General features: G+C 67.4%; 202 protein-coding genes, 5 tRNA genes and 2 pseudogenes (1 of these 209 cut by a window edge). 85 read left to right on the top strand and 124 right to left on the bottom strand.

Annotation, left to right across the window (positions count from 1 at the left end; genetic code table 11):
• The 4 genes from cysW to IBX22_RS38600 all read right to left on the bottom strand — a co-directional run.
• Positions 1 to 24, bottom strand: partial view of a sulfate ABC transporter permease subunit CysW gene (cysW, locus tag IBX22_RS29955; RefSeq protein ID WP_194819113.1) — the beginning only. Its footprint begins 783 nt before the window's first position; 24 of the gene's 807 nt are visible here — the first part of the coding sequence; its start codon is at positions 22 to 24; its stop codon lies off the left edge, out of view.
• Positions 21 to 893, bottom strand: a complete 873-nt coding sequence (gene cysT, locus IBX22_RS29950) for a sulfate ABC transporter permease subunit CysT (protein WP_375540292.1) — start codon at positions 891 to 893, stop codon at positions 21 to 23. The genes cysW and cysT overlap by 4 nt, the downstream gene beginning before the upstream one ends.
• 79 nt (positions 894 to 972) lie before the next feature.
• The gene (locus IBX22_RS29945; RefSeq protein WP_194819112.1) at positions 973 to 2019 is read right to left on the bottom strand and encodes a sulfate ABC transporter substrate-binding protein; all 1047 of its coding nucleotides are present in this window, start codon (positions 2017 to 2019) and stop codon (positions 973 to 975) included.
• Positions 2020 to 2216: 197 nt separating this feature from the next.
• Positions 2217 to 2306 (bottom strand): Ms4533A family Cys-rich leader peptide, encoded by a 90-nt coding sequence (locus tag IBX22_RS38600; protein ID WP_339402050.1) that lies wholly within the window; start codon positions 2304 to 2306, stop codon positions 2217 to 2219.
• Positions 2307 to 2370: 64 nt separating this feature from the next.
• Between IBX22_RS38600 and IBX22_RS29940 the strand changes: the two genes are divergently transcribed.
• Positions 2371 to 3432: a M48 family metallopeptidase gene (locus tag IBX22_RS29940; RefSeq protein ID WP_194819111.1), complete on the top strand. Its 1062-nt coding sequence runs from the start codon at positions 2371 to 2373 to the stop codon at positions 3430 to 3432.
• Between the two features lie 66 nt (positions 3433 to 3498).
• On the opposite strand, the gene IBX22_RS29935 is transcribed toward IBX22_RS29940, so the two are convergent.
• On the bottom strand, positions 3499 to 3795 hold the full coding sequence (locus IBX22_RS29935; protein ID WP_194819110.1) for a hypothetical protein: 297 nt from the start codon (positions 3793 to 3795) through the stop codon (positions 3499 to 3501).
• A 165-nt stretch (positions 3796 to 3960) separates the two neighbouring features.
• Here IBX22_RS29935 and IBX22_RS29930 point away from each other — a divergent pair, with 165 nt between their 5' ends.
• Positions 3961 to 5889: a glycoside hydrolase family 15 protein gene (locus tag IBX22_RS29930; RefSeq protein ID WP_228539855.1), complete on the top strand. Its 1929-nt coding sequence runs from the start codon at positions 3961 to 3963 to the stop codon at positions 5887 to 5889.
• Position 5890: 1 nt separating this feature from the next.
• Here the strand turns inward: IBX22_RS29930 and IBX22_RS29925 are convergent, their stop codons facing one another.
• From IBX22_RS29925 to lepA, 3 genes are all read right to left on the bottom strand, one after another.
• A complete protein-coding gene (locus tag IBX22_RS29925) occupies positions 5891 to 7699 on the bottom strand; it encodes a GTP-binding protein (protein ID WP_194819108.1) in 1809 nt (602 codons plus the stop codon).
• 69 nt (positions 7700 to 7768) lie between these two features.
• The gene (locus tag IBX22_RS29920; protein WP_194819107.1) at positions 7769 to 9877 is read right to left on the bottom strand and encodes a hypothetical protein; all 2109 of its coding nucleotides are present in this window, start codon (positions 9875 to 9877) and stop codon (positions 7769 to 7771) included.
• A 237-nt stretch (positions 9878 to 10114) separates the two neighbouring features.
• The gene (lepA, locus tag IBX22_RS29915) at positions 10115 to 11971 is read right to left on the bottom strand and encodes a translation elongation factor 4 (RefSeq protein WP_194819106.1); all 1857 of its coding nucleotides are present in this window, start codon (positions 11969 to 11971) and stop codon (positions 10115 to 10117) included.
• Positions 11972 to 12134: 163 nt separating this feature from the next.
• Here lepA and IBX22_RS29910 point away from each other — a divergent pair, with 163 nt between their 5' ends.
• Entirely contained in the window at positions 12135 to 12647 is a 513-nt protein-coding gene (locus IBX22_RS29910) for a type II toxin-antitoxin system PemK/MazF family toxin (protein ID WP_194819105.1), read from the top strand.
• 55 nt (positions 12648 to 12702) lie between these two features.
• Here IBX22_RS29910 and IBX22_RS29905 read toward each other — a convergent pair whose 3' ends face one another.
• Complete coding sequence (locus IBX22_RS29905) at positions 12703 to 13557, bottom strand: aquaporin (RefSeq protein WP_194819104.1); 855 nt, start codon at positions 13555 to 13557, stop codon at positions 12703 to 12705.
• Between the two features lie 274 nt (positions 13558 to 13831).
• Here IBX22_RS29905 and rpsT point away from each other — a divergent pair, with 274 nt between their 5' ends.
• Both rpsT and IBX22_RS29895 read left to right on the top strand, forming a co-directional pair.
• On the top strand, positions 13832 to 14092 hold the full coding sequence (rpsT, locus tag IBX22_RS29900) for a 30S ribosomal protein S20 (protein ID WP_194819103.1): 261 nt from the start codon (positions 13832 to 13834) through the stop codon (positions 14090 to 14092).
• A 152-nt stretch (positions 14093 to 14244) separates the two neighbouring features.
• Positions 14245 to 14499, top strand: coding sequence for a hypothetical protein (locus IBX22_RS29895; protein ID WP_194819102.1), 255 nt, complete (start codon positions 14245 to 14247; stop codon positions 14497 to 14499).
• A gap of 82 nt (positions 14500 to 14581) precedes the next feature.
• Here IBX22_RS29895 and IBX22_RS29890 read toward each other — a convergent pair whose 3' ends face one another.
• The 17 genes from IBX22_RS29890 to IBX22_RS29810 form a co-directional block, all read right to left on the bottom strand.
• Positions 14582 to 16150 carry an LCP family protein gene (locus IBX22_RS29890; RefSeq protein ID WP_194819101.1) on the bottom strand — a complete coding sequence of 523 codons (1569 nt, stop codon included), beginning with the start codon at positions 16148 to 16150 and terminating at the stop codon, positions 14582 to 14584.
• A gap of 74 nt (positions 16151 to 16224) precedes the next feature.
• On the bottom strand, positions 16225 to 17196 hold the full coding sequence (gene holA, locus IBX22_RS29885; RefSeq protein WP_194819100.1) for a DNA polymerase III subunit delta: 972 nt from the start codon (positions 17194 to 17196) through the stop codon (positions 16225 to 16227).
• Between the two features lie 100 nt (positions 17197 to 17296).
• Complete coding sequence (locus IBX22_RS29880) at positions 17297 to 17704, bottom strand: PIN domain-containing protein (protein ID WP_339402198.1); 408 nt, start codon at positions 17702 to 17704, stop codon at positions 17297 to 17299.
• A 41-nt stretch (positions 17705 to 17745) separates the two neighbouring features.
• Positions 17746 to 18180 carry a hypothetical protein gene (locus tag IBX22_RS29875; protein ID WP_194819098.1) on the bottom strand — a complete coding sequence of 145 codons (435 nt, stop codon included), beginning with the start codon at positions 18178 to 18180 and terminating at the stop codon, positions 17746 to 17748.
• Between the two features lie 59 nt (positions 18181 to 18239).
• Positions 18240 to 20414 carry a ComEC/Rec2 family competence protein gene (locus IBX22_RS29870; RefSeq protein ID WP_194819097.1) on the bottom strand — a complete coding sequence of 725 codons (2175 nt, stop codon included), beginning with the start codon at positions 20412 to 20414 and terminating at the stop codon, positions 18240 to 18242.
• 1260 nt (positions 20415 to 21674) lie between these two features.
• Positions 21675 to 23261, bottom strand: coding sequence for a ComEA family DNA-binding protein (locus IBX22_RS37670; protein WP_228539755.1), 1587 nt, complete (start codon positions 23259 to 23261; stop codon positions 21675 to 21677).
• Between the two features lie 157 nt (positions 23262 to 23418).
• Complete coding sequence (gene lexA / locus IBX22_RS29860; RefSeq protein ID WP_194819096.1) at positions 23419 to 24072, bottom strand: transcriptional repressor LexA; 654 nt, start codon at positions 24070 to 24072, stop codon at positions 23419 to 23421.
• A 129-nt stretch (positions 24073 to 24201) separates the two neighbouring features.
• Positions 24202 to 25155, bottom strand: coding sequence for a carbon-nitrogen hydrolase family protein (locus IBX22_RS29855; protein ID WP_194819095.1), 954 nt, complete (start codon positions 25153 to 25155; stop codon positions 24202 to 24204).
• A 49-nt stretch (positions 25156 to 25204) separates the two neighbouring features.
• A complete protein-coding gene (locus tag IBX22_RS29850) occupies positions 25205 to 26047 on the bottom strand; it encodes a DegV family protein (RefSeq protein WP_194819094.1) in 843 nt (280 codons plus the stop codon).
• A 3-nt stretch (positions 26048 to 26050) separates the two neighbouring features.
• Positions 26051 to 26746 (bottom strand): diglucosylglycerate octanoyltransferase, encoded by a 696-nt coding sequence (gene octT, locus IBX22_RS38390; protein ID WP_194819510.1) that lies wholly within the window; start codon positions 26744 to 26746, stop codon positions 26051 to 26053.
• Between the two features lie 1087 nt (positions 26747 to 27833).
• A complete protein-coding gene (locus IBX22_RS29840; RefSeq protein ID WP_194819093.1) occupies positions 27834 to 28502 on the bottom strand; it encodes a histidine phosphatase family protein in 669 nt (222 codons plus the stop codon).
• On the bottom strand, positions 28499 to 28915 hold the full coding sequence (rsfS, locus tag IBX22_RS29835; RefSeq protein ID WP_194819092.1) for a ribosome silencing factor: 417 nt from the start codon (positions 28913 to 28915) through the stop codon (positions 28499 to 28501). The genes IBX22_RS29840 and rsfS overlap by 4 nt, the downstream gene beginning before the upstream one ends.
• On the bottom strand, positions 28912 to 29550 hold the full coding sequence (gene nadD / locus IBX22_RS29830; protein WP_194819091.1) for a nicotinate-nucleotide adenylyltransferase: 639 nt from the start codon (positions 29548 to 29550) through the stop codon (positions 28912 to 28914). The genes rsfS and nadD overlap by 4 nt, the downstream gene beginning before the upstream one ends.
• Before the next feature lie 58 nt (positions 29551 to 29608).
• Positions 29609 to 30490, bottom strand: coding sequence for a hypothetical protein (locus IBX22_RS29825; protein WP_194819090.1), 882 nt, complete (start codon positions 30488 to 30490; stop codon positions 29609 to 29611).
• Between the two features lie 147 nt (positions 30491 to 30637).
• Positions 30638 to 32038 (bottom strand): VWA domain-containing protein, encoded by a 1401-nt coding sequence (locus tag IBX22_RS29820; protein ID WP_309234844.1) that lies wholly within the window; start codon positions 32036 to 32038, stop codon positions 30638 to 30640.
• A 3-nt stretch (positions 32039 to 32041) separates the two neighbouring features.
• Positions 32042 to 32923 (bottom strand): MoxR family ATPase, encoded by an 882-nt coding sequence (locus tag IBX22_RS29815; protein ID WP_194819089.1) that lies wholly within the window; start codon positions 32921 to 32923, stop codon positions 32042 to 32044.
• Between the two features lie 40 nt (positions 32924 to 32963).
• Complete coding sequence (locus IBX22_RS29810) at positions 32964 to 34229, bottom strand: glutamate-5-semialdehyde dehydrogenase (protein WP_194819088.1); 1266 nt, start codon at positions 34227 to 34229, stop codon at positions 32964 to 32966.
• A gap of 45 nt (positions 34230 to 34274) precedes the next feature.
• On the opposite strand from IBX22_RS29810, the gene IBX22_RS29805 reads away from it, so the two are divergent.
• From IBX22_RS29805 to IBX22_RS29780, 6 genes are all read left to right on the top strand, one after another.
• Complete coding sequence (locus tag IBX22_RS29805) at positions 34275 to 35165, top strand: ribokinase (RefSeq protein WP_194819087.1); 891 nt, start codon at positions 34275 to 34277, stop codon at positions 35163 to 35165.
• Between the two features lie 186 nt (positions 35166 to 35351).
• A complete protein-coding gene (cqsA, locus tag IBX22_RS29800; RefSeq protein ID WP_194819086.1) occupies positions 35352 to 36569 on the top strand; it encodes an alpha-hydroxyketone-type quorum-sensing autoinducer synthase in 1218 nt (405 codons plus the stop codon).
• A 17-nt stretch (positions 36570 to 36586) separates the two neighbouring features.
• Positions 36587 to 37783: a glutamate ABC transporter substrate-binding protein gene (locus IBX22_RS38165; RefSeq protein WP_305082267.1), complete on the top strand. Its 1197-nt coding sequence runs from the start codon at positions 36587 to 36589 to the stop codon at positions 37781 to 37783.
• Between the two features lie 128 nt (positions 37784 to 37911).
• Positions 37912 to 38691 carry an LAGLIDADG family homing endonuclease gene (locus IBX22_RS29790; protein ID WP_194819085.1) on the top strand — a complete coding sequence of 260 codons (780 nt, stop codon included), beginning with the start codon at positions 37912 to 37914 and terminating at the stop codon, positions 38689 to 38691.
• Between the two features lie 111 nt (positions 38692 to 38802).
• On the top strand, positions 38803 to 40026 hold the full coding sequence (locus tag IBX22_RS29785; RefSeq protein ID WP_194819084.1) for an RtcB family protein: 1224 nt from the start codon (positions 38803 to 38805) through the stop codon (positions 40024 to 40026).
• 64 nt (positions 40027 to 40090) lie between these two features.
• Positions 40091 to 40579 (top strand): hypothetical protein, encoded by a 489-nt coding sequence (locus IBX22_RS29780; protein ID WP_194819083.1) that lies wholly within the window; start codon positions 40091 to 40093, stop codon positions 40577 to 40579.
• Positions 40580 to 40582: 3 nt separating this feature from the next.
• Here IBX22_RS29780 and IBX22_RS29775 read toward each other — a convergent pair whose 3' ends face one another.
• Positions 40583 to 41065, bottom strand: coding sequence for a hypothetical protein (locus tag IBX22_RS29775; protein ID WP_194819082.1), 483 nt, complete (start codon positions 41063 to 41065; stop codon positions 40583 to 40585).
• Between the two features lie 317 nt (positions 41066 to 41382).
• Here IBX22_RS29775 and IBX22_RS29770 point away from each other — a divergent pair, with 317 nt between their 5' ends.
• From IBX22_RS29770 to IBX22_RS29735, 8 genes are all read left to right on the top strand, one after another.
• A complete protein-coding gene (locus IBX22_RS29770; protein WP_194819081.1) occupies positions 41383 to 43506 on the top strand; it encodes an ATP-dependent DNA helicase RecQ in 2124 nt (707 codons plus the stop codon).
• A gap of 337 nt (positions 43507 to 43843) precedes the next feature.
• Positions 43844 to 44806 (top strand): non-homologous end-joining DNA ligase, encoded by a 963-nt coding sequence (gene ligD, locus IBX22_RS29765; protein ID WP_194819080.1) that lies wholly within the window; start codon positions 43844 to 43846, stop codon positions 44804 to 44806.
• Between the two features lie 83 nt (positions 44807 to 44889).
• Positions 44890 to 45843 carry a D-isomer specific 2-hydroxyacid dehydrogenase family protein gene (locus IBX22_RS29760; RefSeq protein WP_194819079.1) on the top strand — a complete coding sequence of 318 codons (954 nt, stop codon included), beginning with the start codon at positions 44890 to 44892 and terminating at the stop codon, positions 45841 to 45843.
• 87 nt (positions 45844 to 45930) lie between these two features.
• On the top strand, positions 45931 to 46911 hold the full coding sequence (locus IBX22_RS29755; RefSeq protein WP_194819078.1) for an alpha/beta hydrolase: 981 nt from the start codon (positions 45931 to 45933) through the stop codon (positions 46909 to 46911).
• Between the two features lies 1 nt (position 46912).
• Positions 46913 to 47824: an SDR family NAD(P)-dependent oxidoreductase gene (locus IBX22_RS29750; protein WP_194819077.1), complete on the top strand. Its 912-nt coding sequence runs from the start codon at positions 46913 to 46915 to the stop codon at positions 47822 to 47824.
• 7 nt (positions 47825 to 47831) lie between these two features.
• Positions 47832 to 48752, top strand: coding sequence for a ferritin-like domain-containing protein (locus IBX22_RS29745; protein WP_194819508.1), 921 nt, complete (start codon positions 47832 to 47834; stop codon positions 48750 to 48752).
• Entirely contained in the window at positions 48749 to 50239 is a 1491-nt protein-coding gene (locus IBX22_RS29740) for an NAD(P)/FAD-dependent oxidoreductase (RefSeq protein WP_194819507.1), read from the top strand. Before IBX22_RS29745 ends, IBX22_RS29740 begins: the two co-directional genes overlap by 4 nt.
• 204 nt (positions 50240 to 50443) lie before the next feature.
• Positions 50444 to 51202: a MerR family transcriptional regulator gene (locus tag IBX22_RS29735; protein ID WP_194819076.1), complete on the top strand. Its 759-nt coding sequence runs from the start codon at positions 50444 to 50446 to the stop codon at positions 51200 to 51202.
• A 58-nt stretch (positions 51203 to 51260) separates the two neighbouring features.
• Here IBX22_RS29735 and IBX22_RS29730 read toward each other — a convergent pair whose 3' ends face one another.
• Positions 51261 to 51977, bottom strand: coding sequence for an ABC transporter permease (locus IBX22_RS29730; RefSeq protein ID WP_194819506.1), 717 nt, complete (start codon positions 51975 to 51977; stop codon positions 51261 to 51263).
• 145 nt (positions 51978 to 52122) lie between these two features.
• Positions 52123 to 53400 carry a glycosyltransferase gene (locus IBX22_RS29725; protein WP_194819075.1) on the bottom strand — a complete coding sequence of 426 codons (1278 nt, stop codon included), beginning with the start codon at positions 53398 to 53400 and terminating at the stop codon, positions 52123 to 52125.
• An 82-nt stretch (positions 53401 to 53482) separates the two neighbouring features.
• Between IBX22_RS29725 and IBX22_RS29720 the strand changes: the two genes are divergently transcribed.
• Positions 53483 to 56119 carry a cytochrome P450 gene (locus IBX22_RS29720; RefSeq protein ID WP_194819074.1) on the top strand — a complete coding sequence of 879 codons (2637 nt, stop codon included), beginning with the start codon at positions 53483 to 53485 and terminating at the stop codon, positions 56117 to 56119.
• A gap of 8 nt (positions 56120 to 56127) precedes the next feature.
• Here the strand turns inward: IBX22_RS29720 and IBX22_RS29715 are convergent, their stop codons facing one another.
• The 7 genes from IBX22_RS29715 to IBX22_RS29685 are packed head-to-tail and all read right to left on the bottom strand — an operon-like array spanning position 56128 to position 65084.
• Positions 56128 to 57048, bottom strand: a complete 921-nt coding sequence (locus IBX22_RS29715; protein WP_194819073.1) for a UbiA family prenyltransferase — start codon at positions 57046 to 57048, stop codon at positions 56128 to 56130.
• Positions 57045 to 57656 carry a nitroreductase family protein gene (locus tag IBX22_RS29710; RefSeq protein ID WP_194819072.1) on the bottom strand — a complete coding sequence of 204 codons (612 nt, stop codon included), beginning with the start codon at positions 57654 to 57656 and terminating at the stop codon, positions 57045 to 57047. The genes IBX22_RS29715 and IBX22_RS29710 overlap by 4 nt, the downstream gene beginning before the upstream one ends.
• Positions 57656 to 58630 carry a ScbA/BarX family gamma-butyrolactone biosynthesis protein gene (locus IBX22_RS29705; protein ID WP_194819071.1) on the bottom strand — a complete coding sequence of 325 codons (975 nt, stop codon included), beginning with the start codon at positions 58628 to 58630 and terminating at the stop codon, positions 57656 to 57658. Before IBX22_RS29705 ends, IBX22_RS29710 begins: the two co-directional genes overlap by 1 nt.
• Positions 58627 to 59550 carry a nucleoside-diphosphate kinase gene (locus IBX22_RS29700; RefSeq protein WP_309234842.1) on the bottom strand — a complete coding sequence of 308 codons (924 nt, stop codon included), beginning with the start codon at positions 59548 to 59550 and terminating at the stop codon, positions 58627 to 58629. Before IBX22_RS29700 ends, IBX22_RS29705 begins: the two co-directional genes overlap by 4 nt.
• Complete coding sequence (locus IBX22_RS29695; protein WP_194819070.1) at positions 59547 to 60626, bottom strand: SDR family oxidoreductase; 1080 nt, start codon at positions 60624 to 60626, stop codon at positions 59547 to 59549. Before IBX22_RS29695 ends, IBX22_RS29700 begins: the two co-directional genes overlap by 4 nt.
• A complete protein-coding gene (locus tag IBX22_RS29690; protein ID WP_194819069.1) occupies positions 60623 to 62362 on the bottom strand; it encodes a nucleotidyltransferase domain-containing protein in 1740 nt (579 codons plus the stop codon). Before IBX22_RS29690 ends, IBX22_RS29695 begins: the two co-directional genes overlap by 4 nt.
• Positions 62352 to 65084 (bottom strand): phosphoenolpyruvate synthase, encoded by a 2733-nt coding sequence (locus tag IBX22_RS29685; protein WP_309234841.1) that lies wholly within the window; start codon positions 65082 to 65084, stop codon positions 62352 to 62354. Before IBX22_RS29685 ends, IBX22_RS29690 begins: the two co-directional genes overlap by 11 nt.
• Before the next feature lie 202 nt (positions 65085 to 65286).
• On the opposite strand from IBX22_RS29685, the gene IBX22_RS29680 reads away from it, so the two are divergent.
• The 4 genes from IBX22_RS29680 to IBX22_RS29665 all read left to right on the top strand — a co-directional run bounded on the left by IBX22_RS29680 (position 65287) and on the right by IBX22_RS29665 (position 67996).
• Complete coding sequence (locus tag IBX22_RS29680; RefSeq protein ID WP_194819068.1) at positions 65287 to 65997, top strand: ESX secretion-associated protein EspG; 711 nt, start codon at positions 65287 to 65289, stop codon at positions 65995 to 65997.
• Positions 65998 to 66069: 72 nt separating this feature from the next.
• Positions 66070 to 66444, top strand: a complete 375-nt coding sequence (locus IBX22_RS29675; RefSeq protein WP_194819067.1) for a hypothetical protein — start codon at positions 66070 to 66072, stop codon at positions 66442 to 66444.
• Positions 66441 to 67631, top strand: coding sequence for a hypothetical protein (locus tag IBX22_RS29670; protein ID WP_194819066.1), 1191 nt, complete (start codon positions 66441 to 66443; stop codon positions 67629 to 67631). The genes IBX22_RS29675 and IBX22_RS29670 overlap by 4 nt, the downstream gene beginning before the upstream one ends.
• A gap of 80 nt (positions 67632 to 67711) precedes the next feature.
• Positions 67712 to 67996: a hypothetical protein gene (locus IBX22_RS29665; RefSeq protein WP_228539748.1), complete on the top strand. Its 285-nt coding sequence runs from the start codon at positions 67712 to 67714 to the stop codon at positions 67994 to 67996.
• Between the two features lie 7 nt (positions 67997 to 68003).
• Here the strand turns inward: IBX22_RS29665 and proB are convergent, their stop codons facing one another.
• From proB to rplU, 4 genes are all read right to left on the bottom strand, one after another.
• Positions 68004 to 69104 carry a glutamate 5-kinase gene (gene proB / locus IBX22_RS29660; RefSeq protein ID WP_194819503.1) on the bottom strand — a complete coding sequence of 367 codons (1101 nt, stop codon included), beginning with the start codon at positions 69102 to 69104 and terminating at the stop codon, positions 68004 to 68006.
• A 74-nt stretch (positions 69105 to 69178) separates the two neighbouring features.
• Complete coding sequence (gene obgE, locus IBX22_RS29655) at positions 69179 to 70657, bottom strand: GTPase ObgE (RefSeq protein ID WP_194819064.1); 1479 nt, start codon at positions 70655 to 70657, stop codon at positions 69179 to 69181.
• A gap of 115 nt (positions 70658 to 70772) precedes the next feature.
• Positions 70773 to 71039 (bottom strand): 50S ribosomal protein L27, encoded by a 267-nt coding sequence (gene rpmA, locus IBX22_RS29650; protein WP_194819063.1) that lies wholly within the window; start codon positions 71037 to 71039, stop codon positions 70773 to 70775.
• 22 nt (positions 71040 to 71061) lie between these two features.
• The gene (gene rplU, locus IBX22_RS29645) at positions 71062 to 71373 is read right to left on the bottom strand and encodes a 50S ribosomal protein L21 (protein WP_194819062.1); all 312 of its coding nucleotides are present in this window, start codon (positions 71371 to 71373) and stop codon (positions 71062 to 71064) included.
• Positions 71374 to 72171: 798 nt separating this feature from the next.
• Between rplU and IBX22_RS38595 the strand changes: the two genes are divergently transcribed.
• Positions 72172 to 72366, top strand: coding sequence for an MYXO-CTERM sorting domain-containing protein (locus IBX22_RS38595; protein ID WP_375540302.1), 195 nt, complete (start codon positions 72172 to 72174; stop codon positions 72364 to 72366).
• An 8-nt stretch (positions 72367 to 72374) separates the two neighbouring features.
• On the opposite strand, the pseudogene IBX22_RS29640 reads toward IBX22_RS38595, so the two are convergent.
• From IBX22_RS29640 to IBX22_RS29615, 6 genes and pseudogenes are all read right to left on the bottom strand, one after another.
• Positions 72375 to 74732: pseudogene (locus tag IBX22_RS29640) on the bottom strand (translation initiation factor IF-2 N-terminal domain-containing protein); the annotation flags it as partial.
• A gap of 449 nt (positions 74733 to 75181) precedes the next feature.
• On the bottom strand, positions 75182 to 75598 hold the full coding sequence (ndk, locus tag IBX22_RS29635) for a nucleoside-diphosphate kinase (RefSeq protein ID WP_194819060.1): 417 nt from the start codon (positions 75596 to 75598) through the stop codon (positions 75182 to 75184).
• Between the two features lie 22 nt (positions 75599 to 75620).
• Positions 75621 to 76025, bottom strand: coding sequence for a DUF4233 domain-containing protein (locus tag IBX22_RS29630; RefSeq protein ID WP_309234840.1), 405 nt, complete (start codon positions 76023 to 76025; stop codon positions 75621 to 75623).
• Between the two features lie 11 nt (positions 76026 to 76036).
• The gene (locus IBX22_RS29625; RefSeq protein WP_228539836.1) at positions 76037 to 77410 is read right to left on the bottom strand and encodes a folylpolyglutamate synthase/dihydrofolate synthase family protein; all 1374 of its coding nucleotides are present in this window, start codon (positions 77408 to 77410) and stop codon (positions 76037 to 76039) included.
• Between the two features lie 131 nt (positions 77411 to 77541).
• Complete coding sequence (locus tag IBX22_RS29620; RefSeq protein ID WP_194819059.1) at positions 77542 to 80214, bottom strand: valine--tRNA ligase; 2673 nt, start codon at positions 80212 to 80214, stop codon at positions 77542 to 77544.
• 172 nt (positions 80215 to 80386) lie between these two features.
• The gene (locus IBX22_RS29615; RefSeq protein ID WP_194819058.1) at positions 80387 to 81325 is read right to left on the bottom strand and encodes an NAD(P)/FAD-dependent oxidoreductase; all 939 of its coding nucleotides are present in this window, start codon (positions 81323 to 81325) and stop codon (positions 80387 to 80389) included.
• Positions 81326 to 81464: 139 nt separating this feature from the next.
• Between IBX22_RS29615 and IBX22_RS29610 the strand changes: the two genes are divergently transcribed.
• On the top strand, positions 81465 to 82058 hold the full coding sequence (locus IBX22_RS29610; protein ID WP_194819057.1) for a helix-turn-helix domain-containing protein: 594 nt from the start codon (positions 81465 to 81467) through the stop codon (positions 82056 to 82058).
• A gap of 129 nt (positions 82059 to 82187) precedes the next feature.
• Positions 82188 to 82898, top strand: a complete 711-nt coding sequence (locus tag IBX22_RS29605; protein ID WP_309234839.1) for an AAA family ATPase — start codon at positions 82188 to 82190, stop codon at positions 82896 to 82898.
• A gap of 6 nt (positions 82899 to 82904) precedes the next feature.
• Here IBX22_RS29605 and IBX22_RS29600 read toward each other — a convergent pair whose 3' ends face one another.
• Positions 82905 to 83852, bottom strand: a complete 948-nt coding sequence (locus IBX22_RS29600) for a YegS/Rv2252/BmrU family lipid kinase (RefSeq protein WP_194819056.1) — start codon at positions 83850 to 83852, stop codon at positions 82905 to 82907.
• Complete coding sequence (locus tag IBX22_RS29595; protein ID WP_194819499.1) at positions 83852 to 85426, bottom strand: FAD-binding oxidoreductase; 1575 nt, start codon at positions 85424 to 85426, stop codon at positions 83852 to 83854. The genes IBX22_RS29600 and IBX22_RS29595 overlap by 1 nt, the downstream gene beginning before the upstream one ends.
• A 96-nt stretch (positions 85427 to 85522) precedes the next feature.
• Between IBX22_RS29595 and IBX22_RS29590 the strand changes: the two genes are divergently transcribed.
• The gene (locus tag IBX22_RS29590) at positions 85523 to 86131 is read left to right on the top strand and encodes a TetR/AcrR family transcriptional regulator (protein ID WP_194819055.1); all 609 of its coding nucleotides are present in this window, start codon (positions 85523 to 85525) and stop codon (positions 86129 to 86131) included.
• Positions 86131 to 87684, top strand: a complete 1554-nt coding sequence (locus tag IBX22_RS29585; protein ID WP_194819054.1) for a glycerol-3-phosphate dehydrogenase/oxidase — start codon at positions 86131 to 86133, stop codon at positions 87682 to 87684. Before IBX22_RS29590 ends, IBX22_RS29585 begins: the two co-directional genes overlap by 1 nt.
• A 255-nt stretch (positions 87685 to 87939) precedes the next feature.
• Here IBX22_RS29585 and IBX22_RS29580 read toward each other — a convergent pair whose 3' ends face one another.
• Complete coding sequence (locus IBX22_RS29580; protein WP_228539746.1) at positions 87940 to 88467, bottom strand: GNAT family N-acetyltransferase; 528 nt, start codon at positions 88465 to 88467, stop codon at positions 87940 to 87942.
• Positions 88468 to 88486: 19 nt separating this feature from the next.
• Positions 88487 to 89152 (bottom strand): TetR/AcrR family transcriptional regulator, encoded by a 666-nt coding sequence (locus IBX22_RS29575; protein WP_194819053.1) that lies wholly within the window; start codon positions 89150 to 89152, stop codon positions 88487 to 88489.
• 221 nt (positions 89153 to 89373) lie between these two features.
• On the opposite strand from IBX22_RS29575, the gene IBX22_RS29570 reads away from it, so the two are divergent.
• From IBX22_RS29570 to IBX22_RS29550, 5 genes are all read left to right on the top strand, one after another.
• Complete coding sequence (locus tag IBX22_RS29570) at positions 89374 to 90204, top strand: NAD(P)H-binding protein (RefSeq protein WP_194819052.1); 831 nt, start codon at positions 89374 to 89376, stop codon at positions 90202 to 90204.
• A gap of 247 nt (positions 90205 to 90451) precedes the next feature.
• A complete protein-coding gene (locus IBX22_RS38385; RefSeq protein WP_194819051.1) occupies positions 90452 to 91888 on the top strand; it encodes an FHA domain-containing protein in 1437 nt (478 codons plus the stop codon).
• A 47-nt stretch (positions 91889 to 91935) separates the two neighbouring features.
• The gene (locus IBX22_RS29560; RefSeq protein WP_194819050.1) at positions 91936 to 94245 is read left to right on the top strand and encodes an FdhF/YdeP family oxidoreductase; all 2310 of its coding nucleotides are present in this window, start codon (positions 91936 to 91938) and stop codon (positions 94243 to 94245) included.
• Entirely contained in the window at positions 94242 to 95063 is an 822-nt protein-coding gene (fdhD, locus tag IBX22_RS29555; protein ID WP_194819049.1) for a formate dehydrogenase accessory sulfurtransferase FdhD, read from the top strand. Before IBX22_RS29560 ends, fdhD begins: the two co-directional genes overlap by 4 nt.
• Positions 95064 to 95145: 82 nt before the next feature.
• Positions 95146 to 95676 (top strand): hypothetical protein, encoded by a 531-nt coding sequence (locus tag IBX22_RS29550; RefSeq protein ID WP_194819048.1) that lies wholly within the window; start codon positions 95146 to 95148, stop codon positions 95674 to 95676.
• 58 nt (positions 95677 to 95734) lie between these two features.
• Here IBX22_RS29550 and IBX22_RS29545 read toward each other — a convergent pair whose 3' ends face one another.
• Both IBX22_RS29545 and mihF read right to left on the bottom strand, forming a co-directional pair.
• Positions 95735 to 96139, bottom strand: coding sequence for an NUDIX domain-containing protein (locus IBX22_RS29545; RefSeq protein ID WP_194819047.1), 405 nt, complete (start codon positions 96137 to 96139; stop codon positions 95735 to 95737).
• Between the two features lie 37 nt (positions 96140 to 96176).
• Entirely contained in the window at positions 96177 to 96491 is a 315-nt protein-coding gene (gene mihF / locus IBX22_RS29540; RefSeq protein WP_194819046.1) for an integration host factor, actinobacterial type, read from the bottom strand.
• An 854-nt stretch (positions 96492 to 97345) separates the two neighbouring features.
• On the opposite strand from mihF, the gene IBX22_RS29535 reads away from it, so the two are divergent.
• Entirely contained in the window at positions 97346 to 97723 is a 378-nt protein-coding gene (locus tag IBX22_RS29535) for a nuclear transport factor 2 family protein (RefSeq protein ID WP_194819045.1), read from the top strand.
• Between the two features lie 85 nt (positions 97724 to 97808).
• Here IBX22_RS29535 and IBX22_RS29530 read toward each other — a convergent pair whose 3' ends face one another.
• The 6 genes from IBX22_RS29530 to IBX22_RS29505 form a co-directional block, all read right to left on the bottom strand.
• Entirely contained in the window at positions 97809 to 98234 is a 426-nt protein-coding gene (locus IBX22_RS29530; RefSeq protein WP_194819044.1) for an STAS domain-containing protein, read from the bottom strand.
• Between the two features lie 252 nt (positions 98235 to 98486).
• A complete protein-coding gene (gene clpX / locus IBX22_RS29525) occupies positions 98487 to 99767 on the bottom strand; it encodes an ATP-dependent Clp protease ATP-binding subunit ClpX (RefSeq protein ID WP_194819043.1) in 1281 nt (426 codons plus the stop codon).
• A gap of 390 nt (positions 99768 to 100157) precedes the next feature.
• Positions 100158 to 100823 (bottom strand): ATP-dependent Clp protease proteolytic subunit, encoded by a 666-nt coding sequence (locus IBX22_RS29520; RefSeq protein ID WP_194819042.1) that lies wholly within the window; start codon positions 100821 to 100823, stop codon positions 100158 to 100160.
• Positions 100824 to 100867: 44 nt separating this feature from the next.
• Positions 100868 to 101455 (bottom strand): ATP-dependent Clp protease proteolytic subunit, encoded by a 588-nt coding sequence (locus tag IBX22_RS29515; RefSeq protein ID WP_194819041.1) that lies wholly within the window; start codon positions 101453 to 101455, stop codon positions 100868 to 100870.
• 158 nt (positions 101456 to 101613) lie between these two features.
• A complete protein-coding gene (gene tig, locus IBX22_RS29510) occupies positions 101614 to 102969 on the bottom strand; it encodes a trigger factor (RefSeq protein ID WP_375540291.1) in 1356 nt (451 codons plus the stop codon).
• Between the two features lie 226 nt (positions 102970 to 103195).
• The gene (locus tag IBX22_RS29505) at positions 103196 to 103753 is read right to left on the bottom strand and encodes an FKBP-type peptidyl-prolyl cis-trans isomerase (RefSeq protein ID WP_194819039.1); all 558 of its coding nucleotides are present in this window, start codon (positions 103751 to 103753) and stop codon (positions 103196 to 103198) included.
• A gap of 121 nt (positions 103754 to 103874) precedes the next feature.
• Here IBX22_RS29505 and IBX22_RS29500 point away from each other — a divergent pair, with 121 nt between their 5' ends.
• From IBX22_RS29500 to IBX22_RS29490, 3 genes are read left to right on the top strand one after another with little or no spacing between them, the layout of a single operon-like run.
• Positions 103875 to 106343, top strand: coding sequence for a phosphoketolase (locus IBX22_RS29500; protein ID WP_194819038.1), 2469 nt, complete (start codon positions 103875 to 103877; stop codon positions 106341 to 106343).
• A 54-nt stretch (positions 106344 to 106397) separates the two neighbouring features.
• Entirely contained in the window at positions 106398 to 107894 is a 1497-nt protein-coding gene (locus tag IBX22_RS29495) for a 3' terminal RNA ribose 2'-O-methyltransferase Hen1 (RefSeq protein ID WP_194819037.1), read from the top strand.
• Positions 107894 to 110554 carry a polynucleotide kinase-phosphatase gene (locus tag IBX22_RS29490; RefSeq protein ID WP_194819036.1) on the top strand — a complete coding sequence of 887 codons (2661 nt, stop codon included), beginning with the start codon at positions 107894 to 107896 and terminating at the stop codon, positions 110552 to 110554. The genes IBX22_RS29495 and IBX22_RS29490 overlap by 1 nt, the downstream gene beginning before the upstream one ends.
• Positions 110555 to 110584: 30 nt before the next feature.
• Here the strand turns inward: IBX22_RS29490 and IBX22_RS29485 are convergent, their stop codons facing one another.
• Positions 110585 to 111511, bottom strand: a complete 927-nt coding sequence (locus IBX22_RS29485) for an AraC family transcriptional regulator (protein ID WP_194819035.1) — start codon at positions 111509 to 111511, stop codon at positions 110585 to 110587.
• Positions 111512 to 111631: 120 nt separating this feature from the next.
• On the opposite strand from IBX22_RS29485, the gene IBX22_RS29480 reads away from it, so the two are divergent.
• Positions 111632 to 112306 (top strand): NAD(P)H oxidoreductase, encoded by a 675-nt coding sequence (locus IBX22_RS29480; protein ID WP_309234838.1) that lies wholly within the window; start codon positions 111632 to 111634, stop codon positions 112304 to 112306.
• A gap of 3 nt (positions 112307 to 112309) precedes the next feature.
• Here the strand turns inward: IBX22_RS29480 and IBX22_RS29475 are convergent, their stop codons facing one another.
• The 8 genes from IBX22_RS29475 to IBX22_RS29440 form a co-directional block, all read right to left on the bottom strand.
• Entirely contained in the window at positions 112310 to 113026 is a 717-nt protein-coding gene (locus IBX22_RS29475) for an ESX secretion-associated protein EspG (protein ID WP_194819033.1), read from the bottom strand.
• Positions 113023 to 113598: a WXG100 family type VII secretion target gene (locus IBX22_RS29470; protein WP_194819032.1), complete on the bottom strand. Its 576-nt coding sequence runs from the start codon at positions 113596 to 113598 to the stop codon at positions 113023 to 113025. The genes IBX22_RS29475 and IBX22_RS29470 overlap by 4 nt, the downstream gene beginning before the upstream one ends.
• Positions 113595 to 113963, bottom strand: a complete 369-nt coding sequence (locus IBX22_RS29465; RefSeq protein ID WP_194819031.1) for a hypothetical protein — start codon at positions 113961 to 113963, stop codon at positions 113595 to 113597. The genes IBX22_RS29470 and IBX22_RS29465 overlap by 4 nt, the downstream gene beginning before the upstream one ends.
• 242 nt (positions 113964 to 114205) lie before the next feature.
• Positions 114206 to 115450: a serine hydrolase domain-containing protein gene (locus IBX22_RS29460; protein ID WP_194819030.1), complete on the bottom strand. Its 1245-nt coding sequence runs from the start codon at positions 115448 to 115450 to the stop codon at positions 114206 to 114208.
• A gap of 112 nt (positions 115451 to 115562) precedes the next feature.
• Positions 115563 to 116639 (bottom strand): CaiB/BaiF CoA-transferase family protein, encoded by a 1077-nt coding sequence (locus IBX22_RS29455; RefSeq protein WP_194819029.1) that lies wholly within the window; start codon positions 116637 to 116639, stop codon positions 115563 to 115565.
• 105 nt (positions 116640 to 116744) lie between these two features.
• Positions 116745 to 117968 carry an RNA polymerase sigma factor gene (locus tag IBX22_RS29450; RefSeq protein WP_194819028.1) on the bottom strand — a complete coding sequence of 408 codons (1224 nt, stop codon included), beginning with the start codon at positions 117966 to 117968 and terminating at the stop codon, positions 116745 to 116747.
• A complete protein-coding gene (locus IBX22_RS29445) occupies positions 117965 to 118363 on the bottom strand; it encodes a YciI family protein (protein WP_194819027.1) in 399 nt (132 codons plus the stop codon). Before IBX22_RS29445 ends, IBX22_RS29450 begins: the two co-directional genes overlap by 4 nt.
• A gap of 100 nt (positions 118364 to 118463) precedes the next feature.
• Positions 118464 to 119678 carry an NAD(P)/FAD-dependent oxidoreductase gene (locus IBX22_RS29440; RefSeq protein WP_194819026.1) on the bottom strand — a complete coding sequence of 405 codons (1215 nt, stop codon included), beginning with the start codon at positions 119676 to 119678 and terminating at the stop codon, positions 118464 to 118466.
• A 173-nt stretch (positions 119679 to 119851) separates the two neighbouring features.
• On the opposite strand from IBX22_RS29440, the gene IBX22_RS29435 reads away from it, so the two are divergent.
• A complete protein-coding gene (locus tag IBX22_RS29435) occupies positions 119852 to 120496 on the top strand; it encodes a disulfide bond formation protein DsbA (RefSeq protein WP_194819025.1) in 645 nt (214 codons plus the stop codon).
• A 5-nt stretch (positions 120497 to 120501) separates the two neighbouring features.
• On the opposite strand, the gene IBX22_RS29430 is transcribed toward IBX22_RS29435, so the two are convergent.
• Positions 120502 to 121545, bottom strand: coding sequence for a M48 family metallopeptidase (locus tag IBX22_RS29430; RefSeq protein WP_375540290.1), 1044 nt, complete (start codon positions 121543 to 121545; stop codon positions 120502 to 120504).
• Between the two features lie 100 nt (positions 121546 to 121645).
• Between IBX22_RS29430 and IBX22_RS29425 the strand changes: the two genes are divergently transcribed.
• A complete protein-coding gene (locus IBX22_RS29425) occupies positions 121646 to 122119 on the top strand; it encodes a ribose-5-phosphate isomerase (protein ID WP_194819024.1) in 474 nt (157 codons plus the stop codon).
• 108 nt (positions 122120 to 122227) lie between these two features.
• Positions 122228 to 123025, top strand: a complete 798-nt coding sequence (locus IBX22_RS29420; protein WP_194819023.1) for an Fpg/Nei family DNA glycosylase — start codon at positions 122228 to 122230, stop codon at positions 123023 to 123025.
• Between the two features lie 13 nt (positions 123026 to 123038).
• Here the strand turns inward: IBX22_RS29420 and IBX22_RS29415 are convergent, their stop codons facing one another.
• A complete protein-coding gene (locus tag IBX22_RS29415) occupies positions 123039 to 123992 on the bottom strand; it encodes a GGDEF domain-containing protein (RefSeq protein WP_194819022.1) in 954 nt (317 codons plus the stop codon).
• 417 nt (positions 123993 to 124409) lie between these two features.
• On the opposite strand from IBX22_RS29415, the gene IBX22_RS29410 reads away from it, so the two are divergent.
• Both IBX22_RS29410 and IBX22_RS29405 read left to right on the top strand, forming a co-directional pair.
• Positions 124410 to 124480: transfer RNA gene (locus IBX22_RS29410), tRNA-Gly, on the top strand.
• 50 nt (positions 124481 to 124530) lie between these two features.
• Positions 124531 to 124604: transfer RNA gene (locus tag IBX22_RS29405), tRNA-Pro, on the top strand.
• 150 nt (positions 124605 to 124754) lie between these two features.
• Here the strand turns inward: IBX22_RS29405 and IBX22_RS29400 are convergent.
• Entirely contained in the window at positions 124755 to 125252 is a 498-nt protein-coding gene (locus tag IBX22_RS29400) for an excalibur calcium-binding domain-containing protein (protein WP_228539744.1), read from the bottom strand.
• 216 nt (positions 125253 to 125468) lie between these two features.
• A complete protein-coding gene (locus IBX22_RS29395) occupies positions 125469 to 125963 on the bottom strand; it encodes an AAA family ATPase (protein ID WP_194819021.1) in 495 nt (164 codons plus the stop codon).
• A gap of 42 nt (positions 125964 to 126005) precedes the next feature.
• Here IBX22_RS29395 and IBX22_RS29390 point away from each other — a divergent pair, with 42 nt between their 5' ends.
• Positions 126006 to 126485 (top strand): NUDIX domain-containing protein, encoded by a 480-nt coding sequence (locus IBX22_RS29390; RefSeq protein WP_194819020.1) that lies wholly within the window; start codon positions 126006 to 126008, stop codon positions 126483 to 126485.
• On the opposite strand, the gene IBX22_RS29385 is transcribed toward IBX22_RS29390, so the two are convergent.
• Complete coding sequence (locus tag IBX22_RS29385) at positions 126482 to 127306, bottom strand: phosphoribosylaminoimidazolesuccinocarboxamide synthase (RefSeq protein WP_194819019.1); 825 nt, start codon at positions 127304 to 127306, stop codon at positions 126482 to 126484. The two genes, IBX22_RS29390 and IBX22_RS29385, sit on opposite strands and share 4 nt — an antisense overlap.
• 143 nt (positions 127307 to 127449) lie before the next feature.
• Between IBX22_RS29385 and pepN the strand changes: the two genes are divergently transcribed.
• The gene (gene pepN, locus IBX22_RS29380; RefSeq protein ID WP_194819018.1) at positions 127450 to 130029 is read left to right on the top strand and encodes an aminopeptidase N; all 2580 of its coding nucleotides are present in this window, start codon (positions 127450 to 127452) and stop codon (positions 130027 to 130029) included.
• 79 nt (positions 130030 to 130108) lie between these two features.
• On the opposite strand, the gene IBX22_RS29375 is transcribed toward pepN, so the two are convergent.
• The 5 genes from IBX22_RS29375 to IBX22_RS29355 form a co-directional block, all read right to left on the bottom strand.
• On the bottom strand, positions 130109 to 130909 hold the full coding sequence (locus IBX22_RS29375) for an NAD(P)H-binding protein (RefSeq protein ID WP_194819017.1): 801 nt from the start codon (positions 130907 to 130909) through the stop codon (positions 130109 to 130111).
• Positions 130910 to 131038: 129 nt separating this feature from the next.
• Complete coding sequence (locus IBX22_RS29370) at positions 131039 to 131503, bottom strand: DUF5130 domain-containing protein (RefSeq protein ID WP_309234837.1); 465 nt, start codon at positions 131501 to 131503, stop codon at positions 131039 to 131041.
• Complete coding sequence (locus IBX22_RS29365; protein WP_194819016.1) at positions 131490 to 131762, bottom strand: hypothetical protein; 273 nt, start codon at positions 131760 to 131762, stop codon at positions 131490 to 131492. Before IBX22_RS29365 ends, IBX22_RS29370 begins: the two co-directional genes overlap by 14 nt.
• Before the next feature lie 68 nt (positions 131763 to 131830).
• A complete protein-coding gene (locus IBX22_RS29360) occupies positions 131831 to 133429 on the bottom strand; it encodes a glycoside hydrolase family 13 protein (RefSeq protein WP_194819015.1) in 1599 nt (532 codons plus the stop codon).
• A gap of 41 nt (positions 133430 to 133470) precedes the next feature.
• On the bottom strand, positions 133471 to 133875 hold the full coding sequence (locus tag IBX22_RS29355; protein WP_194819014.1) for a globin: 405 nt from the start codon (positions 133873 to 133875) through the stop codon (positions 133471 to 133473).
• Between the two features lie 241 nt (positions 133876 to 134116).
• Between IBX22_RS29355 and IBX22_RS29350 the strand changes: the two genes are divergently transcribed.
• On the top strand, positions 134117 to 134827 hold the full coding sequence (locus tag IBX22_RS29350) for an HNH endonuclease (RefSeq protein WP_194819013.1): 711 nt from the start codon (positions 134117 to 134119) through the stop codon (positions 134825 to 134827).
• A gap of 96 nt (positions 134828 to 134923) precedes the next feature.
• On the opposite strand, the gene IBX22_RS29345 is transcribed toward IBX22_RS29350, so the two are convergent.
• Positions 134924 to 135496, bottom strand: a complete 573-nt coding sequence (locus IBX22_RS29345; protein ID WP_194819012.1) for a helix-turn-helix domain-containing protein — start codon at positions 135494 to 135496, stop codon at positions 134924 to 134926.
• A gap of 150 nt (positions 135497 to 135646) precedes the next feature.
• Between IBX22_RS29345 and IBX22_RS29340 the strand changes: the two genes are divergently transcribed.
• Both IBX22_RS29340 and IBX22_RS29335 read left to right on the top strand, forming a co-directional pair.
• A complete protein-coding gene (locus IBX22_RS29340) occupies positions 135647 to 136522 on the top strand; it encodes an AzlC family ABC transporter permease (protein WP_194819011.1) in 876 nt (291 codons plus the stop codon).
• Positions 136519 to 136830: an AzlD domain-containing protein gene (locus tag IBX22_RS29335; RefSeq protein ID WP_194819010.1), complete on the top strand. Its 312-nt coding sequence runs from the start codon at positions 136519 to 136521 to the stop codon at positions 136828 to 136830. The genes IBX22_RS29340 and IBX22_RS29335 overlap by 4 nt, the downstream gene beginning before the upstream one ends.
• Positions 136831 to 137849: 1019 nt before the next feature.
• On the opposite strand, the gene IBX22_RS29330 is transcribed toward IBX22_RS29335, so the two are convergent.
• The 4 genes from IBX22_RS29330 to IBX22_RS29315 form a co-directional block, all read right to left on the bottom strand.
• Entirely contained in the window at positions 137850 to 138518 is a 669-nt protein-coding gene (locus IBX22_RS29330) for a hypothetical protein (protein ID WP_309234836.1), read from the bottom strand.
• A gap of 72 nt (positions 138519 to 138590) precedes the next feature.
• On the bottom strand, positions 138591 to 139043 hold the full coding sequence (locus tag IBX22_RS29325) for an acyl-CoA thioesterase (RefSeq protein WP_375540301.1): 453 nt from the start codon (positions 139041 to 139043) through the stop codon (positions 138591 to 138593).
• A 204-nt stretch (positions 139044 to 139247) separates the two neighbouring features.
• The gene (locus tag IBX22_RS29320; RefSeq protein ID WP_309234835.1) at positions 139248 to 139832 is read right to left on the bottom strand and encodes a chloramphenicol phosphotransferase; all 585 of its coding nucleotides are present in this window, start codon (positions 139830 to 139832) and stop codon (positions 139248 to 139250) included.
• Positions 139833 to 139877: 45 nt separating this feature from the next.
• On the bottom strand, positions 139878 to 140765 hold the full coding sequence (locus tag IBX22_RS29315) for a LysR family transcriptional regulator (protein WP_228539742.1): 888 nt from the start codon (positions 140763 to 140765) through the stop codon (positions 139878 to 139880).
• 70 nt (positions 140766 to 140835) lie between these two features.
• Between IBX22_RS29315 and IBX22_RS29310 the strand changes: the two genes are divergently transcribed.
• Complete coding sequence (locus IBX22_RS29310; protein ID WP_309234834.1) at positions 140836 to 142122, top strand: MFS transporter; 1287 nt, start codon at positions 140836 to 140838, stop codon at positions 142120 to 142122.
• Between the two features lie 59 nt (positions 142123 to 142181).
• Complete coding sequence (locus IBX22_RS29305) at positions 142182 to 142451, top strand: GlsB/YeaQ/YmgE family stress response membrane protein (protein WP_228539740.1); 270 nt, start codon at positions 142182 to 142184, stop codon at positions 142449 to 142451.
• Positions 142452 to 142524: 73 nt separating this feature from the next.
• Here IBX22_RS29305 and IBX22_RS29300 read toward each other — a convergent pair whose 3' ends face one another.
• The 5 genes from IBX22_RS29300 to IBX22_RS29280 all read right to left on the bottom strand — a co-directional run bounded on the left by IBX22_RS29300 (position 142525) and on the right by IBX22_RS29280 (position 153544).
• Positions 142525 to 147489: an NAD-glutamate dehydrogenase gene (locus tag IBX22_RS29300; RefSeq protein ID WP_194819009.1), complete on the bottom strand. Its 4965-nt coding sequence runs from the start codon at positions 147487 to 147489 to the stop codon at positions 142525 to 142527.
• Positions 147490 to 148008: 519 nt separating this feature from the next.
• Positions 148009 to 149685: an energy-dependent translational throttle protein EttA gene (gene ettA / locus IBX22_RS29295; RefSeq protein WP_194819008.1), complete on the bottom strand. Its 1677-nt coding sequence runs from the start codon at positions 149683 to 149685 to the stop codon at positions 148009 to 148011.
• A gap of 55 nt (positions 149686 to 149740) precedes the next feature.
• On the bottom strand, positions 149741 to 150259 hold the full coding sequence (gene ssb, locus IBX22_RS29290) for a single-stranded DNA-binding protein (RefSeq protein ID WP_194819007.1): 519 nt from the start codon (positions 150257 to 150259) through the stop codon (positions 149741 to 149743).
• A gap of 221 nt (positions 150260 to 150480) precedes the next feature.
• On the bottom strand, positions 150481 to 151458 hold the full coding sequence (locus tag IBX22_RS29285) for a threonine/serine dehydratase (protein ID WP_309234833.1): 978 nt from the start codon (positions 151456 to 151458) through the stop codon (positions 150481 to 150483).
• A 43-nt stretch (positions 151459 to 151501) separates the two neighbouring features.
• A complete protein-coding gene (locus IBX22_RS29280) occupies positions 151502 to 153544 on the bottom strand; it encodes a cytochrome c oxidase assembly protein (protein ID WP_194819006.1) in 2043 nt (680 codons plus the stop codon).
• 190 nt (positions 153545 to 153734) lie between these two features.
• Here IBX22_RS29280 and IBX22_RS29275 point away from each other — a divergent pair.
• Positions 153735 to 153808, top strand: a tRNA-Arg gene (locus tag IBX22_RS29275).
• Between the two features lie 275 nt (positions 153809 to 154083).
• On the top strand, positions 154084 to 154923 hold the full coding sequence (locus IBX22_RS29270; RefSeq protein ID WP_194819005.1) for a DMT family transporter: 840 nt from the start codon (positions 154084 to 154086) through the stop codon (positions 154921 to 154923).
• Between the two features lie 20 nt (positions 154924 to 154943).
• Here IBX22_RS29270 and IBX22_RS29265 read toward each other — a convergent pair whose 3' ends face one another.
• The 11 genes from IBX22_RS29265 to IBX22_RS29215 all read right to left on the bottom strand — a co-directional run bounded on the left by IBX22_RS29265 (position 154944) and on the right by IBX22_RS29215 (position 168408).
• Positions 154944 to 155951, bottom strand: a complete 1008-nt coding sequence (locus IBX22_RS29265) for a sugar phosphate isomerase/epimerase (protein WP_228539739.1) — start codon at positions 155949 to 155951, stop codon at positions 154944 to 154946.
• Positions 155948 to 157111 (bottom strand): Gfo/Idh/MocA family protein, encoded by a 1164-nt coding sequence (locus tag IBX22_RS29260; protein ID WP_194819004.1) that lies wholly within the window; start codon positions 157109 to 157111, stop codon positions 155948 to 155950. Before IBX22_RS29260 ends, IBX22_RS29265 begins: the two co-directional genes overlap by 4 nt.
• A gap of 8 nt (positions 157112 to 157119) precedes the next feature.
• Complete coding sequence (locus IBX22_RS29255) at positions 157120 to 158166, bottom strand: substrate-binding domain-containing protein (protein WP_194819003.1); 1047 nt, start codon at positions 158164 to 158166, stop codon at positions 157120 to 157122.
• 27 nt (positions 158167 to 158193) lie between these two features.
• Positions 158194 to 159207, bottom strand: a complete 1014-nt coding sequence (locus IBX22_RS29250) for an ABC transporter permease (protein WP_309234832.1) — start codon at positions 159205 to 159207, stop codon at positions 158194 to 158196.
• The gene (locus IBX22_RS29245; RefSeq protein WP_194819002.1) at positions 159204 to 160718 is read right to left on the bottom strand and encodes a sugar ABC transporter ATP-binding protein; all 1515 of its coding nucleotides are present in this window, start codon (positions 160716 to 160718) and stop codon (positions 159204 to 159206) included. Before IBX22_RS29245 ends, IBX22_RS29250 begins: the two co-directional genes overlap by 4 nt.
• A gap of 27 nt (positions 160719 to 160745) precedes the next feature.
• Positions 160746 to 161936 (bottom strand): ROK family protein, encoded by a 1191-nt coding sequence (locus IBX22_RS29240; RefSeq protein WP_228539738.1) that lies wholly within the window; start codon positions 161934 to 161936, stop codon positions 160746 to 160748.
• A gap of 146 nt (positions 161937 to 162082) precedes the next feature.
• Positions 162083 to 162817: a MerR family transcriptional regulator gene (locus tag IBX22_RS29235; RefSeq protein WP_194819001.1), complete on the bottom strand. Its 735-nt coding sequence runs from the start codon at positions 162815 to 162817 to the stop codon at positions 162083 to 162085.
• A 22-nt stretch (positions 162818 to 162839) separates the two neighbouring features.
• On the bottom strand, positions 162840 to 163697 hold the full coding sequence (locus IBX22_RS29230; RefSeq protein WP_194819000.1) for an alpha/beta fold hydrolase: 858 nt from the start codon (positions 163695 to 163697) through the stop codon (positions 162840 to 162842).
• A 34-nt stretch (positions 163698 to 163731) separates the two neighbouring features.
• Positions 163732 to 165573 carry an alkyl/aryl-sulfatase gene (locus IBX22_RS29225; protein WP_228539814.1) on the bottom strand — a complete coding sequence of 614 codons (1842 nt, stop codon included), beginning with the start codon at positions 165571 to 165573 and terminating at the stop codon, positions 163732 to 163734.
• Between the two features lie 274 nt (positions 165574 to 165847).
• A complete protein-coding gene (locus tag IBX22_RS29220) occupies positions 165848 to 167287 on the bottom strand; it encodes an NAD-dependent succinate-semialdehyde dehydrogenase (RefSeq protein WP_194818998.1) in 1440 nt (479 codons plus the stop codon).
• Complete coding sequence (locus tag IBX22_RS29215) at positions 167287 to 168408, bottom strand: alcohol dehydrogenase catalytic domain-containing protein (RefSeq protein ID WP_194818997.1); 1122 nt, start codon at positions 168406 to 168408, stop codon at positions 167287 to 167289. The genes IBX22_RS29220 and IBX22_RS29215 overlap by 1 nt, the downstream gene beginning before the upstream one ends.
• A gap of 105 nt (positions 168409 to 168513) precedes the next feature.
• Between IBX22_RS29215 and IBX22_RS29210 the strand changes: the two genes are divergently transcribed.
• The 3 genes from IBX22_RS29210 to IBX22_RS29200 all read left to right on the top strand — a co-directional run bounded on the left by IBX22_RS29210 (position 168514) and on the right by IBX22_RS29200 (position 172926).
• Positions 168514 to 170406, top strand: coding sequence for a helix-turn-helix domain-containing protein (locus IBX22_RS29210; protein WP_194818996.1), 1893 nt, complete (start codon positions 168514 to 168516; stop codon positions 170404 to 170406).
• An 82-nt stretch (positions 170407 to 170488) separates the two neighbouring features.
• Positions 170489 to 171868 carry an ATP-binding protein gene (locus IBX22_RS29205; RefSeq protein ID WP_194818995.1) on the top strand — a complete coding sequence of 460 codons (1380 nt, stop codon included), beginning with the start codon at positions 170489 to 170491 and terminating at the stop codon, positions 171866 to 171868.
• Positions 171869 to 172278: 410 nt separating this feature from the next.
• Positions 172279 to 172926: a response regulator transcription factor gene (locus tag IBX22_RS29200; RefSeq protein ID WP_194818994.1), complete on the top strand. Its 648-nt coding sequence runs from the start codon at positions 172279 to 172281 to the stop codon at positions 172924 to 172926.
• Here the strand turns inward: IBX22_RS29200 and IBX22_RS29195 are convergent.
• Positions 172920 to 173888 (bottom strand): Acg family FMN-binding oxidoreductase, encoded by a 969-nt coding sequence (locus IBX22_RS29195; RefSeq protein ID WP_194818993.1) that lies wholly within the window; start codon positions 173886 to 173888, stop codon positions 172920 to 172922. The genes IBX22_RS29200 and IBX22_RS29195 overlap by 7 nt on opposite strands.
• A 144-nt stretch (positions 173889 to 174032) precedes the next feature.
• Positions 174033 to 174716, bottom strand: a complete 684-nt coding sequence (locus tag IBX22_RS29190; RefSeq protein ID WP_194818992.1) for a TetR/AcrR family transcriptional regulator C-terminal domain-containing protein — start codon at positions 174714 to 174716, stop codon at positions 174033 to 174035.
• A gap of 110 nt (positions 174717 to 174826) precedes the next feature.
• Here IBX22_RS29190 and IBX22_RS29185 point away from each other — a divergent pair, with 110 nt between their 5' ends.
• Complete coding sequence (locus tag IBX22_RS29185; RefSeq protein WP_194818991.1) at positions 174827 to 175312, top strand: nitroreductase family deazaflavin-dependent oxidoreductase; 486 nt, start codon at positions 174827 to 174829, stop codon at positions 175310 to 175312.
• A 25-nt stretch (positions 175313 to 175337) separates the two neighbouring features.
• Here the strand turns inward: IBX22_RS29185 and IBX22_RS29180 are convergent, their stop codons facing one another.
• Positions 175338 to 175772, bottom strand: coding sequence for a MarR family transcriptional regulator (locus IBX22_RS29180; protein WP_194818990.1), 435 nt, complete (start codon positions 175770 to 175772; stop codon positions 175338 to 175340).
• Between the two features lie 45 nt (positions 175773 to 175817).
• Here IBX22_RS29180 and IBX22_RS29175 point away from each other — a divergent pair, with 45 nt between their 5' ends.
• The gene (locus IBX22_RS29175) at positions 175818 to 176681 is read left to right on the top strand and encodes an SDR family NAD(P)-dependent oxidoreductase (protein ID WP_194818989.1); all 864 of its coding nucleotides are present in this window, start codon (positions 175818 to 175820) and stop codon (positions 176679 to 176681) included.
• Positions 176682 to 176692: 11 nt separating this feature from the next.
• Here the strand turns inward: IBX22_RS29175 and IBX22_RS29170 are convergent, their stop codons facing one another.
• The 3 genes from IBX22_RS29170 to IBX22_RS29160 form a co-directional block, all read right to left on the bottom strand.
• Positions 176693 to 179188 (bottom strand): ABC transporter permease, encoded by a 2496-nt coding sequence (locus IBX22_RS29170; RefSeq protein ID WP_194818988.1) that lies wholly within the window; start codon positions 179186 to 179188, stop codon positions 176693 to 176695.
• Positions 179185 to 179883 carry an ABC transporter ATP-binding protein gene (locus IBX22_RS29165; protein ID WP_194818987.1) on the bottom strand — a complete coding sequence of 233 codons (699 nt, stop codon included), beginning with the start codon at positions 179881 to 179883 and terminating at the stop codon, positions 179185 to 179187. Before IBX22_RS29165 ends, IBX22_RS29170 begins: the two co-directional genes overlap by 4 nt.
• Before the next feature lie 266 nt (positions 179884 to 180149).
• Entirely contained in the window at positions 180150 to 181184 is a 1035-nt protein-coding gene (locus IBX22_RS29160) for a helix-turn-helix domain-containing protein (protein ID WP_194818986.1), read from the bottom strand.
• Positions 181185 to 181279: 95 nt separating this feature from the next.
• Between IBX22_RS29160 and IBX22_RS29155 the strand changes: the two genes are divergently transcribed.
• From IBX22_RS29155 to IBX22_RS29145, 3 genes are read left to right on the top strand one after another with little or no spacing between them, the layout of a single operon-like run.
• The gene (locus IBX22_RS29155) at positions 181280 to 182170 is read left to right on the top strand and encodes an alpha/beta hydrolase (protein ID WP_194818985.1); all 891 of its coding nucleotides are present in this window, start codon (positions 181280 to 181282) and stop codon (positions 182168 to 182170) included.
• Between the two features lie 28 nt (positions 182171 to 182198).
• Positions 182199 to 183173 carry an alpha/beta hydrolase gene (locus IBX22_RS29150; protein WP_194818984.1) on the top strand — a complete coding sequence of 325 codons (975 nt, stop codon included), beginning with the start codon at positions 182199 to 182201 and terminating at the stop codon, positions 183171 to 183173.
• Between the two features lie 48 nt (positions 183174 to 183221).
• Positions 183222 to 184034 (top strand): MBL fold metallo-hydrolase, encoded by an 813-nt coding sequence (locus IBX22_RS29145; RefSeq protein ID WP_194819484.1) that lies wholly within the window; start codon positions 183222 to 183224, stop codon positions 184032 to 184034.
• Here IBX22_RS29145 and IBX22_RS29140 read toward each other — a convergent pair whose 3' ends face one another.
• Both IBX22_RS29140 and IBX22_RS29135 read right to left on the bottom strand, forming a co-directional pair.
• On the bottom strand, positions 184035 to 185348 hold the full coding sequence (locus IBX22_RS29140; RefSeq protein ID WP_194818983.1) for a bifunctional o-acetylhomoserine/o-acetylserine sulfhydrylase: 1314 nt from the start codon (positions 185346 to 185348) through the stop codon (positions 184035 to 184037).
• 68 nt (positions 185349 to 185416) lie between these two features.
• The gene (locus IBX22_RS29135) at positions 185417 to 185947 is read right to left on the bottom strand and encodes a CGNR zinc finger domain-containing protein (RefSeq protein ID WP_194818982.1); all 531 of its coding nucleotides are present in this window, start codon (positions 185945 to 185947) and stop codon (positions 185417 to 185419) included.
• A gap of 38 nt (positions 185948 to 185985) precedes the next feature.
• On the opposite strand from IBX22_RS29135, the gene IBX22_RS29130 reads away from it, so the two are divergent.
• Positions 185986 to 186984: a DMT family transporter gene (locus IBX22_RS29130; protein ID WP_194818981.1), complete on the top strand. Its 999-nt coding sequence runs from the start codon at positions 185986 to 185988 to the stop codon at positions 186982 to 186984.
• On the opposite strand, the gene IBX22_RS29125 is transcribed toward IBX22_RS29130, so the two are convergent.
• The 4 genes from IBX22_RS29125 to IBX22_RS29110 all read right to left on the bottom strand — a co-directional run bounded on the left by IBX22_RS29125 (position 186944) and on the right by IBX22_RS29110 (position 192272).
• Complete coding sequence (locus IBX22_RS29125) at positions 186944 to 188563, bottom strand: AMP-binding protein (protein ID WP_194819483.1); 1620 nt, start codon at positions 188561 to 188563, stop codon at positions 186944 to 186946. The genes IBX22_RS29130 and IBX22_RS29125 overlap by 41 nt on opposite strands.
• Positions 188564 to 188597: 34 nt before the next feature.
• Positions 188598 to 189908, bottom strand: a complete 1311-nt coding sequence (locus IBX22_RS29120) for an MFS transporter (protein ID WP_194818980.1) — start codon at positions 189906 to 189908, stop codon at positions 188598 to 188600.
• Between the two features lie 135 nt (positions 189909 to 190043).
• On the bottom strand, positions 190044 to 190904 hold the full coding sequence (locus IBX22_RS29115) for a LuxR C-terminal-related transcriptional regulator (protein ID WP_194818979.1): 861 nt from the start codon (positions 190902 to 190904) through the stop codon (positions 190044 to 190046).
• Between the two features lie 201 nt (positions 190905 to 191105).
• Complete coding sequence (locus tag IBX22_RS29110) at positions 191106 to 192272, bottom strand: SMI1/KNR4 family protein (RefSeq protein ID WP_194818978.1); 1167 nt, start codon at positions 192270 to 192272, stop codon at positions 191106 to 191108.
• A gap of 161 nt (positions 192273 to 192433) precedes the next feature.
• On the opposite strand from IBX22_RS29110, the gene IBX22_RS29105 reads away from it, so the two are divergent.
• The 8 genes and pseudogenes from IBX22_RS29105 to IBX22_RS29070 all read left to right on the top strand — a co-directional run bounded on the left by IBX22_RS29105 (position 192434) and on the right by IBX22_RS29070 (position 200359).
• Entirely contained in the window at positions 192434 to 192871 is a 438-nt protein-coding gene (locus IBX22_RS29105) for a MarR family winged helix-turn-helix transcriptional regulator (RefSeq protein ID WP_194818977.1), read from the top strand.
• A gap of 102 nt (positions 192872 to 192973) precedes the next feature.
• The gene (locus tag IBX22_RS29100; RefSeq protein ID WP_194818976.1) at positions 192974 to 193432 is read left to right on the top strand and encodes a hypothetical protein; all 459 of its coding nucleotides are present in this window, start codon (positions 192974 to 192976) and stop codon (positions 193430 to 193432) included.
• Between the two features lie 20 nt (positions 193433 to 193452).
• Positions 193453 to 194115, top strand: a complete 663-nt coding sequence (locus IBX22_RS29095; protein WP_194818975.1) for a hypothetical protein — start codon at positions 193453 to 193455, stop codon at positions 194113 to 194115.
• Positions 194103 to 194426, top strand: coding sequence for an antibiotic biosynthesis monooxygenase (locus IBX22_RS29090; protein ID WP_228539736.1), 324 nt, complete (start codon positions 194103 to 194105; stop codon positions 194424 to 194426). The genes IBX22_RS29095 and IBX22_RS29090 overlap by 13 nt, the downstream gene beginning before the upstream one ends.
• Positions 194427 to 195171: 745 nt before the next feature.
• Positions 195172 to 196104 (top strand): SMP-30/gluconolactonase/LRE family protein, encoded by a 933-nt coding sequence (locus IBX22_RS29085; protein ID WP_194818974.1) that lies wholly within the window; start codon positions 195172 to 195174, stop codon positions 196102 to 196104.
• A gap of 692 nt (positions 196105 to 196796) precedes the next feature.
• On the top strand, positions 196797 to 198287 hold the full coding sequence (locus IBX22_RS29080; RefSeq protein WP_194818973.1) for an HNH endonuclease signature motif containing protein: 1491 nt from the start codon (positions 196797 to 196799) through the stop codon (positions 198285 to 198287).
• A 1382-nt stretch (positions 198288 to 199669) separates the two neighbouring features.
• Positions 199670 to 199834, top strand: a pseudogene (locus tag IBX22_RS38590) (DUF2199 domain-containing protein); the annotation flags it as partial.
• A 180-nt stretch (positions 199835 to 200014) separates the two neighbouring features.
• Positions 200015 to 200359 (top strand): hypothetical protein, encoded by a 345-nt coding sequence (locus IBX22_RS29070; RefSeq protein ID WP_194818972.1) that lies wholly within the window; start codon positions 200015 to 200017, stop codon positions 200357 to 200359.
• A 3-nt stretch (positions 200360 to 200362) separates the two neighbouring features.
• On the opposite strand, the gene IBX22_RS29065 is transcribed toward IBX22_RS29070, so the two are convergent.
• A complete protein-coding gene (locus tag IBX22_RS29065; RefSeq protein WP_194818971.1) occupies positions 200363 to 201226 on the bottom strand; it encodes an NAD-dependent protein deacetylase in 864 nt (287 codons plus the stop codon).
• A 294-nt stretch (positions 201227 to 201520) separates the two neighbouring features.
• On the opposite strand from IBX22_RS29065, the gene IBX22_RS29060 reads away from it, so the two are divergent.
• Entirely contained in the window at positions 201521 to 205015 is a 3495-nt protein-coding gene (locus tag IBX22_RS29060) for an indolepyruvate ferredoxin oxidoreductase family protein (RefSeq protein ID WP_194818970.1), read from the top strand.
• Positions 205016 to 205320: 305 nt separating this feature from the next.
• Here the strand turns inward: IBX22_RS29060 and ectB are convergent, their stop codons facing one another.
• The gene (ectB, locus tag IBX22_RS29055; RefSeq protein ID WP_194818969.1) at positions 205321 to 206589 is read right to left on the bottom strand and encodes a diaminobutyrate--2-oxoglutarate transaminase; all 1269 of its coding nucleotides are present in this window, start codon (positions 206587 to 206589) and stop codon (positions 205321 to 205323) included.
• Between the two features lie 170 nt (positions 206590 to 206759).
• Here ectB and IBX22_RS29050 point away from each other — a divergent pair, with 170 nt between their 5' ends.
• The 3 genes from IBX22_RS29050 to IBX22_RS29040 are packed head-to-tail and all read left to right on the top strand — an operon-like array spanning position 206760 to position 209405.
• Positions 206760 to 207584, top strand: coding sequence for an ABC-2 family transporter protein (locus tag IBX22_RS29050; protein WP_228539735.1), 825 nt, complete (start codon positions 206760 to 206762; stop codon positions 207582 to 207584).
• The gene (locus tag IBX22_RS29045; RefSeq protein WP_194818968.1) at positions 207577 to 208410 is read left to right on the top strand and encodes an ABC transporter permease; all 834 of its coding nucleotides are present in this window, start codon (positions 207577 to 207579) and stop codon (positions 208408 to 208410) included. The genes IBX22_RS29050 and IBX22_RS29045 overlap by 8 nt, the downstream gene beginning before the upstream one ends.
• 2 nt (positions 208411 to 208412) lie before the next feature.
• The gene (locus IBX22_RS29040) at positions 208413 to 209405 is read left to right on the top strand and encodes an ATP-binding cassette domain-containing protein (protein WP_309234831.1); all 993 of its coding nucleotides are present in this window, start codon (positions 208413 to 208415) and stop codon (positions 209403 to 209405) included.
• On the opposite strand, the gene IBX22_RS29035 is transcribed toward IBX22_RS29040, so the two are convergent.
• Positions 209387 to 210109, bottom strand: coding sequence for a DUF4389 domain-containing protein (locus tag IBX22_RS29035; RefSeq protein WP_194818966.1), 723 nt, complete (start codon positions 210107 to 210109; stop codon positions 209387 to 209389). The two genes, IBX22_RS29040 and IBX22_RS29035, sit on opposite strands and share 19 nt — an antisense overlap.
• A gap of 169 nt (positions 210110 to 210278) precedes the next feature.
• On the opposite strand from IBX22_RS29035, the gene IBX22_RS29030 reads away from it, so the two are divergent.
• Positions 210279 to 210602 (top strand): excalibur calcium-binding domain-containing protein, encoded by a 324-nt coding sequence (locus tag IBX22_RS29030; RefSeq protein ID WP_194818965.1) that lies wholly within the window; start codon positions 210279 to 210281, stop codon positions 210600 to 210602.
• A gap of 331 nt (positions 210603 to 210933) precedes the next feature.
• Here IBX22_RS29030 and IBX22_RS29025 read toward each other — a convergent pair whose 3' ends face one another.
• Positions 210934 to 211263 carry a hypothetical protein gene (locus IBX22_RS29025; RefSeq protein WP_228539734.1) on the bottom strand — a complete coding sequence of 110 codons (330 nt, stop codon included), beginning with the start codon at positions 211261 to 211263 and terminating at the stop codon, positions 210934 to 210936.
• Between the two features lie 418 nt (positions 211264 to 211681).
• On the opposite strand from IBX22_RS29025, the gene IBX22_RS29020 reads away from it, so the two are divergent.
• Positions 211682 to 212239 (top strand): DUF4254 domain-containing protein, encoded by a 558-nt coding sequence (locus IBX22_RS29020; protein WP_194818964.1) that lies wholly within the window; start codon positions 211682 to 211684, stop codon positions 212237 to 212239.
• A 4-nt stretch (positions 212240 to 212243) separates the two neighbouring features.
• Here IBX22_RS29020 and IBX22_RS29015 read toward each other — a convergent pair whose 3' ends face one another.
• From IBX22_RS29015 to IBX22_RS29005, 3 genes are read right to left on the bottom strand one after another with little or no spacing between them, the layout of a single operon-like run.
• Positions 212244 to 212585 carry a hypothetical protein gene (locus tag IBX22_RS29015; protein WP_194818963.1) on the bottom strand — a complete coding sequence of 114 codons (342 nt, stop codon included), beginning with the start codon at positions 212583 to 212585 and terminating at the stop codon, positions 212244 to 212246.
• Positions 212586 to 213734 carry an acyl-CoA desaturase gene (locus tag IBX22_RS29010; RefSeq protein ID WP_194818962.1) on the bottom strand — a complete coding sequence of 383 codons (1149 nt, stop codon included), beginning with the start codon at positions 213732 to 213734 and terminating at the stop codon, positions 212586 to 212588.
• Between the two features lie 24 nt (positions 213735 to 213758).
• Positions 213759 to 214871, bottom strand: a complete 1113-nt coding sequence (locus IBX22_RS29005) for a ferredoxin reductase (protein ID WP_194818961.1) — start codon at positions 214869 to 214871, stop codon at positions 213759 to 213761.
• 215 nt (positions 214872 to 215086) lie between these two features.
• Here IBX22_RS29005 and IBX22_RS29000 point away from each other — a divergent pair, with 215 nt between their 5' ends.
• On the top strand, positions 215087 to 215701 hold the full coding sequence (locus IBX22_RS29000; RefSeq protein WP_228539733.1) for a TetR family transcriptional regulator: 615 nt from the start codon (positions 215087 to 215089) through the stop codon (positions 215699 to 215701).
• Positions 215702 to 215934: 233 nt separating this feature from the next.
• Positions 215935 to 217332, top strand: a complete 1398-nt coding sequence (locus IBX22_RS28995; protein WP_194818959.1) for a serine hydrolase — start codon at positions 215935 to 215937, stop codon at positions 217330 to 217332.
• A gap of 48 nt (positions 217333 to 217380) precedes the next feature.
• Here IBX22_RS28995 and IBX22_RS28990 read toward each other — a convergent pair whose 3' ends face one another.
• Positions 217381 to 218784, bottom strand: a complete 1404-nt coding sequence (locus tag IBX22_RS28990; protein ID WP_194818958.1) for an MFS transporter — start codon at positions 218782 to 218784, stop codon at positions 217381 to 217383.
• Positions 218785 to 218883: 99 nt separating this feature from the next.
• On the opposite strand from IBX22_RS28990, the gene IBX22_RS28985 reads away from it, so the two are divergent.
• Positions 218884 to 219513: a PadR family transcriptional regulator gene (locus tag IBX22_RS28985; protein ID WP_194818957.1), complete on the top strand. Its 630-nt coding sequence runs from the start codon at positions 218884 to 218886 to the stop codon at positions 219511 to 219513.
• Positions 219510 to 221540 (top strand): NADPH-dependent 2,4-dienoyl-CoA reductase, encoded by a 2031-nt coding sequence (locus IBX22_RS28980; protein ID WP_194818956.1) that lies wholly within the window; start codon positions 219510 to 219512, stop codon positions 221538 to 221540. Before IBX22_RS28985 ends, IBX22_RS28980 begins: the two co-directional genes overlap by 4 nt.
• Before the next feature lie 47 nt (positions 221541 to 221587).
• Here IBX22_RS28980 and IBX22_RS37650 read toward each other — a convergent pair whose 3' ends face one another.
• Positions 221588 to 222214 (bottom strand): ferredoxin, encoded by a 627-nt coding sequence (locus IBX22_RS37650; protein WP_228539732.1) that lies wholly within the window; start codon positions 222212 to 222214, stop codon positions 221588 to 221590.
• A gap of 59 nt (positions 222215 to 222273) precedes the next feature.
• Between IBX22_RS37650 and cmrA the strand changes: the two genes are divergently transcribed.
• Complete coding sequence (cmrA, locus tag IBX22_RS28970) at positions 222274 to 223068, top strand: mycolate reductase (RefSeq protein WP_194818955.1); 795 nt, start codon at positions 222274 to 222276, stop codon at positions 223066 to 223068.
• Here cmrA and IBX22_RS28965 read toward each other — a convergent pair.
• The 4 genes from IBX22_RS28965 to IBX22_RS28950 form a co-directional block, all read right to left on the bottom strand.
• Positions 223065 to 224603, bottom strand: a complete 1539-nt coding sequence (locus tag IBX22_RS28965; protein WP_194818954.1) for a polyamine aminopropyltransferase — start codon at positions 224601 to 224603, stop codon at positions 223065 to 223067. The genes cmrA and IBX22_RS28965 overlap by 4 nt on opposite strands.
• Positions 224604 to 225035, bottom strand: coding sequence for a DUF350 domain-containing protein (locus IBX22_RS28960; RefSeq protein WP_194818953.1), 432 nt, complete (start codon positions 225033 to 225035; stop codon positions 224604 to 224606).
• Positions 225036 to 225056: 21 nt separating this feature from the next.
• Entirely contained in the window at positions 225057 to 225590 is a 534-nt protein-coding gene (locus IBX22_RS28955; protein WP_194818952.1) for a DUF4247 domain-containing protein, read from the bottom strand.
• An 87-nt stretch (positions 225591 to 225677) separates the two neighbouring features.
• A complete protein-coding gene (locus tag IBX22_RS28950) occupies positions 225678 to 227432 on the bottom strand; it encodes a helicase HerA-like domain-containing protein (RefSeq protein ID WP_194818951.1) in 1755 nt (584 codons plus the stop codon).
• Positions 227433 to 227611: 179 nt separating this feature from the next.
• Between IBX22_RS28950 and orn the strand changes: the two genes are divergently transcribed.
• The 3 genes from orn (at position 227612) to IBX22_RS28935 (ending at position 228863) form a co-directional block, all read left to right on the top strand.
• Positions 227612 to 228265 carry an oligoribonuclease gene (gene orn / locus IBX22_RS28945; RefSeq protein WP_194818950.1) on the top strand — a complete coding sequence of 218 codons (654 nt, stop codon included), beginning with the start codon at positions 227612 to 227614 and terminating at the stop codon, positions 228263 to 228265.
• A 55-nt stretch (positions 228266 to 228320) separates the two neighbouring features.
• A tRNA-His gene (locus IBX22_RS28940) sits at positions 228321 to 228393 on the top strand.
• A gap of 194 nt (positions 228394 to 228587) precedes the next feature.
• On the top strand, positions 228588 to 228863 hold the full coding sequence (locus IBX22_RS28935; protein WP_194818949.1) for a hypothetical protein: 276 nt from the start codon (positions 228588 to 228590) through the stop codon (positions 228861 to 228863).
• 96 nt (positions 228864 to 228959) lie between these two features.
• On the opposite strand, the gene IBX22_RS28930 is transcribed toward IBX22_RS28935, so the two are convergent.
• Complete coding sequence (locus IBX22_RS28930) at positions 228960 to 230168, bottom strand: Ig-like domain-containing protein (RefSeq protein WP_194818948.1); 1209 nt, start codon at positions 230166 to 230168, stop codon at positions 228960 to 228962.
• A 355-nt stretch (positions 230169 to 230523) separates the two neighbouring features.
• Here IBX22_RS28930 and IBX22_RS28925 point away from each other — a divergent pair.
• Positions 230524 to 230596: transfer RNA gene (locus IBX22_RS28925), tRNA-Lys, on the top strand.
• The last annotated feature ends 90 nt before the right edge of the window (positions 230597 to 230686 follow it).

Genomic DNA, 230686 nt, shown 5'->3' with positions numbered 1-230686 from the left:
GCGAGTCAGCCAGGAAAGATTCACGAGGCGGTCTGCTCCTTCCGCGCACTGCGCTCAGCCAGCAAACGCAGCACCAGCAGCGTCACGAGCGAGATCACCAGCAGCGCCACCGACACCGCGGCCGCGTTCACCGGCCGATCGATCTCGATCTGCTTCTGGATGTACTGCGAGGCCATTTCGGTCTCCCGCGGAATCGCTCCGCCGATCAGCACCACCGAGCCGTATTCGCCGATGGCCCGGGCGAAGGCCAGGCCGCCGCCGCTGATGATGGCCGGTACCAGCGTGGGCAGCACGATCCGGCGGAAGGTGGTCCAGTTGTCCGCACCGAGGGACAGTGCGGCCTGCTCGACCTCCCGGTCGGCCTCGATGAGGACCGGCTGCACCGAGCGCACCACGAACGGCAGCGTCACGAAGGCCAGCGCCACGATCAGGCCGGGCTGGGTGGCGTTGAGGTGGATGTCGATCGGGCTCTGCGGCCCGTATAGGGACAGCAGCACGATGCTGGCCACGATGGTGGGCAGCGCGAACGGCAGGTCGATCAGCGCGTTCACGACGCCCTTGCCCGGGAAGTCGTCGCGCACCAGCACCCAGGCGATCAGAGTGCCCATGAAGACGTTGATGATCGCGACGATCACCGACACGAACACGGTGATGCGCAGCGAATCCAGCGCCGCCGGGGCGGTCACCGCATCCCAGAAACCGGACCAGCCGTCCTCGAACGAGGCCACGGTCAGCGCGGCCAGCGGCAGCAGCACGATGATGCTGAGCCACAGCACCGCGGTCGCGATGCCGAGCGGGCCGATCGAGCCGGTCACCCGCAGCCAGGACAGGCGCGGACGCCGAGCCGGAGCGGGCGCCGGTTTGTCGATGTCGGCGGTCTTGCTGTCTGTCACAGTCGATCAGTATCCCGTGTGCTGGAAGCGGCGAAACGGTGGCCCGGCGCGGATGTGCGCGGGGCCACCTCGGGTCTCGCTACTTGGTGGCCTTGTCGTAGATGACCGCGACCGAACCGGTGTTGGCCGCGAAGAGTTCCTTGTCGACCGTCTTCCAGCCGCCGAGGTCATCGATGGTCCACAGCTTGCCCGGGGTCGGGAAGTCCTTGGCGAACTCGGCGGCGACCTGCGGATCGACCGGGCGGAAGCCGGCCTGGGCCCAGGCCTTCTGGCCGGCCGGGGTGAACAGGAAGTCGCGGAAGGCGACGGCCTTCTCCTGGTTCTTGCTGGTCTCGAGCACCGCGACCGGGTTCTCGATCTTGAACGTGGTCGGCGGGATGACGTGCTCGATCGGATCGCCGTTGCGCTCGGAGAAGAGGGCCTCGTTCTCGTAGCTCAGCAGCACGTCACCGGTGCCCTGCAAGAAGGTCTCGGTGGCTTCGCGGCCGGACTTCGGCTGCACCTTGACGTGTTCCTTGGAGATGAGCTGGCTCAGGTAGTCCAGACCGGCCTGCGGGTTCTTGCCGCCGTCGGACTTGGCCGCGTACGGCGCGAGCAGGTTCCACTTGGCCGACCCGGAGCTGAACGGGTTCGGGGTGACCACCTCGACGCCCGGCTTGAGCAGGTCATCCCAGTCCTTGATGCCCTTGGGGTTGCCCTTGCGGACCACGATGGCGACCACGGAACCGAACGGGATGCCCTTGGTGGCGCCGGCGTTCCAGTCGGCGTCCACCAGTCCGGCGTCCACCAGGCGGGTGATGTCGGGTTCGACGGAGAAGTTCACCACGTCGGCCTCGGCGCCGTCCTTGACCTTGCGGGACTGATCACCCGAGGCGCCGTAGGAGGGGAGGATGGAGACGCCCTTGCCCTTCTCGGTCTTGTTGAATTCGGGCACGACCTTGTCGAAGCCCGGCTTCGGGACCGCGTAGGCGTAGAGGTTCAGCGTGCCGCCGCTACCGTCGGCGGCATCGCCGCCCACCGAGTCGCTGGCTCCACCGCCGCACGCGGACAGGGTCACGGCCGCGAGGGTGGTGAGCGCGACCGCGGCAAAACGGCGGCGCGAGGAGAGCCAAGAATTGCGAGACATCCGGGTGGACCTTTCTGGGACCGCCATTTCCGTTCTGGGAATCATGGCGGAGCGAAGACTAGAAATCGGTAGACCTGCCGCGCGGATACGCGGACAGTGGCGCGACTTCGGCCGATAGGCCGTCGGGGTTCGGATATGCCGCGAAAGGAGCGCGCCGGTCTAGAAGGCAGGAACGCGCGGCGAAATCCGGTCGCCGATCAGCGACAGAGGATGTCCGCGACCGCGAGATTGCCGACCGCGATCAACGCCAGTTCATGGCGGACCCGCGGGACGACACTCGTAGACACAGGCAGACTGTAGCAGAGGCGCACGTCGCCTCTCGAATCCGATCTAGCACGGGGGTACAACTCAATGACCATAAGTCCGGACCGCATCCGCACCCGGTTGCCCGGCATCAGCACCCGCGCCTGGGAGCATCCCGCGGACCGCACCGCCCTGGTGACGCTGCGTTCCCTGGCCGGCTTCGACACCGTTTTGCGCACCCTGTCCGGGCTGTTGCAGGAACGCCAGCACCGGCTGCTCTACCTGGCCACGGCGGTCCGGGTGGACGAACGCCAGTTCCGCGCCCTGCACCAGCTGCGGGAGGACTGCGTGGAAATCCTGGACGCACGCACCACACCCGAGATGTTCGTGCTGCAGAGCCCGCAGGTGAACGCGCTGACCATCGGCATGGACCGGCCGTTCATCGTGCTCACCACCGGCCTCATCGACCTGATGGACACCGAGGAGCTGCGGTTCGTGATCGGCCACGAGCTCGGGCACGCGCTGTCCGGGCACGCGGTCTACCGCACCATGCTCATGCATCTGCTGCGCATCTCGGCCAATATCGGCTGGATGCCGGTGGGCGGCTGGGCTTTACGCGCGATCGTCGCGGCCTTGATGGAATGGAGCCGCAAATCCGAGCTGTCCGGCGACCGGGCCGGGCTGCTGTGCGGACAGGACGTGGACGCCTCGGTCCGGGTACACATGAAGACCGCCGGCGGCACCTGGGTCAAGGAAATGAACCACGGCGCCTTCCTGGCCCAGGCCGACGACTACGAACGCTCCGGCGATCTGCGCGACGGCGTGCTCAAGCTGCTCAATCTGGAATTGCAGTCGCATCCGTTCTCGGTGCTGCGGGCGGCCGAGCTGCGGCGCTGGATCCAGTCCGGGGAGTACGACCGGATCATCCACGGCCACTATCCGCATCGCGACACCGACAAGAACGCCCGGATCAGCGAGGAGATCAAGGAAGCGGCACGCAATTACAAGCAGAGCTTCGACGAGTCCGAGGATCCGCTGATCCGTACGGTGCGCAACCTGGGCAAGGACGTCGGGGCCGCGGTGAGCACCGTGGGTCAGGAAGTGGGCGACACCGTCACCAAGCTCGGTAAGCGCCTCAACGATTGGCGCACCGGCGGGCCTACCTCGTAAAGAGCCAAGCCAGGACGACGAGCACGAGCAGAGCGATCAGGGCGAGCTGTACACGGGAACGTGGCATCAGCGGACCCCGCTCTGCGCGTGCTCGAGCGCTGCCAGATCCGCGGGGACCCGCAGATCCGGGCCGACGAAATCGGCGGCGAAGGCGAGTTCGGCGGCCTCGGCGGCCTGGGTCGCGGCGGCGGCGCGGTTGCGGCCGAGTAGCGCCATCGCCAGGCGCACGGCGCGGTCCAGCAGGTAGGCGATGGCGAAACTGATCGGGACCATGCCGACCAGCACGACGAGGAACTGTGGGATGAACGGCAATCCCGCGACCCACAGCTCGAAGCTGTCCCACCATCCTGCGATGCTCTGCACGCAGTCAGCCTAGTAGCTGATCCTGAGAGCAGGCGAACAGCGCGGACTCGGGGGTGGTAGTCGAATTCGCCATAGGTAGTGGACGTCACGGCGGCAGCGGCCCCAAGATGAGATATGGCGTCATCCGGAGAGCACGAACCCGCGGATCTACCGGTCCCCACAGCAATGACCCAGCTGAGCCACCGTGGCAACTATCCGCCCATCGACGACTACGCCTTCCTCTCCGATTGCGAGAGCACCTGCCTGATCGCCGCCAACGGCGCGGTCGAGTGGATGTGTGTGCCCCGCCCCGATTCTCCGAGCATTTTCGGCGCCATGCTGGATCGCAGCGCGGGCCATTTCCGAATCGGGCCGTACGGGGTCAACGAGCCTGCCGCGCGGCGCTACCTGCCCGGCGGCATGATCCTGGAAACCACCTGGCAGACCCAGACCGGCTGGCTGATCGTGCGGGACGCGCTGGTGCTGGGCCCGTGGCACAACAACGATCAGCGCAGCCGCACGCACCGCCGGACGCCGATGGACTGGGATGCCGAGCACATGCTGCTGCGCACCGTGCGATGCGTGAGCGGCACGGTCAATCTGGAGATGAGCTGCGAACCGGCTTTCGACTATCACCGCGCCACCGCCCGCTGGGAGTACACCGGCAAGGTGTACGAGGAGGCCACCGCTGTCCGCAGCGACGATCCGAGCGCGGGACCGACGCTGGTGCTGACCACCGATTTACGGTTGGGGCTGCAGGGCCGCGAGGCTCGCGCGCGCACCCGGATGAAGGAGGGCGACGAGGTTTTCGTGGCGTTGACGTGGTCGGACCTGCCGGCCCCGCGCAGCTTCGACGAAGCCGCGAAGAAGATGTGGGCGACCACGGAGTCCTGGCGCCAGTGGATCACCCTCGGCACATTCCCGGATCACCCGTGGCGCAACTACTTACAGCGCAGCGCCCTCACCTTGAAGGGCTTGACCTACGCTCCGACCGGCGCACTGATGGCCGCCGCCACTACTTCGCTCCCGGAAACCCCGGGCGGACAACGCAACTGGGACTACCGCTACAGCTGGGTGCGCGACTCCAGCTTCGCGCTGTGGGGCCTCTACACCCTCGGGCTGGACCGGGAGGCCGACGACTTCTTCGCCTTCCTCAACGACGCCACCACCGACGACGACGGCAAACCCGTTCCGCTGCAGGTTCTTTACGGGATCGGGGGCGAGCGCGTCATCACCGAGACCACCCTCGACAACCTGCACGGCTATAACGGAGCCACTCCGGTTCGGATCGGAAACGGCGCCTACAACCAGGACCAGCACGACATCTGGGGCACCATGCTGGATTCGGTGTACCTGCACGTGAAATCGCGCCAGCAGGTACCGGAAACGCTGTGGCCGCTGCTGGAACGTCAGGTACACGCGGCCATCGCGAACTGGCAGAAGCCCGATCGGGGAATCTGGGAAGTACGCGGCGAGCCACAGCATTTCACCTCCTCGAAGGTGATGTGCTGGGTGGCGCTGGACCGCGGTGCGAAACTGGCCGAAATGCACGGCCAACTGCGGCATGCCGCCGAGTGGTACGCCATCGCCGAGGAGATCAAGGCCGACATCCTCGAACACGGCGTGACCAGCGAGGGGGTCTTCACCCAGACCTACGGCGGCGAAACCTTGGACGCCTCACTACTTCTGGTGGTGCTGCTGCGTTTCCTGCCGCCCGACGATCACCGGGTGCGCGCCACCGTGCTCGCCATCGCCGACCGGCTCACCGAGAACGGGCTGGTGCTGCGCTACCGCACCGAGACCACCGACGACGGATTGTCCGGTGCCGAAGGCACTTTCACCATCTGCTCGTTCTGGCTGGTGTCGGCGCTGGTGGAAATCGGCGAGTTGCCCAGGGCCAAGCAACTGTGCGAGCGACTGCTCGGGTATGCCAGCCCGTTGCGGCTGTACGCGGAGGAGATCGATTCGCGCAGCGGGCGGCACCTGGGGAACTTCCCCCAGGCGTTCACGCATCTGGCGCTGATCAACGCCGTCACCCACGTCATCCGGGCGGAGCAGACGCACAGCGCGGTGAACTTCCAGCCGGCCAATACGCCTGCGAACAACCCCGGGTGAGCTAGGCGGCCGCGACGAGGGCTTCGGCGCGTTCGCGGACAGCGCGGAGCGTGCTCATCCGTCCGTCGAGTTCGGCGATGCGCTCCTCGCGGCGGTCACCGTACTTGCCGTAGGCCTCCTCGGCCGCACGCAGCGACGTGTCGGCGGTGCGCGCGGTGTCGGCGGCGATGTCGGTGAAGTGATCGCGCAACGCACGTTGCATGGCGCGCAAGCGGTTTCGCGATTCCTTGCTCACCTGGAAGATCACGTCGTCCATCAGCCGGGCGACAGCGACCTTGGCTTCGGCGCGGCGGCGTTGCTTGCGGCTCTTGCGGTCGTCCCACAGCGCGTTCACGCCGAGCAGCACACCCGCGCTGGCCGAGTACACGTTCACCAGCCCCATTCCGAGCAGGCTGGTGGCCAGGCCGACCATCAGGATGCCGCCGTAGGCGCGCAGCAGGCCGGACAGAAGTGGCTGCGTGACACTGACTTTCGCGCTTTCCAAGGTGTCCAGCGGCGCGACCGGTTCCAGTACCTCGCCCGGGTTCTCCAAGCGCAGATCCGGCAGCGGCGGCGTGCGGTGATCGGCCGGGAACTTCGCGGCCACCTGCTCACACAACTCCATCGACCGGTAATGCGCCATCACGAAGTTCTCTTCCACGGCCTCACAGATGCGCGCGTCGAGTTCGGTGCCGAAATCCTTCCAGCCCCGGGCCGGATCGGTCTGCGCGATCTCGGCTTCGGCGTCGCGCACCAGGCTGCGCAGCCGGTGCCGCAGATCGTGTTCGATATCGGCCATCAGCTCGGTACTGCCGTCGACCAGCGTGACCTGCCAGTTGGCGGTGCGCTGGCGCAACTCGTCGGCCAGATTGCGGGCGGCCAGCAGCTGCTCGGTGATCTCCGCGCGGCGGCGTGGATCGCGCAGTGCCTCGGCTTCGGAGCGCACCGTGACCGCCAGATGATCGGTGACCAGCCGGATATCGCGCACCGCCGCTTCGATCGCCACGGCGTCGGCACGCGAGACCACATAGTCACGCAGATGATCGATGAGCTGCGGCATCCCGGATTCGATGTCGCGCTGGTAGTTACCCGAGGTCTCGGCCTCGAGGTGCAGCAGTGCCGACACCGGCGCCACCGCGAACCCGAGACCGGCCGCGTCGAGCAGATCGCGATTGCGCTGCTGCACATGCGACCACTGCGGGAAACGGTCGATCTTGTTGAGCACGCAGATCACCGTCGGGCACAGCTGATGGATCCGTTGCAGATGCTCCAGCTGCGCGGGCGTCAGTTCCCGGCTCGCGTCCACCACGTACAAAACGGTGTCGGCGGCGGCGATCATCGACCACTTGGTGTGCTCGTCGCCCGCCGTGCCCGGGGCATCCATCACCACGATGCCATCGGCGAGCAGCGGACTCGGCTCGGTGAACTCCGCCCGGACCACGCCCTGGGCGGCCAGTGCGGGGCCCGGATTCAGCGGGTCCACCGCCTGGCGTTCCACGCGGCCGTTGCCGTTCGACTTCACCAGGTTCGCGGTGGCCTGCGGGCCGTACTCCACGATCACCGGCACGCTCAACGCCGTGTCGGTGGCGCTCACCGGCGCCCCGACCAGGCTGTTGACCAGGGTGCTCACCCCGTGTTTCGGCTCACCCGCGACCACCATGCGCACGCGCGGGTCGGTGACCCGCGCGCGCACCATGCCCAAACGGCCCCCGAGATCGTCGCGGCCCGCGGCCCGGGCCATCTCGCGCAGTTCGTCCAGAATCCGGATGAGCGGGGCCATCGCGTCCGGATGTTTCACCGTCGCGGCCTTCAGCCCTGCTGCGGCAGACAACCCTGCTCCTTACTCTTGCTTCATCAGTCGCGTGCGCGAGGTAGAACCCCTTGATACCCGTTCGAACAGCTACACCAACGTGATGTCTGTCCCATCATGATGGGACAGCATCGAATCCTGGTGCGGCAGCAGACCACCCGAGAGCCCCGAGGCGAACAGGTGATCGTTGTGCGAGGTGTACTGGGCGGCCTGGTAATCGACGTTGTCGCTGATCGGCTTCGGATTCGCCGTCAGCGGCGGCTTGATCGGGGCCTGCGTCGGGACGTGCACCGACGGCGGATCGATGTCGACGGTCGGCACGGTCATGCTGTGCGTCATCGTCGGCTGCTGCGTGGGCACCGAGACGGTCGGGATATCCACCGTGCTGGGCACGTCGACGGTCGGCCGGGTGTGGGTCGGGTCGACCGGCTTGGGCTGGGTCGGCTGCTGCGTGGTCGGCACGCTCGGCCTCGTCCCGTCCGGATCGATGGTCGGAGCGGGCTTGGTGGCCGGCGCGGTCGGGGTCACCGTCGCGCCGGGGATCCGGGTGGGGGTGCCGTCTATGTCGATGGTCGGCACTGTCACCGTGGCGCCCGGGGTCTTCGTGATGCCACCCAGGTCGGGTGTCCGCACGGTGGTCGGGTCGATGGTGGCGCCGGTCGAGGGCACCGGGACCGAGTTGGTCACGGTGGTCGGCACATTGGTGATCGGGCTGGTGCCGGTGTGCCCGATATCGGTGTTGCGCGGGTCGATCTTCGTTGCCGGAGCCGGCTTTGGTGGATCGAACAAGGCGGGTGCGACCGCGGCGGGCGCGGTCAGCGGTGAGGCGCCGATCGGTCCGGTGAGCACGTTCGCGATCGGGGTGCTCGCGGCCTCGGGCTGGATCGTGGTCTGCAGCGGGGTCGCCGCCACCGGCTGGACCATCACGGGCGCCGCGACAGCGGGCGCGACCGCGACCGGAGCGACAGGAGCGTGCGCCACCGGCGCGGGCGCGGCGGCCGGTGCGACGGGCGCCGGTGCGGCTGGCGCGACCGGTGCGGGCGCGACAGGAGCCGGTGCGGGGGCAGCCAGGGCCGGGGCCGCGGGCTGTGCGGCGGCCGGAGCGGCAGCCGAGCTGTGCGTGTTGCCCGTTCCGGTGCCGATCCCCGAATTCGCCGATCCCGCTTGGTCGTTGGTGGTCCGCGCCGAGCCCGTGCCCGCGGACGGCTTGCTGTCGATCCAGTCGGAGAGCTGATCGAGCTGATCGCCGACATTGGTGCCCGCGGCCGTCTTCACCGACAGCTGGGCGGCCGCCTCCACCTTCGCCTGCGTGAACAGGTACAGCCCGTCCTGCTCGTTGATCCCGAAGTCGACGGTGAACTCGGTGTGCAGTTCCGCGCTCGCGTCGACACCGAAGAAGACGCCGAACTCGGAACCGTTGCCGACACCGTCGAACACGCTGCCGCTGTCGAACGGGCTGTCCCAGGCGCCCGAGCCGAGCAGCGCGGCCGGATCGAATTGATCGGCGAGCTCCGGGTCGAAGCGGTCGCCCGCCGAACCGCCGGGCGTCTCGACAGCGACGTCCTCAGCCGCACCCGAGGTCGGAAACTTGGGCAGGAACGGGTTCGAGCCGCTGAACGCCTGCGTACCGGGCAGCGAGAACGGGCTGTGGCCGGGCAGTCCGTTGCCCGGGTTGTCCAGCCAATCCATCGAGCCGGACTCGTTCTGGCGGGACGGTGTGCTGGTGTCCATCCAGCTGGGAGTCGAAGAGTCGTCCGGTGTTTCGGGGCCGTACCAGCTCGGGCCCTGGTCGTCAGAGGGGTTCCAGGAGGCGCGGCTGTCCGGCTCCATCCAGTCCGGGACCGCCGGCGCGTGTTCCAGCGGCGCGGGCGGCGGTGGCGGAGTCTGCTGGGAATGCAGCGGCGCCGGTGGCACCCAATTCGGACCGGGGTCCGGGAAGGTGACGGTCGGGCTCGGCACATCCGAGTCGGGATCGGCATCGCCGCCGTGCGCCCAGCCGGTATTCAAGCTGTCCAGGCGGGCATCCCCGGGACGCGCGGGCGTACCGCCGCCGTTGGAGGCGATCAGCGCGCCGCCGGTGACATACGCACCGGCCCGCGCCACCCGCGCGACACCGGTCGCCACACGATAGGCCGTGTCGCTCCCGGCCGCATCCACCTCGGTGTCCTCAGTGCCGTCGAAGGGCAGGTCACGCGTCATGCAAGGCTCCACATCTAGGTTCCAGCATCCTCACCACACCGGGCCCCGACCGAGTGAAGATCACCTCGAGGATATTTGCGCAGAACCCAACTGTCACATCCTCCAAGAAGATCGAGTTCGTGACCGTGACGAGCACCATAACCCTGCCATCCGGAAAACCGACCGACAAGCCCCTTGTTCAGGGGCGCTGCACCTACCCACCCCGGCCGGCTCCGCCAACCTGCCATCCCCCGGGGGCTACTTCTTCGGCTTGTCCGAAGCGGCGTCGGAGGACAGCGCGGCCACGAAAGCTTCCTGCGGCACCTCGACCCGGCCGATGGTCTTCATCCGCTTCTTGCCTTCCTTCTGCTTCTCCAGCAGCTTGCGCTTACGGCTGATGTCACCGCCGTAGCACTTGGCGAGCACGTCCTTGCGGATGGCGCGGATGTTCTCGCGGGCAATGATCTTCGAGCCGATGGCGGCCTGGATCGGCACCTCGAACTGCTGGCGCGGGATGAGCTCGCGCAGCTTGGTGGTCATCTTGTTGCCGTAAGGCTGTGCGGCGTCCTTGTGCACGATGGCACTGAACGCGTCCACGGCCTCACCCTGCAGCAGGATGTCCACCTTCACCAGTGCCGAAGCCTGCTCGCCGGACTCTTCGTAATCGAGACTGGCGTAGCCGCGGGTCCGCGACTTCAGCGAGTCGAAGAAGTCGAAGATGATCTCCGCCATCGGGAGCATGTAGCGCATCTCGACGCGGGTCTCGGACAGGTAGTCCATGCCGAGCAGCTCGCCGCGGCGGGACTGGCACAGCTCCATGATGGTGCCGATGAACTCGCTCGGCGCGATGACGGTGCACTTGGTGATCGGCTCGAAAGCCTGGCGCACCTTGCCTTCCGGCCAGTACGAGGGATTGGTGACGACGTGTTCGCTGCCGTCTTCCATCTCCACGCGGTAGATCACGTTGGGCGCGGTGGAGATCAAGTCCAGGCCGAACTCGCGTTCCAGGCGCTCGCGGGTGATCTCCATGTGCAGCAGACCCAGGAAGCCACAGCGGAATCCGAAACCGAGCGCCACCGAGGTCTCCGGGACGTAGGTCAGCGCGGCGTCGTTGAGCTGCAGCTTGTCCAGTGCGTCACGCAGATTCGGGTAATCCGAGCCGTCCACCGGGTAGAGACCCGAGTAGACCATCGGCCGTGGTTCGCGGTAGCCCGTGAGCGCTTGGGTAGCGCCGTCGCGGGCACTGGTGATGGTGTCACCGACCTTGGACTGACGGACGTCCTTCACCCCGGTGATGATGTAGCCGACCTCGCCGACGCCCAGACCCTGCGTGGCCTTGGGTTCGGGCGAGACGATGCCGATCTCGAGCAGTTCGTGGGTCGCGCCGGTCGACATCATCTTGATCTTCTGGCGCGGCGTCAGCTTGCCGTCCACCACACGCACGTAGGTGACGACCCCGCGGTAGGTGTCGTAGACCGAGTCGAAGATCATGGCGCGCGGGGGCGCGTCATCCGCGCCGACCGGCGGCGGAACCAGCCGGACCGCTTCGTCGAGCAGAGCGGCCACGCCGACGCCGGTCTTTCCGGAGACCCGCAGCACGTCCTCGGGCTCACAACCCACGATGTGGGCGATCTCGGCGGCGTAGCGGTCCGGGTCGGCGGCCGGCAGGTCGATCTTGTTCAGGACCGGAATGATCGTCAGTTCCTTGTCCATCGCCAGATAGAGATTGGCGAGGGTCTGCGCCTCGATACCCTGCGCGGCGTCGACCAGCAGGATCGCGCCTTCACAGGCCTCCAGCGCACGCGAGACCTCATAGGTGAAGTCCACGTGGCCGGGGGTATCGATGAGGTGCAGCACGTATTCGGTGTCGCCGACCTTCCATGGAAGCCGCACGTTCTGCGCCTTGATGGTGATGCCGCGCTCGCGCTCGATATCCATCCGGTCCAGGTACTGGGCGCGCATCGCCCGCTCCTCGACCACACCGGTGAGCTGCAGCATCCGATCCGCCAGCGTCGACTTGCCATGGTCGATATGGGCGATGATGCAGAAGTTCCGGATCCGGGCGGGATCGGTGAACGTTGTGTCGGCGAAGCTGGCGGGCACTCCACTCCTCATGGGTATCGGCAAACTAGCCCCTATCGTCCCATGAGCACGCGGCACCGAATGCCACTGGTGCGCCGTAGGACGCCGCCGCTGGTCAGTACGGTCGGCAATCTCGCGCCCGCGCAAGGCATTCGGCGCGGATGAGAAGATCGCGGGCCGCCGTTACCATCCAAGAATGGCCCGAACTTGGAACACGATCGGCAAGCAGCTCGGCATCATCGCCAAAGCGCAGGGCCCGAAGATCGGCAAGAAGAGAGGGCGCAACGCCCCCGCCGTCACGGTCCGGCCGGCCGCGGCGCCGCCCGTGCCGACCGCGCAGCGCGCCCGGCAGGTCGTCTACTGCCCGCACCTGGACGGCCGGGCCGATCCCGGTGAGATCGTGTGGACCTGGGTCCCCTACGAGGAGGACCCGAACAACGGCAAGGACCGGCCGGTGCTCGTCGTCGGGCGGGATCGCGAGACCCTGCTCGGACTGATGCTGTCGTCGAATCCCGAACGCGACGACGACCACAATTGGGTCGGCATCGGCAGCGGCAGCTGGGATCACGAGGGTCGGCCCAGCTGGGTCCGGTTGGACCGGGTGCTGGATGTGCCGGAGGCCGGTATCCGCCGCGAAGGCGCGATCGTGCCGCGCAAGAGTTTCGATCTGGTCGCGCACCGGCTCGTCATCGAATATCACTGGAGCTGACACGAATCGACCCCGGTCCGGTGCAGCACCGGACCGGGGTCGATCGCTTCGTGTATCAGGCGGCCAGGGTCTCGCGGGTGCCGCGGCCGAAGATCATCGCGTACACCAGCGCACCGAGCACGCCGCCGATCAGCGGAAATATGATGAACGCCCAGACCTGACCGGGGGCCCCGTCTTGGTACCAAGCGACCGCGAGGCTGCGGGCCGGGTTGACCGAGGTGTTGTCCACCGGGATCGAGATCAGGTGGATGACGGCCAGGGTGACGCCGATGGACAGGCCGGCCAGCGGTGCGTCGGAGATCTGGTCGGTGGAGGCCAGCACCACGAAGACCAGCAGCGCGGTCAGCATCACCTCGATGATGATCATCGACGCCATGCCGTAGCCGTTCTGGATGACGACCTGCCCGAGCGGGCCGGTTTCGGCCGACGGGCTGTGCGCGCCCCAGCCGTTGGCCCCGAGGCCGTTCACGGCGCGGTCGTAGGAGGGCAGGTTCTTCGCGAGCGCGAAGAGCACCAGACCGGATAGCAGACCGCCGATCACCTGGGAGATCCAATACCCGATCGCGTTGCCGGTGGAGATCCGGCCCATCAGCAGCTGCCCCAGCGTCACCGCCGGATTGACGTGGCAGCCCGAGATCGGACCGATCGCGTAGACCAGGAACATCAGCGTGAGACCGAAGGCGAGCGCCACCCCCAGCGCGCCGACCCGCTCCCCCGCCAGCACCGCGGTGCCGACGCCGCCCATCACCAGGATGAACGTCCCGAGCGCCTCGGCCGCGAACTTCTTGCCCACCGGCACCGGGAGGCCCTCCGGGACCTGGGGATAAGCGCCCGGGGGGATATTCCCGGCTGGTACCGCTCTGGATTCGACGACCTCTTCGACTACAACTTCCCGCTCCGCGTCAGACATCTGCCACCTTCCGCCGTTCATAGTCACTGGGGACGAGATACCGCTGGAAAATCACGCCTACGGCCGCGCCGAGACGCGGGACGTCTGCGCTGAAGATACCGCTCATAAGGGACAATTCCGGGGAGGTCGAGCACCGATTTCGTGCCCTGCGGGGTGGCTGGTACCCTTGATCTTCGGCGTTGCGTTACCGGAAAACTCCGGGTGTGTCGCACGCGTACGACTTGTTCTAAAGACTCTGTACAGACCCCCAGCGAAGGAACACGAGGAAACAGGCGTGGCCAACATCAAGTCCCAGATGAAGCGGATCCGTACCAACGAAGCCGCTCGCAAGCGCAACCAGTCGGTCAAGTCCGCGCTGCGCACCGCGATCCGCAGCTTCCGCGAGGCTGCCGCCTCCGGCGACAAGGACGCTGCCGCCGTGCGTCTGCAGGCTGCCAGCAAGAAGCTGGACAAGGCCGCCTCGAAGGGTGTCATCCACGCCAACCAGGCTGCCAACAAGAAGTCTGCCCTCGCGCTGGCGCTGAACAAGATCTGATTTCCGGTAGCGGATTCCGCTACCACCCATGCAGTTGACGCAGCCGCCGTGGCTTTGATGACCACGGCGGCTTTTGTCGTGCCCGCTCCTGGATCGGTTCAGTTCACCCGGTAGTTGCCAGGTTGTCGGTGGGGGCGGTTACGATTCCGCGCATGGTTACCGTGTACGCGAATCAGACTGTGGTCAGGGCCGAGGATCTGCCGGATGTGATTCGGGCGGCCGAGGTGCTAGGGATCGGGATCAAGATCGAGAACGTGCTGGTTCCGGACGAGGACGGCGCCCAATCGCTGGAGTGGATCGTCACCAGAGAAGAGGACGTCCCGGCCTATGAGGAATGGGACGGCCGCTACGAGGAGTCCGATGAGGACGAGGAAGAGCCGGCCTTCGCAGCTGCCGCCGGCGAATAACTCCCCTGGTCGGACTTGCCGGGCGGGCCTGAACCCGCCCGGCCGAATCCGCCGCCGGGGAGCGGCGCGGCCACGGGGGAAGCTAGTTCACGCAGGGGATGGAGTCGCCGGCGATCGTGGTGTCTACCGGTTTGCCGACATCCGGAGTTCCGGCCGCAGCGGTCGGGTCCGGTGTATCCGGGGTGGACGTCAGGTCGGCGGGCAGGGTGAAATCGCTGCCCAGAACCACCTTCAGATGACCGTCTGCGAGCGAGGCGGACTCCGCGATCGGTAGGCCGAGGGTCGCAGCCAGACGCTGGGCGTCGGCTTCGCCGCCCGGGGCGTAATAGATGGTGGACGTCGCGGTCAGGGTGGTGCCGTTGCCGACAGTCCCCTTCGTGTAGCCGTGGGCGCTCAAGGCCGTGGCCAGGGTTCCCGCCATGCCGTCGGCAGCGCCCGAGTTGGCGATGTCGACGGTGCCGGTCGGGGCGGTCTGCGGGGCCGCGGCGGTATTGCTGAACGCGGCGGCGACCTCGCGACGGATCGCGGCCGGGTCGACGATGTTCACTTCCTGGCCGTTCACCTCGTCGTAGCGCAGGATCGGGAGGGTCCGGAATTCGACGGCCGGGCTGCCGGCGGTGCCGAGGGTGCGCAGGAAGTCGGTGACGTTCCAGCCCTGGGAGAGCACCACGTCGCGGTGCGCGGCATCCATCAGGGCCGACAGCTTGCCGACATCGGTGAAGGTGCCGGACTTGCGCAGGTCCAGGGCGACCGAGGTCAGGAAGGCCTGCTGACGATGGGTGCGGTCGAGGTCGCCGTTCTCCAGGCCGTGCCGCTGGCGGACGAAGGCCAGCGACTGCTCCGGATTCAGGCGCTGACGGCCCGCCGGGAAGTTGGCGCCGGAGAATTCGAGATCCTGCACCGGGTTCTTCAAGCAGACCTCGACGCCGCCGAGCGCGTGCGACAGATCGTAGAAACCGGCCAGGCTCACCTCGGCGAACCGGTCGATCGGGACGCCGGTCAGGTCGCGCACGGCACTGACAACGGAGGCTCGGCCCGCTTCGCGGCCCGCGAACTCCAGGGCCTTCTGGTCGGTCATGCCCTGAGCCACCAGTTGATCCTGCACCGCGGCCTTTTTCAGGCCGTAGGCTTCCTTGATCTTGACCATGGGGTAGCCGGGGATGCCTGACACCTTGACGTAGTCGTCGCGGGGAATGGACACCGCGGTGATCTTCTTCATGTCGGCGGGGATGTGCACCAGGATCAGGGTGTTGGCGTTGTAGCCGCCCTCTTGACCGTCGCCGGCGTGCAGCTTGTCCAGTATCTGCTTCGGGAGGTCGTTGCCGTCCAGATCCTTGCGGGTGTCCAAGCCGATCAGCAGGATGTTCAGGTCGCCGCCGAGGGAGCGGGGGCCGTCGCCGATGGCGTCGGTGCGGCCGAAGCCGTTGTCGAAGCTGCTCTCGGTGGCCCAGCCGACGGCGGTGCCCGCGAGCACGACCGCCGACAGGACGCCCGCCAGCGCTCTCATCGCGATGCGGCCGCGGCGGCGGGGCTGCGAGCTCCGGTGCGCGCCGTGCGGGCGGCGGGCTTCGCGGGTAGAACGGCGCCGAGCGTGCCGTTTGCCGGCACGCTCGGAGTAATCGAATTCGGATCCAGGTCTGTATTCGTCCATAGCCACCATCCACATTGCCCGATAGCTGGACAGTTGCCCACGTGATGGTGGTCTCCTGCGGAGGTTTCCGCAGGTCAGCCTGCGGCGTACAGATCCAGGATGCGGGTGAGCGCGTGCTCCAAGGCGTAGCTCGAATCCGCGGCGCCGCCCTTGACGTCGGCGTTGAGGGTGGCGACGACCTGCAGGGCGGAACCGATGGTGGCGGGCGTCCAATTGCGGGCCTGTGCTTGAGCCTTCTTCACCTTCCACGGCGGCATACCCAGCGACTGCGCCAGCTTGAACGGGTCGCCGCGGCCCGCCGAACCCACCCGCGCGATGGTGTGCACCGAGTCGGCGAGCGCGTCGGCCAGCAGGACATGCGGGACGCCGCGGTCGTTGGCCCAGCGCAGCGCTTCCATCGCGGCCGGGCGGTCGCCTGCCACCGCGAGTTCGGCGACGTCGAAACCGGAGATCTCGGCCTTGCCGGAGTAGTAGCGGCGCACGGCGGCGACATCGATCTTGCCGCCGGTGTCGGCGGCCAGCTGCGAACAGGCGGCGGCCAATTCCCGCAGCTCCGAGCCGACGGCCTCGATCATCACCTGCACGACCTCGCCGGACACCCGGACACCGGCCGCACGGAACTCGGCGCGCACGAACTCGACCCGTTCGGCGCCCTTGGACAACTTGGCGCAGTGATGCACCACGGCGCCCGCCTTCTGCAGCGCGGGCGCGAGGGCCTTGGCGCGGCCGCCGCCGGAGTGCAGCACCACCAGGACCACACCCTCCGGCGGGTCGGTGGCCGCCTCGGTGATCACCGCGACCGCGTCCTTGCCCGCCTCGGCGGCGGACTCCAGGACGATTATCCGATCCTCGGAGAACAGCGAAGGACTCAGCAGTTCGGCCAGTTCCGCGGTGCTCGCATCGCCGGCGCGCAACCGATCCACCGGGATCGCATCGGGATCCGGTGCGACGGCGCGCACTTGGCGGGTGATCTCGGCGATGGCGCGCTCGATGAGCAACTCCTCGTCGCCGAGGACCAACTGGAGGGACGCGGGGCGCTCACTCACCGGCGGACCGCCTGACGGGCCGGAGTGTTTTGCTCGATCGCTCGCTGCGCTGGCTCACGACGGAGATCCTACGGTCCCGCACCGACACTCCGTTCACGTCTCACAATGTGCCCTTCGGAGCTACCCACTCGTGGTCGAATTCCGGGACGACCGTCTTGATGTGCTCGAAGTCGGTGTCGTAGTGGACGACGGTGACGTGGTGCTGGACCGCTATGGCGGCAATGACCACATCTACGCATCCGGCTGCCCGGGTCTTGCCGCTGTGCCAGAGCCGATGCTGGATGTCGATAGCGAACAGATGGGTCAGGCCGGTGTGATGCAGAACTGGATGCCGCGCGAACTCGGCGTAGTCCTGGTCCCACTGCCTCGGGCTAGGTGCGGTGAACAACAACTCGAGCAGATGGACGGTGGTGAACACGACCGCCGACTTCGAGTTCAGGTACCGGCTGAGAACTTCCCGTTTGTCCAGCTGCCCCGTGTTCATTCGCGACCAGGCGCTGCAGTCCAGCAGGAACCTTCGCCGCCGCTCCTGGCGTGTACCAGGCGCTGTCAGCCGCGCGCTCGTGCGCGAAAGTCTGGATCCAGCAACAACTTCAGATTGGGATTCTCCATGATCCGCAGCATGGATTCTCGTTGTCTGTGCTGCAGCAGGGCGTCCCTCGTCAGATCCAGGAGCATCTGCTCCTCGTCCGGATAGCCGAGTTCGCGCCGGGCCTCCTCGAGAAACCCCTCCGGAGCCGACACCGCGGTCTCTTTCCAATCTCCGGGCAGGTAGTACCAATCCGGATATTGGATCGGGGGCGGAGTGCCCCAGCGCCGCGAGTCCGGCTCCGGCTGGTCCTGTGGGTTCTGGCGTACGTCCGTCAAGTCCTGCCGCACCAGTTCCAGCAGCATTTCTTGCTGGGTGGCGTAACCCAGCTCCTGCTTGGCCTCCTTCAGGAATCCAACGGGAGCATGAAATTTGGTTCTCTGCATCCTCGCCATGGGCACGCTCCTCATTAATAGCGAACTCCTCTCACGATCATAGGTCGATTCGGGTGGGTCTATCCGCTGGATTTCGAGCGACGGGTGGTGATCATCCGGAGCTGGTTGCCCGCGCCCGCGACGACGATGTCGCCGTGCTGATCGGTGCGGGCGATGGTGGTACCCAATGCCGATAGCTCGGACAGGATCGCTGGGTGCGGGTGGCCGAAGGTGTTGCGCGCACCGGCGCTGACGATGGCGAGTCTGGGATGCACAGCGGTGAGGAATTCCATTGTGGTGGTGCGGGATCCGTGATGCGGGACCTTGAGGATGTCGGCGCGCAGAGACGCACCTGAGGTGACGAGGCGGTGCTGGGCCGGCGCTTCGATATCGCCGGTGAGTAGGATGCGGCCGACCGGAGTGGTCGCGGCGAGCACCACCGAGCGGTCGTTGGCCTCGTCTTGGTCGAGTTCCGGTGGGCGAGTCGATGCGGCTGGGGCGAGAACCTCCAATTCGATGGCGCCGAAGCGCATCACCTGCCCGGCAACGAGATCGACCGTCGGGATCCCTGCTCGTCGGGATATCTCGGCTACCGCCGCTGGGGTGGTGACCGGTCCGCGCTGATGTGAGTTCACCCCGCCCGCTGACAGATTCGTTCGATCCTGGCTCGGATCGGAGGTTCCGGCTCCCTGGGTCGGTTTCTCACCGTGGGCCCACGGTTTCTCACCGTGGGCCCAACTATCCGGCGTTCCGGCGCTGCAACGCCGCATCGGTTCCACCCCACGATCCGGGCTTGGATCACTGCCGCCTGCCCGCTGCCCTCCTTCTGCACCACCGCAGTCGAATTCGGCTGAGTGGCGACGCGAATCGGACAACTCATGCGGGGCGACGGCAATTGCGGCCACCGTGCGTCCGTGCAGTGCGCCGGTCAGTCCGCCGATGTGGTCGGCGTGGGGATGCGTCAGCACCAGCAGTTCAATTCTGTTGATACGCAGCCGATCCAGGCACGCTCGGATCGGACGTGGGTCGGGGCCCGCATCGATGACGACCGCGCTGCGGTTGCCGAGGGATAGTGCCAGCCCGTCTCCTTGGCCGACGTCGCAGGCAGCGAACACCCAGTCTTCCGGCGGCCAGCCGGGGTGCCAGATCCGGACCGGTATGAGGACCGTGGCCGTTCCGATCAGTACCACCACCGTGATCCGGCGCAGCATGGCAGAGCGCAACGCCCACACCGCGATTGCGACCAGTACCGCGGCGACAACACCGCCGACGACTCCACCCGGTACCGCGACCGTCGCCCCGGGAAGGCTCGCCGCCCGTTCGGCCACCGAAAGCAGCCACCACACCGGTGGCGCGGCACAACGCAACAACAGTTCCGCGGGCGGCGCCCAGATACACGACAGCACCGCGGCCGCCGCCCCGAGCACGGTGATCGGCGCGATCACCGGCGCGACAAGCACATTCGCGAGCACCGCCAACACGCTGACCCGCCCGGTCAGCGCAACCATGATCGGCACGGTGACCACGAACGCACCCGCTGACACCGCGACAACCTCGGCCGGGAGCCGCCACCACCCCCGCGCTTGCAACCAATCGGCCCAGCTGGGCGCCAGCAAGATCAAACCGGCGGTGGCCAGCACCGACAACGCGAAACCGGCCCGCACCGCCAACTCGGGCCACAGCGCCAGCAGCCCGATGACAGCCGCACAGAGCGCGGGCAGCGCTTGCTTTCGCCGACCGGTAACCAAGGCCAACAGCGTGACCGCCCCCATAGCCGCGGCCCGCAGCACACTCGGATCCGGCCGGGCAACGACGACGAACATGGCCAGCGCACCCGCCGCGACCGTCGCCGCGACCCGCGGCCCCAATGTCAGCATCCGCACCAGGAACAGCACAACCGCCATCAGGATCGAAAAATTCGCACCACTGACCACGCAAAGGTGTTGCAGCCCCGCGATTTCGAAGTCCTCCCGCACCGGATCCGGCAATCGCGAGGTGTCTCCGAGCACAAGCGCTGGCACCAGCCCAGCCGCGTCGACCGGCAATGCCTCCCCCGCGGCAGCCGCGAAATCGCCCCGCACCGAAGCGGCTGCCCGCTGCCACCACGGCAGCGGGCCAACCGTTTTCGGTGGACCCAGCGCCCGCAGCGACACCACGGTGAGATCCCGATGTCGCGGCGACTCCACCCGCGCACGCACCTGCACCGGCTGCCCGGGTAGCACCCGCCCCCACTCGTGCCCGGGCGCCAAAATCACCACAGATCCCCCGCCCCGCACCGTCACCCCCGCCCGCTGAAACTCCACCAACCGCGCCCGCACCAGCCACCGCCGCTCCCCACCGAACCCACTCGCACGCAACGGTTTCGGATCATCACTCGGCGTAACAACCACCAACACCGACGCCCCAATCGCAGCCCGCAACGAATGCCCCGCCACCCGCTCCTCCCGCCACGCCCCCGCAACCGCAAACCCCGCCCCCAGCAAAACCGCCGCCAACGCCACCACCGCAACCGCCCGCCACCGCTCCCGACGATGCGCCACCGCCCACAACAACAACCCCCACAACCCGATAGCCACCACCACCAGCCCCCCAGCCACCACCAACCCCACCACCCACCCAGCCGTCAACGCGACAATCGTTGCGCCCCAGCAACACAGCGCCGCAGGCAACAACCGCGCATCCAACACCGCAGCCGCCGACCCCTCAGCCTCACCATCCAACTCCCGCTCAGCCACACCATCGCGCACCGTCATCCGGCCACCACCCGCCCGCACTCCCCAGCCGACCAGCCCGCCGTCAAACCGACAGTCGTTGCGCCAGGCCGACAACGACCTCGCCCTATACAGTCCCCGGAAACACAGCGCCGCAGACAGCAACCGCGCAACCGACACCGCACCCGCCAACCCTCGGCCGCGTCCTCCCGGTCCCGATAGGCCGCACCACCGCGCACCGTCATCCGGCCACCGCCTGCACGGCCCAGCCGACCAGCCAGTGGCAATAGCCGCAGTCGCTGCGCCCAGCGACACCGCGCCGCGAGCGGCCGCGCATCCAGCTCCGCAGTCGTGGACCCCTCGGCCACGACATCCAGCTCCCGCTCAGCCACAACATCGCGCACGTCATCCGGCCACCGCCCGCACGCACGCCGCCAGCCGTCGAAGCGACAATCGTTGTGCCCCAGCAACACAGTGCCGCGGACACTGGCCGCGCATCCAACAGCGCAGTCGCCGAGTCGTCAGCCTCGATGCCCGCGACCCGAACGGAAACGCGATCACGCACCGTCGGCCGATCTAGACCCGCACACACGTCTCGACTGGCAAACCAGCCGTCAAAGCGACAGTTGTGGCGACTTGAGCGATGCACCGCCGTGGAAAGCAACCGTGCGGCCGACACCAAAGTCGCCGAAGCCTGCCGAATATCGTTCGATAGCAAACCAGCTACCCCGGAACCAGTGCACGATCCTGAACTCTCTTGCTCACCTCGGGATTGAGCCCGGTCGCGGCTTTCGTGCGCTTGGCTCATATTCGGACCAGGTCGCGGAGGCGGGTGAGGCGGGCTGGGCCGATGCCGTCTACTTCGCCGAGTTGGGTGATGTCGGTGAAGGGGCCGTTGGTGGTGCGCCAGGTGAGGATGGCGCGGGCGGTGATGGGACCTACGCCGGGGAGGGCGTCGAGGTCGGATTCGGTGGCGGTGTTGAGGTTGAGGCGGGTGGCCGGGGTTGGGGCGGCGGGAGGGGTGTGCGAGGTGGCGCCGCCGGCGCTGATTGTTCCGCTGCCCAGTTGGGGAGTTCCCGGGGTGAGGCCGGGGGTGGCGCCTACCAGGACTTGGTCGCCGTCGAGGAGGCGTTGGGCGAGGTTGAGGCCGGTCAGGTCGGCGGTGGGTGTCGGGGTGCCGGCGGCGGCCAGGGCGTCGGCTACGCGGGATCCGGCGGGGAGGCGGACCAGGCCAGGGGTGTGGACTTGGCCGACGACGCTTACAACGAGTTCGGTGGGGGCGGACGGGGCGGGGGCAGCGGTGTTCGATCGGGCCGCGTCTGGTGACATGGCGACGCCTGAGGGGTGTGCGGGGGTTGTGGTGCGGAGTGCGGCCAGGGGCGGGACCGGGTGGGCGACTGGGCGTTCGCGGAGCACGACTATCGCGGTGATGATGATTGTGAGGAGGCCGATGGCGGTGAGGGTCAGGACCCCACGGCGGCCTGGGTCCAGGCGGGCGCCGTGGAAGCGGGCCGGTACCAGGTGATCCCAGCGGCCTGGGCGCGGTTTCGGCTCGCGCAACCAACCCGGTGCGATGACCTCGCCGATGTGCTCGGCGGGTGCTGGGGGTTCGGGGTCGGCGGGCAGCTCATCGAGGTCCCAGAGGCCTGGGTCGTCGCCCATCTCATCGAGGCGCGCCGCATCGTCTCCGCCGGGTGAGTCAGCGATGTCGCGGCTCCGCGAGAAACTTTCGCGGCCGCGTGCTCCCGGCGCTGCCGTAGGGAACGCCGCTACGTGGCGGTCGCGCTGCCCCTTATGTTCGCTGCCGATGGTCGGCTCGCGGAACGCCGCCGCGTCGTGTCCGCCGGGTGAGTCGTCGATGGCAAGACGCCACGAAGAACCTTCGCGACCGTGTGGTCGCGGTGCTGCCGCAGGAAACGCGGCTTCGCGACCGCCCCGCTGCCCCCCGTGCTGACTGCCTGCGGTCGGCGCGCGGTGCGTCGCCGCGCCGTGCTCGCCGGGTGAGTCGTCGATGGCGCGGCGCTGCGCGGAGCTTTCGCGGCCACGTGCTCCCGGTGCTGCCGTGGGAAACGCGGCTTCGCGGCCTCGCTGGGCTTCGCCCTGACTGTCTGCAGGCGACTCGCTGACGATTCGCGGGGTCCAGGACGAATTGCGGACGGGCCCCGCGGGTTTCGTGCTGGTGACCGGTGGCGCGGCTGGGCGGACGTAGCGTTTGCCGCAGGAGGCGCCCCCGGTTGTCCGGAGTGTCCATGGCAGTTTGTGGTTGTCCGTGGGCTGGGTGGAGGTTCGGCCGGTGGTGATCGGGAGGCCGGCGGTTCGGCTGGCGTCGACTCGGGCGGTCAGCGCTCCCAGGCGGCGCCGGATTCGTTCGCGTTCGTCGTGTCGGGGCATGGGCGCGACGGTACGCAGGGAACGGTTGGCTGAGGCGGGGCCGACCTGGGGTTTCAGGAAGGCTGGGGATAACTGTGGAGCTGTGGACAACTACCCCGATGTGCGGGCTGCGCAACGGGATTCGCGGAACCGAATGCCCAGGTCGAGGCGCGTGTCGTCAGACGCGCCGCATCACCGAAACGACTTTTCCGAGCACCACTGCCTTGTCGCCGTCGATGACGTCGTAGGCGGGGTTGCGGGGCTCCAGGTAGACGTGGCCGTTGCGGCGGCGGTAGACCTTGACGGTGGCTTCGCCGTCGATCATGGCGGCGACGATTTGGCCCGAATGCGCTTCGTGCTGTTGGCGAATCACCACGATGTCGCCGTCGCAGATAGCGGCGTCGATCATGGAATCACCGCGAACGCGCAGGCCGAAGACGGTGCCGCGGCCGACCAGATCGCGGGGCAAGGTCAGGGTGTCGTCGGCGTGTTCCTCGGCGAGGATCGGGGTGCCCGCGGCGATGTCGCCGAGGACCGGCACCGACACCGAGTCCTCGGATTCGGACCGCGACGGGGCCGCCTGCAAGAACATCCGGACATCGATCGGACGCGACATAGTCGCGCTGCGACGCAGAAAACCCCGGTCTTCCAAGCTCTTCAGGTGCTTGGACACCGAGGACGCCGACCGCAGCCCGACCGCGTCGCCGATCTCGCGGGTGTTCGGCGCATACCCGTGCCGCTGCACCCAATCCCGGATGGTGGCGAGGATCTGGTGCTGGCGTGGCGGCAGCGTCGAAGTGTCGAGGTCGTCGAAGTGGTCGTATCCGGTCACCCGCGAATCCTAAAGGCCGCCGCCCAATTCCAACGCCAGCAACCCTCACGTCGGCCGCGTTCATTCGCCGAGCGGCACACCCTGGAGGGCCTACTCGCCCATTGCCGCAACGATGTGCCCCTCGGCGGGTCAGCGGTTGGCGGCGGCGTGGGCGGCCGGAGCGCGGCGGGTGTTGGTGGTGTAGGCGTGGTCGCCGAGGCGGGTGAAGACCTCGAAGACGCGACCGCCCGCCGCCGTAAGAAGGTCTGGTGTGCGCACCAGGTATCCGTCCGGTTGCGCGGTAGGCCTCCGCTTCCGGGTGGGGTCGATTTCGATCGTGCCGACCACTGCGGTTTCGCGATCTTCGGCGTACGCGAGCCGCTCGCCGCCGGCGGCGTGGACCGAGGAGAATCCCTCGCACCGCATCGGCAACCGCAGCAGCGGAACGAAGGACAACGGCGTCCAGTTCGTGCGCGTGGCCACCTTGTTCGAGAACACGACCGGGATGCCGAATTCCCGCGCGTAGAACTCGGCTACGGAATTGACCATTTCCCGGAACCACCCGGCCACCACAGGAACTCGCGGTGTCGGCGCGGAATGCGGCATCAACAGCAGGTCGGGGGATTCGTCGATCATGTGCCGGTAGAACTCGGCGGTCTGGTTGTCGTTGCAGATGCCGACGCCGATCCGTCCCAGCGGAGTCTCGATGACCTTCGGGTCGCTCGACGGCGCGAAATACCAGCCCTCACAGAACGGCAGCGACCCCTTGCGCACCCGGCCCATGAGTTCTCCGCCGGGCCCGAACAGCGTGAAGGTGTTGTAGAACTGGTCGCCGTCGGCTTCGAGGTAGCCCGCGCCGACGTAGATGTCGTGCTCGGATGCCAGTGCCGCCAACCATGTTTCGGTCGCGCCGCCGCGCGGCTCGGCGCTCTCCCAGATGATTTCGTCGTAGGTGTAGCCCGCCGCGAGGAATTCCGGGCACACCACGAGTTCGGCGCCGCGCTCCACCGCCAGCCGGACCAGCCGCCCCGCATTCTCGAGATTGCGCGCTACGGCGCCGTTCTCGCTGGTTGCCTGTATTGCCGCGACCTTGATCCCCGCCATACCTCGAAGCTAATCGATGTCCGAGCCGCAGGGAACGCGAAAGCGGTTGTCAGCCGCAGCCGCCGGGCACCACGAGCACGCCGACCGCACCCGCGCCGAGGTGCACGCCGAGCGCCGGCCCGAACTCGTTGATGATGAGTTCCCGGATGCCGGGCACGGTGTCCCGCAATTGCGCGGCAAGGGTTTCCGCGGCCTCGGGAGCTGCGAGGTGCTGCACCGCGACCGCCACGCCGTCGTCGCCCGCCGCGTCCACCGCCGCCGCAACGAGTTTCGCGTAGGCCTTGGAGCGGGTGCGGACCTTCTCCCGGAGCTCGAGTTTGCCACCGACGATCTGCAGCAGCGGCTTGGTGACGAGCTCGCTACCGAAAAACGCTGCCGCACTGCTCAACCGGCCACCACGGCGCAGCTGTTCGGTGCGATTCACGAGAATAAACGTCCGGGCGCGGCTGGAAGCGGCAACCGCGGTGTCGTAGACGACATCCAGTGCCGCACCGTCGCGTGCCCGTCGCGCGGCCGCGAGCACGGGCAACCCGGTCGCCAGGCCCGCGCCGAGCGAATCCACCAGATGAATCCGATCACCGGCATCCATATCGCGCACAGCTTGCCGACCGGCCTCCCAGGTTCCGGACAGCTGCCGCGAAATATGCACGGCCACAACACCGTCGCCGCCGCTGCGCGCCAGCGCCGCCTCGTACGCCTCGCGCATCTCCCCCGGTGAGGGTGCGGAGGTGGTGACCGTGTCTGCGCTGTAGTCGATGTCGATGGGATCGATGCCTTCCCGCACCGCCCGGTCACCGACGAGGACATGCAGCGGTACGACGGCGATGTCCAGCTCGGCGGTGAGTGCGGCAGGCAGGCTTGCGGACGAATCGGTGACGACCACGACGGCCACGGACTACCGAACCTCCTGCAAAGTTTTCACCATCGCATTGGCCACCGCGGTGTGCCCGGCCCAGCCCCAATGGATGCCGTCCGGGTTCGCCTCGCCCGAGAAGATGTTCTCGCGCACCGCTTCCCCGAGATCGACCAGCGGCACCGAGGTGCGCGCCGACCAGGCCTGCAAGGCTTTGACCGCACGCGGCCGGCCGCGGTGCACACGCCCGTAGGCGGCGCAGTTGTGCACCGACGGGAGCACACCGACGAACGGCAGGTCCGGACGCAGTTGTGCCAGGGCTTCCCTGGACTGCTCCAGGTAGTCGACGCTGACCCGCGGCGGAAGTGCCACGGGGCGGCCGAGTTTCGCGAGTTTCGGCTGCAGCCAGTTGTAGGTGGCTCGGACGACCCGGCGCAGGCCGGGCGGGCGGACGTAGCGGATCTGCTCGCGCAGCGCGGTCGGCAGCGGCGAGGGCAGACTGTCCATGCCGCCGACGGCGAACACCACGGCACCCGCGTTCGGGACCGCCGCCCAGATCCGCGGGTCGCCGATCAGCGCCCAGTAGGCGTCACGGCAGGTCCAGCCGATGCGGCCGACCAGCTCGACATCCCAATCGAGTTCGGCGGCAACCAGGTTCGGCCAGATCCGGGGGTCGTCGGCGGGCAGGCCGCCTTTCGGGCCGAAGTAGGACAACGAGTCGGCGACCACCAGCAGCACGGGCCGCTTGGCTTGCTTCGCCGCGACAGCGGATTCGGGCGCGAGTGCCGGAACAGCGGATTCCGCAGGGACGACCTGGGTTTCGGCGGCCGGGACGACCAGATCCGTCGCTGCCGGAGCAGCGGGCTCGGTTTCCACCGGAGCCACCAGTCCGGTCGCGGCCGCGGCTGCGGGCTCGGTTTCAACCGGAGCCGCCACATCCGTCGCTGCCGCAGCGGTACCCCCAGCTCCCGCCGGAGCCACCCGTCCCGTCACTGCCGCAGCAGTACCCTCAACTTCCGTCGGAGCCACCAGATCCGATGCTGCCGCAGCAGTACCCTGAGGTACCGCCGGAGCCACCCGGCCTGTCGCTGCCGCAGCAGCACCCTGAGCTTCCGCTGGAGCCACCAGATCAGTTGCAGGCGACTCGCTTTCCCCCGAAGTCACTGAACCGTTCACTGCCGGAGCAGCAGGCTCGGCTTCCCCGGCAGCCACCGCTCCGGTGTCCCCCGGAGTCGCGGACTCGGCTTCAGCCGGAGCCGCCGTGGTATCGGCTGGAGCCGCCAACCCGGTATCAGCCGCCGAACCCGGATCGGATTCGGCAGGTTCGGCGAGTTCGACTGCGGCGACAACGGCTTCAGCCGCCGCCACTGCCTCGGTGCCCGAATCGACCTCGCCCGCAGCTTCTTCCGCACCGGTCACCTCAGCGGCCGCCACGGAAGTCGCTTCGGCCGAGACCACCGCGGTAGTCGGCTCGTCCGCCGCCGCTTCGATCGAATCGGCCGCCGCTTCCGTCGAATCATCCTGCTTGCCAGGCGTTCCCGAAGCCTTGTCGGCCGCCGACGACCCAGCGGCAGCAGCCGCGGGCTCCTCGGACACCTTCGACACGGGAGCCGGCCCGAACAGCGCGTCCGGCAACTGCCGATCGGCCTTGGCCGTCACACGCTTGAACAGCTCGTCGGGCACCGATTTGATCGGCTCCTCGGCGTCTGCCTTCTTCGCCGGTTTCGGCGCGGGCGCCGGACCGAACAGGGCATCGGGGAGTTGTCGCTCGGCCTTGGCCGTGACTTTCTTGAACAACTCGTCCGGTACCGACTTGATCGGCTCTTCAGAGGACATCGGGAGCTACCTTCGCCGCTGCGTTCCACACATCGAGGCGCCACCCGGGCTGTTCGATACCTGGACCGTGGCTGCTCAGTTGCACCCAGCTGGTGTTGGCCAGTCCACCGAGGACAGGCCAGTTCTGTGGCGGCAAGTCGAGCAGCGCGGCCGTAAGGGCGGCGATCAGCCCGCCGTGCGCAACCAGGATGATAGTCCGGCCGGGCCAATCCTGTCGCTCGGAGAACAATTCCCGCACCACGGGCAGCGCTCGCGCGCCCACTTCGAGTTTGCTTTCGCCGTTCGGTGGCCGGTAGGCGGCGTCCAGCCGCCATTCCACGCGCGCACCCGGGTAGTCGGCGTCGACCTCCAGGTGGGTCAGGCCCTCCCAGTCGCCGAGATGGGTTTCGCGCAGCCGCCGGTCCAGCTCCACCGGCACGTTCGTGTGCTCGGACAGAGCCAGCGCGGTGTCGTGGGCGCGTCTCAGGTCGGAGGAGACGATGGCGATCGCGTTGCGCGACACCAGTTCCCGTGCCGCTTCTTTCGCCTGTCTACGGCCGAGCTCGGTGAGATCGGTGTCGATCTGACCCTGCATCCGGTCGGCGGCGTTCCATTCGGTCTGGCCATGCCGCAGCAGAATCAGCGTACGAACACCGGCCTGTCTCCATGCACGACTCACTCGACCGCGTCCGCCTCTTCCGAAGCCGTCGCAGCGCCGTTGGCCCTGGGATCGCCGAGACCATCCACCGGCACCACCGGGCAGTCCTTCCACAGGCGTTCCAGCGCATAGTAATTGCGCTCGTCGTTGTGCTGGACGTGCACGACGACGTCGACGTAGTCGAGCAGCGCCCAGCGCCCCTCGCGGGTGCCCTCGCGACGCACCGGCTTGTGCCCGGCCTCGCGCAGCTTCTCCTCGATGTTGTCGACGATGGCGTTGACCTGGCGCTCGTTCGGGGCGGAGGCGATCACGAAGCAGTCGGTGATCACCAGCTGCTCGGAGACGTCGAGCACCACCACGTCGGAGGCCAGCTTCTCGTCTGCCGCGCGCGCGGCGACCTGCGCCATCTCAACCGCTTCGGCCGTTGCCGTCACTTGGCTACCTTCCGTTCCGCGGGCTCATACAGGCTCCGCTTCGATATGTATTGCACTACGCCGTCCGGGACGAGGTACCACACCGGCCGGCCTTCGGCGGCACGGCGGCGGCATTCGCTCGACGAGATCGACAGTGCGGGAATTTCGATCATGGTGACCGCATCGGCCGGGAGGTCCCGCAGATGTTCGGTCAGATGATCGGTGTTCAGTTCGTACCCCGGCCTGCTCACCCCGACGAACTTGGCCAGTTCGAACAGTTCGGCCCAATCCTGCCATGTGAGGATGTTGGACAGTGCGTCCGCACCGGTGATGAAGTACAGCTCGGCGTCGGGATGCTGGGCCCGCATCTCGCGCAGGGTGTCCACGGTGTAGGTCACCTTGCCGCGATCGATGTCGGCGCGACTGACCGAGAACCGCGGATTGGATGCGGTCGCGATGACCGTCATCAAATAGCGGTCCTCGGCCGGACTGACCTGCCGGTCGGCTTTCTGCCACGGCTGCCCGGTCGGCACGAAGATCACTTCGTCCAGGTCGAAACGGTCCTGGACCTCGCTGGCGGCGACGAGGTGGCCGTGATGGATGGGATCGAACGTCCCGCCCATCACCCCCAGCTTGCGCCGCCTTGTTTTCTGCATGAGGTCCGAGCTTAGCGCCCGCGCAATGAGCCCCTTCGCCCGCGCGGCTTCTGGCGGGCTATTGCTCCAGCATGTCCGCGAGCTGCCGGCGCGTGTGCGTCAGCTCGATCTGGATCTCCGCCGAGGGTGCGGCCCGTTCGAGCTGTTCGAGTTCGTCGAGCAGCCCGCGCATCGCCGCGGGCCCCTCGGATTCGGCCGGACTGCTCCAGTAGTCCAGCCAGGCCGCCGACCGCAGGCACCGCGCCCGTTTGCTGACCTGGCCGAGCTCGCCCCACAGCCGCGCCGCACGCCGGTAGACGACCTGGGCCTGGTCGTCCTCGCCGCAGGAATCGAGCGCTGCGGCGGCCGACCAGGCCAGCTCGGCCTGCAGTTCCATCCGGGCGGGATCGTGCTGCACCAGCCGCGCTCCCTCGATGAACTGCCGCGCCGCCTCCCGATGCCGTCCCAGCAACTTGAGCGACCTGCCGTACTGGCCGAACACCAGCGCCATCTCCGCCGGTGGATAGGGTGCCTCGCCCGCCCCGATCGGCCCCGCGAACGCCACGGCGGCCTCGCTGTGCTGCCCGGCCCGGTGCAGTGCCCGTGCGGCGACGAAGGTCAAATGCACCGTGTCCGCCTCGGAGATCCCCGCCCACCGGGCGGCGGCTTCCTGTGCCGCGGCGGCGAGTTCGGCCTCGCGTCCCGGCTGCCCGGACATCACCATCACCAACTGCGAACTCAAGCGCGCCAGATGTTCCGCCGGCAACGCATTGGCTCCGAACGAAAGAGCCTGCCGCAGATACTGTTCGGCGTCCCCCGGATGGTCGAGCAGTCGCATGGCCGCGAGATCCGCCAGCCGCACCGCCTCGTCCGCACTCCCCTCATCGCCCAGCACGGCACACCCGCTGCCGCACGAGAAGCGCTCGCCCCGTTGCCACCTCGCCCGGCCCTGGTCGATCACCCAGAAACGAGCACCTGTTCCCCGCCACGCCGCCGACTCCCGGCGTTCTCTTCACCATGGGTGCGGATCATGATCCCGACCGCCAATGGTTCGCTTAAAGAAGACTGATAGTCGAGGACCGCGCTGGGATTTCGGCAGAGGCAGTAGTCAGACCGGCAGCAGACGGGACACCACTTCGGTGAGCTGGCGCGCCGAGCGGCATTCGTGCATTTCGATGACCTGGCCGTACTTGTCGGCGGCGGAATCGCCCGAGCCCCATTGGGTTCGGGGTTCCGGGTTGAGCCAGTGCGCGTGCTTGGCGGTGTCGGTCAGCGTGCGCAGGGTGCTCAGTTCGGGGTCACGGTAGTTGGTGCGGGCGTCGCCGAGGACGAGCAGGGAGCTGCGGCTGGTGACGGCGTCGGGATACCGTCGGGCGAAGCTCGCCAGAGCGTTGCCGTAGTCGGAATGACCGTCGAGGCCGACGACACCCGACTCGGTGAAAATGCGGGTCATCGCCTGGTCCAAAGGTGTTCGCGGGTCGAAGAATTGAGTCACCTCGTCGACCTGGTCGACGAAGGCGAAGATCCGCACGCGGGAGAACTGTTCGCGCAGCGCACTCACCAAGAGCAAGGTGAAACTGCTGAAGCCCGCTACCGAGCCCGAAACATCGCACAGCAGAACGAGTTCCGGACGACCGGGCCGGGGCTTGCGGGTGACCAGATCGATCGGCACGCCACCGGTGGACATCGACTTCCGCAGGGTCTTGCGAAGATCGATCTCGCCGCGGCGAGAATGCCTGCGGCGCACCGCGAGCCGCGAGGCCAGGATGCGAGCCAGGCGCTGGGTGCTGCGTTTCAATTCGGTCAGCTCGCGCTCGGAAGCGCGCAGGAAATCGACGTCCTCGGCTTGGCGGGCGACACCGTAACCGGCCACCCGTTCCCGGCCGATCCGTTCGGCGACGCGCCTACGTGTTTCGGCTTCCACCGACGCCCGGAAACCGTCGATGCGCTGCCGGGCAGCGCGCCGGGCGATCTCGGTGTCGAAATCGCTGTCCCCGGGACCGATGGCAAGTCCGGCAAGGATTTTCGCGAGCAGTGTCTGCGGCTGCACCTCACGCAACGCTTGATAAGCGGAGAAGGATGGCCCCTGCGCGGACTGATACTGGCCGAGCTGTTCGACCAACTGCGCGGCGAGTTGCTCCAGGCGTTCCGAAGCATCCTCTTGCGCAAGCAATTCCGCGAGCATCTCCCGCAGCGCGGGGATATCGATGTCACCGGTGCGGGTGCGCGGCAGATCGAGATCCTCGACCGCACTGCGCTGCCCGATCGCCACCGGGAACCACAGATCGAACAGCCCGTCGAAGGTGGCCCGGTGGGTGGTGCGACGCAACAGCGCACACGCCAGACCCTCGCGCAGCACCTCGCGGTCCATCAGATCGAGCACAGTCACCACCTGGCCCGCGTCCACCGTCTCCGACGGCCCGACCGGAATCCCGCGCGCCCGCAACGCTTCCACGAAACCGACGAGATGACCGGGCAGCCCGTGCGGAGCCTCCAACCCGGAACTCACGACTCAGGCCAGTTTCAGTTCGGCCAGCGCGCGCTGGTGGTCCGCCTGGTGTTTGAGCACCACCCCGAGGGTGGCGCGCACGGTGGCATCGTCCATGTCCTGCATGCCGAGCGCGAGCAGCGTGCGGCCCCAGTCGATGGATTCGGCGACCGAGGGCAGCTTCTTCAACTGCATCCCGCGCAGCACGTGCACGATCCGCACCAGCTGCGCGGACACGGCGGCGGACAGCTCCGGCACCCGGCTGGCCAGGATGCGCCGTTCCAGCTCCTCGTCCGGGAAATCCAGGTGCAGGTAGAGGCAGCGGCGCTTGAGGGCTTCGGACAGCTCACGGGTGGCGTTGGAGGTGAGCACCACGAACGGCTTACGCGTCGCCGTGATGGTGCCCAATTCCGGCACGGTCACCGCGAAATCGCTGAGCACCTCGAGCAGCAGACCCTCGATCTCGACGTCGGCCTTGTCGGTCTCGTCGATCAGCAGCACCGTCGGATCGGATCGGCGGATGGCGGTCAGCAGCGGCCGGGAGAGCAGGAACTCCTCGGTGAAAACGTCGGCTTTGGTTTCCTGCCAGTCATTTTCGCTGGAGGCCTGGATGCGCAGGATCTGCTTGGCGTGGTTCCACTCGTAGAGCGCCCGCGCCTCGTCGACGCCTTCGTAGCACTGCAACCGCACCAGCTCCGCGCCCGCGGTCTGCGCGACCGCGCGGGCCAGTTCGGTCTTGCCGACACCGGCGGGGCCCTCGATCAGCAGCGGCTTACCGAGCCGGTCGGCGAGGAACACCGACGTCGCCGTCGCCTTGTCCGCCAGATAGCCGGTGCTCGCCAGCCGGTCGATCACATCGTCGACCGAGCTGAAGATCGGCTCCTGAACTGCGCTTTCGGAACCCACGTGGTGTCCTTCCTTCCAATACCAACCCCCACGCTACGGGTTAGACCGGACGGACCTGCCCGTCCCCCCAGACGATCCACTTGGTGGAGGTCAGTTCCGGCAGGGCCATGGGGCCGCGAGCGTGCAGTTTCTGCGTGGAGATACCGATCTCCGCACCGAAACCGAACTGCTCACCATCGGTGAAAGCGGTCGAGGCGTTGACCATGACCGCCGCCGCGTCCACCCGGTTGGTGAACTCGCGCGCCGCCGCCAGATCGGCGGTGACGATGGCCTCGGTGTGCCCGGTGCCCCAGGTATTGATGTGCTCGACCGCGGCGTCCAAGTCGGCGACTACCTTGAGCGCGATGTCGAGGGTGAGGTACTCCTCGCCCCAGTCCTTGTCGTCGGCGGGGACCAGGCCGGGCAGGTCGCCGTGCACGGTCACGCCGTGCTTCTCCAGCGCCTCCATCAACTTGGGGACTGCGGTGGTCGCGATGGCGTCGTCGATCAGCACCGTCTCGGCGGCGTTGCAGACGCTGGGACGGCGGGTCTTGGCGTTGATCAGGATCTGCTCGGCCATGTCCAGGTCGGCGGCGGAATGCACGTAGACGTGGCAGTTGCCGGTGCCGGTCTCAATGGTCGGCACCTGCGCGTCACGGACGACGGCGTTGATCAGGCCCGCGCCGCCGCGCGGAATGACCACGTCGACCAGGCCGCGGGCCTGGATCAGATGGGTCACGCTGGAGCGGTCGTGGCTCGGCAGCAGCTGCACCGAATCGGCCGGGATGTCCTGGGCGGCAAGCGCTTCCCGCATAACTTTGACCAAAGCCGCATTGGAGTGCGCGGCCGAGGAGGAACCGCGGAGCAGCGCCGCGTTACCGGACTTCAACGCCAGACCGAAGGCGTCGACGGTGACATTGGGCCGGGCCTCGTAGACCATGCCGACCACGCCGAGGGGCACCCGCGTCTGCCGGATCTCCAGACCGTTGGGCAGCGTCGACCCGCGCACCACCACGCCGATCGGATCCGGTAGGCCCGCCACCTGGCGCAGGCCCGAGGCGATGCCGTCGATCCGCGGCTTGGTCAGCCGCAAACGATCGATCAGGGATTCCTCGGTGCCGGCCGCCTGCGCGGTCGCGATGTCCGCGGCGTTGGCCGCCAGCACGTCGTCAGCCGCGGCGAGCAGCGCGTCGGCGGCGGCATGCAAGGCGTCGTTCTTCTGCGCGGTGGTCAGCTGGGCCAGTGCCCGGGACGCGACGCGAGCCTTTCGCGCGGCCTCGTGCACCACCTCGCGGGTATCAATCTCGGTCGTCGTTCCTGCACTCATGGGGTACAGCCTACTAACCGGGGCGACCCGATTACCCTCGCGGCCATGACGAAGCCGCCGAAGGTCGCCGTGCTCGGCAGTATCAATATGGACCTGGTCTGTACGACCGAGAAGCGGCCCGAACCGGGTGAAACGGTCCTCGGTACCGGGTTCACCATGGTGCCCGGCGGCAAGGGCGCGAATCAGGCGATCGCGGCTCGGCGGTCCGATGCGCTGGTGGAGTTCTTGGGCGCGATCGGCCGGGACATGTTCACCACGCCACTGCGCGAGGTGCTCAACGACTCCGATGTCGGCGGCGCGCGGCTGCGGTCGCTGCCGGGTTCGAGCGGAGTCGCCACGATCGTGGTCGAGCAGGGCGGGGAGAACAGCATCATCGTGACCCCCGGCGCCAACGCGAGGCTGACCGAGCTCGACGACGCCGACCTGGAGACCATCGCCGAGGCCGATATCCTGCTGTGCCAGTTGGAGATTCCGGTCGAGACGGTGACCGCGGGGGCGCGGCACGCACGCGCACACGGGACGACGGTGATCCTGAATCCGTCGCCGGTGCGTGAGCTGCCCGAGGAGCTCTGGCGCGAAATCGATGTGGCCGTGGTGAATTCGGGCGAAGCGGACCGGCTGGGCACCGCACTCGACCGCATCGCACATGTGATCACCACCCGGGGCGCGGACGGGGCGGACTACCGCGGGCCGGGCGGGGAACTGCATTGCCCCAGCCCGAAGGTGCGGGTCGTCGACACCACCGGCGCGGGGGACGCCTTCACCGGCGCGCTCGCGGCCGCCTGGCATCGCGGCCCCGAACGAGCCCTGGCCTGGGCGTGCGCGGCCGGTGCGCTCGCGGCCACCGAGCTCGGCGCGAGCAAGTCGATCCCGGACGCGGACAGCATCGCCATGCTGCTCGGCGACCCGCTGCTCAATCCAGGAAGCAACCGCTAGGTCTTCGAAGGCCGAATACTCTTCCGCCCCATCCGTTTCGCGGTCACTTGTCCAGCTCGCCGCGAACGCCTTCCCGGAATCGATTCGCACGGCGCGAATTCGGCCGAACCCCCTCCTGGCACGAGCGCCAGTGGTTCAATCACACGCGATGCTCTCGAGTAGCTAGACAGTGAAGGGAGTTCGTCATTGATTCCCACTATCGCCGATCGGGTGCAGAGCCGAGTCGATCGCTTCTCCTACGGCAGAGTGGTCGGCGAGTGGGGTGGGCGGCATCTGCTACACGGCCTGACGCCAGGACCAGACGCTGTACTCCTGAATAGCAATGACTACCTGGGCCTCGCGGGGGACCAGCGAATCGTCGAGGCGATGTGCGCCGCACTCGCCGCAGGCGGCGCGCGGTTCACCTCGGGCGCCTTCGTCGATGGCGACCATCCACAGATCGCCGTGGAACGCGAGTTAGCTGACCATATGCGGGCGCCCGCCGGGATACTCTGCCAATCCGGCTGGGACGCGAATATCGGTCTGCTGCAATCGATTGCCGACCCGCGCACCCCGGTCTACCTCGACAGCCTCGCCCACATGTCGATGTGGCACGGCGCGAAAGTCGCCGGGGCGCCGATTCATCCGTTCCGGCACAACTTTCCCGGGCACCTGCGCGAGGAGATCCGCACCTACGGGCCGGGCATCATCGCGGTCGATTCCATCTACAGCACCAACGGATCCCGCGCGCCGCTGGCACAGCTCTGCGATGTCGCCGAGCAGACCGGCAGCCTGCTCGTCGTCGACGAAACGCGGTCGCTCGGGACCGACGGGCCGCTCGGGGCGGGCTCGGTGGTGGCGCTCGGGCTGGCCGAACGGGTGCCGTTCCGGGTCGCGAGCCTGTCCGGGGCGCTGGCCGGGCGGGCCGGTTTCGTCGCGGCCAACGGCGTCGATTTCGTCGACTACTTCCGGATGGAGTCGTTTCCCGCGGTGTTCTCCGGCACCCTGTTGCCGCACGACCTCGCCGGGATCTCGGCCGCGCTCGCCGCCGCGCGCGCCGACGATTGGCGGCGAGAACGCCTCGTTGTGCTGTCGGAGCGCGTGCGTACCGCGTTGACCTCCTTGGGTTTCGACCTGGAGTCCGCCGCCGGTCACATCATCGCGCTCCAGGCGGGCCCGGACCTGCGGGCCCTGGCCATGCGCGACTTCCTGGAGGCGCGTGGCATTTTCGGCGCTGTCCTCTGCCCGCCCGCCACCGCACGACACCGCACCATCGTCCGTTTCTGCCTGCACGCCGACCTCACCGACACCGAAGTCGACCGCATCATCCAGGCCTGCAAGGAAGTTCGCGACGCGTTCGGCACGATCCCCCCGACGGTGCCGATCCGCACCGGAGTCCCCGTACCCAATCAATCCACCGTCTAGACAGGAGATTCGACTCGATGAAGCGCTCGATCCTTGCTGTCACCCTCGCGGCCGGCCTGGTGCCGGTCTCGTGCTCCCAAACCGATGTCGCCGCACCGGAATACGTGGTCGGCATCAAGTTCGACCAGCCCGGGCTGTCGGTGATGGACAACGGGAAGCCGCGCGGATTCGACGTGGAGATCGCGAACTACATCGCCGGGCACCTCGGCACCGAACCCGGAGAGATCACCTGGGTGGAGGCGCCGACGAGCAAGCGGGAAGAATTGTTGCGGGGCGGCGACGTCGATTTCGTCGTCGGGTCCTACTCCATCACCGCCGAACGGCTCCGGCAGGTCGCCTTCGCCGGGCCGTATTTCATTGCGGGGCAAGATCTTCTGGTGCGCGAGGACGAAACAACCATCGACCGGCCCGAGGACCTCGGCGGTCGCACCGTGTGCACCGTCACGGGCTCCACCTCCGCGGACAAGATCAAGAGAGACTTCGCCGCCACCGCGAATCTCATTACCCGGGAAACATATTCGTCCTGCGTCGACGACCTGCTCGCAGACAGGGTCGACGCGGTGACCGCCGATGACGTCGTCCTCGCCGGCTACGCCGCCCAGTCCCCCGCGGAACTCCGGGTCGTCGGCCATCCCTTCACCCGGGAGCGCTACGGCGTCGGCGTCCGCAAGGGCGACACCGAACTCCAATCCAAGATCACCACGGCGATCCGGGCCATGATCGCCGACGGCGCGTGGGACCGTGCGATCCAAACCCACATCGCCCCTTCGGGTTACACCCCGCACCCGGCCCCGCCGGTCTTCACCGCCACCGACGCACAAATCCTCCCCGCCGACCCCGCCACCCTGGACCCGGCCCTGGTACAGACCGTCCACCAACTCACCGAAGCCGCCAACACCCAGCAATGGGAAACCTTCGACTCCATGATCTGCCCCGAAGCCTCCCCCGCCGTCAGCTCCTTCGTCATGCAATACACCCCGAAATACGACGACCACCTCGGCCCCGAAGTCAAAGACTCCGACTTCCAGCACACCACCACCGGCATCGCCCAGCACACCCCCGACTCCGCCACCTTCCTGGCCCGCGAAACCTTCACCAACATCCCCGCCAAGTACCGGCAGTACTTCAAGGACATCGACTACACCGCCACCATGACCCGCCGCGACGGGCAGTGGCAGATGTGCGGTCTGGCAGCTGATTTCGTAGAGTCCTGAGGCGCCCCTCGGGCGCATCGACTTGGTGCACTCCGGCACTTGTCAATCACAGTCCACCAAAAGGGACTAACAGGACAAGATTTCGCAGATCTCCTCGTACGTCAGTTCGATCATTCTAGGCTCAGGCTATGTTAGAGCTGACGAATCCCGAGGTCTCGTACATGGTCGGCCTATTTCAGACCGACGGCTCCCACTACGGAAGCACTGCAGCTAAAGGTCGATTGACTATTGAGTTGTCCGACCGCGACGGCAAGCTCCTGTGGGAGTTGCAGCGCCACCTGCCGTGCTACTCATCCGTCACAACTCGGACCCGTGACACGAATTTCAAGAAAGCCCATGTCTCCCGAGTTCTGTCGGTCTGCGCACAGGAGGTCCGCACAAAGTTTGAAGCCTTTGGCGTCCCAGTTGGCAAGAAATCCAATATCATTCAAGCCCCAAGCCAGCAGTTCAGTCGACCTGACTATCTGCGAGGAATAATCGACGGCGATGGCTCAATCGGGTTCACAGCCAAGGGCTATCCATTCGTCAGCATCGTCACCGCCAGCAAATTGCTTGCCGATCATATTTGCACCGAGATCGAATCCATATGCGGAGTCCGCAGGACTGCCCGGCGTAACCAACGTGATTCTGTCTTCAACATCATGGTGGCCAACGAACCCGCTGCGGCGTTGGCCACCTGGTGCTATCCCACTGGCTGTCTGTCAATCCGACGAAAATATCTAGCCGCCCGTGACGTTGGATCATGGATTGCGCCCACGACTCGATTCGGCGGTACGAGTAAGGCGTGGACCGCGGAGGAAGACGCGGAGCTTCCATTCCTGTCCGTCGCAAGAGCCGCGACTCTATTCGGCCGGACTGAGCAAAGCGTCAAGATGCGGCGGTGGAGGCTCGGCCTGTCGGCCGCATAGACCATGCAATCAGCTTGTCCTCCTCAGGTCGGCTACCTGGACAATATTCAGGTGCATCGCGCTGCGTCCTGCCCGTACGGTACAGCTGTTGCTGAAGGAGAGGACAACGACATGTTTCCCGTCGAGCTGCGCGGTACCCGGGCGCAGACGCTTATGTGGGCCCACGAGCACGAGGTCGAGCAGGCCGCGCTGCAACAGTTGCGCAACATTGCGCAGCTGAGATGGGTACACGGCGTCCGCGTTATGCCTGACGTGCACCTCGGCAAAGGCGCAACCGTCGGATCCGTTATTGCCATGAAGGATGCTGTCGCGCCGGCTGCGGTCGGCGTCGATATCGGGTACGGAATGGAGGCCGTCAAAACTGACCTCACGACCGCCGATCTCCCGGATAGCCTGCGCTCATTGCGTTCTCGGATCGAGGGCGCAGTGCCGGTAGGATTCCAGGCACACAAGGACCCGGTCGATGTCACCCGACTCGGCGCCCGGTTCGCCGCGTCCCATGGAGCTGTCGCCCTGCAGAAGGTCGGTTGGCAGCGCTTCTGGAACTCGTTTGGGTCGTTGCATAAAGGTGTACAAACACTCGAAAACAAGGCTCGCAAGCAAATGGGCTCCCTTGGCGGTGGAAATCATTTTGCGGAACTTTGCATAGCTAACGATCAGCGGGTCTGGATTCTTCTGCACTCCGGTAGCCGCAATATTGGAAAGGAACTTGCCGAGCGCCATATGGCGATTGCCCGGAAGCTGAAGCACAATCAAGAGCTGCCGGATCGGGATCTTGCTGTATTCCTTGCTGGAACGCCGGAAATGGCAGCGTACCGGGGCGATCTGGAATGGGCACAGGAATATGCGGCGCGGAATCGTGCGGTCATGCTAGGGCTCGTCTGCCAGGCCGTGCGGGACGAATTCGCCGGGCGCGAAGTGCGTTTCGACGAGCCGATCAGCTGCCACCACAACTATGTGGCCGAGGAGCTGATCGATGGTGTGCCGATGCTCGTCACCCGTAAGGGTGCGGTGCGGGCGGGCGCTGGAGATCTGGCGTTGATCCCCGGGTCCATGGGGACGCGGTCGTATGTGGTTCGGGGTAAGGGGAATCCGGCCTCGTTCCAGTCGGCGTCACACGGGGCGGGGCGGCGGATGAGCCGGAATGCGGCCAAGCGGCAGTTCACGGTGGCGGATTTGATCGCGCAGACCGAAGGCGTGGAGTCGCGGAAGGACGCGGGGGTGGTCGATGAGATTCCGGCCGCGTACAAGGACATCGATCAGGTGATCGAGGCACAGCGGGATCTGGTGGACGTGGTCGCCACGTTGCGTCAGGTGCTGTGCGTGAAGGGCTGAGCGACGAGTGGGCCCCGGTAGTGCGACTGCCGGGGTTCGTTCGTGTCGGCCATAGGGTGGGTGCGTGAGACCCTCTCGTCGGCCGTTGGCCGTGTTCGACCTGGACAACACCCTCGCCGATACCGCGCATCGGCAGCGGTATCTGGAACGCTCGCCGCGGGCTTGGGACGCGTTCTTCGCGGCCGCGCCGCATGATCCGCCGCTCGCCGAGGGCGTGGCGTTGTTGCTGGAGAGTGCGCGGGAGTGCGAGATCAACTATCTGACCGGGCGGCCGGAGCGCTGCCGGGAGGACACCCGGACCTGGCTCGCCGAGCACGGGCTGCCCGCGGGGCGAATCTTCATGCGGCGCAATGCTGATCGCAGTCCCGCGCGTCACGTCAAGCTCGAGGTCCTAGGGCGGCTCGCTCGCGGACGGGAGATTCGGATGCTGGTCGACGACGACGAACTGGTGTGTATCGATGCCGAGCGCGCAGGCTTCACAGTGGTCCGGGCGCGGTGGGCGGGCGCCTCGACGGCGTTGCAGCAGGCGCAGGAGACCGAAGGCCGGACCTGAGGGTCAGCGTCGCCGGAAGGTGGCGGCCGCGCCCGCGCCGACCAGCAGCACCCCGGCCAGGAAGATGCAGCCGTTGATCACCCAGGCGTGCACGGCCAGCAGCGTCTGGTCGGACAGCAAGGGGATTTCGGTGATCAGGCGATAGGTGTCCTCGGGGAACATGAAATAGATGACGCCAGGGAAGACGCCCCAGGTCAACCCCGCGATGATCGGGCCCGCCGGTGCATAGGCGGCGAGACCCGCCACCAGCAGCAAAAGCGCTGCGCCGACCAGGATTTGGACGGTGGACCCGACACGGTCGGCAGCGTCACCGAGGATCATCCACTGCCGGGCGCTGGCCGCGCCGTGCGCGGCGAAACCGATACCGATGGGCGTGATCAACAGGCAGATCACGGTGCCGGTCAGGAAACGGGAAAAGCCGCCGGTGGTGCGGAATTCCGCGCCGGGCGGAGACCAGCCCGCAGGCGGCTGATACTGGTACGACATCTATCGCCTCCTGCACGCTGCACGAACGCTGGCACGTCCATTGTCGCTCCACACCAGCGAGTTCGCCCGGTTGCGGAAGTAGGCAAATGATCTCGCGCGGATCGCGATCGCGGGCCGGAACGATCACCGCGCCGGTATTCACACGATCTGCTTCGCACCTCCGCTTGGCACCTCGCACATCCACCGGGCACGTAGCAATGCGGATGGCCGGTCCAGGGGCCTGAACGTAGGACGATCACCCGCTCAGGGCCGGTATCGCGGTCAGCCCCTGCCCGCGGTGATCTTTCCTGTCGGTCCGGTGCGGCACGATGGAGCCCATGACCACGGCCCGCGACACCTCAGCAATCGATCTCAACGCGCCCGATCTGCGCGATCGGGCCGAACAGCTGCTCCGCGAACTGGCCGGGCCCGCGGCACGGCTGCGCGAAGACCAGTGGACCGCGATCGAGGCTTTGGTGGTGCAGCGCCGGCGGGCGCTGGTGGTGCAGCGCACCGGCTGGGGTAAGTCGGCGGTGTATTTCATCGCGGCGAAGCTGCTGCGCGGAGCGGGCCGCGGGCCGACGGTGATCGTCTCGCCGCTGCTGGCGTTGATGCGGAACCAGGTGGCGGCTGCCGAGCGCGCGGGAGTTGTTGCGGCGACCATCAATTCGGGCAACATGACCGAGTGGGACGACATCCATCAGCGGGTGGCCTCGGGCGAGATCGATGTGCTGCTGGTCAGTCCGGAACGATTGAACAACCCCGACTTCCGGGATCAGGTGCTGCCGAAGCTGGCCGCCGACGCCGGGCTCGTCGTGATCGACGAGGCGCACTGCGTCTCGGACTGGGGCCATGACTTCCGCCCCGACTATCGCCGCATCCGCACGCTGATCGCCGATCTCGGCTCCGACGTCCCGGTGCTGGCCACCACCGCGACCGCCAACGACCGCGTGGTCACCGACGTCGCCACCCAAATCGGCACCGAGACACTGGTTTTGCGCGGCACCCTGGACCGGGAATCGCTGCACCTGTCGGTAGTGCGATTCGACGACGCGGTGGAGCGCACCGCTTGGCTGAGCCAGCACCTGAGCGACTTCAAAGGCTCCGGCATCGTCTATACGCTCACCGTGGCCGCCGCCCACGACCTCGCCGACGTGCTGAACTCGCACGGCCACACCGTCGCCGCCTACACCGGCCAGACCGACCCCGCCGAGCGCGAGGTGCTGGAACAGGCATTGCTCAACAACGAGGTGAAGGCGCTTATCGCGACCTCCGCCCTGGGCATGGGCTTCGACAAACCGGACCTGGGTTTCGTGGTGCATGTCGGCGCGCCCTCCTCCCCCATCGCCTACTACCAGCAGGTCGGCCGCGCGGGCCGTGGCACCGACCGCGCCGAGGTGATCCTGCTGCCCGGCCCGGAGGACGCCCGCATCTGGAGTTACTTCGCCTCCGTGGCCTTCCCGCGCGAGCACATCGTCCGCGCCGTGCTGGACGCGCTCGACTTCGACCGCCCGATGTCCACCGTCGCGTTGGAACCGCTGGTCGAATTGAACCGCTCGCGCCTGGAAATGGTGCTGAAGGTGCTCGACGTCGACGGCGCGGTGCGCCGGGTCCGCGGCGGCTGGCTCGCTACCGGCCAGGACTGGACCTACGACGCCGAGCGCTACGAGCGCTTGGCCGCGGCCCGCGAGGTCGAACAGCAGGCGATGGTCGACTATCAATCCACCACCGGCTGCCGGATGAACTTCCTGCGCCGCCAACTCGACGACCCGGGCTTGGCTGCTCTCGAAGGCAATTCCCCGGATTGCGGCCGCTGCGACAACTGCACAGGCACCCGACCCGACACCACCGTCGATGCCGCCGACCTGGCCGCCACCCGCGCCCGCCTGGACCGCCCCGGCCTCGATCTGGCCCCGCGCAAACAGTGGCCGACCGGACTGGCGAAGCTCGGGATCCCGTTGTCCGGCAAGATCACCCAGGGCGCCGAGACCGGCCGGGCGCTGGGCCGCCTCACCGACCTGGGCTGGGGCCAGCGTTTGCGCGCCCTGCTCGATGCCCCCGACGACCCGATCCCGGACAATGTCTTCGACGCCTGCATCGCGGTCTTGCGCGGCTGGGATTGGTCGACCCGCCCGACCACCGTGATGGCGCTGGAGAACCCCGACTACCCGGTCCTCACCGCCACCATGGCCGCGCGCCTCGCCGAAGTCGGCCGCCTCCGCGATCTGGGCACCCTCCCGACCAAGCCGGGCCATCCGCCGGTGTCGGCCGCCAACTCCGCCCACCGCGTCGCCGGTCTCTACGACTCCTGGGATATCCCGGACCTGTCGACCGTCGACGGCCCGATCCTCTTGGTCGACGCCCTCACCGACACCGGCTGGACCCTCACTCTCGCCGCCCACGCCCTGCGCCAAGCAGGCGCCCCGGCTGTTCTGCCCTTCGCCCTTGCATCTGTCACTTAACCGGCATCGACCCACACTCGATAACAATCCCGCCCCGTCGGATCACCAATCGGGCACGATTCGCGGATCTCGGCCTGCCAGCGGGAATTGACATGGCATGGACCCGAAGAAACTAGACGAATGGATGGCTGCTCGCCTGGATCGGGAGCAGACAGCGAACTCCGCCGCCAACAGCCGGTGCCCGAATTCCGGGTGCCCGCGGGCGTGGCACGGGCTGCCGTTCGGCGGCTGCGAAGGATCGTGGGCGTACGAATTCGGTGCGCGCGACGCGGCCTGACGTGGTGCGTTGTCGGCCGACGACCAGCGCGGTTGCCGCGCGCCCGCTATCGTCGGACGGGTGGCCGGTAAGTCTGGAAGTCCCGCGATCGAGCTCGATGTCGGGGATCGGACGGTGCGGATCTCGAATCCGGATCGGGTGTACTTCCCCGAGACCGGGGCGACGAAGCTCGACCTGGTCCAGTACTACCTGAGCGTCGGCGACGGCATCGTCAACGCGTTGCGCGACCGCCCCTGCATGCTGCACCGTTTCCCGAAGGGGCTGGCCGGGGACAAGGTCCATCAGAAGCGACTACCCGCGGGCGCCCCGCCGTGGGTTCCGACCGTCCGGGTGTTCTTCCCCCGCTACAGCCGCACCGCCGACGAATTGTGCGTCAGCGAGCTGGCCGACGTGATCTGGGCAGTGCAGATGTCGACGGTGGAGTTCCATCCCTGGAACTCCCGGCGCGCCGACACCGAGCGCCCCGACGAGTGGCGCATCGATCTGGATCCGATGCCGGACTGCCCGTGGTCGCGGGTGCAGCGGGTGGCCGGGGTGGTGCACGAGGTGCTCGACGACCTCGGTGCGGTCGGCTGGCCGAAAACCTCAGGGGGACACGGCCTCCACGTGTACGTGCGGATCGCGCCGGAGTGGGGTTTCGCCGAGGTCCGCCGCGCCGCGCTGGCTTTCGCGCACGAGGTCGAGCGCCGCGCACCCGACGACGTGACGACCACCTGGTGGCGCAAGGACCGCGATCCGAAGCTGCTGTTCGTCGACTACAACCAGAACGCCCGCGATCACACCATCGCCGCCGCCTACTCGGTGCGCGGAGTGCCGGAGGCGACGGTCTCGACCCCGGTTCGCTGGGACGAGATCCCCGATATCGATCCGCGCGACTTCACCATGAAAACCGTGCCGCCGCGCTACGCCGAACTGGGCGACCTGCACGCCGACATCGACAACGCGGTGTTCGGCATCGAGCAGCTACTGGAGTGGGCCGACCGCGACAGCATCGCCGCCGACCCACCCGAAGACCAGCCCTGACCTTGCTAAACCACGGCCCGGCGGTGCCCATTAAGGTAGTTTCGGGCCGCTACGGCCGCGCATTCACAGGGAGGTCCGCGAGGATGAGTGACACAGTCGTACCGATCGCTGTCGGCCCCGTCCGGCCCGAACCAACCCTGTTACTCAAAGCCGTCGGCGAGGGCGGCGCCGAGGTCACCGATCTCGCGGACGCGCGCGCCTTGATCTGGGCCGGCACCAGCCCCGGCGAGTTCCCCGACCAGCTGCCCGCGAGCATCGAATGGGTGCAGCTGCCCGCCGCCGGCGTCGAGGATTGGTTCACCGCCGGCATCATCGCCCGTCATCCGAACGTCCGCTTCACCTCGGCCGCAGGCGCTTTCGCCAACAGCGTGGCCGAGCACGCACTGATGCTGCTGCTCGCGGGCGTGCGCTACCTGCCCGAGCATCTGCGCGCGGCGAGCTGGCGGCAGCAGGATTTCTTCCCGCACGTGGGCAGTTTGCGCGGCAAGACCGTCACCATCGTCGGCGCGGGCGGTATCGGCCGTGCGCTGATTCCGATGCTGGCTCCGCTCGGCGCGCAGGTCATCGCGGTCAACCGGTCCGGTCGTCCGGTCACCGGTCCCGGCATCCCGGATTCGGTGGAGACCGTGCCCGCCGACCAGCTCGGCAAGGTGTGGAGCCGCACCGATCATGTCGTGATCGCGGCGCCCGCGACCGCCGCTACCCAGCATCTCCTCGGCGCGGAGGAACTGGCCCGGCTCAAGCCGTCGTCCTGGGTCATCAACGTCGCCCGGGGCAGCCTGATCGATACCGACGCCCTGGTCGCGGCGCTGGCTTCGGGCGCCATCGCGGGCGCGGGCCTCGATGTCACCGAACCGGAACCGCTGCCCGACGGCCACCCGCTCTGGGTGCTGCCGAATGCCATTGTCACACCGCATGATTCGAATCCGCCGCAGCTGCGGCTGGCTGCCTTCGCCGACCATGTCGCCGCGAATGTCAGCCGGTTCGTCGCAGGCCGGGAGCTGCTGGCGCCCATCGATCCCGAGCGCGGCTACTAGAAAACAGCGGGGCCGGTAGCAGGCCCGTACATTGCTGTTTTGAATGTGCCATTGACAAATGGCACATTCATCGCTGATTCTGAATGCATGACAAGGTCAACGAGGACCTCGGTCCCCGCCATTCCGGCGGCGCCCTCCCTGCGCGCCTCCGTCGCTGCCACCGCCGCCGCATACGCCCTGCGGCCGCTGCACAACGCGATTCCCATGAACCCGCCCGGCATCTGGTTCGCACGTCAGCTCATCGCCACGCTCATGACCGTCGGCGGCCCGCCGATGTCCGGCATTACCGTCACCAAGGTCCGCGACGGGGGCGTCCGCGGCGAATGGGTATGCGCGCCGGGCGTTACGTTCGGGCCGCGGGCGGTTTATTACATACACGGCAGTGGGTATGTGCTGTGCTCGGCGCGCACCCATCGCGGCCTGGCGGCCCGGTTGTCGAAGCGGACCGGTCTGCCGGTCTTCGTCGTGGACTACCGGCTCGCACCGGAGCACCCGTTCCCGGCGGCCGCCGACGACGTCGAGGCGGGCTACGCCTGGCTGCTCGGCCGCTACGCGGCGGCGGATCTGGTGATCGGCTGCGATTCGGCGGGCGGGCACCTCGCGCTCGACCTGCTCATCGAGAACCATCGCCGGGGCCAGGCCCAACCGGCCGCGGTCGCGATGTTCTCACCGCTGCTCGACCTCACCCTCGGCTTGGCCGCCGAACAGGAACGCCGTCGACCGGACCCGCTCGTCACCGCCGCCGCGGCGAGTAAGTTGCCGGCGCAGTACACCCGGGGGCTGCCCGCCGATACCCCGCGGCTGCGGCTCAGCATCCCGAAAGGCACTGTGCTGCCGCCGATTCTGGTGCAGGCGGGTGGCACCGAGATGCTCGCCGCCGACGCTCGCGCACTGCACAAAATGGTGCGCGCGGCGGGCGGGGACTGCGTACTCGAGATCTGGCCCGGCCAGGTGCACGTCTTCCAGGCGCTGCCCGTGCTGGTCCCCGAGGCCGACCGGGCGCTGGCCCGTGCCGCCGACTTCCTGTGCGCGGCACAGGATTCCGTCACCGTCGAGAAGGTGAGCTGAGATGTTCGGACTGGAAAAGCTGATACCGGTGGCGGTACGGCCCCGCCGCTCCTATGGTGCGCGAGCGGTGGTCACCGGCGCGGGCAGCGGTATCGGCCGCGCCTTCGCCCTCGAGATCGCCGCGCGCGGCGGCCAGGTCATCTGCGCCGATATCGACGAGGTGCGCGCGGATGAGACCGTCGCGCTCATCGACCGCGAGCACCGGGGTGCGGCACACGCGTTCCGCTGCGATGTCGCCCAGCGCGAGGACGTGCAGAACCTGGCCCGCTTCGCCGCCTCGATCTTCGAGGGCCCGGCCTCCTTGGTGATCAACAACGCCGGCGTCGGCATCGGCGGAAAACACGTGGGCGACATCGGTTTCGAGGACTGGAGCTGGGCGCTCGGCATCAACCTGTGGGGCGTGGTGCACGGCTGCGAGGTATTCACCCCGCAATTGCGGTCCTCGCGCGAGCGGCCGCGCGGCATCATCAATGTCGCCTCCGCCGCCGGGTTCGCCGCCGCGCCGTCGATGGCGGCCTATAACACCGCCAAGGCCGCGGTGATGTCGCTGTCGGAGACCATGGCCGCCGAACTCAGCGGCACCGGCGTCGGCGTGACGGTGCTGTGCCCGACCTTCGTCAAGACCAATGTCGCCCGCGACGGCCGCATCACCGGTGAGGCCACTCGCCTGGCCGAAACCCTCATGCGCATCACCGGTTTCACCCCCGACCAGGTCGCCAAGGCCACCCTGGACGCGCACGATCGCGGCCAGCTCTATGTGCTGCCGCAGCTGGACGCGCACGTCGTCTGGCGGCTAAAGCGCTACTTCCCCGCGCAGTACACCCTCGTCCTCGGACTGCTGGAACGGCTACTGCCGCAGGACACTTCGCCTTCCCCCGACCGGATCACGGTCACCGACAAGACGGGAGTCTGACATGGCAATCGCTATGGACTTCGACGATATGCTCCGCAAGATCAAGGACCGGCAGTGGGCGCTGGCCGACATCGAATGGGATGCGCCTGGCGCGGAGATGATTTCGCCGGAGCTGCACGCCAAGCTCAAGCCGTTCATGGCCGATCTGATGTGGATCGAGAACGTGGGCGCCCGCGGTTTCGCCGCCATGGCCAAGAAGGCGCCGACCGAAACCCTGCGCGAGATCTACCGCTACTTCCATGCCGAAGAGCAGAAGCACGCCAACGCCGAACTGGCGCTGATGCGGCGCTGGGGCATGCTCGACGGCGACGAGATCCCGCAGCCGAACATCAACGTCAAGCTGGTCATCGACTTCCTGGATCAGTACGCCGACAGCATGTCACTGTCGTTCCTGGGCACCGTGATTCCGATGCTCGAGGTGGCGCTGGACGGTGCGCTGGTCAAGTTCATCATGGACGAGATCGAGGACCCGGTCTGCCAGGAGGTGTTCAAGCGCATCAACGCCGACGAATCCCGCCATCTGGCCGTCGATTTTGCGGTGATGGACGTGCTGGGTCACGCCGAGATCCGCAAGCTGCTGATCGAACTGGTCGGCGGCTGGGTCAAGCCGACCTTCATGATCGGCGTGCTCAGCTATGTGCCGCTGCTGAACAAGATGCGCGACAACATCGTGGCGATGGGCGTCGACGAGGAGAAGCTGTACGCCGCGCTCAAGCGGTACGGAAACGTCGGGGAGCGCAGTGAATTCGCGCGGCGGCTGCCGATGTATCAGATCGTGAAGATGCACGGCGGCTGGGTGATCAACCGGCATCACCCCTACCACCTGGTGGCCGACGCACTGGTGAAGATCACCGCCCGGGTACCGAAGGTACTGTTGCGAAAGGACCCGACGTGGTCGAAGGAAATCACCTACGAGCCCGCGGCATGAAGACCATCGACGTTGCCATCATCGGTGCGGGATTCGCGGGTATCGGGGCCGCGATCCGGTTGCGGCAAAAGGGCATCCACGATTTCACACTGTTCGAGCGTGGCACGAAGATCGGCGGGACCTGGCGCGACAACACCTATCCCGGTGCGGCGTGCGACATTCCGTCGCGGCTGTACTCCTACAGTTTCGCACGGAACCCGGATTGGTCGCACACCTACTCGGGCAGCAACGAGATTCTCGGCTACATCGAGTCGATGGCCGCCGATTACGGTCTGCACGAACGGATTCGGTTCGGCCATACGGTCGCCGGGATCGAGTTCGACGAGTCGGCCGGGCACTGGACCATCGACATCGAAGGACGGGATCCGGTCCGGGCCCGCTCGGTGGTGCTCGCGTCGGGTCCGCTGGCCAACGCCAGCTTCCCGGCCATCCGCGGCATCGAGGACTACGAGGGGCACAAGATCCACAGTGCTCGTTGGGATCACGACTACGACTTCACCGGCAAGAAGGTCGCGGTGGTCGGCACCGGAGCCAGTGCGGTGCAGATCATTCCGGAGCTGGTCAAGCAGGCAGCCTCGGTGAAGGTGTTCCAGCGGACACCGGGCTGGGTGCTGCCGCGCGTCAACCGGCGCACCAGCCCGCTGCTCAAACAGCTCTACCGACAGGTGCCCGCCTCCGAATCGCTGGCCCGCCAGGCCTGGTTCTACGGGCACGAATCGGTAGCACTCGGCGTCGTGTGGAACACCCCGCTGACTCGCGTGGTGGAGATGGTCGGCAAGGCGCAGTTGCGCAGGCAGGTCAAGGATCCGTGGCTGCGGCGCCAGCTCACCCCCGATTTCCGGGCGGGCTGCAAGCGGCTGCTGATGACCGACGACTACTACCCGGCGTTGCAGCAGGACAACTGCAAGCTCATCACCTGGCCGATCGCCCGCCTCTCCGAGAAGGGCATCCGCACCGCGGAAGGCGTTGAGCACCAGGCGGATTGCATCGTGTTCGCGACCGGGTTCGATGTGTCCAAGGCGGGCACGCCGATCCCGATCGTCGGACGCGATGGCAGGGTGCTGGCCCAGGAATGGTCCAAAGGCGCCTACGCCTACAAGAGCGTCGCGGTGTCGGGGTATCCGAATCTGTTCTTCACCTTCGGCCCGAACTCCGGCCCCGGCCACAATTCGGCGCTGGTGTACATGGAGGCACAACTGGATTACCTGTCCGGCGCCATCAAGACCATCCTGGACCGCGACCTGCGCCTGCTCGACGTACGCCGGGAAAAGCAGGACCGCTACAACGCGGCCATCCAGCGGCGGCTCACCGCCACCACCTGGAATTCGGGCTGCCACAGCTGGTACCTCACCGAGGACGGTTTCAACGCAACCATGTACCCGGGTTTCGCGACCCAGTACGTCAACCAGTTACGCACCCTGAAACTGGACGACTACGAGGTGGTCGAGTCCGTGCCGGCGCGCCCGAAGATCGCCGCAGTGTCGTGACAACCGGTGTTCGCGGCCCGTGTCGCAGCCGAGTAGCCGACAGCGCAGGCGCGAGTCTCGGCTGCTCGGATGCGAGACACCGGGCCGCGAACACCCGGTGCCGCAGGCGCTGGCAGAAGGCACAGACCGTTAGACTCGGTCGGTCAGCGATCGGGTTGTCGGAGCGTCGGTAGCGACGCATGGTGGGCGAGGGAGGTGTGATCGATGCCGGAGTACCGAATCGATGACCTCGCTCGCGCCGCGGGCACCACCACCCGCAATGTCCGGGCCTATCAGGAACGCGGCCTGCTCCCACCGCCGCTGGGCAAGGACGGCCGCGCCAGCCTCTACGGCGACGCGCATCTGGAACGCCTGCGCTTGATCGACGCGCTGTTGCAGCGCGGTTTCACCACCGCGCACATCGCCGACTTCATCACCAGCTGGGAGACCGGCAAAGACCTCACCGAGGTGCTCGGCCTGCAGCACGCGGTCACCGCGCCGTGGGGCGCCGACGAAACCTTCGAGGTCTCGCGCGAGCTCATCGGGACCATCCTGGGCGCCGAGACCGACGAACTCGTCGAACGGCTGCGCGAGATGAAACTGGTGCGCCTCGAGGGCGACACGGTGGTCTTCACCGATACCCAGCTGCTCGCCTCGTTCGCCGAACTGCACGAGTACGGCATCGAGCTGCGCATGCTGATCGAGATCTACGCCAAGGTCGCCGATCGTATCGACGACGTCACCCACATCATGATCACCGCCGCGAAACAGCACATCGTGGACGAGCACGGCGCGGGCTGGCTGCCGGACACCAACGCCGAAATCGCCCAGACCACAACGATGCTCACCAAGATGCGCGAGCTGGCGGTGGCGGCGGTGCACAGCACGCTGGCGCGGTCGCTGGATGTGACCTTGCGCCGGGAACTCGGCGACTACCTCGCCACCGCCGCCGAACGCACACCCAGCCGGCCGGAGTCCACCTAGCGGCAGGCAGGCCCTTCAGTGCCCGCAGGATGACAGGGCCCGCCAGGTAGTACGCCCCTCAACGCCGTTCATATAGAACCGCTGCCGTGACATAACCCATCGCTGCCAACCCGAAGCACCATAAGACGGCGCTGACCACGCTGCTGTTGCCCGCACCGCCCCACTCCGCGCGCAAACTGTCGACCACTGCCGTGGCGGGTTGATGGTCGGCGAACCCGCGCAACCATCCCGGCATCGTGGCGGTCGGCACGAACGCACTACTGAGGTACGGGATGAACATGATCGCGTAGGTGAACCCGCCTGCCGCTTCGGGACTGCGTGCCAGCAAGCCGAGTGCGACGGCGATCCAGGTCACCGCGAGCACGAAGAGCACGATCACCGCCAGCGCCGTCAACCAGCCCAAAACATCTGCGCGCGGCCGGAATCCGAGAATCGTGGCAACAATCAGCACGATGGTGATGGCCGCCAGATTCCGCAGCAATCCCTCCCCTGCGTGCCCGGCCAGCAGCGCCTGCCGGAACATCGGCAGGGTGCGGAACCGTTGCACCGCACCCGAAGTCATGTCCCCCGCTACGGCCGTCGCAGTGATCGATGCACCGAACCCCGTGCACAGCAGCACAATTCCCGGAACGACATAGTCCAGATACGGCCCTTCGACCTCGATCGCGCCGCCGAACACGTATACGAACAGCAGCATGATCAAGATCGGCAAGAGCACCGAGATCACCAGGGTGTCGCGACTACGCAGCGTATGCCGCCCGCTGCGCACGAACATCACGTAGGAGTCCGCGCACACGCGCCCTGCCGTCCTGGGCACGGCGAAAGATCTCTGGCGGACCGGAGACCCTTCGCCGCGCTGCGGATGACCAGCAGCGGGTTCGGTCACGGAACCCGAGGTGACGTCCGGTGTCCGGCGGCGCTCACGCGGTCGACTCCACGATGTCGGCCGTGCGGGAGGTGGCGTCGGAGTGCGAGTAGAGCTGACCGGCAAGGGTTTTCGTGCGCTGCCGGGTTTCCTCGGCAAGGGCGGTGCGCAGCGCGGAGGTCAGGTGCTCACGGTCGAGTTTCTGGAACGACAGATGCGCGCCCACACCGAGGCGCTCCACCTGCCCACCCCACATCGGCTGGTCGAACGACACCGAGCACACCACCGTCGGCAGACCCGCCCGCAAGCTTTCGAAGGTGGTGCCGATGCCGCCGTGGTGCACCGCCGCCGCGCACAGCGGGAAGACGATGTCGTGGGCGAGCGGTCCGACAACCTTGAGCTGCGCACCGGTCTCGGCATCGGCGAGGTCCAGATCGCTCCAGCCCGCGCTGACCAGCCCGCGCCGCCCCAGCCGGGTGCACACGTCCTCGACGATCGACAGCACCGCGCGGGTGTCGCGGATCGGCATGCTGCCGAAACCGAAGTACACCGGCGGTTCGCCCTCCCCGATCCAGGCGATGATCTCCCCGTGGTCGGCGGCGAGTTCGCCGATCGCCTCCCGGGTGAACCGTTCCAGCGGCAGGAATCCGACCAGCGGCCGGCTCGTGCCCCATTCCTCGGCCAGGCCCGGCACCAGCGCGGGGTCGTAGATCTGCACCTCCGGCACCCCCCGGCGGGCCAGCATCTCGGCCGGGCTGGCGAAGGATCGCCGCAGGCCGAGTTCGGCGCGCAACTGGTTCAGGTACTTCAGGAAGACCACGCGCCGCAGATTTTCGGCCAGCACCCAGGTCGCACGGTTGACCAGGGCCGGTGGCCGCGCGGTCGGCGGCAGCACGCCGGGGAACGGATAAGCGCCGTTCATGCGGGACGGGAACCCGTGCAATGACACCATCGGGACGCCCATCGCCTCGGACACCGATGCCGCCCGGTCCTCGGTGAGCATGGTCGAGACGATGATGTCGGCGTCCCGGCACACGCTGATGACCTCGTGGTTCATCCGCGCCGCGTACCCGGCCATCTGCTTGCCGACCAGCTGCATCAACCGGAAGCTGCTGCCCGCGGCGAGCGCGCGCTGGCCTTCCTCCGAGGAGTAGAGCTGCTGGACATCGGGGCCGCACGGCGCCGCGGTCAAACCGGCCCGGGTGACGAAGTCGACCAGGTTCGGGGGCGCGCCGACGAACACATCGTGCCCGCGCCGGCGCAACTCCAGCCCGAGCGCGACGGCTGGCTGGACGTCCCCGCGGGTACCCGTCAACGGGATCGCGACTCTCATGATCGACCCCGTATCCACTCGGTCCGGTGCGAGCTGTGCAAATCGTGACTCATGAACCCTCCGGGGTCCGTACGGTGAACCCGTGCACGTGGCACTGTTCAGCGACTTCCATCCCGCGACGATCGGGGGGATCCAGTCCTCGATACGCGCCCAGCGACGGGGGTTGGAACAGCTCGGGCATCAGGTCACCGTGTTCACCGCGCCCACGCCGGAATCTACCGAATCGGACGCCGGTGTGGTGGTTCTTTCGGCGGTCGCGGGTTTGCGGGTGAACGGATTCGCCGTCGTCGGGCCGACTCGGGCCAACAATCGGTCGATCGACGCGGAGTTCGCGGCGCGCGGGCCGATCGATGTCGTGCACCTGCACACCACCTACGGTGTCGCGATCGCCGGGCTGCACGCGGGCCGCAGGCACGGGATCCCGGTGGTGCAGACGATCCACAGCCGCGACGACGCCTTCATCGAGCACACCTCGCCCGTGCCCTACGTGTCGGCGTTGCTGCTGCGCACGGTGCACGGGCGGTTCGTCCCGCATCGCGGTGGCATGCCACGCGTGGCCGAGTCCCGGGCTGCCCGCCACGCCTGGCACACCATGGTCGGGCAGGCGCGCGCCGCCGACCGGGTGATCGTGCCCTCCGAGCACTTCGCAGGGCTGCTGCGGGCACACGGCGTCGATCTCCCGATCACGGTCCTCTCCAACGGCGTAGACGACGAGCTGATCGAGCAGGCACGGCGCTTTCCTCCGGCCGAGGACGCCGCGCCCGGCGATCCTCCCGACAATGCGCACGCGGTCGGAACCGGCTCCCTCGGACAACCTTCCGGCCCGCTGCGTGCCCTCTGGTGTGCCCGGCTGTCTCCGGAGAAGCGCTTGCTGGAAGCCATCGAGGCAATCCGTCTCGCGCCGCGCTGCACACTCGATGTGTATGGCACAGGCGAACTATTGGAGCGCGCCGAAACATTGATCGAGTCCGGCGGCCTACGAGATCGAGTCAGGTTGCACGGCGGCGTATCTCAGGCCGAGTGCCTGGCGGCGATGGCCGATCACGATGTGTTGCTGTTCCCGTCGTCCGGATTCGACACACAAGGGATGGCATTGCTGGAGGCGGTCGCGATGGGGCTGCCCGTGGTCTACTGCGATCCGGATCTGGCCGAATCCGTGCCCGAGGGCGGTGGCATATGCACGCCCGACCCCTCGGTGGCCGCCATCTCGGCGACCTTGCGCGATCTTGCCGACGACCCAGCGAAGCTGATGCTGATGCGCAAAACTCTGGCGGCTCGAGAGAATTCCGTGCGGCAGTCGCTGCTGACCGGCAGCCTCGTCGAGGTCTATCAAGACGTATTGCACAACCCTTCGCGCACGAATCCGACGATCGAATCGAACTCTCCTGTGCTCCAGACCATTCCGACGGCTCCGCACCGGCTGCCTCTGTTCGGCCACAGCGTGGTCGTGCTGCGCGATGCCCTGGGCTTCGTGAAATCCCTGACCGCACTGGGACCGATCGTCCGGGTCTATCTCGGACCGCGCCCCGCCTATGTGCTGACCACCCCCGAACTCGTCCGCGAGGTGGGGTTCGGGACAGCGGGAAAATTCCATCGGGAGGAGCTGCGCGAAACCATGCAGGAGGTGATCCGCGGGGCCTCGAATGTGCTCAGCGGAGAACCGCACGCGGTGCGCCGCCGCATGATCGCGCCCGCGCTGCGTCAGCGCCGGATCAACGAATATGCCGTGACAGCATCGGATCTGGCGAACACATGGGCCGAGCGTCTGCCCGTCGGACGGACAGTGGATCTGGTCGAGGAAGCCCACGAACTCGTCCTCGACATCATCTCCTCGACCCTGTTCACCGCAGATTTCACCACCGCCGCCAAACAGGAAGTGCGCCAGAACGTTCCGTGGCTGCTGGAGCAGGTCATCGTGCGCGCGGCACTGCCCGAGCCGTTGCGCCGTCTGCGATTCGTCGCCAACCGCAGGTTCTCCGCGAAAGCCGCCCGCCTGCGTGCCGAAATCGGCGCGGTCGTGGCCGAATACCGCCGCACCGACCAGGAGTTCCCCGATGTGGCCTCGGCTCTGGTCCACCATGTCGACCCGGACACCGGCGCCCGCCTCACCGACGCGGAGATCGTCGACGAACTGCTGCTCATGCTCGCGGCGGGCGTCGGTTCCACCGCCTCCATTCTGGCCTGGGTCTGGCACGAGGTGCTGACCCATCCGGATGTCGAAGCCGAATTACGCCGGGAGCTAGCCGATTTCGTCGGCGACGGGACGGTGCGTCCGGACCACGTCGCGTCGCTCCCCTACCTGCGACTGGTCCTGCTGGAGACCCTCCGCTACTGGGCTCCGTGGGTCAGCACCCACACCGCCGACGGCCCCGTCACCCTCGGCGGCACGACCCTGCCCGACGGCGCCATGATCGTCTACAGCCCGTACCTGATCCACCACAACGAGCACTTCTACCCGTCCCCGGAAACCTTCGACCCCGACCGCTGGTTCCCCGGCCGCGTCGAGGAAATCGACAAGAAGGCCATCCTCCCCTTCGGTATCGGCCCCCGGCACTGCCCCGGAAACACCTTCGCGCTGATGACCATCACCCTGGCCACAGCCGCCCTCTTCGCCAACCGGCGCGCGACACCCGACCCGGCGCACCGGGTCCAGCCCAAGACCCGCGACTTCGTCCCCACACCGAACCGCCTCCCCGTCGTCCTGCGCCTGGCCAAGTAGCGGACGGCCTACACGAGCGCCAGCACTATCAGGCTCAGGTAGAGCGCCAGCGTGAAACCGACGGCTGGGAGCACCGGATGCTCAGTGCGGTCCGAACGCACGAACTGCCAGGTCGCCGCGGCCGGTATCACCAAGAGGGCCAGGGGAATCCACTCGAGTACTACCGGCGCGGTAAGGACCGGGCGGATCAACGTGAGGTAGGCGGCGACCGCAGTGGCAGCCAGCAGCAGTGCCGTGATCGCGCTCCCGATCGGGCCGAGGGTCCGCGAATAGAGAAGTTCACCGGGCCGGTTCGCACGAGTGGTTTTACGGGCGACTTCGAAACTCAGGAACACGCCGGTGGAGACGAGAGCAGTGGCGGCGATCCGCCAGTCCGCGCGGACCTCTCCGGTGTCGATCCCGGAACCGAGGACGTAGGCGATCACCAGCAGCTGGATCGGGTAGGTGACGGCGAGGTTCAGCAGGATTCCGGTGCGCAGCGATTCCGAGAGTCGTTCCATCGCCCACAGCGCCAGCCCGTAGGCAAGGACAGCGGCGATCAGCAGGGCGGAGCGGAGCGAGAGAGTCAGGCTCAGACCGATGGCGACGGCCGCGAGAACTGCCATGGCGAAGCGTAATTCGCTCGCCGAGACCGCACCCGTAACCAGCGGCCGGTCGGGGTTGTGGAGGCGATCGTATTCGAGATCCTTCTGTTCGTCGAGCATGCGGAGGTAGAGCAGGGTGATGGCGACGACCGCGATCCGGACGACAGTCGCGCCGGTGGGCCGCCAAGGTGTGCCCGGCTGCGCGACAACAGCAGCCGTGCCCTCCAGCGCCAGCACCCAGATGATCGCGTAGAGCAGGTAGTGCGGCTTGTACATCACCTTGGTGAAGTGCGCCAGCCGCGCCAGGGAAGCGAACAACGCTGGCGCGGTGGAGGTTCCGGTCATGCGTTGTCCCAGCGGTCCCACCGGGTGAGCTCGGCCGCCGGGGTGCGCGGGCCCGATGGCGGCCCCGACGCGGGTTTCAAGTGTGCGACGGGAAGGAGCGCTACCTGGGAGATGTCGTCGAACGGAATGCCCAGCAGTTCGGCGACTTCCCGTTCGTGGGCGAGGTGGGCGGTGGTCAGGGTGGAGCCGAGGCCGCGGGAGTGCAAGGCGAGCAGCAGATTCCAGACCATCGGGTAGATGGAGCCGTAGAAGCTCGCCAGCTGGAGTGGGGACGCGGGTGGGCGGCCCGGCGCGCAGACCAGGACCAGCGCCGGAACCTCATGCAGGTGATCGGCCAGGTATTGACCGGAAGCCAGATCGCGCAGTTGATCGGGTCGCGGTGTGCGCGCGGAAAGGTAAGCGGCGAAGCCCTTTCGGTAGTACTCGGCGACCTCGTTTTTGGTCGCCGGGTCTTCGATGACGAGGAACCGCCAGGGCTGGCGGTTGGTTCCGCTCGGGGCGTGCACCGCTATGTCCAGGCAGTCCAGCAGTTCCTGCCGGGCGACCGGGCGCGTGAGGTCCAGGCGCCGCCGGAAAGCCCGGGTCGTGGTCAGCAGTTCGAGCTCCATCAGGGTTTCCCGTCCGGCTCGGAAACCACCGCGTCCGCACCGAATTCCAGATCGATCCGCGCGGCCTCTGCGCCGGCCTGCTCGATCACGCACCGCACCACGGTCGGGCCGACCTCGGACTCGATAATCTCCGCCACGCACTCGGCGGGGCAGTCCAGTTCGACGAACCGCTCGAATGTGCTTCCCACACTCAGCAATCGGGGCAGCTCTGGCAGTAGCGTCAAGGCCGTTTGCCGCGCGGCCTCGATCAGCAGGCTGCCGGGGATGTGGTCGAGCTGATGATCGAACAGGAACGGGTGTGCGAGATCGGCGACCAAGGCGGCCCGGGCGGTACGACCCTCGAGCCGTGGCGGCCCGATCACCACATTGCGCCGGTTCTCCCGGCCGACCAGCGCCTCCGGGGCCCGCTCGGACAGCGCGCCGCTGCCTCGAAATTGGCCCAGCCCCAGGCTGTCCCGGAAAGCGCTACGCATGGCGTTCCAGCGCGACGCGGTGGTCCAGGAAAACGAACCGTCGACCGTCATCATCGGCGCACCGTCGCAGGCGATCTCGAGCACCAGATCCAGTCCGTGCGGTACTCCGCCCCGCCGATGCTGCGCGGACACCCGGACATTCATCACGAGATCAGCTGGCGCGGTGCAGGTTTCCCACACATCGGTGTCGCTGCCCGTGCCGTTGAAGGTCCGCACGATGAACGCCATCTCCGGCGGCACGCCGAAGAATTCGTGGGTCGAGGCGATCGCCGCTTGCCGCGCCGCCTCCATCACCACCAGCGGATCATGGCGCAGACCCAGCGGTCCCGCGTGATCGCTGTAGTAGGCGTGCATCCGCGGCAGCTGGGCTCCGGCCTGGAATTCGTTCGGGCCGAGCCGATCCAGGGAGGTCACGAACACCTCCGACACGGCGCACCGATGCGCCAGCACCCGGGAAATGGTGCGTAGATGCGTTGCCGTCACGGCTGAAGTCTGAGTCATGCTCGACCCTCCAACCAGGTTTGCGCCGTCACCGGCGGTAGCGTCTGCGGGCCGGTGCCGGTCCGCATCGGGAGCACGTAGGAGCCGAGCACGAGCACCGACCACGGGTCGAGTTCATGTCCGGCGTCCCACGCCTCGTTCAACAGCCGCGCACAGTCGGCGTCCGAAAGTTCTTGTGCGACAGGTACACCCCTATCCATGAGTTCACGGCGTACCCGCAGCACCGCGTCGGCGCGATCGAAACTGCGTTCCGGCGCCTCCTGGTAGATGTCCTGCGCGAGCTCGGCCGCCACCGCGGCACCGTCTTCCACCGGCGTGAGCATCCGCGCCCGCGTCTGCTCGTCGAAGAAGATCGAAAACTCCCGCAACACATCCGCGGGGTCATCGGGAGAGTGCACCAGATTCAACAGGAAGTTGTGCCGCCCGAGCACATAGCGCAACTGACCTGGTTGCCGTTTGCGCGGGTCGGTGGGCCCTTTGGCTTCGGTGAGACGGACCGGAACCGGCAGCTCACCGGCGCTGCCCCGCACCACCAGCACCAGGGCATCGGAGATGCCCACGAGCAGGTCGGCCACCCGGCGCCGTTCCGCCGAGGCGATATTCCACGCGAAGTACCAGATCGCCCGCACCAGATGGCGGTTCACCGCCAAGCGGTGCGCCCCGATCACCTGGAAACCGTTCTGGCTCAGCCATTCCAGGGTCGGCTGCACTGCCCGCGCGGCAATGGCGTCCGGCTTGAGCAGTAGCAGTGAATGCTCCTGCGCGAACGCGCCCGCGTCGATGCCGAGCCGCTCCAAGTGCTCGACGGTTTCCTGAACATAGGTGTCCTCGGCATAGATCTCGGCCTTCGCCACCGACGGTGTCAGCGGATCCAGCAGGGTCCGCAGTGGCAGCTGCACGCCGCGATCCACCGCGGTCACCGCGCTGACCCGTCGAACTCGTTGTGCGCGAGCGCATCCCCGGGTAAAGCCCCCAGGTATCCGGATTCCAAGCAGTAGTCCAGTAGCACGCGCAGGTACTCCTTACCGGTGGGAGGGGCCGGCCGGCCGAGCAGGATATCGGCGCGGGTGGTGTCGAAAGCCAGGCGGCGCTGGAAGTAGCTGGTGTAGTGGGACCCGATGCGGCGGTAGCTCTTGCGTTCGAACTCCGCGAGTTCCGCTTCCGCGAAGGTGGTCTCCGGAACGAACGTGGCCACCTCGAACGACGGATACTCGGCGAAGACGTCGGAGATCTCGCGCAAGGACAGGGCGTCGCGCCCCACCGCGTGCAGGGTCCGCCCGGCCGCCGACTCGAAATCGAGTACCGCCGCGGCGATCACGTCGGCGACGTGGTCGATCGGCGCGAGCGCCAGGGTCGCGTCGTAGCGGCCGGGCAGCGTCCGGAGTTTGCCCTCGACAATGTGTTTCACCACCGAGTAGAGGTTCTTGTAGTCGCGGATCACGCCGGTGTCGGAGGCGCCGGTGACGATACCCGGACGGACCACCGCCCATTTCAGGTCCGGCCCGGCCGTGCGCACCAGCTGTTCGGCCCGGAACTTGCTCTCCTCGTAGCCGTTCGCGAAAGCCTGGCCCGCGTCGAGCTCGTCCTCGCCGATGGTGCCGCCGCGGCTACCGCACACATACGCGGTACTGATGTGCACCAGCGGCACATCCCATTCCCGGGCCAGTTCGATCGCGTGCGCGGTGCCGCGGACGTTCAGTTCTTCGTAGTCCGCGGCGGCGGCGTTGAAAGCGGTTGTCGCCGCGCTGTGCACGATGACCCCGACCCGTTCGGCGAGATCGTCGACATCGCGATCGGGCATACCGAATCCGGGCAGCCGGATGTCGCCGGACACCGAGGTGCCGGGCTCGAGCACGGTGCCGTCGTTGCGGACGATGGTCGAATCCTTGTGCAGCAGTGCGGCTATCGGCAATCCGGCGGCGGCCAGCCGGGCCACCACCTCGGCGCCGACCAATCCGCTGGCGCCGGTCACCAGGACCGTGTCTCGCAGACTCATGCCACACCCCCCGAGCGCAGGTGCGGCTGCTGTCCACCAGTGGTCAGCAGGTCGCGGGCTTCGTCGAGCGGTAGCTCGGTGTCGAGATAGGCGGCCAGGCGCAGCCATTCGTAACTGATTGCCAAGGTGCGGCTCCACTGTTCGCGCGAATCGAAGGAAGACGGAAAGCTGACGGCGCCCCCACCAGCCACCCACCGGACCAGGCCGGCGAACTCGTCGAGCACCGCCAGGCCCGCCTCCGGGTCGGTGCCCTCCCGGATGATCCGCGAGAACCGCACCCGCTGCGCCGATTCCAGCGCGGCGAGCAGATCGGCCCGGCGCAAGGTGTCCGGGGGCAGTAGCCGCCGCACCGTGTCCAGCGGTGCCACGTCGGCGGGCAGCGGGTGAATACCGTAGGTGGACACCAGTATTCGCACCGTCATCGCGATGAACCGGTGGGCGGCGATATCGGCGACCGCGCCCTGCCCGTCGGTGACCGCGCCGGCCAGGTCCTCCCGGGCGTTCTCCAGCACGATGTTGGACCACACCACGTTCATCCCGCAGGCGGTGAACCGCGACGCGGGCAGCGGGCACAGGGTGGCGATCTCGTCGTCGCGGGCGGCGCCGGTCAATCCGAGCGCGGGTGTGTGGCCGCCGGGCACGGGCGTCAACGGCCGCAGCGGCTTGCACATCGCGAGCACGGGTTCGATGACTCCCGCACCGCGCCACTGCAATCCGACCAGACCCAGGCGCACGAACTCGGCCAGTTCGGCCCGGATGTCGTGCGGGGCGCTGTCGAGCACGTCGCGGATCGAACGGCGGAACACCACCGACCGCCAGGCCCGGGCCGCCCGCGCCGACAGCACGAAGACGTCGCGGTCCTCGCGCAGGACGTGGATGCGTTCGCCGATGGTCCAGTTGGTGACCTTGGGCAGTCGCGTGAGCAGCACCTGGTGCGGATCGTCGGTGACCCCGGTGAGGCCGAGCGCCGCGGTCAACTCCCAGACCTGCTCCCAGGTCACCTGCTCGCCGAGCACCCGGGCCTGCCCGTCGCCCAGCACGCCGGGCAGGTCCCCGAAGTCACGGTCGGGGTCCTCGAGCAGCCAGGTGTCCGGGTCGGCGAGTTCGCGGTACCGGTCGACGAGGTCGTTGCCCGGCATCCGATCCAGCTGGTGCGGCAGCCATTTCGTCTCGAGGTAGGTCTCGCCGCGCTGCGCCGCCCACCCCTTGATCGCCTGCTGCAGGCCGTCGCGCGCCCAGCCGCCCGCTTCCACGCGAGCACCCAGCGCCCGCAACGCGACCGCGTATCGCAGGGCTTGTACCGCTCGGCCCGTCCACCACTCGGCCAGTAGGCTCGCGAAGCGCGAATACGGCGCCAGCGCGCGCAGTTCGTTCAGATCCACTGCGCCGGGCCGGATTTCGATGGCTCGCAGGAAACGCTGGCACCGGTTGAGCAGGTCCTCGTCAGGTTCGGCCGCCAGCCGTTCGAGCTGTTCGCGTAACTGCCGCACCGACCGGGTCCGCACTTCGACCCGGCGGCCCTCGACGAATAGCACGGCCGGCAGCGTGGGTAGCTCCTCGGCGCCGGGCACGACCACCAGGAAATCGACGTCCGATCCGGCGTTGCCGAACCCCTCGGCCAGCGAGCCTTCCAGCAGCACCGCCGAATCCTCTGGAATCGCAACGATGTCCAGGGTCTGTTCGAACAGCTTCCGCACCCAGTCCGGCGCTTGCCGCGGTGATTTGTCAGGTTCCATCGGCCGTACCTTCCCCGGGTAGCACGGTCACGGTCCCGGCGGAACCGTCGACCCGTAACCGCATACCCGTGCGCACCTTTTTCGTCACGTCCTTCACCTGCACCACGGTCGGTACACCCATTTCCCGCGCCACGATCGCCACGTGGGTGAGCGGACTGCCACGCTCGATCACCAGCGCCGCCGCCGATGGCAGCGCCGCCACCCAACCAGGATCGGTGCGATAGGCCACCAGGATGCCTCCTGCGATATCGCGCGGCTCGTCCACCACGACAGCACTGCCGGTGGCGGCGCCGGCTGCCGACGGGGTGCCCGCCAGCACCGTACCCGCGGTCGCGGCCGGAATCTCGGTGACCGGCACCCAGCCCTGGCCAGCCAGTTCGGCCCGGCCGAAACTCGAGCCGATCGTGACGAACCGCGACGGAGCGACCAGCTCGGCATCCTTGGCGCGCTGCGCTTTTCGCGCGGTGACCAGCTTGCGCAGGTCACCGGGTTCGGCGCCGTCATAGCACCCGCGCAGTTCCTGCACGGTCAGGTAGAAGACGTCACCGAACTCGTCCAGCAGGTCGCGCGCCACCAGATCCCGGCCCATGGCCCGGATCATGCGCTTGACCATCCCGAAAGCTCTTGTGCGGCAGAACCGCACGCGCTCCCGATGGGCGGCGCAGCGGGATACCTTGCCGCGCAACCGTTCGAAGATCCGGCGGCGCACACCGCGCAGGTTGGCGTCGAGATAGGCCTCGGCCTCGGCCCGGCGGTCCACCCCCGCGCGTCCGTGCTGCCGCAGCGTCGCGAGGGTGCTGCGCAGCATGATGAACAGGCTCGCCGGATCCTCCCGCAGGTCCGGTGTTTCCAGTTTCAGTTCGTCCAGGCTGCGGTAGCCGTAGCGGTCGAGATAGGCCTCGACCTCGGCTCCGAACTCGGGATGCTCGGCGAGTTTGCCGTAAAGCTCCTGCGGCGGAGTGGAATTCACCAGTTCGGTCAAGGTGGGGTCGGTGCCGACGCGCTCGGCCAGCGCCGTCATCGCCCGCGCGGGTTCGGCCGATTCGATATCGGCGCCGGGCCCGACCAGCGTCAGGCCCAGCCATTCCGGCGCTTTCGGCAGGAGCAGCTTGGTGAGCACGAACAACGACCCCGTGCAGGTCAGCAGGATGGCGTCGAGCACCATCAGCGGCCCCCAGCGTGCTACCAGGTCCCGGTCCACCTCGCGGTAGGCCCGGTAGGCCTGATCACCGGACATGCCGGTGTAGTCGCGCGCGTCGTACTCGTCGTAGACGCGGTAGAAGTCGGTCAGGAACCGCTCGACCATGTCATCGATCCCGAACAGCCGTCGCAGATAGCGCACCGTAGTAGCGGCGCGAGACCAGATGCGGCCGATCGGAGTACGGAAGGTGAAGGGGCGCAGAGTGTTCGCGATGTCGTCGGCAAGTGGTTCCTCGACGCCGAGCGCCGCCTCCAGCACCTTCCGGTTCAGACGGTATCCCGGTGCGATACCCACCATCCGATACCAGTGCAGCAGGTTGTAGTACACCCGGCCGTGAAAAGAGCCGAGCAGCACCGGAGTCCATTGCTCGACCTGCCGCAGTTGCCGGCCGCGCACTCGCAGCGACCGCGCGTAACCGTCATACACCCGGCCGTAGATTTCGGCGGCCGTCGTATAGGTCAGCGGCGAGGTGAGCCCGCTGAAACTCTCGATGATGTTGGCGTTGTCCCAGATTCGCAGCTCACCCTCGGGCACCGACTCCCCCGCGCCTTGGATGACCGCGGCAGCCCAGCGCGCATCCACACCGCCGCGCACCGCGGTCGTGATCGGCCGCGATTGCAGCACCCAGATGCCGGTGTCGTCGATCGCCCATTCGATGTCCTGCGGCGTGCCGTGGTCGCTTTCGAGGCGGCGCGCCAGCTTGGTGAGCTCGGCCAACTCGGCGGCGCTGAGCACCGGCCGCTCCCGGTCCTCCGGATCGACCTCGCGGACCAGGCAACCCTGTTCGGCCGCGGGCGCGTAGCTGCGGTCCTTGTCCCCGAGGACGGTCTCCAGCACGGTCCCGGTGGATTTCTCCACGATCACCGAATCGGCGTCCACCGCGCCCGAGACCAGGCCCTCCCCCAGCCCGTAGACCGCGCTGATCACCACCTCGTCCGGCGCGCCGGTGATCGGGTTAGCGCTGCACACGACCCCGCTGGCCCGCGCCGCCACCAGCTGCTGCAGCACTACGGCCGCGGCGCCCGCCCGGGGTTGCTGCTGGGCGAAGCTGTAGCGGATGGACCGTTCAGAGAACGCCGACGCCCAGCAATCACGCACCCGATCCAGCACTGCGCCGGGGCCGTTGACATTCAGATATGAATCGAACTGGCCTGCGTAGGAGTGGCGCGCGCCGTCCTCGGCCAGCACCGAGGACCGCACCGCGATCGACCCCGAGCCGAGCCGCTCATACGCCTGCCCAATCAGCTCCCGCACGGCCTCGGATAGGTCGGCCGCGGTGACGTCCGCGCGCAGCGCCGCCCCCGCTGCCAAGGCTTTGTCCAGATCGTCCAACGCGGCGAACTCGGCGACCGCCGTGTCCAGCCCCGCCTCGGCGGCGAACCGTTCGAAGACATCGGTGCCGAGCACCACCCACTCCGGCACCCGGAAACCGCCGTTGTGCACGCTGTGCAAACCGCGCGCCTTACCGCCGGCCAGCGCGGTGATCGTGGCCTGATCGGTCCATGGACCCAGTACCTGCACAGCGTCTCCCATCACCCCGGCGAGCCGGGGCGGAGTAGGGCACTCGACCAGTGCAACGAGGAAGCTCACACGCAACCGAGCGAAACCGAGGGGTTGTGTTTTGGTATATCCGATAATTCCCCGCGACGTTAGCGCGCGATCTCTGCGGGGGCACCCGTTATGCTGCCAGCAGTCATGCGGGTTTGTGAGGAGTGATTCAGGCGTGGGTTGGATCTTCACTCCGGACGAGTTCGCCCACCTGTGGCGCGAAACCGAACTGGATCGTCATCCCTACCCTTTGCGCATCCTGGAAACGCCGCGCACCGAGGACGCGGCGCACAAGCTGCGGCTACAACTCGCGGAGCGATTACCACTGGGCAGTGATCCCGACCTGACCGCGTGCCTGCGGATCCTCGCCGCACCGCACACCCGGATCGTGGCCATCGGCGGCGCACACACCCCCGGCAGCGAACTGCGGCTACTCGCGTGCGTGGTCTACGACCGTGCGGTGCTCGCCGTGCAGGAACCCGGGATGCGACCGGATTTCGGTGGGCGCGTGAACATTTCGATCGGGCGCAGCGACAAACTCGGCGCCCGGATCGCGGCGTTGCTGCCCAAGGCCCCGGCCGGGCGGGAGCCCTCCCGCGCCGCCGCCGCCGAAGCCGTGCGGGACGCCGAAGCCGTCACGCCGCAACCCGGGGCGACCCCGATCCGCAGGCTGCTGCTCAAACCCCATACCGCCGAAGGACATATCCGCATCGAGGCCCGGCTGGACCGCTCCGACCCCACGCCGCCCGTCCACTACACCTGGATCGATGTGCAGGGCGACGGGCGCTACCTCATCAAAGCCGGTGCCACGGTGCACATCGTCCCGGCCTCCGCCGACCAGCTCGCGAGCCAACTACAGAAACGCATTCCCAGCCAAAAACGTTGACTTGTCGTTGCTTGGCTAACACCCCGTGCTTGCGGTTAGTCTGGGTCGGACCGAGAGTTAGCAGGGGTGCGTATGACGATCGAGACCAGCCGAGCCGATATCGCCACGTTCCAGCAGCAGGCCCAAGCCGGCACCATGAAGTTCGACCCGGCGGCGGCCCGGCGCTGCGCGGAGATGTATCAGCACGAAGCCGATCGCCTGATCCACCTCAAGCGCCGCCTCGAAGCCATCGCCGAGCTGCACGGTTTCGGCGGTTTCGACTCCGCCCGCGAACTACAGGCCGGTTTCGGCGCCAAGGCGCGTGACGCCGCCGAACTACTCGACAACTACATCGAGGCCGCCTACGCCATGCAGGCCGCGTTCCTGACCAGCGCCGGGCTCTACGAAGAGGCCGACGCCGCCAACGCCGCCGCCATGCGCGCCCTGGAAGCGAGCGTAAGGGCATGACCGGAAACGACCCGAACTACATCACCTCGATGGAACATTTCGAGTCGATGACCCACGAGCAGATCTACGCCGGCACGCAGCAGATCAACGCCGCCGAAATCCTGCGCGCCTCGGTCACCTGGCTGGAAGCCGCAGGCACACTGGCCACTTCGTTCCCGCTCACCCGCGCCAGCACCGACCGCGTCATGAACTCCATGGCCTGGGAGGGCGCCGCCGCCGACGCCGCCTACGCCAGCACCCGCAGCTTCGCCGCCTCCGTCGACGAACTCAGCGCCATCATGGGCCAGGTCGGCGCCCTCCTCGGCGGCCTCGCCGCCGCCGCGGAAGCCGTCAAACTCGCCGTCGTCCCGCCCGGCGATACCGGGCCGGTCGGCGCCATCGCCAAACTCCTCGAAGCGGCCAACGTCATCAGCGCCCAAATGGCCCAGGAGGCCCTCCGCCAAGAGGCCGTCCTCGCCATGAACATGATCTACAAACCGGCCTACGGCCTGGCCGGCAACGGCGTCCCCGCGCTCCCGGAACCCCCGGTGATCCCGGGCATGCAGGATCAGCCCATCGTCACCCCCTCGGAACCGGAATACGTTCCACCGCAGCAGCTTCCACCGTCGGACACCATCCCGGAAACGCCGGGACCGGACAACCCGCAGCCGACACCGGAAATCCCGTCGACGCCGGAACCGACACCGGAGATCCCGTCGACGCCCGAGCCGACACCGGAACCCGCACCGTCCACCCCGGAGCCGACCCCCTCGACGCCGGAACCGACACCGCCTGCCACTCCGGAACCCACAGCGCCCTCCACTCCGGAACCGACGCCACCGTCCACTCCGCAGCCGGATCCAGACCCGGCGCCGACCACCCCGGAACCAGCACCGGCGCCTCCCCCGAGCACCCCGGAACCAACTCCGGCGCCACCCCCGAGCACCCCGGAACCAACTCCGGCGCCACCCCCAGAACCGTCGACCCCAGCTCCTCCCGCACCAACGGCAGAACAAACACCCCCGCCAACCGAGCAGGCCCCACCTGCCACCCCCGAACCGCAACCGGGCCCGCCGAATCAGATCCCCGACGCCGGCCAGCCTCCTACTCTCCCCGACCCAGGCGGCCAGCCCGGCGTAACCGGTCCCATCCCCGAAGACCCCAACCAGCCCACCCCCACGGCCAACCAGCCCGGCCTCTTCCCCTAGCCATGACGAACTGATCGCGGCTGATGTCCTCAGACATGACCGGAGCGGTTCCGCTTGTCCGCGAGGTTTTTCCGGACCTCGTGACAGAGCTGGCCGCGCTGTTGGCGGCGGAGGGAGAGCCCGAACTCGCTGGCAGCGCATGGGATTTGCGGCTGGTAGGCGAGTGCGGATGCGACACCGAGGAATGTCAAAGCTTCCGGACCGAGGAGCATCCAGCCGGACAGCCCTATGGTCCCGGCCATCGCACCATCAGCCTGTCGCCGGAGCAGGGCATGCTGACTCTCGATGTGGTCGACGAGCGGATCATGTACGTCGAGGTGCTCGACCGGGCACCGATGCGGGATATCCGCAGCCGGAAACCCTGAACTCGACTCAGATACCGACCAGGTCGTCGGCGTGAATTACCGCGCGGCGCATGGTTTCTGGGAGATCAGTCGTGGAGCGGCCGAGCATCGTCGATAGTTCGGTGCTGTCGTATTCGACGACACCGCGGGCCACGACGCGGTCATCGGAGGCGATGAGGTCGACGACGTCACCGCCGGAGAATTGGCCGCGAATAGCTGTGATGCCCGCGGCCAGCAGGGAGCGGCGGCGTTCGGCTATGGCCTGCACCGCACCGTCGTCCAGGACCAGCGCGCCGCGGCTGTCGGCGGCGTGCCGGACCCAGAACTTGCGGGCGGACAGGCGGACCGGGCGGGCGGCGAAGGCCGTGCCCACGGTGCCCGCCGTCAGGGCGACATCCGCTTCGGACGCCGCGGCCAAGAGGACCGGGACACCGGCGTCGGCGGCCAGGCGCGCGGCGGAAAGTTTCGAGGCCATGCCGCCGGTGCCCAAAGCTCCACCGCTACCGGCGATTACGCCGTCGAGGTCGGCGCTACCGCGCACCTCGGGGATGAAGTTCGCGGCGCCCTTGCGCGGGTCGCCGTCGTAGAGACCTTCGACATCGGAGAGCAGGACCAGGGCGTCCGCGCCAACCAGATGCGCGACCAAGGCGGCCAGCCGGTCGTTGTCACCGAAACGGATCTCTTCGGTTGCGACAGTGTCGTTTTCGTTCACCACCGCGACCGCGCCGAGCGAGCGCAGCCGATCCAGAGTGCGCTGGGCGTTGCGGTGGTGTTCCCGGCGGGAGAAGTCGTCGGCGACGAGCAGGACCTGACCGACCGTGCGGCCGTAGCGGGCGAAGGAGGTGCCCCAGGCGTGCGCCAGCGCCAGCTGGCCGACACTGGCCGCTGCCTGCTTGGTCGCCAGATCCCTTGGGCGGCTGGCCAATCCGAGCGGCGCGAGACCCGCGCCGATGGCGCCCGAGGACACCACGACCACGTCGGAGCCCGCGCGCATGCGGGCCTCCACCGCGTCGGCCAGCCGATCCAGGCGCTCGGTGTCCAGCCCGCCTTGCAGACTGGTCAGCGCCGACGAACCGATCTTCACCACGACACTGCGCGCGGTCGCGATCGCCTGCCGCGCCTCGCTCAGGCCGCCCGGTGAGACAGCTGCCGAGAACTTCGGATTCACCTGCGTCACAACAGAACTCCTACAACGCGAACCGACTACTTCTTGGTGTCCTGCTTGATTTCGTTGCCGTCCTCGTCCACCAGGCCACGCCGCACCCGCGAGGCGTGCTTGCGTTCGGCGGCGCTGATCCGGTCGTCCTGCTCGAGCCGCAGGTCGGTGCCACGACCGGTGGGCACCATATCGACACCCGCCGAGATCGCCGGCTCCCACTCGAAGGTGACATCGCCGATGGTGACCGGCGCGCCCGGCTTGGCGCCCTTCTTGACCAGTGCTTCCTCGACTCCGAGGCGAGCCAGCCGGTCGGCCAGGTAGCCCACGGCCTCGTCGTTGTCGAACTGTGTCTGCTTGACCCACCGCTCGGGCTGTACGCCGCGCACGATGAAGCCGCCTTCCTCGTCCGGATCGAGGATGACGCTGAAACCGGTCGCGTCGGTGGCGATCGGACGGATCACCGGACGCTTCGGCGCCGCCTTCGGATGCGCCTCGCGGTACTGGAGCACCATCTCGGCGAGCGCGAAGGTCAACGGCCGCAAACCCTGGTGCGTCACCGCGGAGATCTCGAACACCGGCCAGCCACGGGCCGTGAATTCGGGGGCGACCATCTCGGCCAGCTCTTTGGCGTCGGGCACGTCGGTCTTGTTGAGGATGACCACCCGCGGCCGGTCGGCCAGATCGCCGAGGCCGGTGTCGGCGGACAGCTCCGGCTTGTAGGCGGCCAGCTCGGCTTCCAGCGCATCGACATCGGAGACCGGATCGCGACCCGGCTCCAGCGTCGCGCAGTCGACGACGTGCGCGAGCACCGCGCAGCGTTCCAGATGACGCAGGAAGTCCAGACCCAGGCCGCGACCATCGCTGGCACCCGGAATCAGACCGGGCACGTCGGCGATGACGAAGGTGGTGTCACCGCTGGAGACCACGCCGAGGTTCGGCACCAGCGTGGTGAACGGATAGTCGGCGATCTTCGGCTTGGCCGCCGACAGCACCGACACGAGCGAGGATTTACCCGCGGACGGGAAGCCGACCAGCCCGACATCGGCGAGCGATTTCAGCTCGAGGACCACATCGCCCTCGTCGCCGTCCTCGCCCAGCAGCGCGAAACCGGGAGCCTTGCGCGCCTTGGAGGCAAGCGACGCGTTGCCCAAGCCGCCACGACCGCCACGAGCTGCGATGTACTGGTTGCCCGCACCGACCAGATCGGCGAGTACCTCACCATCACGGCCGACCACGACGGTGCCGTCGGGCACCTTCAGCACCAGCGGTTCGCCGCGCTTGCCGTCTTTGTTGCTGCCCTCACCGGGCTTGCCGTTGCCCGCCTTGGCATGCGGGTGGAAGTGGAAGTCCAGCAGCGTGTGCACGTTGGGATCGACCTCGAGGATCACATCCCCACCGTTGCCACCATTGCCACCGTCCGGCCCGCCGAGCGGCATGAACTTCTCCCGGCGGACGGAGGAACACCCGTGCCCGCCCTTGCCCGCACTGACATGAAGCACGACACGGTCGATGAATTTGGACATACGCCGAATCATCCTCCTTCTGGCTGAGCGTCCCGGACGGGACAGGCTGGGTGGAAACGCAAAAGCGGGTCAGGGCTTAACCCTGACCCGCTTTTAAAGCTTGGAACGGCGCGGCTCAGGCCTGCACCGGCTCCGGGGTAACGATGTTGACGGTCTTGCGGCCACGCTTGGTGCCGAACTCGACCGCGCCCGCCGCGAGGGCGAACAGGGTGTCGTCGCCGCCACGACCGACGTTAACGCCGGGGTGGAAGTGGGTGCCACGCTGACGGACCAGGATCTCGCCGGCGTTGACCTTCTGGCCGCCGAACCGCTTGACGCCGAGGCGCTGGGCGTTCGAATCGCGACCGTTCCGGGAGCTGGATGCGCCCTTCTTGTGTGCCATAGCTGATTCTCCTCGGGATGTCTTACTTGATGCCGGTGACCTTGATGACCGTCAGCGGCTGACGGTGACCCTGGCGCTTGTGGTAGCCGGTCTTGTTCTTGAACTTGTGGATACGGATCTTCGGGCCCTTGGTGTGCTCGACGACCTCAGCGGCCACAGAGACCTTGGCCAGCTTGTCCGCGTCGGTGGTCAGGTCGGATCCGTCGACGACGAGAACCGGGGACAGCGCCACGGCGGTGCCGGGCTTGCCCTCGATCTTCTCCACCTTCACCAGGTCACCGACCGCGACCTTGTACTGCTTTCCGCCGGTCTTGACGATCGCGTACGTTGCCATCGGGTCGGCTTCCTCCACTCGAATTATGTCTACTCGTGCTTGTGCACGTCGCAGGGTGCGACGCACGCAATTTCTTGGCTGGTTGCTGCAAGGGGCGCGGTGTATGTCAAGTCTCGCGACTGCACGCGCATCACCAGGCAGCGACCGAGTTAGATTACCAGACCCAGGGTGCGGGACCCAATTCGCGGGTCCCGCAGCCATCTGGCAACCGTCGATCAGTCCTCGACGGGCGGACCCGCCGGGCGTCCGACCGCCCGCCGCCGCGGCTTGCGCTGCAGCAGCTCCTCAGGAACCGGTTCAGCCGCGAAGTCGACCACAGGTGCTGCGGGCTCCTCCGCGCTGGACAGCACGAACACCGCGCCCGCACTGTCGGCCGCCGGGGCAGCGGCCGAACGGGCCACTCGCCGCCTGCGGGCCGGCCGGGTAGCCGGGGCCTCCGGCACACCGTTGGCAACCGCACGCTCGGCAGCAGGCTGCTCGGGCTCGGCGGCCGGTTCAGGTTCGGCGATGGCCGCCGCGACCGGTTCGGCGACAGTCACTTTCGCCACCGGCTCGGGCGCCTCGTCCACCGGACCGGGCTCGTCGGCCGCGATCTCCTCGGCGAGCGTCGGCTCGGCGGCTGGCTGAGCAGCCCGTTCGGAACGTGCCCGGCGCCGTCCCCGGCCGACCCGCACCACCTCGTCGGCGGCGTCTTCCTCGGGCACGGCCACGGCAGGCTGGTCGGCCGCCGCGTCCTCGCCCGTGGCCGGCACGGTTTCGTCCGACTGCGCCTCGTCGTGCTCATCGTGATGCGCGGCCATGGCCAGCGCCACCGGGTGGGCCCGCCGGACCGCGATCTGCTCGGTCGATTCGACTTCTTCCTCCACCGGCGCGGTGCTGGCAGCAGCCGGCGCGGCAGGCGCGGTCTTGTCCCGGCCCCGGCGGCGGCGCCCGCCCGCTTCCTTGCGGCCCGCGCTGTCCTCGGACGAGGAAGACGACGGCTCCACCGGATAGTTGTGCACCACGAGGCCGCGACCGTGGCAGTGCTCACAGGTCGTGGAGAACGCTTCCACCAGGCCGGTGCCCAGCTTCTTCCGCGTCATCTGGACCAGGCCCAACGAGGTCACCTCGGACACCTGGTGGCGGGTGCGATCCCGGCCCAGCGCCTCGGTGAGCCGGCGCAGCACCAGATCCCGGTTGGATTCGAGGACCATGTCGATGAAGTCGACGACGATCATGCCGCCGATATCGCGCAGCCGCATCTGGCGCACGATCTCCTCGGCCGCCTCCAGATTGTTGCGGGTGACCGTCTCCTCCAGGTTGGAGCCGCCGGCACCGGTGAACTTGCCGGTGTTGACGTCGACGACGGTCATCGCCTCGGTGCGGTCGATGACCAGGGTGCCGCCCGAGGGCAGCCACACCTTGCGATCCAGGGCCTTGGCCAGCTGCTCGTCGATGCGGAAGGCCTCGAAGACATCCACACCGTTGTTGTCGTGCCGCTGCACGCGGTCGAGCATGTCCGGGGCGACGGTGCGGACGTAGTTCTCCACCGTCGTCCAGGACCGTTCGCCCTCGATGACCAGGCGGGAGAAGTCCTCGTTGAACAGGTCACGCACGACCTTGACCAGGAGATCGGGCTCCTCGTACAGGGTCTTGGTGCCGCCGCTCTTGTCGGTCGCGGCCTTCTCGATGGTGCGCCAGGTGGCCTGCAGCCGCTCCACGTCGCGCGCCAGCTCGTCCTCGGCCACGCCCTCGGACGCGGTGCGGATGATGACGCCGGCGTCGGCGGGCACGATGTCGCGCAGGATCTCCTTGAGCCGCTTGCGCTCGGTGTCGGGCAGCTTGCGGCTGATACCGGTCGACGTGCCGCCCGGCACGTACACCAGGAAGCGACCGGCCAGGCTGATCTGGGTGGTCAGGCGAGCGCCCTTGTGACCCACCGGGTCCTTAGACACCTGCACCAGCACCTGATCGCCGGGCTTGAGCGCCTGCTCGATCTTGCGTTCCTTGCCACCGAGTCCGGCGAGATCCCAGTTCACCTCACCGGCGTAGAGCACGCCGTTGCGGCCACGGCCGATGTCGATGAACGCCGCCTCCATGGAGGGCAGCACGTTCTGCACCCGGCCGAGGTAGATATTGCCCACCATCGACGCGGAACCGGTGTTGGTGACGAAGTGCTCGACCAGGATGTCGTCTTCGAGGACGGCGACCTGGGTGGTGATCGGATGCTCGGAGCTGCCGACACCGGCGAAGTCCTTCTCGCGCACCACCATCACCCGGTCCACCGCTTCGCGGCGGGCCAGGAACTCCGACTCGGTCAGAATCGGCGGACGACGGCGACCGGCTTCGCGGCCGTCGCGGCGGCGCTGACGCTTGGCCTCGAGCCGGGTAGACCCGGAGATGCCCTGCACCTCGTCGACATTGCCGGCGCGGGTGCGGCTCTTGTTCCGCGGTTCGCGCTCGTGCACGACGGTGTTCGGCGGATCGTCCTCGGCGGCCGGGTTCTCGTCGCCCTCGCCACCGACCTTGCGGCGGCGCCGACGCCGGCGGCGACGGGTCGAGCCATCGCTGTTCGACTCATCGTCGTCGCCGTCATTGTCGGCGTCGCTGTTGTCGGCGGCGTCGGTGTTGTCGGCGGACTCGGCGGCGGTGTTCTCGTCGTCGGAGTCGTTGTCGTCGCCCTCGTTCTCGCCGTGCTGCTCACCGCGGCCACGACCGCGGCCACGACGGCCCCGGCGACGACGGCGCGGCTGATCCCCGTCACCGGACTCGTCGGTGCTGTCCGACTCGTCCTCGGCGCTGATGTCCTCGACCTCGTCGACCTCGGCGGGCGGCTCCTCGACGCGGCGTTCCTTCTCCTCGGAACGACGCGACCGGCGCTGCTTGCGCACCTGCTCGACCGCCGAAGCGTCCGGCGGCAGGAACAGCGGCATGGCCACCGCGCCACCGGCCTCGAATACCACCGGCTCGGCGACGTGCGGTTCTTCCCGCACGGGATGGGTGAACAGCTGCACCGACGGCTGGTGGGCGGGCTCGGTGGAGCCACTGCCCGGGTGATGCTCACCGTGCTGCGATTCGGGCGCGGAGAACAGCGACGCCGGCTGCGCGCTGGGCGCGGCTTCGACGGGGGCTGCTTCAGGTTTGGTGTCGGGAGCTGGGGTGTCGGTCTCGGGTTCGGCGAGCGCGTCGCGCACGGACTCCGCGACGGCCCGGTCGACGTTCGACTGCGCACTGCGCGCGTCGGAACCCAACTCGGTGAGTTTGGCCAGGATGCGTTTGCTCGTCACTCCCAGCCGTTTGGCAAGTGCATGAACTCGGATTCGCTCCGGCAATTGATCGGCATCCTGTGATGTTGTTTCCAGCGGCTCTTGATCGGCCACGAAGTCTCCTCGGGCCCCCGGGCGCGTCCCTCCCGGTATGGAGTAACGCGGCCGACGCGGGGGCACTGTCCGTTCACCTCACACCGGTGGTGCGAGGTCTTATGGTCTCGCCCCGCGTGTCCGGTTACCGCCAACGGTTCTCGTCGGTCGGGCTCACGGTGCACGCGGCGCCTGGCTGTTGGCTGAACTCCGCGGGGTGAGCGTCCATCCAGCATGCCGACGCGAATACCCCCGCCCCAACCGGGCGTGGACATCCGTGGCAGCGATGATCGTCATCGAACCGCGGTGTCATCCGGTTACCCGGCTCCGATAATTCGCGTACCTGCGCGAATAGTCGGCGCCTGTGGCAACCACTGCCAGTATCCCACACCGACCCCCGCAGGCTCGCCATCGGCGCAGTGTTATTACACCGATGGCGACCGTTCAGCGCACTCGACGTGCGGGCGGAATCAGGCCGGGAAGGCCGGGAACCAGAGGGCGATCTCGCGCTTGGCGGATTCGGGGGAATCGGAGCCGTGCACCAGGTTGTACTGGGTTTCCAGGCCGAAGTCGCCGCGGATGCTGCCGGGCACGGCCTTCTCGACGGGATCGGTGCCGCCGGCGATCTGACGGAAAGCGGGGATGGCGCGCGGGCCCTCCAGGATGGCCGCGACCACCGGGCCGGACGTGATGAACTCGATCAGCGAGCCGAAAAACGGCTTCTCGGCGTGTTCGGCGTAATGCGCCTTGGCTACCTCGTCGGACACGTTCTTCTGCTCGAGCGCCACGATCTTGAGGCCCTTGCGCTCGATACGGGCGAGGATCTCACCGGTCAAGCCGCGCGAAACGCCGTCCGGCTTGATGAGTACCAACGTCTGTTCAGTCACGGCCACAGCATAGAGGGGCCGTTCAGCGCTGGATGCGCTGGCTCGGCAGCAAACCCGCTTCCATGCGGCGGCGGACGTCGTTGCGCAGGATCAGGATGAAGCCCCACACCACCGCGAACACCACGCCGATGACGCCGATGGACGGGTGGAAGAACACCCCGAGCAGGACCAGCACCTGCAATCCCAGGTTGTACGGCAGTGCCCAGGACCGGCGCTGCAGGCCCGCGCCGAGGATCATCAGCAGCGCCAGCACCACGCAGTAGGTGCCCGAGATCCACGTCACCCCGCCGCCAACCGCGCCCAGCACGGGCAGGGCCAGCAGCACCACGATGGCTTCGAGGATCAGCGTGCCCGCCATGACACCGCGGAAGCCCTTCCACGGGTCCGTCGCGGGGGCGGGCACCGTGTTCTCGTCAGCTTCAGTCACTGCCAACACCTTTACGCTGGGTTTTTTCCGAACAGGGAGCGGGCCGCGCCCGCGGTGACGACCGAACCGGTCACCACGACGCCGGCGCCGGAGACCATCTCCCCCGTGTCGCCTGCTTCTTCGGCGAGGGCGATGGCGGTTTCCAGGGCGTCGGGCAGGGTGTCGGCGGTGACGACGCGTTCGTCGCCGAACCGCTGCACCGCGAGGTTCGCGAGGCTGTCGACGTCGAGGGCGCGCGGCGAGCCGTTGGTGGTGACCACGATCTCGTCGAACACCGGCTCCAGCGCTTCCAGGATGCCCGCGGCGTCCTTGTCCGCGAGCACCGCGACGACGCCGACCAGCTTGCGGAAGTCGAACTCCGAGGTGAGCGTGGCGGCGAGCGCCTTGGCGCCGTGCGGGTTGTGCGCGGCGTCGATGAAGATGGTCGGCGCGCTGCGCATGCGTTCCATCCGGCCCGGGCTGGCGACACCGGCGAATCCCGCTCGTACCGCGTCGATGTCGAGCTGCCGGTCCTTGCCCGCGCCGAAGAACGCCTCGACCGCGGCGAGCGCGAGCGCGGCATTGCGCGCCTGGTGCTCGCCGTGCAGCGGCAGGAAGATCTCGTCGTAGACACCGCCGAGACCCTGCAGTTCGAGTTGCTGTCCGCCGACCGCGATCTGGCGGGCCTGCACCCGGAACTCCGCGCCCTCGCGGGCAACGGCCGCGTCGACCTCGACGGCACGGCGCAGCAGCACCTCCATCGCCTCCGGCTCCTGCTCGGCGATCACCGCGACGGTGTCGCGCGGGACCAGCAGGTCGTCCGGGGCGCGCTTGATGATGCCCGCCTTCTCACCGGCGATGCTGGTGAGGTCGGGGCCGAGGTAGTCGGTGTGGTCCAGCCCGATCGGGGTGATCACCGCGACCTGACCGTCGATCACATTGGTGGCGTCCCAGGTGCCGCCCAGGCCGGTCTCCACCACCGCGACATCGACCGGGGCTTCGGCGAAGGCCGCGAAGGCCATGCCGGTGAGCACCTCGAACTTGCTCATCTTGGGGCCGCCCGCATCCGCGGACTGCTTGTCGATCATCTCGATGTAGGGCTGGAGTTCCCGGAAGATCTCGACGTACCGGGCCGGGGTGATCGGCGCGTTGTCGATGCTGATCCGCTCGGTCGCCAGTTGCAGATGCGGGCTGACGATGCGACCGGTGCGCCGGTGCAGCGCCGTCAGCAGGGCGTCGATCATCCGGGTGACGGAGGTCTTGCCGTTGGTGCCCGCGATGTGGATGGCCGGGTAGCTCTGCTGCGGCGAGCCGAGCAGATCCATCAGGGTCGCGATGCGGGTGAGCGACGGCTCGATCTTGGTTTCCGGCCAGCGCTGGTCGAGTTCGGCTTCCACCAGCGCCATTTCGGCCAGATCCACCGGCGAGGGGCCAGCGCTCAGCTGGGTCTCGGCCTCCTGGCCGGAGGTCCCCGCAGGAAACTGGCGTTCCGGTTCCGGGTTGTCGCCGTCGTCGAAATCGAAAACCTCGCCGCCGGTCATTTGCCCACCAGCTCGGTCAGGCGGGTCTTGATCCGGTCGACCTCGGCGGCGGCGACGTCGCGCCGGCCCTTGATCTTGTCGACGACGTTCTCCGGCGCCTTGGCCAGGAATGCCTCGTTGCCGAGTTTGGCGGTGGTCTGCGCCAGTTCTTTCTCGGCGGCGCCCAGGTCCTTCTCCAGACGGCGGCGTTCGGCGTCGAGGTCGATGGAGCCGGAGGTGTCGAGTTCGACGGTCACGGTGCCGGTGCTGAGGCGGACCTCCAGCGACGCGATGGCCGAGAAGTCCTCGCCCGGTTCGGTCAGGCGGGCGAGGTTGGCCACCGACGCCTGCTGTGCGGCCAGGTCCGCGACGTCCAAGCCGATCAGCTTGGCCGACACCTTCTGCTTGTCGGCCAGGCCCTGATCGCTGCGGAAGCGGCGGATCTCGGTGATCAGGCGCTGGGTATCGGCGATGCGGCGATCGGACACCGCGTCGGCGGGCACTCCGGAAACCGTGGGCCAGGCGGCGATCACGATGGAATCGCCACCGGTGAGCACCTGCCACAGCGATTCGGTGACGAACGGGATCGCCGGATGCAGCAGGCGCAGCAGCGAATCCAGCACGTTGCCGAGCACAATGCGGGTACTGGCGGCGCGCTCTTCGGACCCGGTGAACTGCACCTTGGCCAATTCCAGGTACCAGTCACACAATTCGTCCCACGCGAAGTGGTACAGGCCTTCGAACGCCTTGTTGAACTCGTAGCGGTCCAGCGTCGAATCCGTTTCCGCGACAACCTCGTCCAGGCGGTCGAGGATCCAGCGGTCGGCGTCGGTGAGCGTCTCGCGGGCGGGCAGCGCACCCGGCTCGGCGCCGTTCATGAGCGCGAACTTGGTGGCGTTGAACAGCTTGGTGATGAAGCTGCGGGAGGCCGTCACGTGCGGGGTGCCGACGGAGAGGTCACCGCCCGGCTGCGCACCGCGGGCCAGAGTGAATCGCGTTGCGTCCGCGCCATATTCGGTGATCCAGTCCAGCGGGTCGATGCCGTTGCCGCGCGACTTGGACATCTTCTTGCCGAACTGGTCGCGAATCAGGCCGTGCAGGAACACATCCTGGAACGGCACCTGCTTCTCCGCCTTGCCCGCGGTCAGGGCCGGGTCGTCGGAGACGTACATGCCGAACATCATCATCCGCGCCACCCAGAAGAACAGGATGTCGTAACCGGTGACGAGAACGCTTGTGGGATAGAACTTCTGCAGTTCGGGGGTGGATTCGGGCCAGCCCATGGTGGAGAACGGCCAGAGGCCCGAGGAGAACCAGGTGTCGAGGACGTCGTGGTCCTGCACGAAGCCTTCCGGCGCTTGCTCGTCCGGACCGACGCAGACGATCTCGCCCTCGGGGCCGTACCAGATCGGGATGCGGTGACCCCACCACAGCTGACGCGAGATGCACCAGTCGTGCATGTTGTCGACCCACTCGAACCAGCGGGGTTCCTGGCTGGTGGGGTGAATCTTCACGTCCCCGTTGCGGACCGCGTCACCGGCGGCCTTGGCGAGGGTTTCGACCTTCACCCACCACTGCATGGACAGGCGCGGTTCGATGGGTTCGCCGGAGCGCTCGGAGTGGCCGACGCTGTGCACGTAGGGGTGCTTGCGCGCGACCACACGGCCCTCGGATTCCAGCCGCAGGCGGATCTTCTCGCGCGCCTCGAACCGGTCCATGCCGTCGAATTCGGTTCCGCTACCGGCGATCTTGCCGGTCTCGTCCATGATCGTCGGCATCGGCAGGTTGTGCCGCAGGCCGAGTTCGAAGTCGTTGGGGTCGTGCGCGGGGGTGATCTTCACCGCGCCGGAACCGAATTCGGGGTCGACGTAGTCGTCGGCGACGATCGGGATCTGACGGCCGGTGATCGGGTGGTACATGGTGGTGCCGATGAGCGCCTGGTAGCGCTCGTCGTCGGGGTGCACCGCCACCGCGGTGTCACCGAGCATGGTCTCGACCCGGGTGGTGGCGACGATCACATGCGGCTCATCGTCGTTGAGCGAGCCGTACCGCAGCGAGACGAGCTCGCCCTCGACGTCCTTGTAGTCGACCTCGAGATCGGAGATACCGGTCTCGAGCACCGGCGACCAGTTCACCAGGCGCTCGGCGCGGTAGATCAGGCCCGCGTCGTAGAGGCGCTTGAACATGGTCTGCACGGCACGCGAGAGACCCTCGTCCATCGTGAACCGGTCACGGCTCCAGTCCACGCCGTCGCCCAGGTGGCGCATCTGCCACTGGATCTGGCCGCCGGACTCGCGCTTCCAGTCCCAGACCTTGTCGATGAACAGCTCGCGGCCGAAGTCTTCCTTGGTCTTGCCGTCGACGGCGAGCTGCTTCTCCACCACGGACTGGGTCGCGATGCCCGCGTGGTCCATGCCCGGCAGCCACAGCACCTCATAGCCCTGCATGCGCTTGCGGCGCGAGAGGGTGTCCATGATCGTGTGGTCGAGAGCGTGGCCCATGTGCAGGCTGCCGGTGACATTCGGCGGCGGCAGCACGATGGAGTACGGCGGCTTGCCGCTGGCCGGGTCGGCGGCGAAATATCCAGCGGCTACCCAGCGCTCGTACATCCCGCTCTCTACCTGGCTGGGGTCCCAGCTCTTGGGGAGGAGGTCGGCACGATTCGGCTTATCAGAGGCTGCGCTGGTCACCCAGGCATTCTAGTAGTCGGCGCGGGAGCACATTGCCCGCGCCCGCCCCCGGGCGCGTTCGGCGGACATACAGAAGGCGAAGTCTTCGGTGGATGAGGGACACCGAAGACTTCGCCTACGACACCGAGCTTACCGGCGATCCGAGGTCCGGCCCCGAATCCATAAGTAATTCTCAGATTCTCGCCGCGACGAGAATCCGGGTGTCCTCCTCCACCAGATCGCCGTTGAGCACCCCGGCGGCAGCCGAGCCCGCACCCGCGGCGACGATCACCTGGGCACTCGGGTCGACGACGTTGCCCGCCGCCGAGACGCCGGGCACACTCGTGCGCCCGTAGCGGTCGGCGATCACCCAGCCGTTCTCGTCGAAGTCGCAGCCGAGTTCCCGCAGTAGTCCGGCATTGGGAACGAAGGCCGGAGTGACGAAGATCGCGGCCCGCGGGATCGCGCGGCCGTCGGCCAACTCGACTCCGCGCAGCTTGTCGTCCACGACCAGGCGCGCCACCTCGCCCTCGATGACGCGCACGCCCCGGGCGTCGAGCCGGATGCGGTCGTCCTCCGACAGCGCCAGGCCGTTCGCGAACAAGATCACATCGGCCGACCACTGCGGCACCAGCAGCGCGACGTGCACGGCCCGGGCCAGGGCGCCCGGGTCGGTGCCACCGAGGACGGCGATCGGCTGATCCCGGACCTCGTAACCGTGGCAGTACGGGCAGTGCAGTACGTCCAGGCCCCACCGCTCGCGGACGCCCGGCACCTCCGGTAGTTCGTCGCGCAGTCCGGTGGCGACCAGCACGCGGCGGGTCCGGAGCACCCGGCCACTGGCCAGCCGGATGGCGAATCCGCCAGCGCCGGTAACGGTTTCGGCACCGATCGCCTCATCGTCGAGCAGCTCTCCGCCATACCCGGCCACCTCCGCGGCGCCGGCCGCCAGCAGCTCGGTGGGCGGCATTCCGTCCCGGGACAGGAATCCGTGCATGTGCTGAGCGGGCGCGTTGCGCGGCGGGCCGCCGCGCACCACCGCCACCCGCCGCCGGGACCTGGTCAGCACCAGAGCCGCCGACAGTCCGGCCGCGCCGCCACCGACGATCACCACGTCATATGTTTCGTTCATTCGACGATCACCTCCGGAAACCAGGCTGCCGCCGATATGCGGTCCCGGCAACATTCGTTGCTATTTTCGGGAAATGCCGAGCGTCCCGGTAACGGCAACAAAGGTTGCCGATCTCGGGATATAGGTGTGCACTGGAGTGATGCAGAATCAGCCTGGAATCGCCGGCACGCTGGCGGGCATCGGACCCCGGCTCAAGGCGCTGCGCACCCACCGTGACATCACGCTGACCGCGCTGGCCGAGACGACGGGGATCTCCAAGAGCACCCTGTCGCGCCTGGAGTCGGGGCAGCGCAAGGCCAGTCTGGAGCTGCTGCTGCCGGTCGCGATGGCGTTGCAGGTGCCGCTGGACGAGCTGGTGGCGGCACCCAAGATCGCCGACCCCCGGGTGCATCCGACCGTGCGCAAGGTCAACGGCACCACGGTCCTGCCGCTGACCAAACAGCCCGGTCCGCTGCAGGCCTACAAGATGATCATTCCGACGGATCGCAGCGAGCCGGATCCGCGGGTGCACGAGGGCCATGAGTGGCTCTATGTGCTGTCGGGGCAGCTGCGGCTTATCCTGGCCGAGCACGATCTCGTCCTCGGTCCCGGCGAAACCGCGGAATTCGATACCCGCCAACCACATTGGTTCGGCAGCGCCGGACGCGGGCCGGTCGAGATCCTCAGTCTGTTCGGCAGTCAAGGTGAACGCATGCATGTGCGGGCCCGGCCGAAGAGCAAAACGCAGTCGTGACGGCGTCCACACCGTCGGAGTAAACCGGCTGGTCGGACCGCTGATCGGGTGTCCTTCGGGGCAAATCCGGTGGAAAATCAGGGTTTTCCCGGTTGCCGAATCGTGGCGGACTGGTGAACGCTAGGAGGGGTGAACCCCCCGCTCGACGCTCTACCGGTGCACTCCACGGAGTCGCACTACCCCGACCCCGGGTACCGAACCGCGTCTTTGCGCGCCCTGACCCCGGACGCGATCCACGACTTGCGCAGCGCCGCGATCGACGAATTGCGTTACCCCGCAACCTCGGCGTTGATCTTCGCGGGTGTCCCCGGAGCGGGCAAGAGCACGGCGCTGCGGATGTTCTTCGGTGCGACCGCGGAGCTGGAAGAGCCGCCGCGGGGTCCGGCGGGTTCCATCGTGCTCGACTCCCAGCACACGCGGAATCGGTTGCGGCACAAGCTCGGCTGGCTCCCCTATCCGCTGTGGCGGCCGGTGGTCCACGTGGCGCACTACGCGGGAATCCGGGCGGCGCTGCGGGACGCGCGCGGGCCGGTCGTGATCCACGACTGCGCCACCTTCGGCTGGGCGCGGCGCCTGATCGCGCACTGGTCCGTGCGCTACGGCCGTGAACTACACCTGATCATGCTCGACGTGCCGCCGACGGTCGCCCGAGCGGGGCAGTACGCGCGCGGGCGCAGGGTCAACGGATTCTTCTTCACGCTGCACTGCCGCCGCTGGGCGCGGCTCACCGACCGGATGACCGCCGACGAGCCGCGGTCCCCCGTCCGATCGTCCAGCTCTGCCGTTCTCGTCGATCGCGGCACCATCAATCACCTCGATCGCGTCGCGTTCGACCGCTGACCGGAGTCAGGGCACCAGCACCGTCAACGCGGCCGGAACCGCGCGCAGCGTGATCGGGAGCGTGCCCGCCGGCTCGCCGTCCGCCGTCGCCGGTGCGCCCGCGGCCGTCAAAGTGACTGCCGCGACCCGATATTGGGTGACCGCCGGGTGGTCGATGCGCTTGCCCGCCGACAGGGCCGGGAGCAGTTTGAGCATTTCCCGTCGCGGCACCGCACCGACGACGGTGATGTCGAGCAGACCGTCGTCGGGTTCAGCGTCGGGGCAGATCAGCATGCCGCCGCCGTAGGTGCGGGTGTTGCCGACAGCGACCATGACCGCGTCGGTCTCGATGACGGTGTCGCCCGCCGGATTGTCGAGGGCGCCGGGTGCGACGCCGGACAGTTCGATCCGGTAGGGCACCGAGAGCCCGCCCGCCAGTTCGGCCACCGCCGCGAAGGTGTAGCGCAGCGGGCCTTTGGGCCAGCGCATCTCGTTGGCGCGCAAGGTCACTCGCGCGTCGAAACCGGTGCCGGTGATGGTCGCGAACCACATCGGTGCGGCGCCGGGCGCTTCGATGCGGCCGAGATCCAGGACGCGGGTGCGGCCCGCAACCGCCACGTCCGCGGCGGCCTCCGGGTCGTCGGTGGGGACGCCGAGGGCCCGGGCCAGGTCGTTGCCGGTGCCGCTGGGCACCAGGCCGAGCGGAACACCGGTCTGCGCAACGGCTTCCAGCATGACGTTCATCAAACCGTCGCCGCCGACGCAGATGACCGCGTCCGGCCGGATCGCTCCGGAGAGTGAATCCCGCACCAGGCGCACGGATTCCGCCGCCGAGGGGGCGCGGATCTCGGTGACCTCGACGCCGCGTTCGGCGAGCCGGGCGATGGCGGCGGTCGCGACGTCGTGACCTTTGCCCAGCCCGGAGAGCCGATTGGTGACGACGAGAGCCGAGGACAGGGGTGACGCCGTTGTCATCAGATCAGTTTTCCAGGATTGAGGATGCCCGCGGGATCCAATTCCTTTTTCACGGCCCGCAATACGCGCACGCCGAGGTCGCCGACTTCGCTCGGGATCCACTGGCGATGGTCGGTGCCGACCGCGTGATGGTGGGTGATGGTGCCGCCGGCTGCCATGATCGCGTCGCCCGCCGCCTGTTTGGCGATGCCCCACTGGGCAATCGGGTCTTCGAGCTGTTTGGCGACGACGGTGAAGTACAGCGAGGCGCCGGTCGGGTAGGTGTGCGAGATGTGGCACATGACCAGCGCCGGGGTGCCCTGCGCGGTGAGCGAATCCGTCAGTGCCGCAGTCACCTTCGCCTTGAGCTCGGCCAGGTTCGACCAGGTGGTCGCGGTCTCCAGGGTTTCGCACAGCACGCCGACATCGAGCAGGGCATCGCGCATGTACGGGGCCTTGAAGCGGCCGTGCTCCCATTCCTGAGCAGGCTTGTCGCCCAGCGCGGCCCCACCCGCCGCGGTGAGCAGGGCGTGCGCCTCCGCCGAGCGTGCCGCGACGTGCGCTTCGGTTCCTTCGAAGGTGGTGATGGCCAGGCAGCCCGTGACGGCGTTGCCGCCGACATCCCCGGAGCGGGCCAGGTTCAGGCCGGTCTCCGCCTCGTCGGACAACCGCAGCACGGTCGGTGCGGCGCCGGCCTGCACAACGGTGCGCAGCGCGGCGGCGCCGGTGGCGAAGTCGGGGAACGACCAGGCTTGGTAGGCAATGGTTTCCGGCTTCGGATGCACCCGCAGCGTTACCTCCGTGATCACGCCGAGCGTGCCCTCGGAGCCGACGAACAGTTCGCGCAGATCCGGTCCGGCGGCCGAGGCCGGGGCGCGGCCCAACTCCAAAGTCCCCATGGGCGTAGCGACTTTCAGCCGCTGGACCATATCGTCGAAGCGGCCGTAGCCGGCCGAGGCCTGCCCGGAGGACCGGGTGGCCGCGAAACCGCCGATGCTGGCGAATTCGAAACTCTGCGGGAAGTGTCCGATCGAAAGACCGTGCGCGCCGAGCAGTTCCTCCGCCTGCGGGCCGGTGAGCCCGGCGCCGAGGGTGGCCGTGCCGCTCACCGGATCGATCTCCGACACCGCGGCCAGCCGCCGCAAGTCCAAGGCGATCACGGTGGCGAAGCGACCGCGCACCGGGTCGACGCCGCCGACCACGCTGGTGCCGCCGCCGAACGGGACAACCGCGACCTCATGGCTCGCGCAGTACTCCAGGACCGCGAGGACCTGCTCGTGATCGGCTGGGAAGACCACCGCGTCGGGGGCGTCCTGCGGACCGTCGACGCGGCGTCGCAGCAGATCGGGGGTGCTCTTGCCGCCCGCGCGCAACAGGCGATCGTGATGGTCGGCCGACACATTGGCCGCGCCGACCACCGCGACCAACCCGCTCCGCTGCGCCGGCGTCAGGGCCGACTCACGGAGGGGCACGTCGCCCTCATCGCGGCGCGCTACCGGGCTACCGGACACTCCGAACACCTGCGCCAGCAGGCCCCGGATCTGCGCCGAAAGTGGCTGCTGTCCGGCCGGAATACCCCAGGCGTCCCACACCATACTCGCTGCTTCTGCCGCCCCGCCGGGGTTTTTGAATTGCGTATCGACCATGCGTTACAGTTTGACATAGAGTGTCAAGCAGTAACGAGGAGACACATGCCTGAGCACGACATCGAACCCGAGCTGTCCGCCATCGACCTCGCGATCTTCGATGCGGCCCGCGCCTGCGTCGAAGAATTCGGCGTCCGCCGCACCACCCTCACCGAGGTGGCGCGCCGCGCCGGGGTCAGCCGGCCCACCGTCTACCGCCGCTGGCCCGACACCGGGGCCCTGGTCGCCGAGCTGCTGGTGCGTGAACTGCGCACCATTCTCGCCTCCGCCATGCCCACCGCGGGCACCGGCCGCACCCGGCTCGTGCGAGGCATCGTCACCGGCGCCGCCAAGATCCGCTCGAACCCGCTGTTCGGCAAGATCTTTCGCACCGACACCGACCTCATGCTGACCTACGTCTTCGGCCGCCTCGGCCGCAACCAGCGCAGCCTCATCACCCTCTTCGCCGCCGGCATCCGCGACGGCCAGCGCGACGGCTCCATCCGCCCCGGCGACCCCGAGCACCTCGCCACCATGCTCCTGCTGATCTCCCAGTCCGCGGTGCAATCCGCGGGCACCGTCGAGCCGCTGCTCTCGGGTACCGCGCTCGACACCGAACTGGCCCACGCCATCGACGGATATCTCCGCCCCGAGTCCACCGGAAAGGCACTGTGATGACTGCGAATTCGGCACGGAACGGAGACCCGGCGCTGAATGCCGTCCGCCGGGAGCGCGAGCTGCAGGAGCTCGGAGATACGGGCGACATCGATCTGCTTGTCATCGGCGGCGGTGTCACCGGGGCCGGAGCCGCGCTGGATGCGGCGGCCCGTGGACTGCGAACGGTGCTGGTGGAGCGGCACGATCTGGCGTTCGGGACCAGCCGCTGGAGCTCGAAGCTGGTGCACGGCGGGCTGCGGTATCTGGCCAGTGGGCAGGTCGGGATCGCGCACGAGAGTGCTGTCGAACGCGGAATTCTGCTTCGGACAACTGCTCCGCATCTGGTGCGCTCGATACCGCAGGTAGTGCCGCTGCTGCCGGGGATCGGTGCTGCCCAGCGCGCGTTGATCCGCGCCGGGTTCGTGGCGGGAGATGTGTTGCGGCGCAGCGCCGGAACGCCGTCCGCTCTGCTCCCCCGCTCGCGACGGATCGCGGCCGCCGAGGCGCTGCGGTTGGCTCCGACGGTGCGCCGGGAGGGCTTGAGCGGCGGCCTGCAGGCGTGGGACGGGCAGCTCGTCGACGACGCCCGCCTCGTGGTCGCGTTGGCTCGCACCGCCGCGGCGCGGGGCGCGACCGTGCTCACCCGCGTGGAAGCCCTTGATGTGACCGGTAATTCGGCCACACTGCGTGACACCCTCAGCGGGGAGACTTTGCAGGTCCGGCCACGCGCCGTGCTGAATGCGACCGGCGTGTGGGCCGATCAGGTCGATCCGAGCATCGAACTGCGCCCGAGCCGCGGCACCCACCTGGTCTTCGACGCCGCAGCCTTCGGCGGGCTCACCGCGTCGCTGACCGTGCCCGTTCCCGGCTCCACCAGCCGTTTCGTGTTCGCGTTCCCGGCCGCCCACGGCCGCGTCTACCTCGGACTGACCGACGAGGACGCCCCCGGCCCGGTCCCCGACGAACCGAAGCCCACCGACTCCGAGATCGACTTCCTCCTCGACACCATCAACACCGCCCTGCGAGAACCGCTGACCCGGAACGACATCCGCGGCTCCTACGCCGGCCTGCGCCCCCTGCTGAAAACCGGCGACGGCAGCACCGCCGACATCTCCCGCAAGCACGCCGTCCTGCACTCCCCCAACGGCGTCATCACCGTCGTCGGCGGCAAACTCACCACCTACCGCCAAATGGCCGAGGACGCCGTCGACGCGGCAATCACCGCGGGAAACCTCACCGCCGACCCATGCCGCACCAAACGACTTCCCTTGGTGGGCGCGGTATCCGGCGCCGCCCGCGACCGCATCGCCGCCCCCCAACTCCTGGTCGAACGCTACGGCAGCGAAGCACCGACCGTCCTCGCCGCGACCGACGGCAACCGCGCCATGCAAGCCGCGGTCGCCCCCGGAATCGACGTCACCGCAGCCGAATTCGCCTTCGCCATAACCCACGAGGGCGCCCTGACCCCCGACGACCTCCTCGACCGCCGCACCCGCATCGGCCTGGTCCCCGAAGACCGCGCCGCCGCCCTCCCCGCCGCATCCTCCGCCTGCATAACCACCATCAGCTGACCTGCGCACGCCGGAATTGCACGAACCGGTTGCCGAGCGCGGCAACTCGCCCCAGGCGCAGCCGATGTCAGTCGAAGACCCAATCGCCGAGCTCCGCGCGCATACAGGGCGCGGGGCCAGAGGTCGTGGTCGGCCCAAGGGCCCAATTGGTGAGCTTTTCCCCCGCAGGCGGCGGGCGGCAAGTCCAGCCAGTGCAGCCGAATTGCGCGAACCGGTTGCCGAGCGCGGCAATTCAGCCGAGGCGCGCAGCTGATATCAGTCGAAGACCCAATCGGCGAGCTCCGCGCGCATGCAGGCCCGGGGCCAGCGGTCTAGGCCGTGTGCAGATTCGGCAGCGCGTAGTTCGCGGAGGCCCGGTGTCTCCTGGTCGGGTAAAAGGTAGCGGAAGCCCAGGCGCTCGTAATATGGGCCGTTCCACGGGACCTCGGTGAACGTTGTGAGCGTGATCGCTTGCAGGCCTTCGCTTTTCGACCATGCGGCGGCGTGATCGATCAAGCCTTTGCCGATGCGCTGACCGACGTATTCGGGGTCTACCGATACCTGATCGATGTGGGCGTTGCCGTCGACCAGGCCGAGGACGAGATAGCCGATCGGGCGGTCCGCATCGTCGGGGCGGACCCAGGCGCGGCCGACGCGCTGGAATTCGCGCAGCGTCGACAGGGATGGCGGGTCGTCGTCGGCGACGGACTGCATTCCTATGTCCGCGAACGGTTTTCCCGCGGCGCGTTCGATGTCCTGCAGTACCGGCAGGTCGGCCTCGGTCGCCTGCCTAATCTTTCGCATCACAGATCCTGGCACGGATTTACTCGGCCGGCGTAGCGAGTATTCCGTTGATCAGCACGCGCAGCGCCCATCCCTCGCGGGCATCACCGCTGTAGAGCAGGTGTTCGCGCAGGCCCGCGATCATCGGGTAGCGGTCGGCGGGTAGCTCGTCGAGTTTCTGCTGGGCGGCGGCGATATTGGTTTCCGTGGTGCCGCCTTTCACGTTGTAGGCGCTCTGTTCGGCGGCCTGCGCGGTGATGTAGAGATACAGCAGGTCGACGGCCCAGGAGCTGGTGCGCGGGTCCAGGCCGCCTTCGTCGAGCAGTTTCAGCAGGCGTTCGAACAGCGCGAGGGCGTTCGGGCTGGTGGGTATCGCGCCGAGCGCCACCAGCGCGAGACCTTCGTGCTTGCTCATCACGGCCACCGCCGATTCGACCAGCACGTCCAGGCGTTCCCTCCAACTGCCGCCCTGCGGCTCCGGGACAGTGCCGAGCACGTGGTCCAGCATCGCCGCCATCAGGTCGTCGCGGTTAGCGACATAGACGTATAGCGAGGCCGCGCCGGTGTCGAGGTCCTGGGCGACGCGGCGCATGGTGAGAGCCGCCAGGCCTTCGCGGTCGAGGATCCGCAGGCCGGTTTCGACTATGACATCGCGGCTGAGCGGCGCTTTCGCCGGACGGGCACGGCGGCTGACGGGGGCACTCATGGAGGTGAGCATACGCGCCGCACGAACGCCGTTTGACACGAACACCGTTCGCACTCTAGCGTGAATATGTCGAACAACGTTCGTTACGAGCGCCGTTCCACCGGCTGCGCGTGCGGGCAAGCCTTCGTTCTCGAAAGAGGCAACCGCGCGAGACCCTGCAGCGGAAGCCCTTCGCCGAAAACGGCCACAATCCCCAAACACCCTCTCCACCAGGAGTTCTCATGATTCTCATCACCGGAGGCCGCGGTACGGTCGCCACCGAGCTGCGTTCCCTGCTGATCGACGACGGCCACGCCGTCCGCATCGGCTCCGCCCGTCCCGACGAGCTCGACCCACCGGCTGCCGTCTGCGATCTCAAAGATCCAAGCACCTTCGCCGCCGCCCTCGATGACGTCAGCTCGGTCTTCCTTTACGCCAACGCAACGCACATCTCCGAATTCGTCACAGCCGCAACCGAAGCCGGTGTCGATCACATCGTGCTGCTGTCCTCGTCCGCCACGCTGGACCCCGATGCCACCACCAACCCGGTCGCGAAAGCGCACCTCGACGCCGAACTCGGCCTCGCCGACGCCCCGATGACCGTCACCGTGCTCCGCCCCGGCGCCTTCGCGGGCAATGCCCGCGGCTGGGCCTGGTCGATCCGCGCCGGACGGCCGGTCAACCTGCCCTATCCGAATGCCTACGCCGACCCGATCCACGAACGCGACATCGCCGCTGTCGCGCACGCTCTGCTGACCCGGCCGGATCACCGCGGCCGCGGCCACACGCTGACCGGCCCGCAAACCCTCACATTCACCGAACAGCTGGAACTGATCGGCACGATCATCGACCGCCCGGTCGAGATCGCGCACGTCACCCCAGAGGCTTGGCGCGCGGAAGTGGCCGACTTCATGCCCGCGCACTTTGCCACCGGTCTACTCGACTACTGGGCCCGCTGCGACGGCGTGCCCACCCCCCTTTCCGATGCCGTGGAAGTGATCACCGGTCACCCCGCCCGCCCGTTCGCCCAGTGGGTGCAAGAGCACCGCGATGCGTTCGCCGCGACCCAATGATCCTCATCACCGCAGGCAGCGCCGGACGCGTCGGCCTGCACGCGCCGCCGCGCCGCTGAATCCGCACCACACGGGGTGGGCGCGAACCGGTTCGGGCTCCCCCTGCGGCGATCCGCGACCCGGATCCCGCCCGCCCGGACGACCTATGCTGGACGCCGGTATGAGCGAGTGTGGCCACCGAATCCGCCGCTCATACAGCGGCCCGCGCATCAGCGAGCCGCAGGCAGGTGCTCGGAAGGAGGCGCGGGTGGTCAAGAACCCGTCGACCGTAGGGATCGCGCCGGGCGAAGGTCTCATCGCACGCTTCGGCGAAGTCGTCATCTATCTGGGTGGCGAAACCGCCGCTACCGAACGGATTCTCGGCGCTATCGAAGCCGTTGCCAACGGGGACCATCCCGGCGCGGCGATAGTGCAGCGGCTGGCCGCCGTCATCTTCGTCGGCGGTTCGGAGCCGCCGCCGTTCGGACTGGTCGCACCGACTTCCGATGGCACCGTGATCCTGTTGCGCGGTCCGTTGATCGCCGAAATCCAAGGCGCCGAGGGAACCCGGCGACTATCCGGGGCCCGCGCTTTCACCTGGGTCGACGAGATCGTGCGCGAGCCGGTGCGCCGGATCAGCGTCGCCGGCAATATCGAAATGCCGGTGCACCCGCGATCGAATCTGCGTGACGGGATCGTGCCGGGCGGTGGTTTCGAGCTACGCGTCGGGCTCCGGCGGGCGGGGAAACGGCCGCCCCAGCGGACCGTCGCGAAACCACAGGCCGCCGAGCCCGCGCAGACCATGCCCGCGGGCTTCGACGCCCTCGATGAACCCACCGTGCCGGATCGCTCGGAAACCTCCGGCCAGCCACGCGCCACCGGACCGGGCCAGTCGGAAGCCTCCGGGCAAGGCCGCTCTGCAACCACCGCGGGGAACCCCACGGAGACCTCGGGACCAGGCCGCGCACCGGCCACCGCCGCGAACCGCACGGAAATCTCCGGCCCCGGCCGTTCCCCTGCCACCGAGGCCAACCGCACGGAAACCTCGGGCCCCAATCGTTCCCCGGCCGCCGGATCCGGCCGGGTAGAAACCTCCGGCGCAGGTCGCTCACCCTCCGGCGGCAAACCCGCGCAACCTCGCCGCGTGACCGACGTCGCCGGCTCCGAAGGACCCACCGCCAAAGCCACGGGTGGCCGCGCCGAGCCGGCCAGCACCGAGGCCATGCCGCAGGCCTGGTCTCAGGTCCCGGATTCGGACCCTGTTGTGCTGCAAAAGGATCCGACCCCGGAGGGCCCGCGTCCGCCCGCTACGCCGCCGGATTCCCGCGGCTCGCACACCGGTGCGCTCGTCTTCGAGGACACGGTTTTCCCGTTGGATCGCGCCTACGTCATCGGCCGCAGCCCGTCGGCCGACGACTCGGTCCGCACCGCCGCCGCTGCCCCGCTCCAGGTCCCGCGCGACCGGCACGTGTCCCGGGTGCACGCCTACGTCACCCCGGAGCGCGGCAAGGTCTTCGTGCGCGACGCCTCCACTCCCGCGGGCACTTTCATCGCCGCACCGGGTGCCGAGAAGTGGACGCGCATCGGTACCTCGGCAACCGAGCTCCCGCCGGGCTGGAGCATCCGCATCGGCGAGCGCGTGGTGACCTATCGACCTGGTGAACGCCGCTCCGCGGTGCCGAAGATCTTGCAAAAGCGGCGCTGACCGGGGGTTGCTGGCGAATCGCCAGGCGAGAGAGGACAATACCGACCATGCACCGCAGCAGTCCCAGACAGGACATCGACGAGTCGGCTCTGAGCGTCACCGCGCCCAAGCAGCAGGCGGCCGGTCTCACCGCCGTGGCCGTCTCGCTGAAGCGGTCGGTCGAGGAGATGGGGGTGCTCCGCACGGCCCGGACGCTCGCCCGCGTCAATCAGGTGCACGGGTTCGACTGTCCCGGTTGCGCGTGGCCGGAGCCGTCCGGGCATCGCCGCCCCGCCGAGTTCTGCGAGAACGGCGCGAAGGCGGTGGCGGAGGAAGCGACGCTGCGCACGGTCACCCCGGAGTTCTTCGCCACCCATTCGATCGATGATCTGGAAAGCAAGTCCGGATATTGGCTGGGACAGCAGGGGCGGCTCACGCACCCGATGGTGCTGCGCCCCGGCGCCACCCACTACGAACCGATTGCCTGGGCGGATGCCTACCGGCTGATCGCGGATGAGTTGCGCGCCTTGGCTTCTCCCGACGAGGCGGTGTTCTACACCTCCGGGCGCACCGCCAACGAGACGGCGTTCCTCTACCAGCTACTGGTCCGCAGTTTCGGCACCAACAACCTGCCGGATTGCTCGAACATGTGCCACGAGTCCTCGGGTGCGGCGCTGATCAGTTCCATCGGCATCGGCAAGGGTTCGGTGTCGATCGACGATTTCGGCAAGGCCGATCTGATCATCGTGGCGGGCCAGAACCCGGGCACCAACCACCCCCGCATGCTCAGCGCGCTGGCCGGTGCGAAAGCCAACGGCGCCAAGGTGATCGCGGTCAACCCACTGCCGGAGGCCGGCCTGCTGGGCTTCCGCGATCCGCAAACCGTCAAGGGTGTGACCAGCGGCGTCGCGATCGCCGACGACTTCTTACAGATCCGGCTCGGCGGCGACATGGCGCTGTTCCAAGGGCTGGCCCGGCTGCTGTTCGAAGCGGAGGACCGAGCCCCGGGCACCGTGGTCGATCGCCCGTTCGTCGACGCGCACTGCGCCGGTTTCGACGCCTACGAAAACCACGCCCGCGCAGTCGATCTCGACACCGTACTGCAGGCGACCGGGCTCACCCGAGCCGATCTCGACCGCACCGCGGCACTGCTCGCGCACTCCGAGCGGATCATCATCTGCTGGGCGATGGGCCTGACCCAGCAGGTGCACGGCGTCGCCACCATCGAGGAAGCCACCAATCTGCTGCTCCTGCGCGGCATGATCGGCAAGCCGGGCGCGGGCGTCTGCCCCGTGCGCGGCCATTCGAATGTGCAGGGCGACCGCACCATGGGCATCTGGGAGAAGGTGCCCGACACCTTCCTCGATGCCCTGGACCGTGAGTTCGGCATCACCAGCCCGCGCGCCCACGGCTTCGACACCGTCAACGCGATCCGTGCCATGCGCGAGGGCCGCGCGAAGGTGTTCTTCGGCATGGGCGGCAATTTCGTCTCCGCCACCCCCGACACCGCGGTGACCGAGGCCGCGTTGCGCGGCTGCGGCCTCACCGTGCAGGTGTCGACCAAACTGAACCGCAGTCACGTCGTGCACGGCCGCACCGCGCTCATCCTGCCCACCCTGGGTCGCACCGACGCCGATGTCCGCGACGGCGTGAAACAGCAGGTGTCGGTGGAGGATTCGATGTCGATGGTGCATCTTTCCACCGGTCGATTACACCCGGTCAGCGAGCACTTACGCAGCGAGGTCGGCATCGTGTGCGAACTCGCGCTCGAACTGTTCGGGCCGGACCATCCGGTCCCCTGGGACCACTACCGCCGCGACTACGACAAGATCCGCGACGCCATCGCCCACGTCGTCCCCGGCTGCGCCGACTACAACCGCCGCGTCCGTGAACGCAACGGCTTCGTACTGCCGCACCCGCCGCGGGATGCCCGTGAATTCCGTACCGCCACCGGCAAAGCCAACTTCGCGGTGAACGACCTGCACTGGCTCGAGGTGCCGCCGGGCAAGCTGATCCTGCAGACCCTGCGCAGCCACGACCAGTACAACACCACCATCTACGGCCTCGACGACCGCTACCGCGGCGTGCACGGCGGCCGCCGCGTAGTCCTCATGCACCTCGACGACATCACCGAATTCGGTTTCGCGGACGGCGATCTGGTGGATGTGGTCTCGGAGTGGAAGGACGGATCCGAGCGCCGCGTCACCGGCTTCCGCCTCGTCGCCTACCCGACCCCGCGCGGCAACGCCGCCGCCTACTACCCCGAGACCAATCCGCTGATCCCGCTCGATCACGTTGCGGCACGGTCGAATACGCCGGTCTCCAAGGCGGTCACGATTCGGCTGGAGCCGCACGTGCACGTCGGTGCCTCGTCGTGACGCGAGTGACCGCTCGTCGTCCTACCCTGCGGGTCACCGCCACTGGCGAGATCAAACGCCCCGACACCCTCGCGGTCGAGGAACCGCTCGAAATCCGGCTCGGCGGACAGTCTTTGACGGTCACCATGCGTACCCCGGGCAGCGATATCGATCTGGTGCACGGATTCCTGTTGAGCGAGAACATCATCGCCACCGCCGACGACATCGTCAGTGCGCGCTACTGCTCGGGCACCGACGAGAACGGCCAGAACACCTACAACGTCCTCGACATCCAACTGCGCACTCCGACACCGATTCAGCCGCGCGGCTTCCTGACCACCAGCGCGTGCGGACTCTGCGGCAAAACGGCACTCGACGACGTCCGGGCGCGCACCAGATACCCGATCCCCACGGACGGTCTCACCGTCGACACCGCCGCGCTCGCGACCATGCCGGACACCCTGCGGACACAGCAGGCCGTATTCGACGCCACCGGCGGCCTGCACGCCGCGGGACTGTTCACTACCGACGGCACCCTGCTGGCCGTCCGTGAGGACATCGGCCGGCACAACGCCGTCGACAAGGTCCTCGGCTGGGCACTGCGCGAAAACCGTATCCCCGCACACGATCTCCTCCTGATCGTCAGCGGCCGCGCGTCCTTCGAACTGGTGCAGAAGGCCGTTCAGGCGGGCATCCCCATGCTCGGCGCCGTCTCCGCCCCCAGTTCACTGGCCGTCGACCTCGCGGCCGACTCCGGCCTCACCCTGGTCGGATTCCTGCGCGGAGAAACCATGAACATCTACACCGGCGCGCACCGCATCTCCGGAATCCAGGGCTAGCCGCTCGACGCCTATTGCAGGTACCTGTGTCGCAGGTTTACGGTGACAACACCGATCTCCTCGGCAGGGAATGGAGTGACCGATGCGGATCAGGGTAGAAGGCAAATCCGGCGGGGTGCGGGTCCGGATGCAATTCGAACAGCATCGCCGCCGCTGGCTGGCCGTACGCATCATGCTGGGCATCCTGGCCGCCATGGGCCTGGTGACCGGCCTGTGGGCGGTCTTCGCCCCGCGTTCCTGGTACACCAGCTTCCCCGGGTTCGGGATGCAGTGGGTCGCGGTGGACGGCCCGTTCAACCATCACCTGGCCGGCGACGTCGGCGGATTCTTCCTCGGCATGGGCGCTATCTCGGCCTTCGCGCTGTGGCGCGGCGGGCCCACCCTGGCGCAGGCCGCGGGTCTGGGCTGGCTGGTGTTCTCGGTTCCGCACCTGATCTATCACGTGGCCCACAAACCGGCCGATATCGGCGCCTTCAGCTACACGTTGAGCCTGATCAGCGTCACCGCGCTGCTGGGCCTCGGCCTGGCCTGCCTGCTGGTACCTCCGCGCGGGCCGCACGTCCCCGATCCGGACCCGATCGAATTCCGCTTCCCCCGCGCCAGAAAGCGCTGAAACTGCGAACGCCCCCCAGCCTCTGGAAGCGCTGCGGGGCGTGCACAGGTCTGCGGGTTCAGGGCCAGTCCCAGCCTCGAACCGTGGTGAGATGACGTAGCGCCCGCACCACGGCCGGAGCGCAGAGATGGCCGTCTTCCGGTCCGAGCCAAGCCATTTCGGCGATTTCCGCGGCCGGGGCGGGAACGCCTTGCCCCGGTGCGCGGAAACAGTGCATTTCGACGAGGGTGCCGGGGCGACCGTGGGCCGGAGCCGTAATGGTCACCTCGGGCGTGATGGCGTGTTCGGCGATCTCCACGCCCACTTCCTCGCGGACTTCACGGACGAGCGCTCGCGTCAGGGTTTCCCCCGGCTCGGGTTTGCCGCCGGGGAGATAGAAGGCGTCGCGGCCCTGCGTACGGACCGCGAGCAACCTGCCATCCTCGACACACAACCAAGCAACGGATGTGAGCGTTCGTTCCATGCCCTGCAGACTACGACGTGCCGAAACCTGTTGGAACTCAGGCCTCGAGCGCGTCCAGCAGGGCAGCCCGCTGGCGGGCGCCCAGCCCACCGATGCGGCGGTCCTCCGGGATCTCGGCCTGGTCCATCAGCTTGGCGGCCTTGACCGGTCCGACACCAGGAAGCGCCTTGATCACGGCCGCTACCTTCGTCTTCTTCACCAGATCATCGGTCTCTGCCTTCTTCAGCAGTTCGGCGACCGAGACCTTGCCCGCCTTCACCTTGCCGATCAGTTCGGAGCGCGCCTTGCGCACCGCGGCAGCTTTGGCCAACGCCTCGGTGCGCTGCTCGGCGGTCATCGTGGGCAGTGCCATAACTCCTCCGCTTTCACTCGTCACTCGAACATCTGGATCGAACGTCTGGTTGACCGGACCGAGTAAACAGCACGTACCTGGGTGTTCCACCGCGACACACCGCGTAAAGGTAGCGATGAGTTTTCTGGTGTCGCAGCGTCAGAACTGGTGCACCGCCCGCACATAACGGGCGAAACGGACGAAAGGAATAAGGAACATACAGCTTTCACACGCCCGGTTCGGCACCATCGACGGTGCCTATCAGGCGCCCGGCGGTCCGGAGGAAGATACCAGTGGCGGATTCACCCGCGGACGGGTGGTCCGCCCGGCGCACACATACGGGATCATCGCGAGTTACTGGTCGCCACACCGTGATCCGGTCGAGCCGGTCCGCCCTGGCCGCAACGATCCGCCGAAAGGTGTTGCGCTGCCGACACTTAAGGATGCCGACCGGTCGGGAACCGAACTGCGGCAAGGCGATATCGCCACGACGCTCACCCCGCACGAGGAGCGCCTTGTCGCGGCTATCAGCACTTTCCCGAGGCGGTTACGCCCGAGTACGGCACCATCCGCAACGGCCCCGAACGGCCGTAACGGCGGGCCTGGAAAGGCCGACAGAATGTGCAGAGAGACCTGCACAGGACAAAGGTTCAACGGCGAACCAGGGGGAGCAATGGCGCTCCCCGACCCGGGCGCGACGCAACGGTCGTCACCGGTCCGCAGCAGCCGACAACAACTGCCACAAAGCCAGGAAATTCGGGTCGTCGGCGCCGCATCCCGCCCGGGCGACCCGCCTGGTGAGATCCACCCGCTCGAGGGAATCGCCGACTGTTATCCTCCGAATTGAAACACGTTCCAATTCGCTAGGGGTTTCCATGACACAGCAGATCCGCGATGTGGTCGAGCAGTACGTCAAGTTGGTCGGTTCCGGTCCGACCGAAGACATTGTGCAGCTCTACGCCCCAGATGCGACGGTGGAAGACCCCATCGGCACCGAGCCCAGGCAGGGCCACGACGCGATCCGTGAGTTCTACGAGGTGATCGCCAACCTGGACCGGGAAGCCGAACTGCACGCCGAGTCGGTCCGGATCGCCGGCAATCACGCGGCCTTCATGTTCACTCTCGTCACCAAGTTCGGCGACCAGAAGTTCACGCTCTCCCCCATCGACGTGATGGAGTTCGACGACGCGGGCAAGATCATCCGCATGCGCGCGTACTGGAGCCAGGAAGACATGAGTAGCGCCCCCAACTGATGTGGTCGGGGGCGCTGAGGTAATGCTGCGGCGGATGGATCGAGCCCCGGGTCTAGAGGCCCGATCCGCCCGCCGCTGTAGGCAGCTAGGCGACGTCGCGTACCGCCGTCGCCAGATCGGGAACAATCTCGAAAGCGGCTGTGCTCGAAGCGACTTCCAGCAGTCGGTCGACGCAGCGCGGGCCGGTGACCAGGCGCAGGGTGCGCTGGGTGTGCCCGGCCCAGTCGCGCGCCTCCAGCAGGACCCGCAGTCCGGCGACGCCGAAGAACGTCACCTTCGCTAGATCGACGACCACAATGGGTGCGGCGGTATTCAGGCAACCGACGACTTCCCGACGGAAGTCTTCGGCCGTGAACTGATCGACCTCACCTGCGACAGCGCACAGGGTGACGGATTTGCTGGGCTGTGTGACGGAGACCCTGAGCCGGTCCGCGGGATGTGGCGGCTTCGGCGTGGCAGAACGGCGCTTAGTCGGCGTGGCAGTGATTTGGGTGGCAATGACGGTGGACATGAAAACCCCGGTCCTTGCGCGCACGGCAACATGAAACCGTTGCCGGCGAGAATTTTTCGCCGCGAGCAATGTGGCTCAAGACTGGGCTGGCTGCTCAACCCTGTTTCAGGTGTACCCCAACAGACAGGTCTGTACACCTCGAGATCACAACTTTGTCACACAAACGTTAGCGGGGCTCGGCCCCAAAAGCCACGCGAAACGCGAAGTGGCTCATGCTCTCCATGAGCATGAGCCACGATCGAAGTGCAGCCCCTAGGCCGACTTCTCGCGGCGCTCGGTGCGCTGCGCCTTGCGCGGGACGATGGTGGGCAGCACGTTCTCGGTGACCGTATCGGCGTTCACGACCACCTTGGCGACGTCGTCGCGGCTGGGGATGTCGTACATCACCGGCAGCAGGACTTCCTCCATGATGGCGCGCAGACCGCGCGCGCCGGTGCCACGCAGGATGGCCTGATCGGCGATTGCCTCCAGTGCGTCCTCGGTGAATTCCAGGTCCACACCGTCCATTTCGAACAGGCGGATGTACTGCTTCACGAGGGCGTTCTTCGGCTCGGAGAGGATCTTGACCAAGGATTCCTTGTCCAGGTTGGTCACCGAGGCGACGACCGGGAGGCGGCCGATGAACTCGGGGATCAAGCCGAACTTGATCAGATCTTCCGGCATCACCTCGGCGAAGTGGTCGATGGTGTCGATGTCGGCCTTGGACCGCACCTCGGAGCCGAAGCCGATGCCGCGATGGCCGGTGCGCTCGGAGACGATCTTCTCCAGGCCCGCGAACGCGCCCGCCACGATGAACAGCACGTTGGTGGTGTCGATCTGGATGAACTCCTGGTGCGGGTGCTTGCGTCCACCCTGCGGCGGCACGGAAGCCTGCGTGCCTTCCAGGATCTTCAGCAGCGCCTGCTGCACGCCCTCGCCGGAGACATCACGGGTGATCGAGGGGTTCTCGCTCTTGCGGGCGATCTTGTCGACCTCGTCGATGTAGATGATGCCCGTCTCGGCGCGCTTGACGTCGTAGTCGGCGGCCTGGATCAGCTTGAGCAGGATGTTCTCGACATCCTCGCCGACATATCCGGCTTCGGTGAGCGCGGTGGCGTCGGCGATGGCGAACGGAACGTTCAGCATCTTGGCCAGCGTCTGCGCGAGGTAGGTCTTACCGCAGCCGGTGGGGCCGAGCATCAGGATGTTCGACTTGGCCAGCTCGACCACCTCACCGCGGCTGTCGCGGCTCTTGTCGCCGGCCTGGATGCGCTTGTAATGGTTGTAGACGGCCACCGCGAGGGTGCGCTTGGCAGTGTCCTGCCCGATGACGTAGTTCTCCAGGAAGTCCCGGATCTCGGCCGGCTTGGGCAGCTCATCGAGTTTGACCTCACTCGACTCGGCCAGCTCTTCCTCGATGATCTCGTTGCACAGGTCGATGCACTCGTCGCAGATGTACACCCCTGGTCCCGCAATGAGCTTCTTGACCTGCTTCTGGCTCTTTCCGCAGAACGAGCACTTCAGCAGATCGCCGCCATCTCCGATGCGCGCCATCTCGTGGGTCCCTACTTCCTTGTCCGCGTGCAACCGTCTGTCCAGGTTGCCAGCTATCCGCCACACTCGCGTGTAATCACGAACACTTCGAGCATTTCCCGCGGGTCGAGCCGAGCCGTCAACCGGGAGCAAAGGTCCCTAGCTCGACCGTACCCGGTGAGTGCGATGGAGGTCGACAACTCGAGCATGTTTCTCGCCCCCGGTTGTGCGAGTTCTCACTGCTTTGTAACACGTTCCGCGCTACGAGGGCTGATTCACCCCACCATAGGCCCGGAATAGCCGATCCGTCCGCCGAAGAAGCAGGACCCGCCGACGAAAACCGGCCGGGCAGTCTGCCGCGAGGCACCCTGCCCGGCCGAATTCAACTGACCAACAGCAACTTCCGAGCGTTTATTTCTGCGCGCTCAGCTTGCGGTAGTCGAACACCGTGTCCACGATGCCGTATTCCTTGGCGTCGTGGGCGGTAAGGATCTTGTCGCGGTCGGTGTCCTTGCGGATGGTGTCCGCGTCCTTGCCGGTGTGATGGGCCAGGGTGGTCTCCATCAGACGCCGCATGCGCTCGATCTCGGCTGCCTGGATCTCCAGGTCCGACACCTGACCCTGGATGCCACCCTCCAGCGACGGCTGGTGGATGAGCACCCGAGCATTGGGCAGGCAGGCACGCTTGCCGGGGGTACCGGCGGCCAGCAGCACGGCGGCGGCCGAGGCGGCCTGGCCCAGGCAGACGGTCGCGACGTCGGCGCGCACGTACTGCATGGTGTCGTAGATGGCCATCAGCGAGGTGAACGAGCCACCCGGCGAGTTGATGTACATGGTGATGTCACGGTCGGGATCCAGCGACTCCAGCACCAGCAGCTGCGCCATCACGTCGTTGGCCGACGCGTCGTCCACCTGCACGCCGAGGAAGATGATGCGCTCCTCGAACAGTTTGTTGTACGGGTTGGACTCCTTCATACCGAAGCTCGAGTGCTCGATGAACGAAGGCAGGATATAGCGCGCCTGGGGGCTCGCCGGTGCGATACCGGACAGTCCGGCGCGCGGGTCGATCAGGGCCATCTTCGTCTCCAAAGTCTCTGTGAGTGAGCGGTTTTCGCGGTGGCTCAGTTACCCACGCCGTTCGCCTGGTTCGCGTGGCCGATCACGTGATCGATGAAGCCGTACTCGAGGGCCTGCTTCGCCGTGAACCAGCGGTCGCGGTCGGCGTCGAGGGTGACCTGCTCGACGGACTTGCCCGTGTGCAGCGCCTGCAACTCGTTCAGCTCCCGCTTGGTGTGCGCGAACTGCTCCGCCATGATCGCGATGTCGGCGGCCGAGCCACCGATACCGGCCGAGGGCTGGTGCATCATGATCCGCGCGTGCGGCAGTGCGTACCGCTTGCCCTTGGTGCCCGCGGTGAGCAGGAACTGCCCCATCGAGGCCGCCAGACCCATGCCGAAGGTGGCGATGTCGCACTCGGCGAACTGCATGGTGTCGTAGATGGCCATACCCGCGGTGACCGAGCCACCCGGGGAGTTGATGTAGAGCCGGATGTCCTTGCTGGAATCCTCCGCCGCGAGCAACAGGATCTGAGCGCAGAGCTTGTTGGCGATATCGTCGTCGACCTGCGTCCCCAGGAAGATGATGCGCTCACGCAGCAGGCGCTCGTACACCGAATCACTGAGGTTGAGACCAGCAGTCGCGGCTGTCATGACGACCCCTGCCTGGTTGTTTGTCACGGATACCTGCCTTCTCTTCGCACCGGCTTGCTTGTACGGAAAACCTACACAGCGTTCGCTGTCACAAACACTAACGAAGCGGGGCGGCACCGAAATCCGGTACCGCCCCTTCTTCGCTCAGAGCGCAATCACTAAACGGCGGCCTCGGCCTCGTCGGCCTCCGCATTCGGGTCGCCGAACATCTCGGCGGTGTCGACCGCGTTGCCGTTGGAGTCGGTCACCTTGACCTGGCCGACGACACCGGCGAGGGCCTTGCCGCGGCGCACGTCGGCGAAGATCGCGCCGAGCTGGCCCGCCTGCTGCACCTGCTGGATGAACTGCTCGGGCGACAGGCCGTAGCGCTGGGACTGGAACAGGATGCGCTCGGTGAGCTCCTCCTGGCCGACCTGGGTGCCCTCGGCCTCGGCGATGGCGTCCAGCAGCAGCTGGGTCTTCACCGACTTCTCGGCCGATTCCTTGGTGTCCTTCTTGAACTCCTCGAGGGAGGAGCCCTGCTCCTCGAGCGCCTCGGCCAGCTTGGCCTCGTCGTGGTCGAAGCTGTGCACGGCGTCGTGCTCGACGGCGTCGATCTCGGCCTTGACCACGGCCTCGGGCAGCGGGATCTCGACCTTGTCCAGCAGGGCCTCGAGCACCTTGTCGCGGATCTCGCCGGCCTGGGTGACCTTCTTGACCCGCTCGACGCGGCCCTTCAGGTCGTCCTTCAGCTCGTCCAGGGTGTCGAATTCCGAAGCCAGCTGGGCGAATTCGTCGTCGGCCTCGGGCAGCTCGCGCTCCTTGACCGACTGCACGGTGACCTTGATGACGGCGTCCTTGCCGGTGTGCTCGCCGGCGACCAGCTTGGAGGTGAACTCACCGGTCTCGCCGGCGGACAGGCCGATGAGGGCCTCGTCCAGGCCCTCGATGAGCTGGCCGGAGCCGACCTCGTGGGACAGGCCGGTGGTGGAGGCGTCGGCCACCTCTTCGCCGTCGACCGTGGCGGACAAGTCGATGGAGACGAAGTCGCCGTCCTGGACCGCGCGCTCGACGGCGGTCAGGGTGCCGAAGCGCTGGCGCAGCGACTGCAGCTGCTCCTCGATGTCGGCATCCTCGATGGTGAACGCGTCGACGGTGACCTCGAGGTCGTCGTAGGCCGGGAGGGTGATCTCCGGGCGCACGTCGACCTCGGCGGTGAAGGCCAGCTCCTGGCCGTCTTCGATCTTGGTGATCTCGATCTCCGGCTGGCCGATGACCTTGATCTCGGCGGCGGTGACGGCCTCGCTGTAGCGGGCGGGCAGCACGTCGTTGACGACCTGCTCCAGCACGGCGCCGCGGCCGACGCGGGTCTCGATCAGCTTGGCCGGGGCCTTGCCGGGACGGAAGCCGGGGATGCGGACCTGCTTGGCCAGCTCCTTGTATGCCTTGTCGAAGTCGGGCTTCAGCTCCTCGAAGGGCACCTCGACATTGATCCGGACCCGGGTCGGGCTCAGCTGCTCGACGGTGCTCTTCACGGACATGCTCCTTGTTCGTTGTTCGGTTCGGTGTGCACGACAAAGCCTGCCCCGATTTGCGGAAGGGACGGGCGAAGCGACGCTACGTGCTGATCAGGGGGCGGACTGGTTGGTCGCCCACGTGCCCTGGTCTACGCATCCCGACCAGGGTAGTTGAACGACGCCGACGGGGTCTTCCCGCCCCCGCGGTCGCTAGGAGCGCAGCCTGCGCAGCGACCCGAAGATACTACTTGCCGATCTTCACGGCGTCGGTGACGAAGACCAGCGTCTCGTTCGGCTGGACGCCGTTGCCGCCCTTGCCGTAGCCGAGGTTCGGCGGCACGATCAGCAGCCGGCGCGCGCCCTGCTGCACACCGACCAGGCCCTGGTCCCAGCCCTTGATGACCTGGCCGCCGCCGAGGGTGAGGGTGAAGGGCTTGCCGCGGTCGAAGGAGCTGTCCAGCTTCTGCTTGTTCGACCAGGTGACCAGTGAATAGTTCATGGTGAGCGGGTCGCCCGCGACGGCGGCGGGGCCGCTGCCGGCGACCAGGTCCTTGACGATGAGCTTGGTCGGCGGGGTGCAGGTGTCCGGAATGCTGATCTTGGGCGTCGCGCCGTAGCCGCCGACCACCTCGATGTCGTCGGCGGTGCACTCGGCGCCGGTGTTCTGCGCGGGCAGCTTGCCGAAGGTGGACTGCGCCGAGGAGTCGGTGGCCGCGGCGGTGTCGTCCGAGCCGCAGGCGGTCAGCGTGAGCGCGGCCACGGCGACAGCGCCGATTCCGATGATCCTGCCGAGAGTTCGCATGCGGCGGAGAGTATTGCACCGGTCGGTCGGTTGCCCATCCGGCCTCGGTCCGGCGATACCTCACGCAGAATGGGTACTGCACGCAAGACGGCTGGACAACACCGAGCGTGAGGAGTCGGGGATGACCCAGACCACCGGCGCCGAGGATGACACCTCGGCCGACAATGTGGGCGGCACCAGCGGGGACACCGTCGCGCCCACCCCGTACCACCTCGGCGACACACCGGGGCCGCTCGGCCGGGACGAACTGACCTCGATCGACGCGTGGTGGCGCGCCGCGAATTATCTGGCGGTCGGCCAGATCTATCTGATGAGCAATCCGCTGTTGCGGGAACCGCTGGCGGCCGAGCACATCAAGCCGCGACTGCTCGGGCATTTCGGCACCGTTCCCGGGTTGAATCTGGTCTGGGTGCACGCCAATCGGGCGATCCGGCAACGCGGGCTGAACGCGGCGTTCGTCGCGGGGCCGGGGCACGGCGGGCCGGGGCCGAACGCATGCGCCTGGCTGGAGGGCACCTATTCCGAGCTGTACAGCCATATTCCCCGGGACGGGGCCGGGATGCGCGCGCTGTTCGCGCAGTTCTCGTTTCCGGGCGGGGTCCCGAGTCATTCCGCGCCGGAGACGCCGGGCTCCTTCCACGAGGGCGGCGAGCTCGGCTATTCACTGCTGCACGCCTTCGGCGCGGCCCTGGACAATCCGGATCTGACCGTGTTCTGCGTGGTCGGCGACGGTGAGGCCGAGACCGGGCCGCTGGCCACCAGCTGGCATGCCAACAAGTTCCTCAATCCCGCGCGGGACGGCGCGGTGCTGCCGGTGCTCGCGCTGAACGAGTACAAGATCGCCAATCCGACGATCCTCGCGCGCATTCCGGAAGCAGAGCTGATTTCGCTGCTGCGCGGATACGGCTATGACCCGCTCATCGTCGCGGGCAACGATCCGGCGGCGGTGCATCAGGCGATGGCGACCGCGGTCGATACCTGTCTGGAGCGGGTCGGGCAGATCCAGCGCGCCGCGCGCGGCGGGACCGACGGAGTCCGGCCGAGCTGGCCGATGATCGTATTGCGCACGCCGAAGGGATGGACCTGCCCGCCCAAGGTGGACGGGGATCAGGTCGAGGGGACTTACCGCGCGCACCAGGTGCCGCTACCGGCCGCGCGCACCGACGACGCCCATCGCGCGGTGCTCGAACAATGGTTGCGGGCCTATCGCCCGGAGGAACTGTTCGACGAGGCCGGTCGGCCGGTGTCGGAGTTGATCGATCTGGTGCCGGGCGGCGATCGGCGCATGAGTGCGAACCCGGTTGCCAACGGCGGCATGCTGGTTCGTGATCTGCGGCTGCCGGACTGGCGCGACTACGGGGTGCCGGTCGATGCGCCCGGCGCCGGCCAGCACGAGGCGACCCAGGTGCTCGGGACCTGGCTGCGCGATGTCACCGCGGCCAACCCGGACAACTTCCTGACCTTCGCACCGGACGAGCTGGCGAGCAACCGGTTGCAGGACATCCTGGAGGTAACCGGGCGGGACTGGCAGGCCGAAATCGGTGAGTACGACTCGAAATTGGATCGCACCGGCCGGGTGATCGAGGTGCTCTCCGAGCACATGTGCCAGGGTCTGCTGGAGGGGTATCTGCTCACCGGCCGGCATGGCGTGTTCACCTGCTACGAGGCGTTCATCCACATCGTCGACGCCATGTTCAATCAGCACGCCAAGTGGCTCGATGCCAGCGCGCAGGTGCCGTGGCGGCGGCCCATCGCGAGTTTGAATTATCTGCTCTCGTCCCATGTTTGGCGGCAGGACCACAACGGGTTCACCCATCAGGATCCCGGGTTCCTCGACGTGGTGCTGAACAAGAAACCCGAGATCGTGCGGGTGTATCTGCCGCCGGACGCGAACACGCTGCTGTCGGTGTACAACCACTGCCTGCGGTCCAAGCACTACGTGAATGTTGTGGTGGCCGGGAAACAGCCACAGGCGGACTGGCTTTCGGTGTCCGACGCCGCCGTGCACTGCGCGCGCGGGGCCGGGATCTGGGACTGGGCGGGACACAACGACACCCTCGGCCGCACGCCGGACGTGGTGCTCGCCTGCGCGGGTGACGTGCCGACCCTGGAGACCCTGGCCGCCGCCGCGATCCTGCGAGACCGCATGCGGGAGTTGCGGATTCGGGTGGTCAACGTGGTCGACCTGATGCGGTTGCTGCCCGAGCAGGAACATCCGCACGGGCTGCCCGACCGGGAGTTCGACACACTCTTCACCCGGGACCGGCCGGTGATCTTCGCCTTCCACGGGTATCCGTGGCTGATCCACCGGCTCACCTACAAGCGCACCAACCACGCCGAGATCCATGTTCGCGGCTACAAGGAAAAGGGCACCACCACAACGCCTTTCGACATGGTGATGCTCAACGACATGGATCGATACCACCTGGTGATGGATGTCATCGATCGCGTGCCCGGGCTGCGGGAGAAGGCGGCCGGGCTGCGGCAAGAAATGGTGGACGCGCGCTGGAACGCGCGCGCCTGGACCCGCGAACACGGCGAGGACATACCCGTCGTCGCGAAATGGCAGTGGCCCGACCCCAGCCGCTGAGTTACCTGCGGAAACTCCCTTGCGACGTTCGCACAGGTGAGCGACGATCGCTGCATGCTTTTGACGATCACCTGCACACCGCCCGAGGGCGCGGCTTGGCCCGCGTCCGATCTGGGGTTCTTGCTGCACAAGAACCCCGGGCGGGTGCAGGCGTTCGAGCAGTCCTACGGGACCGCGCACGTGCTGTATCCGGAGGCGAGCGAGCAGCGCTGCACTGCGGCGCTGCTGCTCGAGGTGGACCCGATCCGGTTGGTGCGCGGTCGCTCTCGCAATACGCCGGATTTCAGTCTCGGGCAGTACGTGAACGATCGGCCGTATGCGGCGTCGTCGCTGTTGTCGGTGGCGCTCGGGTCGGTGTTCCGGACCGCGTTGCGCGGCCGGTGCGAGCTGCGGCCGGAACTGGCACAGACGGCGCTGCCGCTGCGCATCGAGTTGCCGGCGGTGCCGTGCAAGGGTGGGCCGGAGGCGGCCGAGAAGGTGTTCGCGCCGCTCGGCTGGGAAGTCTCCGCCACTCCCCTGCCGTTGGACCCGGCGTTCCCGGAGTGGGGTGAATCTCACTACCTGCATGTTGTTCTCACCGGGACGATGCGACTGGCGGACGCGCTGTCACACCTGTATGTGCTGTTGCCGGTACTGGACGGGGCGAAGCACTACTGGCTGGCCGCGGACGAGGTCGACAAGTTGATCCGGACGGCTGCGGGGTGGTTGGCCGAGCATCCGGAGCGGGCGTGGATCACGCGGCGGTATCTGGCGCGGCGGCAATCGCTGGTGCGGACCGCGCTGGCTCGGCTCGCTGAGGTAGACGATGTCGATCCGGAGCAGTTGGACGCGGTGGAGGACAACGACGAATCCGATGCTGGGCAAGAGGTCAGCCCGAACGAAGCGAAGGATCTCGCAACGCCCGAAGCCGAGCCGCGCACACCATCATTGGCAGTGGCGCGGCGGGCTGCGGTGCGTGCAGCTCTGTACGAAGCCGGTGCGCACCGCGTACTCGATCTCGGCTGCGGTGAAGGCGTGTTGCTGCGAGAACTGTTGTCCGACCGGATGTTCACCGAGATCGTCGGTGTCGATGTGTCCATGCGCGCGCTCAATATCGCCAAGCGGCGGCTGCGTTTGGAGCGCATGCCGGAGCGGATGGCGCAACGGCTGACGCTGCTTCAGGGTGCACTCACCTATACCGACACGCGCCTGCGCGGCTATGACGCCGCGGTGCTGATGGAGGTGATCGAGCATGTCGATCCGCCGCGGCTCGGGGCGCTCGAACACGCGGTATTCGGTTCCGCCGCACCGGATTCCGTGCTGATAACCACTCCGAACTCGGAGATCAACGTCCGGTTCGAGGGTCTGGCGGCAGGCGAGTTCCGGCACGACGATCACCGGTTCGAGTGGACGCGTGCGGAATTCGCGGCCTGGGCCGACGGCGTCGCCGCCCGGTACGGCTATGCCGTGCGCTACGTCCCGATCGGTACTCCCGATCCGGAATTCGGGCCGCCCACACAAATGGCGGTCTTCACCAAGCTCACCTGCAACGACGAGAAAGGGGCCGCGTGATGACCGAGCTGTCAATCCCGGAGCTTTCGCTCGTCGTGCTCATCGGCAGTACCGGTTCGGGCAAATCCACGTTCGCGCGCAAACACTTCCGCGCCACCGCGGTCGTGTCTTCGGATGCCTGCCGCGGCATCGTCAGCGACGACGAGAACGATCAGTCGGCGACACCGGACGCGTTCGCGTTGCTGCACCACATCGCGGGCGTGCGGTTGCGGCGCGGACTGCGCACCGTCGTCGACGCCACCAACGTGCAGCCCAAGGCCCGGCAGGAACTGGTCGCGGTCGCCCGGGCGCACGATGTGCTGCCGGTGGCGATCGTGCTCGATGTGCCGGATTCGGTTTGCCTGGAACGCAATACGGCCCGCGCCGACCGCGCCCACCTCGGTGCGCACGTCGTGTCCCGGCAGCAGCGCGAACTGCGGCGCGGCCTGCGCGGCCTGGAACGCGAGGGCTTCCGGAAGGTCTATGTGCTGCGCGGGGTCGAGGAAATCGATGCCGCGACCATTGCCGACGAGAAGGCGTGGAACGACAAGCGCGAACTCACCGGGCCGTTCGATGTCATCGGCGACGTGCACGGCTGCCGCTCCGAACTGGAAACCTTGCTCGGTGTCCTCGGCTACGAACTGGAACACGACGAGGCGGGCCGGGCCGTCAACGCCCGGCACCCGGCCGGGCGTACCGCCGTGTTCGTCGGCGACCTGGTCGACCGCGGCCCGGACACCCCGGGTGTGCTGCGCCTGGTGATGGGCATGGTCGCCGCGGGCACCGCGCTGTGCGTCACCGGCAACCACGAGTACAAGCTGGTGCGCGCGCTCAGCGGCAAGAAGGTCAACCCGGCCCACGGCCTGGCCGAATCCCTGGCCCAGCTCGACGCCGAGGACGAGGACTTCCGCAAGGCGGCCCTGGACTTCTGCCGCGGCCTGATCAGCCACTACGTCCTCGACGGCGGCAACCTCGTCGTCGCGCACGCGGGCCTGAAAGAGGAGTACCACGGCCGCGCCTCCGGGCGGGTCCGCTCGTTCTGCATGTACGGCGAATCCACCGGCGAGACCGACGAATTCGGGCTCCCGGTGCGCTACCCGTGGGCCGAGGACTATCGCGGCCGCGCCACGGTCCTCTATGGTCACACGCCGATGGCCGAACTGCACTGGGTCAACAACACCCTGTGCCTGGACACCGGCGTGGTCTTCGGCGGCCGGCTGTCGGCTCTGCGTTATCCGGAACGCGAACCGGTTTCCGTTCCGGCGGAACAGGTTTGGTACGCGCCGGTACGCCCGCTGGAAGCCACGACCATCGCCACCCCGGCCGGGGTGGTGCACCGCGACCCGGGCGTCCTCGATCTCGACGACGTCGTCGGCCGCCGCGTGGTGGAAACCCGCCAGCACGGCCGCGTCGGCGTCCAGGAGGAAAACGCGAGCGCCGCACTGGAAGTCATGAGCCGTTTCGCCCTGGACCCGCGCTGGCTGGTCTACCTCCCGCCGACCATGTCGCCGTGTGCGACCTCGTCGCTGGACGGCTACCTCGAGCATCCGGCTGAAGCCTTCGCCTACTACCGCTCCGAGGGCGTCGACCGCGTGCTGTGCGAAGAGAAGCACATGGGCTCGCGTGCCATCGTCGTGCTCACCCGCTCGGCCGAGGCCGCCCGCAACCGCTTCGGCGTCGAAGACGGCCGCACCGGCGTCATCTACACCCGCACCGGCCGGCCGTTCTTCGACAACGCCGCACAGTCCGAAGCGCTGCTCGCCCGCGTGCGGGCGGCGGCTGAATCAGCGGGCCTGTTCGAGGAACTGAACAGCGACTGGCTGATCCTGGACGCCGAACTGATGCCGTGGTCGGCAAAGGCGGTCGGACTACTTCGCAGCCAGTACGCGGCAGTCGGTGCGGCGGCACGAGCGTCGCTCGGCACAGCGTCCGCGGTCCTCGCGGCCGCCACCGAACGCGGCCTCGATGTCGCGGACCTCGCGTCGCGCACCGAAGCCCGCCGCACCGACGCGACGGCCTTCACGACCGCGTACGGCCGCTACTGCTGGCCGGTCGACGGCCTCGACGGCATCCGCCTCGCCCCGTTCCAACTCCTGGCGGCCGAGGGTGCCAACTACGCCACCCGCGACCACAATTGGCACCTGACCCACATCGACCGTCTGGTCGCTGCGGACAGCGAACTGTTCACGGCGACCGGCCGAATGATCGTCGACCTGACCGAGCCGGACGGCGAAGTCGCGGCCACAGCCTGGTGGACGGAGCTGACCGAGGCCGGAGGCGAAGGCATGGTCGTCAAGCCGTTCGACTCGCTTGTGCGTGGCGCACCGCGCAAGAAGTCCGCCCCTGCGGCGAACGCCGAGACCGACGAGCCGGGCACCGACGGCGCAGCCTCCGCCGCGCGCGATCCAGCGCACACCGGTCGACTGGTCCAGCCAGGCGTGAAATGCCGTGGCCGGGAATACCTCCGGATCATCTACGGCCCGGAGTACCTCCACGACGCCAACCTCAGCCGCCTCCGCACCCGCGGCCTCGGCCGCAAACGCTCGATGGCATTGCGCGAGTACGCCCTCGGTTTGGAATCCCTGGACCGCTTCGTAGCAGGCGAACCCCTCTGGCGCGTCCACGAGGCCGTCTTCGCGGTCCTCGCCCTGGAATCCGAACCGGTCGACCCACGCCTGTAGCCGCGCGACCGCCTTCCACGCCGCTGCGGACTACGCGGCGGCGCGGAAGGCCGTCGGGCTCATGCCTCGGTAGCGTTTGAAGGCGGCGCTGAAGCCGAAGGGGTCGGCGTAGCCGACGGATTTGGCTACCTGGGCGACGGTGAGGTCGGTGTCGGCGAGGAGTTCTTCGGCTTCGTCCATGCGGAAGTCGGTGAGGTAGGACAGGGGTGGGCGGCCCATCAGGTCGGTGAAGCGTTTGGCGAACAGGGCGCGGGAGACGCCGGCTTCGGCGGCGAGGGTGGCTACCGACCAGGGGCGGGAGGGGTTGCCGTGCATGGCTTTCAGGGCCGGGGCGAGGATGGGGTCGGCGAGGCCGCGGTACCAGGTGGGTGCGTCGGGGCCCGCTTGGTCGAACCAGGTGCGCAGGGTGCAGACCAGGGCCCAGTCCAGGAGGCGGTCCATCAGGGCTTGGGAGCCGGCGACGTGGGTGGCGGAATCGATGGCGGCTTTCTCCAGCCAGTCGCAGGTGTCGACGTCCTCTTGGATCACCAGTGCCGATGGTAGGGCGCGCAGCAGACGTTCGTGGCGGCGGCCGGCGGCGCGGTAAGCGCCTACGATCAGTGCGGTGGTCTCCGAAGTGTCGGCGCCCCAGCGGATTCCGCTGATCTCCTCCGAGGTACAGGCGGGATCGGGAGCGAAGCAGGCGATTTCGTATTCGAGGTGCGGACGGTTCAGGGAATCCGGGTTGTCGGTGAGGTGGAACGGATCGGCACCGCGGACCACGGCGGTGTCGCCCTTGCCGACGCGCATCTGGGTGCCGTCCGGCAGCATCAAGGTCCCGCCGCCGTGCAGTACACAGATCATGGTCAGCGGCGCGCGGTCGGCGAAGCGGATGGTCCACGGCGCCTCCAGGCGCGCGTTACTGACTACCGAGCCTTCGGCTCGAATGCCGCTCAGAAGTGCGCTAACCGGATCCATGCCACAATCGTAGACGAACTCCTATCCATCGAAGTGTTTCTCCTATGGATCGTCCACACGATGCGGGGTCTACTGGAGACCACGCAATCGAGATCGACCCAGGAGATCAGGAGAAATCCCGTGCAGAACACTGCTCAGCGCACCGCCCTCGTCGTCGTCGCGCACCACCGCTCCGACTCGCTTACCGCGCACACGGCCCGTCGCACCACCCAGCGGCTCGAATCGGCGGGCTATGCCGTCGACTATCTGGATCTGCATGCCGAGGGCTTCGATCCGCGCATGAACTTCGAAGACCAGCCCGAATTCGGAAATCGCGAAAAGCCGTATTCCGCTGAGACGCAGGCGCATATGCAGCGGATCCTGGACGCCGATATCGTCGTCGCGGTCTTCCCGGTGTACTGGCAGAGCGTGCCCGCCATTATGAAGGGCTGGATCGACCGAGTCTGGAACTATGGATTCGCCTACGGCCGTAGCAAACCGCGCCTGGCGGGCAAGCGCATGCTGTGGCTCGGACTCGCGGGCATCGCGGGCGACGACGCCTTCCTGCCGGACATGCAAGCGACCCTGGAGGCCAACCTCAGCACGGGCATCGCCTACTACTGCGGGTTCGCACACTCCCGGGTCGGGCTGCTCCCGGATGCGGAGGACCGCCCGCAGCGCCTCGACGCCGAGGGCAACCTGTCCATCGGCGACGCCGTCGGCGGGGCCGAGCGAGTCGCCCACTACGACGAATTCGACCGCAGGGCAGCCGAACACCTGGCGGAGTTCCTGGCTGTCGAGGCAGTGCCGGTGTGAATCTCAGCCGATCGCCGCGAGGCGTTTGAGCTGGGCGGCCAGGGCCTGGTCGGTGACCGGCGCCAGGGTGAGGTCGGTACTGGTAGTAAGCAGATAGCGGCCGTCACCGGTGAAGTCGAGCCAGGTGCGGTGGCGGGTGGGCGGGGACATGGGGTTCTCGGGCGCGACGGTGACGGTGATGAAGCCGCGCGCGTCGATGGGTCTGTGCAGGGTCCGGCGCAAAGTCGCGGCGCGACGGGCGATTTCGGTGTGCTGCCAGTGCTGCGGATCGTCGTAGAGCACGGCTTCACGCGGTTCGCGCATGGTGGCCAGCCGACCCGAAGGTGCGGTGCCGATAGCAGTCACCAAGTGGTGCGGGACATTCCGGGCATGGCAGGCGATGACGGTGACATCGCACGGGCCCGCTATCAGCACCGTGCCCCAGACCAGGTGGGTGGCGCCGAAGGCGAGGATGGTCTCCTCGGACTGCCCGTCCGGGGTGAAGCGGTCACCGGAGACCGTGATGGTGGTGGCGTCGGAGCGGGCGCACAGGGCGAGCGCCCCGGTCAGGTCCGGGTCGGCGTTGCGCCGGAACCGCTCGGCGAGTTTCAGTTTGTCCCAGTCGTTTTCGCTGCGCACGGTGCCGCGGTGCGCCATGTTGATCGGATACGGCCGCCGATCCAGGCCGGTCTCCACCGACCACACATAGGTGAACTCGTCCGGGCTGAATTCCCACCTCACGGGGCGCACTCTCTTCCACCGTCGCCGAAGGCGGGCACCGCGTCGCCGGAGGCCACCAGTGTCGAGTTGTAGAGAAAGGTCAGCGCGTCCTGCGCGTCGGCGAGCGCGTCGGCGGCGGCGATATCGTGGGCCATCTTCCGCGGTCCGCCCTCCACCACCTCCACCACCGGATCCGCATGCGGCACATAGGGTTCCGGAAGCTTCGGGATGGCGTCGCGCACCTTCTGCGCGGCAGCGGAATTCGCTTCCATCAGGCGCTGCACCTCGGCACAGACCTGCTGGGCTTCGGCGCCGGCCTGGATGAACGTCTCGGTGGACTCGCGCGCCGCCGCGGCGGCTTTTCCATCCCAGTCGCCGAATTCGCGGCGCACCGCGGCAGCGAAGGTTTCGAACGACTCGGCCAGCGTCTGGGCCGCCGCTCGCCAGCCGTCGGCCGTGCGGCCCAGGGCGGCCGGGTCCAGCGCCTCGTGCACCTGGTCCCAGATCTCCTGGTGGGTGTAGGCGTCGAAGGATTCACGATCGGGAACATAAGCCGGATCGGTCCCCGCCGCACCCGGACCGTTGCCGGTCATCGTGTGCCCTCCAGTTGCCCGGTGGCCGCCCACAGCGCCGCCTGATTCGCGGCATCGGCTGCTTCGATCAGCCGCCCGGCGGCCAGATACCCGGCTTTCAGGCGCAGCGCAGCCGCTTCGAAACCAGCGAGCGCCGCGAGGTGCTCCTGCCCCTTCGCCCCGAACCCCCGAGCCAGCGCATGGCCGGAGGTTAGCTCCGGAAATCCTTGCACCTCAATAAGTTCCGCGCTGTCTGCGCGGGCGCGCCGCAGTCCGTCCAGGAGCGCGTCGCAGGCGGCCCCGAGCCGTCGCGCGGTATCCACCGGCATCCGGAACCCACCGCTCGCGGCCGCGTCGAACAACCCGTGCCCCTCGTCCGATCGCACCAGGTTTGCCCCCTCGATCTAGGCCTGCACCACTGTCATCGAGCCCCGGCAGCCTATCAGCGTGGGCTATAACGCAACGTGCGAACCCACTCGGTGGTAGCAATATCCAATCACGCAGCGCGACGGTTGTATTCGGTCACCGCCGTTGCGCGGCGCTGCTTCGCGCAGCCGCTCGACACCTCGCACGCCGTTCAGTTAGCTGTCCGGTGCACGACCGTGAGAGGTGTGCAACGCGGGCTGGTTCAGCTGGCCTGCTCGTGCGGCAGGGCCGAGGGTGCGGTAGTCAGGGCCCCGACGGCGGCGCGCTCGGACATTGCCGCCAGGAAGGGCAGGCGGGCGTCACCGAGGGACATGGCGTGGTTGCCGAGATGGTTGGTGACGAAGCCGACCGCGAGACCGCGGCGTGGGAAAGCGATGCCACCGGATCCACCGATTCCGAAGTGCCCCAGCGCATCTCGACGGAGGCGCGTCCCGACGATGGCCCGGTGATATCCGCGGGCGAAATGCGGCGCGGCGCCCAGGACATAGTCGTAGCGACCGTTGGCGGGCATCTGCGCGATCTGCCGCACGGTTTCCGGGCGGAACAGTCGACGGTGCCCCACCAGTCCGTCATTGGCGATCGCGCCGTACATCGCGGCCAGCGCCCGGGCGGTGAAGACGCCGTTCCAGCCGGGCATCATCGCGTCATAGGGCCGCGTACCCAGCGACAGGTCGGCCCAGCCGTCATAGACCGCACTGCGCGCCGACCGCACCAGCCGGAGCGCCGAGAACGGCGCGATGAGCGAGTCGAATGGCACCCGGGCCACGCCGAGGCGCGGTCCGAGTGTGGCGAGGCGATGGCGCTGATGCTGTGGTACGCCGTACCAGAAGTCGTTGTCGCCCAGCGTTTCTCCGAGTTCGGCGCGGACGATCTCGGGGAAGGTGCGGCCGGTGGCGCGCTGCGCAATTTCGGCGACCAGGGTGCCGAAGGTCAGGCCGTGGTAGCCGGAGGCCCGCAGTCGCATCGGATCCGGTTCGGACACGGCGATCGCGGCGGCCACCTTGTCGTGGTCGAGTAGATCGTCGGGGTCGGGCAGCAGGTCCCGGATTCGCTGCAGACCGGCGCGGTGGTTCAGCACGTCGCCGATGGTGATGTCGCCCTTGCCTTGCGCGGCGAAGTCCGGCCAGTAGGTGGCGACCGGTGCGTCGAGTTCCAGCACGCCGCGATCGATCAGGCGGTTCGCGACAGTCGCGGCGACACCCTTACCGGTGGAGTAGGACAGCGCCATGGTGTCGGCCGTCCAGCGCCGATCGGCAGCCGCCCAGCCCGCCCAGACGTCGAGCACAGGTTCGCCGTGCAGGTAGACCGCGAGCGCTCCGCCGCCCTGACCCTTGCGCCGGAACATCGAGAAGAACTTCGCGGCGACCGGGGTGAACCGGTCGTCGATCAGCATGTGCGCCGGACGGGACAGTCCGTCCGAGGCGTCGTCGGTGCGCGCAGCGGGCATGGTCAGACTCCTTTGTCTGCGGATACGCCGGTAAGCCGGGTGGTAACAATTGCAAGCGGCTTGCTAACGGTGACTGTAACCCGCGTCACTCGGCCTTCGCAACGGCCGCCGGCTAGCGCCAGATCTCCCCGATCGGAGTCGCGACCTCCGGTGCGGGCGCGGGGTCCGGCGGCGGGGTGCGCGAGAAACGGGGCGCGGGGGCGGGCTGACGGACGCCATCGACCTCGACCACGGCGTTGCGGGCGTTCAGGTGTGCGTCGTCGGCAGCCTCGGCGAAGGTGAGCACCGGGGTGACGCAAGCGTCGACGCCGTCGAAGAGCTCGGTCCATTCCTGCTGGGTCTTGGACGCGAACTTCTCGGTGAAGACTTTGCGCAGGACCTCCTGGCTGCCCTGATCCCGTTGTGGCGGCAGGGATTCCGGGTCGAGCTCCAGCACCCGCAGCAGTTCGGCGTAGAACTGCGGTTCGTACGCACCAACCGCCATGTGTTTGCCGTCGGCGGTGGAATACGTGTCGTACCAAGCCATTCCGGTGTCGAGTAGGTTGGTGCCGCGCTCAGCGGACCACATGCCGACCTGGCTCATCGACCAGAAGACGTGCGAGAGCGTCATGACGCCGTCGACCATGGCGGCGTCCACCACCTGCCCCTGGCCCGAGCGCTCCCGTTCCAGCAGCGCCGCGAGGATGCCGAGCACCAGGAAGACCGAGCCGCCACCGTAGTCGCCGAGCAGATTGATCGGCGGCAGCGGGCGATCACCCTTGCGGCCGATGGCATTCAGCGCACCGGTGAGGCCGATGTAATTGATGTCATGACCGGCCTGCTGGGCACGCGGGCCGTCCTGACCCCAGCCGGTCATACGCCCGTAGACGAGCTGCGGGTTGCGGCGCAACGCCTCCTCCGGACCGACGCCGAGACGTTCGACCACGCCGGGCCGGAATCCCTCGATCAGCACATCGGCTCGTTCGATGAGGTCGAGCACCGTGGCGACATCGCCCGGTTTCTTGAGGTCGGCCTCGACGATGGTCCGGCCGCGCAGCTGCACCGCCGCCGCCGTGCGATCCTGCGCGCGCTGCACCCGCACCACGTCCGCGCCCAGATCGGCCAGCATCATGCCCGCGTGCGGGCCGGGGCCGATACTCGCCAGCTCGATGATCCGGATGCCCGCCAGCGGGCCGCGCGCCACACTCATGCCTCGAAACCCCCTGGGTGCTTACGAATATCCCCGTAAGTAGAACACGTTCCAGAATGAGACAGGGGTGATCGCGGCGGAAATTCTCTTCGCGCGACACACCGACTAGTTGGAAGTGCGTGCAATAGAGCGCAATTGGGCTGCACGCAGGGTGAGGTAGTCGCGTTCGGGGGTGCTGGTCGTGCGGGCCGCGGACGCCAGGTAGGCGGCGATGGCGGCGGTGTGATCGCCTGCCATTTCATGCAGGTGCCCGCGGACGGCGGCGAGGCGGTGGTTGGTGGAGAGCTGGTCTTCGATGGTTTCCGTCAAAGCCAGTCCGGCGGAGGGACCTTCGACCATGGCGAGGGCGACCGCACGGTTCAGGGTGACCATCGGATTCGGGGCCAGGCGCTCGAAGACGTTGTACAGCGCCAGGATTTGTTTCCAGTCCGTGCCGTCGGCGCTCAACGCCTTGGCGTGGACGGCGGCGATCGCGGCCTGGATCTGATAGGGGCCCGAAAGGCCCTGGGAGAGAGTGCTTGTCGTGAGCCGTACGCCTTCGGCGATCAAGCGGCGGTCCCACCGGGCGCGGTCCTGCTCCGCGAGCGGGATGAGTTCGCCGTGCGCGCCGGTGCGGGCGGCGCGGCGGGCATCGGTGAGCAGCATCAGCGCGAGCAAGCCTGCGACTTCGGTGTCCTCGGGCAGCAGGGCGTGGATCGAGCGGGTCAGGCGGATGGCTTCGCTGGACAGGTCGGTGCGCTGGAGTTCGGCGCCGGTGGTCGTGGTGTGGCCTTCGGTGAAGATCAGGTACAGCACGTGCAGGACCGGGCCGAGGCGGTTGCGCCATTCGGCATCGCCGGGGCGGGCGAACGGGCGGTCGAGGGTGGACAGCTTCTTCTTGGCGCGGGTGATCCGTTGCGCCATGGTCGCTTCCGGCAGCAGGAAAGCGTTCGCGATCTCAGCGGTGGTGAGACCGCCGACCGCGCGCAGCGTCAGTGCGATGGCGGCGGCATCCGACAGTGCCGGATGACAGCACAGGAAGTACATGGCCAGGGTGTCGTCTCGGTCCACGGCTTCCGCATCGTCGACCTCGCGATCGAAAACCGTTGTCTCCCTGCGGCGCCGGGCTACCTCGGCGCGCACGACATCAGCCATTCGGCGTTGCGCCACCTGAATCAGCCAGCCGCGCGGGTTGTCCGGGAGCCCCTCTTCGGGCCACTGCGTCGCCGCCGCAAGCAGTGCCTCCTGCAAGGCGTCCTCGGCGGTGTCGAAATCGCCGAAGCGGCGCACCAGCGCGCCGAGGACCTGCGGCGCCAGCTCGCGCAGCAGATCCTCGTCGGCTCTGGTCACTCGGCGGCCGGTGCGCTCATCACCGCGCGCACCTCGATGTACTCACCGATCGGCTTGCCGCCGGGGCCGGGGCCGGCCGAAGCCTGCGCCGCGATCTCCAGGGCGCGCTCGGGACTGTCTACATCCACCAGCCAGTACCCGGCCAGGAATTCCTTGGTCTCCGGAAAGGGACCGTCGGTCACCACCGGCGCCGAGCGTCCGTCGGAGCAGACGATGCGCGCCTCCTCGGGACCGGCCAGGCCCTGCGCGTCGACGAGCTCGCCGGATTTGGCCAGCTCCTCGCCGAGGGCACGCTGGAATTCGATGTGCGCCATGATGTCCTCCGGCGCCCATTCGGCGATCGGGGCGTCGCAGTAGGCGGTTTCGCTGTAGGTCTTCAGCAGCATGTACTTCATGGTTCGGCTCCTCGCCGTTCGGCGCGCCCGTCCGGCGCTCTCGAGGGTAGGTCGGAACCAGACGACCGTTCCCGACACATTCCAGATAGTGTGATTCAGATCACAATTCGAGGGAGGTGTCGGCGAGACGAGCGGGGTCGACCGGGGCGCCGGAGCTGATCAGCTCCTTGATCCGATCCGTGACATCCCAGACGTTGACGTTCATGCCGGCCAGCACCCGATGCTGGGAATCGAGCCAAAAGGCCACGAACTCACGCTCGGCCTGATCGCCCCGGACCACCACGCGCTCGTACTCTCCCGGTGACGCGTAGCCGGTGTACTCCATGCCGACGTCGTACTGGTCGGTGAAAAAGTATGGGAGACGGTCGTATTCGGCGGACTTGCCGAGCATGGTGGCGGCCGCGACGGCGGGCTGATTGAGCGCGTTCGCCCAGTGCTCGACGCGGATCCGCCGGTGCAGGCGCGGGTGATCGTGTGCGGCGATGTCTCCGACGGCGACGATATCGGGGTCACTCGTGGTCAAGCCCGCGTCCACGAGGACGCCGTTGTCGACATCGAGGCCCGCGGCGGCGGCCAACCCGACATTCGGCGCGGCGCCGATCGCGATGAGCACCGCGTCCGCGGCAATGGTGGCGCCGTCGGCCAGCCGAAGGCCCGACGCGTCGATCTCGGCTACCTCGGCGTCGAAGCGCAGGTCGACACCGTTGTCCCGGTGCAGCCGGGCGAAGAACTCCCCCATCTCGGGCCCGAGCGCACCGAGTAGCGGCAGCTTCGCGGACTCGACGATGGTCACCTCGACCCCGGCCGACCGCGCCGCGGCCGCCACCTCCAGGCCGATCCACCCGGCCCCGATAATGGCGAGACTGCCGATCTTCGGGGTGCCACTCAGCAGTTGCAGGATCGCGTCGGAATCCTCGATGGTGCGCAACTGGTGGACGTTCGGCCCCTCCGCGCCGGGCAGCTCGAGCCGGCGCGGTGTGGAGCCGGTGGCCAGCGCCAGCCTGTCGTAGGAGAGCGTCGAATCATCCGGCAGTACAATAGTTTTCGCGGCACGATTGATTGCCTTCACCTCGGTGCCGAGCCGGACCTCGATGCGATGATCGCGATACCACTGCCCCGGCGCCGCGACGAAGTCGGCGAGGTCCTTCTTGCCGAACAGGTGGTCCTTGGATAGCGGTGGTCGCTCGTAGGGCAGATGCTCTTCGGCGCCGATCAGCGTGATCTGACCCTCGAAGTCGTTGGCCCGCAACGCTTCCGCGAGCTTGGCGGCGGCCAGACCGCCGCCGACGACGATGAAATGACGTTCCGGGCTCATGACGGACTCCTTGCCGAGTGGGAACCGGGACTCCGATCCCAACCCTACTGGCGGCGGAGTCGGGAAATCTGCCGTTCCGGGGAACGAATCGAGGGGTCGCATGGTTGGTTCCCGATAACGGCCCTGCCGCGCCGAGACGTGGCTGCCGAACCCCCGATGGAGAGGACATACCCGTGACCGACACGGCCGAGAAGAATGTTGCCGACTTCTGGTTCGACCCGCTGTGCCCGTGGTGCTGGATCACCTCGCGCTGGATCCTGGAGGTCGAGAAGGTCCGCGACATCGAGGCCCGCTTCCACGTGATGAGCCTGTCGGTCCTCAACGAGGACCGCGAGGACCTGCCCGAGCAGTACCGGGAACTGATGGCCACCGGCTGGGGCCCGGTCCGGGTCGCCATCGCCGCCGCTCAGGAGCACGGCGACAAGGTTCTCTCGCCGCTGTACACCGCGCTGGGCAGCCGCATCCACGACCGCCGCGCCGAGTACGAGCGCGCGACCCCCAAGGAGACCCTGGACGCGATCATCGCCGACGCGCTGGCCGAGGTGGGACTGCCTGCCGCGCTCGCACAGGCGGCCGAGAGCACCGACTACGACGAGGCGCTGCGCAAGAGCCACCACGCCGGCATGGACAAGGTCGGCAAGGACGTCGGCACGCCGACCATCCACGTCAACGGTGTCGCGTTCTTCGGTCCGGTGCTGTCGCGGATTCCGCGTGGCGAGGACGCCGGGAAGGTGTGGGACGGTGTGGTCGCCCTCGCGTCCTACCCGCACTTCTTCGAATTGAAGCGCACCCGCACCGAAGATCCGGTCTTCGACTGAGGTTGCTACGGGACAGGTTTCGGCGGTTGCGCCGGAACCTGTCCGTACGGGGTCGCGGCGCCCAGCGGCGGCGGGGTCTCCGGGCGCATGAACAGCTTGCCGTGCCGGGTGCGGTCGCGCAGCGCCCACATGCGCCAGGTCAGCACCGGATGGCTGGACATGGCGTTGTACACCCAGACGAAGAAGCCCTTCTCGGTGCTCGCCCGGTTGGCCATCTCGTCATAGGCGACAAGGGTATTGAGGTATTTACCGGCCGCGAGGGTGCCCATGGCGGCGGGCGTCCCCGAGTAGCGGAAGCAGACGCCGTGGTTGTCGGCGGTGTACTCCTGGGAGCGCAGCAGTGCCGGGCCCAGCAGCGGCAGGAACGGCGCCAGATACATGCCGAGCATGCGCCAGTACGAGGTGTGCCCGGCCGCGATGTGCCCGACCTCATGGCCGATGATGAACGCGAGCGCATCGGGTTCCCGTGCGGCGCCGCCGATTTCGAACAGGTCGCTGTTGATGGCGACGAAACGCCGGAAGCCGTGGCCGGAGGCGAAGGCGTTGATCTGACCGTTGCCGAGCACCACGTACGCGTCGGGGACCTTCGGCATCCCGAACCGGGCGGCGGCCTCGACCACCATCTGATAGCCCTCGGGGAACTGGGTCGGCGACATCTTCACGCCGTTGACCCGCAGTCGGGCATAGAGACTGCCGCGGCCGAACCACAGCAGCAGCGGGGCACCGAGCAGATAGAACGCATAGATGCCGAAGGCCGCGGTGCCGCCCACGAACACCACGATGAAGGTGTCCAGCACGGCTAGGAGAAAGATCAGCGCGGTGATCGCCACCACCACGCACAACAGGCCGATCTCCCAGCTGTGCCGGGCCGGACTGCCGTATGGAGACAGCCCGCGGGGCTGCTGCTGCGGAGGCATCGGCGGCCCGCCATAACCGTAGGCCGCGGGGTAGGCGCCCGTCGGGTACGGGCCGTACGCCGGGGGCCCGTAAACCGGTTCGCCTTCCTTGGCATACGGTTCCGGATTCGACGGTGGATCCTGCGACTGCATATTTCGACCGTACCGTTCCCTGCGCTGTGTCCCGGGCCACACTTTGCGCAGCCCATCCCCTCTCGCGGGCGCCGCTGACCGGCCTGACAGAATCGCTGCCATGCGCGTATACCTGGGTGCCGACCATGCCGGTTTCGAACTGAAGAATCACGTCAAGGCCCATCTGGAGCAGGCGGGCCACGAGGTTGTCGACTGTGGCGCCCTCGAATACGACGCCCTCGACGACTACCCCGCCTTCTGCATCGAAGCGGCGCGGCGCACCGTCGCCGACCCGGGCAGCCTGGGCCTGGTGTTCGGCGGCAGCGGCAACGGCGAGCAGATCGCCGCCAACAAGGTGCCCGGCGCTCGCTGCGCGCTTGCCTGGAGCGTCGAAACCGCCCAGCTCGCCCGCCAGCACAACAACGCACAGCTGATCGGCGTCGGCGGCCGCATGCACTCCACCGAGGAAGCCCTCGCCATCGTCGACGCCTTCTTGTCCGCCGAATGGTCCGACGAAGCACGGCACCAGCGCCGCATCGACATCCTCGCCGACTACGAAAAGACCGGCGAACCCCCCGCCGTACCCGCCTACTGATCACCCCAGGCGCAAGCTTCTGACAAGTGGGACATGACCGAGGACGCTTCGCGCGTTTCTCCTCGGTGATGTCCCGCTTTTCGTTCATCGGCATCGAGAGGATCGGTTGTGCCTGAGGGACATACGCTGCATCGGCTGGCTCGGGCGCATCAGAACGCGTTCGGCGGGGATGTGGTGCGGGTGTGGAGTCCGCAGGGGAAGTTCGCGGCGGGGGCGGCGCGGGTGGACGGGCAGGTGCTTGTCAAGGCTGAGGCGTGGGGGAAGCATCTGCTGCATCGGTATGAATCCGGGCTGATCGTGCATGTGCATCTCGGGCTGTACGGGGCGTTCACCGAATCGGCTGTGCCCATGGGGGAACCGGTTGGCCAGGTCCGGATGCGGATGGTCGGGGCCGCGAACGGAACCGATCTGCGCGGGCCGACCGCCTGCGAGCTGTACACCGATGCGGAGGTGACGGCGCTGACCGAACGGCTCGGGCCCGATCCGCTGCGCCGCGGCGCCGACCCGGACCGGGCTTGGCAGCGAATTCACCGGTCGCGCAGGCCCATCGGCGCGCTGCTGATGGATCAGCGGGTGCTCGCCGGTGTCGGCAATGTCTACCGAGCGGAACTGCTGTTCCGGCACGGTATTTCACCGCACCGTCCCGGGACCTCGCTGAGTGCCGAAGAGTGGCAGGCGATGTGGACGGACCTCGTCGCGCTGATGAAGGTCGGCGTGCGGGTCGGCAAGATGGTCGTCGTCCGGCCCGAACACGACCACGGCGAACCGCCTTACGCGCCCGACCGGCCACGCACCTACGTCTACCGCAGGCAGGGCGCACCGTGCCGGGTGTGCGGGACCCCGGTCCTGCACGCGGTCATGGACGCACGAAACCTGTTCTGGTGCCCCACCTGTCAGCCCGGCTGAACCGGGTGCATACCTATCCGGCGACGGCGGCGTCGATTTCCGGCTCGTCGGACTCCGAGAAGGCGAACCGCCGCCCGCCCGCCGTCTTCGCCGAGTACATCGCGCGGTCGGCGCGGCGCAGTAGATCGGTGAAGTCGCAGGATGTGCCCGGGGGGTTGTAGGCGGTGCCGACGCTGGCGGACACCGGGACCGGGCCGGCCGAGGTCCAGACCGGGTCGCGCAGGGCGGCCACGATCTGGTGGGCGATGTCGGCGAGGGTGCCGAGCTCCCGGTCGACGGCGAGGACGAATTCGTCGCCACCGTAGCGGCAGATGACCGTGTCCGGTGGGCAGACCTCACGCAGCCGGTTCGCCAGCTCCACCAGGACCTCGTCGCCGACCGCGTGGCCGTAGCCGTCGTTGATCTGCTTGAAGCGGTCCAGGTCGATCAGGAGCAGGCCGACGCTGCCGGCCGGGTCGGCGGCCATCCGGCGGACCCGGTCCTGCAGCAGGGTGCGGTTGGCCAGATCGGTGAGTGCGTCGTGGGTGGCTTCGTGCCGCAGGCGGTGCTGCAGCGCCGCGATTTCCTGTACGCGCAGTGACACTTTCGCCGAGATGTTCTGTTCCTGCTGGGCCAGGGCACGCTCCTGCAACGCCTGGGCGTAGCTGTCGATGGCCTGGCTGGCCACGAACGGCCAGCGGGTGGCTACCAGCGACCCGGGCCGCCCCGCAGGGAAACCGAGCAGCCAGCGGCTGGCCTGGGCCAGCATCCGGGTGCGTTCGAACGGGGGTTCGGCCAGGCGGGCGCCCAGCGCGCGGGCATCCAGCATCGGGAAGGGCTCGGATTCGGCCAGATCGAGCAGCCGATTCACGATGTCGATGAGAACAGGTTCCAGGTCTTTCATCGTGGTGTGCGAGCCGGGTTCGGCGCAGACGGCCTGCGCCCACGCGCGGGCCATCTGCTTGACGGGGGGTGGCGATTCGGACATCGCACTCACCCGCCACGGATGGCATCGATAGCCGGGCGCAGTGCGCCCAGGCAGGAGCCGGCCTCACCTCTACTGCTACGCGGTTCGGTCCACCAAGCACGGCGCACGCTCACCGCCCCCTTTCCAGATACCCCCGTCCGGCAAAAAGGATCCTAGCAAGCCACCCGGCACTGAAAAACGTCGTTTTACAACGAGTTTCCGTTGCCTCGCGAATGGCGATCGGAAGTGTGATCGCTCCAGCCCGCCGAGCGTTACACCCAATCTTCGTTCGCTGGAGAGTCGCGGGAAGACACGCCGAGAGTGTGCCGGAACCAGCACGGGGACACCCCGACCGCGGCGATTGGCATTTCCGCGGTGACATTCGGTACAGTCGTTGCGCACACGACATCTGGCGATCCCATCGATGTCGTATGCCTTGCGGGTGTAGTTCAGTGGTAGAACTTCTGCCTTCCAAGCAGATAGCGCGGGTTCGATTCCCGTCACCCGCTCTTCACAGGGGGATCATTCGTCCACGGCGCTGTACCAGGGCCGTGGCTCACGGGGTGTAGCGCAGCTTGGTAGCGCATCCGCTTTGGGAGCGGAGGGTCGCAGGTTCAAATCCTGTCACCCCGACAAAGTTTCGGAGGCTTCGGCCTGAGTCGAGGGCCGTACAGCCCGTTTGAGACTTGGACGCCGTGCCGCCAGTGCCCGATTTCGGCCGTTGTTGCTAGGTCTTCTGTAGCACGTAGGTTGCACACCCTTGTCGGCAAATCTCCCAGCCCCTCAGACCTCGCATGCGACGCCATCGTTGTCGCGGTCCAGTTCGGATCTGTAGCCAGGGGCGCCGCGCAGCAAGGGCGCTGCGCCCGCGGCGCGAGCCTCGGTGCAGTTGGAGTAGTAGACGCTGGGGGATGAGGGGCCCGGCGCTGGGGCTGGAGCGAAGGGGGCTCGTGACAGGGGCTGCTGAAGCGGCAATGTCGTTGTTGTAGTCGTGGCGGTGGTCATCTCCGCAGTCGTGGTCGTTGGCGACGCCGTGGGTTTCGTATCGGTGGCAAATGTTGTCGTGGTGCTCGGCGTCGGCGTTGGGTTGTCACCTGCGTGTCGCTCGGGCTCGATGAGGCCGATCAGAAGCATGACGATGAACGATGCGGCGAGCAGCCAACCGGACTGCTTACGGTTGCGGAGACCAGCCCAGTCGAGGCGCCCTCGCATCAGACCAATGATGGCGATCACGACCATCGTGAACCACAGGAGCACCAGAAGACTCGCTACTGCTTGCATAAAGCGGCTCCTCACAAGCCGGGCCCCTGGGACGGTTGAACCTTGCCGGCGGCTCCAGCGAGGTGGCCGCCATCGGTTCGCCTATATGTCCATATCGACCCGAACCGACCGGCTGTTTCCTTCGTAGCGCTTCTGCAGCAAACTTCGAAATCAGCTCTACCAGGCAGTTCACGGAGCCCGACATCAATGGAATTTCACGCCCACCCACCCGGGCGCCTACCCGACGATGTCGGAATAGACCCGGTCGATTGCCTGTGCCGTGGTCCACGACGCGTCGAGACGAACTTCCGGCACGAAGTCGAGGGGGTCCCAGCCGTGGTACCAGGACCGCATCTCGGTGATTCCGAACTCTGTTGCCTGCGGTCTGGTCGCGTGACGTCGGGTGGTCTCTTCGAAGGACAGGTCGAAGGCGTAGAAGTGGCTGCGATCAGCTGCGGCAGAGAGTCGTTGCAGCATCTTGCTGTAGTGGGAGGCGCGCAGGATCCCCTCGACGATGACGATCAGACCGCGTTCGAGGCCGAATCCGGCGATGTGCTCGATCAGGTCGACGTTCAATCCGTCGGGCTTGTCCTCCTCGCGGAGGATTTGGCGACGGACGACGTCCTGCGGCACGACAGCGACTGCGCTTCGGTCGAACCTGCGCTGCACCGCACGCGCGACGGTGGACTTGCCGGACCCCGAATTACCCCGCAGGACAACCAGTATCGACATCCCGGAATTCTAGGTGCGAGCTGGTCGGGCAGACTGCACTGCGTGGCAGAGACCTATAGCGCGGGCGTGCTGTTGTTCCGGCGGACTTCCAAGGGTGCGGTCGAGGTGTTGCTCGGGCATATGGGGGGACCGTTCTGGGCGCGCAAAGACCTTGGGGCGTGGTCGATTCCGAAGGGTGAGTATCTGCCCGACGAGGAGGACGCGCAGGCCGCGGCGCGGCGGGAGTTCACCGAAGAGCTCGGCGTTCCGGTACCCGAGGGTGCGTGGGTGGAGCTCGGAGCGGTCGCCTACGGCAGCGGCAGCAAGCGGAAAACCGTCGTCGCGTGGGCGATCGAAGCCGATCTCGACCCCGGCACGATCGTGCCGGGAACCTTCCAGATGGAGTGGCCGCCGCGGTCGGGCAAGCTGGCCGAGTTCCCGGAGATCGATCGCGCGGAGTGGTTCCCGCTGGAAACCGCCCGGGAGAAGTTGACCAAAGGCCAGCAGCCCTATGTGGAGCGGCTGGCCGAGCGGCTCGGTTAGGCCCAGGTGCGGCCGGTGATGAGTTCGTAGGCCTCGACGTACTTGCGGCGGGTGGCCGCGACGATGTCGGCGGGGATTTCCGGGCCGGGGGGCTCCTTGTCCCAGCCGGTGGAAGTGGACCAGTCGCGGACGAACTGCTTGTCGAAGGACGGCTGCGCGTGGCCGGGCTCCCACTGGTCCGCAGGCCAGAAGCGCGACGAATCGGAGGTGAGGACCTCGTCACCGAGGGTGAGAACCTCACCGTCCCAGCCGAATTCGACCTTGGTGTCGGCGACGATGACGCCACGCGAGGCCGCGTGCTCGGCGCCGCGCGTGTAGATGTCGAGGGTCAGGTCGCGGAGTTTTTCGGCGACCTCGCGACCCTCCTGGTGCACCACATCTTCGAAGCTGATGGCCTCGTCGTGGCCTTCGGTCGCCTTGGTGCTGGGGGTGAAGAGGGGCTCGGGGAGTTTGTCGCCGTCGCGCAGGCCGGGCGGCAGCGCGATGCCGGAGACCGTGCCCGTGGCCTGGTACTCCTTCAGACCGCCGCCGGTGAGGTAGCCGCGGGCGACGCACTCCACCATGACCATTTTCATCGGCTTCACCCGGACCGCGCGACCGACGAACTCGGCGGGCACGTCGGTGGTCGACAACACATGGTTGGGGACGTCGGCGAAGAACTCGAACCACCAGTTCGACAGCTGGGTCAGCAGCGCGCCCTTGTCGGGGATCGGGGTGGGCAGTGTGACGTCGTAGACCGAGATCCGATCCGAGGCCACGAGCAGCAAGGTCTCGCCGTCCTCGTACAGGTCGCGCACCTTACCGGCGTGCACATGCTTCAACGTCGAGCCTCCAAGTCCTGGGTAGCGGATCTGAGCAGCACAATACCGCCGCCCCAAAACCCATCGGATCGCGGCGGTCCGGAGGATTAGGGTGGTGAGCAGAAACTTCCGCCGTGCCCGTTCTTCGACACCGAAGGAGCCTCATGACCGCACCCAACCTCACACGTGAACAGGCGATCGAACGCGCCTCGACCGTGCAAGTCGAGAACTACCGCATCGAACTCGACCTGACCGACGGGGCGGGTAAACCGGGCGAGCAGACCTTCTTCTCCCGCACCACAGCCACTTTCACCGCGCAGGCCGGTGCGAGCACCTACATCGACATCGTGGCGCGCGGGGTGCGCTCGGCCGTGCTCAACGGCACCCCGGTCGACGTGTCGGCCTACGACGAGGAAAAGGGCATCGCCCTGACCGGCCTGGCCGAACGCAACGAGCTGGTGGTCGAGGCCGACTGTGAGTTCTCCAACACCGGTGAGGGCCTGCACCGCTTCGTCGACCCCACCGACGACGCCGTGTATCTGTACAGCCAGTTCGAGACCGCCGACGCCAAGCGCATGTTCGCCTGCTTCGACCAGCCGGACCTGAAGGCCACCTTCGACATCAGCGTGACCGCTCCGTCGGACTGGAAGGTCATCTCCAACGGCGCGCCCGTGGACACCCTGCTCGCCGATCCGGGCAAGCACGTGTTCAAGACCACTCCGCGGATGAGCACCTACATCGTCGCGCTCATCGCCGGCCCGTACGCCGAGTGGACCGACGAATACACCGACGAGCACGGCACCATCCCGCTCGGCATCTACTGCCGCGCGTCGCTGGCCGAGCACATGGACGAAGAGCGCCTGTTCACCGAGACCAAGCAGGGATTCGGCTTCTACCACAAGAACTTCGGCGTCCCGTACGCCTTCGGCAAGTACGATCAGCTCTTCGTGCCGGAATTCAACGCGGGCGCGATGGAGAACGCGGGCGCGGTCACCTTCCTGGAGGATTACGTCTTCCGTTCCAAGGTGACGCGCGCGTCCTACGAGCGCCGCGCCGAAACCGTGCTGCACGAGATGGCGCACATGTGGTTCGGCGACCTGGTCACCATGAGGTGGTGGGACGACCTGTGGCTGAACGAGTCGTTCGCGACCTTCGCCTCGGTGCTGTGCCAGTCGGAGGCCACCGAATACAAGAGCGCCTGGACGACTTTCGCGAACGTCGAGAAGTCCTGGGCGTACCGGCAGGATCAGCTGCCCTCGACACATCCGATCGCCGCGGACATCCCCGACCTGCACGCGGTCGAGGTGAACTTCGACGGAATCACCTACGCCAAGGGCGCTTCGGTGCTCAAGCAGCTGGTCGCCTACGTCGGCCTGGAGCCGTTCCTGGCGGGCCTGCGCGCGTACTTCGCCGAACATGCCTACGGCAACGCCACTTTCGACGATCTGCTGTCGGCGCTGGAGGAGTCCTCCGGGCGTGACCTGTCGGATTGGGGCGCGCAGTGGCTCAAGACCACCGGCCTGAACATCCTGCGGACCGACTTCCAGGTCGACGCGGACGGCAACTTCACCTCGTTCGCGGTTGTCCAGGAAGGCGCGGCCCCGGGTGCGGGTGAACGCCGCGTGCATCGTCTGGCCGTCGGCATCTACGACGATGAAAACGGAAAGCTGGTCCGTACCAAGCGGGTCGAGCTGGATCTGCTGGCCGCCGAACGCACCGACGTGCCCGAGCTGGTGGGCGTGCCGAGCGGCAAGTTTGTGCTGGTCAACGACGACGACCTGACCTACTGCTCGGTGCGCCTGGATCCCGATTCGCTGGACGTGCTGGTCAACCGGATTGGTGATATCGCCGAACCGCTCCCCCGCACCCTGGCCTGGTCGGCCGCGTGGGAGATGACCCGTCAGGCCGAGATGCGGGCCCGTGATTTCGTCGCGCTGGTACAGCGCGGCGTCGGCGCGGAGACGGAAATCGGTGTGGTGCAACGCCTTCTGATGCAGGCCCACACCTCCATCGGCAGCTACGCCGACCCGTCCTGGGCGGCCGCCACCGGCTGGCCCGAATTCGCCGACCGGCTCCTGGAATTGGCGCGCGCGGCCGAGGCGGGCTCGGATCATCAGCTCGCCTTCGTCAACGCGCTCACCGGCGCCAAGCTGGCGGATCGGCACACCGAGGTGCTGCGAGCGCTGATCGACAGCGATCCGGCCGAAGCGGGTCTGGCCGGCCTGACCGTCGACACCGACCTGCGCTGGCGTCTGGTCACCGCACTCGCCGCCGCTGGCAAGATCGATGCCGAGGGCCTCGAAACCCCGTTCATCGACGCGGAATTGGAGCGGGACCCGACGGCGGCGGGCAAGCGCCAGGCCGCAACCGCAGCCACTGCCCGGCCGCTGCCCGAGATCAAGGAGCGGGCCTGGAACAAGGTGATGGGCGACGATTCGCTGCCCAACATCACCGCCCGTTCCATCGTCGGCGGCTTCGCCCCGGCCGGTCAGGGCGAGCTGCTGCACGCCTACACCGACCGCTACTTCTCCGACGTCCCCGGTGTCTGGGAGCGTCGCTCCAGCGAGGTCGCCCAGACCGTCGTGGTCGGGCTCTACCCGTCCTGGGATATCAGCCAGGACGCCGTCGCCAAGGCCGACAAGTTCCTCGCCGACAACCATCCGCCGGCCCTGCGCCGCCTGGTGACCGAAGGCAAGGCGGGCATCGAACGCTCCCTGCGCGCCAGGGCTTTCGACGCGAGCTAGGAATGCGTGGAAGTGGCCCGTATCTCCGGATACGGGCCACTTGCCTAGAACACGATCCGGCCGCGGACCGACGCGCGTTTCAGCGGAATTGGTCGGCGTTGACCGTTGCCCACTGCGCGAAGGTGGTGGCCGAGCCGGTGAGGTCCGCGACCGTTGTGGTGGCCTGCTGTGGGTGTTCGACCATGCTTGCGATGCCGTCGACGTACCACTCGGCGTACTCGCCCATCGCCGGTTCCAGAATCCGGATCGCTTCGTCGCGCGCGACTTTCACGGTGGTGAGATCTCGGCCGATCGCCACGCCGATCTGGTGGATCTTCTCGGCGCGAGTGAGGGTCTCGGGTCCGGTGAGGTCGTAGGTCTTGCCGACATGCCCGTCGGACAGCAGCACCTTCGCCGCGACGCGAGCGATGTCGTCCATGGTGATCGGCGCATTCGCGGCCTCGGGAAACGGATCGCGCACTTCGTCGGAAGCCCGGATCTGATCGCACCAGATGGTCGCGTTCTCGCTGAACTCACCGGCATACAGGTGGGTCCAATCGAGCCCGGACTGCTCGACCGCCCGCGCGATCGGCTGCCAGTCGGTGCTCGCATCACCGGACAGGTCGACGATATGGCGGACGCCGGCCTTGCGCGCCAGCGCGACGACCTCGTCGACGGTCTCCAGCACCGGAGCGAGGTACATGCGGTCCACGCCCTCGAATGCGCCGGCGAGCGAGGACACCTTGCCCAGATAGCCGCGGGCTACCTCGACCTCGGCCGGGAACGCGGCCCGCTCCGGATGGTTGGACAGCGCCCGCACGTCCTCGGCGCCCGCCGCGAGTAGATGATCGACGACCTTGCGCCCGATGTTGCCAGTGGCAGCCGTGACAAGAATCTTCATGCCCCCACGGTGCCCGGAAAATCGAACACCATGCAAGCCCCAAAAGTGCCGCACGCCAATATTTCCCGGGCAACGCGAGCGGCGCGCCCACCCTGCTGGGTGCGCGCGCCGGAAGCGGAACTTCGAAATCTACCGCCCGATGGCGGCGGCCATCACGCGGACCGCGGAGACCAGGCCGTCGATCAGCTCGCCCTGGCGGAACGAGCTCATGGCGGCGGTCACACCGAGCTGGCAGACGCGATCGTTGGCGCGGTCGGCGACCTCGTGGCCGGAGCGCACCTCGATGGCGTTGTCATTGGGCGAGACGGCGATGAGCACCGAGCGCGCGGCTTCGGGGGTCGACGGGAAGACCGCGTCCGCACCGGCTGCCGGGTCGGCGCCGAGATCGCCGATGTAGACGCTGAAGCGGACCTTGGTGGCGCGGGTGGCTTCGGTGAGCACGTTGTCCATCAGCAGCCGCTCATGATCGCTGAACGGCGCCTCGTAGAAAACATCACCCGCCTCGTGCACACCGGACACGCGTCCGCTGCTGGTGAGGGCGTACCCGTGCGGTAGATCGGACTCGACCACCGCGGGCCACTTAGAACCTGCCACTTGCCCGACCTCCGATCAGCTCCACACCGGTGGATTCGATGGCCGCATGGGTGCCATGCGACTCAGTGTGGTGACCGTGCCCGGTCACCTCGTCGGTGGCACTCCACAGCACCGGCGGCTGCGTCCACTTCTGACCGAGGTCGAAGTGGGCCGGCTTCTCACCGGCGAGTGGCTTACCGAGATACGACAATCCAGCGATCGCGGCGTAGATCACCAGCGGAATGCCGACGAAGATCAGCACTGTCTCGAGAATGCTCACGAGGGCAACGGTATCCGATGGCGTGTAGTAGTTCAGCTACCACCTCGGGGTTATGCGATCGTGTCGAACTACACGAGCCAGGCGGCGGCGTTCGTGGGCAGGTGCCCGAGCTCCAGCGGCACACTCGCCAGCAGGAACTCCCCCGCTGGCAGCGGGATCGGGTCCGGGGAGGTGTTGAGGACACAGATCAGGCCGCCCGGGCGCCGGAACTGCAGGCAGCCGGGCGGGCTGCTGAACCACTCGAGTTCCGAGCCCGCGAATTCCTTCCGCATACCGCGCAATTCGATCGCCATCCGATACAGCGACACGGTCGAACCCAGATCCTCGAGCTGCTTCTCCGGGGTCAGCGCCGCCCACTCCGGCGGCATCGGCAGCCACGGCTCGCCGGTGGTGAAGCCGAACGGCGGCGCGGCGCCCTCCCACGGCATCGGTACCCGGCAGCCGTCGCGACCGCGCTCGGTATGCCCGGAGCGTTCCCACATCGGGTCGCGCAGCGCCTCGTCGGGCAGATCGTCGACATTCGGCAGTCCCAGTTCGGCGCCGTTGTAGATGAAAACCGCGCCGGGCAGGGCCAATTCGACCAGGATCATCGCCCGGGCCCGCGCCCCTCCCACGGCGCCACCGCCATACCGGGTGACCTCGCGTTCGATGTCGTGATTGGACAGGGTCCAAGTGGGCGGCGCGCCTACGGGCTCGACAGCCGCGAGGGAATTCTCGATCGCGTCCCGGACCGCGTCGGCTTCGAACCGGGTCTCGGCGAGCCGGAAGTTGAAGGCCAGGTGCAGTTCGTCAGGGCGCACGTATTCACCGAAACGGGTGTTGTCGTCCACCCACACCTCGCCGATGGCCACCGCGTGCGGGTATTCGTCGAGCACCTTGCGGATCTTGCGGTGGATTTCGTGCACGCCGGGATTGTTGAACCGCGGATCGTTGGCGTCATGGGCCAGCAATCTCGAGGTGTCGAGCTCGGGCATGTCCGGCAGGCCTTCGGGTTTGGCCATCCCGTGCGCGACGTCGATGCGGAAACCGTCCACACCTCGATCCAGCCAGAACCGCAGGGTCTGCTCGAAATCCTCGGCGACCTCCGGGTTTTCCCAGTTCAGGTCGGGTTGTTCGGGCGCGAAGATATGCAGGTACCACTGGCCGGGTCTGCCGTCGGCTTCCGTCACGCGGGTCCAGGCCGGGCCGCCGAAGATGCTCGGCCAATTGTTGGGCGGCTCAGCGCCCTCGGGCCCGCGGCCGTCCCGGAAGATGTAGCGGTTGCGTTCCGGGCTGCCCGGTGCGGCCGCCAAAGCGGCGGTGAACCAAGGATGTTCACTGCTGGTGTGATTGGGCACCAGGTCCATGGTGACCTTGATCCGGCGGGCACGGGCCTCCGCGAGCAGGGCGTCCATCGCGGCCATACCGCCGAAGAGCGGATCGATATCGCGCGGATCGGAGACGTCGTAGCCGCCGTCGGCCATGGGTGAGCGCATCACCGGGCAGATCCACAGCGCGTCGACGCCGAGGAGTTCCAGGTAGCCGAGTTTCTCGCGGACCCCGGATAGGTCGCCGACGCCGTCACCGTCGGCATCCGCGAAAGAGCGCGGGTACACCTGGTAGAACACGGCTGCGCACCACCACGGCTGGGCTCTACGTTCCACCGGTGTGTCAGTCACACCAGCCATGGTGCCAAATGTCTATGACAAACGCGTTCAGGCGCGGCGGGTTACCACTCGCTGTTGATCAGCGAATTCGCAGCCATCTCCAGGTAATCGAGCAACTGCTTGCGGTGCGCGTCGTCCAGGATCTCCGGCTCGATTTCGGCGACGCCGATGCGCATGCAGCGCAGCCAGGCGTCACGTTCCACCGGGCCGATCTTGAACGGCATGTGCCGCATGCGCAGACGCGGATGCCCACGTTCGTCGGAGTAGGTGCGCGGGCCGCCCCAGTACTGCTCCAGGAACATGCGCAGGCGGCGCTCGGCGGGGCCGAGGTCTTCTTCCGGGTAGAGCGGGCGCAGGACCTCGTCGGCGGCGACCTCGCGGTAGAACGCCGCGATGATGCGGTGGAAGGTCGGCTCCCCGCCGACCGCCGCGTAGAACGACGTGGCTGCTTGTTCTCCGGAACTCATCAGATCCTCTCGCTTCCCAATGTTCGCCGCAGTCCATTGTGCCCGCCGCCACGACAGTGCGCGCACCCGCGGACCTCCCCGGATAGCGGCACGGCAGCACTTCAGCGGCAGTTAACCCAACATTGTGCGAAATCACCGTGCAATCGGCCGGTTTCCATGGTCATATTGGGGTCAGTCTCTGCCGACTACCACATGATCTTGAAGCCGACGCGGTCGGCCTTCCCGAGAACGGGGTCCGCACATGAAACAACGGCACGGCCGCCCACACGAGGCCCGGACGCACCGACAACTCCAGCCCGCCGACGTCCACAATCGTGGGTCGGGGGCCACTCCGCTGCACATCTTGTCCGATCACCATCCGGGTACTACCACCTATCGTCCCGGTGAGGTTCATCACGGCCACCACCTCACCGCGGTTCCCACCGAGGCCGTCAACTGGTTGAAGCGCCGGGTGTTGCTTCTCAACGCCACCTACGAGCCGCTCACCGCTCTGTCCGCGCGCCGCGCGGTCGTCCTGCTCATTTGCGACAAAGCCGATGCCGTGCACCACAGTGCCGAAGGTCCGGTCGTGCATTCCGCCGAGTCCGCGGTCGCGGTGCCCTCGGTGATCCGGCTGCGCAACTACGTACACGTCCCCTATCGCGCCCGCGTGCCGATGACCAGAGCCGCGCTCATGCATCGCGACCGGTATCGCTGCGGGTACTGCGGCGCGAAAGCCGAGACCATCGATCACGTCATTCCGCGCAGCCGCGGCGGCGAGCATTCCTGGGAGAACTGCGTCGCCAGCTGTGCGCCCTGCAACCATCGCAAGGCCGACAAAATGCTGAGCGAACTCGGGTGGACCCTGCGGCATCCGCTGGTCTCCCCGAAGGGGCCGCATTGGCGGTTGCTGTCTACCTCGACCGAGTTGGACCCGGTGTGGTTGCAATACCTGGGTGAAGGGGCCGCCTAGTTCGGGCCGAGATCCTTCGCCGCGCAGGATGACGATGATGGACGAGCGCCCCGCCAGCGCGAATCTCGCGGTCGGTAACGACGGGGTGCAGGCCTGCTACGACGTGTACTCGTTGACGAGGGTCGCCCAGGTGCCCGCTTCGAGAGCCTCGAAGACGTGCGCGGCGTCGCCCGGGTAGCAGATGTAGTCGCCCGGACCGAGTTCCACGGGTGCGTCGACCGGGCCGACGAGTGCGCGTCCGCTGGCGAGCAGAACGTGCTCGGTGCAGCCGGGCATGTGCGGATCGGAGACGCGGGCGTGGCCTGGTTCGGCGGTGATCCGGAACAGGTCGCGCCGGCTGTTCGGCGGGCTGACCGCGAGCAGGGTCGCGCTGTAGTCGGCGTGCTCGGCGGCCAGCCGCGGGCCCTCCCCCGCGCGGATGACGTGCACGTTGGGGCGGGGCGGGTCGAGCAGCCGAGAGAACGGCATGTTCAGGGCCACACACAGGGCCCACAGGGTTTCGATGCTCGGGTTGCCGCTGCCCGATTCCAGTTGCGACAGTGTGGATTTCGCGATGCCCGCGCGGTTCGCCACCTCGGTGAGCGAGAGCCCGGCGCGGGCGCGCTCCCGGCGCAGCGACTCGGCGATCACCGCCTGTGGTGACGCCGTCATCGGTTCGTCCTGCACCATCCCAGCTCCCGTTCCTGTCGGAACGCTGAGTTTACCCATCCGGTCCGCGCCGCAAGCTGCCGTCTCCTGGGTGCGGGAAACGCCCGGATTCGGAGTCGGCGCGCGGAGCCGTGTTGACTAACGCGGGGGCTAGCGTTCACCATAAACAACATGCGTTCGATATGGCGAACACTCGGCCGGGACACGGCCTCCGGTATCGCGGCCGTCCTGTTAGCGGTCTGGGTCATCGGATTGACCTACGGCGCCACCGCGATCAGCTCGGGTTTCCCGATCTGGCTGCCGGTGGTGCTGAGCTTCGCCGTGCTCGCGGGCGGCGCGGAGTTCCTGTTCATCGGCATCATCGCCGGTGGCGGGAGCCCGATCGCGGCCGTGCTGGCCGGGCTGGTCGTCAACGCGCGCCATCTCCCGTACGGGCTGTCGGTGCCCGATGACGTGGTCGGCACGGGCTGGCGGCGCGCGCTCGGCGTGCACGTGATGAACGACGAATCCGTCGCGATGGCGCTGGCCGAGTCCGACACGGCACGCAAGCGGGTCGTCTACTGGGTGTGCGGGCTCGGCGTGCTGCTGGCCTGGCCCGGCGGTGCGGTGATGGGCGCTCTGATCGGCTCCGTGGTGCCCGATACGTCGGCGCTCGGGCTCGATGCGGTCTTCCCTGCGGTCCTGCTGGCGCTGGTGGTGCCCGCGCTACGCGACCGGACAACCTTGGGGTCGGTGTGCGTGGGTGTCGCGATCGCAATGGTGACCGCGCCGTTCCTGCCCGCGGGAATGCCCGTGCTGGTGGCGCTTTCGGGTGTGCTGTGGGCGGCATTCCAGACGCGGGGTGCGGACAAAGATGAGGCCGAAAGTAACGGCGGCAGGGACCGGGCCCGGCTCGCGGCCACTGCGGTGGCGAACGATCGCGCAGACAAGACCTGCGCAGCAGCGGAACCCGCTGACGAGACCGGTACTGCACTGGAGGCCGCGGCGCCATGCTGCGAGCCCGCAAGGGACTCTGCGCCGAAACAGCTTTCGGGAGCGACAAGATGATGCTGGCCGCCGGAATCATCGCCCTCGCCCTCGGCACTTACGCCTTCCGCTGGGCCGGTCCTGCCCTGCGCAGCCGGATCCAATTCCCCGCCCGCGCAAAGCGACTCCTCGAAGTCGGGGCAACGGTCCTCCTCGCCGCACTGGTCGCCATCGAGACCCTCCCCTTCACGGAAGGCCACCTCAGCACCGCCCTCCCCGCAGGCGTCCTCGTCGCCGGCATACTCGCCTGGCGCCGCTGCCCACTCCTCCTGGTAATCCTCGCCGCAGCCGCAACCACCGCAGGACTGCGCGCCCTCGGCGTCTCCTGACAGCCAGCAGCAAATATCAACAGGCACTAGCGACGGGACACTCACTCCCGCCCCTGACGCTGGCGGCCTTCAAGCCCCACCGCCGCAAGGTCACACCATCGCAGGCACCGGCGCCCAGTCGCTGAGCCACAGCGTGACCCTGTCCGGGTCGTCGACCGCGCCCAGCAGTACGAGGCGTTCGTCAGCGAAATCCCATGCGCTGGGCAGCGTGTAGTGCTCCTGACATATGAGGCAATAGGTTCGGCGGGCATCCAGTGCAACGGTGTGCCAGCCCAGCCGAACCGCACATTGCGGGCATCTCACAATTACCAAGATCATCAGGCACTGGTGGCGGACGCTCTCGACCTATGCCGCCACCAGGGCCTGGTGATCTTGAATATGCCCTGGCACTACATCAACGGTGCCGGACGCCGGTCCAGCCCACGCCAACCCTTCCCGATACTCCCGCCACCACGTAAAGCCTTGAACAAACACCGCACCACACCAGGTCACGCGCCCTCAAGGTCTCCCGACACTCCGCCGCCAAGATCATCAGGCACTGATGGCGGGAGCCTCTCGGCCAATGCCGCCATCAGTGCCTGATGATCTTGAACTCCCACAGCACCACCGTCACAGGGGTTGCACGCCTTCGGTTCCCTGACGAAAGGAGGGCCGTCGACCAAGATCATCAGGCACCAGCGGCGGGAGCTCTCGGCCGATGCCGCCGCTGATGCCTGGTGATCTTGAATTTCCACAGCACCACCATCGCGGGAGTGCACGCCCCGGGTTTCCTGACGGAAGGACGGCGGTCAACCAAGATCAACAGGCACCAGCGGCGGGAGCTCTCGGCCGACGCCGCCACTGATGCCTGGTGATCTTGAATTTCCACAGCACCACCATCGCGGGAGTGCAAGCCCCGGGTTTCCTGACGGAAGGACGGCGGTCAACCAAGATCATCAGGCACCAGTGGCGGGAGCTCTTGGCCGATGCCGCCATCAGTGCCTGTTGATCTTGCACGGATCGATTGCCTCGTGTGGGCGTTAGTTGGGGAAGAGGGGGATGGCGCCGGCGCGGCGGCGGGCGACGGAGCCGTAGCGGGCGTCGATGCGCAGCCAGGTGGGGGTGGCGCGGACTCGGACGATTTCGGTGGGTGGGATGCGGCGGGATTCGGCTTTTTCGCCGGAGTGGGGGATGAAATCCATTGCGGTGAGGGCGAAGACGACGCGCATGGGGACTTCGACTTCGAGTCCTGGAGCGGAGACTGTGAGTACGGTCTGGTCGAGGAGGGCGGCCGGTGGGCCGTGTGAGCTGCCGTGTTCTTTGGCGAGTTCCGCGCCGCGTTCGGCGAGTTCGACGAGGGTGCGGGCGGGGACGTCGTCGACGTGGGCGAAGCCGTCGGTGGGTGGGAGGGCGCCGCGCCAGGCCGAGTCCATGGAGTAGCCGAGGTCGATCGGGCTGCCGGAGGGAAGGCCGGCCAGTACCAGGTCGGCGCCCACGGTGACATCGTCGACGCCGAGTTCGGCGACTACCGTGCGCACCGCGAGGGTTTCGAAACCGGTTGCGACCCAAGCGGATACGAGAGTCGCATCGCGGCGGCGCAGGCGGACCACGGCGGCTGGGTCCAAGCGGACCGCTCGGCTCAGGAAGGTGGCCAGATTTTCCCGTTCGGCCGGATCGGACACGTACAGCACGCGCTGCTCTGCTTTCACCGAATCCCTGCCCTCACGAAATCCATACCCTCACAACAACTCTGCCGTACCGGACCGAACTTCGACGGCGGATTACATCCACTCGCTGAGGTATTCGCGCTCACCCTCGGTGAGCCGGCGCAGCCGCTGCGTTTGGATATCGAACGCCGCGAGCTGCGTGGAGGCGATCACCGCGGGCGGCGAATCCGGCGCCGCACCCGCGGCCCGCACCTCGTAGCCGACGGTGAAATCCACGGCGCGCAGCTGCTCGATCCACATGGCGACATCGAGCGGAGTGTCCTCGTGGCGCAACTGGCCCCGATACTTCACGTGCAGGTCGGCCAGTACACAACCCTCACGCAATGCGACGGTGGGGCGCCCGTCGTCGAACAGCCACGGAATCCGCGCCTCCTCCAGCAATGTCACCATGCGGGCGTGGTTGACGTGCTGGAACGCGTCCATATCCGACCAACGAACCTCCACCTTGGCGTGGAACCGCTTGGGTAGCAAGGCCACCGCACCGGGCTGCTGCCCATTCCCGTTCACCGAACTCGTCAACGTGGTACCTCCGATTGGTTGCCCGCCGCACTCGCCCTGCCACGCTGCCCTAGGCGATCCGGCGAGATCGTTGGACTTCGAACATTCCGACTCCCCGGCCCTGGTAAGTCTCCGGGCCGCAGATCGATCTCGGCACCCAGTATTGCAATGTCTGCCGCCGCGGGCAGGACAGGGGCGTTGCGACGGCGCGCCTCAAACCCGCCGGAGCACGGTTCTGGCAAGTTCAGCAGGCGTTGCCGTGCTGGTATCGACACTCAGGTCATAGCGCACATCGTGCCGATGAACAGTCCGCAGGTGACCACGAGCCAGCCCCCGCTCATTGCCCCGCGCGACCTCCCGCTGCTCGGCCACTTCCAGCGGACACCTCACAGCCACAACCAGCGCATCGAGGCCAGACAGCGCCGACATCCACAACGGCATCAGTTCCGGACTGAGCAGCATCTCGTCGACAACGACGTCGTTCCCACCATGCGCGAACGCGGCAGCCGCCGCACAGCCCGAACGCAACATCCGCAAACCCGACGACCCATACCGAACCACCACCAGCGGATGCCCATCCACATCATGCTCGGCCCGGTCATACCAGAATCCATCGCGACTGAGCGGACCGTCCAGTCCCCCACCCCATTTCGGCGGCACCATCGCGAAGAGCGTGTCGATCCCCCAGTGCAGAAACGGACTCTCGCTCTCATCCTGGATCGCCCGCGCCAACGTCGTCTTCCCAGAACTCGACGTCCCGTTGAGAAAGATCACCCGCCCGGGCAAGCCCTTCCGCACCAGCCGAGGCTACCGCCCCTCGGCCCCACCGATCACGGTCTTGGGTTAGGGCTTGGGCCAGGTGGATTCGAGGAAGTGGTGGAAGCGGGCGGCGGGTGGGGGTAGGGGGTGGTCGGTGCGCCAGGTGAGGCCGATGGTGCGGCGGGCGGCGGGGGTGGTCAGGGGGAGGCCGATGGTGCCGGAGGCGCCGGCGAATTGTTCGGGGAGGATGGCGACGCCCAGGCCGGCGGCTACGAGGCCTTCGATGGTGGCGAGGTCGGCGCTTTCGAAGGAGATCCGTGGGATTACTCCGGCTTCGGCGAAGAGGGCGTCGATGAGGGTGCGGTAGCCGAAACCTACCGGGGTGGTGACGAATTCGTCGTTGGACAAAGCGGCGAGGGTGATTCGTTTGCGGGATCGGAGGGGGTGGGCCGGGGGGACGACGAGGACCAGGCGTTCGCGTTGGAGTGGAAGCCAGCCGAAGTTGCCTGGCTCCTGCCAGGAGGTGACCGCCAGTTCGACGGCGCCCGACTGCAGGTCGTTGCGAATGTGGTGGTGGGGTTCCTGGCTGAGTAGGACTCGGACGCCGGGGGCGTGTTCGTGGAAGCCGCGCAGGAGTTGCGGGACCAGCGAGGTGGCCATCGAATCGAGGAAGGCCAGGCGGACTACGCCGCTGTCGGGGTTCAGGCGGGCGGCCAGTTCGACGGTGAGTTGGTCGTAGCGGCCGATCAGGTCGCGGGCGGTGGCGACGACGAGTTCGCCGTTCGGGTTCAAGCGGACGCCGGACGGAACGCGTTCGAACAGGCGGGTGCCGAGTTCGGCTTCGATACGAGCCAGGGCGCGGGAGAGGGTGGGCTGGCTGACGCCGAGGATCGCGGCGGTGTCGGTGAGGTGCTGGTGGTCGGCGAGGGCCACCAGCCAGTCGAGGTCGCGCAGCAGCACAGGCAGCATCATACGTTTCGCGCATCGAGATGCGATAAATCCGACATTGGACGTATGAGGGTGGCAGGCCCAGGATCGTCGGGTGACCGCAGTTGTCGAGCCGGAGATCCGGCAGATCGAGATGGGATATCTGCCCGGCAGTCCGGGATATCGCCGGGTGCTGGTGGCGCTGTTCGCCGCCGGGATGGCGACATTCGTGCTGCTCTACGACACCCAGGCGCTGCTGCCGGAGTTCGTGGACGCGTTCGGTATCTCCCCCGCGCAGAGCACGCTGGTCATGTCGGTGACGACCGCCGCGCTGGCCCTCGCACTGCTGGTCTTCGGGCCGCTGTCCGAGGCGGTGGGCCGCACGCGGCTCATCCACTTCTCGCTGATCTCCTCGGCCGTGATCGCGCTGGCGTGTGCGTTCGCGCCCAGCTGGGATGCCTTGCTGGCGTTGCGGCTGCTGGGCGGAATCGCCCTCGCCGGCCTGCCCGCTGTGGCGACGGCGTATCTGCGTGAGGAACTGCACCCGTCCACGCACGCCCGCGCGGCGGGCCTCTACATCGGTGGGACCGCGCTCGGCGGCATGGCGGGGCGACTCGTAACCGCGCCGATCGCCGAGGCAGCCGGTTGGCGGTGGGCGCTGGTGGCCGCCGCTGGAGTCGCGTTGATCTGTGCGGTGATCGTCGCGCTCACCCTGCCCGCCTCCCGGAACTTCGTCGCGCGCCCGGCTCGGCCACGAAACATTCTGGCGATGGCCCGCGGTGCGCTGTCCGACCGAGCGCTGCTCGCGTTGTACGTGATCGGCGCCTGTTCGGTAGGAGCTTTGGTCGCGGTTTTCAATGCGCTCGGATTCCGGCTCACCAGTTCGCCTTTCCATCTCGGAGTCGGTGTGGTGAGCCTGGTCTATCTCGTCTATCCGCTCGGCACGATCAGCTCCACGGTGTCCGGCCGCCTCGCGGACCGCCTGGGCCGGCGAGCGATCATGCCGGTCGGCAGCGCGCTCGCGCTCGCCGGAGTGGGGCTCACCCTGTCGGGGTGGCTGCCGGTCGTCGTCGCGGGGGTCGCCGTACTCACCGTCGGCTTCTTCGTCACACACGGATTGGCCAGCGGCTGGGTGGCAGCTCGCGCGCACGCTTCCGGAGCCAGTACCAGTCAAGCCGCATCGTTCTATCTGTTTGCCTACTACGTCGGTTCGTCGGTGTTCGGCAGCCTCGGCGCGCACGCTTGGACCAGCGCGGACTGGCCTGGCGTCGTAGCACTGACGGCGGCGTTGGTAACCGTGGCGGGCGTCCTGTCGCTCGCGCTGCGTCGCATACCGGTGTTGGGCGCCAGCACAATTCACGAATCCGAGTTGAAACCGTTGCTACACAGCCGTATCGACTGAAGGCCCGGAGTCATACACTGGCGGAGCGGTTTTCGCGCAGGGTTCGAGAAAGGCTCCCCATGCGGATTTTCGGGATGCTGTTGTTCGCCATTCTTATCGGGCCGCTCGTCGGCGCCTTAGCCAGGCTGGTTTTGCCTGGGAAGCAGAATATTTCGTTCTTCAAGACCTGGGCGCTGGGCACACTCGGCGCCTTCATCGGCGGGATCGTCGCGCTGATTTTCGGGCTCGATTCCACCAGCGGCATCGACTGGGCCCAGTGGGCTCTGCAGATCGTCTGCGCCGCGGTGTTGATCGCGGCGGCCAGTCGATCCAGCCTCGTTCGCAGGTAGCGCTGCCACAAGGCAATGCTTTACGTCGGTGGGCACCGGCACTGAAAGGTGCCGGCGCCCACCGACGTTCAGTTCAGCGCGGGACCTCCGACTGCGCACCGACGCCGCTGACCATGCTGCGGACCTGCCGCGCCGCCACCGACAGGGTGGCGAGGTCGTGGGTGCCGGATTCGAACAGTTCCGACAGGGCGGCGCGGGCGCGGCCGAGGCGGGACTGGTTCTTGGATTCCCAGTAGGCGATCTTCTCGTCGGCGGTTTCCTCCGGGTCACCGGCGGAGAGCACGTCGAGGGTGAGCGACCGCAGCGAGCCGTACATGTCGTCGCGGAGGGCGAGGCGAGCCAGGGCGTGCCAGCGGTCGCCACGCTCGAGATGACTGACGGCCTGGAGCAGCCAGTCGATCTTGAGATGCTCGTTGAGCGCGTAGTACAGCGATCCGACCTCGTCGCCGCTGCGGTCGGTGATGTCGGCGATATCGATGACATCGAGCAGCGGGAACAGGTTGAGCAGCCCGAAGACCTCGGTGGTGAGGTCCTTGGGCGCGCCCCGTTTGACGAGCTCGGCGGACTGGTCGGTGAGCATGGCGACGTGATGTCCACGCAGCCAGCCCTGAACCTTCGGCGCCAGTTCGCGGACGCCGCGGCTGTAGCGGTTGATCTCGGCGCCGACCGCGATGGGCTGCGGGCGGTTGCTCAGCAGCCAGCGGGAAGCCCGGTCCAAGGTCTTCTTGGTTTCCAGCTCGAGTTCGTCGCGAACGCCGATGGAGGTGTCGGACCCGCGGATCCGCGCCCAGGTGTCGTGCAGGCCGAAGATCTCGCTGGCGGCGGCGAAGGCGCGCACGGAATCGGTTGTGCTGGCCCCGATTTCCTCGTTGAGCCGGTGTGCGTAGGTGATGCCGCCGTAGTCGACCATCTCGTTGACGATCATGGTGGTGAGGATTTCCCGGCGCAGCGGATGCTTCTTGATGGCGGCGCCGAAGCGGACGCGCAGCGGTTCCGGGAAGTAGTCGGGCAGCCGGGTGGCGAAGTGCTGCATGTCCGGCAGGTCCGAGTCGAGCAGGTCGGCTTTCAGCGAAAGCTTCACGTGCGCCATGAGATTCGCGAGCTCCGGCGAGGCCAGCCCGGAGCCTTCCTCGAGGCGGCGCTTCATCTCCACCTCGCTGGGCAGCGCCTCGAGTTCGCGATCCAAGCCGCGCCGCTCTTCCAGATCCTCGACGAGCCGCATGTGCACATTCAGCATGCGGGCCGCGTTGAAGCGCGAGATGCCCATCAGGAAGTTCTGGGAGACGTTGTCCTGCAACACCATCCGGGCCACATCGTCGGTCATGGAGGCGAGCAGCGGATTGCGCTCAGGTTCGGGCAGCAGGCCGCCGCTGACCACGCTGTCCAGCAGGACCTTGATATTGACCTCGTGGTCGGAGCAGTCCACACCGGCCGAGTTGTCCAGCGCATCGGTGTTCATCTTGCCGCCGCCGCGGCAGAACTCGATACGGCCCAGGGCGGTGGCGCCGAGGTTGCCGCCCTCGCCGATCACCTTGACGCGCAACTGGTTTCCGTTGACGCGCACCGGATCATTGGACTTGTCACCGACTTCGGCGTTCGACTCGGTGCTGGCCTTGATGTAGGTGCCGATACCACCGTTCCAGAGCAGCCCGACCGGCGCGAGCAGGATCGCGCGCACCAGGTCCGGCGGTGACAGCGAGACCACATCGTCGCTGAGCCCCAAGGCCTTTCGTGCCTGCGGGCTGATCGGCACCGCCTTCACGGTGCGATCCCACACGCCGCCGCCCGCGCTGATCAGCGCGGTGTCGTAGTCGGCCCACGAGGAGCGCGGCAGTTCGAACATGCGCTGCCGCTCGGCGTACGAAGTGGCCGCGTCCGGATTCGGATCGAGGAAGATGTGCCGATGGTCGAACGCCGCGACCAGTCGGATGTGCTCGGACAACAGCATGCCGTTGCCGAACACGTCGCCGCTCATATCGCCGACGCCGACCACGGTGAAATCCTGTGTCTGCGTGTCGATATCCATCTCGCGGAAGTGCCGCTTCACGCTCTCCCACGCGCCCTTGGCGGTGATGCCCATCGCCTTGTGGTCGTAGCCCGCGGACCCGCCGGAGGCGAACGCGTCGCCGAGCCAGAAACCGTAGCTCTGGGCCACATCATTGGCGATATCGGAGAACGTGGCGGTGCCCTTGTCTGCGGCCACCACCAGGTAGGTGTCGTCGCCGTCGCGGCGGATCACCCGCGCGGGCGGGCGCACTTCGCCGGTGGCGCGGTCGACGTTGTCGGTGATGTCGAGCAGGCCGGAGATGAAAGTCCGGTAGCAGGCAACACCTTCCGCGCCCAGCGCCTGCCGGTCCACGCCGGGATCGCCGGTGGCCGCGGGCGGCTGCTTCACCACGAAACCGCCCTTGGCGCCGACCGGCACGATGACCGCGTTCTTCACCGCCTGCGCCTTCACCAGGCCCAGGATCTCGGTGCGGAAATCCTCCAGCCGGTCGGACCAGCGCAGCCCGCCGCGCGCCACCGGACCGAAGCGCAGGTGCACGCCCTCGATCCGCGGCGAGTACACGAAGATCTCGAATTGCGGTTTGGGCTTGGGCAATTCGGCGATCAGCTGCGGCTCGACCTTGATCGAGAGGAAGTCGCGCGGTGTGCCGTCGACATCGGTGACGTAGTAGTTGGTGCGCAACGTGGCCTTGATCAGGCCGAGGATGGCGCGCAGGATGCGGTCGGCGTCGAGGCTGACCACGTCATCGATGCGGCCGCGCAGCTGGGCTTCCAGCTGCTGGGCGTCGTCCTCGTCGACAGTGTCGGGATCGAAGCGGGCCGCGAACAGGTCGACGAACAGCCGCGCCACATCCGGGTAGGTGAGCAGGACGCGGGAGATATTGGCCTGGCTGTACGGGAAACCGGCCTGCTGCAGGTATTTCGCGTAGGTGCGCAAGATCGACACCGCGCGCCAGGGCAGCCGGGCTCGCAGCACCAGTTCGTTCAGGCCGTCGGCCTCGGCGCGGTCGTACCAGACCGCTTCGAACGCATCGGTGAAACGTTCACGCAGACCGCGCACTTCGGCTTCGAGCGCATCGGCGCGGGCCGAGGCCTCCAGCAGCTCGGCGTCCAGGTCGCGGTCCAGCGAACTGCGCAGCAGCTCCGGCCGGGCGAGCAGGCCGAAGTCGTAGATCCAGCGTTCGCTGGTCTGGCCGCCGGGCAGGTCGAAGAGGATCTGATACGGGCGCTCGTCGACCACCTCGACGCCGAGGCTCTGCAGTACCGGCAGCACCTGGCTCAGCGAAATGCCGCTGCCGCCGATGTAAAGGCTGAACCGCCACGAGCCGGGTTCCGAACCCTGCTTGCGGTACAGGTGCTGATCGATCCGGCCCTCCGCCAGACGTTCCAGCCGGACGATGTCGCCAAGTGCGTGCCGGGGGCCGAAATCCTGCTTGTAGCCCTCGGGGAAGGCGGCCGCATAGCGTTGCACCACACCGGGATCCAGCACGGTGGAGGTGCTGACCTCGTCGTTGAGGTGATCGTCCCAGGTGTGGCTGGCCTCGGCGAGCAGCCGCTGGATGCGTAACCGGTTGGGTTCGGAGGTGTCGGCCAGGGTGCGGGCTTCGCGGGGCGCGACGGAATCCGCGTCCGGCATCCGGACCGTGAAATACACACTGGCGAGCTCGCTTTCGCTGACCCGCGCCGAGTAGTCGATGGAGACGCCGCCGAGTTCGCGGACCAGGATCTCCTGCATTTCCAGGCGCACCCGGGTGGTGTAGCGGTCGCGCGGCAGATAGACCAGGCAGGCGACGAAGCGGCCGTAGCTGTCCTCGCGCATGAACAGCCGCACCTGGCGGCGCAGGCTGACGTTCAGCACCGCCACCGCGGTCTTGCGCATGGTTTCGATATCGGAGGAGAACAATTCGGTGCGCGGGAACGACTGGATGACCTCGAGCATGGCCTGACCGGAGAACGAATCCAGGTCGAAGCCGCTCTCCTCGATGACCGCGCGCACCCGGCGTTCGATCACCGGGATGTCGAGCACGTTCTCGTGCACCGCGGTGACGGTGAAGACGCCGATGAACAGGTGCTCACCGACGATGTTGCCGTGCTCGTCCCAGTCGGCGACGCCGACGAAGTACGGGTACACCGAGCGATGCACGGTGGCCGGGACCAGGCCCTGGGTGAGCATGAGCAGCGGGCGGTCGCCGCCGTTGATCGGGACGCGGAAGTCGGTGCCGACGTCCGGGCGCAGCACGCCCAGGCAGGTGCCAGGCATCGGATTCGACGTGGTCAGGCCCTCTTCGGTGGTGTCGAGGCGATACTGGGCGAAACCGAGGACGGTGAAATTGCCGCTGGCCAGCCAGCGCAGCAGCTCCGCCGTGTCGATCAGATCGCCCGCGGAAAACGGTGCGTCGCCGGCTTTGGCGGCCTGCTTCAGGTCGTCGGCCAGTTTGCTCTGCACCGCCTGGATGGCGTCGGTGTCGCCGATGACCTGGCGCACGTCCGCGACGACATCGGGCATCGCTTGCTCGATCCGGTCCAGCAGTTCACGGCTGGTGGAGGGGTGCAGTTGCAGGTGCATCCAGGATTCGCGCAGGACTCCGCCGTTGCGGTCGACCTCGTGCGGGACGGCCTTGGTCAAGCGGCCGTTCTCGTCGCGTTCGACCTCGAAGATCGGGTGGATGACCTCGCTGACGCTGACACCCATCCGGCTCAGCGACGAGGTGATGGACTCCACGAGCAGGGCCATGTCGTCGGTCACCAGCTGAACCGCCGCGCCCAGCCCGGACGCATCGTCCGGGTGGTACACGCGGACCAGCGCGCGACCCTTCGGGCGGGTCATCGCCAATTCCAGGTGCCGCCGGAAGATTTGGGTGATTCCGGTGATCGCACAGTCCACATCGCCCGCGTCGACGTGGCGGAAGTACGCCTCCTCGAGTGTCCCGAGCGCGTCCCGCAGCGATTCCGGCAAACTCGCGGACCATGCCGCGTTGTCTGCTCGCTCCAGATGGCGCCCGCCATTGGACAATTCGGACGAGACCGTCATAATTTTTCGCCAACTCCTCGGATTCGGTTCCGCAACAAAGTGACGCCGGTCCGAGAGTAGCTGTGCGATACACGCGCGGGGGTGAAATCCCTTCTAAACACAGGGTGTTCACCACTGCCATAGTGGTAGCCGCCGAATTGCCATCGTCAAAAACGCTGGCACAGCACCGATCGGACCGACACCCTCACGTAGACGCGTTCGCAGTAGGTATGACCCCACGGGGACGGCAGGAGGCGACAGCCGACGGGGTGGGTGAACTCAGCCTGGACTGCGCCTGCGCATGCACGGTCACCACCCTAGCGAGAGTTGCGCCACTGTCCAGGTGGACGAAATTTCCTTCGGCGGACCCGGCTTCGGGCCGGTTGCCGCCGCAGGTCCTTCGGCAAGATGGCGCTTTTGTGACACCTTCGGCGAAAAACGCGCTTTCGACAGCATGTTCGGGCCACCTACGCCGAGCGGCGGGGCGATGCGCCGCTGCGCTCGCCCCGCCGCTCGGCGTGGATCGGGATTCGGCCCGGGTCAGTCGCGGGTCAGCTTGCGGTGCGTAACCCGATGCGGGCGAGCCGCTTCCAGGCCCAGACGCTCGATCTTGTTCGCCTCGTACGCCTCGAAGTTGCCCTCGAACCAGAACCATTTGGCGTCATTGTCCGAATCACCCTCCCACGCGAGGATATGGGTGCAGGTGCGGTCCAGGAACCAGCGGTCGTGCGAGATGACCACGGCGCAACCGGGGAACTGCTCGAGCGCGTTCTCCAGCGAACCGAGAGTTTCCACGTCGAGGTCGTTGGTCGGCTCGTCGAGCAGGATCAGGTTGCCGCCCTGCTTGAGGGTCAGCGCCAGGTTCAGTCGGTTGCGCTCACCACCGGAGAGCACGCCGGCCGGCTTCTGCTGATCCGGGCCCTTGAAGCCGAACGCGCTGACGTACGCGCGTGACGGCATCTCCTGGTTACCGACCTGGATGAAGTCGAGTCCTTCGGAGACGACCTGCCAGACGTTCTTCTTCGGGTCGATGCCCGCGCGGTTCTGGTCGACGTAGCTCAGCTTGACCGTCTCGCCGACCTTCACCTCGCCGCTGTCCGGTGCTTCCAGCCCGACGATGGTCTTGAACAGCGTGGTCTTACCGACACCGTTCGGGCCGATGACGCCGACAATGCCGTTGCGCGGCAAGGTGAACGACAGATCCTTGATCAGCTGGCGATCGCCGAAGCCCTTGTCCAGGTTCTTGACATCGACCACGACGCTACCCAGGCGCGGACCGTGCGGAATCTGGATCTCCTCGAAGTCCAGCTTCCTGTGCTTGTCGGCCTCGGCCGCCATCTCCTCGTACCGATCGAGACGGGCCTTGTTCTTGGCCTGACGAGCCTTGGCGCCGGAGCGGACCCAGGCCAGCTCGTCCTTCAAGCGCTTCTGCAGCTTCTGGTCCTTCTTGCCCTGGACCGCGAGCCGCTCGGCCTTCTTCTCCAGGTAGGTGGAGTAGTTGCCCTCGTAGCCGATGGCCTTGCCGCGGTCGAGTTCGAGGATCCACTGGGCGACGTTGTCGAGGAAGTACCGGTCGTGGGTGACGGCCAGGACGGCGCCCGGGTAGGCGGCCAGGTGCTGTTCGAGCCAGAGCACGCTCTCGGCGTCGAGGTGGTTGGTCGGCTCGTCGAGCAGCAGCAGATCGGGCTTGCTCAGCAGCAGCTTGCACAACGCGACGCGGCGGCGCTCACCACCGGAGAGGTTGGTGACCGGCTCGTCCGGCGGCGGGCAGCGCAGCGCGTCCATGGCCTGCTCGAGCTGAGAGTCGACGTCCCAGGCGTCGGCGTGATCCAGGTACTCCTGGAGCTTGCCCATCTCGTCCATGAGCTCGTCGGAGTAGTCGGTGGCCATGAGCTCGGCGATTTCGTTGAAGCGGTCCAGCTTCACCTTGACCTCGCCGAGGCCCTCCTCGACGTTGCCCCGAACGGTCTTCTCCTCGTTCAGATGCGGTTCCTGCATCAGGATGCCGACCGTGGCGCCGGGCGCGAGGAAGGCTTCGCCGTTGTTCGGCTGGTCCACTCCGGCCATGATCTTGAGCACGCTGGATTTACCGGCGCCGTTCGGGCCGACGACGCCGATCTTGGCGCCGGGAAGGAAGTTCAAGAAGACATCATCGAGCACGACTTTGTCGCCGTGCGCCTTACGAACTTTCTTCATCGTGTAAATGAACTCAGCCATATACGCAAGCCTATCGGTCTAGGGGTCGGTGGAGCGAAGTCGAGGGTGCCGTGGATCAGGCGTCGACCGGCTGTGTTTCGGCGCGGTCGGAGGAGGAGTCGCTCTGCACGGTCGTCGCATCCCCCTGGTTCTCGCCGACACGTGCGCGTTCTTCAGCGCTCGATCCCTGACAAGTATTCCGCATCAGGCTCGCGGGCCCGGAGCCGGACCCGTAGTCGGAGTTGCGGGTGATGGCCGCGGCGCAGCGGGAGAGATCGGGCCCGACGGTGTAGGCCCGTAGTTCCAGCTCGCGGCGGTCGGTGCCGTCCTTGGCGCGGAATTCGACGGTGCGCAGGTGGCCGTGCACGACCACCGGGTCGCCGCGGTGCAGCGAGCCGTCGACGCCGAGGGCGAGCCGGCGCCAGCAGGTGATGGTGAGGAACATCGTCCCGCTGTCGACCCACTCCCCGGAGGCGTCGCGCCGCCGCGAGGTGCTGCCCAGGCGGAAGGTCACCATCGGCTCCCCGGTGGGCAGCTGGCGCCGCACCGGAGTGGTGACGACATTGCCGACGATGGTCGTCAGTGGCTCGTACATGGTTACGCCCCTTCGGATTTCGGACCTGAGCAGACGCCCCGGGTGCTTGCTCCCCGCTGCGAGGACTCCTCCAGCGTGCGCGCCGCGAGCCCGGAACGGATCGCCGAAATCGAATTTGGGGACAACTTTCCCGACTGTGGACACCCACCCCTTCACATGCCGTGACCAGGGCTTTCGCGCTCAGCTTCGAATCGTCTTGCCGAAGCGGCGGACTACGATGCTCAGCCGATGTCGAGATCGGTATTGGCGCCGCAGAGCACGACCACCGGCCGCTCACCCCGGGCCGGCACATAGGCGCCGCTCTGGATGGCGGCGAATGCCGTCGCACCCGAGAATTCGACGACGATGCGGAACTCACGCCACAGATAGTCGCGGGCGGTGACGATGGCATCGTCGGTGACCAGCAGCGACCGCACGTCATAGCGGCGGGCCACATCGAGCGCGATATCGCCGATCCTGGTGGCGCCCAGCACTTCCGAACCTCGACCGGCCGCCCGCACCTCCACCGGACGGTTCGCGCGCAACGCCGCGTGCAGTGCAGGCACACCCTCGGGTTCGATCCCGATCACCGGCTGCCTGCGCCCCAGCGCGGCCGCGACCCCGGCGATCAACCCGCCACCGCCGACCGCGGCCAGCACCGGCGGCCGTCCACGCACCTGCTCTTCGAGTTCGAGCCCGATCACCCCCGCCCCGGCGACCACCGCGGGCAGGTCGTAGGCATGCAGCTGCATGGCCCGCCGTTCCACGGCCAGTTCCTGGGCGTACCGGTGCGCCTCGGCGTAAGTCGTGCCGTGCCACAGCACTTCGGCCCCGTAAGACCACATCGCGGCGACCTTGGTGTGCGGCGCCGACTCCGGCACCACCACCGTGCAGCCCTTGCCCAGCTGGGCGGCGGCCAGCGCGGCGGCGATACCCGCGTTGCCGCCGGAGGCGATGACTACATGATCGGCCGACCTCCCCGACTCCAGCAGCGCGTTCAAACTGCCGCGCACCTTGAAAGTGCCACCGTGCTGCAGGTATTCGAGCTTCAGTGTGACCGGCACCGGTCCGTTCGGACCCGGCACCGAGGTGTGGAACACCGGCGTCTTACGCACCCGACCCGCCAGCCGTTTCCGCGCCGCCCGCACATCCGACCGATACACCCGCCCCGCAACCCTGTCCTCCCCCAGACAATCCTCGAACAGCCCCCGGTCGGTCACGAACGCTCCGTTGCCCGGCGGTATCTCCCCGCCGGCTCACATGTCATTCGCGCACTCCGCGATCACGCTTGTTCAGCTCGGCGAACATCGCGTTGTGCGCGGCCAGCTCGGCGTCGTGGTCGCGGTCGGCCGCTCGGTCGGTGCGCTTCGCCAGTCGCGCGTCGCTGCGCGACCACTGGATCAGCAGCGCCAGCATCACCACGACGAGCGGCACCTCGCCGCTGGCCCACGCGAAGCTGCCGCCGGTGCGCTGGTCGTCGAGCAGGTCGGCATTCCAGCCGAGGCCGAGACCGCGGAAGAACCAGCCGCCCAGCACCGTGGTCATGCTCATCAGCGCGACACCGAAGAAGGCATGGAAGGGCAGCGAGCCGAACACCATGCCCAGCTTGGTCAGCGGTTGCACCTGGCGCGGCTTCGGATCGATGCCGATCACCACCCAGTAGAAGAGATAGCCGCTGAGCAGGAAGTGCAGGTTCATCATCAGGTGCGCGGCATGCGAGTCGACCACCGAGTCGTAGATGCCGCCCAGGTACAGCGCGTAGAAGCCGCCGACGAAGATCACCGACGCGACGATCGGGTGGGTCAGGAACCGCGACACCGGATTGTGCACCGCCGCCAGGATCCATTCGCGCGGCCCCGGCGCACCGGTCTTCCCGGCCGCGGGCAACGTCCGCAGCGCCAGGGTGACCGCGCCGCCGAGCGCGAAAAGAATGGGGGCGAGCATGGACAACGCCATGTGCTGGCCCATGTGCACGCTGAACATCGCGGGCGAATAGCGGCCCACGCCCGAGGACGTGGCCAACAGCAGGACCGCGCAGCCGGACAGCCAGGCGATGGTCCGGCCGACCGGCCAGGAGTCGCCGCGCGAGCGCAGGCGGCGCACCCCGATCAGATACAACACCGCCGCCACGATGGCCAGCGTGCCGAAGATCAGGTCGAAGCGCCAGTCGAACAGCAGCCTTGTCAGAGTCGGCGGGCCGGCCAGGTTGTAGCCGATCTCGACTTCCGCAGGTGTCGGCGAGGTTGTCGGTGCGGGCGGCGGGGTGCGGCCGAGGCCCACGGCGAGGCCCATGGTGGCGGCGAAGATCAACGCTTCGACGCCGCCGAAGCGGATCAGCGCACCCCGATCGCTCGGGTCCGCGGCCAGTGCAGGCAGGGCCGCACGGCGCTGCATGTAGCCGAACACGCCGAGCACGATCAGCGCCGCCGCCTTCGCGACGATCAGCTGGCCGTAGGTGGTGCTGAACAGCTCCGACCAGGACACCCGGACCACCGAATTCAGGACCCCGCTGGCCGCGATGACGACGAACGCGACCGTCGCGGTGAGCGAGAACCGTCGGGCCGCGAGCGCCGTGTGTGCGCCGCCGCGCATCGCGTAGGCGAGCACCGCGAACAGTCCGCCGACCCATACCGCGGATGAGATCAGGTGCAGGATCAGGCTGTTGGTCGCCAGATCGTGCGAGCCGCCGGATGACGAGTGCCCGGTCAACGCCAGCGGCATCATCGTCACGATGGCTCCGCCGAACAGCACCGGCGCCCAGCCCCACCGCAGCGCGAGCCGGCAGCCGACCGCGACGATCAGTGCGAGCACGACCGTGGTCCGCCACGCCTGCGCCAGGTCCACCAGATCGATCGCGCGCCAGAGCTGCTCGGGCCGCCAGACCTTCCCGACGTGCTGGCCGGTCGTGTCCGACACCGTCAGCGGGACCAGCAGCGCCGCACAGCAAGCCCACATCACCGCGAAGTTGGAGGCGCGCCGCAACGCCCGGTAGCCGGCGACGTCGAGTAGCCCGTTGGATTGCGGCGGTACCAGGAACGCCGCGAACATCAGCGAGCCCACCGTCAGCGCCGCGAGCAGATCATTGAGCGCCCGGATCGCGGGCAGGCCGTAAGTGGTCAGTGGACCGGGATCAGGTATGCCCAGCAGACTCAGCGCCTGCGCCGCCGAAAGCCCCACGACCAGCGCCGCGACCACGGCCGCGACAGCGATCGAAATCGCGGTGACCACGGCGAACGCCCCCGATGAACCCGTCCCCGCGGCGTCCGATACCTCTGCTTCGGCGTGCGGGTCCAGCGGTGACGACATACGACTGAGCGTAGTTGGACACTTAATACGTAGCCCGGCCGGGTTTGGGCCGATAACCTGTTCCTGGGCCGGCCCGGCCCGACACGACAAAAATGTTTCCGTCGCTAACAAGTAGCGATCTGGACGGTCGCTATACTTGCCGTGCTGGACAGCAAGGGCCAATGTCGGCCAAGGTGGAACCCCATCAACTGCCTCCGTAGCTCAGTTGGATAGAGCAAGGGCCTTCTAATCCCTAGGTCGCAGGTTCGATTCCTGCCGGGGGCGCTTCACCGGATGTACCTGCGGTTCCGACCGCAGGTACATCGTTTCCCGTGTCGCGCTGCGCTCAAACATCCAGGCTGTCCGTCCCCGCCGGATTCGCGCGTGCGAGCGGCAACATTCCGATGCCCCGAGGTCGCTCCAGCGACCGGCAACGCAGGCTGAGGCAAGTTCCGTGAATCTTGTTTACATGTAACCAATATGCGACTAGGTTTGCGTTACATGTAATGGAATTGGGCTGACAGCCTGACGCCGAGAGTTCAGAGAAGGAAAGCTGTTTCATGATCGCGATCGTGCTCGCCCTCGGTGCGGCGTTCGGCTGGGGTACCTCGGACTTCCTCGGGGGGTTGAAAAGTCGTACGCTCCCGCTGCTTTCAGTGCTGCTGATCTCGCAGTCCACCGCGCTGGTGCTGGTGACGGTCTTTGCGCTGGTCCGCGGTGGCGGTCTGCCGGAACCTGCCTCGCTCGGCTATGCCGCCTTGGCGGGGCTTGCGGAAACTGCTGCGGTTGCCGCGCTGTATCGCGGGTTGGCGGTCGGCAGCATCAGCATTGTCGCGGCGGTCGCGTCGACTGCGCCGGTGGTGCCCCTGCTGGCCGGGTTGTTGCTCGGCGAGGTGCCGGGAGTACTTCAATTGGCCGGGCTCGCTGTGGCTCTCATCGGTTTGATGGTTGCTTCGTATCAGTCCGATCAGGGCGGTAAGGGCGGTCAGGTGTTGCCGAGCATCGGCTTCGGCCTGCTCGCCGCGGCCGGCTTCGGCACCTTTTTCTTGGCCATGGACACCGCGAGCACGGGTGATATCGGATGGGCGCTGCTGACCGCACGGCTCACCGCCGTCGGACTGATCGGTGCTGTCGTTCTCGTCGGACGGCAGCGAGTCACGTTGCCGCCCAAGGATATCCCCGCGATCGCGCTCATCGGCGTGCTGATCGTGGCCGCCGATGCCCTCTACGCGACCGCCTCGACCCTCGGCATGGTCGGCGTCGTCGCCGTACTGGGGGCCTTGCACACCCTCGTCACCATCGCGCTGGCTCGAATCTTCTTGAACGAGAAGCTCGGTCGCCCGCAACAGGTCGGCGTCGGGGCGGCGCTGGTTGGAGTCCTCGCGATCGCGACAGGCTGACGCGGATTGCCCTGACGGGCCTAGCGCTGGTTGTCGAAGGCCGCGTCGAAGGCGGCCGCCGGGGGTGTGATCGCGTTGTAGCGGCGGATGAAGGACAGGGCTTCGGGGGCTCCTATCGTGCGGTCCATGCCGGCGTCCTCCCATTCGATCGAGATGGGGCCGGTGTAGCCGATGGCGTTGAGGGCGCGGAAGCAGTCTTCCCAGGGGACGTCGCCGCGGCCGGTGGAGACGAAGTCCCAGCCGCGGCGGAAGTCGGCCCACGGGAGGTGGGAGGAGAGGCGGCCGCGGCGGCCGTCGGTGCAGCGGAGCTTGGTGTCCTTGCAGTCGACGTGGTAGATGCGGTCGGCGAAGTCGAGGATGAAGGCGACCGGGTCTAGGTCCTGCCAGATGAAATGTGAAGGGTCCCAGTTCAAGCCGAAGGCCGGGCGGTGGTCGACGGCGGCCAGGGCGCGCACGGTGGTCCAGTAGTCGTAGGCGATTTCGCTGGGGTGCACCTCGTGGGCGAAGCGGATGCCTTCGGTGTCGAAGACGTCGAGGATGGGGTTCCAGCGGTCGGCGAAATCCTGGTAGCCGCGGTCGATGGTTTCCGGTGGGACCGGCGGGAACATCGCGACCGTGTGCCAGATGCTCGAGCCGGTGAAACCGACGACGGTGCGGACGCCGAGAGCGGCGGCCGCCCGGGCGGTGTCGGCCATTTCGGCGGCGGCGCGGCGACGGACGCCTTCGGGTTCGCCGTCGCCCCAGATGCGGGCCGGGATGATGGCGCGGTGGCGCTCGTCGATCGGGTGGTCGCAGATCGCCTGGCCGACCAGGTGATTGGAGATGGCGAAAACCTGGAGGCCGTGGCGTTCCAGGGTTTTGCGTTTGGCTGCCACGTAATTCGGGTCAAACAGCGCCTTGTCGACTTCGAAATGGTCGCCGGAACAGGCGATTTCGAGTCCATCGTAGCCCCAGTCGGCGGCCAGGGCGCACACCTGCTCGAAGGGCAGGTCCGCCCATTGGCCGGTGAACAGCGTGATCGGTCTCATGATTGTGCTCCTCCGATGGCGGTCCAGCGGCCCTGCTCGGCCGCGCTCGCCTCGACTGCCGCGAGCACGCGCTGCACGGCGAGCCCGTCGGCGAAGGTGGGTTCGGGATCCTTGCCGGCCGCGATCGCGATGACGAGGTCGGCGACCTGATTGGCGAAGGTGTGGTCGTAGCCGAGGCCATGTCCGGGCGGCCACCAGGCGCCGGCGTAGGGGTGCTGCGGTTCGGTGACCAGGATGCGCCGGAAGCCGGCGGTCTCGGGCTCCTCGGTGTGGTCGTGGAACCACAGCTCGTTCATCGCCTCCAGGTCGAAGGCCAGCGAGCCGCGAGTTCCGTTGAGCTCCAGGCGTAATGAGTTCTTGCGGCCCGCCGCGACCCGGCTGGCCTCGAAGGAGGCCAGCCCGCCGCCGGAGAGCCGCCCGAGGAACAGGGCGGCGTCGTCGACGGTGACGGGCCCGCTGCCCGGCCCGTCCGGGAGCGGGCGTTCGGTGACGAAGGTGTCCAGCATGGCCGACACCCCGGTCAGCGCTTCCCCGGTGACGAACTGGGTGGCGTCGATGATGTGCGCGCCGATATCCCCGAGCGCACCGGATCCGGCGCGCTGCCGGTCCAGTCGCCAGCTCAGCGGCGTTTGCGGATCGGCGAGCCAGTCTTGGAGATACTGCGCCCGCACATGCCGGATCGTGCCGATTCGCCCCTGTGCCACCAGGTTTCGGGCCAACGCCAGCGCCGGCACTCGCCGGTAGCTGAAGCCGACCATGGACCGCACCCCCTGGCGGGCGGCCCGCTCCGCCGCCGCGGCCATCGATTCCGCCTCGGCCACGGTATTGGCGAGGGGCTTCTCGCACAGCACGTGTTTTCCGGCTTCCAGTGCGGCAATGGCGATTTCGGCATGACTGTCGCCAGGGGTGCAGATATCGATGAGATCGACATCGTCTCGTGTGAGCAGGAGTTTCCAGTCGCTCACCGCACTCCCCCAGCCGAGCCGGGCGGCCGCCGCGCCCGCCCGCTCGGCATCCCGGCCCGCGAGTACCGAAAGTACGGGCTGCCAAGGCAATTCGAAGATCGCGTCCACGCTGCGCCAGGCGTGCGAATGGGCGCGGCCCATGAAAGCATGGCCGACCAGGCCGATACCGATCCGCGGGCGGTGTGTCGATGTCATCGGGCTCCTCAGAAGCCGTTGGCCAGGTACTGATCCACGTTGTCTTTGGTCACCACCGCGGAGAAGGTCGTAATCTTCGCGGGCACATCGTGTTCGGCGAGATCACCGAGTGCTTTCCGCTGCCCCAGCAGCCGGGCGAGCGTGACGGCGGAGGAGGCCATGGCCGGGCTGTAGAGCACGGTGGCCTGCAATGGCGAGTTCCCACCTTTGATCTCGTTCATGGCCTGGGTCGAGCCGGCGCCGCCGACCATCACGAATTCACCGGCGCGGTTGGCCTGCCGGATGGCGGCGAGCACGCCGATGCCTTGATCGTCGTCGTGATTCCACATCGCGTCGATCCTTTTCACCGCCTGCAGCATCTGGCTCGCCACCTGCTGCCCGCCCGCAGCCGTGAAATCGGTGGATTGCCTTGCCTCGACCCGGAATCCGGCGGTGGCGAGCGCGTCCTTGAAGCCCTGGCTACGTTCCTGGGTGAGCTGCAGGTTGTCGATTCCGGCGATCTCCACGATCACCGGATTGGCGATGTTCTTCTCCCGCATCTTGGCGATGATGAAATTGCCCGCATTGATGCCCATGCCGTAGTTGTCGCCGCCGATCCAGGTGCGGTAGGCCAGCGCCGAGGCAAACACCCGGTCCAGATTGACCACCGGAATCCCCGCTGACATAGCGCTTTTCGCGACAGCGGTAAGGGCGTTGCCATCGAACGGCAAGATCACCAGGACATCGACCTTCTGATTGATCAACGTCTGCACCTGCTCGATCTGGCGGGCGACATCGTTGGTGCCCTCGGTGAGCTCGAGCTTCACATCGCTGAGCCCGCTGGCCTGCGCTCGGGCGTTTCGGGTGATGGCCGCGGTCCAGCCGTGATCGGCTGCGGGCGCCGAGAACCCGATGCGTACCTCCTTTCCGGCGGCGGCGTTCTCGCCGGTAGTTCCCGCAACCTGAGTGTTGGAGGTGCTGTCGTTGGAGGTGCAGGCCGCCGCGAGCAGGCCCGCGCCGGCGGCCAGACCGCCGAGCAGGACGCCGCGACGGGAGGGGATGTTGGTGGTGCTCATGGGTATTCCTTTGTGTTTTAACGGTTCTCAGGTGAGAGTCGGGACGGCCCGCGCGCGGCCGAAGCGCTGGAACAGCAGGACGGCGACGATGATCGCGCCCTTGCCGATCGCCTGGATGGGTTGTGCCAGGTTGTTGAGGATGAACAGGTCCTCGATGACGGTGAAGACCAGCACCCCGAGGATCGACCCGGTGATGGTGCCGAAACCGCCGCTGAGCAGCGTGCCGCCGATGACCACCGCGGCGATCGCGTCCAGTTCGTAGAGCTGGCCGTTGGTGCTGGACCCGGTGGTCGTCTGTGCGGTGAGCATGATCGCGGCGATACCGCAGCACAGTCCGGAGAGCACGTAGAGCAGCAGGGTGTGCCGCCGCACGTCGATACCGGCCAGCCGGGCCGCCTCCGGATTGCCGCCGACCGCGAAGCTGCGCCGGCCGAAAGTGGTGCGCTCCAGCAGGATCCACCCGATCGCGACCACGACGAGGAACAGATAGACCATCAGGGGAATGCCCAGCACGCGCTCCTGCGCCAACGCCAGCAGGTCGGTGGTGACCAGCTGTGACTGCCGGCCCGAGAGTTCCTCGGCCAGCCCGCGCGCAGCCACCATCAACGCCAGCGTGACGATGAACGGCACGAGCTTGCCGTAAGCGATGAGCGCCCCGTTCAACAGTCCACAGGCCGCACCGACCGCCAAGGCGCAGAACACCATTCCGGCCACGCCATAGGACTGCGTCGCGGTGGTTGTGCACCACACCGAGGCCAGCGCGATGATGGCACCCACCGACAGGTCGATGCCCCCGCCGATGATCACGAACGTCATCCCGACGGTGACCACGCCGATCACCGACGCCAGGGTCAGGATGGTGATCAGATTGCTGGTGCTGAGGAAGTCTTCACCCTTGGTCAGCGCGCCGACCAGCACCAGCGCCAGCAGCGCGAGTACCAAGGTCGCGTGTTTGCGAATCTCCCTGTGTGCCTTGCGCGGAGTGGCGGCCGGGGGTCGATCACCCGGTGGGGCAACCACTTTCGCCTGAAGCTCGCTCACAGCGCGCTCCCTTCCATGATCATCGCGATGACGTCGTGTTCGGTGAGGTCGGCCGCGGGCGCGGTGTGGATCACCGCGCCGTCGCGCAGCACCAGCACCCGGTCCGAGAGGGCGAGCAGTTCCGGCAGGTCGCTGGAGACCAGCAGCACCGCGACGCCCAGCTCGGCCAGCCTGCGGATCTGGGCGTACACCTCGGCGCGGGCGCCGACATCGACGCCGCGGGTCGGTTCGTCCAGCAACAGCACGCGGGTGTCGTCGAGCAGCCAGCGGGCCAGGATCGCCTTCTGCTGATTGCCGCCGGAAAGTTCCCGCACCGGGTGCATGGGGTCGGCCGGGCGAACTCCGACGCGGGTGCTCGCAGCGCGGGTGTCGGCGCGTTCGCGACGGCGATCGAACCAGCCGAAGCGGGAGTAGCGCGGGAGCGCGGCGGCGGAGATGTTGCGGCCCACCGATTGCAGGAGGAACAGGGCCTGCGATTTGCGTTCCTCCGGGGCGAGTCCCAGCCCGGCGGACACCGCGGCGCGGGTACTGCCCGGTCGGAGTCGGCGGCCGTCGACCAGGACCTGGCCCGCCGATGGCCGGCGCGCGCCATAGATCGACTCCAGGATTTCGGACCGGCCCGCGCCGACGAGTCCGGCCAGGCCGACGATCTCCCCGGCGTGCACGGTGAACGACACATCGTGGAATCGGCCGCTGAGGCCGAGTCCCGCGACGCGCAGTACTTCCGGGGTGCCGGTGCGCGGTGACCGTGCCGCGGCCTCTTGGGGATCACGGTTCCCGGTCATCAGCGACACCACGTGCTGTGTGCTGGTGGTGCTCGCGGGCAGACCGGCGGCGACTGTGCGGCCGTCTTTGAGCACGGTGATCCGGTCGCCGATCGTCCGGATCTCCTCCAGGCGGTGCGAAATATAAACCACCGCAACGTCTTCCGCGCGCAGCTGGGCGATGATCCGGAACAGGTTGCCGACCTCGTCGTTGCCCAGCGCCGCGGAGGGTTCATCCATCACGATCAGGCGCGCGTCGTAGGACAGCGCCCGCGCGATGCTGACCACCTGCTTGGCCGCGGCAGGCAGGGTCGCGACGATCGTCTCGGGCCGCAATTCGGAATGGCCCAGGCGGCCGAGCAATTCGGTGGTCGCGCGGGCGGCCGGGGCACGGCGGGTGAATCCGGCGCGTGCGTGCTCGTGCCCGAGAAAGATGTTCTCGGCGATGCTCAACCCATCGCACAAATCCAGTTCCTGATAGATCGTCGCGATGCCCAGCCTGGTGGCGTCCGCCGGACCCGATAGTCGCACCGGGGCACCGCGCCAACGCATTTCACCCGCATCCGGCTGATGTGCGCCCGAGAGCACTTTGATCAGCGTCGATTTGCCGGCGCCGTTCTGCCCGAGCAGGCAATGCACCTCCCCCGCTCGCACCTCGAGGTCGACGTGGTCGAGTGCGCGTACGCCCGGGAATTCCTTGACGATTCCCTGCATGGTGAGCACGGCGTCCTGGATTGTTGGAGCCATGGTCGGCCTCCTTGCCGACGCCGCCGGTCAGGCGACGCTGAAAACGTGATCGCTGATGAGCCGGGCCGCGCCGATCAAACCGCCGACTCCGGCGAGCTCGGACAGCACGATCGGCAGATTGCCGGTGGCCAGTGGCAGGGACCGCCGGTAGACCACACTGCGGATCTCGGCGAGCAGCGGATGCCCGAAGCCGGTGACACCTCCGGCGATCACCACCAGCCCGGGGTTGAAGAAGCTGACCAGTCCGGCCAGCACTGTGCCGAGATGTGCGCCCGCGTCGCGAATCATGCTCACTGCCAACGGATCTCCCGCAGCGGCGGCATCGGCGACATCGACCGCGGTCAGCGTTCCCGCCGCCGCCAGCCGTTCGGCGAGGAACGCCGAACGCCCGGACCGCGCGTGCACCATCGCCTCCCTGGCCAGGGCCGCGCCGCCCGCGTAGGCCTCGAGGCATCCGGTGTTGCCGCAGGCGCACACCGGACCGTCATCGCTGATCCGGATATGCCCGATGTCCCCCGCGCTGCCGGAGACACCGCGATAGATGTCGCCGCCGACCACGATCCCGCAGCCGACGCCAGTGCCGATCTTGACCAGCAGGAAGTCCTCGACGGAAGGCGCTGAGCCGGAGTGTATTTCGCCCAGCGCCAGGATGTTGACGTCGTTGTCGACCAGCACCGGGCAACCGAGTTCCTGCGCGAGGACCTCACGCACCGGAAACCGATGCCAGCCGGGCATGATCGGCGGCGACACCGACATTCCGTCGCGGAAGCTGACCGGGCCGGGCACGCCGATCCCCGCGCCGTGCAGTCGAGCGCCCGGCGCGTGTTCTTCGCGCAACTTGCCGAGGAGATCGAGCACCCGCTCCAGCACCGCGGCCGGGCCCTGCCGGATATCGCATGACTCGGAAAGCTTTCCGAGAAGCCGTAATTCGCCGTCGGTGACCGCTACATCGATGGAGGTGGCGCCGATGTCCACCGCGGCAAACCGGAGCCCCGAGGCCAGCCGGGCGATGGCCGATCGCCGCCCGCCGCTGGAGGCCGCGAGCCCGCCCGCCTCGACCAGGCCGAGCTCGGCCAGCCGATCGAGCTCTACCGCGAGTTTGGAGCGCGAGAGCTCCATCGGATGTCCGAGGTCCGACCGGGACTGCGGCCCGCGATCGCGCAGCAGCCGCAAAAGCCGTACCTGGTGAGTGTTTTCGGGTCGAGCCGCGATCCGCATCGGGTCCTTCTTTCCTACGGATACCGCGATTCAACGCCTTTTACCGCACGCTGTCCCGACTTTCGAAGAATTCGGACGAAGTTTGTTCTGTACCAAGACAAAGTCGGGGTTGCGTTGGCGCCGAAGATGTTCCGAGGGGGCTGGGTTCAGCTGTCGCGTCTGGCGGTCCGGCGCTGGTTGGCGCGGTGGGTGAGGGCGTCGAGGATGCGCTGCCAGGCCGGGGACGCTTCGGAGATTCGGGAGACGACGAGTTTTTGATCCGCGCTTTCGGCGGGGTCGCGGTGCTGGATCTCCCAGGCGTCCAGGTCATCGATGAGCTGGTCCAGGCGCGGGTCGTGCGGATGCCAGTCGACCGCCGCGTCGCAGGCCAGCATCAGGCGGATCAGCTCGGGGTCGTCGAGGCTCGCGTTCTTGTCGCGGATCCGCCGCGGCAGGGAGTCCGGGTTCAGGGTCTGGCCCAGGATCCAGGCGTCCCGCTCGAGCAGAACCCGCTGTTCGCTGATACCGAGGCCGCGCATCCGGTTCAGGATGGCGATGACCTCGGGTGGCAGGACCAGTCTTTCGCCACTTTCCAGTTGGGCGATGCGGCGTCGGTGCGCGGTGAGCTGGTCGACCTTGCGCTGTAGTTCGGCGTCGATGGCGGTGATGGCCGCGGCGAACTCGGCGGGCCGGGCTTGCAGCAGGGCGTCGATCCGGGCAAGCGGAACACCGGCGTCGGCGAGAGTTCGGATCCGGATGAGGTCTACCGCCGCCTGGGCGGTGTAGCGACGGTAGCCGGAGGCATCGCGCTCGGGTTCGGGGAACAGGCCGACCTGGTGGTAGTGGCGAACGGTGCGGACAGTCACGCCGGCGGTGGCCGCCAGTTGGCTGATCGTCAGCACCGTTCACCTCCTGGTGCCGAGTCTAGGGGCGGCCCACCTCGGCGATGACATCGCGGATCGCTCGGACCACGGCGTCGGGGCGATCGAAACAGAGCCGGTGGTGGTAGGTGTCGGCGATGAAGCGTTGCTCGCCGCGCGCGACCCCGTTCACCACGGCCGCGTCCAATCTCGCCTTCGGCTCCTGCGGACCTTGCGCCACGGTGAGAGCGACCAGCGGGACGTCGGGAAGTCCCGGCCCGGCCCGCAGTTCGGCGGCGAGTTCGACCAAACCGCCGCGCTCGGCGATACCGGCTCGGAGCCATGCGTCACTCAGCTTGGCCTCGAGCAGCGGTTGCCGTATGTGCTCGGGGTAGGCGGCGAGCAGCTCGGCATGCGTCGCCCGCAGCTCCGGGTCCATTTGCTGAAGCTGGGCCAGATCAGGGGCCTGCTGTTCGGCGGCGGCCAGGCTCGCCTCGGGCGGCATGAAGTCGTCCCAGTCGTGGTGCAGCGCGTCCAACCACACCAGTCCCGCCACGTCCCGCGGGTACAGCTGTGCGAACCGGTGCGCGAAAAGGCCGCCGAGGGAGTGCGCCGCGAGCACGTAGGGGGCGGGGATATTTTCGGCGCGCAAGAGCTCGCGCAGCTGCGTGGCGACCGCGGCGGCGGTGCGCGGCGCCGGCAGCGGATCGCTGAATCCGCTGCCGCCGCGGTCGTACACCACGGCGGTGGTGAACTGCGAAACCTGCTGCTGGACACCGAAGTAGTCCAACCCCACCGCACTCGCCCCCGGCAGGAATACGACGGCGGGTCCGCCACTGCCCGACCGATGCACGAAAACGCGGCGGCCGTCGATCTCCTGGAATCCGCCGATCGGCGGCGCGAATGTGATGTTGTTCGTCATGCGACCAGGCTCCAACCCTGACGTAGCGTCAGGGTCAAGGGGTGACTATCGCGAAGCCGGGGTCGGGCTTGGAGAACAGGCCCTTCAATTGGGCCAGGACCGCGATATTGCCGTCGACGAGAACGTCGCCCTTGGCGATGGCCTGCTGCATGTCGCCGCCCGCGAGCATGTTCCGCAGGAACGCGCCCCGGGTGAGGGTGAGGGTGGCGTCGGGGGCGGGCAGGCCGTCGTCGGGCCAGCGGTCGTAGTGGACGAGCACGCCGTTGCGAAGTTCGGCCCGGTGCACCCGGTCGCGGTCGTCGCGGAAGCGCCAGTCGGTGGTCACCTTGGTGTCCCAGGCCTTCGGGCCGTCGACGTTCAGGGAGAGGGCGTCGAAGGCTTGCTCCACGGTCAGGGCGGCGAGCAGGCCCGTCGAGTTCGCCGCCGTCGGTGTGCCGAAGGAACCGTTGCGCAGCTCGTGCGCGCCGGAGAGATAGAAATTGCGCCAGGTGGCGTTCTCGGAACCGTAACCGAGTTGCTCGAAAGCGCTGGCCTGCAAATGCTTTGCCTTCGTGTGGCCCGGCTCGGCGAAGATGACATAGTTGACCAGCTGGACGACCCAGCGGAAATCGCCTTCGTCGTAGGCCTTTTGGGCGGTCTTCAGCACCGACGCCGCGCCACCCATCGCGGCCACATGCCGTTTGGCCGACTCGACCGGCGGATGCTCCCACAGATGCGCCGGATTTCCGTCGAACCAGCCCATGTACCGCTGATAGATGGCCTTCACGTTGTGACTGACCGACCCGTAATAGCCGTGCGTGGACCATGATCGCTCGATCGCGGGCGGCATCCGCAGCATCTCGGCGATCTCGCTGCCGACGTAGCCCTGGTTCAGCAGCCGCAGCGTCTGGTCGTTGAGGTAGCCGTACAGATCCCGTTGCAGCGACAGGAATTCCACGATCTTGTCGGTGCCCCACACCGGCCAGTGATGGGAGGAGAACACCAGATCCGATTGGCGGGCATACAGATTGATCGACTCGGTCAGGTACTTCGACCAGACGTGCGGGTCGCGCACCAGCGCGCCACGCAGGGTCAGCAGGTTGTGCAAAGTGTGCGTGGCGTTTTCGGCCATACACAGGATCCGGCGGTCGGGGAAATAGAAGTTCAGCTCGGCCGGGGCCTCGGTGCCCGGAGTCATCTGGAACACCATCCGCACGCCGTCGACCACTTCCTGCTGGCCGGTGGCGGTGATGTCTTTGGTGGGTGCGATCAGCGTGACGGTGCCCAGCGACGTGGTCTGCCCCAACCCCGCGCCGATCTGCCCCTTCTCGCCGCGTGGCAGGGCCGCGCCGTACATGTAGGCGGCCCGGCGCGCCATCGCGGTTCCGGTGTAGATGTTCTCCGCCACCGCGTGCTCGAGGAACCCGGCTGGAGCCAGCACCGGGCAGCGCCCTGCCGCCACGTCCTCGCGCGTGGTGACGCCGAGCGCGCCACCGAAATGGTCCACGTGCGAATGCGAGTAGATCAACCCGGTGACCGGGCGATTCCCGCGATGGGCGCGGTACAGCGCCAGCCCGGCGGCCGCGGTCTCGGTGGAGATCAGCGGATCGATGACGATCACACCGGTGTCGCCCTCGATGATGGTCATGTTCGACAGGTCCAGGCCGCGCACCTGGTAGAAGCCGGGAGCGATCTCGTAGAGCCCCTGCTTGACCGTCAGCTGGGACTGCCGCCACAGGCTCGGGTTGGCCGAGGCCGGACAGGTGCCGTGCAGAAAGTTGTAGGAATCGTTGTCCCACACCACTTTTCCCTCGGCAGTGCGCACCACACCCGGCTCCAGTGCCGCGATGAACCCGCGATCGGCGTCCGCGAAGTCGGCGGTGTCGCCGAACGGCATGCTCTCGGCGACCTTCTTGTTCGCGGCCACGATCCGATCGGTCGGGTCTGTTTGGGTAGCAGAGGGGTTCACCTCTTCGTCACTACCGCACCCGGTGACCGCGACGCCGGTGCCGGCGGCCGCCAAAGCTGCGGCGCCCACCCCCAGCACGCCACGCCGGGACAGCTTAGCCCCCGGCCGATTCTGTTTGTTCGGGTCGCTTTCGGCACCGAGCATTCTTGATTCTCCTGTCTAGCTTCAGAGTTCGACCAGCTGTGGGGAAACAGCCTCCGGTTCAGAGTGCGAGACCGAGATATTTGGTCTCGAGATATTCGTCGAGTCCCTCCCGGCCACCCTCGCGGCCGAGCCCGGACTCCTTGACGCCGCCGAACGGCGCGGCGGGGTCGGAGACTATGCCCGCGTTCACGCCGACCATGCCGGTGTGTAGGTTTTCGGCGAAAGTGAGTGTCTCGCCCAGGTTTTCGCCGTAGACGTAGCCGATGAGCCCGGCCGTGGTGGCATTGGCCTCGGCCAGAGCAGCGGCCGTGGTGGTGAAGCTGCGAATGGGTGCGACGGGGCCGAAGATCTCCGAGTGCAGGATGCGAGCGTCCGCGGGCACATCGGTCAGCACCGTCGGTTCGAAGAAGTAGCCGGGGCCGGGCCGGCGGTGACCGCCGGTGCGTACTCGGGCCCCGCGCTGCACGGCCTCGTCGACAAGCTTCTCGACGGAGGCCACGGCGTTCGCGTCGATGAGCGGGCCGACCTGGGTGCCGGGCGCCATGCCGTCGCCGACCCGCAATGCCGAGAGCTGCGCGGTGAGCCGGTCGGCGAACTCGTCGGCCAGGGAGTAGTGGACCAGGAAACGGTTTGCGGCGGTACAGGCTTCGCCGGAGTTACGCATCTTGGCCTCGACCGCGCCTGCCACCGCCTTGTCGAGATCGGCACTGGCGAGCACGACGAACGGGGCGTTGCCGCCCAACTCCATCGAGGTGCGCAGGACGCGCTGGGACGCCTGGGCGAGCAGTGTCCGGCCGACCGCCGTGGAACCGGTGAAGGTCAGTTTCCGCAACCCGGGGTCGGCGATCAGCGGCCCGCACACGCCCGCGGCATCCGAGGTCGTCACGCAATTCACCACGCCCGCGGGCACTCCCGCCTCGTCCAGCAGCGCCATCAAGGCGAGGGTGGTCAGCGGCGTCTGCGGGGCGGGCTTCACCACGACGGTGCAGCCCGCGGCGAGGGCGGGAGCGATCTTGCGCGCGCCCATCGCCAGCGGGAAGTTCCACGGGGTGATGGCCAGGACGGGACCGACCGGTTGCTTCATGGTGACGATGCGCCGGGTTCCCGACGGTGCGACGCGATAGGCCCCGCCGGACCGCACGCTCTCCTCGGCGAACCAGCGGAAGAACTCGGCGCCGTAGGCGACTTCGCCGCGGGCTTCGGCGAACGGCTTGCCCATTTCCGCGGTGATCAGCGCCGCGAACTGACCGGCGCGCTCGTGCAGCAGGTCGAAGACGTTCATGAGCAGATCCGCGCGGGCCCGGGGGCTCGTCTGTGCCCAATGTTCCTGGGCGGCAACGGCGGCCGCGAGCGCGCTACGTCCGATTTCGGCGTCGGCGTCCGCCACCCGGGCGAGGATCGCGCCGGTGGCGGGGTTCTCCACGGTGAGCGTCGCTCGATCCCCGGTCCACTCGCCGCCGATGTAGTGGCCGCTTGGCAGGTCCAGCAGGGTTGTCATCAGTCCGTCTCCGCGCCGTCGAAGGTGATGATCTGCCGGATCGCGTGTCCCTCGGCCAGCCGATCCATCGCCTCGTTGATCCGCGACAGGGTGATCCGATCCGAGATCAGCTGCTCTACGGGCAGCACCCCATCGCGCCACATGCGCACATAGCGTGGAATGTCGCGGGACGGCAGCGCCGACCCCAGATAACTGCCGACGACCGTCCGCGCCTCGGCGGTCAGGGTCAGCGGCGAGATCGCCGCGGTGGCCTCCGGACCGGGTAGTCCCACGGTGATGGTGGTGCCGCCGACTGCCGTCGCGGCGAACGCGGTCTCGAAGGCGCGCGGATTGCCCGCACACTCGATCACGTAGCGTGCTCGAACTCCCGTGTCCGCCAGTTCATCCGGCGTGTACGCCAGGTCGGCGCCGAGGGTGAGCGCCTGCTCGGCCTTGGCGCGCAGCGCGTCGACGGCGATGACCCGCCGCACGCCGAGCGCCTTGGCGACCAGCACCGCCGCCATGCCCACGCCGCCGAGTCCGACGACCATGACGTCGTCGTCCGGGGCGGGACGCGCCACGTTGAGCACCGCGCCGCCGCCGGTCAGCACGGCACAGCCGAACAGGGCCGCGATCTCGGGCGGCACATCGGAATCGACCGGCACCACGGAGGCGCGGTCGACGATGGCGTGCGTCGCGAAACCGGAGACGCCCAAGTGATGGTGGACGCGCTCGCCGTCGCGGGACAGCCGGCCCGGATGGTGCAGCAGCTCTCCGGCGTTATTGGTCCGGCTGCCCACCGGGCACGGCAACCGACCGCCTTCCGCGCAGGCCGGGCACTGCTCGCAGCGCGGCAGAAACGACATGACCACGCGCTGCCCGACAGCCAGATCCGTTGCGTCGGAACCAGTCCAGACCACGATCCCGGCCGCCTCGTGCCCGAGCAGCATGGGCACCGGACGGACCCGATTCCCGTCGACCACGCTGAGGTCGGAGTGGCACACGCCGGCCGCTTCGATCCGGACGAGCACTTCGGTCGGGCCCGGCTCGCCCAGCTCGACCTGCGCGATGGTGATGGGCCGGGTCTTCGCGAACGGGCGGTCGCGCCCGATCTCCTCGAGCACGGCTCCGGTGATCTGCATGCAGCCGACGGTAGGGCGGCGGACCAGCAAGGGATATAGCTACACTGCATACATAGTTGGCTTATGGCAGGTCACTTTGCACATCATCGGGAACAGGGACGGGCCATGAACTCCTCCGTTTCGGCGATTCTGGAGGGCATTCACGCCGGGATCCCGCAGCACGAATTGGACGCCAAGGTCGCGGCGGCCCTCGCCCGGGGCGAGCTCACCGCCGCCGCCGGGACCGCCGCCCGTGACCTCGGCCTGCGGGTCGCCGAGCGCAGCCGGCGCGAGGAGGTGCTGCGCGCGCTGTACGACACCGCCACCGACCTCAGCGGCATCCGCGACGTCGAAGCCGTGCTCCAGGCCATCGTCGGGCGGACCCGCACCCTGTCTGGCAGCGACATGGCCTACATCAGCCTCAACGACCACGCCAGCAATGAGACCTACATCCGTAAATCCGATGGCGTGGTGACCGAGGCGTATCGGCTGCTCCGCATGCCCATCGGCACGGGCATCGTCGGACGGGCGGCGGCCGGCGTGACGTCGTATCAGAGTGCCGACTACCTCGACGACCCCGAGATCACGCATCTGCCACAGGTCGATTCGATCGTGCGGGCCGAAGGCGTCCGGTCCATCCTCGGCGTCCCGATGTATTTGCACGGCAAGGCAATCGGCGCACTGCTCATCGCGGACCGCTCGCGGCGCGGCTATCCGAACGAGACCGTCGACCTGCTCGACGCCATCGGCAAGCACGCCGCGGTGGCGCTCGACAATGCCGAGCGGTTCTCCTCGATTCGCAGTGCGCTCGAACGACTCGGCAAAGAGCAGGCCTCACAGCAGCACGAGATGTCGGAATTGCAGAGCCTGATGGCACTGGATCGGCGACTGATCGAGACGGTGATCAGCGGGGGCGGCTATGAGGGTTTCGCCGATTTGGCGCGGCACATCGTGGCGTCGCGGGTGGCGGTCCTGGATGCGGCCGACGGCGTGCTCGCGGCCCGTGCCCAGGACGACGAACGCTGGACGGCGCAGATAACCCGCCTCGCGACCGGCCCGCTCGCGCGGCCCCTGCGCACGGCCGCCGCGACCGGCTCGCCCCGCGAATTCCAGGTGGGCAGTGAGACTTTCACGTTGGTTCCGGCCCGCACTGCGAGCGGCCATTTGGCGACGCTCGTCCTGGCAGACCGCCTGCCCGACCTGCCCGCGGGACTATTGGAACGCCTGTCGATCTTCCTGACCATCCTGCGCCTGTTCGACCGTGCCGCACACGACGCGGCCCAGCAGCTGCAGATCGAACTTCTCGACGATCTGCTGTCCGGGCGCGAGGTGACTCACGATCGGAAACGGCAGCGCGCCAACCGCTTCGGACTGCGGCCGACCGACGATCTCACCGTGGTCGTCATCTCCGCGCCCGGCGCGGACCATCGGCGCTTGGAGACCCGGCTGCGCTCCGCCGTGACGTCTCGGGCCCTGCTCGCCCGCTACAACGGCGACTTCTGTGTCGTGGCAGCCGATGACGGCTCCGTGGCCGAGCGGATCCGGGCCGCCCTCGCCGACGAACCCAGCCGCCCCACCATCGGATTCGCCGGTCCCGCAACCGGATTCGACCGGCTCACCACGTCCTACCGGCAGGCCCGCCGCGGCCTGGCGACCCTGCTGATGCTCGGCCGCACCGGCGCGCTGCTGGACGGCGCCCGGCTAGGCGCGGTCGGCCTGCTCCTCGACGCCGCCCACACCCTGGACCCCGCGTTCAGTCCGCTCGCCGAAATCCAGCCCCTGCTGGACTACGACGCGGCGCACCACACCGCACTCGCCGAAACCGCTTGGGCGCACCTGGAATTCGGCTGCAATATCGCCCGGACGGCGACGGAGCTGTTCATTCACCGGAATACCGTGCGGCAGCGCCTGACCCGCATCGGCGCCCTGCTCGGCGACGATTGGCTGGACCGCCCGCGCCGCTTGGAAACACACCTTGCCGTGCGCGTATGGAAGCTGTCCGACTCCGGTACCGGCTGATACCAGTGGCGCGCACCACATTATCGAGCTAGATTGCTGGACATTTGCTCGATACTCGGCGGCGAGTGGCAGTATCGGGATCATGCGCGCTGAATCCATCACTCTGCTCGCCCGCTCCGACGACGGACGCTCGTTCGTCGTCGCCGACGCTTCCGGCAGTGCTTTCGTCGCAGGTTCGCTGATCACTGTCGTCGCGGACGGGCGCAGCCAGCTCGCCCTGGTCGAAGAGCGCTCCGAAACCACGCCGGTGCGGTTGCGCGGACGACTGATCGGGGAGCTCACCGCCGACGGAATCAACATCCGGACGAGCTACCCGGTCCAGGACGGTCGCGTCGAACCGGCGGATCTGGAAACAGTGGAAACGCTGCACGAGACCACCGGGGCCCTGCTCGAAGTGGGTGCTCGGCTGACCGCGCCCGGCGGACCCGCCCGGCTGTTGCCCAAGCGCTTCAACCGGCACACCTTCTGGTGCGGGCAGAGCGGGTCGGGCAAGACCTATGCCCTGGGCGTGGCGCTCGAACAGCTCATCGCCCACACCGCCCTGCCGGTCGTCATCTTCGACCCGAACGCCGATTTCGTCCGGCTCGGCGAGGTCGATCCCGAGGCCACCGGGCCGACCGCGGAAGCGTTGCGGCAGCGCGATATTCGCGTCCTGCGCCCGAACGCGGAACCGGGCGCCCGGTTGCGCGCCCGGCTGCTGGGCCTGCCGTTGGCGTCGAAAGCCGCCATCCTGCGCATCGATCCGGTCGCCGACCGCGAGGAGTTCAACGAACTCATCCATCTGGGTTCGGAGCTGGAGTCCGTCGACATCGACGACCTGCTGCCGCGGCTGCGGGAATCGGAGGTACCGGGGCGGCGGCGCCTGGCCATGCGCGTGGAGAACCTCGGGCTGCCGGCGTGGGAGGTGTGGGCCAGGCGCGACCCCGCGGTCACCGAGATCGTGGCCGACCGGCCGGATGTCACCGTGCTCGACCTCGGCGGCTTCTCCACCCCGGAGCAGCATCTGGTGGTGGCGTTGTCGCTGCTCGACGACCTGTGGGCCCGACGGGAAGAACGCCGCCCGGTCCTGCTGGTCATCGACGAAGCCCACAACCTGGCTTCACCGCGGCTGGATTCGCCCATCGCGGTGGCCGTGCGGGAACGGCTCATTCAAATCGCCGCCGAGGGGCGCAAATTCGGGCTCTGGCTGCTGCTGTCGACGCAGCGGCCCTCGAAGGTGCACCCAGGCATCATCTCCCAGTGCGACAACCTCGCCCTGATGAAGATGACCTCGCCCACCGATTTGGCCGAGCTCGGCACGTATTTCGGCTACGCGCCGACGGCGCTGCTGGAGCGGTCCCCGTGGTTCCGGCAGGGCGAGGCGCTGTTCGCGGGCGGGTTCGTTCCGGCTCCCACCCTGGCGAAGGTGCAACGCAGGCTCACCCGCGAAGGCGGCGGCGACGTGGAAGTGCCGCTGCGCTGAAACCCGGGCGCGGAGATCGGCCGTGCGGACACCATCGTGTGGCGGTCACTCATGCAGCAAGCTCAAAGCAACCCCTCCGCAAACTCGACGTTCTTCGCCTTCCTGGTCATCGCGGTCCTGCTCGCCGCCGTCGGTGTGGCCAGCGCGTCGCCACTGACGATCGTCGGCGCAATGGCCGTCGGATCCGAGTTCGGCCCGCTGTCGGCGCTGGCTGCTGGCGGGCTTTGCCCTGGCGCTGCGGTCCGGATCCAGCCAGGAGCACGGGCCGCTCCGGCGGATCGCGCGATATGCCCGGCGGGCTCGATCGGCAAACTGCCAGCGTGTTGCTGGGCATCGTTTCGGCGTGGCACCCTGTGGTACTGCTGTAGGTGGAAGCCGGTGCTTCCGCAGAGGACAGAGGAGGTGCTGCGGTGGCGACGGTGTTCCTGGTGGACGACCACGAGATCGTGCGTCTCGGCATCCGCGACCTCATCGACGACCACACCGACCTTCAAGTAGTAGGCGAGGCCGCCACCTGCGCGGAAGCCCGCCGGCGCGTGCCCGCACTGCGCCCGGACGTGGCGGTGCTCGATATCCATCTGCCCGACGGCAACGGCGTCGAACTGTGCCGGGACCTGCTCGCCATGACACCGAATCTGTGCTGCCTGATGTTGACGGCGTACTTCGACGAGCAGTCGATGATGGGCGCGGTCCTGGCCGGCGCCCGCGGTTACCTGATCAAGGACATTCGCGGTGACGAACTGGTCGACGCGATCCGGGCGGTCGCGCACGGTCGCTCGCTGCTGGACGAGCGCGCCGTCGCCGCGCTGATGACGAAGTTGCGCACCCAGGCCGCGGCCGAGCACGGCCCGCTGGCCTCCCTGACCGACCGGGAACGCACCGTGCTCGGCATGCTCGGGGAAGGCCTGACCAATCGGCAGATCGCCCGCCGAATGTTCTTGTCGGAGAAGACCGTCAAGAACTACGTATCCCAGCTGCTGTCGAAACTGGAGGTCGGCGGTCGCACCGAAGCCGCGGTCCTGGCCACCAAACTCGGTCTGCCGCAGGCGGATTACTGATCGATCACCTCGGCCACCGGCCGGCGCGGAGTCTGCGGCAGCGGCGCCGCGCAGGTCGGCACCCAGCCGACGCGCACCATGGCCTGCGGGTAGGCGCAGTCGTACAGCACGTGGGTCCGGATATCGGCCCGCAACTCGGGCAGTCCGAGTGGCTCGGTCTGCAGACAGCTCGACAGTCCGAGATCGGTCGCGGTCAGCAGTGCCGCGCTGATCGCCTCGCCCGCATGCACCCGGGACGTCCGATCATCGGCGGCCGTGCAGACCACCAGCCATTCCGCGGCGTCCGGATGCATGGTCCGGTCGGGGAGGTCGGGCTCGGCGAACGCGCGCACCGGGATCTGCTCGCCGGGCTGTGGTCGCGGGCTGTTCACCGCGGGCACGCCGTCCGGTGTGCCCCGCCGCCCACTCCATTCGGCGAGTTCGAGCTGGTACTCGTGGTCCACCGCGTGTCTGGCGGCTGCCTCGCGAGCCGGTCGCGCCAGGCTCGCGCGTAGCCCCTCGGGTACATGGCGCACCGCGGCTCCGTAGTGGGTGGCCCGGCTCGCGATCGTCCGGAGATACCCCGCTGGAATCTGCCAGGAGCTGTAGCGCCTGCGGTCGGACTGGCGGTGCAAGATCGCGGCACTGAGCTCGAAATCGGCAGGCGCCGGCTCGTGTGGTGCGAATTCGACGGTCGCGAGATGGTCGGCGTCGGCCGAATCGGGCAGGTAGGTCACCGTCGCCGACCAGCCCAGCATCGCCAGCGCGACCCGGAAGTGGTGCAGCGCCGCGCCGCAACTGAGGACGAGTCCGCGCTGCTGCGGATCGGTGGCAACGAGGTGCCTGCCCGGATCGGCGTAGAGGTCGACCGTGCGACGGTTGATCCGCCACCGCCACGGTTGACTGTTGTGCACCGACGGCGCGCGGATCGCCATCGCGATCGCGGCGTGCAGAGTCTCGGCATCCGGCTGTGCGGAGCTCATGGAGTTCGTTGCCATCCCTTCAGGTGGGCGCGTGCGTGATCGGATCACGCGGGAGCCACGCCACCTAGCCCAGTCTGCGGATGGATGCCGGGGCTGACACTGGTCCGAAGGTCCCGAATATTCAGGACAAATGCCCGGGCCGGGTCAGGCCGTGGCGCGCAGCCGGTCGAGGCCGTCGAGGATCAGGTCGAGGCCGAATTCGAATTCGGTCTGGTCGTCACACCAGCCGAGTTTGGGGTCGGCGTCGTCGTGGATCGATTCGCTGGCGATCATGCCCGCGATGTTCGGGAACTGGCCGGCCATGGCCGCGAGCTGGGCCGTTGCTTCCTCGTCGGACTGCTCCCCCGCCGAACCGAACAGTTCCTGGGTGAAGCCCAGGGCTCGGCTGCCCAGCGCGTGCAGGCCGTGGTGGGCCAGGTCGTAGGAGAAGCCGCCGGTGCGCAGCAGGCCGATGACCGCGTCGAAGTAGGTGATGAGCGAGAGGGTCATCGGTGAGCGCGTCCCGATCAGGGCCGGCGCCCAGGGATGTTGGAGCAGCACCTCGCGGGCGAGCAGAATGCGCTTGCGCAGCACCGGTTTCCAGTCGGCGGCCGCCTCGGCGGTGAGCGGTTCGACTGCCGCGTTGATGGTGCCGAGCACGACCTCGGCCATCCCGTCGAGGAGTTCGGCCTTGTTCGCCACGTGGTAGTAGAGCGACATCGCTTCGACTCCGAGGTCGGTGGCGACATTGCGCATGGTGACGGCCTCGACGCCGTCCCGGTCGGCGCGGGCAACGGCGACGCGGAGGATCTGTTCGCGGCTCAGGCGAGGCCGTTGATCGTTAACCATTGCCGGCCAACTTTACCGTACGAGGTAAGAATCCCCGCTCTTGACAGCCTTACGCTGTAATGCTTCCCTTACGACATAAGACTTACAACGTAAGAGAGATAGGTGTGATCATGTGGATCTGGATTCTGGTTGTTCTCGGAGCGCCGCTGGGCTTGGTCCTGGCGGGAGTGCTTTTCGTGCTGGTATCGATCCGCACGGGATTCGCCCCCGGGCTCACGGCGGTCCGCCGGTTCAACCGGCGCTTCACCAACCGGCACAACATGAAGACCGCAGGGCAGCCCGGCGCGACCGCTTCGGTCATCCGGCACATAGGCAGATCCAGCGGCAAGGCCTACGAAACGCCGATCGGCGTCACCGAAGCCGGTGACCAGTTCGTCATCCTGCTACCCTACGGCACCAACCCCGACTGGCTCAAGAACGTGCTCGCGGCCGGAACCGCCGAGGTCGTCCATGAAGGCGTCACCTATCGTGCGAACGAGCCCGAAGTAGTCAGCACCGCCTCGATCGCCCCGCTCCTCTCCCGGACCGATCGCATGGCGAAACTGTTCTTCGGTGTCGAATCGGCGCTGCGGCTGCGCCCGACGGTCGAGACGTGAGGCGATGTCCGCGAACGGTGAGTCGTCAGCGTTCCGGCGCGGCGCGCAGCAGGCTCCCCAATTCCTCCAGCAGCTGGACCACCCGCTGTTGTTGCGCCGGCGTCAACTGGGGCAGTTCGGTGGTGAGGGCCGCGTCGATCGGAGCGCGGCCGCGGGCGCGGAAGACGTCCTCCTGGACCTTCCGGTTGACGGAGACCAGGACTCGTCGACCGTCGGCAGGGTCGGGGGCGGTGCTGAGGATGCCATCGTCGCGGTAGCGGGCGACGATCCGGGAGACCAGGCTCTGCACGATCGCGGTGCGGTGGGTGATGTCGCGGATCGAGGAATCTGGGTGCAGCGCAACATCTTCGATGACGGCGTAGTCGCTGGGGGCGAAGCGGTAGGCGCCGGTGTTGCCGGTGGCCGTGAAGGCGATGCTGCGCAGGCGGCGGGCGATGAGGTGCAGGCTGGCGGCGTCCATGGAAGCAATTTACATCACTAGTTATATAACTTAGCATTCATCACTATGTATGGAATTCGCGAGCTGGGCCGGATGATCCCCCGTGGACTCGACACGCAGGTGAGTGTGACCAGGTTGCGGCGCAAGAACACCCTCGAGGATCGGGTGGCGGGGCGAACGGTGCTGATCACCGGCGCTTCCTCGGGGATCGGGCGGGCCGCGGCCGTGCTGATCGGCGCGGCTGGGGCGACCGTCGCGCTGGTCGCCCGGCGGGAATCGGAACTACGCGAGGTGGCCGCCGAAATCGAGAGTCTGGGTGGTAAGGCCGCCGTATATCCTTGCGATCTCAATGATTTCGAGGCACTCGATGCGATGGCCGCGCAGGTGCTGGCCGATCACGGCGGCGTGGACATTCTGGTCAACAATGCGGGCCGGTCCATCCGCCGTCGGCTCGACGAGTCCTACGAGCGGTTCCACGACTACGAGCGCACCATGCGGCTGAATTACTTTGCGGCGACCCGGCTCATGTTGGCGCTGCTCCCCGGGATGCGGGAACGTCGCAGCGGTCAGGTCGTCAGCGTGCTGTCGGTGGCGAATCTTTTCGGTGGTCCCGGGTACGGCGCTTACATTGCCTCCAAGGCGGCGCTGGATTCGCTCACCGCGACGCTGCAGGCCGAAACACTCACGGAGAACATCCGTTTCAGCTCGGTCTATATGCCGCTGGTCCAGACCGCGATGACGGCCTCGAACCCGATCTACCGTGACCGCGGACTGACGCCCGAGCAGGGCGCACAGGCGATCTGTGACGCCATCATCGATCGGCCGCGGCGCATCGCTCCGCTGCTGGGCCGGATCTCCGCGCTTGTGGACAGCCTCGCCCCCGAGGCCGTCGACAACGGGCGCAGTACGCGATTTCAGAAAGGGATGTGAGCCTTGGTGATTCAGTCGGCGCTGACCGCGTCGATGATGTTGAGCCGGGCCGCGCGCACCGCCGGCGGGATCGAGCCGAGCAGGCTCAGCAGCACCGCCCCCGCGGCGAACATTAGTGCCGCCGGGCTCGGTTGATAGGGCACCTCGACATTCATGATGTTGGGGGTGATGCTGTCGAAGAAGTACTGACTGGCCAGACCGAATCCCAAACCGAGGACGCCGCCGACGATTCCGATGCCCGCCGCCTCGGCGAGCACCATGCGCAGGGTGACTCGGCGGCTGGAACCCATGGCCCGCAGCACCCCGATCTCGCGGCGGCGCTCCAGCACCGACAGCGTCAGCGTGTTCAGCAGGGCGATCGCGGCGATCAGGACGACGATCACCCACATCGCGGTCGAGACCGCCATGCCCTGTTTGGCGGAGTCTTCGACAGCGGCCAAAGCTGCTGCGCCGGAGTAGACTTGGGCGTCCGGCGCCAGCCCGCGGACGGTTTCCAGCAACTGCTTGGGGTCAGCGCCCGGCTTGGCCTCGACCTGCAGCAGGGTCGCGCCCGGCCGATCGAACCATTCGCGCATCTGGTCCAGTCCCATACCGATGGTGCCGGTGAGGGCCGAGAAGTACGAGACCACACCGAGCACCGTGGTCTGTTGCGGCCCGCGCGGGGTCTGGATGGTGAGCGCGTCGCCGGTGTCGACGTCGAGGGTGCGGGCCATATCGCGCGAGAGCGCCACTCCCCGACCGGAGACCAGTGCTGCCCGCTGTTCGGGCGTCAATCCGTCGGCGAGCGGGTGGACCGCGCCGGCCGCCATGCCGTACAGCATCACCTTGTGAGCGCCGAGAGTCGCGTAGGCGACCTGCGCTTCGGCGACCTGCTCGACCTGCGGAAGCGCGGTGATCGCGGCGGGTAGTCGCGCGGGAAGTGCTGGTCCCGTAGGGAATTGGTCGGGCGGGTGCGATGACACCCAGACGTCTACCTCGGCAACCGAGCCCATCGAACCGCGCATCGAGCCGAGCAGGTCGTTGTTGGCGCCAGTGGTGGTGACCGTGATGGCAACCGCCAGGAACACCGTCATCATGGTGGCCCACACTCGCCGCGGCGCGCGTTCCAGTGTCGCAGCAGCCAATTCGCCCGCCCGGCCGAAAGCGCGCGCGACCAGGGCGGTCGCGGCGACCAGGGGCCCGGCGGCCGCGAAACACGCCATCAGGCCCGCGCCGAAGAACAGGCTCAGCGCCAGCCCCGACCAGAGGAACGCCCCGAGGTGCATGCGCACCAAGACAATTGCGGCGATGCTGTTGAACAGGGCACCGCCCGCCGCGCCGAGGCGCAGCCACGTCGGCACCTGATCGCTCGCGCCGGCGCCGACCGGTGCCAGCGCTTCGACCGGCGACACCTTGTATACCTGGTGTGCCGCCACCGCCGAGGCCGCCATGCTGGTGACCGCGGCAGCCGCAATGGCGATCGGAATCGCATACAGCGGAAGCGAATACACCATGCGCGCTTCCATTGACTGCATCAGCGCCACGGGCAGCGTACCGATCGCGATGCGCCCCATGACGATTCCCAGCAGCGCGCCGACGGCGCCGCCGATCACACCGATCACCGCCGCTTCCACCAGCAGGTCGGCGACGATCGTCGACCGTCGCCCGCCGATCGCGCGCAGCATCGAAATCGTCTGCCGCCGTTGCACGATAGCCATACCCATCGCGGTATAGATGAGGAACGCGGCCACGATGAAGGCCAGCGCCGCACCCATCAGCGTCATGTACTGCATCATGCGAACGCCGCCGCCGGTCTGCACGGCGCGCAGGCTGGGTTCGGCGACCAGCGCCCGCCCGGCCACCACACCGTCGACGGCCGTCCGCAACGCCGCCACATCCACACCGGGCTGCGGCACGATCAGTACGGAATCGATCCGGTCGGTGCGCCCGGTGACGAACTGGGCGAGCGGCAGCGAAGCCAGCACATAGTGCCCCTCGTTCAGCCGCTCCAGCCGCTCCCCCGACAGCACGCCCGCGACCGTGACCTCCCAGCCGCCGAGGCGCATGCGCGCACCGACCGGGACCCCGACGCCGGGGCCGACCAGTACGCCCTTCTCGGTCGCGGCCAACGCCGTGATGTGCCGCTGCTCGACCGCATCCTGCAGGTCGCTCTTCAGCACGCTCGCGGTGGCGTCGGTACCCAGCACCAGCATGGACCCGGCCGAACTGGGCACCTTCGCCCGCGACATCGGTACCGCGTGCGCGACGCCCGGCACCGCTTTCACCTCGGCCTGGATGGCCGCCGGGAAGCCCGCGTCGGTGACGCCGGAGACCTCCAGCGTCGCTTCCCCGGCCAGGCCGTCGACCAGCTGGTGCACCGAACTGGTGAGGGATCCGAAGATGCCGAACACCGCGACCAGGAACGCGGCCGAGACCGCCATGACCGTCATCGAGGCGAGGGTGCGGCCCCGGTGCATCCGAAATTCGCGCAGGCTGAACAGTTTCCAGCGATCGAGCAGCGGCGTCATGGGAGTTCCGCGAGGGACAGGGCAGCGGAGTCGGCCACGATGCGGCCGTCACCGAGGGTGAGGATCCGGTCGGTGGTGGCCGCGGCCTCGGCATTGTGGGTGACCATCACAACGGCGCGGGCGGCGTCGTGGGCGATGTCCGCGAGCAATTCCATGATGGCGGCGCCGGTCTTGGAGTCGAGGTTGCCGGTCGGTTCGTCGGCCAGGATCAGCGGCGGATCCAGCACCAGTGCGCGGGCCAATGCGACGCGCTGCATCTGGCCGCCGGACAACTCCGCAGGGCGGTGCTCGGCGCGCTCACTCAATCCGACCAGCTGCAGCAGTTCCAGCGCACGCGCCTTGCTCGTACGTAACTTGGTGCCGTCCAGTAACTTCGGGATCGCGACGTTCTCCCAGGCCGACAGGGTCGGCAGTAGGTTGAAGAACTGGAACACGAAACCCACGTGACGCCGCCGGAATTCGGACTGCCGGTTGTCGTCGAGGTTGCCGATCTCGTTGCCCTGGAAGCGAATCGAACCGGAACTGGGTGCGTCGAGCGCGCCCAGGAGATGCAGCAGCGTGCTCTTACCCGCGCCCGACGGCCCAACCACCGACACGAACTGCCCGGTGGATATTCGCAGGCTGACCTCGTCCAGCGCGCGGACGGTCTCGCCGCCGATGCGGTATTCCCGCACTACATCGGTCAATTCGAGCATCGGCGGACCCTCCCGTTGCACCCCTGAGCTAATTCACGGCGAGGGATCGGCTGTTCGCCTCATGAAAGAGCCTGCACTGCTACATGTTCCAACCATTTGGAGCAGGAACACCTTTGCGATGCTTCAGCATAAATGGCGGTTTCACAAGAGAACCAGAGTTGCCAACCGTCGTCAATCTAGAACGCGTTATTGCCCATTGAGCGGTACCTGGGCCGCTCCGCCGACAGTGTCGTCGCCACCAGGAAGCGCACTCATGGCAATCTGCCTCAGTTGTGCAGCAGCCGCCAGGCGGTCAGGGCGAGCCGGGCGCGCAGCAACCCGCCGGGCTCCGTGAGCTCGAAGCCCAGCGTCTTACCGAGCTGCTCCAGGCGGCGGGCGACGCTGCTGTGGTGCAGATGCAGCAGGTCGGCGGCGCGGCGCAGCGACCCGGTGCCGCAGTAGACCTCCAGGGTGTCGAGATCGTCCGAGCTGTCTGCGATTGCGGCGATCGCGCCGACATCGGCGTTGTCGCGCACGGCTTCTCCGGGCACCTGCGCGAGCAATGCCAGCACGCCCAGGCTGTCGTAGTGCACGATCGGCTGGCGGGTGGTGCTGAAGCGGAGCGCGGTACGGGCTTCATACCAGGAGCTTTCGGGGCTCTCGGAGCTGCCGATGCCCGCGCTGACGCCGTCCGGGAATTTGGTGGCGTCGAGCGTGGCGGCGAGGACGACGCCCACGTCGCCGACCGTCGCGGCCTTGACCGGGCGGGCCGGGCAGATCAGACTGCCGATGCGGTCGAGCGGAAGCTGCGACCGCAACGCGATGACGCGCACCGGCAGGTCGGCCGGAAAACCCAAGAGCCGCAATGCTCTATCCCTGGCCGCCGCATCGGTGCCGGCGCTGATCACCAGTTCCACCAGGGCGGGGTCGGCCATCGTGGTGCGGGCCGGGCCGTAGCGCTCGACCACCGCGGCGGTGGTGATGGCGAGCCGGTCCAGCAGCAGTTCGTCCAGGGCGCGGGACGAGCCGGTGCGTTCCAGCCACACGCTGCCGATCTCCTCCTCGTCCAGCGTGATCGGCAGCGTCAACGACGCGACCGGTGGTGGGCTGGCGACCTCCCGGCCGTCGGGGGCGAATCGGATCACGCGCCCGGTGCCGTCCAATCTGATGCCTGCCACGCATTCGGCCAGATTGGCCGAGGCCCGCGCGAGCGCTGGGAGATCCACCCGCCGGCGCAGCAGGGTGTCGTAGAACGCCACGACGCGCAGCGCGCCCTCGGCCTCGGTATCCAATTGCGACAGCCGCACGATCAACGCATCCACGCTTCGACGGTACGCGGCGATCGTCGCGCGGCGAGGCCGGATCGCGCGACGAATGGCGGATGACCCCGGGAGCGCGGGCCGCGACGATTGGTGTCATGGATCCCGAACTCGAACCGTTCACCGCGCTGTTCCCGCCCGCGGACCTGTCCGACCCGCCCGCCTCGCGCAAAATACTCGCCGAGCTGACCGCCTCGATCCCGGTCGACACCACCGGCCTGGACATCGAGGAACGCATGGTGCCGGGCGAGCCCGAGGTGCCGATCCGGATCTATCGGCCCCAGGACGCCAACGGAGCCATCGTGTGGCTGCACGGCGGCGGCTTCGTCATGGGCGATCTGGATACCGAGCAGCCCTGGGCCGCCACGCTGGCCCGGAATTCCGGTGCGACGGTCATCTCGGTGGCGTATCGGCTGGCCCCGGAGAACCCGTTTCCCGCCGCGCACGACGATGTCTACGCGACGGTGCTGTGGGTGGCCGAGCACGCGGACGAACTGGGCCTGGATCCGGCGCGCATCGCGATCGGCGGGCACAGTTCCGGGGCGGGCATCGCGGCCGCGGTGGCGCTGCGGGTGCGCGATGAGCAGAGCGCGCCGATCCGCTTCCAGCTGCTGCACCAGCCCGGCCTGGACGACCGCCAAATATCCTGGTCGGCAACCAATTTCACCGATACGCCGTTCGTGACCCGCGGCAAGGTCAGCCAGATGTGGGCGCACTACTTGGGTGACACTCCGGCCACACCGTATGCCGCCGTGGCACGGGCCACCGACCTGTCCGGCCTGCCACCCGCCTACATCGCCACCGCTGAGTTCTGCCCGAACCGGGACGAAGGCATCGAGTACGCGCTGCGCCTGCTGCGGGCGGGCGTGCCGGTCGAAATGCACCAGTGGCCCGGCACTTTCCACGGATCGCACGTGATCCTCTCCGCCGAGATCTCCCAACGGCAGAACGCCGAACTGGGCGCGGTCCTGCGCCGCGCCCTGACCTGACCTGACTTCATAGCTCGAAAGGCACATCATGCGAGGCACAATCCCGCCGCGAATGCGGCTGCTGGCCAAGGTCTCACCGAAGGTGGACTGGGATTCGCTCACACCGGAGCAGGCCATCGAACTCCGCGAAGCGCAGGACCGCAAGCTCGATTCCGCGCTCGGCAAGTTCGTTCTCGGCAAGCTCGACCGCGGCGCGCGCATCAGCACGCACGCCCTCGACCTGCCGGGGCGGGAGCTGAACGTCCGGCTGTACCAACCCGTCCAGGCTGGTTCGACGCTGCCGCTGATCGTCGCGTTCCACGGCGGCGGGTTCATCAGCGGCACACCGGCCCAGGACGATTGGCTGCTCAGCCATCTGGCGGCGAACCTGCCCGCCGTGGTCGCCTCGGTCGACTACCGGCTGGCGCCCGAGCACCCCGCGCCCGCGCAGGTCGCCGACGCCTACGACGCGGTGTCACGCCTGGTCGAACAGGCCGGGCAGTGGGGGGCCGATCTGCGCCGGCTCGTCGTACTCGGCTCCAGCGCCGGGGCCACGCTCGCCGCTCTCACGGCGATCAACGCGAATGACCTCGACATCCACGTTCGCGCACAGGTTTTGATCAATCCCCAGCTCGACTGGACCGAGCAGGTGTTCCGGTATCCCTCGTTCACCGAGAACGCGGACGCGCCGACCGCGACTCCGGGCAATTGCCGTGCGGTGCAACGTCTTACGCTGCCAACTGGATTCGACCCGCGTTCGATGTCCCCACTGCATCACGCGAATCTCTCGGGGCTCGCTCCGGCCTTCATCGCGTCTGCGGGGCTGGACACCTTGGAGGACCAGTCACCGGCCTACGCCGACCGGCTCCGGGCGGCAGGCGTCGAGGTGACGCTGACCCGCTATCCCGAGGCGACGCACGCCTTCCTCAGCATGCCGAGACTGGTCCCCGCGGCCGCGGCCGCACGCGCCGACATCCTCGGCTATCTGCGCAGCCAGGTGCTGGAGCCCACGGCGCAACTGTAGGTTTCGCTGCGCCGAGTTCGGGCCCGCGTGTACAACGTGGAGGTGACTATGTGGAAGATCTGCCGGACCTGCGCGGTCGAACACGATGCCGCGGCACAGGTGTGCCGCATCTGCGCCGACGAACGACAGTGGGTGCCCGCCGCCGGCCAGCAGTGGATCACGCTCGAAGAGCTTGCGGCGCAAGGGCACAAGGTCGCGCTGCGGGAACTGGAGCCGGACCTGTTCGGCCTGACGGTCGAACCGGAGTTCGGGATCGGGCAGGAATCGCATCTGCTGCGCACCCCGGCGGGGAACGTGCTGTGGGATGTCACCGGCTATGTCGACGCCGACGCGGCCCGCCTCGTCCTCGAACTCGGCGAGGTCGTCGCGATCGTGCCGAGTCATCCGCACCACTACGGCGTGCAGGTGGAGTGGAGCCGGGCACTCGGCGGCGTGCCGGTGCTGGTCGCCGAGCCCGACCTGGAGTGGATCGCGCGCCCGGACAAGATGATTAGGCCGTGGTCCGGTCAGGTCGACCTGCTGCCGGGCGTCACCCTGCGCCAGCTGGGCGGGCACTTTCCCGGCAGCGCGGTCCTGCACTGGGCCGCCGGAGCCGAGGGCCGGGGCGTGCTGTTCAGCGCGGATACCGTCCAAGCCAACCCGGACCGCAAGTCCGTCGCCTTCATGCGCAGCTACCCCAACCGGATCCCGCTCTCCCCCGCCGTCGTCGAACGAGTCACCAAGGCGGTCGAGGAATTCGAATTCGACCGCCTCTACGACAATTTCGGCAAAACCGTCGACGGTGATGCTCGCGCCACCGTCCGCCGGTCAGCGGAGCGCTATATCGGCTGGGTACGTGGCGATTTCGATCACCTGACCTGATTACAGCGCCGCGGCGGCGAATCCGGTGCGCAGGTCGGCGAGGATATCGTCGATCCCTTCGATGCCGACTGCCAGCCGGACCAGGCCCGGGGTGACGCCGGAGGCGAGTTGCTCCTCCGGGGTGAGCTGGGAGTGGGTGGTGGAGGCGGGGTGGATGACCAGGGACCGGACATCGCCGATGTTGGCGACGTGGCTGTGCAGGGTGAGCGCGTCGACGAACTTCTTGCCCGCGTCGATGCCGCCCGCCAGTTCGAAGCCGATGACGGCGCCGGCGCCCTTGGGCGCCAACTGCTTTCCGCGTTCGTGCCATGGTGAGGTGGGCAGGCCCGCATAGGAGACGGAGGTGACCTCCGGGCGCTCGGATAGGAACTTCGCGACCGCCTGCGCGTTGCTGACGTGGCGCTCCACCCGCAGGCTCAGCGTCTCCAGGCCCTGGCTGATCAGGAAGGCGTTGAACGGGGCGATGGCCGCGCCCAGGTCACGCAGCAGTTGGACGCGGGCCTTCAGTGCGTAGGCGGGCGCGCCCAGGTCTGCGTACACCACGCCGTGGTAGCTGGGGTCGGGCTCGACGAAGCCGGGGAATCGCGGCGAATCGCCCTCGCGCACAGTCCAATCGAAGGTGCCGCCGTCGACGATGACGCCCGCGATCGCCGCACCGTGGCCGCCGAGGTATTTAGTCGCCGAATGCACGACGATGTCGGCGCCGTGCGCGAGCGGCTGGATCAGATACGGGGTGGCGACGGTGTTGTCGACGATCAGCGGCAGCCCGGCGGTGTGCGCGATCTCCGCGATGCCCGGGATGTCGAAGATGTGGTTCTGCGGATTCGAGATGGTCTCGCCGTAGAACGCCTTGGTGTTCGGCTGGATCGCCGCACGCCACTGCGCCAGATCGTCGGGGTCCTCGACGAAGGACACCTCGATGCCCAGTCTCGGCAGCGTGTAGTGGAAGAGGTTGTAGGTGCCGCCGTACAGCCGCGGGCTGGACACGATGTGGTCGCCCGCGCCGGCGATGTTCAGGATCGCGTAGGTCTCGGCCGCCTGGCCCGAGGCCAGCAGCAGCGCGGCCACACCACCCTCGAGCGCCGCGATCCGCTGTTCCACCGCGTCCTGCGTCGGATTGCCGATGCGGGTGTAGATGTTGCCCGGCTCGGCCAGCCCGAACAACGCCGCCGCGTGGCCGGTGTCCCGGAAGGTGTAGGAGGTGGTCTGGTAGATCGGCAGGGCGCGGGCCTGCGTGTTGGTGTCGGGGACCTGCCCGACGTGGACCTGCTTGGTCTCGAAGCTCCAGTCTGGCAGGGAGGTGGGTTCGCTCATGCCCCGACGCTAGGAACGAAGTGCCGTCCTGGCGAGGATTACGTTCGCGCTGAACTCAATGGTGGCGCTCACTTCTTGCGGGCGCGGTAGGCGGCGACGGCGTTGCGGTTGCCGCAGGCGGTGCTGCAATAGCGGCGCGACCGGTTGCGGGACAGGTCGAGCACGATGCCGTCGCAGGAGGCGTCGGCGCAGATCGACAGGCGGCTCATGTCGTCGGAGCGGATCAGATCGATCAGCGCCATGGCGGTTTCGACGGCGATGCGGACCGGGAGCGGAGCGTCGGTGGGCACCGCGTGGATGTGGTAGTCGACCTCGCCGTGCCGGACCAGTTGCGGCAACGCGCGGTGCTCGGCCAGGGTCTCGTTCACCAGGTGCACCGCCGTATCTCGGTCGCTGGTGAGCATGCGGCGCAGCGCCGGGCGCAGGGCGCGGACCGCGGCGAGCTCAGCGGCGGTGCCGGCGTGCACGCCGGTGTACAGGTGCTGGACGAAAAACCGGTCCAGGTGCGCGATCTCGGTCAAGGTGTCCGGGTCCTCGGCCGAGTTCACCAGCTCCACCGCGGCGATCAGCGACGCTTCGGTGTCATGAGCAAAAGTCATGTTGACATATTACCAAGCCGCTCGTAGCGTCATTAGCCATGGCGACGATGACTCATGACATAAACGTGCGGCGGCTGAGATCCGGGCTGATCATCGCGGTGGCGTCGGCGACGTCGTTCGGTTTGTCCGGCTCGCTGGCTCGCGGCCTGATGGACGCCGGGTGGAGCGCCGCGGCCGCGGTCGCGGTCCGGGTGCTGGTGGCCGCCGCCGTGCTGCTGCCGATCGCGGCGGTTCAGCTGCGCGGCAACTGGCAGCTGCTGCGGCACAACGCCGCCCTCATCACCGCCTACGGGTTGCTCGCCGTCGCGGGCACGCAGCTGGCGTACTTCAACGCCGTCCGGTACATGGAAGTCGGCGTGGCGTTGCTGATCGAGTACACCGCGCCGATCCCCGTCGTGGCCTATCTGTGGCTGCGCCATCGCGAGCGCCCCGGTGCGGGGACGGTTGTGGGCGGGCTGATCGGGTTGACCGGCCTGGTGCTCGTCATCGACCTGCGCTCGGGCCTGGCCGCCAGCTGGATCGGAATCGCCTGGGCGTTGACCGCGATGATCGGCGCGGCAGCGTATTTCGTGCTCTCGGCGCACGGTGACGGCTCGCTGCCCGGCACGGTCCTGGCCGCGGGCGGGCTGCTGATCGGCGGGCTGGTGCTGCTCGTAGCGGGCGCGCTCGGCCTGGTCCCGCTGGATTTCGCCACGAATCCCGTGGTGTTCCAGGACTTCACGGTCGACCGGTGGGTCCCGGTGCTGGTGCTCGGCGTCGTCACGGCGGCTTTCGCCTACGTCTCCGGGATCGCCGCCACCCGCCTACTCGGCTCCCGCCTGGCCTCTTTCGTCGCGCTCTTCGAAGTCCTTGCCGCACTGAGTTTCGCGTGGATGCTGCTCGGTGAGGCGCCGCGGTTGATCCAATTGCTGGGTGGCGCACTGATTCTCGTCGGTGTCGTGGTGGTCCGCCGGGGTGAGCTCACCACGGCGGACCAGCACGCGGAGCAGGCCGAGATCAGCGCTGCCGCAGCAGGAACCGCTGAACCTTCCCGCTAGGGGTCTTCGGCAGGCTGTCGACGAAGTGAACGGTGCGCGGGTAGGCGTGCGCCGCGAACTTCGTCTTCACCAGCTGCTGCAGTTCGGTTTCCAGATCGGGACCCGGTGCTATGCCCTCGCGCAGCACCACGAACGCTTCGATCACCTCGCCGCGCAGCTCGTCCGGCATGCCGACGACCGCGGCTTCTATTACCGAGTCGTGCAGTACCAGAACGCTTTCCACGTCGAACGGGCCGATGCGGTAGCCCGCCATGATGATCACGTCGTCGTCGCGGGCGGAGAAGTAGAAGAAGCCGTCCTCGTCGACCATGCCCGCGTCGCCGGTGAGGTACCAGCGGCCTTCTCCGGCATAGCGGGACGCGGTCTTCTCCGGCGCGTCCACATAACCGGGGAACCACATGCCCGGACTCTGCTGCCGATCGACCACCACCCGGCCCTGCTCCCGGGGGCCGAGCACGGTGTCGGCGTCTTCGGCGAGGATCGCCATGGTGAAACCGGGCAGTGGCTGGCCCATCGAGCCCGGCCGGGTCTCGGTGCGGACGTCGTCCTGCCAGGCGTTGGCGATGAGCATGCCGGTTTCGGTCTGGCCGTAGTGGTCTCGTACTGCCAGGCCGAGAGTTCCGACCGACCAGGCCGGGATGTCCGGGGTCAGCGGTTCACCCGCCGAGGAGGCGCGGCGCAGCGCCAAACCGGTTGGGGCGGTGGCGCTGTCGGCGCGCAGGGCGCGGTACACGGTGGGCGCGGCGGCGAAATTGGTGACGCCGAAGCGTTCCAGCACCTGCCAGGTCAGCGCGGCCGAGAAGCCGGAATGCAAGAGGAGACTGCGCATTCCGGTCACCAGCGGAGTGAGCAGGGTGTAGTACAGCCCGTAGGCCCAGCCGGGGTCGGCGATGTTCCAGTACACGTCCTCGGCCCGGACGTCGAGGCCGAACTCCTGGTAGAGCTGCAAACTCGCGAGCGCCCGCAGCGGTACCGGCACGCCCTTGGGTGTGCCGGTGGTGCCGCTGGTGTAAAGCTGGACGAGCAGCCCGTCCGGCCCGACCGCCACTGCCGCGCCGCGCGGGTCATCGGCGGAGTACTGCGACAGCGGGCCACCGACCGACAGTTCGCCCTCGGCCTCTCCCGCCACGATCACCTGCCACGCTGGATCGGCGGGGATATCCTCGCCGGGCGCCAGCTTGGACAGCTGATCCGCATCGGCCACAACGACTTTCGCCGCGCTCGACGCCAAACGGAAGGCGACCGCCGGTGCGGCGAAAGCCGTGAACAGCGGCACATGCACCGCACCCCGCCGCCAGATGCCCAGCAGCACGGTCACCAGATCGGCGGACTTGCCCATCAGCACGCCCACCCGGTCACCAGGCTGCACGCCGAGACCGGCCAGCGCCGCCGCGAACCGGGTGGACCGCTCACGCAGTTCACCGAACGTCAGATCCGTTGCGGACAAATCGTTTTCGATGACGGTGAAGGCGACGGCGTCGGCCGGGTGCCGATCGCACAGCAGCTCGGCGGCGCACGCCTGCGGGGAGCCGTACTCCTCGAGCAGTTGCCGGACGCGGACGGCGGGGTCGGTCATGATCTTTCTCCTGATCGAACGTGACGAGCGAATACAGTTACAGTGCCTTGTCTTTGGTCTCCACCAGCGCCTTTGTGCAGAAGAAGCTGAGCAGCGCGATACCGGCGAGCAGCACGCCGATCGCATTGCTGCCGTAGGCCGCGGCGAGCGGAGTGGCGATCAACGGCGGAATCGCGCCGCCGAGAATGCCGCCCAGGTTGTAGCCGAGCCCGGCTCCTGTGTAGCGGAAACGAGTCTCGAACAGTTCCGGCAGCATCGCGCCGACCGGGCCGTAGGCGAGGCCGAAAATGCCCAGGGTGATGGCGATTCCGATCGCGAAGGCCACCGGCGAGCGGGTGTCGAGCAGCGGGAACAGCAGCAGCGCCCAGATCACGGCGGCGCCGGAGGAGTACATGACCACGCGCCGCCGGCCGATGCGGTCGGAGTAGAGCGCCGAGACCACGATCGCCGCACCGAATACCAGCGCGGACGCGATGCCCACGGTCAGCACGAACGGACGGGTGAAGCCGAGCGTCTTGGTGCCGTAGCTGGCCAGGAACGCGGTGCCCATGTAGAAGAAGCCGAACTGGATGGCCAGTGTGCCGCCGGTCAGCAGGATTTCCCGGGTCTGGAAGCGTACGGCGTCCAGGAACGGCAGGCGGGCGGGCGCGGTCGTCAGGGCGGCATTCGCTTTGAAGACCGGCGTCTCCTCGATGGCCAGCCGCATGTACAGCCCGATGCCGACCAGCACGATGGAGAACAGGAACGGGATCCGCCAGCCCCAGTCCAGGAAGGCCTGGTTGGTGTCCCCCAGCAGCTGGCCGGTGATCAGGAAGGTGGCGCTGGACAACAGGAAAGCGAAGGCCGGACCGACCTGCGGGAACATGGCGTAGAGGCCGCGTTTGCCCGGTGGGGCGTATTCGGCGGTCAGCAGGGTGGCGCCGGCCCACTCGCCGCCGACCGCGAAACCCTGACCGAAACGCAACAGCACCAGGATGATCGGCGCGGCGACGCCGATCGTGGCGGCGCCGGGCAGCAGGCCGATCAGGAACGTGGAGACACCCATCAGCAACAGGGTCGAGACCAGAGTCTTCTTGCGGCCCAGCCGATCTCCGAAATGGCCGAACAGCATGGCCCCGACCGGGCGGGCGAAGAAGGCGACCGCGAAGGTCGCGAAGGAGGCGACGGTGCCCGCCGTCGATCCGAGCGCCGGGAAGAACACCTTCGGGAAGACCAGCGCGGCGGCGGTCCCGTAGATGAAGAAGTCGTAGAACTCGATGGTGGTGCCGATGCAGCTCGCTACGGCCACCCGGCGCACGCTCGTGCCGGGTGGCGGCACCGGAGCCTGGGTTGGCGACAGGTTTGTCATGTGGATCCTCTTCTCACGCCCCCTGCGCCATCCGGTCGGGTGTGCAGGGTGAAAGGGACCATAGTGATGCGGGTCACGGCGCAACCACCCCCGAAAGAAGGGAGTGGCGCGGCCCCGCAAGGGTGCGGCTATCCGCTAGGGCAGCAGCCGCATGCGACGCGCGTTCACCACCGCTTCGTGCCGGGAGGTCGCATCGAGTTTGCGCATGGCACTGCGCAGATAGCCCTTGACCGTGTCCATGCGGAGCGATAGTCGTTCCGCCGCTTCGGCATTGGAGCAGCCCAGGGCGACGTGGGCGAGCACATCGAGCTCGCGTGGCGACAAGGTCACGTCGGTCATGGGCGCATCCTCGCCCGAGATCACCGCGGCGAGCCGCTCCGACAATGCGGACAGGGTGCGTCGCAGCACGGGATCGGTTACGGCACTGGCGATTCCGCGTAGTTCCGCGTGGACGCCGCGAATTCCCTCGGCTCGTGCGGAATCGGCCGCGCCGGTGGCGACGGCCGCGGCCCGCGCCATCTTCATGCGCCGGTCCACTTCGTCGCGGATCGCGAGTTCGGTGGCGAGCCGCGACGCCGACCGGGCGAGGACATCGGTTACCCGGTCGCCGACCGGCTGACTCCGGCCGGCCGCGTACAGCACAGCGCGTGCCTGCCCGCCCACCACCACGGGGACCGCAACCACCGACCGGATGCCTTCGCCGACAACGACCCGGTCGTAGTCGTGGCTGATCGAGGGCGCGTTCGGATAGTCCGCGACGCCGGCGGGCTGGCGCAGCGCGACCACCCGGCCACCCAGGCCGCTCGCCGGCGGAATCAGCAACCCATGCAGCCCGCGGGTGCGGGTGCCGAGGAATTCCGACAGCATCAGCACGTCGCCCGCCAGCACGGCGCCGCCGAAAACCACCGGGGCTGCCGAGTCGCGCGCGACCAGGCGCAATTCGCCCCGCATCGCGTCGTCGTCACGAGGGCGCAGCGAAGCCAGTGTCTCGGTCATCGGCGATCCCTTCGTCCAGCAGCTACGAGCCAGCAGCGTAAGCGGATGCTAAGTCCCGCACCGCCACGCTGTGCTGTTTTTTGAAGAAAGCGCTGGCAGGGGTGCCTTCCGTGGCCCGTCGGCTCAGCGACCACATCACCGCTGGGGCAGCCGATTTCCCACCAGATGCGCCAGCAGGCGGGCTCTCCGTGGCCCGTCGGCTCAGCGACCGCATTCGCCGCTGGGGCAGCCGATTTCCCACCAGATGCGCCAGCAGGCGTGCAGGAGGTGGGCGCGGACGGTGCCGGCGGAGGTGCGGTGGGCGCCGCGGGAGACGGTGACGTCCATGAGGAGGTCGCGGACGTGGCCGTCGCGGGTGTCGATGCCCTGGGGGTCGGAGCCGGAGATGGCGAAGGGGACCGCGGGGATGTAGCCGATGCGTTCGGCGACCGGGGCGAGTGGTTCGGGGTCGGGGAGGTCGGAGTCGCGGCGGTAGAGGACTTGGTCGCGGTAGCAGCGGTCGTCTTCGATCTGCTTGCGCGCCAGCATGTCTCGCCAGCGGGCGCCGTCGAGGATCTCTTGCACCGACAGGATGTCGCCGACGCCGTGATAGGGGGTGCTCAGGCCGTTGGACACCGATAGGAGCTCGCGGTGTTCCGGATGCAGGCAGCCGCCGAGGTTGCGGTGCAGCAGGGCCAGTTCGTAGTCGGTGGCGCCCGGATGCAGCGGCGGCGGGGTGTCCGGGCGTCCGATGGCGTGCAATTCGGCGATCTTGGCGACGATCTCGGCCAGGGTCGGCGGATGGGTGCGTAAGTTGCGGCCCCACCACGGCTCGGAGTATTCGCCGAGTGTTGCCTGATCGGCCTCGGCGATCATGCTGTCGAGCTCGGCGCTGAAGAAGCTGAAGAGATCCGGGTAGGTCATCTCGGGCGGCAGCGGGACCGCCGCTCCGGTGACCAAGCGGGTCGCCTGCCCGGCGAAGAGGAAGATGTTGCCGGCGTAGCCGATGTCGTTCTCGACGACCAGTTGATACTGCGCGGGATCGTTGGGCGCGCCGACCTCCTCGGCCCACTCTTCGTCGTCGAACCAGATATCGGCCTGCATCAAGCCCGAGGCCCAGCGTGCACCTGCGCCGATGTCCTCGGTCCCGAGCAGCGAATAGGACAGGTCGAAGTAGTCCCAGCCGTCGGCCACCGCCAGCAGTTCCCGGTACTGCGGATCCAGCGGCCGCCCCAGCCGGAGCTCGGCCGCCCGCAATCTCTCCTCGCTCGCACCCGGATTCGGCCGGGTATCGGACTCGTACTCCCGGAACTCCACCAGCCGCCGCTTCTGCACGACCATGCGGCCGATCAGTTCCTGCCAAGCCTCCTGCCCGACGGCCGCTCCCATCCCACTCCTTCGCTGGCAGTTTGCTACAAGCGGAGCCTAGTCAGCCGGGGCGGAAGGACCACGGAGTTGGCGCCGGACGAATCGGCGTGTCGGACAACGAGTCCTGCCACACTCGGGCGGCTCCCGGCAGGACGCCGGTCCGCGTGCGCGAAAATGAACACGTGACCACCGACAATGCCCGGCCTACTCCCCCGGTGACCAGCGCTTCGATCATCGTGCTGACGCTCGCACGCAAGGTGGAGACCGAGCTGTCGGCCGCGCTCGCGCCACTGGATCTGACCGTCGGCCGGCTGGGCTTGCTCGGGCATATCTCGAGCCTGCCCGGGGTGTCGTTCAGTGAGTTGGCGCGGATGTCGGGCACGAGTGTGCAGAGTGTGCACAACGGGGTCAAGGCGCTGGTGAGCGCGGAGTTGGTGCAGGATCTGACGGCGCGGGCCGGGTCGGCGTCGACGATCGAGCTCACCGCGAAGGGCAAACGGCTGCTGGCCGAGGCACGCAAGGCCGTGTCGGCGGTCGACTCCCAGCTGTTCGGGCCGGAGTCGGATCCGATTCTGCGGCAGGTCGGTGCCGCCATTCTCGCCGTGTTCGCCGAGTCCTGAGGTCGATGCCGTACCGGCACGGGTGATTCCGGACACATCCTTCAATGTGGTTGAAGCTTGCGCTAGGCTTCAACCACATTGAAGGATGAAGGGAGTTCATCGGTGGAACATGTGTTGCTGTCGATCCACGTGGTGGCGGGCATCGTGTTCGTGGGCGGGTCGGCGGTCGCGACCAGTTTGTTCCCGCGCTATGCGCCGGTCCTCGCCGCGCCGGCCCTCGGCGTAGCAGCCGAATCCGAACGCAGCCCCGGCGTTGCCCGGGCCATGCACCGAATCACCGGCGGCTACGCGAAGATCGGCCTGATCGTGCCGCTCGTCGGCATCGTCCTGGCCGCCGTCCAAGGCCGCATGGGTGAAATCTGGATCACCGTGGCCATGGTCCTCACCGCCGTGGCCGGTGGACTCGTCGCCCTGCAGATCTATCCCCTGCAGCGCACCGCGCTCGCCGCGCCCGACGACGGCCGTCAGTTGCGCACCCTGTCCATGCTCGCCGGCATCTACAACCTGCTGTGGACGGCCGTCGTGGTCCTCATGATCGTCCGGCCCGGTTCCGCGGCCTGAATTCGCAAAGGAGACAACGTATGTCCACCGCAACCGAGACCCTGGCGCTACCTTCCACGCCCCTGGCGGACAAGACCCACCGGCTGATCGTCGACGCGCTGGAGCCGCACCTGGTCAATCACAGCATCCGCGGCTTCCTGTTCGCTCGTGCGCACGCCAACACCCAAGGGCTGCAACCAGATCAGGACTACAACGAGGAAAACCTGTTCCTCATCTGCGCCCTGCACGACATCGGATTGTCCGAATCCGCGAACGGCAACCAGCAATTCGAACTCGACGGCGCCGATTTCGCGGCCTGCTTCCTGGAGGACAACGGCGTCACGGATGAGCGTGTCGACATCATCTGGGACGGCATCGCCGTGCACACCAACAACTTCACCGACTCACCGGTCTACCGCCGACGCCGGCCGGCCGAAATCTGGATCGCCGCCCACGGTATCGGCATCGATGTCGGCGGCAGCCCCGCCGACCTCCCGCCGGGCTTCGCGGACCTGACCCACCGCGCCTACCCCCGCCTCGGCGGCACTCCCGCACTCACCCGCTCGGTGGAACTGCAAGCCCTCGCCAACCCCCTGAAGGCGCCGCCATGCACGCTGCCGGGCGAGCTTGTGCACCAACGTCATCCGGAACTGCCCTACGCGACACTGGAAATGCTCTTCGGATACAACGGATGGAACGACTGACCATGACCGACCAGGGCGTCACGTTCATCAACGTGATCGAGATATCCGCCGAGCACATCGACCAGTTCGTCGAGCAGTGGCGCGAACGCGCCGCTCTCATGCGGAAGGCGCGGGGCTTCCGCGATGTGCGGCTGCATCGGGCACTGTTGCCGGACATGCGGTTTCAGCTTGTGAACGCCGCGCATTGGGACAGCGCGGAAGCCTGCGAGGCCGCGGGGACGAACGCAGCGGTAGTCGCCTCGGTGGAGACTGCCCGCAAGGTCGCGGAGGCCAATCCCGGCATCCATGAGGTTGTCGCCGAACACGTTTGAGACTCACACGAGTCGTGTCCGCCCAAATACGGTGCAGCTCACACGAGCCGCATCCACGGAATACGTTGAGCCTCAAACGAGTTGCGCCCGCCAAATACGCTGCAGCTCACACAGGTCACGTCCACCGAATACGCTGCAGCTCACGCGAGCCGCGTTCGCCCAATACGCTACAGCTCACACCAATCGCGTCCACCGAATACGTTGAGCCTCATACGAGTTGCGCCCGCTGAATACGTTGCGGCTCACACAGGTCACGTCCGCCCAATACGGTGCGGCTCACACGGGTCACATCCGCCCAATACGGTGCGGCTCACACGGGTCACATCCACCGAATACGGTGCGGCTCACACGGGTCACATCCACCGAATACGTTTGAGGCGCACGCGGGTTGCGTCGCTGTCGGCAATCCGCTGGCGGACTATCTGAGCGATCGGCAAATCCGTTGCGGACACGGTAATTGCGGTCGATTGCCATCTCCAGACGCGGTAGGCCTTCACGCACGTCTTTATGCGAGCGATCCTTCTCTATGTTGCACAAGGATGAGGCCGGGACTACCGTACTGCCAGATGTTGCGTCACATCGTGATCCGATCCGTGAAGTAGCCACTCCGCGCGCACCGTTCGTACTCCCACCCCGGAGCGGTGCCGAGTCAGCGCAGATTCAACTGTGCCCCGGGTTTCCTACCTCCGACGACTTTCGACAGCAGCGCCGGTCGCGGCCGCTATGCCGAGATGAGGCACCCGATATGAGAACTCGTGGCAACGTTGCCATTTCGGCCTGCACGGCGCTGAGCGGTGTGGCGCTCACCCTCACCGGCGGCGGACCGATGGCCACCGCCGACACTACTCCCGCCGCGAGCTGCGGCAGCTGGAGCAGGAGTGTCGTGGCCTCGGGCTACAACATGCTGGAGGGCTTGGCATTCGACGGCCGGGGCGGCCTGCTGCTGTCCGATCAGGCGGCCAGCGGTGTCGGCGGCGCGATTCGGCGGCTCGACGTCGGCGCGCGCAGCACCGTCACCATGGTGGATGGCCCAGGCGCGGTGCTGGTTTCGGGCGATACCGCCTATTACGTCTCCGGACTCAGCCTGTCCGCGGTGCTGTCCGCCAAGTCCGACGGCGCCATCAATGTCATCGATCTGAACAACGGCGCGACCTCCACCGTCGCGGCGAATCTGCGCCTGCCCAACGGCCTCGCGCAGCTACCCAACGGCGACTTCGTCTTCACCTCCGACATGGGACCTGATCAACGGGTCTCGTTGGTGCGCAACGGGTCCTACGCCGGACCGCTCGCCGGACCGACTTCCACCAACGGCGTCACCTACGATGCCGAGCGACGTCGGCTGTTCGTCTCGACCACCTTCGACCCGACCACCACCATCGCCATGTACGACATCGACCGCCCCGGCTCCGACCCGACCCTGTTTACGTTGCCCGGCTTCGGCCCACTCAACGGCGGCGACGATCTCACCGTCGGCCCCGACGGAAACGTGTACCTGGCGCTGAGTACCGGCGGCAAGGTGGTGCGACTCGATCCGAACACCGGCGCCTCCTGCACCGTCGCCGACGGCCTGCCGCTCACCACCGCGGTCGAATTCGGCTCCGGTCCGGGCTGGGATCTGAACGCCCTTTACGCCACCAGCTATCTCGGCACGGTGACCGAACTCAGCCGCGAACATTAGGTCGGCGCAGCCGGTTTCACGTTCAGCGGCGCCGCACCGGAACAGTCCGACAACACGCGGCGGTTTCGCTCGTGCCCGCCAGAGGTCTGGCCCCTCACACACCTACCGGGCAGCGACGGTTGGGCCACCGTCAGATGTGCGCTCCAGCACGCCCCTGCGAGGTGGTGACTGTTCGGTGCCCTGCAGAGGGCTGGTTTCGGTGCGTCCGCTGGGGGCGGCGGTTGGGGATCGAAAACCTTCCCGGACAGAGTGGTCTAACAGGGGCGCTGGTGACCGTTCGGTACCCGGCAGAGCGCTTGGTTTCGGTGCGTCCGCAGGGTGGCGGCGGTTGGGGATCGGACAAACCTCCCGGCCAGGGTCGTCCAGTAGTGGTGTTGTGGTCCAGAGATCTTGCCCAATCATGCGGGGCGCGTTGGCAGCCCTACCGGACTTACCCCTCACCTTTGGTGCGGAGGCTCGGTTCGGTCCTCGGTTACCCGGCTGTGGTCCGGTCCAGAACATTCCAGAAAGACAGAAAAGAGAATCGGTGTGGGTGTACGGCAGCCGGGGCCGCTGTGAAGACAAACCGGAAAGACTGTCTCCCGTAACCTGCTGCGTAACAGACACTTTCATACGTTCGTCCAGTGTGAAGAGATCGAATTCAGACCCGATTATCGATAGCCATCGGCTTTGAACGGCGATAGAATTCACACATGCGTTCGACCAGCCCAGCGGCATCAGCACAGCGGGTCACCGACCCGCTCCTGACCGCTGCCACCGACCTCGGCGACACCACGGTGACACTGCTCTCGGATGAGGCTGTGCTCGAAGCGATACGCGAGCTCGAACGCGCCCGGCGGGTGTTGGATTCCTTCGCCCACAAACTGATCGTGCGCGCCACCGAAGGCGGACTGCCCGCCCGCACCGGTGCTGGCACCACGAAGAAGCTATTGATCCAAACCCTGCGGATCTCCCATGCCGACGCCGCCGCCCGCATCGCGGCCGCTGCGGCTTTGGGTGTGTGGCATGACATCCCGGGCGAGGATGTCGAGCCCCGCCACCCCGCGACCGCAGCCGCCCAAGCCGAAGGCGAGATCTCCACCGACCACGCGCGTGAGATCGCGAAAGTGTTGAAACGTGTCCCCGGCTCGACCGCGAACGCTGATTTCGAAGCCGCCGAACACATCCTGGCCACCGCCGCCCGTGCCGTGATGCCCGAAGACCTCACCAATATCGGCCGAGACATCCTGGCACGCCTCGACCCCGATGGCAGCCTCACCAACGACACCGACCGCCAACGTCAACGCGCCCTGCGGATCGGTCGGCAACGCGCGGATGGGATGTCACCGATCAGTGGCGACATCACCCCCACCCTGCGTGCCCTGCTCGACCCTGTCGTCGCGAAACTCGGACGCCCGGGCATGAACAATCCCGACGACCCCGACAGCCCTTCCGGCAGCACCGAGCATGTCGATCGGGAGGTGTTGGATGCCGCCGCCGCACGCGATACCCGCAGTGCCGCCCAACGCACCCACGATGCCCTTCTCGCCCTGTTGTCGCCGGGCACCGACCCCGCAAACCTGGGAACCCATCGGGGACTGCCGGTTTCAGCGATCCTGTCGATCAGTGTCGAGGACATCGAAAACGCTGCCGGGGTCGCGACCACCGCGACCGGGGGCACCGTCCCGATCGCCGAGGCGTTGAAGCTCGCTGAACACGCTGTGCCGTGGCTGATGGTGTTCGACCACGCCGGGGTGCCACTGCATTTGGGTCGCACGAAACGCCTCGCCTCGGCCGGGCAACGGCTGGCGTTGATCGCGGCTCTGCGTGGTTGCACCCGCCCGGGCTGCGACGCACCGGCGAGTGTGTGCGCGGTCCATCATGTCACCGACTGGAACAAACACGGCAACACTGATATCGGCAACGAAACCTTGGCCTGCGACCGCTGCCACGCCCTGGTTCACGACGGGCCCGGCGGCTGGAAAACTGTTGTCCTCGGTGATGATTCGGACTATCCGGGTCGGACCGGGTGGATCGCACCATTCCACATCGATCCCACCCGAACGCCACAGGTCAATCACCGCCATCACGCCAGCGAACTGCTCGCCGAAACCCTCGCACGCATCCACGACCGCCGGGAACGAGACCGCGAGCAACGTCGACGCTGGCTCCCTGGCCTAGCGCCAGACAAACCCGCTGCCTGAAGCCCGTGGTGCCGCCCCTGACCGGCACCACGGGAAACCCGCGCGTCCACCGGCCGAACGAATCCATTCCCCAGCCGCACCCAGCCCGGGAAATCGTTCCCTCAGCCAGGACTCGAATCCCCACTCGCGCTGAACGACCGCCACAAACAGGCGAACTTCTCGTCGAACCTCGCATACATCCCTGACAGAACAAGACCGCCAACAACATCGACAACTCTGGCCCCACGACCGAACGCCAGACAGACCCGCCGCCCGAACCAGCGCCGCCCAACCGGCACCGCGGTACACCCGCGTCCGCCCGCCCGACCACCCACCTCCAGCGGCCTCTCAAACCACCCGCCGCCCGCGCCACGGTGCCCGCCCGATCCCGCACCGCGGGATAACCGCGTCCACAGACCGAACCCCATACTCCAGCCGCATTCTGCACCGGAAAACCATTCCCCTCAGCCAAGATTCGGCAATCCTGGGTTGTGCTGGATCACCGCCCCACGCCAGTGACCTGCTCGCCGAGACACTCGCGCGCATCCACTACCAGCGGGAACAAGACCGCGCCCAAGGTCGCCGCGGGCTCCATGACCTAACGCCGGCACACCTGCCACCTGAACCCGCGGTGCCGACCGACCGGCATCGCCGGGACAGCCGCGTCCGCGGGCGGAACCATACTCCAGCCGCATTCCGCGGGTTGAAACCGTTGCCCTCAGGCAGAATTCGGCAACCCGACGCGCGCTGAATGCCCGCCGACAACATCGGCGCTGGCTCCACGACTTAACGCCAGACACACCCGCCGCCTGAACCTGCGGTGCCGTCCGACCGGCATCGGCGGGACAGCCGCGTCCACGGGCGGAACCCACACTCCAGCCGCATTTCGCACGGGGAAACCGTTCCCCTCGGCCAGGATTTGGCAATCCCGGCTCGCGCTGGATCACCGCCCGCAAACAGCGGGACTGCTTGTCGAAGCCTCGCACGCACCCGCGGCAGAACAAGACCGTTGACAACATCGGCGCTGGCGTCACGACCTAATGCCAGACACACCCGCCGCCCGATCCGCGCCGACACCCAACCGGACCGCAAGATAACCGCGCCCGCCGCCGAACCGCCCAACTCCGGCGGCGTCTCAGAGCCACTCCCCTCGGGCAGAATTCGCCAATCCTGGGTCGCGCTGGATTACCGCCACACGCTAGTGACCTGCTCAAGGAGACACTCGCGCGCATCCGCGACCATCGGGAACGAGACCGCGAGCAACGTCGGTGCGGCTTGTACGACCTAGTGCCAGCTGAGCCCGCGGTGCTGCGTCGCGAGATCGCCGTGTCTTCGGGCCGAACCCACCCGTACCCCGCCCGTATCCCCGAGTGGTGCCCATTTCCCTGAGCCAGGATTCTGTAATGGCGTGTGTCTCGTTGAGTCGGGCGAGCTTTCGTCAAGCTGGCGATCGCTGGTATCAACCCGGGTGCGAACCGTACTTCGGTTGGTTGTCCCCCGAGTTGGCCGCCTACTCGCTCTCTACGATCAACCTGAAGATCCGGCTACACACGCGTGCTGGCGGTGTTCGTCCATTGTGGAGATGGAGCCCACTGACCATCCTCTCGCTGTCCAACAGCAGAGCGGTATCACTGTGGGTCGGGTGCGGGAGGTCGCCGAGCAGGTGTTGCATCCGGATAGTCGGGGCTGACCGGATTCGGGGCGTCTGGTTCGTCCGGTTCGGGGATTCGGCACCTAGACTGGGCGGCGTGAAAGTTCGACGGCTGATCGCCCTGTCCCTGTTTGCGTTGCTGGCTCCGCTGGGGGCCACTGCCTGCTCGTCCGAGGGGGCGGGGAGCAAGACCGAGTGCCAGATCAGTGGGTGCACCGTTACCTTCGATCGGGGGGTGAACGCGAAGGCGTCGGTTCTCGGGATCGATGCGGAGCTTGTTGCGGTGAACGGGAATACGGTGACGCTCAAGGTCGGTGGGCAGCAGGTCGATGTGCCGGTGGGCGATACGCAGCCCACCGATGGCTTCAATGTGACTGTGCAGGAAGTCACTGCCGACAAGGTCGTGGTGAAGATCGCGACCGGGATCACCACCAACAACTGATCGTTAGGTCGCGTGCGCGAGCAGGCCGGTCTCCGCGAGCGCCGAGAGGGTGCTGGAGCAGCCTGCCTCGATCCGCAGGGTCGCCAGATCGTCGCCGCGGGTGCGGCCGCGATTCAGGATGATCACCGGGTGGCCGAGCTTGGCCGCGTGCCGGACGAAACGCAGGCCGGACATGACCGTCAGGGATGACCCGGCGACCAGTAGCGCGTCGGCCTGGTCGACCAGTTCGTATGCGGCGGCGACTCGTTCGCGGGGCACGTTCTCGCCGAAGTAGACGATGTCGGGTTTGAGCATGCCGCCACAACGTTCACAGTCGACCATGCGGAAGGACTCGGTGTCCTCGATCACCGCGTCGGCGTCGGGGGCCACCTCAACCCCGGTCGCGGTGGCGGCGGTGACGAAGCCGGGATTCGCGAGTTCGAGACGGTCGGCGAGAGTCATGCGGGAGATGAGCGCTTCGCAGGCGAGGCAGCGGACGCGGGCGTAGGTGCCGTGCAGGTCGAGGACGCGGCGATGGCCGGCCTTGGTGTGCAGCAGGTCGACGTTCTGGGTGATCAGGCCGGTGACTGTGCCGAGTCGTTCCAGGCGGGCCAGCGCGCGGTGGCCGAGATTGGGGCGGGCGGCGTCCATGCGGCGCCAGCCGATGTGGTTGCGAGCCCAATAGCGCTGCCGGAAGACAGGATCGCCGACGAACTGCTGAAAGGTCATGGGGTTGCGGGGCGGTGCGGACGGCCCGCGGTAGTCGGGGATGCCGCTGTCGGTGGACAGGCCGGCGCCGGTCAGCACCGCGACGCGGCGCCCGGAGATCAGGTCGATCAGCGCCGCCAGATCCGCTTCGGGCAGGCCCGGTGTCGAATGGTCCCGCATGTGCTTCAGGGTACGGATGCGACGCGACCGCATGGCGACCGGATCCGGCGGCCCCGCACCCCTTATGGTGTGAGCCAATCGACGCGTGCGCCGGTTACCCCCGTCACGTGGTGGCGATCACATTTACCACGCACCCTGCGCAGCCCATGCTCAGCGCGTACCAGCTACATTGCGCACATTGCTCAATTTATGACGCGTCTCTTGTTCATTCCGCGCCACAACTACAGACTGTGGCCAACAAGTGCTCAACTATGCGAAGCGCCCGATCGGCGCTGAGCGGATGGGTGGAGACTGATGACCGAGCTCGCTGACCGCGAACTGATCCCAGCCCCCTACGACCTCGCCGACCGCTACCGGGTCGGCGCTGGAACCGTTGTCCTCACCGGTGTGCAGGCGATTGCCCGCCAACTGGTCGAGCAGCACGTGCGTGACCTGCGTGCGGGACGCCGCATCGGCACGTTCGTGTCGGGCTATCAGGGCAGTCCGCTCGGCGGCGTCGACAAGATGCTGGCCGGCATGCCGGGAGTGCTGTCCGAGCACGACATCACTTTCATCCCCGGCCTCAACGAAGAGCTCGCCGCCACCTCGGTGTGGGGCAGCCAGGGCGAGCTGCCCGAGGGCGCCGCGACCCACGACGGCGTGGTCGGCGTCTGGTACGGCAAGGGCCCGGGCCTGGACCGCGCCACCGACGCGCTGCGGCACGCCAATATGTACGGCGCGAGTGCGCGCGGCGGCATGCTGCTGCTGGTCGGCGACGATCCGGCCTCCAAGTCCTCCACCGTGCCCGCGGTGAGCGAGCGTTCGCTGGCGGCGATGAACATTCCGGTGTTGTTCCCGCGCAACGCCCGCGAGATCATCACCATGGGCTTGCACGGTGTCGCGCTGTCGCGGGCCAGCGGCTGCGTCGTGGCGCTGAAGATCGTCGCCGATGTCGCCGACGGTGCCTGGACGGTCGACGGCTCGGTCGGCGACATCGACATCACCGTCCCCGAAATCCTCTGGGAAGGCCGGCCGTTCGCCTACAAGCAGCGCCCGATGGCCGCACCCACCGACAGCGTCATCGCCGAGGCCGACCTCTACGGCCCGCGCTGGGAGCTGGTGCAGTCCTACAGCACCGCCAACAACCTCGACGTGATCGAGGTGAACCCGCCGCACGCCACCGTCGGAATCGCCGCCACCGGAACCACTTTCGATGCGGTCCGGCAGGCCCTGCTCGATCTCGGCGTCGAGGACGCCGACCTGATGCGCGCCGGCGTCCGGCTCCTCCGCATCGGCATGCCGTTCCCGATCGCCGGCCCGCGGGTCCGCGAATTCGCCGACGGCCTGGACCATCTCATCGTCGTCGAGGACAAGACCGCGTTCATCGAGACCCAGATCCGCGAAATCCTGTACGGCGCCACCGATGCCCCGCGCATCATCGGCAAGCGCGACCTGGACGGCAAGCCGCTGTTCGCGCAGGACGGCGAGCTCACCACCGGCCGCATCATCGCGCCGCTGCGCCGCGCCCTCAACGCGCACCCCGACATGCTCGGCCTCACCAAGAAGCGTCCACTGCCGCAGCCGCTTTCGCTGTCGGTGCTGCCCGCCAAGCGCGCCGCCTACTTCTGCAGCGGCTGCCCGCACAACCGTTCCACCGCGGTCCCGGAGGGTTCGCTCGCCGGCGGCGGTATCGGCTGCCACACCATGGTCACCATGTCCGGCCGCGAGGACTCCAAGGTGCTCGGCCTGACCCAGATGGGCGGCGAGGGCGCGCAGTGGATCGGCCAGGCCCCGTTCACCCAGGTACCGCACCTGTTCCAGAACGTCGGCGACGGAACCTATTTCCACTCCGGCCAACTGGCCGTGCAGGCCTGCGTCGCGGCCGGGGTGAACATCACCTACAAGCTGCTCTACAACGACGTCGTCGCGATGACCGGCGCACAGGACGCCGAAGGCGCACTGGCGGTACCGAAGCTGACGCACAAGCTCATGATCGAGGGCGTCAAGCAGATCATCGTCTGCGCCGACGAGCCCTCGAAGTACCGCAAGCGCGATCTCGCGCCCGGCACCAAGCTGTGGCACCGCGACCGCCTGGACGAGGCCCAGCGCGTGCTGCGCGAAGTCCCCGGCGTCACCGTCCTCATCTACGACCAGCACTGTGCCGCCGACGCGCGCCGCCAGCGCAAGCGCGGCACCCTGCCGACCCGCCGCACCCGCGTCGTCATCAACGAAGCGGTCTGCGAGGGCTGCGGCGACTGTGGCACCAAGAGCAACTGCCTGTCCGTGCAGCCGGTCGACACCGAGTTCGGCCGCAAGACCCGCATCGATCAGACCTCCTGCAACACCGACTACACCTGCATGGACGGCGACTGCCCGTCGTTCGTCACCGTGGAGCTGCCCGATCCGGCGGATGCGAAGACCAAGAAGCGCAAGAAGACTCAGCACCCCGAGCCGCCCGCGCTCCCCGCTATCGCGCACACCGCGCCGATCACCACGCAGAACGTCTTCCTGGCCGGCATCGGCGGCACCGGCATCGTGACCGTCAACCAGGTCCTGGCCACCGCCGCCCTGCGCGCCGGCTACGACGTGGCGAGCCTGGATCAGATCGGCCTGAGCCAGAAGGCCGGCCCGGTTGTGTCGCACTTGCGCTTCGTGGCAGGCGAACTGGAGCCCGCCAATCGGCTCACCCCGGGCTCGGCCGACTGCATCATCGCCTTCGACCTGCTCGCCGCCACCGACAACAAGAACCTCGCCTACGGTTCGGCGCAGACCACCCTTTCGGTCGCTTCGACCAGCCAAACCCCCACCGGCGACATGGTTTACGACAAGTCGGTGACCTACCCGGAAACCGCCACGTTGCTGTCCCGGCTGGAACGGGCTTCGCGCGCGGTGCAGTCGTTCGACGCACTCACTGCCGCCGAGGTCCTGTTCGGCAACACCGCCGCCGCCAACTTCCTGCTGGTCGGCGCGGCCTGCCAGAACGGCGGACTGCGGATTCCGGCCGCCGCCATCGAGGAGGCCATCAGCATCAACGGTGTCGCGGTCGCCGCGAACATCGCCGCCTTCCGCTGGGGCCGCACCGCCATCGCCAAGCCGGACCTCTTCGCCGCGGCGACCACCCGCAAGCAGCGCGAGAAGGCCGAGATCACCGTCCCGCCAATCCTGTTCGACGGCTTGACCGCCACCGGCGAAACCCGCCGCCTGGTCGAGTTGCGGGCGGCGGAGCTGATCGGCTTCCAGGGCATCAAGGTGGCCCGGGAGTATGTCGGTACGGTGCAGCGCATCTGGGCCGCCGAACAGCAGCTCACCAGCCGCACCGAATTCAGCGAGCAGGTGGCGCGCGGCCTGTACAAGTTCACCGCCTACAAGGACGAGTACGAGGTGGCCCGCCGCCTGACCGACCCGGAATTCCTGGACGAGGTCACCGCCCAGCTCCCGGACGGCGCGAACCTCACCTACAAACTGCATCCGCCGGTGCTGCGCGCCCTGGGCCGCAAGAAGAAGATCGGCATGGGCCCCAACAGCCACGTCGCCCTGCGCTTGCTGGCCAAGGGAAAGCGCCTGCGCGGCACGAAGTTCGATCTCTTCGGTTACGCCCACGTCCGCAAGGTGGAGCGCGTCCTGCTCGCGCACTACACCGACATGGTGTGCACCCTGGCCGCCGACCTGACCACGGAGAACTACGACCGCGCGGTCCAAGCTGCCGGCCTGACCGACATGGTCCGCGGTTACGAGGACATCAAGCTGGCCAACGCCGAGCTCTACTGCGAGCAGCTGCGCACGCTCGGCATCGAGCCCCCGCAGCTGTAATCCCCCCTGAACGGGACGTCCGGACCTCCAGGCCGGGCGTCCCGTTTCGCATTCGCACCGTTACCTGTCAGCACACCGACCGTTTGAATGACGCGATCGAATCGATTGCTGAGCCGTGACCGAATTCCTGACCCCCGCAGCGATATACAGGTATGGGCACTCGATCAGCCCCACCAGATCGCCGACACCGCCTGAAAACGCGCCGTCACCCTGCCGCCGGTGTTGGGTCAGCCACTCGATCAGCCCCATCAGATCGCCGAGACTGCCTGGGATCACGCGGTCACGCCAGCGACGGTATCTGCTGCTCAGCCCCCGCGGATCGCTGCGACCGCCCCCGCAAGCACAGCCAGGCCGTGTTCGAGTTCGTCGTCGGTGATGGTCAGTGGCGGCAGGAGTTTGATCACCTCGTCCTCGGAACCGGAGGTTTCCACCAGCAGGCCTCGCTCGAAGGCGAGGCGGCAGGCCTTCGCGGCCTGCGACGCGTCGTCGAAGACCAAGCCCTGCACCAGGCCCCGGCCCCGGACCGACAGACCCGGGTGCGCGGCGGCCATCTCCGCCAGTGCGCCGCCCACCCGCGCCCCCTTGGCCAGCGTCGACGCCTCCAGCACACCATCGGCCCAATAACGCTCCAGCGCCACCCGTGCCGTGACGAATGCCGCGTTGTTACCCCGGAAGGTGCCGTTGTGCTCGCCGGGCGCCCACTGGTCCAGCTCGGGCCGGAAAAGCACCAGCGCCATGGGCAATCCGTAGCCGCCGATCGACTTCGACAGCGTCACGATGTCCGGGGTGATCCCCGCGAACTCGAAGGAGAAGAAGCCGCCGGTGCGCCCGCAGCCCATCTGGATGTCGTCGACGATGAGCAGAATGCCGCGCGCCGAGCACAATTCGGCCAGTTCCCGCAGCCAGGCGGCGCGGGCCACGTTCACCCCACCCTCGCCCTGCACGGTTTCCACGATGACGGCGGCGGGTTTGTCCAGCCCCGAGGACGAATCGTCGAGGGCGCGCCGCATCCAGCGCAGTTCGTCCTCTCCCCCGAGATATCCGTCGTAGGGCATCGGCGCGACGTGCAGCAGCGGCACTCCGGCCCCCGCCCGTTTCGCGGCACTGCCCGTCACTGCCAACGCGCCGAGCGACATGCCGTGGAAAGCATTGGTGAAGTTCAGAATCGGCTGCCGTCCGGTGACCTTCCGTGCCAATTTCAATGCGGCCTCCACCGCATTGGCTCCGGTGGGCCCGGGAAACTGCACCTTGTAATCCAGTTCGCGCGGTTCGAAGAGAGTGTCACGCAGGGTTTCCAGCAGTTTCCGCTTGGCCACCGTGGACATATCCAGCCCATGGGTGATCCCGTCGCCCGCAATGTAGTCCAGCAGCGCGCGTTTCAGCACCGGATTGTTGTGCCCGTAGTTCAGCGAGCCCGCACCCGCGAAGAAGTCGAGATAGTCCTTGCCCTGCTCGTCGCGCAGCCAAGCGCCGCTCGCGGTGTCGAACACGGTGGGCCAGGACCTGCAGTAACCGCGAACATTCGATTCGAGGGTTTCGAAAACGGTCCCCTGGGCCGATCTACAAGCAGTCATCGGCGGTCCTTCCACGAGCGTCAGAACGAATCTGAAGTGCCTGTGTTTCTAACACCGAGGCGACAGGTCTGTCTCGCTTTTCCCAAAACCGCGCGGAACCCTTCCGCGTGTCCACACGACGGCACTACAGTTGACTCCTTGTGCGCTGCAGTGCGGAGGGGGCAGAAATCTTGGCTGCGGCAGCGAAAGTGTGGCGAGCCCAACGGGTCTACCACCAACTCGCCGTCGCCGGATTCCGCAGGCAGGCCCAATACAAGCTGGCGATGTTCGCTGGGCTTTTCACCAATTGCGTCTTCGGCATGGTCCGGGCGGCCGTGATGGTGGCGGCGGTCCGGGCCGGCAGCGAGTTCGGCGGATACGACGAAGGCACCATCGGCGCGTACGTTTGGTTATCCCAGGGACTGCTCGGCGCCATGCAGTTCATGGGCCCGCCACTGGAATTGGTCGACCGAGTCAAGAACGGCGACATCGCCATCGACTTCCTGCGCCCGGTAGACATCCAACTCGGCTACCTCGCAACCGATCTCGGCCGCGCCGCATGCACCATGCTGCCGCGTGGCATCCCGAGCGTCGTCTTCGGTGTGCTCACCTTCGGCGCGGCCATGCCCACCACACCCGGCCCCTACCTCTGGGGCATGCTGAGCCTGCTGTGCGCCGTCACCCTGTCGTTCCTGTGCCTGTTCGCCGTCGGGCTGATCGGTTTCTGGGTGATCGAAACCCGGGGCCTGCGGGTGCTGTATCAGATCTGCGGCACCTTCCTGGCAGGGCTGTTCGTCCCGGTGCACATGTTCCCCGACTGGTTGCGCACCGTCGCCCACGCCACCCCCTTCCCGTCGATTCTGCAGGCCCCCATCGACATCCTGTCCGGACGCGCGACCGGTATGGAGCCGGTGACCCTCGTCGGCATCCAGGTGTTCTGGGTCCTGGTGGTCGGCGCGGCCGGGCGCATCCTGCTCGCGGCGGGCCGCCGCAGGCTGGAGGTGCAGGGTGGTTGAACTACGGGTCGACAACGAGCCCTACGGCAGCTGGCTCACCCCCTACTCCGCGGTGCTGCGGTCCCGAATCCGCGCGCAGCGCGTCTACCGGCTGTCTTTCGTCAGCGAAGTCTTCAGCGCGTTCCTGATCGGCATCGTCGAGTTCGCCGAAGTGTGGGTCATCTTCCATCAGGTGCGCGTACTCGGCGGCCTGGACATGGACGCCGCGCTGCTGCTGTTCGGTTTGAGCAACACCGGTTTCGCGCTGGCACAGGTATTGGTCGGCCACCTGGACCAGCTGCCCACCTTGATCCGGCAGGGCACGCTGGACTCCTACCACCTGCGACCGCAACCGCTGCTGTTGCAACTCATCACCGGCGATATCTCGATCCGCCGCTTCGCCCGCGCCTCGGTCGCCATGGTGATTCTGGGAATCGGATTGCTACGCAACGATATCGACTGGAGCCCGGCTACTTTCGTCCTCCTTGCCACTACTCTGATAACCGGCGTCCTGCTCTTCGCGGGCATTTTCGTCTGCGCGGCCGGGCTGCAGTTCTTCCTGATCGACGGTGCCGAACTGACCAACAGCTTCACCTACGGGGGATCCTTCGCCGCCATGCAGCCCGCCTCCGTCTTCCCCACCCCGCTGAAACTGCTGTTCGGCTTTGCCATCCCGGTCGCGTTCACGGCCTACCTGCCCACCATCGCACTACTCCAGCTACCTGGACCGGACATCTTGCCTGCCTGGCTGGCATGGCTGGCACCCCTGGCCGCACTGTGGGTGTGGGGAGTCGCGTTCTGGCTGTGGCGGCTCGGAACCAGGCACTACCAAGGAGGTGGCGGATAAGCGTGGCAGACAGCGGCTTATCGGATGCGATCATCGAAATCGAGAACCTCACAAGGCAGTTCACGCTGTACCGCAAGAACGGCCGACGTTGGCGCAGACAGCGCGACACCATCACCGCGGTCGACCAGATGACCTTCCGCATCGAACGAGGCGCCGCGGTCGGGTACATCGGTGCCAACGGCGCGGGCAAATCGACCACCATCAAGATGCTCACCGGCATTCTGGTGCCCACCGCGGGCAACGTGCGCACCTGCGGGCTGGAACCGGTCCGGCAGCGCCGGGAGCTGGCCGCGCGCATCGGTGTGGTGTTCGGGCAGCGTTCGCAGCTGTGGTGGGATCTGCCGCTGCGCGAATCGTTCTCGATCCTGGCCGCCATCCATCGCCTGGAGCCCGACATGACCCGCAAACGCACCTATGAACTGGTCGAACAGCTGGAAATGGCCGAAACCCTGGACACTCCGGTGCGCCAGCTCTCGCTGGGCCAGCGGATGCGCGCGGAAGTCGCTGCGGCCCTACTCCATTGCCCCGAGCTGGTGATCCTCGACGAACCCACCATCGGCCTGGATGTGCTGTCCAAGCAGCGGTTACGCGAATTCCTGCGCGCCGAACGCGTCGACCGCGGCACCACACTGCTGCTCACCACCCACGACATGGGCGATATCGAGCGGCTGTGCGACCGCGTGCTCGTCGTCGATCACGGGCGCCTGGTCTACGACGGCTCGCTCACCGGGCTCGGCCACACCGTGGGCGCCCGGCGGGTGCTGGTGGTCGACCTGGCCGAGCCCACACCCGACCTGGTCGACCTACCCTGCCACGCGGAACTACTCACCAGCGAGGGTGACGGCATCCGTCAGCGACTCGCCTTCGACGCTCGAACCACCACGGCCGCACAACTTCTCGCGGCCGTTTCCGATCGCGCGGAGGTGCGCGATCTCTCCATCGAGGAACCCGAGATCGAGGACGTCGTCCGCCGGATCTACGAGTCCGCGCGCTGAATCACCTCGACCGACCCGGGCTCCCGCGGTCCCTGATCCAACCGGAACGGCGGGTACTCGTCGCGCAGCAGCGAGGAGTACACCTGTACACGCAACGACCAGCGCTGCAGACCCATGATGAAATCGAACAGCCGCGCCGGATAGGTCGCGGTGAACAGCAGTGCGATCACCGCGATCAATGTCAGGATCGGCACCAGCGCGATCCAGGACATGCCGTAATCGTCGGAGAAGGCCATATATCCCCCGCCGGCGAAGGCCATGACCACCAAATAGTGCGGTATCGCCAGCAGCCACCATTTCACCAGCACCAGCCCGCGGCTGAATTGCCCGGGATAGTCGACTTCCAGATCTGCCGGATAGTTCTCGTCGCTGCGCAGACTGAACGGCGGATATTTGTCGGTGCCCAGCGGCGACCAGGCATAGAAGCCCACCCGCCAACTCCAGCGCAGCACGCCGACCGTGAAGTCGAACAGATCGCGCGGATATTTACCGGTGAACAGGATCAGCAGCAACGCGATGATCCAGACCAGCACATAACCGATGCTGAGGAAGAACAGCACGATGTAGTGCGGAATTGCCAGAATCCACTTGACCAGCCACATCCACCGCGATACCGCGGGGTCGAGATCTCCTCGAATTCGTACGGGGTTGACGGCGGGACCCGGTTTCTCGAGCCCTAGCCCTGTTGAATCGAACCCAGTCATGATCGACGCTCCTTCCGGGCGTTCGAGACAGCGGGAGAACCGTTGCAGATGCCTGGATTCTCCCGTACCGGACGTCCGTTCCCCGGTATATCGCTTGCGACATCCAGACATCCCGGCAATACTGCTGGGCGATCTTGCCGAAACTTGTTGCCCTGGGGGGAATCTCGATATGCGCAAATCTCGTCCGGCCGTGCTGGCCGTCGGCGTCGTACTCATCGCCGTGCTGGTGCTGACCATGAGCGGCTGCGGAAAGAGCAAGAAGAAGAAAAAGCACTCCAGCTCCTCGCCCGGCACCTCGCAGACCACCGGCACGCCGTATCGGGACTGTGAGGAGGCCTGGCGGCTGGGTAACCCGCCGATCCGCAAGACCGACAAGGGTTATTCGGTCAGCCTGGACCGGCTCGACGGCAAAGAGGACGGTGTGGCCTGCGCCACCCGCCCGAGCTCGACCCGGACCCCGACCAAGGCGCCGACGCCGACGAAGACCCGCTGAGGCCCGGAAACGACAAACCGCCCCGGATGCCGAAGCATCCGGGGCGGTTCGGAATCAGCCGAAGCTGTTTCTAAGTTCTCAGCCGCCGAAGGAGCCGGTGAACAGGGTGTTGAAGATGCCCGACAGCGCGGCAGAGCCGGTGGAGAACAGGCCGTTCAGGGCAGCGGAACCGGTATCGATGATCACGGGAATCATATAAAACAACCTCCATTGTTGGAATCAGTCGCCGACCACCTTCGTGGGGTGCCCGACACCGGAGACGATGCCGGTGCGGTCTGTGAAACCACTGACCGCAACCTGATAGCGAACTTAGAGGCGTGGGTGTTTCAAATCACGAGCTCGGTGCTTGACCATGCGAGGAGTACAGGCTGACCTCGCCGCCTTCGCCGAGGAACGCGTTGACGAGCAGGATCCGCTCCGCGCGCAAGTCCTCCGGGTGCGGCGACTCGGTAGTTATCGAGATCTGCGGGATTGCCGCCCAGTTCACCACGTAGCGCTCGGGCGGCCCGTTGTCGTCGGACAACCGCGCGAGCCGGAAGACCGATACCGTTTTCCGGACGACGAGGTTGCGTACGACCTCCGCGATTCGCTCGGGGTCTTCCAGCGCGAACATGAAGCCGAATGTCAGCTCGGGCGAGGACACATAGGCAGGCACGAACATGGAGGTTAGTGCATCTGTTCACGGTGCACAGCCGCCTCGCCCAAGGTGGTTGCCACCCATGCGCTCTCGCTCTCACACGGCGCCCGGCCACTGCTTCCCGCCCCCGCGCAAAGCCCACGGCGCGTGACCGATCCGTAACGGCCCATAACGATTTCCCGGCAACTAGTTGTCTTTTACGCTATACGGTTGCACCGGTCCGACTATCGCGCTTTCCTGAATATGTCCCGATTTTCTCGGGCCGTCTTCCTCATCGCATCGTCGCGGATTTCCCGGTTTCTTTGCCGTGCTGGTGGACCTGTGTGGGGGGCGACCGAGGCCCGGGGCTGCGCCGGAGCCGAGGGGTGCCCCTCCCCGAAATCCCCCTCGGCCCTGGCGCATCCAAACAGTCGAATCGAAAACCACCGCAAGGGCGTGCACCATGCAATACGCCGAGTCTACGAGTTCTGACCCCCGCATCGGAACCGACGAGTTGCCGCATCGCTCAGCGCTGTTACGCGCGTTTCGCGAACCCTCCGATCCCAGCCATCGCAAGCACCGCGTGCTCACAGCCGCGCACGAACTGGTGGAGTGCCACGAGCGGCGCAGGAGTGCCCTGCAGGCCGCGCACGCCCTCGACGCCGCCCCCAGCCGGGTCGCGGCCTGCAGCCAGCTGGTGGACGACATCGACGAGCACCGCCGCGAGCTGATCGCCGTCATCGACGACTGGGTCGCGACCAACGTCGCGCACCGCACCGGCGCCTCCCTGCACACCGAAACCCTGGGTGCGGTAATCGACCGCATGGCAGCGAAATGGATTGCGGCACAACAAGCTCTGGGAATGAACGGTCATGGCTCGGCACCGCCACCGCAGGTGGCGTCGCGCAATCACGACGCCGACGCCCACCTGCAATGGACTCGGCTGGCCGAACTGGCCGACGGCTACCAGGACCTGATCACCGACGTGGTTGAACACCGGCGCCGGCTTCCGGTCTGGTGAGCGCCTAGCGGTTGTCGCCCGGTTCGACGATTTCCGGTTCGATGATCTCGGGTTCCACGACCTCGGCGGTGACGAACGAGCTACCCGTGGGCGCCGTCGGCTCGACCTCCTCGTCGTAGGAGGTATCCGCGTCCTCGAAACCCTTGTCCGAGTGCTCCATCGCATCGCGCCGGGCCGCCGCGGCCGCCTCGTTCATCTCGATGGCGTCGGTGATCCAGTCACCGATCTCCTTGGTGACCTCGGCCACGGTGCCCGTGATGATGGAGGCGATATTGCCGACATGCCTGGCACCCGAAGCGGTTAATTCTTGAATCAAATCCTTGTTGCTTTCGAATTTCCCGATCATTCACACACCGACTTCGGTCGCCTTTTGCTGACGCATCACGATAACACTGGGCGCGGACTCGGATGAGACCAGCGAAGGCGGAAGTGCGAGCTTGCAAATCTTCCACCAGACCGACGCGACCTGCTTGCTCAGCGGGCCGGTGTTGTAGGGCAGGCCGTATTTCTCACACAGCGCACGCACCTCCGGCGCCATCTCCGGATAACGATTCGCCGGCAGGTCCGGGAACAGATGATGCTCGATCTGGTGCGACAAATTCCCGGACATGATGTGGAACAGCCTGCTGCCGGAGATGTTCGCCGAACCCAGCATCTGCCGCACATACCACTCGCCGCGGGTCTCCTCGGCGGTCTCTTCCTCGGTGAACGTCTGTACGCCGGTCGGGAAGTGCCCGCAGAAGATAATCGAGTAGGCCCAGACGTTGCGAACCAGGTTGGCGGTCACGTTCCCCGCCAGGGTGCTGGCGAACAGCGGTCCGGTCAGCGCCGGGAAGATCAGGTAATCCTTGAGAACCTGCTTGCCCGCCTTGCGCCACTGCCCCTTGACCAGCTTCTTGATCTCACCCCAGGAGCGCCGGCCGCGCACGATGTTCTCGACCTCGAGGTCGTGGCCCATCACGCCCCACTCGAACAGCATCATCAGCGCGAACGCGTACAGCGGCTGCCCCAGGCGCAGCGGATTCCACTGCTGTGACTCGTCCATCCGCAGGATGCCGTAGCCGATGTCGCGGTCCTTGTTGTGGATGTTGGTGAAGGTGTGGTGCATGTAGTTGTGCGAGTGCCGCCACTGCTCGGCGGGGCAGACGGTGTCCCACTCGAACTCACGGGAGTTCAGGTCCGGCTCACGCATCCAGTCGTACTGGCCGTGCATCACGTTGTGGCCGATCTCCATGTTGTCCAAGATCTTGGATACACTCAGCGCCCCGACCGCGGCCAGCCAGACCGGCGGCAGGAAACCCAGATACATCAGGCCGCGCCCGGCGATCTCGAAACCGCGCTGCGCCTTGATGATCGAGTAGATGTATTCCCGGTCGCGGTCGCCCAGGTCGGCGACGACGCGAGCACGCAGCTCGTCGAGCGCCTTACCCAGCTCCTCGATCTGGTCCGGGGTCAGGACCAGCGGTCCATCCTTGGTTTCAGTCAAAATAGTCATGATTGTTCCCTTGTCGTTGTCTCGTCAGACGTCGATCTCGACGTCGCCCACCGGTGCGTTGATGCACAACTGGATGGGCTGATCCGGGTCACTGTTCGTTTCCCCGGTGCGGACATTGCGTGTACAGCCGGTGCGGCGAACCGCGGTGCAGGAGAAGCAGATACCCATCCGGCACCCGTACTCCGGGCTCAGCCCGGCGGCCTCGGCTTGCTCCAGCAGCGTCGTCCCGCTATTGGCCGCGCTTACCCCGCTGGCCGAAAAACTAACCGTCCCATGGACATCGGTGTCATCGACGGGCGCGAAGTTGAGCGTGAACTCCTCGGTGTGCAGCCGGTCGCCCAGCTGCTCGGCCTCGTAGACCTTGCGCACCGCGTCCATCAGGGCCTGCGGCCCGCAGACGAAGGTCTGCGCCTCGGCGAACCAGGGTGCGACGCGCTCCAGTTCGTCGTAGTCGAAGTACCCGGCGCCGCTGATCTCCGTGCACGAGCGGATGGTGACCGGCTCCAGCTCATCCGCCGCGTGCCGCCCCGGATAACGCAGCTCGATGCGGAAGTTGTTGTGCGCCTGAGCGATCGCGTCCAGTTCGGCGCGATGCGGCACCAGCACCGGCGATTTCGCGTAGTACAGGAAGGTGAGCTCGCCCTGGTAGCCCTCGCCGGCCAGCGTACGCAGCATCGACAGCACCGGGGTGATGCCGCTGCCGCCGCTGATCAGCAGGATCCGCTCGGGGCGGGTCTCGGGCAGCGCGAAGGTGCCCGCGGCGGGTTCGAGGTCGACCACCATGCCGGGTGCGGCGTGCTGGTACAGGTGCTGGGAGACCAGCCCGCCGGTGTGGGACTTGATCGTGAGCTGGATGTGCTTCTCCCGGCGGCCTTCCGGATTCACCGGCGAATAGCAGCGGGTGTGCCGGACGCCGTCGATCACCACGCCGATCTGGATGTACTGGCCCGCGGTGTGCCCCCGCCACTGCCGGGTCGGACGCAGCGTCAGCGTCACCGAGCCCGGCGTCGAGCGGCGCACGTGGGTGACCTCGGCGCGTAACCGGCGTGCGGTCAGGGTGGGCCGGATCAGTTCCAGGTATCGGTCCAGCGGGTGCGGCGTGGTCAGCGTCTGCACCATATCGACGAGATCCACCATGTGGTCCGCTCCAATCTCTCGCGGCGTTCGCGGGGCCCTGAGCTCATGCCTCGGGCCTCTCTCCGAGCCTCGGCGTGCGATCCATAATTTCAGTGCACGCCTGTACACTCAACTAGTGTGACTGATGACCCCATGCAGGTGTCAACCGGCAGATTGTGTGACCCGAACAACATCCCCAGAAGGTGCGTATGGTGAACGGATGTATGCTCACCGAGATGAATGAGCAGGCAGCGACGCGTATCGAGCGCAAGGAACGGACCCGCCAGGCACTGGTGGACGGCACCCTCGCGCTCGCCGCCGAACGTGGTTTCGCGGCCTTGAGCCTGCGCGAGATCTCCCGCTCGGCCGGCATCGTCCCCACGGCCTTCTACCGGCATTTCGCCTCCCTGGACGACCTGGGCGCCACCCTGGTCGACGACGGCGTCACCGCACTCCGCCTGGCCCTGCGCGAGGTCCGCCGCAGCCCCAACACCGGCGTATCCGCCTCGGTCCGCTTCGTTTTCGAACAGGTGGACCCGAAGCGCGACCTGTTCGGGTTCCTCATCCGCGAACGCCACGGCGGCTCCGCGGCACTGCGCCAGGCCATCACCACCGAGCTGCAGCTGATCGTCCGCGAACTCGTCGCCGACCTCTCCCGCATCCCGGCCCTGGACGCCTGGGCGCCGCGGGATCTGGAGATCGCCGCCGACCTCATCGTCGGCATCGTCACCCACGGCATCGGCACCTACATCCAGGCGCCCGGGCGCGAGCAGAAGGCGATCGTCGATCGCACGATGCAGCAGATCCGCCTGGTCGCCCTCGGCATGGGCGTCTGGAAGCCAGAGCAGTAGCGGCTCTTTCGCCCCCTTGAAGTGCCCCTTGCCACCTGAAGCACAGCGCACGACCTGAAATCCTGCGCTGCGCTCAGGATGACAGGAGAGACAAGCCTTTACGTCCTCACCTGGCATTTGCATGCCCACTTGCGCACAGTGTTCGCATGTGCGTACAGTGTTCATCAAGCGGGAACAACGTTCGCAGGAGCGCTTCCCAGCAGAGCAAACACAGCTAGAGAAAGAGGCACAACATGTCGAAGTTTGCGATTACGTACTGGCAGAACCGGCTGGACAAGCTGCGCGCCGCCCACCACGTCCCCGGTGCGGCGCTCGCGGTGGTCATCGACGGCCAGGTCCACGAACTCGCCAGCGGCGTGCTGCACCGCGGCACCGGCGTCGAAGTCACCACCGACTCGGTGTTCCTCTGCGGCTCGATCGCCAAGGTCTACACCGCGACGATGATCATGCAGCTGGTCGACGAGGGCAAGCTGGACCTCGATGCTCCGGTGATCGACGTGCTCCCCGAATTCGCGGTCCCGGATCCGGAGGCCACCAAGACCATCACCACCCGCCAATTGCTGTCGCACACCGCCGGTTTGACCAACGACTTCAACTACGACTCCGGCCGCGGCGACGACTGCCTGGCCAAGTTCGTCGAAGCCGCCCGCGAGGTGCCGCAGGACTGCCCCACCGGCACCACCTTCTCCTACGGCGGCATCGGCTACGTGGTGATGGGCCGCATGATCGAGGTGCTCACCGGCCTGACCTGGGACCAAGCCGTCACCGAACGGCTAGCCGGGCCGCTCGGCCTGGAACGCACCGTGACGCTGCCGGAGCAAGCACTGAAATTCCGCACCGCGATGAGTCACCTCGGCGAGCCCGGGGCCGACCCGGACCCGGCGCCGGAGTGGGATCTGATGCCGCGCTCGGTGGCGCCGGCGGCCCGGATCATCTCCAGCGCAGGTGATATGGCGCGCTTCGCGCAGATGCACCTCGCCGGTGGCATCGCCCAGGACGGCACCCGAGTACTGTGTGCCAGCGGCACCGTCGCGATGCAGCGACGCGAGGTCGACTGCCCCGACAAGTGGACCGTCAGCGGCGACGGCCAAGGCCTGGGCTGGGTGCTCAACAACTGGAACGGCGTCGGCGGCTTCGGCCACGACGGCGCGGCCATCGGACAGTACGGCTATCTGCGCGTCATCCCGTCGGCGAAAATGGCGATCGTGCTGCTCACCAACGGCGGCGGCGCCCGGCAGCTCTACTCCGACCTGTTCCGCGAGCTACTCGCGGAGCTGGCCGAGGTGACCATGCCCGACCCGTTCGCACCCCCGGCGAACCCCCCGGCGATCGACATCACCCCTTATGCGGGCACCTACAAGCGGGCCGGTGTCGTGGTCACCGTCAGCGAGCAGGACGGCAAACCGCACATGCTCTACGAATTCGTCGACTCGATGGCCGGCATGTCCCCGCCGCTGAGCATCGACCTGATCCCCGTCAGCGCCGACCCGGCTTCGAAGGACACGGTCTGGGCGGGAACGGGCGCCGGACCGTCCTTCAGCGAGGGCTATATGCCGGTGATCTTCTCGATGCTGGCCAATGGCGTCCCGTGCGTGATCGTCGGGACCCGCGCCACGCCCAAGGCCGACTGAGTTTCGAAAGCCGTTGCCCCGCCGTTGATCCGGCGGGGTTTCGGCATATCAGCCGACCGCGTCGACGGGCTGGCCGGCCGGCGTCCGATCCGGCGGCGAGACCGCCAGCAGCGCGACCAGCCCGACACCGAGCACCAGCAGCAGCCCGACGATCCCGACCCGTTCCGCGCCCTCCTGGTCGCCGCCGAACACCGCGACGAACACGCCGAAAAGCGTTGGGGCAAGGAAAGATGCGGCACGCCCGGTCGTCGTATAGAGCCCGAAGTACTGGCCCTCGCGTCCCGGCGGCGCCAGCCGGGTCAGGAACGAACGCGCCGAAGCCTGCGCGGGACCGACCGAAATCGTGAGCAACAGCCCGAAGATCCAGAACATCAACGGCCCGGAGACGAACAGCAGCACGGTGCCCCACACCAGCATCGAGGCCAGCGAGATGACGATCACGATCTTCGGGCCGAGCCGGTCGTCGAACCGTCCGGCGATGATCGCGCCCAGTGCCGCAACCACATTCGCGGCGATGCCGAACAGCAGCACGCGCGCGTCGGTGAACCCGTAGACCTGCACCGCGAGTACCGCGCCGAAGGTGAACACACCGGCCAGGCCGTCCCGGAAGATGGCACTGGCGATGAGGAAGCCGACCGTGCGCCGGTCGACGACCCAGAGCTCCTTCAGATCTCGCCACAGCACCTTGTAGGAGGCGAAGAATCCGGCGCGGGCAGCCCCGGGATCCGCTTTGGTGCGCGGCAATTCGGGCACCGCGAACAGCACCGGCAGCGCGAACAATGCGAACCACACAGCCGCCAGCACCGCTACCAGCCGAATGTTCAGCCCGTCCGCGGTCGGCACGCTCAACAGTCCGCGATGGTCGCCGTCACCGGAGATGAAGCCGAGGTAGCAGGCCAGCAGCAGGAAGATGCCGCCGAAATAGCCCATGGCCCAGCCGAATCCGGAGACCCGGCCGACCGTCGCCGGTGTGGAGACCTGCCGCAGCATGGCGTTGTAGGGCACGTTGGACAACTCGAAAGCCGCCGAACCGAGCGCGAGCAACGCCAGGCCCAGCCACAGGTAGCGGTGGTCGTCGCGCACGAAGAACAACGCCGCCATGGCCAGAATGGTGATCCCGGTCAGAACAGCAAGGGAGAGTTTGCGTTTCGCGGAGGCGTCGAACCACTGCCCCGCCACCGGCGCGGTCACCGCGACGACGAACCCGGAGATACCGAGCGCGAAACCCAGCCAGGCGCCGGGTGAAATCCGGCCCGGCAGATCGTCGCCGACCTCTTTCACCAGATACACCGAGAAGACGAAAGTCAGAATCACCGCATGGAACGCGGACGACCCCCAGTCCCACAGCGCCCACGACACCACTTGCTTGCGCCCGGCGGCCTGACCCACCGCCAACGACTGCTTGCCCGCTCGCTCGAAGGGCTCAGGCGCCTCGGCGTTCACCTCCGTCATGGGCCGGAGCTTAATGATTTCCCGGCGCCCTGGCTGGGCAACACTCACGCTCTATGCACCTAGTTGCATAGTACCGGGTGTCACGGCTACCCTGTTCGCATGGCACTCGAGCATGCCCTGCTGGTATCGCTGACCGAGCGCGCCGGCTCCGGATATGAGCTGGCGCGCCGCTTCGACAAGTCCATCGGGTACTTCTGGAGCGCCACCCACCAGCAGATCTACCGGGTGCTCAAGCGCATGGAGGAGTCCGGCTGGGTGGACGGCGAGGCCGTGGCCCAGGACGGCAAGCCCGACAAGAAGGTCTACTCGGTCAACGCCGCCGGCCGTGCCGAACTGGCCCGCTGGATCGCCGAGCCCTCCAGCACCGACCTGCCGCGCAGCGAATTCGGCGTGAAGATCCGCGCCGCCGCGCACGGCGACATCGAGGCCCTCTGCACCGAAGTCGCCCGGCAGCGCGATCAGCACGCGCAGCGCCTCGAGGTATACCGCCTGCTCGAGAAGAAAGACTTCCCCGCGCCGGAGCAGCTTTCCGGCACGCCCCTGCACCAGTACCTCGTCCTGCGCGGAGGCATCCGTGTCGAGGCGGGGTTCGTCGAATGGTGCGACGAGATATTGCAAGCCCTGCGTCCGCGCGCGTCAGCCCCGCGCGCGGGCTTTCCTTACCCACCCCCGCCGACTCCGTCGGCTGCCATCCCCCTCAACGATGGAGAAAGTGGAGCTGAACGATGAGCTCATTCCCCCACCTGTTCGAGCCGCTGGATCTCGGCTTCACCACCCTGCGCAATCGCGTGGTGATGGGCTCGATGCACACCGGCCTGGAAGACCGCGCCTGGGACACCAACCGGCTGGCCGCCTACTTCGCCGAACGCGCCCGCGGCGGCGTCGGCCTGATCATCACCGGCGGTTACGCACCCAACCGCACCGGCTGGCTGCTGCCCTTCGGCGCGAAGCTGACCAACAAGACCGAGGCCTACCGGCACCGCGCCATCACCAAGGCGGTGCACGACGAGGGCGGCAAGATCGCCATCCAGATCCTGCACGCCGGCCGTTATTCCTATATGCCCGGCAGTGTTTCGGCCTCCTCGATCAAGGCGCCGATCAACCCGTTCCGGCCGCGCGCCCTGTCGGCCAAGGGCGTCGAGCAGACCATCGACGATTACGCCCGCTGCGCGAAGCTGGCCCAGTTCGCCGGGTACGACGGCTGCGAAATCATGGGCGGTGAAGGCTATTTCATCAATCAGTTCCTCGCGCCGCGCACCAACAAGCGCACCGACAAGTGGGGCGGTTCGCCGGAGAACCGGCGCCGGATCGCCGTGGAGATCGTGCGCCGCACCCGCGCCGCGGTCGGCCCGGACTTCATCATCGTGTTCCGCCTGTCCATGGCCGAACTCGTGGAAAAGGGCCAGACCTTCGACGAAATCATCGCCCTGGCAAAGGAACTCGAGGCCGCCGGCGCGAACATCCTGAACACCGACATCGGCTGGCACGAAGCCAGGGTGCCCACCATCGTCACCTCGGTGCCGCGCGCGGCGTTCGTCGAGTTCACCGCAAAGATCACCAAGCAGGTGAACATTCCGGTGTGCGCGTCCAACCGCATCAATATGCCGGAGATCGCCGAGGAGATCTTGACTCGTGGTGACGCCCAGCTGATTTCGCTCGCCCGCCCGTTCCTGACCGATCCGGAATGGGTGAACAAGGCCCAGCAGGATCGCGTCGACGAGATCAACACCTGCATCGCCTGCAACCAGGCCTGCCTGGATCACGCCTTCCAGCACAAAACGGTCTCCTGCCTGCTGAACCCGCGGGCCGGCCACGAAACCGAGCTCAAGCTGCTGCCGACCCGGCGCACCAAGCGCGTGGCCGTCGTCGGCGCGGGCCCGGCCGGACTCTCCGCTGCCGTCTCGCTCGCCGAACGGGGCCACCACGTAGACCTTTTCGAGGCCGACGACAAGATCGGCGGCCAGTTCGACATCGCCCGCCGCATCCCCGGCAAAGAAGAGTTCAACGAGTCCATCCGCTACTACACGCGGATGCTGGAAGTCCACGGCGTCACCGTGCACCTGAACAAGCGCGTCACCGCCGAGGAACTGATCACCGCCCGCTACGACGAGGTCATCCTCGCCACCGGCGTGAAGCCGCGCATCCCCAACATCCCCGGCGTCGACCACCCGATGGTGCTCTCCTACGCCGAGCTTGTGCGAGACAGCAAGCCGGTCGGCAAGCGCGTCGCCGTCATCGGCGCCGGCGGCATCGGCTACGACGTCAGCGAATTCCTCACCGTCGAAGGCCATCCCACCCTCAAGCTCGACGAGTGGAAAGAGGAGTGGGGCGTCAACTCCGACGACGAGCAGGTCCCCGGCCAGCTCGCCACCCCCAAGCCCTCCCCCGCCGCCCGCGAAGTCGTTCTACTGCAACGCAAAACCTCCGCCTTCGGCAAGGATCTCGGCAAAACCTCCGGCTGGGTGCACCGCGCCGCCCTCAAAGCCAAGGGCGTCGACCACGTCGGCGGCGTGAACTACGAACGCATCGACGACAACGGCCTGCACATCAGCTTCGGCGAAAAACACGAACGCCCCCAACTGATCCCAGTCGACAACGTCATCATCTGCGCCGGCCAGGAATCCGTCCGCGACCTCGAAGAACCCCTCCGCACCGCCGGCGTCAACCTACACCTCATCGGCGGCGCCGATCTCGCCGCCGAACTGGACGCCAAACGCGCCATCGATCAAGGCACCCGCCTGGCAGCACGGCTCTGAGCCCCTCGGATGTGCCGTATACAACTGCGGCACATCCGCTTACGTGGTCAGAGTGTCGGCAGCGACTCGACGAGACGCGGTTCGCGGCCCTCCAGCAACCAGAACAGGTACCCCCGTAGGCGAGATTCGAGGGGACCCGCCAGATCCTCGGCGTAGCGGACCAGGCCGTAGCGAGCGTCTTCGGTGGGGAATCGCGATGCGGGGCCTGCGATGGGAGTTCCGGCCATGCCCTCCTCGATCCATTGCTGTTCGATGAATTCGCGCACGCGTCCGCGGTCGGTCCACCAGTCGCGGACCGACTCGGGAGTCCAGTATTTGTCGCCGTCCCAGGAGTAACCGCCGTACGGATCCGCCCACGCCGCCCGGAGGATTTTCTCGACCTGCTCGGGCGTCGTCGGCTGGCGATAGACGATCTCGTAGCCATCGCTGTCGTAGACCACGAGATCCGGAGCCTCCATCATGCCGGTGTGGCAGTTGTCGGTCTGACCGCTGAAGAAGGGTCCGGGCACTGTCATCCAGCGCTTCGCCTCCCAGCCGTCCATATCCGGCATGCCGCCGCCGATGCGGAGTGCGGGATCGGTCGGACTCTTCCGCTCTTGCTTCGCCAGCGACCGCCGAGCGGTTGGCAGCGGGTTCCAATAGGCGAGGTCGGCCGGACGAATTTCTGTGCTCACCTGGGCCAGCGTATGGGCGGGCCGGACGGGCGGCGATACACAGCACTAGGCTCCAAGCCGTGAGCTTGCCTTCTCCTACTTCTGAGAACCGTGCCGTTGTTACCGGCGCTTCCTCTGGCATCGGTATGGCCCTTGCCGCTGAACTCGCTTCGCGCGGGTATTCGCTGATCTTGGTGGCGCGGCGGGAGGATTTGCTGACCGCGTTGGCGGAGCGGTTGACGTTGGCGCATGGGATCACCGCTGAGGTGCGGGCGGTGGATCTGTCGGATCGGGAGGCGCGGCGGCCGCTGGTCGAGGAGTTGGCGAAGCGGGATATCGCGATTCTGGTCAACAACGCCGGGGTGGCCACGTTCGGGCCGCTGGCGAAGCTGGATCTGGATTATGAGCGCGCGATCATGGAATTGAATGCGGTGGCGGTGCAGGATCTGTCGCTGGCCGTGCTGCCGAACATGATCAAGCAGCGCAGTGGCGGCATCCTGGTCACCGGGTCGGCGGCGGGCAATATGCCGATCCCGAACAACGCGACCTACGCCGCGTCCAAGGCCTTCACCAACACCTGGACAGAATCGCTGCGCGGGGAGATGAAGGAATACGGTGTGCACGTCACGCTGCTGGCTCCCGGTCCGGTGCGCACCGACAACCCGGATCAGGAAGAGGTCAGCACCAAGATCCCGGAATTCATCTGGGTCACCGCCGAACACACCGCCAAGATCACCATCGACGCGCTCGCCAAGAACAAGATGCGCGTCGTCCCCGGCCTGATCAGCAAGGGGATGAGCTTGGCGGGCCAGTACGGCCCGCGCGCCATCACCTCGGTGGTCGCCGGCGCCGCCTACAAGAAGCTGGGCGGCTAGCGCGTCGACCATTCCTTGCGGTTGTAGTCCAAGATGACCGGATGCAGCAGGCTGGAGACGGTGTCTCCGCTGCTGCGGCGGTCGGGCGGGAAGACGGTCGCGGCAGCGAGGGTCGCGTCGTCGAGTGAGCGCGTGCGGACCTCGCTCGGCAGGCCCAGCCGAGCCGGGGCGTCCCGAGTGGCCAGCACGAATCCCCAGTCGCCGAAGCTGGGAATGTTCAGGTGGTACGGCTGGGTATGCAAACCCGCGGCGCGCACCGTCGCCTCGATACACCAGAACGAATTCGGCGCGTAGAACGGTGAACCGGATTGGATCACCGCCGCGCCGCCGGGTTCCAGTGCGCGGGTGAGCAATCCGTAGAACTCACGCGAATACAGTTTGGCGATCGAGGTCTGGTCGGGGTCCGGGAAGTCCACGACGATCGCGTCGAAGCGACAACCGCAGTCGCGCAGCCACCCGAAGGCATCGGCGTTGACCACGGTGACGCGCGGATCATCGAAGGCCGCGCGATTGAGTTCGGTGAGTGCCGGGAAAGTACGGGCCAGCCGCACCACTGCCGGATCCAGCTCCACCAGCGTCACCCGTTCGACGTCGGGATAGCTGAGAATTTCGCGCAACGCCAGGCCGTCGCCGCCGCCGAGTACGAGCACGTGCCCCCGCCGCTGCGCCAGCGCCGGATGCACCAGCGCCTCGTGATAGCGGTACTCGTCGACCGAGGAGAACTGCAGATCGCCGTTGAGGAACAACCGGGTATCGAGCTCACGCAGCGGCGAGGCCGACTGGGTGACCACGATCTTCTGATACTGCGACTGTTCGCTGTACACAATCGGATTGGCGAACAGCGCCTGCTCGGCCGTGGCCTCGAACCGGTCGGCGTACAGATAACTTCCGCCCAGCGCGGCAGTGACGAGGACCGCCGCCACGGTGAGAAACCCGCGTGCGAGCCCGCCCAACTCCCGCCGAAACAGCGTGAACACCAAGACAAGTCCGGCGACGGCGTTCACCGCGCCGACCACCAGCGCACCCCGCACCTGACCGAACATGGGCAACAGCAGGAACGGAAAAGCCAAGCCGCCCAACAACGCTCCGATGTAGTCGGCCGCGAACAGATCCGCCACCGCCGATCCGGCGGCCTGCCGCCGGATCCGTTGCAGCAACACCATCAGCAGCGGTATCTCCGCGCCCACCAGCAGCCCGATCACGAACGCCACCACGACCAGCGCACCGGTGTAGACCTTCAACCAGGCGAAGGCCGAGTAGAGCACGATCACCGAAAACCCGCCCACCGCGGCCAAAGCCAGTTCGATGGCGGCGAAAGCCGGTGCCGCCCAACGCTGTAGCGGCTTCGCGACGAGCGCACCCACCCCCATCGCGAAGATCATCACGCTGAGCACGATCGACGCCTGCACCGCGGTGTCCCCGATCAGGAAGCTGCCGAGCGTCACCAGCGCCAGCTCGTAGACCAATCCGCAAGCCGCGCAGATGAATACCGTGAGCAACAGCCCGAGCCGGGCCGCGCGCCGGGATAGCGACATCTAGGACAGGCCCGCGGCGACGACCAGCGCCACCGCGATGTGCAGCGCCGCCGACACCCACACCGCCGGATTCCGGCCGGCGCTGTCGTCGACGAGCAACTCACCCAGCTTCCCGGGCGTCAGCAGGTCCAGCAGCACGAACGCGATCGCCATCACGGCCAGGCCGATCAGCCCGTACACGACGCTCGCCGCCAGCGCGCGGCCGATACTCCCCTCGGACGTCCAGATGGCCATGGCCACAATGATTCCCACGCCGAGCACATTGGACGCGGCCAGCAGCGCCGCGTTCGGGTTGCGGTCCACCCAGATCTGGTGCCGCAGATTACCCGGCGTGATCACGTCGACCAGGACGAATCCCAGTGCGATGAGCGCGATTCCGATGGCGCTGTAGGCCAGCGCCGCACCGCCGTCGCGGGCCAGATCGGCGAGCATGTATTTCTCCTAGCTGTTGTGCTACTTGCCAGAGTTGTTGCCGCCGTTGGAACTGGAGGCGGTAGAGGACGAGGGCCAATTCGAATCCGCCAGGCCGCTGCGGTGTCGCCGATACCCGTTGTCGTAGGTATCGAGATCGATCTTCGTGCTGCCGGCGACAGCACTCACCACGACCAGCCACTGGTCGTAGCGCAGATAGACGGTGTTGTCCCGGCCGCGATGCGTCGCAACCGGTTTCACGGCTTTCGAGACGGCCTTCTCGACCTGGTTCACCGCCTTGCCGGTGGTGTACACCTTGCCGCCGAGCCGGTCGTCCAGCTGCGCCGCACGCTGATAGTGCTTGGCGATATAGGGCCCCGGCTCGGTGGGGTTGAGGGCGTTGACCAGCCCGATCACACCGCCGCCCAAGACCAGCAGCGCCACGAGGGCACCGGCGATCCCGCCCCACATCACGCCCATCCGGCCGCGGCGCTTACTCCTGATCGCCAGCCACACCGCGACGATGAAACCGATTGCCGCCAGCGCGAGCACGGCAATCCACAGACCTGCAGACAAAGATCCACCTCCCAGCGCAGCATCATAACGGGAGCAATGCCGCAAATCGCCCACGCGGGAGGTGGATCGGCTATCTCTCGGGGCGAACTAGCGTCGGCGAGTGCCGAAAATGCTGCGGCTGATCTCGCGGCCCGCTGCCGTTGCCGCCGAGCGAAGGAAGCTTTTGACCGCCGGGTTCTTCATGATTCGCTCGGCCGCATTGTCGTCTTCGGCCTGACGCGAGCGGCCCGACGGTGCGGGCGCTTGCGGCGCATCCTGAATCGCCGCCTCCATTTTCTTGGCCAGGAGCTCCGAGGCGGATTCGCGATCGATAGTCTGGCCGTACTTGGCGTACAGCGAGCTGGACAGGGCGCGGGAGCGGATGCCGTCTTCACCGATGGTGTCCATCAGCGAGCGCGGCGGCTGAATCCTGGTCCACGCCACCGGAGTCGGCGCGCCCTTCTCCGACAGCACCGTCACGATCGCCTCACCGGTACCGAGCGAGGTGAGCGCCTTCTCCAGGTCGTACGCGCCGGTCTTGGGGTAGGTGCGGACCGTCTTCGACAGGGCTTTCTGATCGTCGGGGGTGAACGCGCGCAGCGCGTGCTGGATGCGCGCACCCAGTTGGGACAGAACAGCATTCGGGATATCGGTGGGCAACTGGGTGCAGAAGAATACGCCGACGCCCTTCGAGCGAATCAGCTTGACCGTCTGCTGCACCTGATCCAGGAACGCCTTCGAAGCATCGGCGAAGAGCAGGTGCGCCTCGTCGAAGATGAAGATCAGCTTCGGCTTGTCGACATCGCCCACCTCGGGCATCGTCTGGAACAGGTCGGCGAGCACCCACATCAGGAAAGTGGAGAACATCACCGGGCGGGCCGCCTGTGCGCCCAGTTCGAACAGCGTGATCACACCCTGACCGCCGGTGGTCCGGACCAGATCCGCCGGATCCAGTTCCGGCTCACCGAAGAAGGTGTCGCCACCCTCACTCTCGAGGTTCACCAGCGCGCGCAGAATCACACCCGCCGTCTGCGCCGACACCCCGCCGATGCCCTTCAGATCCTCTTTCCCCTCGGGACTCGTCAGGTGCGTGATGACCGCACGCAGATCCTTCAGATCCAGCAGCGCCAGCCCCTGCTGATCCGCCCAGTGGAAGATCAGCCCGAGTGTGGATTCCTGGGTATCGTTGAGCCCCAGCACTTTACTGAGCAGCACCGGCCCGAACGCGGAAATGGTGGCACGAATCGGCACCCCGACCCCGCCGGTGCCCAGCGACACGAACTCGGTCGGGAATCCACCGGGCGACCAATCCCGCGCACCGGTCTCCTCGGCCCGTTTCGCCAGCTTCTCGTTCGACTCCCCCGGCACCGTCAATCCGGACAGGTCGCCCTTGATGTCGGCCATCACGACCGGCACACCGGCCCGCGACAGCTGCTCGGCGATCCCCTGCAACGTCTTCGTCTTACCGGTACCGGTGGCGCCCGCGACGAGACCGTGCCGATTCAACGTGCGCAGCGGAATGCGTACCAGCGCAGTCGGATCCACGTTTCCGTCGATGACCACCGTGCCCAGCTCGAGCGCTTCTCCTTCGAAGGCGTAACCGGCGGCGATCTCCTGCGCGCTCCCAGCCTGCTGCTCGGCAGCCGCCGACGCCTTCGCCGCCGTTTCCTCCGCGCGCGCCATCGTGGTTTCCGCAGCCGCGACCGCGTTCGCGCCGTTCGGATCGCCGGTACTCGCCGCTGCCTGCTGCTCCGCCAACTCACGCTCGGCCGCCTCCGCGGCGGCCTGCGCCTCGGCCGCGACTCGCGCGGCTTCCTCGGCAGCTGCCCGCGCCGCGGCGGCCTTGTCCTGGGGGCTGGTCATCGCACGTCCTCCGTCTGGTCTGACACCGCTAGCGGATTGCTGTCGTACCGAAAACGCTTGCACCGAACTGTGGAGCTGGACTGCCTGCAAACTCTATCCCCGCCGATCATGTTCAGCCCGGGTAAAGCGCGGTGGCGTCGGCAACAACCGGCGGGGCAGTTACTACTAGTGTTGCCGAGGTGTCCGACAAACTAGTGGTGTGGATGGATTGCGAGATGACCGGCCTGCGTCTCGACGGCGACAAGCTGATCGAGGTGGCCGCGCTCGTGACCGACAGCGACCTCAACATTCTCGGTGAGGGCGTGGATATCGTCATCCACGCCGACGACGCGGCGCTCGCGGCGATGCCCCCCGTGGTCGCCGACATGCACGCCAAGTCCGGCCTGACCGACGAGGTGCGCCGCTCCACCGTCACCCTCGAAGAGGCCGAGCAGCAGGTGCTCGCCTACATCCGCGAGTACATCCCGCTGCCGGGAACCGCGCCGCTGGCAGGCAATTCGATCGCCACCGACCGTGGTTTCCTGTCCCGCGACATGCCTGCCCTGGACCAGCACCTGCACTACCGGATGATCGACGTGAGCTCGATCAAGGAGCTGTGCCGCCGCTGGTACCCCCGCATCTATTTCGGCCAGCCGGAGAAGGGCCTGACCCACCGCGCCCTGGCCGACATCAAGGAATCCATCCGCGAACTGGAGTACTACCGCCGCACCGCGTTCGTCGCGGCGCCCGGCCCGTCGAGCACCGAGATCGCCGCCATCGCCGCCGAGGTGAGCGGTGCCGCGCCCCGCCCAGCCGAATCCGCCCAGCTCAACGGTGCCACGGACGTCGATTAGGGCCTAGCGGGGTACACACGCTAATATCTATCGCGCCGGTGATTCACCGGCAATGGTGGCCGTAGTTCAGTTGGTAGAGCACCAGGTTGTGATCCTGGCTGTCGCGGGTTCGAGTCCCGTCGGCCACCCGGAGCAGAAGCCCCGATCCCCACGGATCGGGGCTTCTTCCGTTCCCCAGCAATGCCATTCAACACCGGAATTGTGAAACGGCACTTCTCCTGAATGCCGCCCCGCAGGCAGTGATCAGCCGTACACTGCGATCTTCAGGGGAGGTGGTGTCACGGGGGCACCACCGTACGACCAGAGAGACACCAGTTTCGTGATGCGTTCCGCGGTTATCGCAGCCTTCGTCGGCGCCACCTTGCTCTCCGGGACCGCGACCGCGGCCGCCGATACGAGTGCCGGAACCGGCAGCGCGACAACCGGTTCTTCCGGCGGGTCCTCGGGCGGGGCCACCACCACCGGTTCCGGCGATTCGGGCTCCGGCGCCATCCTGGAACGGGTCCTGTTCGGCGGGCCGCTGATCTGCGCCGCCGTCGGCAGCGCGTTCAACGCCAACCTCACCTGCCCGGGCACCCCTGGCCCCAACATCCCCTAGCGTCCCAGCAGACCACTGATCAGCAGATCAGGCGACAACAAAAAGGCCCCCAGCGCGCACGCTGAGGGCCTTTTCCAGGACTCACAAGGGTCAGGCTCAGCCGACGTCGGCGTTACCGGACTTCCACTCCTGCCACGGGACGTTCCAGTCACCGAGGCCGTCCACCCCGGACAACGTGCCGCCCACGGTGTTCTTGATGATCGTGATGTCGCCGCGCTTGGTGTTCTCGAAGACCCACCGCGCGTTCGCCGGACTCAGATTCAGGCAACCGTGGCTGGCGTTGTAGCTGCCCTGCGCACCCAGCGACCACGGCGCCGAGTGGAAGAAGATGCCGCTGTAGGAGATTCGCGTCGCGTAGTCGACCGGCGTCCGGTAGCCGTCCGGGGAACCCACCGCGACACCGTACGTCGAGGAATCCATGATGAGCTTCTCGTGCCGGTCCGCCACGATGTAGATGCCGTTGTCGGTGGGCGTGCTGTTCTTGCCCATCGAGGTCGGCATCTCCTTGATGATCTGGCCGTTCTTCTCGACCGTGACCATGTGGGTGGAGTCGTCGGCGGTGAAGATCATCGCGTCGCCCACGATGAAGTGCGACGTGAGGTTGTCCTGGCCGTACAGCCGGTTACCGAGATCCTTGCCGTAGACGTTGACATCGATGGTGACCTTGGTGCCCGGCGCCCAGAAATGCTCGGGCCGCCACCGCACCTCGCGGTTGTTCACCCAGTAGAACGCGCCCTCCACCGCGGGCTCCGTCTTGATCGTGATGGCGTCCTGCGCGGCCTTACGGTTCGGGATGTTCTCGTCGAACTGGATCGCCACCGGCTGACCGATACCGACGACCTCGCCCTCACCCGGGATCAGGTACGGCTTGGTCTGGTTGCCGGGCGAGCTGGTGGTGAAGCTCATCGACGCCGAATTCGCGCCACCCAAACCGATCGCGTCGGCCTTGAGCTTGTAGGTCTTGCCGTAGCCGAGCACCTCGGTGGTCTCCCACGTCTGGCCGTCGGCGCCCAGCTTGCCGCTGACCGGCCGGCCCTCGGTGTTGAGCAACTGCACATTGGTGAACTTGCCGTCCTCGACCTTGAAGGTCATCGGCATCGCCGGCGACACCCCCACATCGCCGTTCTTCACCGGCGCGACCAGCTTCGGCTTGATCAGCTCCGTCATCGGGTTCCGGTCGATCGCCACCGCCGATCCCGTGCCGCCCGAAGACGACGAGCATGCCGAAAGACCCAGCGTCGCCACCGCGAGCAAGACCAGAGGTCCACTGAGCATTCGTACTGACCGACCACGACCAAAGCGCATAATCCAACCCCGTTTCAAGTCCCGACGCCGTTCGCCAAGGCGCCGATGGCTTCGGATCCAACCGACTGCACAGCTCAACCCACCGCGCCGGCGGGATCGGTCGAGACCACGTGCCCGTCATTCTGCCAGCCCGACCGGCCCGATCCAACGCGAATACCGCCCCGACACGTCGGGGTCATACGCATTAGATACGCCCGGACCCGCCGAGCGTTAACACCTCTGGGCAGCAACTTGCCCGCACCCGTTGAGGCCTGCCTAAAACGCCGCTCACCAGGCGATTTCACATCTGCCACTTCCTCCTGTTAATGTTTGTCCCGCACCGGAACGGAGCGCCTAGCGCACCGGGCCAGAGCATGCGCCATTAGCTCAATTGGCAGAGCAGCTGACTCTTAATCAGCGGGTTCGGGGTTCGAGTCCCTGATGGCGCACCGATCGTCTGTCGGTGCCGGAATTTTCCGGTAGCTGGCAGGCGTAAGCCTGTCTCCATGCGGTTCGGTCATGCCCGCATAGTAGCCGAA

Source organism: Nocardia sp. XZ_19_385 (genome assembly GCF_015355755.1).
Taxonomy (GTDB): Bacteria; Actinomycetota; Actinomycetes; order Mycobacteriales; family Mycobacteriaceae; genus Nocardia.
The sequence above is the reverse complement of the archived record's forward strand: the minus strand, read 5'-3'. Positions and strand labels throughout refer to the sequence as shown.

Bases quoted from the DNA above. Each gene is read 5' to 3' on its own strand.
- IBX22_RS29945 (WP_194819112.1), bottom strand. From the start codon at position 2,019: ATGTCTCGCAATTCTTGGCTCTCCTCGCGCCGCCGTTTTGCCGCGGTC.
- IBX22_RS29940 (WP_194819111.1), top strand. From the start codon at position 2,371: ATGACCATAAGTCCGGACCGCATCCGCACCCGGTTGCCCGGCATCAGC.
- IBX22_RS29930 (WP_228539855.1), top strand. From the start codon at position 3,961: ATGACCCAGCTGAGCCACCGTGGCAACTATCCGCCCATCGACGACTAC.
- IBX22_RS29920 (WP_194819107.1), bottom strand. From the start codon at position 9,877: ATGACGCGTGACCTGCCCTTCGACGGCACTGAGGACACCGAGGTGGAT.
- lepA (WP_194819106.1), bottom strand. From the start codon at position 11,971: ATGAGGAGTGGAGTGCCCGCCAGCTTCGCCGACACAACGTTCACCGAT.
- IBX22_RS29910 (WP_194819105.1), top strand. From the start codon at position 12,135: ATGGCCCGAACTTGGAACACGATCGGCAAGCAGCTCGGCATCATCGCC.
- IBX22_RS29905 (WP_194819104.1), bottom strand. From the start codon at position 13,557: ATGTCTGACGCGGAGCGGGAAGTTGTAGTCGAAGAGGTCGTCGAATCC.
- IBX22_RS29895 (WP_194819102.1), top strand. From the start codon at position 14,245: ATGGTTACCGTGTACGCGAATCAGACTGTGGTCAGGGCCGAGGATCTG.
- IBX22_RS29890 (WP_194819101.1), bottom strand. From the start codon at position 16,150: ATGGACGAATACAGACCTGGATCCGAATTCGATTACTCCGAGCGTGCC.
- IBX22_RS29875 (WP_194819098.1), bottom strand. From the start codon at position 18,180: ATGGCGAGGATGCAGAGAACCAAATTTCATGCTCCCGTTGGATTCCTG.
- IBX22_RS37670 (WP_228539755.1), bottom strand. From the start codon at position 23,261: ATGCCCCGACACGACGAACGCGAACGAATCCGGCGCCGCCTGGGAGCG.
- IBX22_RS29855 (WP_194819095.1), bottom strand. From the start codon at position 25,155: ATGGCGGGGATCAAGGTCGCGGCAATACAGGCAACCAGCGAGAACGGC.
- nadD (WP_194819091.1), bottom strand. From the start codon at position 29,550: ATGCAGAAAACAAGGCGGCGCAAGCTGGGGGTGATGGGCGGGACGTTC.
- IBX22_RS29810 (WP_194819088.1), bottom strand. From the start codon at position 34,229: ATGAGTGCAGGAACGACGACCGAGATTGATACCCGCGAGGTGGTGCAC.
- IBX22_RS29805 (WP_194819087.1), top strand. From the start codon at position 34,275: ATGACGAAGCCGCCGAAGGTCGCCGTGCTCGGCAGTATCAATATGGAC.
- IBX22_RS38165 (WP_305082267.1), top strand. From the start codon at position 36,587: ATGAAGCGCTCGATCCTTGCTGTCACCCTCGCGGCCGGCCTGGTGCCG.
- IBX22_RS29790 (WP_194819085.1), top strand. From the start codon at position 37,912: ATGTTAGAGCTGACGAATCCCGAGGTCTCGTACATGGTCGGCCTATTT.
- IBX22_RS29785 (WP_194819084.1), top strand. From the start codon at position 38,803: ATGTTTCCCGTCGAGCTGCGCGGTACCCGGGCGCAGACGCTTATGTGG.
- IBX22_RS29775 (WP_194819082.1), bottom strand. From the start codon at position 41,065: ATGTCGTACCAGTATCAGCCGCCTGCGGGCTGGTCTCCGCCCGGCGCG.
- IBX22_RS29770 (WP_194819081.1), top strand. From the start codon at position 41,383: ATGACCACGGCCCGCGACACCTCAGCAATCGATCTCAACGCGCCCGAT.
- IBX22_RS29760 (WP_194819079.1), top strand. From the start codon at position 44,890: ATGAGTGACACAGTCGTACCGATCGCTGTCGGCCCCGTCCGGCCCGAA.
- IBX22_RS29755 (WP_194819078.1), top strand. From the start codon at position 45,931: ATGACAAGGTCAACGAGGACCTCGGTCCCCGCCATTCCGGCGGCGCCC.
- IBX22_RS29750 (WP_194819077.1), top strand. From the start codon at position 46,913: ATGTTCGGACTGGAAAAGCTGATACCGGTGGCGGTACGGCCCCGCCGC.
- IBX22_RS29740 (WP_194819507.1), top strand. From the start codon at position 48,749: ATGAAGACCATCGACGTTGCCATCATCGGTGCGGGATTCGCGGGTATC.
- IBX22_RS29735 (WP_194819076.1), top strand. From the start codon at position 50,444: ATGCCGGAGTACCGAATCGATGACCTCGCTCGCGCCGCGGGCACCACC.
- IBX22_RS29730 (WP_194819506.1), bottom strand. From the start codon at position 51,977: ATGTTCGTGCGCAGCGGGCGGCATACGCTGCGTAGTCGCGACACCCTG.
- IBX22_RS29725 (WP_194819075.1), bottom strand. From the start codon at position 53,400: ATGAGAGTCGCGATCCCGTTGACGGGTACCCGCGGGGACGTCCAGCCA.
- IBX22_RS29715 (WP_194819073.1), bottom strand. From the start codon at position 57,048: ATGACCGGAACCTCCACCGCGCCAGCGTTGTTCGCTTCCCTGGCGCGG.
- IBX22_RS29710 (WP_194819072.1), bottom strand. From the start codon at position 57,656: ATGGAGCTCGAACTGCTGACCACGACCCGGGCTTTCCGGCGGCGCCTG.
- IBX22_RS29705 (WP_194819071.1), bottom strand. From the start codon at position 58,630: ATGACTCAGACTTCAGCCGTGACGGCAACGCATCTACGCACCATTTCC.
- IBX22_RS29695 (WP_194819070.1), bottom strand. From the start codon at position 60,626: ATGAGTCTGCGAGACACGGTCCTGGTGACCGGCGCCAGCGGATTGGTC.
- IBX22_RS29690 (WP_194819069.1), bottom strand. From the start codon at position 62,362: ATGGAACCTGACAAATCACCGCGGCAAGCGCCGGACTGGGTGCGGAAG.
- IBX22_RS29675 (WP_194819067.1), top strand. From the start codon at position 66,070: ATGACGATCGAGACCAGCCGAGCCGATATCGCCACGTTCCAGCAGCAG.
- IBX22_RS29670 (WP_194819066.1), top strand. From the start codon at position 66,441: ATGACCGGAAACGACCCGAACTACATCACCTCGATGGAACATTTCGAG.
- obgE (WP_194819064.1), bottom strand. From the start codon at position 70,657: ATGTCCAAATTCATCGACCGTGTCGTGCTTCATGTCAGTGCGGGCAAG.
- rpmA (WP_194819063.1), bottom strand. From the start codon at position 71,039: ATGGCACACAAGAAGGGCGCATCCAGCTCCCGGAACGGTCGCGATTCG.
- rplU (WP_194819062.1), bottom strand. From the start codon at position 71,373: ATGGCAACGTACGCGATCGTCAAGACCGGCGGAAAGCAGTACAAGGTC.
- IBX22_RS38595 (WP_375540302.1), top strand. From the start codon at position 72,172: ATGGCCAGCGCCACCGGGTGGGCCCGCCGGACCGCGATCTGCTCGGTC.
- IBX22_RS29625 (WP_228539836.1), bottom strand. From the start codon at position 77,410: ATGGCGCTGGTGGAAGCCGAACTCGACCAGCGCTGGCCGGAAACCAAG.
- IBX22_RS29615 (WP_194819058.1), bottom strand. From the start codon at position 81,325: ATGAACGAAACATATGACGTGGTGATCGTCGGTGGCGGCGCGGCCGGA.
- IBX22_RS29610 (WP_194819057.1), top strand. From the start codon at position 81,465: ATGCAGAATCAGCCTGGAATCGCCGGCACGCTGGCGGGCATCGGACCC.
- IBX22_RS29600 (WP_194819056.1), bottom strand. From the start codon at position 83,852: ATGACAACGGCGTCACCCCTGTCCTCGGCTCTCGTCGTCACCAATCGG.
- IBX22_RS29595 (WP_194819499.1), bottom strand. From the start codon at position 85,426: ATGGTGTGGGACGCCTGGGGTATTCCGGCCGGACAGCAGCCACTTTCG.
- IBX22_RS29590 (WP_194819055.1), top strand. From the start codon at position 85,523: ATGCCTGAGCACGACATCGAACCCGAGCTGTCCGCCATCGACCTCGCG.
- IBX22_RS29585 (WP_194819054.1), top strand. From the start codon at position 86,131: ATGACTGCGAATTCGGCACGGAACGGAGACCCGGCGCTGAATGCCGTC.
- IBX22_RS29580 (WP_228539746.1), bottom strand. From the start codon at position 88,467: ATGCGAAAGATTAGGCAGGCGACCGAGGCCGACCTGCCGGTACTGCAG.
- IBX22_RS29575 (WP_194819053.1), bottom strand. From the start codon at position 89,152: ATGAGTGCCCCCGTCAGCCGCCGTGCCCGTCCGGCGAAAGCGCCGCTC.
- IBX22_RS29570 (WP_194819052.1), top strand. From the start codon at position 89,374: ATGATTCTCATCACCGGAGGCCGCGGTACGGTCGCCACCGAGCTGCGT.
- IBX22_RS29560 (WP_194819050.1), top strand. From the start codon at position 91,936: ATGCACCGCAGCAGTCCCAGACAGGACATCGACGAGTCGGCTCTGAGC.
- IBX22_RS29550 (WP_194819048.1), top strand. From the start codon at position 95,146: ATGCGGATCAGGGTAGAAGGCAAATCCGGCGGGGTGCGGGTCCGGATG.
- IBX22_RS29545 (WP_194819047.1), bottom strand. From the start codon at position 96,139: ATGGAACGAACGCTCACATCCGTTGCTTGGTTGTGTGTCGAGGATGGC.
- mihF (WP_194819046.1), bottom strand. From the start codon at position 96,491: ATGGCACTGCCCACGATGACCGCCGAGCAGCGCACCGAGGCGTTGGCC.
- IBX22_RS29535 (WP_194819045.1), top strand. From the start codon at position 97,346: ATGACACAGCAGATCCGCGATGTGGTCGAGCAGTACGTCAAGTTGGTC.
- IBX22_RS29530 (WP_194819044.1), bottom strand. From the start codon at position 98,234: ATGTCCACCGTCATTGCCACCCAAATCACTGCCACGCCGACTAAGCGC.
- clpX (WP_194819043.1), bottom strand. From the start codon at position 99,767: ATGGCGCGCATCGGAGATGGCGGCGATCTGCTGAAGTGCTCGTTCTGC.
- IBX22_RS29520 (WP_194819042.1), bottom strand. From the start codon at position 100,823: ATGGCCCTGATCGACCCGCGCGCCGGACTGTCCGGTATCGCACCGGCG.
- IBX22_RS29515 (WP_194819041.1), bottom strand. From the start codon at position 101,455: ATGACAGCCGCGACTGCTGGTCTCAACCTCAGTGATTCGGTGTACGAG.
- IBX22_RS29505 (WP_194819039.1), bottom strand. From the start codon at position 103,753: ATGCGAACTCTCGGCAGGATCATCGGAATCGGCGCTGTCGCCGTGGCC.
- IBX22_RS29500 (WP_194819038.1), top strand. From the start codon at position 103,875: ATGACCCAGACCACCGGCGCCGAGGATGACACCTCGGCCGACAATGTG.
- IBX22_RS29495 (WP_194819037.1), top strand. From the start codon at position 106,398: ATGCTTTTGACGATCACCTGCACACCGCCCGAGGGCGCGGCTTGGCCC.
- IBX22_RS29490 (WP_194819036.1), top strand. From the start codon at position 107,894: ATGACCGAGCTGTCAATCCCGGAGCTTTCGCTCGTCGTGCTCATCGGC.
- IBX22_RS29485 (WP_194819035.1), bottom strand. From the start codon at position 111,511: ATGGATCCGGTTAGCGCACTTCTGAGCGGCATTCGAGCCGAAGGCTCG.
- IBX22_RS29470 (WP_194819032.1), bottom strand. From the start codon at position 113,598: ATGACCGGCAACGGTCCGGGTGCGGCGGGGACCGATCCGGCTTATGTT.
- IBX22_RS29460 (WP_194819030.1), bottom strand. From the start codon at position 115,450: ATGCCCGCTGCGCGCACCGACGACGCCTCGGACGGACTGTCCCGTCCG.
- IBX22_RS29455 (WP_194819029.1), bottom strand. From the start codon at position 116,639: ATGAGTGTGGCGCGCGGCCCGCTGGCGGGCATCCGGATCATCGAGCTG.
- IBX22_RS29445 (WP_194819027.1), bottom strand. From the start codon at position 118,363: ATGAAGTACATGCTGCTGAAGACCTACAGCGAAACCGCCTACTGCGAC.
- IBX22_RS29440 (WP_194819026.1), bottom strand. From the start codon at position 119,678: ATGAGCCCGGAACGTCATTTCATCGTCGTCGGCGGCGGTCTGGCCGCC.
- IBX22_RS29430 (WP_375540290.1), bottom strand. From the start codon at position 121,545: ATGCAGTCGCAGGATCCACCGTCGAATCCGGAACCGTATGCCAAGGAA.
- IBX22_RS29425 (WP_194819024.1), top strand. From the start codon at position 121,646: ATGCGCGTATACCTGGGTGCCGACCATGCCGGTTTCGAACTGAAGAAT.
- IBX22_RS29415 (WP_194819022.1), bottom strand. From the start codon at position 123,992: ATGTCCGAATCGCCACCCCCCGTCAAGCAGATGGCCCGCGCGTGGGCG.
- IBX22_RS29400 (WP_228539744.1), bottom strand. From the start codon at position 125,252: ATGCAAGCAGTAGCGAGTCTTCTGGTGCTCCTGTGGTTCACGATGGTC.
- IBX22_RS29395 (WP_194819021.1), bottom strand. From the start codon at position 125,963: ATGTCGATACTGGTTGTCCTGCGGGGTAATTCGGGGTCCGGCAAGTCC.
- pepN (WP_194819018.1), top strand. From the start codon at position 127,450: ATGACCGCACCCAACCTCACACGTGAACAGGCGATCGAACGCGCCTCG.
- IBX22_RS29375 (WP_194819017.1), bottom strand. From the start codon at position 130,909: ATGAAGATTCTTGTCACGGCTGCCACTGGCAACATCGGGCGCAAGGTC.
- IBX22_RS29360 (WP_194819015.1), bottom strand. From the start codon at position 133,429: ATGGCTGGTGTGACTGACACACCGGTGGAACGTAGAGCCCAGCCGTGG.
- IBX22_RS29355 (WP_194819014.1), bottom strand. From the start codon at position 133,875: ATGAGTTCCGGAGAACAAGCAGCCACGTCGTTCTACGCGGCGGTCGGC.
- IBX22_RS29350 (WP_194819013.1), top strand. From the start codon at position 134,117: ATGAAACAACGGCACGGCCGCCCACACGAGGCCCGGACGCACCGACAA.
- IBX22_RS29345 (WP_194819012.1), bottom strand. From the start codon at position 135,496: ATGGTGCAGGACGAACCGATGACGGCGTCACCACAGGCGGTGATCGCC.
- IBX22_RS29340 (WP_194819011.1), top strand. From the start codon at position 135,647: ATGCGTTCGATATGGCGAACACTCGGCCGGGACACGGCCTCCGGTATC.
- IBX22_RS29335 (WP_194819010.1), top strand. From the start codon at position 136,519: ATGATGCTGGCCGCCGGAATCATCGCCCTCGCCCTCGGCACTTACGCC.
- IBX22_RS29315 (WP_228539742.1), bottom strand. From the start codon at position 140,765: ATGATGCTGCCTGTGCTGCTGCGCGACCTCGACTGGCTGGTGGCCCTC.
- IBX22_RS29305 (WP_228539740.1), top strand. From the start codon at position 142,182: ATGCGGATTTTCGGGATGCTGTTGTTCGCCATTCTTATCGGGCCGCTC.
- IBX22_RS29300 (WP_194819009.1), bottom strand. From the start codon at position 147,489: ATGACGGTCTCGTCCGAATTGTCCAATGGCGGGCGCCATCTGGAGCGA.
- ettA (WP_194819008.1), bottom strand. From the start codon at position 149,685: ATGGCTGAGTTCATTTACACGATGAAGAAAGTTCGTAAGGCGCACGGC.
- ssb (WP_194819007.1), bottom strand. From the start codon at position 150,259: ATGTACGAGCCACTGACGACCATCGTCGGCAATGTCGTCACCACTCCG.
- IBX22_RS29280 (WP_194819006.1), bottom strand. From the start codon at position 153,544: ATGTCGTCACCGCTGGACCCGCACGCCGAAGCAGAGGTATCGGACGCC.
- IBX22_RS29270 (WP_194819005.1), top strand. From the start codon at position 154,084: ATGATCGCGATCGTGCTCGCCCTCGGTGCGGCGTTCGGCTGGGGTACC.
- IBX22_RS29265 (WP_228539739.1), bottom strand. From the start codon at position 155,951: ATGAGACCGATCACGCTGTTCACCGGCCAATGGGCGGACCTGCCCTTC.
- IBX22_RS29260 (WP_194819004.1), bottom strand. From the start codon at position 157,111: ATGACATCGACACACCGCCCGCGGATCGGTATCGGCCTGGTCGGCCAT.
- IBX22_RS29255 (WP_194819003.1), bottom strand. From the start codon at position 158,166: ATGAGCACCACCAACATCCCCTCCCGTCGCGGCGTCCTGCTCGGCGGT.
- IBX22_RS29245 (WP_194819002.1), bottom strand. From the start codon at position 160,718: ATGGCTCCAACAATCCAGGACGCCGTGCTCACCATGCAGGGAATCGTC.
- IBX22_RS29240 (WP_228539738.1), bottom strand. From the start codon at position 161,936: ATGCGGATCGCGGCTCGACCCGAAAACACTCACCAGGTACGGCTTTTG.
- IBX22_RS29230 (WP_194819000.1), bottom strand. From the start codon at position 163,697: ATGACGAACAACATCACATTCGCGCCGCCGATCGGCGGATTCCAGGAG.
- IBX22_RS29225 (WP_228539814.1), bottom strand. From the start codon at position 165,573: ATGCCGTTCGGCGACACCGCCGACTTCGCGGACGCCGATCGCGGGTTC.
- IBX22_RS29220 (WP_194818998.1), bottom strand. From the start codon at position 167,287: ATGACAACCCTGCTGGACCTGCCAAGCGGCCACTACATCGGCGGCGAG.
- IBX22_RS29215 (WP_194818997.1), bottom strand. From the start codon at position 168,408: ATGCAGATCACCGGAGCCGTGCTCGAGGAGATCGGGCGCGACCGCCCG.
- IBX22_RS29210 (WP_194818996.1), top strand. From the start codon at position 168,514: ATGAACTCCTCCGTTTCGGCGATTCTGGAGGGCATTCACGCCGGGATC.
- IBX22_RS29205 (WP_194818995.1), top strand. From the start codon at position 170,489: ATGCGCGCTGAATCCATCACTCTGCTCGCCCGCTCCGACGACGGACGC.
- IBX22_RS29195 (WP_194818993.1), bottom strand. From the start codon at position 173,888: ATGAGCTCCGCACAGCCGGATGCCGAGACTCTGCACGCCGCGATCGCG.
- IBX22_RS29190 (WP_194818992.1), bottom strand. From the start codon at position 174,716: ATGGTTAACGATCAACGGCCTCGCCTGAGCCGCGAACAGATCCTCCGC.
- IBX22_RS29185 (WP_194818991.1), top strand. From the start codon at position 174,827: ATGTGGATCTGGATTCTGGTTGTTCTCGGAGCGCCGCTGGGCTTGGTC.
- IBX22_RS29180 (WP_194818990.1), bottom strand. From the start codon at position 175,772: ATGGACGCCGCCAGCCTGCACCTCATCGCCCGCCGCCTGCGCAGCATC.
- IBX22_RS29175 (WP_194818989.1), top strand. From the start codon at position 175,818: ATGTATGGAATTCGCGAGCTGGGCCGGATGATCCCCCGTGGACTCGAC.
- IBX22_RS29170 (WP_194818988.1), bottom strand. From the start codon at position 179,188: ATGACGCCGCTGCTCGATCGCTGGAAACTGTTCAGCCTGCGCGAATTT.
- IBX22_RS29165 (WP_194818987.1), bottom strand. From the start codon at position 179,883: ATGCTCGAATTGACCGATGTAGTGCGGGAATACCGCATCGGCGGCGAG.
- IBX22_RS29155 (WP_194818985.1), top strand. From the start codon at position 181,280: ATGGATCCCGAACTCGAACCGTTCACCGCGCTGTTCCCGCCCGCGGAC.
- IBX22_RS29150 (WP_194818984.1), top strand. From the start codon at position 182,199: ATGCGAGGCACAATCCCGCCGCGAATGCGGCTGCTGGCCAAGGTCTCA.
- IBX22_RS29145 (WP_194819484.1), top strand. From the start codon at position 183,222: ATGTGGAAGATCTGCCGGACCTGCGCGGTCGAACACGATGCCGCGGCA.
- IBX22_RS29140 (WP_194818983.1), bottom strand. From the start codon at position 185,348: ATGAGCGAACCCACCTCCCTGCCAGACTGGAGCTTCGAGACCAAGCAG.
- IBX22_RS29135 (WP_194818982.1), bottom strand. From the start codon at position 185,947: ATGACTTTTGCTCATGACACCGAAGCGTCGCTGATCGCCGCGGTGGAG.
- IBX22_RS29130 (WP_194818981.1), top strand. From the start codon at position 185,986: ATGGCGACGATGACTCATGACATAAACGTGCGGCGGCTGAGATCCGGG.
- IBX22_RS29120 (WP_194818980.1), bottom strand. From the start codon at position 189,908: ATGACAAACCTGTCGCCAACCCAGGCTCCGGTGCCGCCACCCGGCACG.
- IBX22_RS29115 (WP_194818979.1), bottom strand. From the start codon at position 190,904: ATGACCGAGACACTGGCTTCGCTGCGCCCTCGTGACGACGACGCGATG.
- IBX22_RS29110 (WP_194818978.1), bottom strand. From the start codon at position 192,272: ATGGGAGCGGCCGTCGGGCAGGAGGCTTGGCAGGAACTGATCGGCCGC.
- IBX22_RS29095 (WP_194818975.1), top strand. From the start codon at position 193,453: ATGTCCACCGCAACCGAGACCCTGGCGCTACCTTCCACGCCCCTGGCG.
- IBX22_RS29090 (WP_228539736.1), top strand. From the start codon at position 194,103: ATGGAACGACTGACCATGACCGACCAGGGCGTCACGTTCATCAACGTG.
- IBX22_RS29085 (WP_194818974.1), top strand. From the start codon at position 195,172: ATGAGAACTCGTGGCAACGTTGCCATTTCGGCCTGCACGGCGCTGAGC.
- IBX22_RS29080 (WP_194818973.1), top strand. From the start codon at position 196,797: ATGCGTTCGACCAGCCCAGCGGCATCAGCACAGCGGGTCACCGACCCG.
- IBX22_RS29065 (WP_194818971.1), bottom strand. From the start codon at position 201,226: ATGCGGGACCATTCGACACCGGGCCTGCCCGAAGCGGATCTGGCGGCG.
- IBX22_RS29060 (WP_194818970.1), top strand. From the start codon at position 201,521: ATGACCGAGCTCGCTGACCGCGAACTGATCCCAGCCCCCTACGACCTC.
- ectB (WP_194818969.1), bottom strand. From the start codon at position 206,589: ATGACTGCTTGTAGATCGGCCCAGGGGACCGTTTTCGAAACCCTCGAA.
- IBX22_RS29035 (WP_194818966.1), bottom strand. From the start codon at position 210,109: ATGACTGGGTTCGATTCAACAGGGCTAGGGCTCGAGAAACCGGGTCCC.
- IBX22_RS29030 (WP_194818965.1), top strand. From the start codon at position 210,279: ATGCGCAAATCTCGTCCGGCCGTGCTGGCCGTCGGCGTCGTACTCATC.
- IBX22_RS29025 (WP_228539734.1), bottom strand. From the start codon at position 211,263: ATGTTCGTGCCTGCCTATGTGTCCTCGCCCGAGCTGACATTCGGCTTC.
- IBX22_RS29020 (WP_194818964.1), top strand. From the start codon at position 211,682: ATGCAATACGCCGAGTCTACGAGTTCTGACCCCCGCATCGGAACCGAC.
- IBX22_RS29015 (WP_194818963.1), bottom strand. From the start codon at position 212,585: ATGATCGGGAAATTCGAAAGCAACAAGGATTTGATTCAAGAATTAACC.
- IBX22_RS29010 (WP_194818962.1), bottom strand. From the start codon at position 213,734: ATGACTATTTTGACTGAAACCAAGGATGGACCGCTGGTCCTGACCCCG.
- IBX22_RS29005 (WP_194818961.1), bottom strand. From the start codon at position 214,871: ATGGTGGATCTCGTCGATATGGTGCAGACGCTGACCACGCCGCACCCG.
- IBX22_RS29000 (WP_228539733.1), top strand. From the start codon at position 215,087: ATGAATGAGCAGGCAGCGACGCGTATCGAGCGCAAGGAACGGACCCGC.
- IBX22_RS28995 (WP_194818959.1), top strand. From the start codon at position 215,935: ATGTCGAAGTTTGCGATTACGTACTGGCAGAACCGGCTGGACAAGCTG.
- IBX22_RS28990 (WP_194818958.1), bottom strand. From the start codon at position 218,784: ATGACGGAGGTGAACGCCGAGGCGCCTGAGCCCTTCGAGCGAGCGGGC.
- IBX22_RS28985 (WP_194818957.1), top strand. From the start codon at position 218,884: ATGGCACTCGAGCATGCCCTGCTGGTATCGCTGACCGAGCGCGCCGGC.
- IBX22_RS28980 (WP_194818956.1), top strand. From the start codon at position 219,510: ATGAGCTCATTCCCCCACCTGTTCGAGCCGCTGGATCTCGGCTTCACC.
- IBX22_RS28965 (WP_194818954.1), bottom strand. From the start codon at position 224,603: ATGTCGCTATCCCGGCGCGCGGCCCGGCTCGGGCTGTTGCTCACGGTA.
- IBX22_RS28960 (WP_194818953.1), bottom strand. From the start codon at position 225,035: ATGCTCGCCGATCTGGCCCGCGACGGCGGTGCGGCGCTGGCCTACAGC.
- IBX22_RS28950 (WP_194818951.1), bottom strand. From the start codon at position 227,432: ATGACCAGCCCCCAGGACAAGGCCGCCGCGGCGCGGGCAGCTGCCGAG.
- IBX22_RS28935 (WP_194818949.1), top strand. From the start codon at position 228,588: ATGCGTTCCGCGGTTATCGCAGCCTTCGTCGGCGCCACCTTGCTCTCC.
- IBX22_RS28930 (WP_194818948.1), bottom strand. From the start codon at position 230,168: ATGCGCTTTGGTCGTGGTCGGTCAGTACGAATGCTCAGTGGACCTCTG.